Source organism: Streptomyces sp. NBC_00829 (assembly GCF_045161795.1).
Classification (GTDB): Bacteria; Actinomycetota; Actinomycetes; order Streptomycetales; family Streptomycetaceae; genus Streptomyces.
The window spans coordinates 2581316-2810121 of record NZ_CP108867.1; the positions used below are offsets into that span (position 1 = coordinate 2581316).

A 228806-nucleotide genomic window follows, 5' to 3' on the forward strand; every position below is an offset into this window, starting at 1 on the left:
GGCGGCGCGCGCGTACGGCGAAGGGCCCGGCGCACCGTGCGATGGCGTGCCGCCGGGCTCTTTCCCCGCCGCGTCAGGCAGCGACCTCCACCGGCACATCCGCCGACGAGAGCGCGATCTCCAGCACCTGGAGGACGTCCGTCACCGGGTGCACCTCCAGCTTGTCGAGGATCTCGGCCGGGACGTCGTCCAGGTCCGCCTCGTTACGCTTGGGGATCACGACCGTCGTGATGCCCGCCCGGTGCGCGGCCAGTAGTTTCTGCTTCAGACCGCCGATGGGCAGCACCCGCCCGGTCAGGGACACCTCACCCGTCATCGCCACATCGGTACGAACCTGGCGTCCGGAGAGCAGCGACGCGAGCGCCGTCGTCATCGTGATGCCCGCACTCGGGCCGTCCTTGGGGACCGCGCCCGCCGGGAAGTGGACGTGCACGCCCCGGTCCTTGAGATCGGCCACCGGCAGCTCCAGTTCCGCGCCGTGCGAGCGCAGGAAGCTCAGCGCGATCTGGGCGGACTCCTTCATCACGTCGCCGAGCTGTCCGGTGAGGGTCAGCCCCGCGGCGCCCGTCTCCGGGTCGGCGAGCGACGCCTCTACGAACAGGACGTCTCCGCCCGCGCCGGTGACCGCGAGGCCGGTGGCCACACCGGGCACGGCCGTACGGCGCTCGGCCGGGTCCTGCGCGGACTCGGGCACGTGGTGCGGCCGTCCGATCAGGGCGCGCAGCTGCTCGGCACCGATGGTGAACGGCAGCTCCTGGTCGCCCAGTTCGTGCTGGGCGGCGACCTTGCGCAGCAGCCGGGCCACCGAGCGCTCCAGGTTCCGCACGCCCGCCTCGCGGGTGTACTCGCCCGCGAGCCTGCGCAGCGCCGAGTCCTCCAGGACGACCTCGCCGGGTTCGAGACCCGCACGCTCCAGCTGACGCGGAAGGAGGTGGTCCCGGGCGATGACGACCTTCTCGTCCTCGGTGTAGCCGTCCAGCCTGACCAGTTCCATCCGGTCGAGCAGGGCCTCGGGAATCGCTTCCAGGACGTTCGCCGTGGCCAGGAACACCACGTCGGACAGGTCCAGTTCGACTTCCAGGTAGTGGTCGCGGAACGTGTGGTTCTGCGCCGGGTCCAGGACCTCCAGCAGGGCAGCCGCGGGGTCGCCGCGGAAGTCGGAGCCGACCTTGTCGATCTCGTCGAGCAGGACGACCGGGTTCATCGAACCGGCCTCCTTGACGGCCCGGACGATCCGGCCGGGTAGCGCGCCGACATAGGTGCGCCGGTGGCCCCGGATCTCCGCCTCGTCCCGGACGCCGCCGAGGGCGACCCGGACGAACGTGCGGCCCATGGCGTGCGCGACGGACTCGCCGAGCGAGGTCTTGCCCACGCCGGGCGGGCCGACGAGCGCGAGAACCGCGCCCCCGCGCCGCCCGCCGACCACGCCCAGCCCCCGGTCGGCGCGGCGCTTGCGTACCGCCAGGTATTCGGTGATCCGTTCCTTCACGTCCTGCAGGCCCGCGTGCTCGGCGTCAAGGATCACCTTGGCGCCCTGGATGTCGTACGCGTCCTGCGTGCGCTCGTTCCACGGCAGTTCGAGGACGGTGTCGAGCCAGGTGCGGATCCAGGAGCCCTCGGGACTCTGGTCACTGGAGCGTTCGAGCTTCTCGACCTCCTTGAGCGCGGCCTCGCGCACCTTCTCGGGGAGGTCGGCGGCTTCCACGCGGGCGCGGTAGTCGTCGGACTCGTCCGCGGGGTCGGCCGCCCCGCCGTTGAGTTCGCGCAGTTCCTTGCGTACGGCTTCGAGCTGGCGGCGCAGCAGGAATTCGCGCTGCTGTTTGTCGACGCCCTCCTGGACGTCCTTGGCGATGGACTCGGCGACGTCCTGCTCGGCGAGGTGCTCGCGCAGTTGCTCGGTGGCGAGCTTGAGGCGGGCCACCGGGTCGGCGGTCTCCAGCAGGTCGATCTTCTGTGCGGTGGACAGGAAGGGGGAGTAGCCGGAGTTGTCGGCGAGCTGGGAGACGTCGTCGATCTGCTGGACGCGGTCCACGACCTGCCAGGCACCGCGCTTTTTCAGCCAGTCGGTGGCGAGTGCCTTGTACTCGGTGACGAGCTCGGTGACCGAGCCGGGCAGGGGGTCGGGCACGATCTCCTCGATACGGGTGCCCTCGATCCAGACCGCGGCGCCCGGGCCCGTGGTCCCCGCGCCGATCCTCACCCTGCCCCGGCCGCGGATGAGCGCGCCGGGGTCGCCGTCGGAGAGCCGGCCGACCTGCTCGACGGTTCCGAGCACACCGGTCGCGGCGTACGTCCCGTCGACGCGCGGAACAAGCAGCACCGTCGGCTTGCTGGTGCCACTGGACCGCGCGGCGGCCTGTGCGGCCTCCACCGCGGCCCGTACGTCGGTGTCGGACAGGTCGAGCGGCACCACCATTCCGGGCAGCACGACCTCGTCATCGAGCGGCAGCACGGGCAAGGTGAGCGGTGCGGACATCGAAGCCATGATCTCCCCTTTGGCAGTCAAGTTGAGCTGTATGGACTCAATGCACTGGGGGGCGGAGTTGTTCCCCGCGATCCGTTCGCTCTGAGCGATCACCACCCCCGCCCGGCGCGCCCGGCGCTCTACGGCTCGCCGGGCCGGCAGCCGCAAGGGCCGCTCGCCGGAATCATCCGCGGAAAGGCGGCCCGATCGCCCATACTGCGAGCGATGAGCCCATGCCCGGAAGCGGGAGGTGCGCGACGGATGAGGCGAGACCGGTTCGGGGCGGCGGGGGTGCTGCTGGCGGCGCTCCTGGCGGCGGGATGCACGCCCGGCACGAGCGGCGAGGAGGACGACGGTTCACGGGCCCCGCGGCCCACCATCGCGTCACCGTCCCCCTCCGCCCCGCCCTCGACCTCCCAGGCCCCCGGGGGAACTGCCTCCCCCACGGCCTCCGCCCCGACCCCGGCGACCCCCGCGCGGACCCTGGTCGAGATGACCGTCACCGGAGGCATCGCGGGCGTACGGAACCGGCTGGTCGTCCGCGACGACGGCACGTACACCACATCGTCGAAGGCCGGACCCGGTGGCGCGGGGCGGATGACGCCCGCGGAGCTGACGAAGCTGCGCGGCGCCCTGGAGAAGGCGGATTTCGCGCGTCTGCCGAGCGAGAGCCACGGGAGTCCGGTCGCGGACGGCTTCACCTACCGGATCACCTACGCCGGCCACACCGTCACCACGGACGACACCGCACGGGTGCCCGCCCTGCGCGAGGTGTTCGCGGCACTGCCCGAGCGGTGACGGCGTCGAGCAGCGACGGGCGCGGGGCCGGGTGGGACGGGGCTGGGGCGGGGCCGGGTGGGACGGGGTGCCGGGGCGGTGATGCCGCCGGACCCGTTCGATGAGCCGGGTCCTGTTGGCGCCCGGGCCGTATCCGCCCGTTCAGCCCTTCGGACAGGCGCCGGCGGCGGAACTCATCGGCGGTGGAGCACGAATCCGCCTCGCCGGGCACCCCAGCGGCGGACCAGCGGCCAGCAGGCGATTCCGGCCAGCAGGGCGAGCGGATGGCCCCAGTTGGTGAGCGGGTCCGTCATGTCCAGCAGGTCCTGGACCAGCAACAGCGAGACGAAGCCGAGCAGCGTCCCGCGCGGGACCGGGCCGAGCAGCCCGGCCAGCGCGCCGATGCTCGCCATCAGGCCGAAGCTGATCCCGTAGTCGAGGCGGTGCAGGGAGCTGACCGGCAGATCCCCGGTGACCACCCAGACCGCGACGGGAATCTCGGTCGCCAGGGTCGCCGCGACATGCCCGGCCAGAAACACCCCGGCCGTGCGCCAGCCGCCGATACGGCGCTCCAGCGCGGTGAGGGTGAAGAAGAAGGCGACGGCGTACGGCGATGCCAGGCCGCCCGCGATCCACATCGCGCTGGCGCCGAGAACGAGTAGCGGGGTATCGGCCAAATGGGCGACATCGGTACTGGATCCGCGGAGAAGGGTGGAGACCGTGGCGGGGTCGCCGTACTCCGCGAAGAGCGAGGTGACCACCAGCACGAGGACGTAGCCGAAGGTGAACGGTGTGCCGGTCGGCGTGGGAAGCAGCTGGAGCGCGTGGCGCCAGGCCGGCCGCCGCAGTTGGGGCAGGGGTCTCGCGGCAGGCAGGGGCGTCGCCGCGGCCCGGGGAGCGAGCACGGGCGTCGCCGCCCGCGTCGGAACGGTCCGCTGGGCAGGAATGCCGCCCAACAGCTCCCGGCCCGTGGCCGGATCCCGCGTCGTCAGCTGGTCCACGCGTGAGGCCCCTCTCGTTCCAAGCCCCCGAACAATCACCACCCAACGCGATCACCATGACCCCCGTCTATGACGTGCGCCACACAGAGCAACCTTCACAGGTTCGCGTGCGTCGTGGGCACGTCAGCCCCAGGGGCACCGCCCGCCCCAGGAGCAGACCCATCCGCCTCCGGACCGGCTCAATCCATTTGTCCCGCTCGCCCGACCCCGACACGATGGCCACCGACACGCTTCCGACCCGTGGCCCGGAGGTCATCGCCATGCCGCCTCACGCCGACGCCCCCGTCACCCTCGACCGCCGCGAGGGGCCCCACGGAGAGGTCGTCCTGCGACGGCGCGGCGAGCACCACGAGATCATCGCGAACGGGTGCTTCCTGATGGACACCTCCAACGGCCGCTCCGAGCGGCTGCTCGTCGACGCCGCGTACGACGCGCTCGGCGCGCACGAGGACGGACCCGCCCTCCTCATCGGCGGACTCGGTGTCGGCTTCTCCCTCGCCCACGCCGCCGCGAACCCCCACTGGAGCCGTATCGCGGTCGTCGAGCGCGAGCAGGCGATCATCGGCTGGCACCTCGCGGGCCCCCTCGCACGCATCTCCGAAGACGCGCTCGCCGACCCCCGCAGCGTGATCCTTCACACGGACCTCGTCGCCCATCTCCGCACGACCACGGACCGCTACGACGCCCTTTGTCTGGACATCGACAACGGCCCCGACTGGACCGTCACGCAGGACAACGAGAACCTCTACTCGCCGGACGGACTCGCCCTCTGCCAGGGCCGGTTGAGGCCCGGCGGAGTGCTCGCCGTCTGGTCTGCCCAGCCTTCCCCGGCATTTGAGGACGCATTGCGGATTGCCGGATTCAGCGGGGTAAGAACCGAAGAGATCCAGGTTGCCCGAGGAGTGCCCGACGTGGTCCACCTCGCCGTTCGCCCTGCGTAGCCCCGATGCCGTCAAAGCCCTTACGCTGCTGACCTACATACGGGATCTACATCGGCATACAGCTCGCGAGAACGCGTACAGGGGCGGGACCATGGAGCAGACACACACCACGCACAACGGCGTTGCGGCCACGCCCGGCGCCCAGCGCCGGGTGCTGGTCGTCGAGGACGACTCGACGATCGTCGATGCCATCGCCGCCCGGCTGAGAGCGGAGGGCTTCCTGGTCCAGACGGCCGGAGACGGCCCGGCCGCTGTCGACGCGGCCGAGGCCTGGCAGCCCGATCTGATGGTCCTCGATGTGATGCTGCCGGGCTTCGACGGCCTGGAGGTCTGCCGCCGCGTCCAGGCGACCCGCCCGGTCCCGGTACTGATGCTCACGGCGCGTGACGACGAGACGGACATGCTGGTCGGCCTCGGTGTCGGCGCCGACGACTACATGACCAAGCCGTTCTCGATGCGCGAGCTCGCGGCCCGGGTGCACGTGCTGCTGCGCCGTGTGGAGCGTGCGGCGCTCGCCGCGGTCACTCCGCGCAGCGGGATCCTGCGCCTGGGCGAGCTGGAGGTCGACCACGCCCAGCGCCGGGTGCGGGTGCGCGGCGACGACGTGCATCTGACGCCGACCGAGTTCGACCTGCTGGTCTGCCTGGCGAACACCCCCCGCGCCGTCCTCTCCCGCGAGCAGCTGCTCGCGGAGGTGTGGGACTGGGCGGACGCCTCGGGCACCCGTACCGTCGACAGCCACATCAAGGCCCTGCGCCGGAAGATCGGCGCCGAGCGCATCCGTACGGTCCACGGCGTCGGCTACGCCCTGGAGACGCCGGCTCTATGAGTCAGCGGCCCTGGTTCCGGCTTCCCGGCCGAGCCGCCCGCCGGGACCGGCAGGCGGGCCGCGGCGACACGATGAGCCCGCAGGCAGCCCGTGGCGGTCTGCGGAGCCTGCTGCGCTCGATCTCGATCTCGATCTCGATCAAGACGAAGCTGGGCTCGCTCGTCGTCGTCTCGGTCTTCATCACCACCGGCCTGCTCCTGGTCGCCGTGCGCACCCAGACCGAGCTCCGCTTCATCACCGTCTTCTCGGTGATCGCCACCCTGCTCATCACGCAGTTCGTGGCGCACGGCCTGACCGCGCCGCTCGACGAGATGAACACCGTCGCCAAGGGCATATCGCACGGCGACTACACCCGCCGGGTGCGCGGTGCCGACCGCCGTGACGAGCTCGGCGACCTGGCCTCCACCATCAACCGCATGGCGGACGACCTGGAGGCGGTGGACCAGAACCGCAAGGAGCTGGTGGCCAACGTCTCGCACGAGCTGCGCACCCCGATCGCCGCCCTGCGCGCCGTGCTGGAGAACGTCGTGGACGGCGTCTCCGCCGCCGACCCGGAGACGATGCGCACGGCGCTGAAGCAGACGGAGCGACTGGGGCGCCTGGTCGAGACGCTGCTCGACCTGTCCCGGCTCGACAACGGCGTCGTACCGCTGCGGTCGCGCCGCTTCGAGGTGTGGCCGTACCTCTCCGGGGTGCTGAAGGAGGCGAATCTGGCCGCGGCCCAGCGCGGGCTGACCTCCGGGTCCGGTCATCACACCCGGACCGACGTCCATCTGCACCTGGATGTGTCGCCGCCCGAGCTGACCGCCCACGCGGACGCGGAGCGGCTGCACCAGGTGGTCGCCAATCTCATCGACAACGCGGTCAAGCACTCGCCGCCGCACGGGCGCGTGACCGTGCGGGCGCGGCGCGGCCCGCAGCCGGAGTCCCTCGACCTGGAGGTGGTCGACGAGGGCCCGGGCATCCCGGAGCAGGAGCGCCACAAGGTCTTCGAGCGCTTCAACCGGGGCAATGTCACCTCCCCGCACGGCAAGGGCAGCGACGGCGGTACGGGCCTCGGCCTGGCGATCGCGCGCTGGGCCGTCGATCTGCACGGTGGCCGCATCGGAGTGGCCGAATCGTCCCGCGGCTGCCGCATCCTCGTGACCCTTCCGGGGACCCCCGCGGCGCGCGGTTGACGTAGGGTTCGAACCGGAAGCGCGCGTTCTGTGTGTACCCGGGTGAGGCGCGGCCGGATTGTGGCCAGGAAGCCGTCGAGGGTGCGAGCGAGGGAGCCGCAGCCGCGGTGACGCGTACCCGCGGTAAAGCGGAACCACGCTTGTTTCCCGCCATTCCCTGCTCCGAAACTCGCCTTCCAGTGTGACTTGCGCGACGATGGCCCGCCCCGCCTGCACCTCCCGGCCAGGGAGGCGTAGCCTTTATTTCCGCTGTCCATCACCTTGTGAAGCGGAAGAGGGCGGTTGCCGCCGTGTCGTCTCAGTCCCCCAGTAACTCGAGCATCTCGACCGACCAAGGCGGGCAGGGTAAGAACCCTGCCGCCGCGTTCGGGCCCAATGAGTGGCTCGTCGACGAGATCTACCAGCAGTACCTCCAGGACCCCAATTCGGTCGACCGTGCCTGGTGGGACTTCTTCGCCGACTACAAGCCGGGCGCTGCCGCGACCGGCACGGCGGACAAGCCCGAGGGTGCCGCAGCCGCGGGGGCTGCGGTAGCCACGCCCGCCGCGCCGCAGGCGGCTCCGGCCGCCCAGCCGGCCGCCGCGCCACAGGCCGCCCCCGCCGCACCGCCGGCCGCTGCCCCGTCGAAGCCGGCTCCGGCCGCCCAGCCCGCGGCCGCCGCACAGCCGGCCGCGGTCAAGGCCGCGCCCGCGAAGGCGCAGCCCGCCACCGAGGCCGCCGGCGGTCCCGAGTTCGTCACGCTGCGCGGCCCGGCCGCCGCGGTCGTGAAGAACATGAACGCCTCGCTGGAGCTGCCCACGGCCACGTCCGTGCGCGCGGTCCCGGTGAAGCTGCTCTTCGACAACCGCATCGTGATCAACAACCACCTCAAGCGCGCCCGGGGCGGGAAGGTCTCCTTCACCCACCTCATCGGGTACGCGATGGTGCAGGCGATCAAGGCGATGCCGTCGATGAACTGGTCCTTCGCGGAGAAGGACGGCAAGCCGACGCTGGTGAAGCCGGAGCACGTCAACTTCGGTCTGGCCATCGACCTCGTGAAGCCGAACGGCGACCGCCAGCTGGTCGTCGCGGGCATCAAGAAGGCCGAGACCCTGAACTTCTTCGAGTTCTGGCAGGCCTACGAGGACATCGTCCGCCGCGCCCGCAACAACAAGCTGACGATGGACGACTTCACCGGCGTCACCGTCTCGCTGACCAACCCCGGCGGCCTCGGCACCGTGCACTCCGTGCCGCGTCTGATGCCCGGACAGTCGGTCATCATGGGCGTCGGCTCCATGGACTACCCCGCCGAGTTCCAGGGCACCTCCCAGGACACCCTGAACAAGCTGGGCATCTCCAAGGTGATGACCCTCACCAGCACGTACGACCACCGGGTCATCCAGGGCGCAGCCTCCGGCGAGTTCCTGCGGATCGTCGCCAACCTCCTCCTCGGCGAGGACGGTTTCTACGACGACATCTTCGAGGCGCTGCGCATCCCCTACGAGCCGGTGCGCTGGCTCAAGGACATCGACGCCTCGCACGACGACGACGTCACCAAGGCGGCGCGCGTCTTCGAGCTGATCCACTCCTACCGGGTCCGCGGCCATGTCATGGCCGACACCGACCCGCTGGAGTACCGCCAGCGCAAGCACCCCGACCTGGACATCACCGAGCACGGGCTCACCCTCTGGGACCTGGAGCGCGAGTTCGCGGTCGGCGGCTTCGCGGGCAAGTCCCTGATGAAGCTGCGCGACGTGCTCGGCGTGCTGCGTGAGTCGTACTGCCGCACCACCGGCGTCGAGTTCATGCACATCCAGGACCCGAAGCAGCGCAAGTGGCTCCAGGACCGCATCGAGCGCCCGCGCGCCAAGCCGGAGCGCGAGGAGCAGCTGCGGATCCTGCGCAGGCTGAACGCCGCGGAGGCCTTCGAGACCTTCCTGCAGACCAAGTACGTCGGTCAGAAGCGGTTCTCGCTGGAGGGCGGCGAGTCCGTCATTCCGCTGCTCGACGCGGTCATCGACTCGGCCGCCGAGTCCCGCCTCGACGAGGTCGTCATCGGCATGGCCCACCGCGGCCGGCTCAACGTCCTCGCGAACATCGTGGGCAAGTCGTACGCGCAGATCTTCCGGGAGTTCGAGGGCAACCTCGACCCGAAGTCGATGCACGGCTCCGGCGACGTGAAGTACCACCTGGGCGCCGAGGGCACCTTCACCGGACTGGACGGCGAGCAGATCAAGGTCTCGCTGGTCGCCAACCCCTCGCACCTGGAGGCGGTCGACCCGGTCCTGGAAGGTGTCGCCCGCGCCAAGCAGGACATCATCAACAAGGGCGGCACGGACTTCACCGTCCTGCCGGTCGCCCTGCACGGTGACGCGGCCTTCGCCGGCCAGGGCGTCGTGGCCGAGACGCTCAACATGTCGCAGCTGCGCGGCTACCGCACCGGCGGCACGGTCCACATCGTCATCAACAACCAGGTCGGTTTCACCGCCGCCCCGGAGTCCTCGCGTTCGTCGATGTACGCGACCGACGTGGCCCGCATGATCGAGGCGCCGATCTTCCATGTGAACGGCGACGACCCGGAGGCCGTGGTCCGTGTGGCGCGGCTCGCCTTCGAGTTCCGCCAGGCGTTCAACAAGGACGTCGTGATCGACCTCATCTGCTACCGCCGCCGCGGTCACAACGAGGGCGACAACCCGCAGTTCACCAACCCGCAGATGTACAACCTGATCGACAAGAAGCGCTCGGTGCGCAAGCTCTACACCGAGTCGCTCATCGGTCGCGGCGACATCACGCTGGAAGAGGCGGAGCAGGCGCTCCAGGACTTCCAGGGTCAGCTGGAGAAGGTCTTCGCGGAGGTCCGCGAGGCCACCTCGCAGCCCGCACCGACCCACGTCCCCGACGCCCAGGCCGAGTTCCCGGTCTCCGTCACGACCGCGGTCTCGCAGGAGGTCGTCAAGCGGATCGCCGAGTCCCAGGTCAACATCCCGGACAACGTCACGGTCCACCCGCGTCTGCTGCCGCAGCTGCAGCGCCGCGCGGCCTCCGTGGAGGACGGGACGATCGACTGGGGCATGGGCGAGACGCTCGCCATCGGCTCGCTGCTGATGGAGGGCACCCCGGTCCGGCTCTCCGGCCAGGACACCCGCCGCGGCACCTTCGGCCAGCGCCATGCGGTGCTGGTGGACCAGGAGACGGGCGAGGACTACACCCCGCTGCTCTACCTCTCCGAGGACCAGGCCCGCTACAACGTCTACGACTCGCTGCTCAGCGAGTACGCGGCGATGGGCTTCGAGTACGGCTACTCCCTGGCCCGGTCCGAGGCGCTGGTCATGTGGGAGGCGCAGTTCGGTGACTTCGTCAACGGCGCGCAGACCGTCGTCGACGAGTTCATCTCCTCGGCGGAGCAGAAGTGGGGCCAGACCTCCGGCGTCACGCTGCTGCTGCCGCACGGCTACGAGGGCCAGGGCCCGGACCACTCGTCCGCGCGTCCCGAGCGCTTCCTCCAGATGTGCGCGCAGAACAACATGACGGTCGCGATGCCGACCCTGCCGTCGAACTACTTCCACCTGCTGCGCTGGCAGGTCCACAACCCGCACCACAAGCCGCTGATCGTCTTCACGCCGAAGTCGATGCTGCGTCTGAAGGCCGCGGCGTCGAAGGCGGAGGAGTTCATCAACGGCGGCTTCCGCCCGGTGATCGGGGACGCCACGGCCGACCCGAACGCCGTCCGCAAGGTCGTCTTCTGCACGGGCAAGGTCTACTACGACCTGGAGGCCGAGCGTCTCAAGCGAGGCTCGACGGACACCGCGATCATCCGGCTGGAGCGTCTGTACCCGCTGCCGGGCAAGGAGCTCCAGGAGGAGATCGCGAAGTACCCGAACGCCGAGAAGTACCTCTGGGCCCAGGAGGAGCCGGCGAACCAGGGTGCGTGGCCGTTCATCGCGCTGAACCTGATCGACCACCTCGACCTGGCCGTCGGCGCGGACATCCCGCACGGCGAGCGTCTGCGCCGCATCTCGCGGCCGCACGGCTCGTCCCCGGCGGTCGGCTCGGCCAAGCGTCACCAGGCGGAGCAGCAGCAGCTGGTCAACGAGGTCTTCGAGGCCTGACCGACTCGTACGCACGTACGGCATGAGGGGCCCGGTTCCGAGTTCGCACTCGGGGCCGGGCCCTGGCCTTTACCGGAGCTCGCCGCCCAGACCCCGGTAGGAGTCCTCCAGCCGGGTGATCTCCTGGCGTATGCGGTCCGCCGCCGGTGAGCGACCGGTGGCGGCGGACAGCAGCGAGAGCACCGCCCGGTGCTCCTCCAGGGCGCGTTCGGGGCCGACCGTGCGCTCCAGACGGGAGGCCCTGAGCAGCTGGGCCGAGACCGCCCGTTCCAGGACCTCACCGGCGCCGGGCTGGGCCGCGGCCCTGCGGTAGTGGGCGGCGGCGTCCAGAAGCCGGGGGCGGGAGGCCGTGCGCTGCGCCAGCAGGGCGGCGGCCAGGGCGCGGTACCACCAGGCGTACGCGGCCAGTTCGGGATCGGCCGTCGCACGGGCCGTCGCGCCCAGCGCCCAGTCCGCCTCGTGCAGGTCGGCGACCGTCTCGTCGGCGCGGAATCGCTCGATGTAGGCGTGGCCCAGCAGGGCCCGGCGGCGCGGCAGTTCCGGGTCGGCCGCCCGTGTCTCGTCGATGGCGCCGCGCAGGGCGCGCACGGCAGCGTGGATATCGGTGTCCGCGACCTTGTCCACACCGCGTTCGGTGAGCTGCCTGCCGAGCGAGGTGAGGGCGGCGGCACGGGCCAGGTCGTTCCACGGCAGCAGCGGCACCGCCTCGGTCCAGGCGGCGATCGCCGAGTCGCGCAGCGCCCAGACGCCGGTGGAGACATAGCGCTGTTCCAGGACGCGAGCCATCCGCAGCAGGATGTCGGCCTGTGTCTGCTCGTCCTTGCCGACGTGTCGGCGCGCCTGGTCCAGGGCCTGGAGGATGCGCAGCCGGTCGTCGTCGTCCGGGTACTCGTGGGCGAAGGCGATGGCGTCCGCGTAGTCCAGCCAGGCGCGGCAGAGCTGGGTCCCGGGGACGGCCTCCCAGTCGAGTCCGTCGATGCCCGCGTGCAGGTCCTCGTCGGCCCGGTCGGCGTAGGCGCGGGAGGCGATGAGGTCCTGCGCGTCGGCGGCGCGGGCGACGGGTCCCTCGCCGCGGTGATGGCGGGCCAGTTCGAGCAGCAGTCCGCCCTCGACGAGCAGCCCGGGCGCGATCTGGGCGGACTCGGGGCCCTCCTCCCTCAGCAGCAGCCGGACGACGCGCAGGGCCGTGCGCATCGTCCGGGTGAACCAGTCCTCGGGCCGGACCGGGCCGCGCAGCGCGTACGGAGCGCCGGTCACCGCGAGCCGCCGCAGCACCCGCACCCTGGCCGCCGCCGCCGCTTCCCGCAGTCCTGGTTCGTCGTCGAACCGGGGTGTGCTGTCGGTCAGTTCGGCGAGGCTGGCGTCCGCGGTCGACAGCAGGACCGCCGCGACCAGATGTGGATCGCCCGGTCCGGCGGACGCCTGAAGGCGTACCCACTCCGGCATCAGAGCGGGGCTCAGCCGGCCCGACTCCACCTCGTCCGCCATGGCCTCCAGCACCTGCGCCAGCGTCAGCTGAGCCCGTGGCCCGCCGCTGATCGCGTTCTGCGCGGCGTCCAGTGCCTCGCGCAGGTCCTCGGGCAGGGGCCGCACCAGCCAGCGCCGCAGGAGGGCGTCGGCGAGCTCGCCGTAGAGCACGGCCCGCTCGGCCGTTCTCCGTTCGGCCTGGGCGGCGGAGCCGAGAAGCCTGATCGCCTCGTCCAGGTCCCGTACGGTGCCGTACTCGCCGAAGTGCGCAAGGCAGGCGCGGGCCCGCGAGGCGAGCCCCGCCGCGCCCTCCTTCGGCAGACCGCCGGGGGGCACCGTGGGTCCGGGCACCCCGAGCCGACGCAGGACCTGCGCCGAAACCTGCGCGAAGGCCGACTGGCTGCGGCTGCCGGGACCGCCGGACGCCGCCGGGTGCGGGTCGACCGAGCCGGCGAGAAAGGCCGCGGCCAGGGCGGGGAAGTTACGGACCGAGCGGCCGTAGCGTGTGGCGACGTACTCGGAGCAGTGCTTGAGCACCAGCGCCGCGCTGCTCGCCCCGAGCTGGCCGATCAGCTCCTCGCGGACTCCGTCCAGGAAGACGTACGCAGGGCCTCCCTCGATCTCCGCCAGGGGGTCGTCGTCCCTCCGCAGCAGGCCGCTGAGCAGCACCTCCGCGAGTACGTCGGGGCCGCCACGGACCATCATGGCGCGCTGGACGAGTTGCATCACGGGGAGCACGAGCGGGACCGCCGAGAGGTAGACGGCGAGCTGTGCGGCGGCGGGAGAGGCGGTTCTGCGAAAGGCCCGCACCCGTTCGGACGCCTGGATGTCAGCTTCCGCACGGGAGCGGGACGTGGCGGGTTCGTGGCGTGCCCGGACCAGCCCGGCGGCGGCGTTCAGCGACTGGCCGGTCGCGCCCGCCACCAGCCGCGTCCAGGCGTCGAAGGAGGAGCGGCGCAGCGCGAGCACGGGCACGGGAAGACCCCGTCCGGGATCTCCGGTGCCCTGGTGAGGCGTGAATTCCAGCCGTCCCGCGGGCCCTTCGCGGCGGCGCAGCAGCCCGGGCCGCGCCGGAAGGTGCGTACGCGGCCACATCCGCTGCGGCAGCGGCTGCACGACGGCGACCGGGGCGGTCGCCGCCCAGGTGTGCAGCAGCCGCTGCATACGGCCGCTGCGCCACATCGGACCCGCGCAGTCGCTGAGGACCACGGTCAGCTGCCGTCCGGTGGGGTCACCGAGCTGGGCCGGGGTCGGTGCGTCCTCGTGGAGGCGGTGGACGGCCACCTCACGGAACGCGCCCGCGCGCTCGCAGACCTGCCGCAGTTCGTCAAGTGCCGTGTCCCACACCACGTTCGAGGAGGAGTCGTCCATGACGAGCGCGAGGCGCGCCTCGCGTCGGCGGATGGTGCGCAGCACCGGCACCACCAGGCCGGTGTCGGCGGCGCGGTCGGCCGTCGCCACCTCGTCGATAGCGCGACGGACCAGGCGTATCGGCGGCCGGAAGCGCTGAAGGGGCCGCAGGGCGCGCTGGAGACCCAGCGCGTCGGGCAGCGCGGTGGCCGCGGGCACCGGGACCCGGCTCATCCCTGCGGCCGGTATGCCGTCCGCAGGGCCCTCCGGCTGCGCCGGTGCGTACAGGTCGACGCGGGGGCGGGGCGGTGAACCCGCGCGGTGCGGGACGGATGAGGGCGCGGGCACCTCCGGCGCCTCCACCGCCGGAGGTCCGGGCGCTGTCCCGGCCTGCCCGGCAGGGGCCGCGCCCTGCTGCCGGTGTGCCGCGGCCGGCACATGGCGGGCCAGCCACAGCGCGTCCGCCAGTTGCTCGGCGGTCGGCCTCAGCTCCGCCTCGCGCAGCCGCGCGACCAGGGCGGTCAGCGCGCTGAGCTGTCCAGAGGGCGGACCGGCCGCGTTCATCGTGTCACCGCTGCCGGGTGTCGAGCGGACGGATCAGGAGCTCGGCCAGTTCCTCGCGCCTGCCCGCGTCCTCGCGGACGGCCTGCTGGGTGAGGTAGATGGCGTTCAGGAGCTGGTCGGTGGGCCGCAGTTCGCCGTCGCCGTCCTCGCGGGTGAACCGTCCGATCAGGTCGAGGTTCCGCTCGTCCGCCCCGGCCCCGAAGTGGGCCTGGACCATGGCGGCGAGCCGTTCGTCGCGCGGCGGGTCCAGGTGGAGATGGATGCAGCGCCGCAGCAGCGGGGCGGGGAAGTCCCGCTCGCCGTTGCTGGTCATCACCACGAAGGGGAAGGCGTGACAGCGCACCCGGCCGTCGCGCACCGGCACCCGTCGGCCGTCGTCGCTGAGGACCCGCACCTCGCCCTGGCGCGGCCGGTCGGCCATCCGCTCCAGTTCGGGAAGGGCGAACTCCCCCTCCTCGACCACATTGAGCAGATCGTTCGGCAGGTCGATGTCGCTCTTGTCGAGCTCGTCGATGAGCAGCACCCGGGGCCGCTCGGCCGGCAGCAGGGCGGTGCCCAGCGGCCCGAGCCTGATGTAACGGCCGATGTCGTCGGACCCGCGCCCGGTTCCTCGCTCGGCGAGCTGGGCGTCTTGGAGGCGGCCGATGGCGTCGTAGGTGTAGAGCCCGTCCTTCAGCTCGGTACGGCTGACGATGGGCCACTGCAGAACCCGGCCGAGCCCCAGTTCGTACGCCACGGAGTGCGCCAGCGTGGACTTGCCGGAGCCCGGTTCGCCCGTGACCAGGAGCGGCCGTCGCAAGTACAGGGCCGCGTTGATCAGTTCGAGCGCTTCGGCGTCCTGGGCGGGCGGCGCCTCCACGCGCGCGCCGAGCCGCCGGGTCGACGAACTGTCGATCGGCGGGGCCGGGTCTGGCAGCGGCACTCCGGAGAAGGCACGCCAGGGGGGCGGGGGTGGGAGTCGGTGGATACGGTCGGGATCAGGTGCCCCGACGCCTCGGTAGATCAGCCAGTCGTCCATCGCTCGCTCCTCGTCGGCGGCGGCCGGTGGGACCCGTGGCGGATGACGTGGGGTATGTACCCACCGCCCCGGCGTCCCAGTGCTGGGGAGTGTCCGCAAAGTGTCGGCGTCCGCCCCCGAGGGCCCGTTTCGCGTCGCGGACCGGGCAAGACCCTGTGGCGCGGACCGGGCGAGACCCCGTGGACACGGCCTGGGGGGCCGCCCCTCATGGGGAGTCCACCGGTCCTGTGTCGTCGGCGGGCAGAGGGCGGCTCGGATCGTCGTAGAGCATGGCCACCCCCTCCGCCCAGTGTCTGCTGTTCCTCGATCCGCTGATGTCGTCCCTGATACGGCGCAGCCGGTCGGGAAGCTCAGCCGCGCCCTCGGTACCGGACAGCAGCAGGGCCGCGCCGTTGTGGATGTCGTCGCAGAATTCCGTACACCCGTGGTCGGGATGGCCGTCGGTGTGCCACAGGGCGATGCCGTGTCCGGCCTGGAGTGCCATGCCGATGGCTCTTCGCCCGACCCCGCTGCCTGCGGGGCGGCACAGGACGGGCACCGCGGCGGGCGGCAACTCCTCGAAGTGGCGGGGCCGTGGGACCTGCCGCTGCGGCGGGGTGCGGAACGCCGTGAGCGCCCCGGCGGCGAGTACGCCCTCCCAGCGGCGCTGCCAGACGGCGTCCGGTTTTCCTCGTCTCGCCAGGTCGCGCAGGACCACCATCCGCCGTACGCCGACATACGCCGGATGGTGCAGCCTCGCCATCTCGGTGAGCTGCCAGCGATGGACCGCGGTGTCGAAGTGATCAGCGGGCAGGGCGACTTCGAGCGGGGCCGGGCCATCGGGCGAGTCCACGGACGCGAAGACCTCGTCGAGCGGGCCCCGCAGCTTCTGCACGAGTTGCTCGGGCGGGACGCCGTCGCCGGTCTGCTCCTCGTGCAGCGGCTCGTTCACGTCCTGGCCGTCGTCGACGCGGATCCGCCAGTAGAAACGGACGGGACGGGCGTCGCAGACCGGCTCCAGCTCGACGATCACGACGGCCGAGCCGTCGCCGGGACACGGATAGCGGACGACGGTCCGGTCCTGCCCCTCGGGTGTCCGCGGGTGGACGAGTCCGGGCGGCAGCGTCGCCTGGGTCACCACCGTGTGCACGATGCGGGGCACCTCCTGGAGCCGCCGGGCCACCCAGTCGGCGAGCGCCACCGGGTCGCCGCCGCGGCTGCGCTCGTACTCCACCACCAGCTGGAGGTAGTGCAGCGCGGCGATGGCGGCGACGGGCTGCCCTGCCTCGTACAGCAGCCCGTGTCCGTCGCGCCAGATCCGCGGCAGAAGCTGGCCGGGCGGTGCGGCGACACCCCCGCGGGCCTTCTTGGCGAGCTCGACGACGGGTCGGATGGCGGCGGGCGGGCGCACGGCGGAGAGCAGGTTGAGCGCCTCGCGCCGGTCGCGGGGGCTCCACTGGTCGCCGCCGCTGTGCAGCCCGGCGCCCGGAAGCTGGTGCTGGCGCTCGATCCAGTTGTGCCCGGACACTTTCGGGGACTGGCCGTGCCAGCGGTCGTGGGCGGCCATCAGGGTCTGATACGCCGAGCCGAACCGGCGCAGGGCCGTGGCCGCGATGGCCATGCCGCCGTCGCGTCCGCTGCGGCGGGACTTGAGGATGCCGACGACGGCGCCGGTGTGGGCGTCGAGCACCGGCGATCCCGAACCGCCCCGGGGGAACTCCGCCTCGGGGCGGAAGCGCATCCCATGGTCGTCGTCGAAGCCGTTGATCCGCGCAGCCGCCTTCCAGCGCACGGCCCGCCCCGGGCAGCCGTCCGCCGCGGTCCCCGGCCGGTAGCCCTGAACGATCCCGCGCCCGCCCGGGTAGTCGGTGCGGTCGGTGAGCCAGACGCACTCGTGCTCGACGCCGGCCTCCAGCAGGCGTACGAGGGCGAGATCCTGCTCGACGGGCACCCGCTGCTCGGCCCGCGGCTCGCCGTCGAGCAGCCAGCACTCCAGCCGGGCCTCCAGTGGCTCGCCGTCGTTCACCTCGCTTCCGCACAGGTGGAAGATCCGTCCCTGGTCGCCCCTGAGATGGGGCGCGAGGACGTGCGCGCAGGTCAGGAGCCGACCTGGGGCGACGAAGAAGCCGCTGCCCCACATGGCCGCCTCACCCTGGCGGGGCGCGAAGTGGACGGTGGCGGCGCGCGAGAGGGCGTCGATGACGGAGTCGGAGTCGGTCATAGAGGGTCGGCGGGGGCGGCCGGGTCAGAGGGCGGCGTCTGGGCCGGAGGGACAGGAGGAGGCGGGTCGGTGGGAGGCGGCGCCTGGGCCGGAGGGGCAGAGGGCGGCGGCGGGACATGGGTCGGGAGGCCGGCGATGGTCTGGGCCCGGCCATGCGCCTGGGCCGGGAGGGGTACGGGAGGCGGGTCCGCGGCGGGCCGCCGTGCCTCCGGCTGATCCTTGAGATGCCAGGTGAGCGTGACCTGTACGGACGCCTTCGCCTCCCCCGCGGCCAGCACGGCGAGGGCCACGCCCGACTTGGCGGTCAGCTCGACACCGAAGCTGACGCTCGCCTCGTCCGGCCCGGCAGCCGCCGCCGCGTCCAGGACGGAGGCACCGACCTCGGTGATCAGCCTCCGGAGCTGCTGGACCTTGGCGGTGGCGTTCTCGACGAAGCCGACGTCCTCGTCGTCCTCGCCGTACCCCCCGCCCGCGCCGGAGAGCCGGGCGAGCACCACGGCTCCCCCGGGCAGTTCGATCTGCTGGACGCGTCCGTTCACGGTTCCCCCCGTCTCCCACATGGCCAACTGGTCCCATTGTCACCGTAGTTGTGCCCTGTTCGAATGGCGACGACGTTACTGGCCCGTGCGGTTGCAGGGGAGTGCCCGGAGTCGCCGTAATCTGGTGAGGTAGTCCCCGTCCCGACCAGGAGCATGTCTTGTACTTCACCGATCGCGGCATCGAGGAGCTGGAGAAGCGGCGCGGCGAGGAGGAGATCACCTTCGAGTGGCTCGCCGAGCAGCTGCGCACGTTCGTCGACCTGAACCCGGACTTCGAGGTCCCGGTGGAGCGGCTGGCGACGTGGCTGGCGCGGCTGGACGACGAGGACGAGGACGAATAGCCCTTTGGGGGGCGGCCCTCGGCCGGGGGCGGATGCGCCGCGTCGCCGACCGACGACAACGCAGGCACGGCACCAGGGCACGCGCGCCCTGCAAGATCCAAACGAAAGATCCTAGCCGGCCCGCCCCCGCACCCGGTCGTACAGCAGCCCCAGCACCCCGTGCGTGATCAGCAGCGCCCCCGCCGCACTCCACCCCCCGCGCCTGTGCCACGCGCCCCACACCACCAGCGGCACCCCCGCCGCCAGCTGGGCCGCACCGAACGTGCGGGCTCTCGGTCCGCGGAGCCAGGGGCCGAGCGGGCCCTCCTCGACCAGGTCCAGCTCGGCCTGTACGGCATCGCGCCAGCCCTGCCACTCCACCGGCTCCGCGCCGAGGGCACGAGCGGCCGACCGCAGCCGGTCGGCCGGTTCGCCCGGCGCGAGGCCCTCGGGCAGGTGGAGCCCGGCCCGCTCCAGGACCGCGATCAGGGCGAGCAGCCGGGCCCGCGCGTCCGCATCGGGATCGGGTCGCGTGAGCGGCTCCAGCGACTGGAGGTCGAGTACGGGATCGAGCCCGAGGCGTTGCCCGAACGTCCGCATCGCCTCGTCCTCGCCGACCGGCGTACCGTCCGCGAGCCAGACATAGCCCACGGGCCTGCGGAAGCCCGCCGCCAGCGTGAACCCGGCACGGTCGCCGTCCCACCACAGCGCGAGCACCGGCCGGCTCACCCCGAGCGCGATGGCGCAGGCCCAGCCGGAGAGCACCCGGTCGACCGGTTCACCACCGTCCAGCCAGGGCTTTCCCTCGGGGACGAGCGCGCTCCACTGCTGACCGGCCGAGATGAGGAGCTGCTGCTCGTGCAGCAGATGGGCGGGGGACCGTACGGCTGCCGGCTCGGCCCGGCAGAGCAGGAGCGCCCCCGGGGAGGTCGCCTTCATGGGCCATACGCTAGCCAATTTGACCCGATATGGCCGTTCGCACGCCTATCGCCGCGCTTGACATCCCATATTCGCGATATATCGTATCGAGCAAGAGACGCGATATGTTGCGTCACGACCCACAGGGAGGTCGCCATCATGTCCGAGTGGTCCGTCTCAGAGCCGAAGAAGCTCACCTTCGACGACCCCGTGACGGCACTCAACGTGCGCATCGTCAACGGAACGGTCAACGTCGTCGGCACGGACGAAGGTTCCGCCCGCCTGGAGATCTCAGAGATCGAGGGCCCGCCGCTGATCGTCACCCAGCAGGGCTCCACGCTCACCGTCGCCTACGAGGACCTGCCCTGGAAGGGTTTCCTCAAGTGGCTCGACCGCAAGGGCTGGCACCGCAGCGCGGTCGTCTCCCTCACCGTTCCGGCGGGTTCCGCCGTAGAGGTCGGCGCGGTGGGCGCGGGCGCCTTCGTCTCCGGCATCCGGGGGACGACGGACGTGCGCGGCGTCAGCGGCGACACCACCCTCGTCGGGCTCTCCGGTGCGGTCCGCGCCGAGACGGTCTCCGGAAACCTGGAGGCGCAGTCCGTCACCGGCGATCTGCGCTACCAGTCCGTCTCCGGCGACCTGACCGTGATCGAGGGCGCCGGCTCCTCCGTACAGGCCGAGTCCGTCAGCGGCGACATGGTCATCGACCTGGAGCCGGGCGACCGGCCCACCAACCTCCGGCTGACCACCATCTCCGGAGAGGTCGCGATCCGGCTGCCGCACCCGGCGGACGCGAAGGTCGAGGCGAACACCGCGAGCGGTGCCGTCTCCAACGCCTTCGAGGATCTGCGCGTGAGCGGCCAGTGGGGCGCGAAGAAGATCACGGGCACGCTGGGCGCGGGGACGGGCAAGCTCAGGGCGACGACCGTGTCCGGCTCGATCGCACTGCTGCGAAGGCCGCCGTCGGAGGACGAACCGCACGACGCAGCCCCGACAGGAAAGGTGCTCTGACATGCCGCCCGTCTTCGCTCACGGCCGACTGCGGCTGTATCTGCTCAAGCTCCTGGACGAGGCTCCGCGCCACGGGTACGAGGTGATCCGTCTGCTTGAGGAGCGCTTCCAGGGGCTGTACGCACCTTCGGCGGGCACGGTGTACCCGCGGCTGGCCAAGCTGGAGGCCGAGGGGCTGGTCACGCACGCCACGGAAGGCGGGCGCAAGGTCTACTCGATCACCGACGCGGGCCGCGAGGAACTGGCGGGCCGGGGCGGCGAACTCGCCGATCTCGAACTGGAGATCCGCGAGTCCGTCTCCGAGCTGGCCGCGGAGATCCGTGACGATGTGCGCGGCGCGGCGGGCAAGCTGCGCAGCGAGATGCGCGCGGCGGCGTCCGAGACGCGCAGGACGCCCGGCACGGAGAAGGACTGGGGCGACTCGGAGTCGTGGCGGGCGGCGAAGGAGGAGCTGCGCCGCGCCAAGCAGGAGTGGAAGGAGCAGGCGCGCCGCGCGAAGGACGAGTCGCGCCGGGCCCGCGAGGACGCGCAGCAGGCGCGGCGCCAGGCGAAGGAGGCGCAGGACGCGGCCCGCCGGGAGATGCAGCGCATCGCCAAGCAGGTTCAGGACCAGGTGCAGGACCACTTTGTGCGGGGCGACTGGCCGACGGGGGTTCGGGAGGGCCTGTCGGAGCTGAGCATGCAGCTGGGCGGGCTGGCGAAGGGGACGGCCTGGCCGCCGTACACGAAGCAGGACGCGCCTCAGGAGCCGTCGCCCGGGCAATCGGCCGAGCCGTCGGGTGAGCCGTCGGGTGAGCCGTCGGGTGAGCCGTCGGGTGAGCCGTCGGGTGAGCCGTCGGGTGAGCCGTCGGGTGAGCCGTCGGGTGCGGCACCGGAGTGGGTCAAGGACACGACCACGTCGACGAACCCGGCCCGGGACCTGGACCGCCTGCTGGACCGCTTCCGCGACGACATCCGCGACGCGGCGAGGGACAACGGAGTGACCCCGGCCCAACTGGCCGACGCCCGCCGCCACTTGTCGACGGCGGCAGCGCACATCGGCGCGGTGCTGCGGGGCCCGAAGGGCTAGGGTCCCTCTCCTGGATCAGGCCGGATCGGCGAGCGGGGCCGGTGCCGTGGATCGCACGCGGAGGCATGGCGGAGCCGTGCCTCCCGGCCTCCCCGACGCGACCAGGCGAAGCCGCCGGGACACGGGGTGGGGGGGCGTCAGCCCCCCACCCCGCGGGCGTCAGCCCCCCGCCCGCACCCCACCGTCACCCGGCCACCGCACCTCCACGCCCGAACATCGCCCTCTCCACCGCCCCATATGTCACCCCGTACTCCCCCATCACATCCGCCACCACCCCCGCCTTCCCCATCAGCGCCAGCAGCACATGCTCACCCCCGATGCGCCTGTCCCCTCGGCCCGTTGCGATGCGAAGCGACCGCACCAGCGTGTCCTTCGCCGAGACCGCAAAGGGGCGACGCTGCCCGGCCCACCAGCGCTTCGGACCCCGGCTCACCGCCAACGCCCCTTCGCCGTGGACCGATTCGACCTTCGAGACGATCTGGAGCACATCGATCCCGAGCTCGGCCAACGCGTCCGAGTCCGCCTTGGTGAGCCCGCCGCGGCGTCTTACGTCCGCGAGCGACGCCTCCACCGACTCCCGTCGGTCCGTGATCCCCAGGGACGCGAAAGCGAAGGCGGCGCGCGTCCCCTCCTGGTCGAGCAGCGCGAGGAGCAGATGCTCCTCGGTGACGGCGTCCGCACCCGCCCGCTGCGCGTGTTCCGAGGAGCCCGTCACGACATCCCGGGCGTCCTTGGTGAAGCGCTCGAACATCACTGCCTCCCGTACTTCTTGTGCACGGCCTGCCGGCTGACGCCCAGCTCGGCCGCGATCTCCTGCCACGACCAGCCCTGATTGCGGGCACTGCGCACCTGTACGGCTTCGAGCTGCTCCAGGAGCCGCCGCAGAGCAGCGACGGCCCGCAGCCCGACCCGGGGGTCGCGATCGCCCGCCCGCTCGGCGAGATCGGTTGCTTCGGTCATACATGTCAACCTACATTGACAGTTGTCCACAGTCAACCCCGGTTGACATCAACCCGTCGTACCGTGGTCACGTGATCGATTTCCGTGAGTCCGCACCCGTGACCGGCAGCCTCGACGTCCAGTGGCACGCCGGCTGGCCCTCCCCGAAGCACGACCCCGCTCCGGAGATACAGGTGCATGCCTACTCCGAACACACGGTGATCCTGCGGCAGAACAAGTCCGTGCACTTCGAAGCCCCGTTCCTCTTCCTCCTGTTCGGGAATGAACGAGCGCTGCTCCTGGACACGGGCGCGACGGCCGACCCCGCGCACTTCCCCCTGCGCGCCACCGTCGACACGCTGATCGAGCGGTGGCTGACCCGCCATCCGCGCCCGCACTACGGCCTGCTGGTCGCCCACACCCATGGCCACGGCGACCACATCGCGGGCGACGCCCAGTTCGCCGACCGCCCGCGCACCGAGGTCGTCGGGCCGTCGCCGGCCGAGGTGCGGGACGCCTTCGGGTTCGAGGACTGGCCGCGGGGGCGCGCCGAGCTGGACCTCGGCGGGCGGGTGCTGGATCTGCTCCCCGGCCCCGGGCACCAGGAGGCGGCGGTCGTCTTCCACGACCGGCACACCGGCCTGCTGCTCACCGGCGACTCCCTCTACCCCGGCCGGTTGTACGTCCAGGACGAGGCGGTATTCGCCGCCACCGTCGACCGGCTGCTCGCCTTCTGTGCGACGACCCCGACAACCCACGTCCTCGGTTGCCACATCGAGATGACGACGAGGGCGAACAAGGACTACCCCCGCGGCACCACGTATCAGCCGGACGAGCCCCCGCTCCAGCTGACGACCGCGCATCTCGGGCGGCTGCGCGATGCCCTGGCCGAGCGCAGCAGCCACTGCGACGACTTCATCGTGGTGTACGGGGAGTGACGGTGACGGTGATTCGTGCCCCGGGCAGGGCCAGGATCCGCACCGTCACCGCCCGCCCGGCGGGCACCAGCGGGGTGCCGGTCCGGGCGGGGCCGTCCAGGGCGATACGCCAGCCGGACGCGCTCGGCGGCAGGGAGACCTCGGTCGCGGCGCGGCCGGTCGCGCCGTCCCGCCCTGCCGCCCGGTAGACCAAGCGGTACGTCCCGGCACCCGGGTCGTACGCGTCGGCCGCCACCTGCCCCGCCACGGCCGCCGCGTACGGCGAGGCGGTCTGCTCCTTGTTGGCGCGGAAGCGGCCCCGCTCGTCGACGGCGCAGTAGCCACCGCCGTAGCACCACACATAGCCGGTCCAGCCAGAGCTGTAGCGGTTCAGGGAAGCCAGCGCCTCGCGGTAGAAGCGGGGCATGTTCGGAAGGGAGCTGTTCAGAGGTCCCCACTCCCCCACCACGACCGGGATCCGCTGCGCCTTCGGGTAGAGCGTCACCGCCGCCTCGTACGCCTCGATCCAGCCCGCCGCAGGGTCGTAGTCCGCGCCCGCCTCCATCGAGGCGTTGTAGAAGTGCGGGGCGTAGACGACCTTGGGGTCCTCGATCGTGCCGAGGCCGGTCGGAACGCCCTCGCCGACGATGGGGGTCGGTTCGACGAAGACCCAGTTGTCGTCGTCCACCGAGCGGATCGCGTCCGCAAGGCGGTTGTGCATCGGCGTGATCTGCTCGCGCTCGATGCGGCGCGCGGCCACGGGCAGTTCCTCACCCTCCCGCATCTCACCCATGGGCTCGTTGATCAGGTCGTACCCCAGCACGGCCGGATGGTCCTCGAAGCGTTGGGCCAGCACCCGCCACATCCGTGCCTGCGCCCGCCGCAGGTCCTCGTCCCCGTAGAGGTGGGTGAAGGCGCGCTGCACGGCCGGTTCGAAGTACTCGGCGAACCAGTCGTCGGGGTGCGCGGTGAAGGGCAGCCCATCCGTCCGGGTCGCCCACGCGGGGATGCCGCGATGCCCGAACGCCGGGCCGAAGACATCCTGGTGGGCATCGATCAGCACCTGGATGCCGTACTGGTGGGCCCAGTCCAGGATCCGCTCGATCCTGCGCAGATACGCCCCGCTGTACCGGCCGGGCCGGGGCTCCAGGTCGTCCCAGAAGACCAGCAGCCGGGCGGTGTTGAAGCCCTGGGCGCGCAGGTCGCGGAAGTGCCTCTCGGTGATCGCGGAGAGGGCCTGATCGCCGCGGTTCGTCTTGTCCTCGACGTTCCATCCGCGCAGGGTGATCGTCCGGCCCCGGTCGTCGGTCAGCCGGGGGATGCCGGGAGGTCCCGACGTGGCCGGTGAGGCCGAGGGGGTGGCGGAGGGTCGGGGGGTGGCGGAGGGTCGGGTGGTGGCGGAGGCCGAGGGGGTGGCGGAGGCCGGAGCACCCGCCACCAGGAGGAGGCAGCAGCCGATCAGTATCCGTAACCGTCGGCGCGTTCGCATGGGACGGATCCCATCAGCGCACCTGACGGTCCATCAAGAGGCCGTCAGCACGATCTTTCCGAAAAGGTCTCCGCCGGCCATCCGCTCGAAGCCCTCCCTCGCCCGGTCCAGCGGCAGCACCTCGTCGATCACGGGCCGCACACCCGTCGCCGCACAGAAGGAGAGCAGATCCTCCAGTTCGTCCCTGGTGCCCATCGTCGAGCCGACGACCTTCAGCTCCAGGAAGAAGATCCGGGTCAGTTCCGCGTGCGAGGGGCGGTCGCCGCTGGTGGCGCCGGAGATCACCAGCGTGCCGCCCGGCCGCAGCGACTTGACCGAGTGGGACCAGGTCGCCGCGCCGACCGTCTCGATCACGGCGTCCACGCGCCGGGGCAGCCGCGCGCCCGGTGCGTACGCCTCCTCCGCGCCCAGCTCGACGGCCCGCTTGCGCTTGGCCTCGTCGCGGCTGGTGGCGTACACCCGCAGCCCGGCAGCCCTGCCGAGGACGATCGCAGCGGTGGCGACGCCACCGCCCGCACCCTGCACGAGGACGGAGTCGCCGGGCCGCACCCCGGCATTGGTGAAGAGCATCCGGTACGCGGTGAGCCAGGCCGTCGGCAGACAGGCGGCCTGCTCGAAGCTGAGCTCCTTGGGCTTGGGCAGCACGTTCCAGGTAGGGACGCTGACCTGCTCGGCGAAGGTGCCCTGGTAGCGCTCGGTGAGGATGGAGCGCGGCTCGTTCGCGGCGACACCATGGCCGGTCTGTCCGATGACGGAGTGCAGGACCACCTCGTTGCCGTCCGCGTCGATGCCCGCGGCGTCGCAGCCGAGGATCATCGGGAGCTTGTCCTCGGTGAGCCCCACTCCGCGCAGCGACCAGAGGTCGTGGTGATTGAGGGAAGCGGCCTTGACGGTGACGGTGGTCCAGCCGGGACGGACCTCGGGGGCCGGGCGTTCCCCCAGCTCCAGGCCGCTGAGCGGGGCGTCACGGTCGATGCGGGCGGCATAGGCGGCGAACATGACCATGACCATAGGCCGGAGGCGGGAGACGACGGAACCACACACGGGTGTGACACGCGCCGCGTCCGGTGGACCGCCCTGTCCCGCGGGCCGCTGTGTCCCGCGGGCCGCTGGGCCCCGCTCCCGGGCACTTCGGGCAGTCTCCCGATGAGAGGGATGAGCCGGCCGGGTGAGCGGTCCACCCGACCGGCCCAATTGCCGGAACGAAAATCCCGGCGGGTTCGGGGTGACCGGGAGGCTGCCAGGAGCCGGCCGCGCACCGAACCCGAAACCGGGCGGGCGGTGCCGCACCCCCAAGGGGTGCGGCACCGCCCGCCCGATCTGCTCGGCCGTCGCGGCCCCGGGCCGCGACGCGCGCCCCGCGTCAGCGCCGCGCGACACCCTCCGCGCGCGCCGCGGCCGCGACGGCCGCGGTGACCGCCGGGGCCACCCGCTCGTCGAACGGCGAGGGGATCACATAGTCGGCCGCGAGGGCGTCGCCCACGACGTCGGCCAGCGCGTTGGCCGCCGCGATCTTCATGCCCTCGGTGATCCGGGAGGCCCGGACCTGGAGCGCGCCCGCGAAGATCCCGGGGAAGGCCAGCACGTTGTTGATCTGGTTCGGGTAGTCGCTGCGGCCTGTCGCCACCACGGCCGCGTACTTGTGCGCGACATCGGGGTGGACCTCGGGGTTCGGGTTGGCCATCGCGAAGACGAAGGCGCCCGGCGCCATCGAGGCGACCGCGGCCTCGGCGACCGTACCGCCGGAGACGCCGATGAAGACGTCGGCACCGGCCAGGGCGGTCTCCAGGGAGCCCGAGATGCCCGCTTTGTTCGTGATCTCCGCCAGCTCACGCTTCACGGACGTCAGGTCGTCGCGGTCGCTGCTGACGATGCCCTTGCGGTCGGCCACCGCCACATCGCCGATACCGGCCTCCAGCAGGAACTTCGCGATGGCCACCCCGGCCGCGCCCGCGCCCGAGATGACCGCGCGCAGGTCGCCCAGCGCCCGTCCGGTCAGCTTCGCGGCGTTGCGCAGCGCGGCGAGGGTCACCACGGCCGTGCCGTGCTGGTCGTCGTGGAAGACGGGAATGTCGACCCGCTCCTGGAGCCTGCGCTCGATCTCGAAGCAGCGCGGCGCCGAGATGTCCTCGAGGTTCACGCCGCCGAAGGAGGGCGCGAGCCGGACCACGGTCTCGATGATCTCGTCCGTGTCGGTCGTGGCGAGCGCGATCGGCACCGCGTCGACCCCGCCGAACTGCTTGAAGAGGATGGCTTTCCCCTCCATGACCGGAAGGGATGCTTCCGGCCCAATGTCGCCCAGTCCGAGCACCGCCGTGCCGTCCGTCACGACTGCGACGACCTGCGACTTCCAGGTGTAGTCGTGGACGAGCTCCGGGTGCTCGGCGATCGCGGTGCACACCTTGGCGACGCCGGGCGTGTACGCAAGGGACAGGTCGTCCTTGTCACGCACCGGCACCGTGGCCTGGATGGCCATCTTGCCGCCGCGATGCAGCGCGAAGGCCGGATCGAAAGGCTCCTCAGGAGCTCCTTCCGCGCCGTCTTCGCTGTCGCTGCGAGGATTGACGATCTCCGCTGCCATTTGATTGACCCCTTAAGTCTTCATCAGTTGAGGGTGGCCACTCCTGGTTGAGGAGGGGTGGGCGGGCACCGCGTTCGTGCCCCGCTCGGCGGGTTGGCCCGCTTCGCGGGGGAGGTACGTACGCGCGGGCGCGCCGCACACGCGCCCTGAGCCCCGGATGAGGGGTGTAAGCGTCCTTCTTACCCGACAGACCGTCCCGGCGACGAGTCGATATCTGCCAGCTGACATGACTCATGGCCGAATGTCAGGGACACGCTAGGTTCGCGCCCGGAAACCGGTGCGCAACGCCCAGCGGACCGCAGATCTTCCGGCCGGAAGAAGGCATTCCCGTTAAAGGTCCGGCCTTGATGTACCGGCCTCGTGGGGTTCGGGGGTGTCCCGTTACCCGATTTTGACACGCCCGCCCCCCTGTTCGGGCTAGTCCGAATGGCAAGATGCCGAAAACACTCAAGGTCGCGACACTCGAAGATGAGTACACGAACCGAAATCTGCAGAAACCTCACCCGCCGGAGGACCTCGACCATGACCGCACGCACCACTCGCCGTACGACCGCCGCCCACTCCCGGATCGCCGCGGTCAGCGCAATCGCGGTCGCCGGCGCACTGCTGCTCACTGCCTGCGGTGACCAGACGAGCTCGGGCTCCGGCACCAAGGAGTCCGGGGGTGCCTCGTCCAGCGCCGCGCTCTTCTCCAAGCTGCCGAAGAAGTACCAGGACGCAAAGGTGATCAAGGTCGGCACCGACGCCGCCTACGCTCCGATGGAGTACGAGGAGGGCGGCAAGATCGTCGGTATCGACCCCGACATCGCCACAGCCCTCGGCAAGGAGCTGGGCGTCACGTTCCAGTTCACCAGCGGCACCTTCGACGGCCTGATCTCGTCGCTGAACACCGGCCGCCAGGACGTCGTCATGTCCGCCATGAGCGACACCAAGGCCCGCCAGGAGGGCCTGGACGACAAGGGCAAGAAGGTCGGCGAGGGCGTCGACTTCGTCGACTACTTCACCTCCGGCGTCTCGCTCCTGGTCAAGAAGGGCAACCCGGACAAGATCCAGTCGCTCGACGACCTGTGCGGCAAGAAGGTCGCCGTCCAGCGCGGCACGATCTACGAGACCACCTTCAAGACCCAGGCCGCCAAGTGCACCAAGGACGGCAAGGGCACGCTCACCATCGAGGCGTTCGACACCGACGCCGAGGCCCAGACCCGTGTGAAGTCCGGCGGCGCCGTCGCGGACCTCAACGACTACCCGGTCGCCGCGCACATCGCGAAGACCGCGGGCGGCGGCAACGACTTCGAGGTCGCGGGCAACCAGACCGACGCCGGCCCGTTCGGCATCGCCGTCGACAAGAACAACGCCCAGCTGCGCGACGCGCTCAAGGAAGCCCTGACTGCGATCATCAAGAGCGGCGAGTACACCAAGGTCCTGGAGAAGTGGGACGTCAAGAACTCCGCCGTCACCGAGGCGACCATCAACGGCGGCAAGTGAGTCCGGGCGTTCCGCCTCAAGCGTTTCACTGAAGGGCAGTCACTGTGACTGACAAGTTCGACAAGACGCCCGCCGACGAGCCCCCCTCGGACTCGGCGGTCGTCAAGGTGGCCGCGCACCCCGAGCAGATCAAGGCCATCCCGGTACGTCACTGGGGTCGCTGGGTCAGCGGTGTCGTGGTCGTGGCCCTGCTCGCCCTGCTCGTCTACTCGTTCTCGCAGGGCGACGTCAACTGGGGCACCGTCGGGGACTTCATCTTCGACGACCGGATCATCACCGGCATGGGCCGCACGCTGCTGATCAGCGTGCTGTCGATGACCATCGGTCTGGTCCTGGGCATCGTCTTCGCGGTCATGAGGCTCTCGAAGAACCCGGTGACGGGTGCGGTGTCCTGGCTGTACATCTGGTTCTTCCGCGGTACCCCGGTCTTCGTGCAGCTGCTGCTGTGGTTCAACCTCGCGCTGATCTTCCCCGTCCTGAACCTCGGGTTCTACAAGGACGAGATGGTCGACGTCATGACGCCGTTCATGGTCGCCCTGCTGGGCCTCGGCCTGAACGAGGGCGCGTACATGGCCGAGATCGTCCGCGCCGGCATCCAGTCGGTCGACGAGGGCCAGACGGAGGCGTCCCACGCGCTGGGCATGTCCAGCAGCAAGACCATGCGGCGGATCGTTCTTCCGCAGGCGATGCGCGTGATCGTGCCGCCGACCGGCAACGAGTTCATCAACCTGCTCAAGACCTCCTCGCTGGTCTCCGCGGTGCAGTACACCGAGCTGCTGCGGGCGGCGCAGAACATCGGCTCCACGTCCTTCGCGGTCATGGAGATGCTGCTGGTGGCTTCGGTCTGGTACCTGGCTCTGACCAGCGTGTTCAGCGTCGGCCAGTACTATGTGGAGAGGTATTACGCGCGTGGTTCGCTGCGCCAGCTGCCGCTCACGCCGTGGCAGAAGGTCCGGAAGAACCTGTCGTTCCTCACGAGCCCCAGGGGGGTGTGACATGACCGCCATGGTGAAGGCCGAGGGCGTACACAAGTCGTACGGTCTGGCCCACGTCCTCAAGGGCATCGACCTGGAGGTCGCTCCGCAGGAGGTGTTCTGCCTGGTCGGCCCGTCCGGCTCCGGCAAGTCCACGTTCCTGCGGTGCATCAACCACCTGGAGCAGATCAACGCCGGCCGGCTCTCAGTCGACGGTCAGCTGGTGGGATACCGGCAGAAGGGCGAAAAGCTCTACGAGCTGAAGGACAGTGAGGTCGCGGCTCAGCGCCGGGACATCGGCATGGTCTTCCAGCGCTTCAACCTGTTCCCGCACATGACCGCGCTGGGGAACGTCATGGAAGCGCCGATACAGGTCCAGGGCGTGTCCAAGGCGGTGGCCAAGGAGCGGGCCGAGCGGCTGCTCGACCGCGTGGGCCTCGGCGACAAGGGCAAGCACTACCCCACCCAGCTCTCCGGCGGCCAGCAGCAGCGCGTGGCGATCGCCCGCGCGCTGGCGATGGAGCCGAAGCTGATGCTCTTCGACGAGCCGACGTCCGCGCTCGACCCCGAGCTGGTGGGTGAGGTCCTCGACGTCATGCGCGGCCTGGCCGAGGACGGCATGACGATGATCGTCGTCACGCACGAGATGGGCTTCGCCCGCGAGGTCGGCGACGCTCTGGTGTTCATGGACGACGGTGTGGTGGTCGAGTCCGGCCACCCGCGTGAGGTCCTGTCGAATCCGCAGCACGACCGTACGAAGTCCTTCCTCTCGAAGGTCCTCTAAGCGGTACGAGCCGGTCAGCGGTAGCCGGGAGGGCGGTACGGACACGGTCCGTACCGCCCTCCCGCGCATCCCTCTCGGGAGACTCGCTAGGGAAGCAGTTCCGGCTGCAGCAGCAGATCGCGGAACTGCCCGCGGGTCAGCGGGGCGGTCTTCATCACAGGACCCAGTGCACCCGCGCCCTCGAAGCCCGTGCTGTCCCGGGCGAACAGCGCCAAGCCATCGGCGAGCGTCAGCTGCCCGGTGAACTCCTCGCCCCAGCGCGGCCGACCGCCCTCCCCGTCGGCGAGCGGTGTTTGCCAGGTCGTGAGCACCCGGCCGTCGGGGAGCTCCTCGCGTACGCAGTCGAGCCGCCGGTACCCCCTCCCGTCGACGCAGGGGTCGCCGGGCCTGCCGCTGCCACCGGTCTCGGCCTCGACGGAGACCCGGCTTCTGACGCTGATGGCGAGATAGCCGACACCCCTGTCCCGGCGTACCGCGTACACGCCGTCGAGCGGGCCGAGGGTCCTCTCCGGACGGCCCGGTGCGAGACCCACCTTGAGGATCGCCGACCGGTCCACCTGCTCGACGAACCCCACGTCGTCGGGCAGGAGCTCGGTGAGCCGGCGGGCCGGGGCGCTGCTCCCGCCACTCTCCGCGGGGGCGGCGACCGAGGACGCGCCCCCGTCTCCCGCCACGATCCCCGGGACGGCCACGGCTCCGGCCGCGACGACGACCGTGAGCGCCGCGGTACCGAGCGCCGCCCTGCGCCGCCACCGCACCCTCGCTGCCTGTGCGTACACGGCCTCCGCGCTGACGGCGGGCGGCCCGGCGTCCTCCACGGCCCGCTCCAGCAGCTCCCTCACGTCGTTCATACGAACTCCTCCCGCACCTCGGCGCGCAGCGCCGCGAGGCCTCGAGCCGCGTGGCTCTTCACTGTGTTCTCCCGCAAGCCGAGAAGTTCGGCGGTGGCCGAGACGCTCAGGTCCTCCCAGTAGCGCAGCACCAGCACGGCGCGCTGCTTCGGAGCGAGCCGGGCGAGCGCCGCTCTGACGACGAGTCCGGTGTCCGCGTCCGCCGGCGGCGTCGGACGGTCGGGCAGGTCGCCGTAGGCGTGCTCATGCCGCCAGAAGCGGCGGCGGGAGGCGATGAAGGTGTTGACCAGGGTCTTGCGCGCGTACGCCTCGACGTTGTCGAGCCGTCGCAGCCGCCGCCGGCCCAGGACGACCTTGACGAGGGTCGTCTGGACCAGGTCCTCGGCCTCGTCGCGGTCGCCGCACAGCAGAAAGGCGCTGCGGAACAGCGCGGTGCGTCTGCCTTCCACGAAGGCGTGCAGCACGGCGTCGGCATCCTCCGTGCCGGCGCCGTTGGCCTTCCGCGTCATCCCCGCCCCTCTCCGGGTCCGCGGATGCGGACCGTCTCACTGTTCCAGTGCGGTGGCGGGCCGCGGAGGTTGCAGTCCGGGGCGGGAACGCATGAAAAAAGCGGTACGGAGATTGTTCTCCGTACCGCCCAGGGGTCCCCCTGCGGGGGCTACTTCACCGCGAGGAGCAGGGTGTCGGAGGGCGAGGCCCACACCGACCGGGCCTCACCGAATCCGGCGGTGCGCAGCGTCTCGGCGTGCCAGCGCACGGACGGCATTTCACCATCGGCGTGCTCGCCGTAGATCTCGTAACGGCGGGCCGTCGGCTCGGCCAGTACCGGGTCCTTGGCGGCCAGGGCCCACCAATCGGACCAGTCGAGCGCGCCGGCGGCCTTGGCGCGGTCCATCTGCGCGTGCCGGTGGGCGCGCTCGGCGGCATTGATGCGCGGGGTGTCAAGGTCGATCATGTGGTCGGCGTTCATGAAGACACCGTCGTCGCGCACGAGCCCGGCGATCTGCCCGTACAGGGCGGCGAGTGGTCCGCTGCGCAGCCAGTGGAGGGCGGTTGCGGTGAGGACCACGTCGTATGAGTCGTGGGGGAGCTGTGCCACCCAGTCGGGGTCCCCCAGGTCGGCGGTGAGGAAGGTGACGCGGTCGTCGCCCTCGAAGGAGCCCCGGGCGATGGTCAACAGAGCGGGATCCAGGTCGACCCCCGTGCTGGTGGCCTTCGGGAACCGGCGGAGGAGCCGGTCCGTGATACTTCCCGTACCGCACGCGAGATCCAGTACCCGCGGTTCGGGGCCAACCAGGGCCTCGACCATGTCCAGCATCACCCGGAACCGCTCCTCGCGGTCGGGCATGTACCACTCCTGCTGACGGTCCCAGCTCTCCTGCCAGGCTCGCCAGTCGGCTCCCAGTACCGTCCCTGCTTCCGTCTCCGCCACCTGAAACCCCCGTCCGTAATACCCTCGAAGCACCATCAGCCGTTACACCGACAATAGACCGCCGCCGTAAGGACTACAAGTGGAACTGGCCCATTACTCGGACCACGCCGTGCGCCTGGTCAACACCGAGGAGCCGGCCCGCAGCAAGGACTCCCTCGTCTCCGTCGAGGCCGTCCGGGAACTCTTCGGCGCATCCGCCCAGGCCGCGCGTCGCGCCACGGACGCGGACGTCACGCGCTTCCGGTCCGTACGGACCCGGCTGCGCGCGATCTTCACCGCCGCCGACGAGGGCGACGAGACCCAGGCGGTCGACCTGCTCAATTCACTGCTTCTGGAGTTCCCGGTCAGCCCGCAGATCTCGGGCCACGACCACCGCGACGAGGACGGCCGCCCCAAGTGGCACATGCACCTCGCCGACCACCCCTCCAACGCGACGTCGGGATACGCGGCGATCGCCGCGATGGGTCTCGCCTTCCATCTGACCGAGTACGGCGTCGACAGGCTCGGCCTGTGCCAGGCACCGCCGTGCCGCAACGCCTATCTCGACACATCGACAAACCGTTCCCGCCGCTACTGCTCGGACCGCTGCGCGACCCGCGCCAATGTGGCCGCCTACCGCGCCCGCAAGCGCCTGGAGACGGACCGGTCGGACAGCACGGGCCTCACCGCCGAGAACGCCCAGGAGGCGATCCCGCGGACCGATCGCTGATCCCGCGCCCGCGGCCGGTACCGGCCGCGCACCCGCCCGAGAAGCAGCTCATGGGGGACGGTGCCGAACAGCCGGCTGTCCCCCTCGGCCCCCGGGTTGTCGCCGAGCACCCACCAGCCGTCCTCACGCCGCTCGACGAGCCGCTTGACGATCAGCAGATCCTGCTGGAGCGGATGACGCAGCACGGCGACATCGCCGGGCCGCACCTCCGTGCCGTAGTGCACCAGCAGTTGGTCCCCGTGCTTGAGCGTCGGGTACATGGAAGGACCTGTCACCTCGGCGACTCCGAACGGCGCTTTCGGTTCCCGCCCCTGCTCAGTCATCCGCCACCTCCGAGTCCCATCGGTACGTTCGGCCACCGGTCCCATACTGACCCTGGACTTTTGTCCTAAGCCCTAGGGGGCACCCGCAAAAACACGTCTCTCACGGAGTAATGTCCCACCTGAGAAGACGATCACGAGGAAGGACAGCTCAATGCTTTCCCGCCTGTTTGCCCCCAAGGTGAAGGTCAGCGCACACTGCGACCTGCCTTGCGGTGTCTACGACCCGGCCCAGGCCCGTATCGAGGCCGAGTCGGTCAAGGCAGTCCAGGAGAAGTTCCAGGCCAACGAGGACCCGCACTTCCGGGCCCGCGCCACGGTCATCAAGGAGCAGCGTGCCGAGCTCGCCAAGCACCATGTCTCGGTGCTGTGGAGCGACTACTTCAAGCCGCCGCACTTCGAGAAATACCCGGAGCTGCACCAGCTCGTCAACGACACGCTGAAGGCCCTGTCGGCCGCCAAGGCGTCCACGGACCCGGCGACGGGCCAGAAGGCGCTGGACTACATCGCCCAGATCGAGAAGATCTTCTGGGAGACGAAGAAGGCCTGACCTTCCGGGTCGCGTTCTTCGCGCAGGTAGGCAAACAGCAGCACCCGGCATCCGCGCGGAGCCGGGTGCTGTCTGTGTGCGGGGGGCTTTCCGGAGGTGCCGGGTGCGGTCGTTGTGCGCGCCGGCCGGCCCGGGGCGCGTGGCGACGGTGGATCACTGCGTGCCCGGCCCGGCGGCGACCGCCCGTCGGCTGTGCAGCACCACCATGGACGTCACGGCCGCCGCGAGCAGCGCCAGCGCGAGCAGGGCGGGGAGCAGGACGACCAGGGCGCCCGCGGCCATGCAGGCGAGGCCTCCGATGATCAGGACGAGGGACCTGCGGCCGCCGGAGCGGAGCAGGATGGCCGCCGATGCCAGCAGGAACAGGCCGACGCCACCGCTGAGCGCCCAGGCCACCAGCCCGTGCAGCGGCTCCGACAGGTCGTAGTGCCTGCTGTCGGCGACCTGGTGGAGGACCTTCTTCATGCCGAGCGCGGTGAGCACGATCCCGCCGACGAGCGGCAGGTGCAGGAAGGTGTACGCGTCGCGTGCGAACCGGGTGCGTTCATCGCCCTCCAGGGCCGTCAGCCGGTGCTCGGCACCCTCGCTGATCTGCCGGAAGTACAGACGCCACAGGCCGGCGACGACGAGCAGCCCCGCGGCCGTCCCGGCCAGTACGGGCGTGGAGATGGGCAGCGCCGACACCCCTACGCCGATGGCGACGATCGACTCGCCCAGCGCGATGATCACGATCAGGCCGTGCCGTTCGGCGAAGTGGCCGGGGGAGTTGACCCGCCAGCCGGACGAGCCGGTGAGGTAGATCCCGCCGTAGTCGATCACGACCGCGCCGAACCAGATGAGCACCTGTGTGACACCCGTGAAGGCGCTGCCGACCAGGAGCAGCACGAACGGCGGGCCCACGGAGAGCAGTGCCGTCCGGCGCAGCGTGGCATGGAGCGCCTCGTCGCCGGGGCTGGAGATCCAGTACGAGACGAGGTGCAGGATCCTGACCGCGCCGTAGCACAGGACGAACACCAGGGGTGCGTAGAGACCGCCGGGGAGGTCGTGGTAGACCTCGGGCACGGTCAGGGAGACGACCATCACCACGGCCATCACGGCGACCAGGACGGCGAACATCGCCCCGGAGTCGGCCCGCACGACATTGCCCAGCCACGCGAAACAGCACCAGCACCACCACAGCAGAGCGAGCACGACCGCCCCGCCGAGCAGCCGCAGCGCCGACGGGTCGGCGGCCATCAGGGCGGTGACCTGGGTGATCGCATAGACGAACACCAGGTCGAAGAACAGCTCGGCAGGCGTGACCCGGTGACCGCCCTCCGTGGCGATCATCCGGGAACGCTCTCTCCCGCTCGGCACAGCGTCTCCCCCTCCGGAACCAGCACTCGGCCGGCTGATTCCGCGCGGAAGGATACCCACGATCCCTGGCCGGAAAGGGCCTGTTCAGCTTGTGGCGCCGTCACCTGAGCCCGCTCGCTACGCGCACGGTGTCGTGTTTCCGCTTGCACCTGACATCGGCCGCCGCCGTGGCCTTCTCCTGGTCCGTACGCGTCGTGTTACCGCCTTCGCCCCGGCTCCACGCCTTGTCCGTGAGCGCCTTGTCCGGGCCGGGAGTACCGGCCGAAGCCCTGGTCGGCAAGGCGCCGGGACCACGGCCCGGCGGCCTCGGCCCCGCCGTCAGGCGAGCCCGCCGAAGAAGGCGCGGACGTCCCCGGTGAACAGCTCCGGCTGCTCCAGCGGAAGGAAGTTGCCTCCGCGCTCCAGCTCCGACCAGTAGGTGATGTTGTGCTCGCGCTCCGCGAAACGGCGGACGGCGATGTCCGTGGTCAGGGCGACGGCGACGCCGGTCGGGACGGTGCCGCGCTCCTTGGGGGCCCAGGCCGACGGGTCGTGCGCGGCCTCGTAGTAGAGGTTCGCGGAGGAGCCCGCGGTGGCGGTGAACCAGTACAGGCTCACATTGGTGAGCAGATGGTCGCGGCCCACCGCGTCCTCCGGAAGTTCGGACTCCGCGTCCGTCCACTCCTTGAACTTCTCGGTGATCCAGGCGAGTTGTCCGACCGGTGAGTCGTGGAGGGCGTGCGCCAGGGTGTGCGGGCGGGTCGACTGGATGGCGTTGAAGCCCATCATGTCGTCACGGAAGTGCTGGAGCCGGGCCAGGCGCCCCTGTTCGGCCTCGGTCAGGCCCTCGAAGTCCGCCGGGTCGTCGGAGGGGAAGACGATGAAGCCGTTGACATGGATGCCGATGACACGGTCCGGGGTCCGCCGGCCCATCTCGGTGGCGATCCAGGCGCCGCCGCCGGTGCCCTGGAGGCCGTAGCGCTCGTATCCGAGGCGGGACATCAGCTCGGTGTACGCGGCGGCGATCCGGCCGTTGTTCCAGCCGGCGCTGCTGAGGGGGCCGGAGAAGCCGACGCCGGGCGTGCTCGCGACGACGACGTGGAAGTCGCGCGCGAGCGGGGTCATGACCTCGATGTACTCGATGACGGAGGCGGGCCAGTCGTGCATCAGGAGCAGGGGGATCGCGTCCGGGTTGTCGGAGCGCAGGTGCAGGAAGTGGATGTTCTGGCCGTCGATCTCGGTCATGAACTGCGGGAACTCGTTCAGGGCGGCCTCGGCCCTGCGCCAGTCGTAGCCGTCGGCCCAGTACGCCGCCAGGCCCTTGAGGTAGTCGGCGGGCACTCCGCGGCTCCAGCCCGTGCCGGGGACCTCGGCGCCCCAGCGGGTGCGGCGGAGCCGGTCACGGAGGTCGTCGAGGTCGGCCTGCGGGACCTCGATGCGGAAGGGACGGATCTCTGCGTGGGTGCCGCTGTTGGTGTCCATGAGGAAGACAGTAGGGTCCTATTAGGCACGATCAGTTCCTGAATCACGGGCAGGCTCGACTTCATGCTGGAAACCTCCGCACGGCTGCTGCGCCTCCTGTCCCTTCTCCAGACCGCCCGCGAGTGGCCGGGCGCCGAGCTCGCCGAACGGCTCGGCGTGAGCGGTCGCACCGTACGCAACGACATCGACCGGCTGCGGGAGCTCGGCTATCCCGTCGACGCCACCCGCGGCCCCGCGGGCGGCTACCGGCTGGTGGCGGGCACCGCGATGCCGCCGCTGCTGCTCGACGACGAGGAGGCGGTCGCGGTGACGATCGCGCTGCGTACGGTCGCGCAGGGCGCCCTGTCCGGCACGGAGGAGACCTCACTGCGGGCGCTGGCCAAGCTGGAGCAGGTGCTGCCAGCGCGGCTGCGCCGCCGGGTGCGGACTCTGCAGACGTACACCGTGCCGGTGCCGCCGGACCGGCCGCAGCCCGCCCTGGACGCCGATGTGCTCACCACGCTGACCGCCGCCTGCCGGGACCGCGAGGTGCTGCGTTTCGACTACCGTGACCACCGGGGCGCCGCGACCCGCCGCACGGCGGAACCGCACCGGGTCGTGAACTGGGGCCGCCGCTGGTATCTGGTGGCGTGGGACGTCGCGCGCGACGACTGGCGGACCTTCAGGGTCGACCGGATCGAGCCGCGCACGCCGACCGGTCCGCGCTTCACCCCTCGCACGCTGCCCAACGACGGTGACGTGGCCGCGTATGTGGCCCGCAACGTCTCCGCCGCGGCCTGGCGGCATCGCGCGCGCGTCAGGGTGCACGCCCCCGCGGAGGCCGTCGCCGAGCGCATCAACCCGGCGGTGGGGGTGGTGGAGGCGGTCGACGAGTCGACCTGCGTGCTGGACACCGGCGCCGACTCGCTGGAGACGCTCGGCGTCCACCTGGGAATGCTGGGCTACGACTTCGATGTCACCGGTCCCCCCGAACTCCTCGGCCATCTGCGGGAACTGGCCGCGCGCTACGGCCGTTCGACTCCGTGAACGGAGCGCGGCGGCGCACCCGCCCCGGGGCGCGGGGGCGCGTCGGCCACTCCCGCGCTGCCCGGTCCCCGTCGAGCCCGGTCAGGCGGCGGGCGCGTACAGCAGCGGGCTCTTGTGCCGCATCAGCCACTGCCGGTAGGCCGCCGCGCGCAGGGCGGCCTCCCGGTAGGCGGCCTCCAGGTCCGTGTAGACCGCCTCGAACAGCTCCTCGGCGGCCCCGGGTCTGCAGAACAGCAGCAGCCGCACCGCGAGCGGATCACCGCGGAGCGGTCTGATCGCAATGTCCTCGCGCGGTCCGGAGGTCGGCTGGCAGGGAGCCACCGCTTCCCCGATCGCGATCAGTGACGCGGCGGTGAGGTAGTCCCCGTGCAGGACCGGCGGATTGAGACCGGCCGCACCGAGCACCCGGCGCAGTCCGTCCCACTCGCCGTCCACCGTCGGGTCGACCATCCAGCGGTCCTCGGCCAGATCGGCGAGTTCCACGACGGGCGCGGCGGCGGCCGGATGGTCGCGGGCCATGGAGATGAACTGAGGCTCGCGCTCGACCAGTACACGTACCGGCAGGGAGCCCGGCACCCGTAGCGGAAAGCCCTCCACCTCGTGCACGAAGGCGACGTCGAGCTGGCCCGTCGCGACCAGCCTGAGCAACGCGTTGGCGGAGACGTCCATATGCAGCGAGATGTCGGTGCCGGACAGCCGCTGGCGCAGCCTGCGCAGCCAGCCCGCGAGCGCGCGGCTGGCGGTGGAGCCGACCCGCAGCCGGGGGCCGCCCGCGCGGGCGGCAGCGGCCTTGGCCTCGATGACGAGGGCGGCCATTTCGGCCACCAGGGGGCGGGCGCGGCTCAGCACGGAGCGGCCGAAGGGAGTGGGCCGGCAGCCCGTGCGTTCACGCGAGAACAGCTCCGCCCCCAGGGAGTTCTCGATCCGTCGCAGCTGAGTCGTCAGGGAGGGCTGACTGACGCCCAGTTGGCGGGCCGCCTTGTGCAGGCTGCCGGTGTCCGCTATGGCGCACAGCGCACGCAGGTGCCTCACCTCGAGCTCCATGCCCCGAGGGTAGAGCCGCACCAACTGTCACACCAGAAACCCTGGTTGGGGCAGGCTGAATTGACCGGTACATGACGATGCGGTGGTGTTATCGGCCATTGGCATCATCCGCCCGAGGGGCGGTCTCCTCGAAACTCTGCCCTACCGAACCCCGTCCATCGGAGTTCAACGGACGAATAGGAAACCCCCCATGCGTCACCACAGAACGTTACTCTCGGCCGCACTCGGCCTCGGACTCGCCGCCGCGCTGAGCGCCGTACCCGCGACCGCCGCCACCAACACGGGCTCGACCGCCGACTCCCCTCAGGCCGTCGCCGCCCAGCCGTACTCCGCCTACGAAGGCTCCGCCGAGGACGCCAGGGCGACCAAGGCCTTCTTCGACGCCGTCGTGAAGTCGGTCGCCGAGAAGCGCGCCGCGAACCCCGCTGTGCGGGTCGTGACCGTTCGCTACAGCACCGGCAACGCGCCGAGCTTCCGCGGGCAGATATCCCAGAGCACCCAGATCTGGAACAGCTCGGTCAGCAATGTGAAGCTCCAGGAAAGCAGCAGCAGCCCCGACTTCCGGTACTACGAGGGCAATGACTCCCGCGGCTCGTACGCGAGCACCGACGGCCACGGCCGCGGCTACATCTTCCTCGACTACCGGCAGAACCAGCAGTACAACTCCACCCGCGTCACCGCGCACGAGACCGGCCACGTGCTGGGCCTCCCGGACCACTACACGGGTCCGTGCAGCGAGCTGATGTCGGGCGGCGGCCCGGGGACTTCCTGCCAGAACGCGTACCCGAACTCGGCCGAGCGTTCCCGCGTGAACGCCCTGTGGGCCAACGGTCTGGCGGCGGCGATCGCCCGTATCTCCTGACCGTACGAGCAGCCGGGCGCCCCGCCGCACACGTGGTGGGGCGCCCCTGCGCATCTGCGCGCCCAGGGGCTTTCGATCTGCGCGCCCAGGGCCTCTCGTTGGATCTTGCCGGGCTCGCGTGCCGCTCGACGGCGAACAGCCCTCCGCCTGGCACCGCGCACCGATCCGGCCCGATCCAAACGGAAGACCCTACTGTGTGGTCATGACGAGTCCGAGTGAGCGTCCCGAGACGCTGTACGAGGCCGTGGGCGGCGCGGACGCCCTGAGCCAGCTGAGCAACACCTTCTACGAAGCAGTTCTTGCCGATCCTCTGCTCGCCCCTGTCTTTGCCGACTTCACCCCCACCCATATCGAGCATGTGGCCGTCTGGCTCGCCGAGATCTTCGACGGCCCTGCCCGTTTCTCCGGGGAGCTGGGCGGCCATCAGGCTCTGCTCCGCGCCCACCTCGGCCTGTCCATCACCGAGGAACAGCGGGTGCGCTGGATGGAGCTGATGACCGCGGCGGTGGAGGAGGAACTCCCCGACGACGAGTTGCTGCGCCGCCGGGTACTGGAGTACTTCGATTGGGGCACGAAGATCGCCCGGAGTGTCTCGGCGGACCCGCCGGGCACGGACCTCGGCGACCCGGGCCCGACCCCGCGCTGGGGCTGGGACGGGCTGCGCCGGTGACCGGGCGCCAACGGCCGCGATGATCACACGAAAGAGCGGGAGGAAGATCGGGGGACGAGCGAGCGAGAGGGTGAACCCAGGGCGCCTAGGGCTGCGACCTGGCGACGGGACAGCGGGACAGCGGGACAGTAAACGTCGCGCGGCGGGCGGCGGACGGCGAGGCGGTCGCGCGCGGCGGATCAGGCGCCGACCGCCGACCTCAGCCCGAATTCCGCGCCGGGCGGCAACTGTTTGAGAATGCGGCTGAGCGCATTGGCGAAGTCGCCCCCGGCGACCCCGGATTCATAGGCCGTCCCGCCGTAGTGCAGGGTCAGATTGAGATCGGCGCGGTCAGGCAGCCCGCCCTCCCGGGGCTCGCCGAGCGTGAGCAGACAGCTCAGTGTCGCCGGGTGTATCCCGCCGTCGGTGCGGACGGGCAGCGGCATGTCCCATTCGAGCACGCAGGAGGACAGCATCCCGTCCGCACCCACCGGCTCCAGGGCGGCGAACGTCGCCCCTTCGTACTCAACACCCCTGATACGTGTGCGCAGTTGGTGACCGCTCGCGGCGATCGTGACCGCTTCAGCGCCTGTGCGGTCGCGGTACCAGCCCGCCCATACTTCCGTCGACTCCGATGACATGGCGCGGACTGTAGCGGTACGGCACTCTCCGCCGAACAGCCGGGATGCCTCAGGCGGCACCGACCGCTGTGCCGGACCCACTGCCCGACGCTTCTCCGGACCCACCGCCGGGTCCATCGCCCGGGTGCTCGGGCTGCACTCCGGTCGGGGCCCCGGCCGCCGCTCCCCGGTGCTCGGCGCCGGTCTCCCGCACGCCTTCGGCGCACTCGGGACATGAGGGGTTGTGACAGGGGCCGGGCCCCCAGGTGGGGACGAACGCCCCAAGCGTCTTGCGTCGTTTCACGACCGTGCCGACAGGCTGGCCGCACGCCGGGCAGTGGTGCTCGGCCTGCGGGCTGCGGACGGTCTCGCGTCCTTCGCTGCCCATACCTCCAGGATATGGCGGTACGGGCAGTCCCGACAGCCCTATGGACGGTCGCCCCGGGTCTCGGGGCGGCCCTCAGCGGGTGCGGCGGGTGACGAACTCCGCCAGGGCGAGCAGATCACCCGCCGCCGCGAGGTCGGGGACGGCGCGGGCCAGCTCGTGGACGGCCCGGGCCATCCGGTCGGCTGCCTGGAGCTGCGCCCAGTCGCGACCGCCCGCCCGGTCGACGGCCTCGGCCGCCCGGCGCACCGCCACGGCGTTCATGGGGCCGCGGTACAGCTCGGCAAGCTCCGCACCGGCCGCACTGCCCGAGGTCAGCGCCGCGACCACCGGCAGCGACTTCTTGTGGGCCGCCAGATCGGCGCCGACCGGTTTGCCCGTACGGTCGGGGTCCCCCCAGATGCCGATGAGATCGTCGATGAGCTGGAACGCGAGCCCCGCCTCCCGCCCGAACGCGTCCATGGCCGCGGCCTCCTCCTCGCCCGCGCCCGCGTACAGCGCGCCGAGCGCACAGGCGCAGCCCAGCAGCGCGCCCGTCTTGGCGGTCGCCATGGCGAGGCACTCGTCGAGGGAGACCTCATGCGGCGCGCGCTCCTCCAGGGCGCAGTCCGCCTGCTGTCCCGCGCAGAGCTCGATCACACAGGCCGCCAGGCGCGCGGACGCGGCGGCCGAGGCGGGATGCCCGTCCTCGGCGAGCAGCCGCAGCGCGAGGGCGAGCATGGCGTCTCCCGCGATGATCGCGTCCGGGATGCCGAAGACCGTCCAGGCCGTGGGCCGGTGCCTGCGGGTGGGGTCCTCGTCGATCACGTCGTCGTGCAGAAGCGTGAAGTTGTGCGCCAGCTCCACCGCCGCGGCGGCCCGCACCGCGTGCTGCGGGTCGCCGCCGAGCGCCCGGGCCGCCGCCAGGACGAGCGCGGGCCGGATGGCCTTGCCCGCCGATCCCGCGGCCGGGGTTCCGTCGGCGTGCTCCCAGCCGAAGTGGTACATCGCCACACGGCGTATCGAGCCGGGCAACGACTCGACCGTTGCGCGCAGCTGGGGATCGACGGCAACACGGCTGCGTTCGAGGAGGTCGACGGCCTCGCGGGCCTCGACGGCTTCCGACGTGGTCAACCGGGGAGTCCTTTCCTGGCGTTGGAGAAGACGCTCGGCGGCGGGTGGCCGAGCGGTGCGGCGGGGGTGCGGCGCGGCGCCGCACCCCCCCCGGCCGGGTGGTCACCGCCAGCGGCTCACCTCGACGTTCTCCAGGACGCCGAGGGCGTCCGGCACCAGGATCGCCGCCGAGTAGTAGGCCGTGACCAGGTAGGAGATGATCGCCTGCTCGTCGATGCCCATGAAGCGCACGGAGAGGCTGGGCTCGATCTCGTCCGGGATACCGCTCTGCTGGAGGCCGATGACGCCCTGGTCCGCCTCGCCCGTACGCATACAGATGATCGAGGTGGTCCTGGCCTCGCTCACCGGGATCTTGTTGCACGGGAAGATCGGCACACCCCGCCAGGCGGGCACATGGTGACCGGCGACCTCCACGCTGTCGGGGACCAGACCTCGCCGGTTGCACTCACGGCCGAAGGCGGCGATGGCGCGCGGGTGGGCGAGGAAAAGCTTGGATCCCCGCCGCCGCGAGAGCAGTTCGTCCATGTCGTCGGGGCTGGGCGCACCGTCGTGCGGCTGGAGCCGCTGGCCGTAGTCGCAGTTGTTCAGCAGCCCGAACTCGGGGTTGTTGACGAGCTCGTGCTCCTGGCGCTCGCGCAGCGCCTCGACGGTGAGCCGCAACTGCTGCTCGGTCTGGTTCATCGGCTGGTTGTAGAGGTCGGCGACGCGGCTGTGGACCTTCAGCACGGTCTGGGCGACGCTCAGTTCGTACTCACGCGGGGCGGCGTCGTAGTCGACGTACGTGTGCGGGACGACGGCTTCGCCGATATGGCCCGCCGAGAGGTCGATCTCCGCCTCTCCGTACTTGTTGGTCCGCTGCTGCGGGAGCGAGGCGAGCCCTGCCAGATGCCCACGGAGCGAGTCGGCGCGCTCCGCGAGGTTCATCACATCGGCCCGAGTGAGCACGAGCACCGTGCAGGCGGTGGCGGCACGCGCGCTGTACTCCCACGTCGCGTCCCCTTCCAGCAGCGCCTGATCGCCGAAGTACGCCCCGTCGGCGAGGACTCCGAGCACCGCCTCGTCACCGTACGGACCGGCTCCGATCTGCTCCACCCGGCCGTGGGCCAGCAGATAGATCCGGTCCGACGGGGAGCCCGAGGCGGCGAGCACTTCGCCGGCCGCGAACTCCCGCTGCTCACAGCGGTTCGCCAGTTCGGCGAGCACCGCCTCGTCGCCGAAGTCCCTCAGGGCCGGCAACTCGGCCAGTTCGGCGGGGATGACCGTCACCCGGCCGCCGGTCTGGACGAAGGTGATCCGTCCGTCGCCCACGGAGTAGCTCAGGCGGCGGTTCACCCGGTAGGTGCCGCCCTGGACCTGCACCCACGGCAGCATGCGCAGCAGCCACCGGGAGGTGATCTCCTGCATCTGCGGGGCGGATTTCGTGGTTGTCGCAAGGTTCCGTGCGGCGGCAGTACCGAGACTCTGCTGCGGCGGCGTCTGCTGCTCGCGGACCTCGTCGCCAACAGAACCAACCGAACCAACCGACATGGGTACTCCCTCTGGATCACTGGTCTGACCTGCGTCGGCCAGCCTTTCAGCACAGAGAGTCCTCGCACCATTACACAAATGGATGGGACTAGATCGACGTCGGCGGGGCACATTGCGCCGAACGCCCCCACACCCAACCTCGTAACTTGCATTGAGGATTCAGATTTAAGTAGCGTGTCCGTCATGCGGCTGACGAGATTCACCGACCTGGCCCTGCGCGTCCTGATGCGCCTGGCCGTCGCCGACGAGGGCGGCGACCCGCCCACGACGCGCGAGGTGGCCGAGACCATGCAGGTCCCGTACACCCACACCGCGAAGGTCGTGGCACGGCTCCAGCACCTCGGCCTGATCGAGGCACGTCGGGGCCGCGGCGGCGGGCTCAGCCTCACCGGCGCGGGCCGCGCGGCCTCGGTCGGCACGCTGGTCCGCGAGCTGGAAGGGCCGGGCGACGTCGTCGAGTGCGAGGGCACCACCCCATGCCCGCTGCGCTCGGCCTGCCGACTGCGGGGCGCCCTGCGCCGGGCACAGGAGGCGTTCTACACCTCGCTCGACCCCCTCACGGTGGCCGGTCTCGTCGAGTCCCCGACCGGCCCGCTGCTGATCGGCATCAGCGGGGCCAGGAGCGACTGACCCCGAGGACACCACGCGCCGCACCCCCTCACACCACCCCCTTGCACACTTCCTGACACCCCACGCCCAAAAATACGACTCTTAAATTCCAATTAAATCCAACAAGCCCGAGGAGCCATTGATGCTTTCCGAGACCGCGACCGTGACCGTACGTGCCACTCTCCCCGCCGTCGGCGCGGCCGTCGGCGAGATAGCCGAGCGCTTCTACCAGCGGCTGTTCGACGCTCATCCTTCCTTGCTGCGCGATCTGTTCAACCGCGGCAACCAGGCGACCGGCACCCAGCGCCAGGCCCTCGCGGGCTCGATAGCCGCGTTCGCCACGCACCTCGTGAACCACCCGGACGAACGGCCCGACGCGATGCTGAACCGCATCGCGCACAAGCACGCCTCGCTGGGCATCACGCCCGAGCAGTACCGGACCGTGCGCACACATCTCTTCGCGGCGATCGCCGAGGTGCTCGGCGACGCCGTCACAGCCGAAGTCGAGGCGGCCTGGGACGAGGTCTACTGGCTGATGGCCAACGCCCTGATCGCGACCGAAGCACGCCTGTACGCCGAGCGGGGCGTCCTCGCGGGCGACGTCTGGCGCTCGTGGGAGGTCGTGGGGCGCGTGGAGGAGACGGCGGACGTCGCCACCTTCCAGCTCCGTCCGGCCGACGGCGGCAAGGCACCGGACTTCAGGCCCGGACAGTACGTCTCCGTACAGGTCGAACTGCCCGACGGGGCACGGCAGATACGCCAGTACAGCCTCTCCCGAGCGCCCGGCGCACAGCTGCCCTCGATCACCGTCAAGCGCGTCCACGGCGGGGACACACCCGACGGCGAGGTCTCCGGCCACCTCCACGCGCGCGTACGGGAGGGTGATCTGCTGAGCGTCTCCCTCCCCTACGGGGATCTCGTCCTCGCCGACGGCGACGCCCCCGTCCTCCTCGCATCCGCCGGGATCGGAGTCACCCCGATGCTCTCGATGCTGGAGCACCTGGCCGCCACCGGACACCGAGCCCCTGTCACCGTCGTGCACGCCGACCGCTCCCCCGAGGACCACGCCCTGCGCACCGACCACGAGCACCTCACCGGCAAACTCGCCTCCGCCACGGCCCACTTCTGGTACGAGCACCCGGAGCCCGGCCACAGGGCCGACCGCACCGGCCTGATGGACCTGTCCTCGGTGGAGATCCCGCCCGGCACGCGCGCGTACCTGTGCGGACCGCTCCCCTTCATGCGCGCGGTCCGCACCCAACTGCTGGCCCAGGGCGTCGCCCCCGCCGACATCCACTACGAGGTGTTCGGGCCCGACCTGTGGCTCGCGGCCGGCTGACCGGATCGGCTCGCACGCCGTACGAACCGATGGCCCTTCTGCGGAAGTTGGGGTAAAAGCGCGGTACAGCGCATTCCGCGCACTCCCCCACAGATACCGAGGAGACGGTCATGTCCTCACCCATGTCCGCGAGCAGCTTTCTCGACGCCCTGCGCGACGAGGGTCTCACCGTCGTTCAAGTCGACGAGTGGCGCACGCACAACCGCAATCACAAGGGCCCTTGGGGGCCGGTCCATGGCGTGATGATCCACCACACCGTCACCAGGGGCACCCCGGGCACTGTCCGTATCTGCCGGGACGGCTACGAGGCGCTGCCGGGACCGCTGTGCCACGGCGTGATCGCCAAGGACGGCACGGTCCATCTCGTCGGCTACGGCAGGACCAACCATGCGGGTCTCGGCGACGACGACGTCCTGCGCGCCGTCGTCGCCGAGAAGAGGCTGCCTCCGGACAACGAGGCGAACACCGACGGAAACCGGCACTTCTACGGCTTCGAGTGCGAGAACCTCGGCGACGGCAAGGACCCGTGGCCGGCGGTCCAGCTGGAGGCGATCGAACGGGCAGCCGCGGCGATCTGCCGATACCACGGCTGGAGCGAGCGCTCCGTGATCGGCCACCGTGAATGGCAGCCCGGGAAGACCGACCCGCGCGGATTCACCATGGACTCCCTGCGCGAACGCATCCACGAGCGCCTGAAGTGACAATGAGCGCATGACCCGGAAAGCGCTCGACCTCACCACGACCCTGCGGCCGCGACTGCCCTCGCCGCTCCAGCCGGTCGAGGACGAGCGCTTCTCCCGGCACGGGGTGCGCCTGCTGCTCAAGCGCGACGACCTGATCCACCCTGACCTGCCGGGCAACAAATGGCGCAAGCTCCTGCCGAGCCTGAAGGCCGCCGCGGGCCGCCCCCTGCTGACCTTCGGCGGCGCCTACTCCAACCATCTGCGCGCGACGGCCGCCGCGGGCCGTCTGCTCGGCTTCGAGACGATCGGTATCGTGCGCGGCGACGAGCTGGCATCACGCCCGCTGAACCCGTCCCTGTCCCGGTGTGCCGCGGACGGCATGCGGCTGCACTTCGTGGACCGTGCGACCTACCGCCGCAAGGCGGACCCCGACGTACTGGCCGGATTGCTCCGCCCCTTCGGCGACTGCTTCGTCGTCCCCGAGGGCGGCACCAACGCCCTCGCCGCCGAAAGCTGCACCGCTCTCGGCGCTGAGCTCCAAGACCGCGCGGAGGTCGTCGCCGTCGCCTGCGGCACCGGCGGAACCCTCGCGGGACTCGCCGCCGGACTGGCCCCCGGGCAGCGCGCCATCGGCTTCCCGGTCCTCAAGGGCGGCTTCCTCGGCGAGGCGATAACCGGCCTCCAGCGCGAAGCGTTCGGCGGGCCCGCCGGGGACTGGTCGCTGGACGACCGCTTCCACTGCGGCGGATACGCCCGCATGACCCCGGAGCTCACCGCGTTCGCCGACGACTTCCGGGACCGCCACGGCCTGACAGTGGAGCGTGTCTATGTGGCCAAAATGCTCTACGGCCTGACCGTACTCGCCGCTGAGGGTGTCTTCCCGCCCGGCACCGCCGTGGCCGCCGTCATCACGGGCCAGGACTCCTTCGGAGTCGGACAGACCCCCGGGGAGTATCAGGAGTCCTCGCGGTAGGCCGCGGCCTCCTCGAGATCCAGCCGGCGCAGCAGCGAACGCATCATCTCGTCGTCGATCCGCCGCTCGTCCCGCAGCTGGACGAAGACCTCGCGCTCGGCCTCGATCATCTCCCGCGACAGCCGCCGGTAGGTGTCGTCGACGGACTCCCCGGTCACCTCGTTCACGGAGCCGAGCCGCTCCCAGACCGAGTTCCGCCGTCGCTCCATCACCGTCCGCAGCCGGTCCGCGAGCGGCTCCGGCAGCGCGTTGCGCTCGTCCGCCAGCAGTTCGTCCAGCCGTCGCTCCGCCGCCGACGACGCCTCGCTCTGCGCCTGTGCCTCGGCGAGCGTCTCGGCGTACGTGTCGCGGCCCGGCAGCTTCAGAGCCCGGATCAGCGGCGGGAGGGTGAGCCCCTGGATCACCAGCGTCCCGATCACCGTCGTGAAGGTCAGGAAAAGGACCAGGTTCCTGGCCGGGAACGGCTCGCCCTCCGCCGTCATCGGGATCGAGAAAGCGATCGCGAGCGAGACGACCCCGCGCATCCCGGCCCAGCCCACGACAACCGGCCCGGTCCAGTTGGTGTCCGGTTCACGGACCCTGATCCGTGCCGACAGCACACGCGGCAGGAAGGTCGCCGGGAAGACCCAGACGAACCGCACCACCACGACCGTGACAAAGACCCCGACCGCGTACCAGAGCGCCTGACCGACGCTGTACCCGCCGAGGTCCTCCAGTACGTACGGCAGCTGCAGCCCGATCAGCAGGAAGACGGACGACTCCAGGATGAACGCGGCCATCTTCCAGACCGCCGCCTCCTGGAGCCGGGTCGCGAAGTCGACCTGCCAGGCGCGGTGGCCGAGATAGAGCGCGACGACGACCACGGCGAGCACCCCGGACGCCCCGACCTGCTCGGCCGCCGCGTAGGCGACGAACGGGATGAGCAGCGAGAGGGTGTTCTGCAGGAGCGCTTCCTTCAGGTGCGTGCGCAGCCAGTGGATCGGCACCATCAGCACCAGCCCGACGCCGACCCCGCCGAGAGCCGCCAGCGCGAACTCCTCGATGCCCCCGGCCCAGCTCGCGCCCTCGCCGACGGCCGCGGCGAGGGCCACCTTGTACGCCGTGATCGCGGTCGCGTCGTTCACGAGGGACTCGCCCTGGAGGATCGTCGTGATCCGGTTCGGCAGCCCCAGCCGACGGGCGATCGCGGTCGCGGCGACGGCGTCGGGCGGCGCCACGACCGCGCCCAGCACCAGGGCGGCGGTCAGCGGCAGATCCGGCACCAGGAGATAGGCGAGGTAGCCGACGACGAGCGTCGCGAAGAGGACGTAGCCGACGGAGAGCAGAGCGACGGGCCGCGCGTTCGCCCGCAGATCGAGATACGAGCTGTCGAGTGCGGCGGTGTGCAGCAGCGGCGGCAGGATCAGCGGAAGCACGATGTGCGGTTCGAGCGTGTAGTCGGGCACGCCCGGCACATATGCGCCGATCAGCCCCGCGGTCACCAGCAGCAGCGGCGCCGGAACAGGGGTCCAGCGAGCCGCCCCCGCGATCGCGGCACTCACCGCGATGAGCGCCACCAGTGGCAATGCGTCCATCTCGCCCACCTCAGGTCCGTACGTACGTCCGTCACCCTCGTCGTAATCTGGCAATCATGAGCGAGTGTCCGCACGTGGCCGAACTCCCCCGCCCCGAGCCCGCCCCGCAGAGCGAGACCTGCCTGGAGTGTCTGGAGGTCGGCAGCCACCCCGTGCAGCTGCGGCTGTGCCTGATGTGCGGGCACGTCGGCTGCTGCGACTCCTCGCCGAGCCGGCACGCGAGCGCCCATTTCAAGGAGTCGGGGCATCCGATCATGAGGAGCATGGAGCCGGGTATGCCCTGGCGCTGGTGCTTCGAGGACGGTTCGATCGTGTGACGCGTGGGTACGTCAACCCTCCGCCGGTTCCTCGCAATTAGGTCCCGCAGACCTCTAGCCACTGTGTGTGGTCATATGCTTACCATGAGTGACAACGACTGCGTGGGGGTCCCGGCGACAGGGCACCATGGATCGCGATAGCGTCGCCGGGCCAGTACCGGCTACGCAGGAATGCGTAGCGACGGCTGCGGGATCACCCCTCCCGTAGCCCCGAATGAGCTTGTGCCACCTTGGAGGTGAGGGTGTCCCAGATCGCAGGCGAGCCCGGGACTCAGGACTTCGTGGAAGTCCGGCTGCCCGCTGCGGGTGCCTACCTGTCAGTGCTGCGTACGGCCACGGCCGGTCTCGCAGCGCGCTTGGACTTCACCCTCGACGAGATCGAGGATCTTCGGATCGCGGTCGACGAGGCGTGCGCGATCCTGCTCCAGCAGGCCGTTCCCGGTTCCGTCCTCAGCTGCGTGTTCCGGCTCATCGACGACTCGCTGGAGGTCACGGTCTCGGCGCCGACGACCGACGGCCGGGCGCCGGAGCGTGACACCTTCGCCTGGACGGTGCTCTCCGCGCTGGCCGGCAAGGTCGACTCCTCGGTCGCCGACGACCGCACGGTCGCCATCAGCCTGTACAAACAGCGCGGCGCGGGACCCGGGCCGGCGTGAACGGGGACGGTCCGGTGCGGAACGAGCCACCCGCGGTGACGGGCTTCCCGGAGCAGCAGGCGCGGCCGCACCCGGTGGACGGACTTGACGGCCAACCGGCCGCGGCTGAGCAGGCGCAGGTTGGGGGTACCTCCCAGGCCAAGCTCTGGGGGAGGGCGGACCGTATGAGTGAGCACGTGAACGAGCAGCAGCATCACGATCCACATGACCGCAGCGGGGCGCGGGCGATGTTCATCGAGCTGCGCAAGCTCCCCGACGGTTCACCCGAGCGGGCAGAACTGCGCAACCAGCTGGTGCGCATGCATCTGCCCCTGGTCGAGCATCTGGCGCGGCGTTTCCGCAACCGCGGCGAGCCGCTGGACGATCTGACACAGGTGGCGACGATCGGTCTGATCAAGTCGGTGGACCGGTTCGACCCGGAGCGTGGCGTCGAGTTCTCGACCTATGCGACACCGACGGTGGTCGGGGAGATCAAGCGCCACTTCCGTGACAAGGGCTGGGCGGTGCGCGTGCCGCGCCGCCTGCAGGAGCTGCGGCTCGCGCTGACGACGGCGACGGCGGAGCTGTCCCAGCAGCACGGCCGCTCCCCCACCGTGCACGAGCTGGCCGAACGCCTCGGCATCTCGGAGGAGGAGGTCCTGGAGGGCCTGGAGTCCGCGAACGCGTACTCCACGCTGTCCCTGGACGTCCCCGACACCGATGACGAGTCCCCGGCGGTGGCGGACACGCTGGGCGCGGAGGACGAGGCGCTGGAGGGCGTCGAGTACCGCGAGTCGCTGAAACCGCTGCTGGAGGACCTCCCGCCGCGGGAGAAGCGGATTCTGCTGCTGCGCTTCTTCGGCAACATGACCCAGTCGCAGATCGCGCAGGAGGTGGGCATCTCCCAGATGCACGTCTCCCGTCTGCTGGCCCGCACCCTGGCCCAGCTCCGCGAGAAGCTTCTGGTCGAGGAGTAGGACGAAGCAGCAGGGCCGAGCCGCGTCCCCGGTGCGCCGGGGACGCGCGCGTACGCCGCGCGGGCAGCGTCCCCCGGCTCAGGAGGCGTCACGCGTCGCGCCGCGGATGCCCAGGGCCTCGGCCGTCGCCGGGTTGACCAGCAGCACCAGGCCCGACACCGCGACCGCTGCCACCACGATGCCCAGCGGGATCAGCGCGCCCGACGAGCGCAGCAGCGTCCAGGCCGGTATCAGCGCCATCAGATGCATGATGATCGCCGGGCCCCGGCTCCAGCTGCGGCGCCGCAGCAGACCCAGCGCGGCGGCCAGCGGGATCGCGGCGAGTGCGATGAGCGTCACTCCGCCCATCTCGGCCTGCGACGGACTGTCCGGCCGGCCGAGCAGTCCCATCACGAGCATGAAGACGCCGCCCGCGGCCAGCGCCAGCCCTTCCAGGCCGGACACGGCAGCCGCGGCGGTCAGACGCGTGGGGCGGGGGATCTCGTCAATGCTCACCCCAGCAGGGTAGCCCGCGGGCAAACCCCTGAGCTGGGCCTTGTAACACCCAGTGGGTACGCTGCTGCGCATGCGCGCACTTCTTGTGGTCAATCCAGCAGCAACCACCACCAGTGCCCGCACCCGTGACGTACTGATCCACGCCCTGGCCAGCGAGATGAAGCTGGAAGCAGTCACGACGGAGTACCGGGGACACGCCCGGGATCTCGGCCGCAAGGCGGGCGAGTCCGACGACATCGAGCTGGTCGTGGCCCTCGGCGGCGACGGCACGGTGAACGAGGTCGTCAACGGTCTGCTGTGCCACGGCCCCGATCCCGACGGTCTCCCCCGTCTCGCGGTCGTGCCCGGCGGCTCGACGAATGTCTTCGCCCGTGCCCTCGGTCTGCCGAACGACGCCGTGGAGGCGACCGGCGCGATCCTGGACGCGCTGCGCGACGAGACCGAACGCACGGTCGGCCTCGGCCTCGCGGCCGGCACCCCGGGCACGGAGGACGAGGGGGCCCCGGCCCGCTGGTTCACCTTCTGCGCGGGGCTCGGCTTCGACGCGAGCGTGATCGGCCGGGTCGAACAGCAGCGCGAGCGGGGCAAGCGATCCACGCACGCCCTCTATATGCGCCAGGTGGTACGGCAGTTTCTGGACGAACCTCATCGACGGCGCGGGCCGATCACGCTGGAGCGCCCCGGTGACGCCCCGGTCACCGATCTTGTCCTGTCAATAATCTGCAACACCTCGCCCTGGACCTATCTGGGCAACCGGCCGGTGTACGCGTCGCCCGAGGCCTCCTTCGACAAGGCCCTCGACGTCGTCGGACTGTCCAAGCTGTCGACCTCCGCGGTGGCCCGCTACGCCACTCAGCTGCTCACTTCCACCCCGGAGCGCGGCCCGCGCGGCAAGCATGCCGTCACTCTCCACGACCTGACGGACTTCACCTTGAATTCCAAGGTTCCGCTCCCGTTCCAGATGGACGGAGACCACTTGGGACTGCGTACGAGCGTGACGTTCACAGGCGTACGCCGTGCACTGCGTGTGATTGTGTGAGTGGAAGGGCCGGAAGTCCTTTATCTCGAACGTACGGACTGGGCTCCACCCCATAGAAGTACGGCTGTGACCTAGTCGACACCGAGGAATCAAAAAAAAGTTTCCAGAAGGGGTTGTATCCGCCGCCGAGGTTTGCGAATCTCTACATGGCGATCGGGACGGCCCGCAACATCGGCCCCACAGACCGCCAGAACCCCTCCCAAAACCTCAGGACCACGCCAGCCCCGCTGGCAGTCGGCCCTGCAGTTGCGGGGGGATTCGTGAAAGCGTTCACATTCACAAGCAACCTGCATGTAATACCAAGGAGAGGTAGCAGCCATGGACTGGCGTCACAACGCCGTTTGCCGCGAGGAAGACCCCGAGCTCTTCTTCCCTATCGGCAACACTGGTCCTGCGCTGCTGCAGATCGAGGAAGCCAAGGCCGTCTGCCGTCGCTGCCCCGTCATGGAGCAGTGCCTGCAGTGGGCGCTCGAGTCCGGCCAGGACTCCGGCGTCTGGGGTGGCCTCAGCGAGGACGAGCGCCGCGCGATGAAGCGCCGTGCCGCTCGCAACCGGGCGCGTAACGCCAGCGCCTGACGCCCTACGAGCCTGATGCTCTGGCGGCGCGTACAGCGAGTACGCACTCACCGTCCCCGAGCCGCAGCGCGCAGTACCCCCGATGCGCATCGCAACGTGAGCTTCGAGCCCCGGACCCTGTGAAACGGTCCGGGGCTCATCGCTGTGCCCGCCCGCCCCCGGCGGCAGCTCGCCCCGACGGTGACTCAGCGTCGCCGTGACTACGTGTCGCCGGACCGCTTGTCGCCCTGGACCGGGACGTCGAGGACGACCCGTGTACCGCGCCCGGGTTCCGGCACCCGCACCATGTCGAAGGTGCCGACCAACTCCCCCTCCACCAGGGTCCGTACGATCTGCAGGCCCAGATTCCCGGCCCGCTGCGCGTCGAAGCCCTCGGGCAGTCCGCGGCCGTCGTCCTGCACGGTGATCAGCAGCCGGCCGTCCGTGCGCGGGTCGCCGCGTACCGCTGAGACCTCCACCGAGCCCTGCTCACCCTGCGCGAAGGCGTGCTCCAGGGCGTTCTGGAGCACCTCTGTCAGGACCATGGACAGCGGCGTGGCCACTTCCGCGTCGAGGATGCCGAAGCGGCCCGTACGGCGGCACTCGACCTTGCCGGGAGAGATCTCGGCGACCATCGCGATGACCCGGTCCGCGATCTCGTCGAACTCGACCCGCTCGTCCAGGTTCTGGGACAGCGTCTCGTGGACGATGGCGATCGAACCGACGCGGCGCACCGCTTCGTTGAGCGCCTCGCGCCCGCGTACGGAATCCATCCGGCGGGCCTGGAGCCGCAGCAGGGCCGCCACCGTCTGGAGGTTGTTCTTCACCCGGTGGTGGATCTCCCGGATGGTTGCGTCCTTGGTGATCAACTCGCGCTCTCGGCGGCGGAGTTCGGTGACGTCGCGCAGGAGTACGAGAGAGCCGATCCGGGTGCCCTTGGGCTTGAGCGGGATGGCGCGCAGCTGGATGACGCCGCCGTTGCCCTCGACCTCCGTCTCGCGCGGGGCGTAGCCGCTGGCGAGTTTGACCAGGGCCTCGTCGACCGGGCCGCGGGAGGGGGCGAGATCGGCGGTGATCTGGCCGAGGTGGCATCCGACCAGGTCGGACGCGAGGCCGAGGCGGTGATAGGCGGACAGCCCGTTCGGGCTCGCGTACTGGACGACACCGTCGGCGTCGAGCCGGATCAGACCGTCGCCGACGCGCGGGGAGGCGTCCATGTCGACCTGCTGGCCGGGGAAGGGGAAGGAGCCGGCGGCGATCATCTGGGCGAGGTCCGAGGCGGACTGGAGGTAGGTCAGTTCCAGGCGGCTCGGTGTACGGACGGTGAGCAGATTCGTATTGCGGGCGATGACACCGAGGACGCGGCCCTCCCGGCGGACGGGGATGGATTCGACCCGCACCGGCACCTCCTCGCGCCACTCCGGGTCGCCTTCGCGCACGATCCGTCCCTCGTCGAGCGCGGCGTCGAGCAACGGGCGGCGTCCTCGGGGAACGAGATGGCCGACCATGTCGTCCTGATAGGAGGTGGGTCCGGTGTTGGGGCGCATCTGGGCGACGGAGACATAACGTGTGCCGTCGCGGGTGGGGACCCACAGGACGAGGTCGGCGAAGGAGAGATCGGAGAGCAGCTGCCACTCCGAAACCAGCAGATGGAGCCACTCGAGGTCGGATTCGCTCAGGGCTGTGTGCTGGCGGACGAGGTCGTTCATGGAGGGCACATCTGCGAGCGTACCCGCGGGTGAACCGGACGAGCCGCCCGCCCGTGGTGGAGGATGGGCGGCCGGGGACTAAGCTCTCCCTATGGATGGACAGCGGAGAATGGTCTAGTCCACAATGCATGTCATCAAGCCTCCGCCCTCCCCGCACAGGAGGGTGGACCGAGGTCGCCGACGCTCTCTGCCCTGACTGCGTCGAGGCCTCTCACACGGCCGAGCCGGGACCGCACACCCGTCGGCCGGAGCAACTCCGGGCTGCGGTGCCGGACGGGCTGAGGGTCCCGTCAGGCGCCGCGGCCCGCGGGTGTTTCCGGGGCCCGCACACCCAGTCCCGGGGCCCGCACACCCAGTCCCGGGGCCCGCACACCCAGGGGCCGTTCGACGAGCGGTGGCGGACCCCTGAGCGGGGCCCGCCAAGGGCTCACTTCCCGAGAGGCTGGTTGAAGCGCAACAGGTTGCCGGCGGGGTCGCGGAACGCGCAGTCGCGGACGCCGTAGAACTGGTCCATCGGCTCCTGCAGCACCTCGCCGCCCGCGGCGCTGATGCGCTCGAAGGTGGCGTCGCAGTCGTCCGTCACGAAGATGACGCCACGGAGCAGGCCCTTGGCCATCAGCTCCGCCATGGCCTGCTTGTCGGCCGGTGAGGCGTTCGGGTCGGCGACGGGCGGTTCCAGGACGATGCTCACGTCCGGCTGCGAGGGCGCCCCGACGGTCACCCAGCGCATCCCCTCGAACCCGACGTCGTTGCGTATCTCAAAGCCGAGCACATCACGGTAGAAGGCGATCGCCTTGTCGTGGTCGTCGACGGCGATGAAGCATTGGGAAAGCCTGATGTCCATGCCGTTCACGCTACGGCCGAGCAGCGGGGCTCGCTTCTCCGTTCCTGACCGGCCTCGTGTGGATCTTGGCCATGCACGCCGGGATGGCGGCGCCATGGTCATGACTCCGGGCCCGGTAGGTGCTCGGGCTCTCGCCGACCAGCTGGGTGAAGCGCGAGCTGAACGACCCCAGCGACGTACAGCCGACCGCGAAGCAGACCTCGGTCACCGTGAGATCGCCGCGCCGCAGCAGCGCTTTGGCCCGCTCGATGCGGCGGGTCATCAGATAGCTGTACGGCGTCTCGCCGAAAGCCGCACGGAAGCTGCGGGAGAAATGGCCCGCCGACATCAGTGCGTCACGCGCCAGTGCCGGGACGTCGAGCGGCTCGGCGTAGTCGCGGTCCATCCGATCGCGGGCCCGCCGCAGCCGGACGAGGTCGTCGAGGTTCTGCCGTTTCACCTGATCAGTTTCCCACACCCCCCGCGGCCGGTGACGGGGCTCGCTTCACCAGGTCCGCCGGTGTGCCGCCCAGCGCCTGGCGGCGCCACGCGACGCGCGCGACGGCGCGGATCTTGTCGTGCGTCGCGGAACAGGTGCCCGAACCGATCAGGAATCGAGAAGCGCGGACCGCGGAGCCGCAGCTAGCGTGAATGCCATGCACACCGGCCGGGCGGGCTTCCGGCCTTCCCGGGCTTCCCGTTCGTCGTCAAGACCGACATTCCCCGTCTGACCCACACCTTCAGGAGTGACCATGACCGGCTCGTCCACCCAGGGAATCAAGACCGTGCTGCATCCCGTTTCCGACCTGGCGAAGGCCAAGGAGGTGTACGCCGCGCTGCTCGGCGTACCGCCGCAGACCGACGAGCCCTACTACGTCGGCTTCGAGTCCGCCGGCCAGCACATCGGGCTGGTGCCTGGCGGTGGGCCGCAGGCCATGACCTCACCGGTGGCCTACTGGCACGTGCCGGACATCGAGGCGAAGCTGGCCGAGGTGACCGCCGCGGGCGCCGTCGTGAAGGAACCCGCGCACGATGTCGGTGGTGGCCGCCTGGTGGCCACCGTCACCGACCCCGACGGCAACGTCCTCGGGCTGCTTCAGGACCGATGAGTGCCCCCCGCACGCTCCCGCGCTCGGCGTCGTCGCGCCACCGGGCATCGGCCCACCCACCGCAGGCCACGCCGTACCGCGGGTCCCGCACCTCCCCGCGCATTCCGGCCTGGGGCGCGCTGAACGGCTCCACCGCGAGCTGACGTGCGGACGGCCGCGGGCTGGTCCGACGCCTCGGCGAGCATGGGCCGCGTGGCCGGGGCCCATAGGCTCCACGGGCAGAAGCCAGGGAGTGACGGACGTACCGCTCGAAGCCGGGCGCATCGAGGCCGGGCGACGCGGGCAGAGACCGCGAAGGCGACCCCGCCGCACAGATGGAGATACGAAGAGCATGGCCAAGAGGACGAACACGCCGCCGGCTGCGCCGCGCGCTGCCGACAGCCACGAGATGATCCGCGTGCACGGCGCACGCGTGAACAATCTCAAGGACATCAGCATCGAGATCCCGAAGCGCCGGCTGACCGTGTTCACCGGGGTCTCCGGCTCGGGCAAGAGCTCGCTGGTGTTCGACACGATCGCCGCGGAGTCGCAGCGTCAGATCAACGAGACCTACAGCGCCTTCGTGCAGGGCTTCATGCCGACCCTGGCCCGGCCCGAGGTCGATGTGCTCGACGGGCTGACGACCGCGATCATCGTCGACCAGCAGCGGATGGGTGGCGACGCCCGCTCCACCGTCGGCACCGCCACCGACGCCAACGCCATGCTGCGCATCCTCTTCAGCCGGCTCGCCAAGCCGCATATCGGCCCACCCAGCGCCTACGCCTTCAACGTCCCCTCGGTCCGGGCAAGCGGTGCCATCACCGTGGAGCGCGGTGCCAAGAAGGCGGTGAAGGCGACCTTCAGCCGTACCGGCGGCATGTGCACGCGCTGCGAAGGCCGGGGCACGGTCTCCGACATCGACCTCACCCAGCTCTACGACGACTCCAAGTCGATCGCCGAGGGCGCGTTCACCATCCCCGGCTGGAAGTCGGACAGCTTCTGGACCGTCCGGGTCTACGCCGAGTCGGGCCTCCTCGACCCGGACAAGCCGATCCGCACGTACACCAAGAAGGAGATGCACGACTTCCTCTACCGAGAGCCGACCAAGGTGAAGGTCGAGGGCGTGAACCTCACCTACGAGGGGCTGATCCCCAAGATCCAGAAGTCGTTCCTGTCCAAGGACAAGGAGTCGCTGCAGCCGCACATCCGGGCTTTCGTGGAGCGGGCGGTCACCTTCACCACCTGCCCCGAGTGCGACGGCACCCGGCTCAGCGAGGGGGCCCGGTCATCGAAGATCAAGCGGGTCAGCATCGCCGACGCCTGCGCGATGCAGATCAGCGACCTGGCCGCATGGGTCCGCGGCCTCGACGAGCCGTCGGTGGCACCGCTGCTGACGGCGCTGGGCGGGACCCTCGACTCGTTCGTGGAGATCGGGCTCGGCTACCTCGCGCTCGACCGGCCCTCGGGCACGCTGTCGGGCGGCGAGGCCCAGCGCGTCAAGATGATCCGCCACCTCGGCTCCTCCCTCACCGACATCACCTACGTCTTCGACGAGCCCACCATCGGTCTCCATCCCCATGACATCCAGCGGATGAACGACCTGCTGCTGCGGCTGCGGGACAAGGGCAACACCGTGCTGGTGGTGGAGCACAAGCCGGAGATGATCGCGATCGCCGACCATGTCGTCGACCTCGGGCCCGGCGCCGGTACGGCCGGCGGCGAGGTGGTCTTCGAGGGAACCCTTGAGGGGCTGCGGGCCGGCGGCACCCTCACCGGCCGCCATCTCGACGACCGGGCCGTCGTCAAGGAGGCGGTGCGGACGCCCACCGGCACGCTGGAGATCCGCGGCGCGACAACGAACAACCTGAAGGGCGTCGACGTCGACATCCCGCTCGGGGTGCTTGCCGTCGTCACCGGCGTCGCCGGCTCCGGCAAGAGCTCGCTCGTGCACGGGTCGATCCCCGCCGGGGAGGGTTTGGTCTCGATCGACCAGGGCGCGATCCGCGGCTCCAGGCGGAGCAACCCCGCTACGTACACCGGACTGCTCGACCCGATCCGCAAGGCGTTCGCGAAGGTCAACGGCGTGAAGCCGGCGCTGTTCAGCGCCAACTCCGAGGGCGCCTGCCCCACCTGCAACGGCGCCGGCGTCATCTACACCGACCTGGCGATGATGGCTGGCGTGGCGACCCCCTGCGAGGAGTGCGAGGGAAAGCGGTTCCAGGCTTCGGTGCTGGAGTACCGCCTCGGCGGCCGGGACATCAGCGAGGTGCTCGCGATGCCGGTGACCGAGGCCGAGGAGTTCTTCGGCGCCGGCGACGCGCACACGCCGGCCGCGCACCGCATCCTCGGCCGGCTCGCCGACGTCGGGCTCGGCTACCTCAGCCTCGGCCAGCCGCTCACCACGCTGTCCGGCGGCGAGCGGCAACGCCTCAAGCTGGCCACCCAGATGGCGGCCAAGGGCGGCGTCTACGTCCTCGACGAGCCGACCACCGGCCTCCACCTCGCCGACGTCGAGCAGTTGCTCGGCCTGCTCGACCGGCTCGTCGACTCCGGCAAGTCGGTCGTCGTCGTCGAGCACCACCAGGCGGTCATGGCGCACGCCGACTGGATCATCGACCTCGGCCCCGGTGCCGGCCACGACGGCGGCAAGATCGTCTTCGAGGGCACACCCGCGGACCTCGTCGCCGCCCGCTCCACCCTCACCGGCGAGCACCTCGCGGACTACGTCGGCAGCTGACCGGGGGCCTCGCGGACACCGTGGGACGAGGTCTCCCATCTGTGGACGAGCGTGTCAGCTTGTCTCCGTGACCTTCGCCAGGGCCCGCGGTTCGTCCGGGTCCTGGCCACGGGCGATCGTCACCTCGTACGCCAGCAGTTGCAGCGGCAGGATCTCCAGGATCGGCTGGAGCTCCTCCGGGACGGCGTCCGTGGGCAGGACGAAGCCGGCCGAGGCGGCCTCGACCTGAGGGGCTGGGCCCACCACGACGAGGTCCGCGCCACGGCCGCGGAGGCGGTCCAGAACCGGCTGGAGCGCCTGACCGCCCTTGCCGTCCGTGACCACGGCGATGACGGGGGAGATGTTGTCCACCATCGCCAGCGGGCCGTGCAGCAGGTCGGCCCCGGAGTACGACAGGGCCGGGATGTAACTCGTCTCCATGAGCTTCAGGGCGGCCTCTTTCGCGGTGGGGTAGCCATAGCCCCGCGACGTGATCACCATGCGCTCGGCGAAGCGGTAGCGGGAGGCGAGCTGCCGCACCTCGTCCTGGCGGCCCAGGATCTGCGACGCGAGGCCGGGAAGTGCCTTGGCGGCGGAGCCGTCACCGCCCCGCAGACCCTCCACGAAGAGGTAGAGGGCCAGCAGGGACGCCGTGTACGTCTTCGTCGCCGGAAGGGCCTTCTCCTCGCCCGCGAGGATGTCGATGTGGAACTCGGAGACCGCCGCCAGCGGGGAGTCAGGGTTGTTGGTGACCGCCAGCGTGACCGCGCCGGCCTCCCGGGCCGCCTTCGTCGAGGCCACCAGGTCCGGCGAGCCGCCCGACTGACTGACCGTGACGACCAGGACGTCGGTGAGGTCGGGCCGCGCGCCGTACGCGGTGGTGGTGGACATGGAGGTCAGCCCGCACGGCAGCCCCAGCCGGATCTCCAGCAGGTACTTCGCGTACAGCGCGGCGTTGTCGGACGTGCCGCGCGCCGTCAGCAGGACGAACCGCGGGCGCCGCGCCGCGATCGCGGCCGCGGTCTCTCGGATCCTCGGCGCGCCTTCCTCCAGGATGCGCCGCAGCACCGTGGGCTGCTCCGCCATCTCACCGGCCATGATCCGGCCCGGCTGCTCGGACATGCGGGGTGCCTCCATGTGACGTACCTCGTGCACGGTCCGCGTGGGTCAGGCCCCGGCGCCCTTGCCGGCGATGACCTCCGCGGCGGCCCGTCCGCAGACGCGGGCGGCGCCATGGGTCGCGATGTGCAGGGCTCCCCTCGGCGCCGCCCGGTCGACGCCCATCTCGACCACGACCGTGTCGGGACGGGCCGCGATCAGGGCGTCGAGAGCGTCCGCCATCCAGGGGTGACGGTGAACGTCGCGCACTACGGCGACGATCCTACGGTCCCCTGCAAGGCCCACCACATGTGCCACCAAGGAGGAGGTTTCGGATGTGGCGCCATAGGTGTCCGTCGTGGTTCCCGGCAGCAGCGCGGCCAGCTCCGCGGCCACTCCCCACGGGGTCTCGTCACCCACGGCGATGTTCGCGACCGGACTGAACGCGGCGACGTACGGGGCGCCCGCCGGCGGCGCGTACGGCAGCTTCCCCGCCGTGACCCGCACGGCCCGGCGTGCGGCGACCAGGCCGATGTCGGTGCCGGGCGCGGTCCCCTCCTGTACGGCCGCGCCCGGCTCCGCTGCGGCCCCCCTGGCCCGCCGCGTCCAGTCGGCGAGGGCGCGCATCCGCGCCGCCGCGTCGGCCAGCCGCTCCTCGGGCAGTTCGCCGTCCCGTACCGCCGTGACCAGCGCGTCACGCAGTCGCAGTACGGTCTCCTCGTCGGCCAGGCCGCCACCGACACAGATCGCGTCGGCACCCGCGGCGATCGCGAGGACGGAGCCGCGCTCGATGCCGTACACCGCCGAGATGGCCTGCATCTCCATGCCGTCGGTGACGATCAGGCCCTCATAGCCCAGCTCTTCGCGCAGCAGACCGGTGAGGATCTGCGGGCTCAGGGTCGCGGGGCGGTTCGGGTCGAGCGCGGGAAGCAGGATATGCGCGCTCATCACCGCTTTGGAACCCGCCGCGATGGCGGCGCGGAAAGGTACCAGCTCACGGGCTTGCAGTGTGTCGAGATCCACGTCGATCCGGGGCAGCGCGTGGTGCGAGTCCACGTTCGTGTCGCCGTGTCCGGGGAAGTGCTTGGTGCAGGCGGCGACGCCGGCGGCCTGGAGGCCCTCGATGTACGCGACGGTGTGACGGGCGGTGAGCGCGGTGTCGGCTCCGAACGACCGCACCCCGATGACGGGGTTGTCCGGATTGGAGTTGACGTCGGCGGAGGGTGCCCAGTTGAGATCGACCCCGCACTCGGCGAGCCGGCGGCCCAGTTCACGGGCGACGGCCCGGGTGAGGTCCGTGTCGTCGACCCGGCCCAGCGCGTAGTTGCCGGGGAAGGACGAGCCGTCGCGTACCTCCAGGCGGGTGACGTCACCGCCCTCCTCGTCGATCGCCACCAGGACGTCGTCCCGCTCGGCCCGCAACTGTGCCGTCAGCGCCGCCAGTTGCTCCGGCGTGACGATATTGCGGCCGAAGAGTCCGACGGCCGAGAGTCCTTCCCCGATCCGGCGCAGCAGCCAGTCCGGAGCGGTGGTGCCGACGAAACCCGGCTGAAGGACGGCGAGGGCGTCGCGGGTGAGGGTGTCCGTGCTGCGTACGAGCGTCGTCATGTAGCGGCCTTATCCCTTCACTGCGCCGGCCGTGAGACCTGCGGCCATCTTGCGCTGGACGAGGAGGAAGAGGATCACGATGGGGACGGCCATCATCGTGGCGCCGGCCATCATCGGGGCGTACTCGGTGCCGTTCTTGGTGGTGAAGTTGCCCAGCCACACGGTGGCGGTCTGGTTCTGCTGGCTCATCAGCATCAGCGCGTACAGGTACTCGTTCCACGCCTGGATGAAGCCGTAGACCGACGTGGCGACCATGCCCGGGGCGAGCAGCGGGAACACCACGCGGACGAAGGCGCCGGTGCGGGTGCAGCCGTCGACCATCGCCGCCTCCTCCAGCTCCCTCGGAATGTTGACGATGAAGCCACGGAGCGTCCACACCGTGAACGGGAGGATGAAGGTGAGATACGTGATGATCAAACCGGTGAGCTTGTCGTACTGACCGAGGTCGTTCAGCAGCAGGAAGACCGGGATGATCATGGCGACCAGCGGGATCATCTGGACCGCGAGGATGCCGACGATCACGATCTTGCGGCCCCGGAAGGCGAACCGGGAGATGGCGAGGGCCGCCAGCATGCCGACGGCGATGCCGATGACGACCACGACCAGCGACACCGTGAGGCTGCGCCCGACCGGACCCCAGAAATCCGCGATGTCCAGGGCTCGCCGGAAGTTCTCCAGCGTGAACACGTTCGGGAAGAAGTGCGGGTCGGGGTCGATGGCGTCCTTGGCGGGCTTGAACGCCGTGTTCAGCATCCAGTAGACGGGGAAGCCGGCCGAGACGAAGACCAGGAGCCCGAGCAGATTCCAGCCGAGCCTGCTTGTGCGGGGGGCACGGACCCTGGCCGCGCCGGTCGAGGTCACGCCGCTTCGAACGTTCACTGCGCTCACTCGACTTCTCCGATCTTGAGCATCTGGCGCATATAGACCGCGACGACTCCGAGCAGCAGGACGACGGTGACGAGAGCGATCGCCGAGCCTGTGCCGTAGTCGTTGACGACGAACGCCTTGTCGTACGAGTACGTGGTCAGGAGCTGGAACTCCGCCTCGGGATGGCCGTTGCGCATCACGAACACCTGCGGAAAGACGCCCATGTCCCAGATCACCGAGAGCGTCGTCAGCATGACGATGATGGGCTTCAGGATCGGCAGGGTGACGTAGCGGAACACACCCCAGGCTCCGGCGCCGTCGAGGCGGGCGGCCTCCTCCAGCTCCTTGGGCACCTGGGTGAGACCGGCACTGAGCGTGATCACGACGAAGGGCACGGCGCCCCAGACGACCAGCAGGATGATGACGGCGAGCCCCTGGGGGCCGCTGGCGAACCAGTTGTGGCCCACCATGTCGACGCCGGGAAGCCTGGACAGCAGCCAGTTGAGGACGCCGTAGTCCGCGTCGAAGAGCCATTTGAAGATCGCGGTGGCCACGATGATGGGCATGCCCCAGCTGGCCACCAGCGCGATGTTGATCAGGGTCCTGACCCAGCCGGAGACCTTCTGGAGCAGCAGCGCGACCAGCATGCCGATGACCATCGTCAGAACGACGGCGCTGACCGCGAAGACCACGGTCCGCACGACGACGGACCAGAACTCTCCGTCCCCGAGGATCTTGGAGAAGTTGTCGAAGCCGACCGACTCCGGGTCCTTGAAGCCCCACAGCTGCGGCTGCCCGAACTTCTGGAAGGAGAGGGTGACCAGCCGTACCAGCGGATAGCCGAGGACCAGCAACAGAATGAGCAGGCAGGGCGCGAGCAGCAGCCAGGGCACGCCTCCCCCGGCGCCCTTCGGCTTTCCGCCCGGCTTCGGCGCAGGCGCTGCGCCGGTCCCCGGCGGGGGTGATGGCCGCGTCGGCGGCACCTTCGCGGTGGTTGTCTCTGCGGCACTCATCCCGTGCTCCTCAGCAGTCCCTCTCCTGGACGGGGCTCAGGGGGTGTCCTGTGGATCTTGCCGGGCCCGCATGCCCGGTGCGCTCATCCGCCGCGTCGCCGTCGGCCGTCGACGCTCCGCGTCGACTCCGTCCTTCGGCCCGCAGTCGCACACACCGGGCCACGCGCCCCGTCCGGCCGGACCCACAGGACACCCCCCAGGGCCCCGTCGCGGTGACGTCGGGGCCCTGCCAGAAGGTCACTTGGTGTTGATGACCTTGTCGATCGCGGCGTCAGCCGTCTTCGCGGCCTCCTCGACCGACTTCTTGCCGGTGCCGATCTGCTGAAGCATCGTCTTGAGGGTCTGGGCCTTCTCGACCTGACCCCAGCCCGGCGCCATCGGCACGAACCAGTTGGACTCGGCGGCGGTGGCCGGGACCACCGTCTTCGGGTCGTTCTTCAGCGTCGCCAGGTCGGTCTTGTTGTTGGGCAGGTTGCCCTTGGCGAGCAGACCCTTCTGGCCCTGGGCTCCGGTGAAGGCGTTGATCCACTCGGCCGCGACGTCCTGCGCCTTGGACTTGACCGGGACGGCGAGGTCGGAGCCGCCGAGGAAGACGGGCAGGGCCTTGCCGTTCGGGCCGGGCATCACGAAGTTCTCGAGCTTGTCGGCGAGCTTGCCGACCTTGTCGTTCTTCGGGTCGGCGGCAGTGCCACCCTCCCAGGCCGCGCTGAAGATGGTCGCGGACTTGCCCTGGCCGAAGACGACCGGACGGTCGGCCTCGTCCTTGGTCTTGTCACCGTGCATGTACTTGTCGATGATCGACTTGTACTCGTTGAGGCCCTTGAGGGACTCGGGCGAGGAGAGGTTGGCCTTCCACTGGTCGCCGTCCTTCTTGGCGATGGAGCCGCCCGCGTCGTAGACGAAGGACATCGCGGCGTACCAGTCCGGCGAAGGCTGGTACCAGGCGCTGAACTTGTCGCCCTTCTTCTGCTGGATCTTGTCCAGGGCGGCGGTCAGCTCGGCGTACGTCTTCGGGGCGGCCTTCACGCCGACCTCGGCGGCGAGGTCCTTGCGCCAGGTGCCGACACGGCCACCGGCGTAGTACGGGACGCCATAGGTCTTGCCGTCGTACTGCGTGGACTCCTTGAGGCCGTCCAGCCATGCGTCCGACTGGTCGAACTTCTTCGGGTCGACCTCGGCGAAGGCGCCCTTCACCATGTAGCCGAGCATCTCGGTGTTGCCCATTTCGACAACGTCCGGAGCCTTGTCCGTGGCAAGCACGGCGTCAAGCTTGGTGTTCTTGTCCGGCCAGCCGTAGTACTCGTGCTTGATCTTGATGCCGGGGTGCTTCTTGACGACCGCGTCGTCGGCCGCCTTCACCAGCTCGGGCCAGTTGTTCTGGGCGTCGACGGTGAGCCAGACGGTCAGCTCCTTGGCGTCGCTCCCGGCGGCCTTGTCCCCGCCCTTGTCCGAATCACCACAGGCCGCAAGGCCGACCATCATGCCCGCGACGCCGATCGCCGCAATGAGCTTGCGCTTCACGCCACCCTCCTCAGGGATGCCTGCAACCCCTGCTCACCGCAAAGAGATACGACGAGTGCTACTCGTGGGGCTGGGACCTGGCCTCTAATGGTTTAGACCAGTACCGGGAGCTTGGCCTAGACCTTTAGGGGTGTCAAGGGTGTATAAGAAGGGCAGTCGCGTCCGTTATCGGACCGACACCTGAGGGAGGTCGCCGACCCGTGACCGGCCCGTGCCACCATGTGAGCGCGACAGACGGAGGAGCCGGTGACGGCAGCAGCGCAGGAGTCGGGAAGGCGGGGCATGACCACGGACGGAGGCGGCACCGAAGCCGAGAGCGGGTCCGTGACCCGCACCGCACGGGTGCCCAAGTACTACCGGCTCAAGCGGCATTTGCTCGATATGACGGAAACGCTCCCGCCCGGCACGCCGGTGCCACCGGAGCGGACGCTTGCGGCCGAATTCGACACCTCGCGCACGACCGTGCGCCAGGCGCTTCAGGAACTGGTCGTCGAGGGCCGCCTGGAGCGCATCCAGGGCAAGGGCACCTTTGTGGCCAAACCCAAGGTTTCGCAGGCCCTTCAGCTCACCTCGTACACCGAGGACATGCGGGCCCAGGGCCTGGAGCCCACCTCGCAGTTGCTCGACATCGGGTACGTCACGGCCGACGACACGCTGGCCGGACTGCTCGACATCTCGACGGGCGGACGGGTGCTGCGGATCGAGCGGCTGCGGCTGGCGAGCGGCGAGCCGATGGCGATCGAGACCACACACCTTTCGGCCAAACGCTTCCCCGCTCTGCGGCGGTCGCTGGTCAAGTACACCTCGCTCTACACCGCGCTGGCGGAGGTGTACGACGTCCATCTGGCCGAGGCCGAGGAGACCATCGAGACCTCCCTGGCCACCCCGCGCGAGGCGGGACTGCTCGGCACGGATGTCGGCCTGCCGATGCTGATGCTCTCGCGGCACTCGCTCGACGCGCAGGGCGAGCCGGTGGAGTGGGTGCGCTCCGTCTACCGAGGAGACCGGTACAAGTTCGTGGCGAGGCTCCAGCGCCCCGCCCCCTGACCGCACCGCACATCGCGACACTCATGGCGCCGCAACGACCGTTGCGGCGCCATGCCGTGTTTCCGGCCACCGTGCCCAGAGGTGCCGAGCAGTCGTTGCCGTACCGATATGCGGACGGGGGTGACTCGCTTCGAAGCCCTCGCCTAGATTTCCTGCGCACTACAGGTATCAGGTGGTCAGCGAGGGGACGGAGACACCGAATGTCCGCAGTGCCCGAGGCGCCCGACGCGCCCGAGGCGCCACAAGCGCCCGAACCGAAACAACCGGTCATCACGCCGGTACGGGTGATCATCGCCCTCTGCCTCTTCGCGCCGTTCGTCGCGATGCTCTGGGTCAGCTCCTACGCGAAGACCGAACCGGCCTTCGCCGGGATCCCGTTCTTCTACTGGTACCAGATGCTCTGGGTGCTGATCTCCACGGCGCTCACCATGATCGCCTACACGCTGTGGCAGCGCGATCAGCGCGCCCGCAAGGGGGGTACGTCGAAGTGAAGGACGGCGTGAACGGCGTCGCACTCGCCGTCTTCATCTGCTTCTTCGTGGCCGTCACGGTCATGGGCTTCCTGGCCGCGCGCTGGCGCAGGGCCGAGAGCGACAGTCTCGACGAATGGGGGCTCGGCGGCCGGTCGTTCGGCACCTGGGTCACCTGGTTCCTGCTCGGCGGCGACCTGTACACGGCCTACACCTTCGTGGCCGTCCCGGCGGCGATCTACGCGGCGGGAGCGGCGGGCTTCTTCGCCGTCCCGTACACGATCCTCGTCTACCCGCTGATCTTCACCTTCCTGCCCCGGCTCTGGTCCGTCTCGCACAAGCACGGATACGTCACCACCTCGGACTTCGTCCGGGGGCGCTGGGGCTCGAAGGGCCTTTCGCTGGCGGTCGCCGTCACCGGCATCCTGGCGACGATGCCGTACATCGCGCTGCAACTGGTCGGCATCCAGGCCGTGCTGGACGTGATGGGCGTCGGCGGCGGCGAGACCACGAACTGGTTCGTCAAGGACCTGCCGCTGCTGATCGCCTTCGGCGTGCTGGCGGCGTACACGTACTCCTCCGGACTGCGGGCGCCCGCGCTCATCGCGTTCGTGAAGGACACGCTGATCTACATCGTCATCGCCGTCGCGATCATCTACATCCCGATCAAGCTGGGCGGCTTCGACGAGGTCTTCACGAAGGCGGGCGACGCGTTCGCACAGATCAACCCGGTGACCGAGAAGCCACGGGGTGCCCTGGCGCCGGGCGAGGCGGGACAGTGGGGTTACGCGACGCTCGCCCTGGGCTCCGCGCTCGCGCTCTTCATGTATCCGCACTCGATCACGGCGACGCTCTCCTCGCGCAGCCGGGAGGTGATCCGCCGCAACACGACCATTCTTCCGCTGTACTCGCTGATGCTCGGGCTGCTGGCGCTGCTCGGCTTCATGGCGATCGCGGCGGGCGTGAAGGTGAAGAACGGCCAGCTGGCGATCCCGCAGCTGTTCGAGAACATGTTCCCCGACTGGTTCGCGGGTGTGGCGTTCGCGGCGATCGGCATCGGCGCGCTGGTGCCGGCGGCGATCATGTCGATCGCGGCGGCGAATCTGTTCACGAGGAACATCTACAAGGACTTCATCAAGCCCGACGCCACGCCCGCACAGGAGACCAAGGTCTCCAAGCTGGTGTCCCTGCTGGTGAAGGTCGGCGCGCTGGTCTTCGTGCTCACGATGGACAAGACCGTGGCCATCAACTTCCAGCTCCTCGGCGGCATCTGGATCCTCCAGACCTTCCCGGCGCTGGTGGGCGGCCTGTTCACCCGCTGGTTCCACCGCTGGGCGCTGCTGACGGGCTGGGCGGTCGGCATGATCTACGGCACCACGGCGGCGTACGGAGTGGCGAGCCCTACGCAGAAGCACTTCGGCGGGTCGTCCGCGGAGATCCCGGGCCTGGGTGAGATCGGCTACATCGGTCTGACGGCGTTCGTCCTGAACGTGGTGGTGACGGTGGTCCTCACCTTCGCGCTGCGGGCGGCGAAGGCGCCGGAGGGTGTGGATGAGACGGTGCCGTCCGACTACACGGCGGACGCGGGTGATCCGGGCGTGAAGGTGACGCTGCCGTCGGCGACGGCTCCGGCTGAGGCGGAGGCGGAGGCGGAAGCCAGCCGCTGAGGCGCAGTTGGTGACGTGGGCCGTCGCGCCTCCCTCCGGGGGCGCGGCGGCCTCGCTCTTCCCGCGGGGTCCGGGCGGCACCGGAGGTGGGACCGGGAGGGATTGAGGACGCGCCCGCAAGGCGTCAGGGGTCAAGGGTGCGGCCCCGAGAGCAGCCCCCCGGTGCTGTCGGACGAGGCCGAGCAGTCCAGCCCGTCCGGCCATGGGGGACACCGCCCGAGGGCCCCCACATCGGCCCCGGCAGCGCCGTCCCGAGCGCGGTGCACGGCATGCCGAAACCGCCGAAACGCCCGCGAGTTGTCGCCCACCGCAACGACCGCGACACAACATGTGGGGGGTGCCGCATCGACCCGCCCCCACATGTATGCTCGTGCTCGCTGTCGCCGCAGGGGAATCCGGTGAGAATCCGGAACTGTCCCGCAACGGTGTGATGTGGTGCGCTTTGTCGCACCCCGCCAGTCCGAGGACCTGCCGACGGCGCATCCGGCTCGACCGAACCGGGTGCCCAGACGTCCGGGCCTCGCGGTTGGGCCGGTGGACGCCGTGCCGTGTGCTGCCCAACTCCGGGTGCCCACACGCCGTACGGCCTCCTCTCCCCCCGCCGGCCCAGAGCCGAGCGAGGGAGAGCACCACGTGACCATCGCGCCAGCCGATCCGGCTTCAGGCATTTCCGAGCAGGTGGCCGACGGCCCCGGGACCGCGCTTCTGCGGACCCTGACCGAACTCACCGCGGATCTGCCCGACACCGACCCGGGCCGTGTCGCCGCCGCCGCGCTGCGCGGCCGGAATGCCGGATCGGACGCGGCGGAGCTCCGGAGCCTCGCCACCGACGCTGCCGCGGGGCTGATCTCCGAGGACCCGGCCTACTCCCGGCTCGCCGCCCGGCTGCTGACCCGTCACATCGCCGACGAGGCCGCCGGACAGGGTGCCGTCGCCTTCTCCGCGTCGGTCGCCGTCGGTCACCGCGAGGGTCTGATCGCCGACCGCACCGCCGAGTTCGTGGTGCTGCACTCCGCGCGACTGGACGCCCTCGTCGACCAGGCCGCGGACGACCGGTTCGGCTACTTCGGTCTGCGCACCCTCTACAGCCGTTACCTCCTGCGGCACCCGATCACCCGTCAGGTGATCGAGACCCCGCAGCACTTCATGCTGCGCGTCGCCTGCGGCCTCGCCGAGGACGACTCGGTCCGCGCCCTGGACGAGGTCTCCGCGCTGTACGGCCTGATGAGCCGGCTGGACTACCTCCCTTCCTCCCCCACGCTCTTCAACTCCGGCACCCGCCACCCGCAGATGTCGTCCTGCTATCTGCTGGACTCGCCGCTGGACGAGCTCGACTCGATCTACGACCGGTACCACCAGGTCGCACGGCTGTCGAAGCACGCGGGCGGCATCGGCCTGTCGTACTCCCGTATCCGTTCGCGTGGTTCGCTGATCCGCGGCACCAACGGGCACTCCAACGGCATCGTCCCGTTCCTCAAGACCCTCGACGCCTCGGTCGCCGCGGTGAACCAGGGCGGCCGGCGCAAGGGCGCCGCGGCCGTCTACCTGGAGACCTGGCACTCCGACATCGAGGAGTTCCTGGAGCTGCGCGACAACACCGGTGAGGACGCGCGGCGTACGCACAACCTCAACCTCGCGCACTGGATCCCCGACGAGTTCATGCGCCGCGTGGAGGCCGACGCCGACTGGTCGCTGTTCTCGCCGGCGGATGTGCCGGGCCTGGTGGACCTGTGGGGCGACGAGTTCGACGCCGCGTACCGCACGGCGGAGGCCGAGGGGCTCGCGCGCAAGACCATCCCGGCGCGGGACCTGTACGGCCGGATGATGCGCACGCTCGCCCAGACCGGCAACGGCTGGATGACGTTCAAGGACGCCTCCAACCGCACCGCCAACCAGACCGCGGAGCCGGGCAGGGTCGTCCACTCCTCGAACCTGTGCACCGAGATCCTCGAGGTGACCGACGACGGCGAGACGGCCGTCTGCAACCTCGGCTCGGTCAACCTGGGCTCGTTCGTCGTGGGCGACGGCATCGACTGGGAGCGGCTCGACGAGACCGTCCGTACGGCGGTGACCTTCCTGGACCGGGTCGTCGACATCAACTTCTACCCGACCGAGCAGGCCGGCCGCTCCAACGCCAGGTGGCGTCCCGTGGGCCTCGGCGCGATGGGACTCCAGGACGTCTTCTTCAAGCTCCGCCTGCCCTTCGACTCGCCGGAGGCGAAGGCGCTCTCGACGAGGATCGCCGAGCGGATCATGCTCGCCGCGTACGAGGCTTCCTGCGACCTTGCCGAGCGTCACGGCCCGCTGCCCGCCTGGTCCGAGACCCGCACCGCCCGTGGCGTGCTGCACCCGGACCACTACGGCGTCGAGCTCAGCTGGCCGGAGCGCTGGGACGCGTTGCGCACCCGCGTGGCGAGCGGTGGCATGCGCAACTCGCTGCTGCTGGCGATCGCGCCGACCGCGACCATCGCCTCGATCGCCGGTGTGTACGAGTGCATCGAGCCGCAGGTCTCCAACCTCTTCAAGCGCGAGACGCTCAGCGGTGAGTTCCTCCAGGTCAACGCCTACCTGGTGCAGGAGCTCAAGGAACTCGGCGTCTGGGACCCGCAGACCCGCGAGGCGCTGCGCGAGTCGAGCGGCTCGGTCCAGGGCTTTAGCTGGATCCCGGCGGACGTCCGCGCGCTCTACCGCACGGCGTGGGAGATCCCGCAGCGCGGCCTGATCGACATGGCCGCCGCCCGCACCCCGTTCCTGGACCAGTCGCAGTCGCTGAACCTGTTCCTGGAGACGCCGACCATCGGCAAGCTCAGCTCGATGTACGCGTACGCCTGGAAGCAGGGGCTCAAGACGACGTACTACCTGCGCTCGCGCCCGGCGACCCGGATCGCCCGCGCGGCCGGGGGCGGCACCTCGGCCGCCACCGCCACCGTCCCCGCACAGCAGGCGTCCGCGCCCGACGCCGACGCGATCGCCTGCTCCCTGGAAAACCCCGAGTCCTGCGAGGCCTGCCAGTAATGACCGCCGAGAACAAGAACCTCCTGGACCCGGGCTTCGAGCTGACGCTGCGTCCGATGCGCTACCCGGACTTCTACGAGCGCTACCGCGACGCGATCAAGAACACCTGGACCGTGGAGGAGGTCGATCTCCACTCCGACGTGGCCGACCTCGCCAAGCTGTCCCCGGGTGAGCAGCACATGATCGGGCGGCTGGTCGCGTTCTTCGCGACGGGCGACTCGATCGTCTCCAACAACCTGGTGCTCACGCTCTACAAGCACATCAACTCCCCCGAGGCGCGGCTGTATCTGAGCCGACAGCTGTTCGAGGAGGCCGTGCACGTCCAGTTCTATCTGACGCTGCTGGACACCTACCTCCCCGACCCTGACGACCGGGCGGCAGCGTTCGACGCGGTCGAGGAGATCCCCTCCATCCGCGAGAAGGCACAGTTCTGCTTCAAGTGGATGGACTCGGTCGAGAAGATCGAGCGGCTGGAGACGAAGTCCGACCGGCGCCGCTTCCTGCTGAATCTGATCTGCTTCGCGGCCTGCATCGAGGGGCTGTTCTTCTACGGGGCGTTCGCGTATGTCTACTGGTTCCGCTCCCGCGGTCTGCTGCACGGCCTGGCCACCGGCACCAACTGGGTGTTCCGGGACGAGACCATGCACATGAACTTCGCCTTCGAGGTCGTGGACACGGTCCGCAAGGAGGAGCCGGAGCTGTTCGACGACGCGCTCCAGCAGCAGGTCACGGACATGCTGAAGGAGGCCGTCGAGGCGGAGCTGCAGTTCGGGCGTGACCTGTGCGGCGAAGGCCTGCCGGGCATGAACACGGAGTCGATGCGCGAGTACCTTCAGTGCGTCGCCGACCAGCGGCTGACCCGGCTGGGCTTCGCCCCGGTGTACGGCTCGGACAATCCGTTCTCCTTCATGGAGTTGCAGGGCGTCCAGGAGCTGACGAACTTCTTCGAGCGCCGTCCGTCCGCCTATCAGGTGGCGGTCGAGGGCTCGGTCGGTTTCGACGACGACTTCTAGGCAGCGGACCCTGGGTTCTCTCCCGAACGGGGGGACGGGAGAGAACAGGCCGGCGACCGGACCGGGGCGGCGGCCGGGGCGCGACGCGTACGGCTCGACCCGGCCGGGCGCGCCTCCACACGGCGCGGCTGCGCCCGCCGCGGCTGCGCCTGCCGCTGCTCACGGTCGACGGGCAGCTGGACGGCCGCCGCTGCACCACGCGCTGGCGGCACGCCCAGGCGCTGGTCCGCCGCCCTCCATGGCCCGGTGCGGACCGTGGCGAGACGACGGGAGCGGACTCAGGCGTTCGGGACGGTCTCGTAGCGCGGCGTGCCCTCTTCCATCTGCCGCAGCGCGTCCTTGCGGTCCCGCTTGGAGAGGCGGTCGATGTACAGATAGCCGTAGAGGTGATCCGTCTCGTGCTGGAGGCAGCGGGCGAAGTACCCGGTACCGCGCACCTTGACCGGATTGCCCTCGGCGTCCTGTCCTCGCACCACGGCATAGTCGGGGCGGGCCAGCGAGGCGTACGCGGTCGGCACGGAGAGGCAGCCCTCGTTGGCGTCGTCGAGGATGCGCAGCTCCGGCGGGAGCTCCTCGAGGACCGGGTTGCAGACGACACCCGTGTGCCGCGCGCCGTCGTCGTCCGGGCAGTCGTAGACGAAGACCTTGAGGTCCACGCCGATCTGGTTGGCGGCCAGGCCCACGCCCTCCGCCGCCTTCTGGCTGGCGAACATGTCGTCGATCAGCGCCGCGAGCTTGTCGTCGAACTCGGTGACGTCCTTGCACTCCTTGTGGAGCACCGGGTTCCCGACGACCGTGATCGGGCGCGCCGTGCCGCGCTCGCGGTACGCCAGCTCGCGCTCCTCGCAGTTCTCCGTGTCGACGACGAAGCCGTCGTTCACCTGCTCGTCAGTCTGCTGCTGCGCCATGTCCGCTTCTGCGCCTTCCTGGAAACCCGAATCCGATTCCGTACAGCCTACGGCCAGCGCTCAGCAGACTTCCTCGAGATCCCGCCACTCACGGGTGTCCGGACTGTCGGCGACCCAGCCGTCCAGCAGGCCGCGCACCAGCCCCGCGGGGGCCGCGATGCCGCACTCGCGCTCCGGCGACCACAGGTCGCCCGCCGTGCGATGGCCGAGCGGCCCGGGGTGGCCGGGCTCGCTGTGGTCGTGCGGGTCGAGGTGCTCACCCTCGCCCTCGGCGCTGGGCATCCGGCTCTCCGAACAGGCCCGGCACAGCAGCCTGACCGACGAGGACCAGTCTTCGGCGGCGAATCCGGCGTCCGAGGCGAGCCTCTCCAGGGCGTCACGGTCGGCCTCGGCCGCGGCCTCCAGCAGAACCACCCAGGTGGGTACGGGCGAGGGCGCCCAGAGCTCGATCTCGTCGAAGACGGGGTAGGACGGTCCGGCGGTGGTGGTCCGCTCGCCGTGGGGCACGCCGTCGTGCAGGACGACCTCGCCCCAGCGCCGCCCGGAGGACGGCAGCGGGATGGAGAGCACTTCTATCCGGGCCGGGTCCAGCCTGCGGCCCCAGACCACCTCGGCCTCGCCCTCGGGCGAGAGCCGCACGGCGGCGCTGCCGAGATCCATGCCCACCGGCTCGCCGTTCGCGGCGGCCGCGCCGGGCACCTTGAGGCCGTACGCCTGCCAGGAGCGGCGGGCCAGCGGCCAGTCCTGCAGGGCGGTGGCGGCGATCCCGACGTTCCACCAGTCCGGGGCGCCGGTCTCCTTGTCCAGGAGCGCCACGGCCCGCAGCCCGGCCGCGCGGGCCTGCTCCCAGTCGTGCCGGAACTTGTGCAGCAGCGCCAGGTTGAACCAGGACTCGGAGAGCCAGGGCTCAAGGTCCGCAGCCCGTGTCAGCAGCGCCCCCGCGTCCTCGTACCGGCCGTCGCCGATCAGCGTGAACGCGCGGTCGGTGGCCTGCCGCCACGAGGCGGAGGGCCGATGCCGTACCTTCCCGAAGATCCTCACGATTCCCGCCTGCCGGTCGTTCGGGTCAATGCCCCCGGACACCCTCTTCTTCGCATCCAACCATGCCGAGTCGGAGGCTCGCTCATTACCCATGGGTTACCCAGGCGGCACCGGGGCCAGACCGCCTCGGGCGAGGACTCTGGCCAGGGTTTCGACGACCTCGGGCTGGTAGTCGCGGCCCGTGCCGAGGCGCAGCTGTTCGAGCGCACCGAGCGTCCTGCCCGCTGTTCCTCCGCTTCCCCCGGTCAGATCGTCGTATGCGTTGACGGCACGGACGATCCGGGCGGGCAGCGGCTGTTCGCGATACGGATCGGCCTGGAGCTCGACGACGACGGCGACCGCGGCGGGGACACCGGTCTGGCGGACCACGGCGCCCCCGAGCAGGGCTATCCGCCGCTGCTCGGCGACGGGAAGCAGCGCGGTGGCCCCGTCCGGGACCGGGTCCACCAGGGACAGCTGCCCGATGTCGTGCATCAGGGCCGCGTACTCCAGAACGGCCAGCTCGGTCCCGGAGAGACCGAGCTCACGCCCGACGGCGGCACTGAGCGCGGCAACCCGGCGGGCATGACCCGGTTGGGTGTATCCGGCGATCTCGGTGGACCGGGCGAGTGAGGCGATGATCTGCCGGTAGGTGGTCCGCACGGCGGTGTACCGGCGAAAGGACAGCTGGGTGAGCAGCAGCGGCACACAGAACAAGGGCAGCGCCCACAGGCCCGCCACGGCCACGGACAGGGCCATCACCGCCCCGGTGGCGCAGACGGCGGACCCGATGCCGGGCAGGGCCCTGATCTCGTCGCGCAGCAGCGGTGTGTACGGGTAGCGGGTGCGGGCGTGGAGCATCGCCGCGGCGAGGACGGCGTCGCACAGGGCGATGAGGAGCAGCAGGACGAGCAGGAACAGGGCGTAGGACGCGCCGTGACCGACCCAGCGGGCCAACGCGCCGGAGTTGAAGAGCGGCTGGAAGCAGACGGCGGCGAAGCCGACGGTCAGCACCCTGCGTGCCACATGGTCGAGCGGGGGCCCGCTTCCGCGGGCGACATGCGGCACGGCCCCGACGAGCACGGCCGCGACGACGACGGCGACGACCTGCGGCACACCGTGGGTGGTGTTCTGTCCGGCGCACTCCCCGAGCAGCGCGTAGGCGAGGGCTCCGGCGGCCCCCAGCGGCGCCGGCTCCCGTTCCCCGGGCGGGGCACCCCAGCGGGCCAGTTCCCCGACGGCGATGAACACCCCGAAGGCCAGGGCGTTCGCGGGCTCCCTCACGCCGTACCAGAGGGTCCAGGCGAGGGCCCCTCCGGTCAGCGCGGCTGCGGCCCCGTACACACCGGCCACGAGGAACCCGCAGGCGGGTCTCATGCGGGTCCGTCCGGACCGGGACCGCGCACGGCCGTACGCACCGGTTCCGGCCCGGTCGCACGACCGGGCGGCGGAACGTTTCCACGGGCCCCGGCCTCGTCGGACGTCACCGCCGTCTCCCACCCGTGCCTCTCCAGCGCCCGTGTCAGCGCACGCACCATCTGCGGGTCGAACTGTGTCCCCGCGCACCGCTTCAGCTCTGCCAGCGCGGCCGCCACCGGCCGTGCCCGCCGGTACGACCGCGTCGACGTCATCGCGTCGAAGGCGTCCGCCACCGCCACGACCCGGGCGAACTCGGGGATCTGCCGCCCCACAAGACCGTAGGGATAGCCGCTCCCGTCGAGGCGCTCGTGGTGGTGCAGGATCGCGGCCCGCGCCTCGCCCAGGAACCCGATGCCGCGCACCATCTCGTGTCCGTACTCCGGGTGCAGTTCGATCACCCGCCGTTCCTGCGGGGTGAGCGGACCGTCCTTGCGCAGTACCCGCGTGGGCACGCCCAGCTTTCCCACGTCGTGCAGGATTCCGGCGAACCGCAGTACTTCCAGCCGCTCCGTGTCCATCCGCAGCTCGCGCGCGATCAGCACGGACGCGTGACCCACCCGCTCGCTGTGCCCGCGGGTGTATTTGTCCTTGATGTCGACGGCCTGCACCAGGGCCCGGATCGTCGCCTGGTGCGCGGCCCGTTCGCGGTGGTACTGGGCGAAGATCCAGCAGGAGATGTACATCGGCAGCAGCACGAACAGCGCGGACAGCGGCCCGTACGGACTGCGCCACAGCACCGCCATCATCAGTCCGGCGAGCCCGTGCACACAGTGCGGCGCCAGTGAGCGCAGCAGCAGCCCGTGCCAGGCGGTCCGCACCGGCGCCTTGCCCCGCAGCCCTCCGGGCGTGGGAGGCGCCCCCACGGCGGCGGCGAGGATGCCCCCTTCGAGGACCGTCACCACCAGGCAGAAGGCGAGCGCCCCGGCCGCGGCGGGCAGCAGGACGTACGGGAAGTCCGGCGCCCGCAGTGCCCGATCGCCTCCGAGCGCCAGATACGCCTGTGCCGCACCCCAGGTCGCCAGCGCGAGCTGGGCCGCACGCCAGATGCGCCGTATGCCCGCGGGGCGCTGCTCCACCCGCCCCACCAGCGCGCCGGGCACGGCGACGAGCACGGCGGCGGCCGGCGGCAGCAGAAAGGCCGCGGCGAGCAGGACCGGGAAGAAGGACCCGGCGGCCACCGGGACGGATCCGCCGTGGTGACGGCGGCGGGCGGGCAACTCGCAGACGGCGTAGAGACCGGCGAGCATGAGCAGGGTGCTCCACGGGACCGCCGCGCCGCGCCACAGGGGGAACGCGCAGGCCCCGGCACACAGCAGAGCACCCAGGATGTACGCGCGTGCCGCCGCCGGAATGGCCTTCACCGCCCCGCCTCCCCACCCCTGTCCGCAAATCGAGCGCCAGGCTAGCGAGTTGGACCGTGCGCGGCGGCAGGATGACCTGCTGTTCGCACCTACGGGTGACATACGAACAGGGTGCGCCGCGACCGCCGCGACACACCCCGTACACACGCGCGAGAGCTACTACTCCGGGACGACATCCTGTTCGGGCACTGCCTGGCCGGACCGGATCAGGTCGATGCGGCCCATGACCTTGGCCCGCAGGTCGCTGGGCACGTCGTCATGCCCGCAGCACCGCTTGACCAGCTTCTTCACAGCCTGCTCCAGCCCGTACTTCTCCAGGCAGGGCGAGCATTCCTCGAAATGCACCTCGAACTTCGTGCAGTCACTGTCGGGCATCTCCCGGTCGAGAAACTCATAGAGATGGTCGAGGACCTCTGAGCAGTCCGTCTCGTGCGGCTCTCCGCAGCTCATGAGCCCGAGCCTTTCGCGTCGTTCGACTCCCCCGCACCGGCCGGAACGAGCCCGCGCTCGCGGGCGTAGTCCTCAAGCATGCCGCGCAGTTGGCGACGGCCCCGGTGCAGGCGGGACATCACCGTCCCGATGGGTGTTCCCATGATGTCCGCGATCTCCTTGTACGCAAAGCCTTCTACGTCGGCGAGATAGACCGCGATCCGGAACTCCTCGGGAATGGCCTGCAGCGCTGCCTTGACGTCCGAGTCGGGCAGGTGGTCGAGGGCCTGTGACTCGGCGGAGCGCAGCCCGGTCGACATGTGCGACTCGGCGCGCGCCAACTGCCAGTCCTCGATCTCCTCGGCGGCACTGCGCTGGGGCTCACGCTGCTTCTTGCGGTACGAGTTGATAAAGGTGTTCGTCAGGATCCGGTACAGCCACGCCTTGAGGTTCGTACCCTCGCGGAACTGATGGAAGGATCCGTACGCCTTGGCATACGTCTCCTGCACCAGATCCTCCGCGTCGGCGGGATTGCGCGTCATACGCAGCGCCGCCGAGTACATCTGGTCGAGATAGCCGAGGGCGTCCCGCTCGAAGCGGGCATTGCGCTCGGCGGTCGTCTCCTCGGACTGCTCCGCCTGGCCGTCGTCGGTCCCTGCGTCGGTCCCAGTGACCGGACCCACCTCCTCCAACGATGTGACGGGACCGGATGCGGACCCGCTCGAATCGGAGAATAGTCGACCTTCGGCTGACAGCGGCTTCCGGTCCGCTCCGCCCGACGCCCCAGCAGGGGCCGTCCTGGCCGCGGAAAGCACCGTCCACTCCAGGTCAGCGGCGTGCGAGCGGCTCGGGCAGATGATCGAACCCATGCGGCGGACTCCCTACTCCATGCTCTGTTGACTGACGTCCCGACATCCGCTGCAACAGTGCGTGTGCGCCCGTCATTCCCGCAGTCCGCGCGCCCAGGTCCGGACCGCGTCCGTGATCACGGCGAGGCTCTCGCTCTCGGTGGTCCCGGCGCGCCTGGGCACCGCGAACCCGTGATCCGCGTACGGGACTTCCACGAGCTCGTACCCTCCTTCGGGGAACTCGGCTGGCCTGCCGAAGGGGTCGTTGCCGCCCTGGACGACAAGCGTGGGCACCCCTGCTCCGAGGAGCTCGTCGGCCCTGGACTTCTCGGGCCTGCCGGGCGGGTGCAGCGGGAAGCTCAGCGCGAGCACCCCGAGGGCACCGAGCTCGTCCGCGGTCCGGCAGGCGACACGGGCCCCGGCGCTGCGGCCTCCGGCGACGACGGGCAGCCCGGCCTTCTCCAGCCGGGGCCAGACGCCGCGCCACCCCACGTCGAGGGTCTTGGGCGCGGGGGCGAGCTTCTTGCCGGCGACCCGCCAGGGCTGCTCGACGAGCGCGACGGTGACCCCGTACGGGGGCAGGGCACCGGCGATCGCCCGCAGGTCCCGGGCCTCGATGCCGCCTCCGGCACCGTGCCCGAGGGCGAGCACGATCCGCGCGGCCTCGGCGGCGTGCCAGGTGATGCGTGCCTCACCGGCGTCTGTCTCCACGATCTCCATGCGACTCACGTCACCATCCTGCGCCCGTGGGCCCCGAGGACCACTCCCCGGCGGCGGGACGCGCCGGATCCCGCACTCGGAGCCCTGGTCCCGCGCTCGGGTCCTGATCCGGCACTCGGAATCGGGATCCGGCACCCGCAACCGGCAGCGCGTGCTCAGAACAGCGTGCCGACCTCCGGCTCGGCCAGCTCCTCCAGCAACTCGGGCCCGTTGTTGCGGACGTTGCTCACCGCCGTCGCCACCGCGTACGCCCGCATCAGGCCCTCCGGCGGGGGCTGGAGCATCCCCTTCAACTCCTCCATGTCCGTCCTCGCAGGGTCCAGCCACGCGTCCCAGCGGTCGGGCGTCAGCATCAGCGGCATCCGCGGGTGGATGTCCGACAGTGAGCGCGGGCCCTCGTCCGGCGCCACCCCGAGCGGCCCCTTCTCCGCCTCCGTCGTGATCACCGAGCACGTCACCCACCACGCCTGCGGGTGGTCGTCCGCCAGCGTCCGGTCCCGCCAGAACTCGTACAGCCCCGCCATCGCGAAGACCGAGCCGTCCGCCGGGGTCACGAAGTACGGCTGCTTCCGGGGCCGCTTCTTCCTGCCCTCGACCTCCAGCTCGCGCTCGCCCGACCCGGTCACCCACTCGTAATAACCGTCCGCCGGCAGGATGCAGCGCCGCGACAGGAACGGCTTACGGAAGGACGGCTTCTCGTGCACCGTCTCCGCGCGCGCGTTGATCATCCGCGCGCCGCCCTCCGGTGTCTTCGCCCACGAGGGCACGAGTCCCCACTTCAACGCCCGCAGCTGGCGAACCGGACGCCGGTCCTCGGCGTCTTTGAGGGGGCGTTCGAGAATCGCGTAGACCTCCTTCGTGGGGGCCACGTTCCAGTCGGGCGCCAATGTCTCCTGGGGCTCCCACTTCTCGACCTCGAAGAGGCCCGCGAGATCCTCGGGCCTACGACTCGCTGCATACCGTCCGCACATTGACAGTCTCCCCTCTGAGCTGCACAAACGTAAGGTCAGGCAGCCACATCCAGCACCACATCAGCACGGTGCTGGGTAATCGCAACATCCATCACCCTGACTGCCCGGCCCGTGCTGTCCGGGGTCAGATGCCCGTAGGTGTCTGCGGTCTCGCTGATGTTCTTGTGACCGAGCCACCTGGACACGTCCAAGAGTGGCAGGCCGCTGCTGAGCGCGGTTGAGGCGAACCAGTGCCTGAGATCGTGTGGTGACCACTCGTAGGCGATCAGCTTGACGACCTTCCGGAAGTGACTGGCGTAGTCGGACGTGGCCACGATGGACCCCGTAGCAGTCTTGAACAGCATCCCGTCGGCACCCGTGCCGTACTTCGCCACGTGGTCCGCCGTTGCCTCGCTGAGGCGGGTCGGGAGTGGCACGTCCCGCCAATCGCCCTCTTGTCGGTGCTTGAGGGGACCGATCAGAAGACCCCGACCACCCTTTCCCCTGGTGACCTGTCTACGGACCCGTACGCGATCCTCCAGGAAGTCCCCCACCCTCAGCCCGAGCACTTCCCCGGTCCGGAGCCCAAGACCGGCCATGAGCCACACGGACAGCGCCCACTCGGGGCGGAACTCGTCTGCGATGTCTTGTACCTGCTGACCGGTCGGCAGAGCGATTTCGTCCACCGCTTTGCCCGGGAGCTTCGGGAGCTTGGCACCGAGGAACGGGCTACGGCCGATGTCGCCGTTATGTACGGCCGCCTTGCACACAGCCCTGAGAGGGGTCATGTAGGCGTCGACGGAGTTTGCGGACAGTCCGGCCTCAGTCATGCCCCGCCCGAGCTTTTCGATGTCTTCCGGCCGAAGGGTCGAGAGCAGCCGATGACCGAGCGCGGGAAATATGTGGAGCCGGAACGCCCGGTCGTAGGTTCCCTCGGTGTTGGGCGCCATGTGCTGGCGCCCCATCCACTTCTCGGCATAGCCCTTGAGGGGGACGGTGCCGCGCTTCGGGTCCAGGTACACCCCCTCACGCTTGTCGTTCTCCATCTTCACACCATGGTTCTCAGCCTCCTTCTTACTCGGGAACGACTTCTCACGCTGCCTACCGGCACGACCTCCAGGCTCGCGGTAGCGGACCGTCCAAGGATGCTTACAGCGGGTTCCCTCACATGAGTATTCCTTGTTCGCCGAGTCGGCCTTGCACTTCTGAAAGACGGTTGCCACAGGGTTACCGCCCCTTCCTGTCGATGACGCACGGACCTGTCCGGCGTCGCGCCGCTTGTCCGGCACAGCCCCAGTCTGCACACGATCCACCCTAAACTGTCAACACAGGGTGGCTCACCCTGTGTGGTACGTTCGAAAGCGTGGAAGCAAATGAGAGCGGGTTCGAGATCCTTCAGCGGCAGGGGGCTTGGGTGGTCCGCATGTGGTGGCCGACCGGCCCAATCACCGGAGGGCCGCAGCGGATGACTGTTGAGGCAGCGGAAGACACTGCCACGCGTGACGTGGCGCGGGGGATCTCCACGACCGTTCTGCGAAGGCTCGACCTGGCGGCGGCCATGAAGCTGGCGGAGGAGGCGCCCGAACTGCAACAGGGCATGGAGGAGGTGACGGCGAAGGTGGAGGAAGCGGGATCGTCGGCGGGCCTGCTGCTGGCCAACGAAGGTGTGTCTGAGACGTACTTGGCCATGCTGGCAGCCACCTACAAGACCATGGCCGACTTGGGCGCTCCGGCCCCTGTTCCGTGGCTGGCGCGGCTCATCGGTCGCCGTCCCGAGACCGTGAAGGATCATCTCAAGCGCGCGCGAAGAGAGGGGTACCTGACCACCCTTGCGGGCAAGGCTGGCGGTGAACTGACCGAGAAAGCAACGGAGACACTTGCGACCTTCGTCAAAACTGGTGACGGTCAGGACTGACATTCACTATTACTGAAGCAGCGCACGATGAGCCCCCAGGGAACTGGGGGCCTTTCTTTTAGTGGGGGGCCTATGCATACAAAACTGATGACGGTGGACGACGTGGCCGAATACCTGAACAAGCCTCAGTCATGGGTGTACGGAAATTGGCAGCGCGAGAAGATCCCGTTCCGGAAGGTGGGTCAGGCGCTCCGGTGCCGACCAAGTGACCTCGACAAGTGGCTTGACGAGCAGGGGGCCGAGTGAATGAGCCGAAGCCTCGCCGGTTGCTCACTGCCACCTACGACGTGAAAGAGGAATGGAGCCGTGCACTCTTTGGCGCTTTCGGGCCGGGTGGGCTGATCGCCACCGAGGCTGACGATTTCCGGCGGGACCATTTGCTTTGGGCCCTGGTTCAACTCCGGTGCGTGAACGGCCGGACAGGGGCGATGTTCACTGGGGACACGGAGATAGCGCAACGGCTCGGCTACAACACCAAGGATCACCCTGGGAAGCGATGCCGGGACGTGCTGACGTTGCTGGGGTTCTTCACTCAGCACGGGAAGAAGGGCAGGGCGGCCAATCTGCGCCTCTCTGCCCCAACTGACATCCTGGCGGATTACCCGACCTTGGCGGAGTCGGCCTATGGCGACATAGTCACCGTTACGGACACCAATCCTCCAAGGACCAAGGGAGTACAGGAAGTTCTCCCCCGAGCCCTCAAGTCACCCTCTTGGGGTGATCCTTTGCCGCCTTGGCAGCAAGGTGATCCCTTCGGAGGTTCCCATTTCCCCGGTGGAACGGGGACTTAGTTAGTAGCTGGTAGTACGTAGCTCATAGAGCGTAGGTAGTAGTGAGAAGGAGGCCCCTCCGTCGGGGCCTCCTCTCATTTGTGGCAACAGGTCCAGGACCTTTGGGGGTCCTGAACCCGCCAAGGCGAGTGGAGTTGGGCAACTTGTTGCCCACGACACCAGGGATTTTTGTTCCGCACCGGGCCGCGTGATCTGTGACTCATTTGCTGCGGTCGGTGTCCTGAATCACCGAAGAGGACACGTACATACATAGTGAGAGACCTTCAAAGGCTCCTCTCAACTTCTGACCCTGGCCTCCTCCTTACCTCTGGGCGGCCGGGGCTTTCTCTTATGGTCACAGATTCGCATTCGGGCAACGGCCCGCAAGGAGAAGCATGTTCAATCGTCATCACTTCACCGCACGTCGCATTGCTCTCGGCCTGTCTGTTGAGGACCTGGCCGATGAGCTTCACGTATCTCCCTCAACCGTCTATCGCTGGGAATCCGGGGCGACCTGCCCGAGTCTGCGCATGCTGGTTCCCGCCACCCGCATTCTTTGCGTTCCGCTCCTTGCCCTCGTTGAGGACGACGGTTCCGAGGACCGCCGTATTGCCGAGGCGCTGGATTCCGTTCTTCGGCTCGACATGCACAAGGAGATTGCAGCGTGAGCGAAAACAGCAACACGCAGGAAGCGCAGACCGAAACAGCATCTGACCCGGCTGAGGCGATCAGGGCAGACATTCACCGCGAGTACGCCGGGAAGCTGGCACAGGCAGAAATGAAGGCTCAGGCAGCCAAGGCCGGTATCGCTCTGCCAGAAGGATTCGCCGATTACCTGGACACTTCCAAACTGCTCGGGGAGGACGGACAGCCGTCCTCCGAGGCGGTAGCCAAGTTGCTGGAACCGTTCCAGCCTGCCGAAGCGGAGTTTCCTCAGTTGGCAGGAAGCGGGTACAACCGCAGCGGATCAGCTTTTCCCGGCCCCGTCCGCCCTGTTTCTCTAGACGCCCGACTTCGGAAGTAAGAAGGAGATACCCATATGGCTTTTTCGTATCAGCACGCAGGAACTGACACTTTCGTACCCGAGATTTTTGATGCTGAGCTGATCGTTCAGTTTGACCCTCTACTCGTCTGGGCTTCTCGCCTGGTGAGTAACCGAAAGTACGAGGGGGAGATCAGGAAGAAGGGCGATGTTGTTCACATCAACTCGCTTTTGCGGCCCTCGGTCGGTGACTACAAGCTCCCGGACGGCATGACTGCCCAACGGCCGGAGACCGTTGACCAGAAGTTGCCGATCACCCAAGCGAAGTATCTGCAAGTGTTGGTAGAGGACGCGGAGAAGGTCCAGCTCACCGGTGGCCTTGACTCCCCGATTAATCAGCAGATGATCCGGTCCCTTGCGCGTGAGGCTGACACCTTCATGGGCGGCATCATCGCTCAGGGGGCGACGGCCCTCCCGGTCATCAAGCCGACCACAGGGAGCATCCCTCAGAGCCTCTACAGCGCCATCCTGGACATGATGCTATCCCTCGACGACAACGACATTCCCACAGGCCGGTACGTCGTCGTCTCGTCGCGCGTGAAGCGTTACCTCGTCGAGCATCCATCCATTGCCAATGCTGCGGCCTACGGTGAGGGCGGTGTGACCGCCAATGGCGTTGTGGCTCGCCTTGCCGGGTTCACGGTCGCCTCCACCACGGCCATGCCGACGGGGGTAGACATCGTGGCAGGGCACAGTGAATTCGCCACCTATGCATCCCAGTTCACGGGCTTCCGTGAGGGCCAGTCGGAAAAATTCAGAGCCGACTACATCGACACCCTGCACCTGTATGGCGGGAAGATCGTGCGATTCCCGGGGATGGACACCAAGAAGACCGACAACACATTTGACGAGACCAAGCCCACGAAGGGAATCGTTAAGGCTGCGGTCGAGTGGCCTGCATGATGCACCCGAGAGCGGGGCCTCTGCCGAAATGGTGGAGGCCCCGCTCTTTTTGTTTGTGAGCACGGACCCGAGACGGTCTGCGTCACTCAGCGTCCACAACGGGCCGGGGCCGGCCCAAGTAGACAGTAATGGAAACCAACGGACCCGAACCATTTGGAGGTCAGTGATGCCCAAGTTTCGGAACCCCGATTCACCGCACAGCCGATACAAGGGTTTGGTCGAACTCCCCTGGGAGCACGCGCTACCGGTGCCAGACATGCCACCGGGGCGCGAATGGTCGGAGACTGAGGGCGAGCAGTGGCGGCAGTGGTGGAGCAGTCCTCAAGCTGCCATGTGGGATGAGTCGTTCGTGCCGAGTGTGGCCGTGATGCTGACCTACTACGGCAAGATCCTGGACGGCTCGGCCACACGGGACCACCTGACCGAGTACCGGCAGCTTGCCGGAGCCCTCGGACTAACGGCAGAGGGCATGAAGCGGCTGGGCTGGACCTTCCAGGGTGATGCGCAGTGAGCGCCCGTCGAGCGGCCAAGGCCGGTGCCGCAAGGGCTCATAGTGGAGTGCACCGCCCCGGCTTCGAATGCCCCTGGGCTGTACCTCAGTGCTCCGCCTGCGTGCGCGAGTCCGCAATCCACATTGCGTGGCAGCTGACGGCCAAGAACCGACCTTGGGGCGACAGTTTGCGGCACATTTCCGAGCACTGCCATTCCTGCAAGAAAGGGTGATCGCATCACGCATCTTGTGGCGGCTCACGGCCCCGGGGATTTGATTGGCAAACGCGATGGAAGGAAGGCGCCCCCGGCGGTCCCAATTTCTTTTCTATTTCCCATTACCCCCGCTATTGCATTCACCTCTATTATCGTTTAGTTATGCGTACGTTACCGTTCCGTGATAGGGGACGGGCAGGATGTGATCAGTTCGCATCACACGATGCGGCGGCTGTAAGAGCAACGCTCCGGCCACTCACTGAGACTTCCGACTGCCCGACCGAATCAAAGGATTCCCAGCGATGCGTAAGACGGTTCTCGTCCCCGTTCAGCACACCTTTTGCGATGCTCACATAGCGCGTGATGGCAGCGAGGTAGAAGCCGTAGAGACGCTGACCCTGGGACGGCACACCTGGGATCTCTGCCTTGAACACAACGTCACCTTCGGTCGATACCTGGTGGACACACTTGGTGTGGGGCTGACGGATGCTGACGAGTCCGTTGATGAGTCGTTGCCTGTCGTTGCCCAGCCGGAGCCGGAGCCTGTAGCCGTGAGCGTGGAAGCGGCGGAGCCTGAGCCTGTCCCGTCCGTGATGCTGGCTGGTGAGGTACCGGGGTACGACTGGGACACGGCCCGTGAGGCTGTGCGGAACCTTGGCTTTGAAGTGGTGGGCCGCGCGGATGAGTCCACGGTGCTGCTGATCCTGGGTGAGGGCGGGGAGCGCAACGGCACCAAGCTGACGGACGCTGCCGAGCGTGGCATCCCGTGCATGGACGTCCGGGAGCCTGGCCGCTTCAAGGCTGCTGTGTGTGCTGGTGAGTTGGTCGGTGGTGACCCGCTGCCTGAGCCTGTCAAGGTCGGTCCCAAGGTCATGTCCGAGCGTGAGCGGAACCGTGCTGTACGGGCCTGGGCACGGGAGAACGGCCACGCCGTGCCGACCAAGGGACGTATCCCCATGAGCGTCCGTCACGCGTACGACCTGGCACATCGGGACGGAGCCGAGGGAAAAGCGGCAGCGGCCTGAGTGCCGAACCCCCCGTGCCGGGCGCTGAGTGTGCTCGGCATCCCCAGCCAGTGGCCACCCAACTGACCCTTCTTGAGATAGAGGCAGCATGAGCACCCCCGTTCTGTACGGTCCGATCGGCCGAGCCGTTCGCAAGATCGCGCCGTACGTCGAGACTGACGCACTGGGGATCTACGTGGCCGCACTGTCGATGTGGTCGGCCGCGATCGGCGGCACGGTCAAGGTGTCCTCTCGCGGCAACCCTCGTCCGGTGCTGCTGTGGTCTGCCCTGGTGGCCGGAACAGGGAGGGGGAAGGGAACCGCGCTCCGGGCAGCGCTTCACGTGCTGGACAAGTCCCTGGGTCGCTTCCTGGCGACACATACCACGTCCGGGATCACCTCCGGTGCGAGTCTCGTGCACCACCTGTGGGAACAGCAGGAAGCCACCGCAGAGACAGAGCAGGGGCGAGACGTCCGGGCCGTGGTGGTCGAAGAGGAATGGTCGGAAGTGCTCCGCAGAGTCAAGCGTGACGCTTCCTTCACCACCAAGCTGCGGGCAGCGTGGGACGGCGCCACTCTCCGCAACACCACCAAGGAAGCGGCGGAGGAAGTCCGCGACCCTGCCATGGTGTTGCACGCACACGTCACATTCTCTGACTGGGCCCGGTACGTGGGTGAGTCGGAAGCCGCCGGAGGCTCCTACAATCGCATCCTTCCGTTCCTGCTCGGCTCTGTTCCGATGCTCGATGATGACCGCGTGAGCCTGCCCGATGTGGACGGGTGGGAACTGTCCGACGCCTACGCATGGGCCACCGTCCGGCCCCGTGTGATCACACTTGGGGAAGACGCCCGGCAACTGTGGCGGATCGTCCGGCGGTACGCCCGCATCCTGGGCGAGACCCTGCCCGAGGGACAGGCCGTGTTCATCGAACGCACCGCAGAGCAGACACTCAGGGTCGCGGCCTGTCTGGCCGCCTCCGAGTGCTCCGAGCACATCACGGAAGAGACGTTGTCGGCCGCTTTTACGCTCGTACGCCGCTCCGTCCAGGACGCCGTACGGATCACCAAGGGGGCAGACGCTCCGAAGGTCAAGCGTCAGCCGCTCAGCCTCGCCGACAAGGTACGCGCCCGCATCGAGATGCACGGGGGTCGGGCCACGTCGTCTCAGGTGCTCTCGTACGTGGGAGCAACCGCCAGTGAGGTCAAGGAACTGTCCGGAATCGTCGTCACAGTGGAACGGTCAGGAAAGACCGGCCGACCAGCAACCGTTTTCACACTTCGCGAGGACAGTTCCCAGCGCGAAGAGTCAGGGCCGGCGAAGCGGACAGTAATGGAAAACAACGGAACCAAGGTTGTCAGTCTCGACGCCTACCGCCCGCCCCTCAAGGCCCCGGAGCCCGAGCCGGTGAAGCAGCCGGAACCGGTCACCGATCCCAACCCCTTCCGCGCGCTGCTCTGACCTCTCGAACAAACCAAGAACGCCCCTGCCGAAACAGGGGCGTTCCTTTGTTGGTCAGCGGTTCAAGTCCCGGTACTCCTCCAGCAGACGCAGAGCCGGGGCGAAGCTGCCCCGGCCTACACCGGGGCAGCGTCGTTCAGTTGACAGCGCCCACGCTTCCCAGCACGACATGCAGCGCAACACCCCGGAGTGCTCCGGATCTCTCTCCACGCTGCCACCACACTGGGGGCACTGCTGCATGACGACTCCCTACGCCGTTACGTCGAACTCCCCCAGCTTCGCACCGGGGAGGAACTCCGCCCACTCCACGGCGGTGAACTCGACCGTTTGGCCGGTCACGGAGCTGCGGAGCACGACTTTACCGGGAACATTGGTCGCGACCTCGACACACAGCTTGTTGTTGTTGTCGTACTTGCACGCGCTGGACGTGCGGAACTCGAACTCGGGCACTGCGTCCATGGAGCTGTTCCTTTCCCTCTGAGTGCGGGGAAACGGTCCCCGCGCCGTATTAAGTGCGCCCCCAACTGCTTGCCGACAAAGGACAGTTGGGGGCGCTGGCCCGTACCGGACGGGGGCGGCCGGTACGGGGGCATTCGTTGCGGCCCTTACGCGGATTCGGCCGCCATCGCGTTTCCTGCTGGTCTTGCTGGGGCGCCTGGCGCCTACCGCTCGCGCGTCACGCGCGCATGGTCGGTCACGACACGGCGGAACAGGTCATGTGCCGTGATGCCGGTATGGCCTAGGCACCAGTCCTGTGCCGCTTCCTGCTCGTCCTGGGCGCCGGAATCCTCGCCGCAGTCGGGCGTAGTACAGAACGCCTCGTACGTGACTCCGCCTTCCGGCATGTGCCGGATCGTGTGCTTCACGAAACGCATTGATGAGCGGGTCACGATTCCTCCTGGGCCTGTCGCCTTGCCTTGCACGACGGGCATTCGCAGGGCGGGAATCCGAATCCCTTATCGGACGGATTGGCGGGAGGGCACAGGTGCGTCACCTTGTCCTGTACTTCCGTCCGGGCGCCTGTCTGCAAATTGACCCGATAGACAGCGATCGTCATGGTGGTCACGTGATCACGCGCCCTTTCCGGTGGGCGCATGGCGCCATTCCTCGCCCAGATGACACAACAGGTAGGGCCGGACCAGGGTCATGGGGCGTTCCCAGGGCGCGGGCGGGAACCACTGCGCGCGAGGCTCCGGCAGCAGCGGAACGTGCCTCGCCTCGCGGTGTCTGCGGGCTACGGCCAGCCGCGCGCCGCAGACGTCAGGGGTGAGCGCGGTAGGGAGCGCTACAGCGGGGGCGGGTCGGCAGTGCCTGCCGGGTGCACGTCGTCCCCCAAGGACGCGTCTCACCCATTCGAGGGTAGTGCGGATAAGGTCTGTCACGTCGTCGCTCCTTCGAAGCGTCGGCCAGCCCCCGGATCGTTCGCCGCGATCGCGGGGGTCCTGCGTCTGGCCGGGCGTTTTACCCCGCTCCCTATCGGGCCGGGAACCTATAGGCCGAGTAGGACGTAGGCCGCTACGACACAGAGCGCCGTGCCCCAGGTGATGAGGAGAAAGATCCCGCCCCAGAACGCCCCGTCGTGGGTAACCTTCCAGCCCTGTAATCGTTGGCTCATCTCTTGCCTCTGAGCATTGCGAGGCCGCTCACATTGCGGTTGTGTCTGGTCAGGGCTCTGAGCTGCATCAGCTCCCTGTCGTTCGCCTTGCGGACGGCTACGGTGCGGGTCTCCCAGCTCAGCCCGGAGGGCCGTTTCAGGGTCAGCCTGGTTCCCTTCTGCTCCTGGACCACGCCGACCATCTGAGAGCCGCTGTCGAACACAGCAGTACCGGGCTCCCACTCTGTCGCCTGTCTCATCGCTTCCGCCCTCGCTCGTCGCTATGGGTCCGTTGAGCGTCGGGCATTCAGCAGGGGTCGCCTAGTGTGATTCGTAGTGGCAAGTCGCCTCAGCTAGCTGGATCTTGGCTGCCCTAGTGGCATCCGTAGGTGCAAGATGGGCCCATGGGCATCGGGGAACTGATCCGGGAGTTACGTTCGGCGCGCGACTGGTCGCAGGGACGCTTAGCGTCGGAAATCAACAATCAGTTCGGAACGACCCTCAGCCGGGAGTACGTGAGCGGTTGGGAGTGTTCCAAGCACGAGCCGGGAGGGTTCTACCTCCGGGCTCTGTCGGCAGTCCTGGATGTACCCCTAGCTGTCCTGGAGAACGAGTTGGAACGGCGTACCTTTCTCACCGACGTTGCGGGGGCCGCCATAGCCCCTGTGGTGGCCTCAGACCTGTTGTCCATGGGGTTTGCTGCCCGGCTTCGTGGCGGCCCATCTGTGGACGAATGGGATGGCAAGCTGGCCACCTACGGCACCGACTACATGTCCCTGGGCGCGGCAGACATTCAGCGCCGTGTCTCGGGTGAGTTGGTCGTGGTGCAGCAACAGTTGGACGAACCTGGGCTCTGGTCTGTGGCTTCACGCCTCATGACCTTGTACGCCAAGACGTTTCCCGGCTCTGACGGGTCCAAGGCGGTGCACTGGTACCGGATGGCCACCAAGGCGGCCGACCAGTCGGGGGATGAGTCGGCGCGGGTGTGGGTTCGTGGTCGGGCAGCTATCGCCTTGGGATACGAGGGTGCTTCATTGCCAGTGGCTGACGTGATCGCTGATCAAGCAATGGCCATCTCGGAACGGCCGTCCCTGGGGCTCCTGAATGCCGTCTACGGCAAGGCGCACGCTGCGGCCATCCGAGGTGATCACGCGACGGCCTTTGAGTTGGACGCACGCGCGAGGCGCATCTTCGACAAAGCGGGGTCATACGAACAAACCTCTGACTATGCCGTTCCGTACTGGCGACTGAATGTGTTCCGGTCCCTGCTGCTGGCCCGCCTTGGGGATGAGAAGGGGGCTGTGGAGGCCCAGGAACAAGCGAGCCGGGAGCTACCGCCGACGCTTCCCCGGTTCGCCACTCACTTGGAGTTGCACCGAGGTCTGATGCTGGCCCGGTCCGGCGACCGCGCCGGGGGCGCGGCGTACGCACAAAGGGCCATGGACGCCTTGCCTCCCGAGAAGCACTCTCTGACTCTGCGGATGCTCATGGATGAGGTCAGGTCGTAGCCCTAGTCAGCCGCCTTGGTCACGTGACCAACGCATGACCAACAGCGGTCCGAAACAGGCAGAAACAGCAGGTGAGCATGACCAACCCTCGGAGCCTCCAAGGGGCCTTAGGGGGTATGTTTACGCAGGTCAGCTAACTAATGAGCTGGAACCTACCCGAGGGCTCCGCGCGTCCTTCCCAGCACGAGACCAGCGCAGTGCCCTCATACGGCCCGGAACAGGCAGAACCGGACTCAGCACCAAACCAGCACGCGTACGCGAAGAGCCCCGGATCACTCCGGGGCTCACGCTGTTGACCTGCTGGTTTGGACTCACAGGGATGTCATGGTAGGTCGGCGTTCTCAATACCGTCCGCACATAAGTGCCACACTGCCACTTCCGCCCGCCACCCGAGGAGCCGCCCGAGAAATGGTCAGCACCGACACCGCCATCACCCTCGCCGACGCCTCTTTGGGCGATCTCTGGGACCGGGTCTTCGGGACCCAGCCCGCACCGCAGCAGTGGCTGGTCATCGCCACCGGTCTGCTCGCACTCGCCGCCGTCGCGCCACACTCGCTCTGGCGGATCTCGCGCAACGCCGTCACCATCGCCCACGAAGGCGGCCACGGGCTCGTGGCCCTGCTCACAGGACGCCGGCTCGACGGCATCAGACTCCACTCGGACACCAGCGGCCTCACCGTCAGCCGGGGCAGGCCCACCGGTCTCGGCATGATCCTCACCGCCGCGGCGGGCTACACCGCGCCTTCCCTGCTCGGCCTCGGCGGCGCCTGGCTGCTCGCCGCGCACCACATCACGCTGCTGCTGTGGCTTGCCACCGCCCTGCTCATAGCCATGCTGGTGATGATCCGGAACGCGTACGGAGCGCTCACCGTGATCCTCACCGGCGCCGCGTTCCTGCTGGTGTCGTGGCTGACAGAACCCGGCGTACAGGCCGGCTTCGCCTATGCCGCGGTCTGGTTCCTGCTGCTCGGCGGCGTACGCCCGGTCTTCGAGCTCCAGTCCAAGCGCCGCCACGGCGGGGCCCCGGACTCGGACGCCGATCAGCTCTCCCGGCTGACGCATGCCCCGCCCGCGATGTGGCTGTTCCTTTTCCACGCCGTGGCACTGTGTTCACTGATCGGCGGCGGGCGCTGGCTGCTGGGCCTCTGATTCCGGCCGGGTTCCGCGAACCTGACGGCCGAGCCCTCTATCACTCCCCTGTTACGACCCGATTTCGCCACATTTGATCAAGATCCGGGCCTTCGCGGAACCACTAAAGTGAGGGCCATGACCGAAAGCTCCGTGCACCCTGCCCTCTGGCCCGCCCCTTTCGCGACCGGAGCCGTCGAAGCGACGGTGACCGTGCCCGGTTCGAAGTCGGTCACCAACCGCGCACTTGTGCTGGCCTCGCTCGCCGCCGAACCCGGATGGCTGCGCCGCCCGCTGCGCTCGCGTGACAGCCATCTGATGGCGGAGGCCCTGCGCGCCCTCGGCGTCGGCATCGAGGAGGGCGTGGGCCCCGACGGCGCCGGCGAGGCCTGGCGCGTGATCCCCGCCGGTCTGCACGGACCGGCCACCGTCGATGTCGGCAATGCCGGCACCGTCATGCGCTTCCTGCCACCCGTCGCCGCCCTCGCCGACGGCCCGGTCCGCTTCGACGGCGACCCCCGTTCCTACGAGCGCCCGCTCAACGGGGTGATCGACGCCCTGCGCGTCCTCGGCGCCCGGATCGACGACGACGGCCGCGGCTCGCTCCCCATGACCGTGCACGGCGGCGGCGCGCTGGACGGCGGCCCGGTGCAGATCGACGCCTCCTCGTCCTCCCAGTTCGTCAGCGCCCTGCTGCTGTCCGCGCCGCGCTTCAACCAGGGCGTCGAGGTCCGGCACATCGGCGGCACCCTCCCCTCCATGCCGCACATCCGGATGACCGTCGACATGCTCCGCGCCGTCGGCGCCCAGGTCGACGAGCCCGAGACCGGCGGCGAGCCCAATGTCTGGCGGGTCTCCCCCTCGGCCCTGCTCGGCCGCGATCTGACCGTCGAGCCGGATCTGTCCAACGCACAGCCCTTCCTCGCCGCCGCGCTCATCACCGGCGGCCGGGTCACCATCCCGGACTGGCCCGAGCGCACCACCCAGCCCGGTGACGCGCTGCGCGAGATCTTCACCGAGATGGGCGGTTCCTGCGAACTGACCGAGGCGGGTCTGACCTTCACCGGCACCGGAGCGATCCACGGCATCGACGTCGACCTCGGCGAGGTCGGCGAGCTGACCCCGGGCATCGCCGCGGTCGCCGCGCTCGCCGACTCGCCCTCCACACTGCGCGGCGTCGCACATCTGCGCCTCCATGAGACGGACCGCCTCGCGGCCCTGACCAAGGAGATCAACGAGCTCGGCGGCGATGTCACCGAGACCGAGGACGGCTTGCGCATCCGCCCGCGCCGGCTGCACGGCGGCATCTTCCATACGTACGACGACCACCGGATGGCCACGGCAGGCTCGGTCATCGGCCTCGCCGTCGAGGGCGTACAGATCGAGAACGTGGCGACCACGGCGAAGACCCTGCCCGACTTCCCGCAGATGTGGGCCGGAATGCTCGGGGCCTGACGAAATGCGCCGCTACGGCAAGAACCCCGACGAGGACGACATCCGCGTCCGGCCCAACCGCAAGGGCAACCGCCCGAGGACCAACATCCGCCCCAAGCACGAGGACGCGGTCGAGGGCATGGTCCTCACCGTCGACCGGGGCCGGCTCACCTGCCTTGTCGACGACCGCGTCGTGATGGCGATGAAGGCCCGCGAACTGGGACGCAAGGCAGCCGTGGTGGGCGACCGCGTCGGGATCGTCGGCGATCTCTCCGGCGAGAAGGACACCCTGGCGCGCATCGTGCGCATCGAGGAGCGCAGGTCGGTCCTGAGGCGCACGGCCGACGACGACGATCCGTTCGAGCGCGTGGTGGTCGCCAACGCCGACCAGCTGGCGATCGTGACGGCGCTCGCCGACCCCGAACCGCGCCCGCGGCTGATCGACCGCTGCCTCGTCGCCGCGTACGACGGCGGGCTCACCCCGCTCCTCGTCCTGACCAAGTCGGATCTGGCCTCACCGGACGAGCTGCTGGAGATGTACGGCGCGCTCGGCGTACCCCATGTGGTCACCACCCGCGACGAGTTCGTCGACGGCGTCGCCGCCGAGCGGGTGCACGAGCATCTCTCGGGCCGTACCACCGCCTTCGTCGGCCACTCCGGCGTCGGCAAGACGACCCTGGTCAACGCCCTGGTCCCGAAGGAGCGGCGACGGACCACCGGCCTGGTCAACGCGGTCACCGGGCGCGGCCGGCACACCACCACTTCGGCGCTCGCCCTCCCGCTGAACGACAAGGAGGGCGGCTGGGTGATCGACACCCCGGGCGTGCGCTCCTTCGGTCTGCACCATGTCGATCCGTCCCGGGTGATCCTCGCCTTCCCCGACCTCGTGCCGGGGACGGAGGGCTGTCCGCGGGCCTGCGGCCACGACGAGCCGGACTGCGCGCTGGACGAGTGGGTCGACCAGGGGCACGCGGATCCGGCGCGGCTCTACTCGCTGCGCAGGCTGCTGGCCACCAGGGAACGACGCGAGGGCGACTGACCTGCACACGTTTGGGGTCACCCGCCGTTGGTAAGTGCATAATCGCACCAAGTGCGACGAAGCAGTCACCGACTGATGCGGGAGGCACAGACCATGGCGTGGCTGCTGGTGGTGGTCGCCGGAATGCTTGAGACGGGCTTCGCGGTCTGCCTCAAGCTCTCGCACGGTTTCACCCGGCTCTGGCCGACGATCGCGTTCGCCGCCTTCGCCCTGGGCAGCTTCGGTCTGCTGACGCTGGCCCTGCGGAAGCTCGATGTCGGTCCGGCCTATGCCGTGTGGACGGGCATCGGCGCCGCCGGCACCGCGATCTACGGAATGGTCTTCCTGGACGACCTGGTCTCCACGCTCAAGATCGTCTCCATCTCGCTGGTGATCATCGGCGTCATCGGCCTCCAGCTGTCGGGCTCGTCGCACTGACGGCGCCGCCCACGGCCGCACGCACCAGCGCCGGGGTGCCCCCGCCGACGGGCGCGACGACACAGGAGAGCGCGAGCCGCACCGCCAGTTCGCAGCGGTACGCCAGCTCTGCCGCCTCCTCCCTCGTACGGCCGCCCGGCCGCCCAGGGTCGAGCGCCGCCGCAGATCGGTCCCGTACGGCGGCGACCAGGTCGACCGGGGACGGCAGCCCCGCGTCCGCGCGCCGCTGAGCCGGCACCCCGGACAGGACCGCGCCGCGGCGGGCGGGCCTCGGGGCAGGCAGCCGCTCGCTCCAGCAGCCGGTGAGCAGGGCCCGCAGCAGCGGTTTCGCGCGCGCCTCGCCGACGGTCCACTCGGCGACCGCCACAAGCCGTTCGGCTGCCCCGGTCCGCTCGGCGAGCAGCCGCTCCACTCCGTGCAGATAGGTGTCGGCCTCGCGCCGCACCAACGCGCGGGCCAGGCCGTCCTTACTGCCGAACTCGTTGTAGAGGGTCTGCCGCGAGACGCCGGCGGCGGACGCGACATCGACCATCCGGACCGCGGACCAGGGCAGCTCACCGAGCGCCACGAGAGCGGCGTTCAGCAGGGACTCTCGCGCTGTAGGCATCGTCGCCTCCCGGGCCGTGCGGCTCTCAGGCCGTGCGCCTCCGAGGCCGTGCGGCACTGGGCTCAGAGTTGACGCGCTGCCATCGAGTGTCAATAGCCGTGCAGGGCAGGGCCCCAGGACGGGCCACTTCCGCCCCGATAGAGTGACGACCATGCCCGATTACCACGACGATCTGCGCCTGGCCCATGTCCTCGCGGACGCCGCCGACGCCGCCACCATGGACCGGTTCAAGGCTCTGGACCTGAAGGTCGAGACCAAGCCGGACATGACTCCGGTCACCGAGGCGGACAAGGCGGCGGAGGAGCTGATCCGCGGACAGCTCCAGCGGGCACGGCCCCGGGACGCGATCCTCGGCGAGGAGTACGGCATCGAGGGCACGGGCCCTCGCCGCTGGGTGATCGACCCGATCGACGGCACCAAGAACTACGTGCGGGGTGTGCCGGTCTGGGCGACGCTGATCTCGCTGATGGTGCAGGGCGAGGGCGGCTACCAGCCCGTCGTCGGCGTGGTGTCCGCCCCGGCACTGAGCCGTCGCTGGTGGGCCGCGCAGGGCGGGGGCGCGTACACCGGGCGCTCCCTGAGCTCGGCGACCCGGCTGCGGGTCTCCAAGGTCGGCCGGATCCGGGACTCCTCGTTCGCGTACTCCTCGCTCAGCGGCTGGGAGGAGCAGGGCCGGCTCGACGGATTCCTCGATCTGACCCGGGCCTGCTGGCGCACCCGCGGTTATGGCGACTTCTGGCCCTACATGATGGTCGCCGAGGGCTCGGTGGACATCTGCGCCGAGCCGGAGCTCTCCCTGTGGGACATGGCGGCGACGGCGATCGTCGTCCAGGAGGCGGGCGGATCCTTCACGGGCCTGGACGGCCGTCCCGGCCCGCACAGCGGCAACGCCGCCGCGTCGAACGGCCTGCTCCACGAGGAGCTGCTGGGCTATCTGAACCAGCGGTACTGACGGCGGCCGGTTCCGAGGACGGTCGGCCTCGGCGGCGGTCGGTTCCGACGGCGCCGCGCACCGAGACAGGCGCGCACCGAGACAGCTGCGGACCGGCGGTAACGCGGTGCGGTGGTGCTGCGGTCCGGCAAGGCCGCGGCCCGGGAATCATCGCCCCGCACCACTGACGGGCATATACACCGATTTCCCCGCCGGGCGCGCGCTCCCCCATCGGCCACGCGCGCCCCCTTGCTGCCGCCCCGAAGGACTGCGACTCTGAGAGTCCCCCCACTTGTGAACTTGTGAATCGGTTCCCGAACACCGATCCACCAAGGAGGTGGCTCCATTCATGCTCGTCCGTGACGCCATGAGCACGGTGGTCCTCACCATCGGCCCCGCACACACCCTTCGCCAGGCGGCCTGCCTGATGGCCGCGCGCCGTATCGGCGCAGCCGTCGTCCTCGACACCGACGCCGGCGGACTCGGCATTCTGACCGAGCGCGACATCCTGAACTCCGTGGGAGCGGGGCAGGACCCCGATCGTGAGACCGCAGGCACCCACACCACCACCGACGTCGTCTTCGCCGCGCCCTCCTGGACCCTGGAGGAGGCTGCGGAGGCCATGACACGCGGCGGCTTCCGGCATCTGATCGTGCTCGACGGCGACGGACCGGTCGGCATCGTCTCCGTACGCGACATCATCCGCTGCTGGGCCCCGGCGAGGAGGCACCCCGCGACCCTGGCGGGCTGACGGATGAGGGCCGGCCCCCTGGACAGGGGACGCCGTTGGCTGATTCCCCCTGGACAGGGATCCGGCCCTCAGCACCACGACGGGCCTGCGTCAGCTACGCAGGGCCTGGACCGCGGCCTCCAGCCGCTTGCCGAAGTCGCCGTCGGCCTGACGGAAGTTGTCGACCGCACGCTGGGCGATGTCGTCCCGCGAAACCTTCGAGATGAACCCGGCGAGGTTCTCGATCAAACGGCCCTTCTCCTCCTCCGACATCAGGCGGTAGAGATTGCCCGCCTGCACGAAGTCGTTGTCCTCGGCATGCGAAGGGGCCTCGTGGTTGCCGGTGCCGCCGGCGACGGCGGTCGGCACCCACAGCGGCCGGTCCATCTGGAACGGCCCGCCGAAGCTGTTCGGCTCGTAGTTCTTGGCTCCCTTGTGGCGGCCGTCGTACAGGTGGCCGTCACGGCTGTTCGTACGCGCCTCGGTGGCGTGCGGGCGGTTCACCGGGAGGTGGTCGGCGTTGATGCCGACGCGGTAGCGGTGGGCGTCGCCGTACGCGAAGAGGCGGCCCTGGAGCATCTTGTCCGGGGACGGGCCGATACCCGGCACGAAGTGCGCGGGGCTGAAGATCGACTGCTCGACCTCGGCGAAGATGTTCTCCGGGTTCCGGTTGAGCTCCAGCCTGCCGATCTCGATCGGCGGGTAGTCCTCGTGCGGCCAGACCTTGGTCAGGTCGAACGGGTTGAAGCGGTAGTTGCCGGCCTCCGCCGCGGGCATGATCTGCACCTGCACGGTCCAGGACGGGAAGTCACCGCGCTCGATCGACTCGCGCAGGTCGCGCTGATGGCTGTCCGGGTCCACGCCGGAGAGGCGGACGGCCTCCTCCGTGGTGAGGTTCCTGATGCCCTGGTCGGTCTTGAAGTGGTACTTGACCCAGAAGACCTCGCCGGCCTCGTTGTTCCACTGGAACGTGTGCGAGCCGTAGCCGTTCATGTGGCGCAGCGTGGCCGGGATGCCGCGGTCGCCGAAGAGCCAGGTCACCTGGTGGGTCGCCTCGGGGCTCAGGCCCCAGAAGTCCCACACGTTGTCGGCTTCCTGCGAGCCGGTGTACGGGTCGCGCTTCTGCGTGTGGATGAAGTCGGGGAACTTGATGGCGTCCTTGATGAAGAACACCGGGGTGTTGTTGCCGACGAGGTCGTAGTTGCCCTCTTCGGTGTAGAACTTCAGCGCGAAGCCACGGGGGTCGCGCACCGCGTCCGCCGAGCCGAGGTTGCCCGCGACCGTGGAGAAGCGCAGGAACGTCTCGGTCTGCTTGCCGACCTCGGACAGGAACTTCGCACGCGTCCACCGGGAGACGTCGCGGGTGAGCGTGAAGGTGCCGTACGCACCGGCGCCGCGCGCGTGCACGATGCGCTCCGGGATGCGCTCGCGGTTGAAGTGCGCGAGCTTCTCGAGCAGCACCTGGTCCTGCACCAGGACCGGTCCACCGACGCCCGCGGTCTCGCTGTTCTGGTTGTCGGCGACCGGAGCGCCGGCCTCCGTGGTGAGCGGTCCCTGCGTCACGTGCGCCTCCTGCGTCATTGCCTGCAAAGTCCTGTCCCTCGGCGGTTGCCGGTCTCGATCCTACAATGGACTTTGTCTAAGTCAAGCAAGCATCTAAAGTCACACCTGTTCGGGATCTGGGCCTTGCCACTGTTAAGCTGGTCTTATGAGCGACCTGTTGGAACGACTTCGCGGACGCGGCTGGCGTATGACTGCGCAGCGGCGTGTCGTGGCTGAGGTCCTCGACGGCGACCATGTCCACCTGACGGCCGACGAGGTGCATGCGCGCGCCGTGAAGCGGCTGCCCGAGATCTCCCGGGCGACGGTGTACAACACGCTGGGCGAGCTGGTGAGCCTCGGCGAGGTCCTCGAGGTCTCGACGGACCGCCGCGCCAAGCGGTACGACCCGAACGCGCACCGGCCCCATCAGCACCTGGTCTGCGCCCGGTGCGGAGCGATCCGCGATGTGCACCCCTCACGCAATCCGCTGGCGGACCTCCCGGACTCGGAGCGCTTCGGCTTCACGGTCTCCGACGTCGAGGTCACCTACCGGGGCACGTGCCCGAACTGCGCCTCGGCCTGACGGCTTCACCGACGAAGTGCCCGGCACTTGAGATCGCCGGGCCCTTCCCGCATTCCGGTTCCGGTTGACGCGGGTTACGGCAGCAGTCGGGGCGGGCATACGACCAAGGCCCGGATCCTGATGGATCCGGGCCTTGGTCGATCAGTAGCGGGGACAGGATTTGAACCTGCGACCTCTGGGTTATGAGCCCAGCGAGCTACCGAGCTGCTCCACCCCGCGTCGGTGAATGCAACATTACGTCACCCCGCCGACCAGCGCAAATCGATAACCGTCACTACGCGGTGAGCTCCTGGTGGAGCGCTTCGCGCAGCCGCGCAGCCCGCTCCGCCACCTCCGCGGGACCCAGCTCGACGGCGCGCGCGCACCACCGCTGCCCCTCGGTGAGCTCGCCCCTGCGGGCCGCGAGCAGCGCGAGGCGCAGAGCGGCCCGGCCGTGCCCCGCGCGGGCCGCCCTGGTCCACCACAGGGCCGCCTCGCGCTCATTGCCCTCGCGCGCCAGAAGCAGGCCGAGGTTGAACGCACCGTTGCGGCTGCCCGCCTCGGCGGCCTCCCGGTACCAGCGGGCCGCGTCCGTCATGTCACCGCGGGCGGCGGCGAGCATTCCGACTCGTACCTGGGCACGGCGGTGCCCCTGCTCGGCGGCGCGCTCGTACCACTCCTCGCACTCGCTCTTCTCCGCCATGGGCTCCCCGAGTGCGGGAGGTCCGGGCGGCGGCTGACGGGCGTCGAGCACGGTGGCGAGCCGGAACGCCGCTTCGGCGCTCCCCCCGCCGGCCGCGCAGCGCAGATGACGCTCGGCGGCCTGCTCGTCGCCGTCCCGGAGCAGGGCGATGCCGACCTGGAGCGCCGCCTCGGTGTGGCCGGCGGCGGCAGCCCGCTCGTACCAGCTCAGGGCGGTGCGGTCGTCGTCCCGGCCGACGTGGAGGATGCCCAGGTTGAAGGCGGCGTCCACGCTTCCGGCCTCGGCGGCCTTGGAGAACCAGGGCTCGGCGCCGACCGCGTCTCCGGCCTGCAGGAGCAGGACGGCGAGCGCGTTGGCGGCCTCGCGGTGGCCGGCGTACGCGGCGCGGCGGTACCACTGCTCGGCCTGCGGCGTACGGTCCTGGGCGGCGCAGAGCAGCCCGAGGTTGTACGCCCCGTTCACATCGCCCGCGTCCATGGCCGCGCGGTACCAGCGCTCGGCGGTCTGCTGCTCGCCCCGCGCCGCGTGCAGCGCGCCGAGGGCGTTGGCGGCATTGCCGTCGCCGTCCTGCGCGGCACGCAGCCACCAGACGGCGGCACTCTCCTCGTCGCCCGCGTCCCTCAGGAGGAACCCGAGCGCGCACGCGGCACGGGCCTCGCCGTCCTTGGCGGATGTGAGGTACCAGCGCCCGGCCTCCTTGAGCTCACCGCGCCTCTCCAGGATCGCGCCGAGGTGCAGCGCGGCGCGCCGGTGCCCGCGGGCGGCGGCCTGGCGGTACCACTGCGCGGCCTCGTCTAGCACGGAGCGCTCGGCCGCCTCGGCGTCCTCCTTCTCGGCCTCGACGGCAGCACGGCCAGCACCTGCACCCGCGCGCGTACCCGCATCGACATCCGCGTCCGGGGCCATGGCAGCGTCGGCTCCCGCACCGGCTCCCGCACCGGCTCCCGCACCGCAGGCGTGGCCTTCGGCCGCCGCGGATCGGCTGCCCAGCACCAGAGACACGTCCCCGCCGTGCGCCTTCTCCAGCACCCGGCGCTCCAGCGCGCGGGCCAGCCGGTACGCCGCCTCACGGTGCCCCTGCTCCGCCGCCGCGCGCAGCCAGCGCTCCGCCCCGACGTCACTGCGGTGCTCCAGCAGATCGGCGAGGGCGTACGCGCCCAGCGCGTGCCCCTGCTCGGCGGACTGGCGCAGCCAGTACTCCGCGGCGGGCTCATCGCCGCGCTCGCGGAAGTGCCGTCCCAGTGCATGCGCCGCGGCAGCGGAACCGGCGACGGCGGCGATGCGCCACCATCCGGCCGCCTCGTCGGGGTAACCGCGCTGATGGAGCAGAACACCGAGGTTGTTGGCGGCGGCGCGGTCGCCGTCGGCGGTCGCCGCACGCAGATAGGGCTCGGCGCCGTCGAGGTCACCGCGGCGCAGCAGCAGCGCGCCGAGCACGCTCATCGACGCGGTGTCGCCGCTGTCGGCCGCACGCCGGTGGCGCGCCTCGGCCCCGGCGGTCTCCACCGAGTCGGCGCCCTCAGCAGCACCCGTCCTGTCAACGTTGTCAACCGCGTCGGCAGAATTGGTCACGTCTGCCCCGTTTCGAGCATGACGCTGCACAAACCGCCCTGTCTCCAACAGAGTTGTCCTGTCCCCCATAAATTCCATCGTCGCACCACCCGCAACCCGCGTACACCTGGTATACCGCAGCCAGCAAGGTCACTTCAGCGTTTTGTCGACATGCCCACAGAGAGACAAGTCAAACACGCTCGACCCCAACTCGCGCCACACGCCACACAGTTCTCACCACGAGCACATACGCACGAAGAGGGCCCGAATCCTCAAAGGATCCGGGCCCTCTTCTTTCAGTAGCGGGGACAGGATTTGAACCTGCGACCTCTGGGTTATGAGCCCAGCGAGCTACCGAGCTGCTCCACCCCGCGTCGTTGTTCTGCAACCGTATCACGACGCGGGACGGAGCTTGGCCGACCACCTTCCGGCCCCTCAGCCGCCCTTCGGCGGCGAGGAGGACGGACTCGGCGCGGACTGCGCCTCGGAGAGCCTGCGCAGGGCGTCGTCGAGCGCCTCCTGGGCCTTGCCGTACGCCTCCCAGTCCTTCGGGTCCTTGGACAGCGCGGCCTCGGCGTCCTGGTGCGCCTTCAGAGCGTCCGCGATGGCCGCCTTCGTCGCCGCGTCACCGGTCGCCGGAGGCTTGGTGGTGCCCGGTGGCGGTGTCGTCGTCGGCGGTGGCTGCTCGGTGCCGTCCTGCGCGAAGACCGCGTCGAGGGCCTCGGTGAGGCTGTCCTTGAAGACCGGCTTGCCTCCGCCGTAGGCGACGGCAACCTTCTTCAGCAGCGGGTAGTTCGCGCTGCCGCCTCGTGCGTACACCGGCTCGATATAGAGGAATCCGCCGTCGAGCGGCACGGTGAGCAGGTTGCCGTACTCGATGTCCGAGTCGGTGCCTCTGAGGTCCCGTACGAACGTGGCGACCTCCGGCACACCGTTGAGCTCACTCTGCACCTGTTGCGGACCTTGGACGGTCTCGGTGACTCTCAACAGCCTTATCGAGCCGTACTTGTCGCTGTTCGCATCGGCGTCGACCGCCATGAACGCCCCCAGGTTGGGGCGTCCGGCCGGCGTGAACGTGGTCGTCAGCGAGAACTTCTGCGCCTGGTCCCCGGGCATCTTCAGGCTCAGGTAGTACGGCGGGACGGCGCTGGTGTCCTTGTTCGTCGGGTCGTCCGGCACCTGCCAGGCGTCGGAGCCGCTGTAGAACTGCTCCGGCTGGGTGACGTGGTACCGGGTGAGCAGCTCGCGCTGCACCTTGAACATGTCCTGCGGGTACCGGAGATGGGCCTTGAGTGCCGGGGAAATGTCACTCTTGGGCTTCACCGTGTCCGGGAAGGCCTTCATCCAGGTCTTCAGCACCGGGTCCTCGGTGTCCCACTGATACAGGTTCACCGTGCCGTCGTACGCGTCGACGGTGGCCTTCACCGAGTTGCGGATGTAGTTGACCTGGTTCTGCTGGGCGACGACCGCGCGCTGGTTGGTGGTGAGCGAGTCGGCCGTGGTGTCCCCCAGCGTCGTGCGCGAGGCGTAGGGGTAGCCGTTGGTCGTGGTGTACGCGTCGACGATCCACTGGATGCGGTGGCCGACGACCGCCGGATAGGCGTCGCCGTCGATGGTGAGCCAGGGGGCGACCGCCTCGACGCGCTCCTTGGGCGTGCGGTTGTACAGAATCCGGGAGCCTTCGCCGACGGCTCCCGAGTAGAGGAGCTGCGGCTCGCTGAAGGCGACGGCGTACGCGGCGCGGTTGAGCGGGTTGGAGAGGTTCACACCGCTCTTGCCCGCGTAGCTCGTGTACTTGGTGGGCCCGACGCTGGCCTCGTAGTCGAGCTCCTTCTGCGGGCCGCCGACGATGGAGTACTGCTCCGTCTTCTCGCCGTAGTAGATCCGCTGCTCGTACTTCTCCAGCTGTCCGGCCGTCGGCATCCCGGACTCGGTGAAGTCGGGCGAACCGACAGTGCCCTTGTCCGGGTCCGTGATCGTGTTCGTGCCCTTGGCCGCGATCGCGCCATAGCCGTGGGTGTACGTGAAGTGATCGTTGATCCAGTTCCGCTTCTGGATGCCCTTGATGTTGAGCTCGCGCAGCCCGATGACCGTGTCCTGCGGCTTTCCGGCGGGGCCGGTGTACCGGTCGACGTCCAGGGTCGCGGGGAACTGGTAGTACTTACGCTCCTGCTGGAGCTGCTGGAAGGCGGGCGAGACGACGTTGGAGTCGACCAGGCGGTAGCTGGCCGCCGAGGGGGCGGCAGCGCGCTGCTGTGCCTTCCGCTTGGTGTCGCCCTTGCCCGAATAGTCCTCCGGGGTGGCCTTGTCGATGCCGTACGCATGCCGCGTGGCCTCGATGTTCTTCTTGATGTACGGGCTTTCCTTGGCCTGCTCGTTCGGCTGGACCTGGAACTTCTGCACGATCGCCGGGTAGAGCCCGCCGATGAGGATCGCGGACAGGACCATCAGCCCGAACCCGATCACCGGCAGCTGCCAGGTGCGGCGCCAGAGCGTCGCGAAGAACAGCACGGCGCAGATGACCGCGATGCAGAAGAGGATCGTCTTCGCCGGGAGGTAGGCGTTGGCGTCGACGTACCGAAGGCCCGTCCAGTTGCCGGTGGCCTTGAAGTCGCTGGACTTCACCGCCAGGCCGTACCGGTCGAGCCAGTACGCCACGGCCTTGAGCGAGACGAAGACACCCAGCAGCACCGAGAGATGCCCGGTTGCCGCGCCCGTCGCCCGCGCGCCGGGGCTGGTGATGCGCAGCCCGCCGTACAGATAGTGCGTGAGGGCGGCGGCGATCAGGCAGAGCACGGCGGCAGCGAAGCCGAAGCCGAGCAGGAAGCGGTACCAGGGCAGGTCGAACGCGTAGAACGACACATCCATGTGGAACTGCGGGTCCTTTTGACCGAAGGGCACGCCGTTGACCCACATCAGCCAGGTGCGCCACTGGCCGGTCGCGGAGGCTCCGGCGATCAGCCCGACAAGGGCGGTGATCGAGAGGAGCACCCACTTCTTGTACGGCGCGATGCCCATGCGGTACCGGTCGAGGCTCTGCTGCTCCAGCGACATCGCGCTCAGCGGCGGACGCAGCCGGTGCGCCAGCCAGATGTTGAAGCCGACCGCGGCGGCCATCAGCAGCCCGAAGACGGCGAACAGCCCGACCTTGGTCCACAGTGTGGTGGTGAAGACGGAGGAGTAGTGAACCGATCGGTACCAGAGCCAGTCGGTCCAGAACCCGGCGAACATGACAAACGCCATGGCCAGTACGGCCAGGACGCCCAGTGTCATGAGCAGGGTGCGGACACGCCGGGACGGGCGGCCCACTCTGATCCGTGGCCCGGTCGGGCCTCCGCCGCGGTCCGGCATCTGGAAAGCCAACGTGCGCACCTCGAAGTTCGCGGTCGTGTGAAGCGGGCCCCGCGATCGTAGAGCCCACTACTGCAACTTACTGACGCTTTACCTAGTTCCCGCCGCGGGGTCGGAAGGAGGCAGGATATTGAGCATGTCCAACGCTTCCTCTTCCGGATCCCCCATGGCCGCGAGCCCGCTCACCCGCGCGGTGCTCGAAATCGACGAGTACTCATCCGGCCTCGGCTGGGACCAGCCGGCGCGGCTCTTCGCGCTGGTCGACACCGCGCGGCTGCGCTCCCAGGAGCCGGGCCTCGCGGCCCAGCTGGGCCTCGACGGCGACGATGCGGCCGCGCCGCTGACCCCCGTCGAGCAGGACGAGATCCCGGCGGGCACCCCGCTGGACGAGTTCCTGGCCACCATCGCCTGGCCCGACGCGGTGGCGGGCTGCGCCCTGACGGTGGAGCGCCAGATGCTCCCTCCGTCGGCCGAGGCCTCGGTCCCCGCCGGCCTCAGTGACAAGGCCCTCACCAAGTGGGTCTCGTCCCATCCGGACCGCCAAGAGGTCCGGATGACGGTCGCGGTGCTGCGCGACGGCACCCGCGATTCGGCCCTGCGTCTGCGCGAGAAGGACTCCCCGACGGAGGTTCTGACGGGATCGTCGCTGGTCCCGGGCCTGGCGGAGGCGCTTTCGGCAACCTTCGAGTCCTGACCCGCCAACCACCCGCCACCGCCTCACCGGGCCGCATGCCCCGGTGAGGCGGGACGACGGTCACGGTCCGGGACCACCGCATCAAAGAGCCGGGCGCGAACCGCGAGATCGAACCGCCGAGCGGCCCGTCAGCCGGCGGAGCAGCCGACCAGGCCCTTCGTGTCCCCCGACCTGATCCTCTCCAGCGACTTGGCCGCATCCGCGATCGTGTTCACCTTCACCAGCGTGAGCCCCGCCGGGATGTCAGACGCTGCCGCCGCGCAGTTGTCGCGCGGCGTCAGGAAGTAGCGCGCGCCGGCGTTGCGCGCGCCCACCAGCTTCATCTCGATCCCGCCGATCGGACCGACCTTGCCCTGGTCGTCGATCGTGCCGGTGCCGGCCACGAACTTCCCGCCCGTGAGATCGGCGGGCGTCAGTTTGTCGACGATCCCGAGGGCGAACATCAGCCCCGCACTGGGCCCTCCGACATCCGCCAGGTTGATGTCGATGCTGAACGGGAACGTGTGGTCGGTCCCGGCCTGGATGCCGACGATCGCACGGCCGTCCTTGGCCGCCTTCACCGTGGTGAGGGTGAGCTTCTCCGTGCCCGCAGGCTCCTTGCCCGCCTTCTCCGCCGCAGCCGCCGCCTTCGCGGGCACGATCGTGAAGACCACGTTCTCGCCGGGCGTGTGCTTCACCACGAGCTTGCCGACGTCCCCCGGCTCCTTCACCGCCGTACCGTCCACCGCGCGGATCACGTCGCCGGCGTGCAGCCGGTTCTCGGAGGGCGTGCCCTTGATGACCGCCGAGACCACGACCCTCGACTTCACCGGGATGTTCAGCTGTCGCAGCGCGGCGACCTTGGCGCTTTCCTGCGACTGGGTGAACTCCTCGGCGTTCTCCTGCGTCGACTGCTCTTCCGTCTTGCCGTCCGGGTAGAGCGTGTCGTGCGGCACCACCACGTTGTCGTGGGCCAGCCAGCCGTACACTGCCTCGACGAGATTCATGTTGTAGTCCGCGCCGGTGACCCTGACGGTCGTCATATTGAGATGACCGCTCGTCTCATACGTCGTGCGTCCGGAGATCTGAAGGACCGGCTCGCCGCCGGCCGCGCCGAGAGTGTTGACCGTCGGACCGGGCGACATTTGCGAGTAGGGCACGGTGATGAAGACGCCTGCGCAGAGCAGCGCGATAAAAATCAGCGTCGAGGCGAGCATCGTCGCAGTGCGGCGTGGCATGGAACGACAGTACGGGACAGGTCTGTCAAAGCACCGCCGGGGCAGGTCCGTCAGTGGAGTTCGGCGTCCGCGCAGCCGGTGGCGATGGCGCGCCCGGGGCAACTCGGCAGCGCCGCTGGGTCGGCGACGTCAGTCCTGGGTCACGACCGCCTCGGTACTGGAGCCTGCTTTCTCCATCGCGTCGCGGAACCGCGCATAGCCGGCCAGCTCGGCCACGTCCCCGGACGTCCGGTTCCGTGAAGCCCAGCTTCCCCATATCGCAGCACCGACGGCAGCGAAAAGCGGAATCAGCAACCAGGCGAGTGCTGCCATCGCGACCTCCCTACCCCATGAATCAACACAACTGAGTGATCAGCAGATTAGTGTCTGCCAGATCAACGCTCATGGCAGGGGGGCGGTTACGCAAATCGGGGGCGCTCGGGTGGCGGGCGCGTTTCGCCAGGGCCGCCTCAGCAGGCGCCGACCCACTCCTCCGTGCCGTCGGAGAACTTCTGGTGCTTCCAGATCGGAACCTCGTGCTTGAGGTCGTCGATCAGCTTGCGGCAGGCCTCGAACGCCTCTCCCCGGTGAGGGCACGACACGGCGACGACGACGGCGAGATCGCCGACCGCCAGATCCCCCACACGGTGGACCGCGGCCAGCGCCCGCACAGGAAACTCGGCCGTGACCTTCTCGGCGATCCGGCGCATCTCTGCCTCGGCCGTGGGGTGACAGGAGTACCCCAGCGTGTCGACGTCGGAGCCGCCGTCGTGATTGCGCACGGTGCCGACGAAGAGGGCGGTGCCGCCGGACGCGTCGTCGCCGACGGCCGCAAAGACCTCGTCGACGGAGAGCGGAGTGTCTCGGATCGCGAGCAGCCGGATGGGGTCCTTCGCCGCCTGCTCGCCGGGGTGGTCGTACCTGCTTGCCATACCGACCATCGTGCCGCACACCACTGACATCGCGGAACAGCCCGATCACCCGGCCGTGGCCGGACCGCCTTGGAGCCTCCTACAGGCGCCGCCTGGCCTTGCGGGCACGGCGTACCAGCGCGGCCGTACCGAGCAGCGCCACCGTGGCACCCGCCGCGCCCGCGGCGGTCGCGTCCTTGCGGCCGAGACGGCGGCCCGCGACGGTGTGGCGGCCCTCCACCTCCTCCAGGAGAGCGGCGAGCACCTCCTCGTTCGTCCACTGGGGCCGCCAGCCCGCGTCGTGCAGGCGGCTCACGCTCACCACCCACGGGTGCATCGTGTACGCCAGGTCCCCTGCCGGGGACGGTGTCAGGCCGATCCGGTGGAGCCGCGCGGCAGCGCCCAGGGCGACGGCGGAGGGCAGCTCCATACGTCTGATGCCGCTGAGCTCCTCGACCTCCTCCTGCTCCAGCCAGCCGTCGCAGCCGACCGCCAGCTCGCCCTCGACCTTCTCCAGCGCGGCGTACTCCAGAGCGCTCACCAGGTCCTCGACATGGCAGAACTGCCAGGCGGGACGGGATCCCGCGACAACGAGCAGCCGAGGTGACTCGAAGTAGCGGGTCAGGGCGGTGTCAGTACCGCCCACCAGGACGGCGGGCCTGACCACCGTGACGTTCAGCCCGGGGTGGGCGCGCGGCCCCCGACGGCCCAGCCGTTCGATCTCCAGCAGGTCGCCGACGCCCGTGGCCTCGGCGGTGGCGCGCAGCTCGGCGTCCTCGGAGAGGGGGATGTGGTTGTCCGGCAGCGCCCCGTAGACCATCGCCGAGGTGCACAGGACCACCCGGTGGACGCCGACCGCCGCGGCTGCGGTCAGCACGGTCTGTGTACCGCGCACGTTGTAGGCGCTGCGGGCGGCCGCGTCGGTCTCCAGGTCGAGGTCGAGCGCCAGGTGAACCACCACGTCCGCGCCGCGCAGCTTCTCGGCGATGGCCGGGTCGCGCACGTCGAGGATGTGCCACTGCGCCTCCGAAACCTCGCCCCGGCGCTCGTCGATCGCGATGACCTGCTTGATCTCGTCGGACGCGGCCAGCCGCCGTGTGAGCAGGTCGCCGACGCCCGTGGCGGCACCGGTGACCGCGACGACGGGACCACGGCCGGCGGCCTCGCGGCCCGAGCCCGAGGGCTGGGTTGAGCGGTTTCGCGCTGCGCGAACCTGCGGATCTGGGGAACTCACCAGGCGTCTCCAGCGGTTGTCTTCAGTACGTGGGCGAATCACGCGTGCGTACCAGGTGGCGTCCATCCTGCCGCAGGCCAAGACCCGGCGGAGCACCGAGCCCATATGCGGCCCGGATGTCTACGCTGGGTGGTGTTGTCGCAGCCGCCGCCGGCAGGAAGTCGGCGGCCCTACGAGCCGAGGAAACCCGTGAGTGACACCCCATTCGGATTCGGCCTTCCGCCGGAGGAGCCGGACGACGGCGACGAAGGCAAGAAGAAGGATCCCGCCGGAGGGGGACAGGGCTCCGGCGGGCCGTCCCCGGCGAATCCTTTCGGTTTCGGCTCCGGCGACGGCGCGGACAATCCGTTCGCCGCGATGTTCGGTTCCCTGAACCCGAACGACCTGGGAGCGGCCTTCCAGCAGCTCGGTCAGATGCTGAGCTACGAGGGCGGTCCCGTGAACTGGGACATGGCCAAGCAGATCGCGCGCCAGACCGTCTCCCAGGGCACGCCCGACGGCACCAAGGACGTGAGCGTGGGCCCGGCCGATCGGACCGCGGTCGAGGAGGCCGTTCGCCTGGCCGACCTGTGGCTGGACGGAGCGACCTCGCTCCCCTCCGGGGCGAACACCGCCGTGGCGTGGAGCCGCGCGGAGTGGGTCGAGGCGACCCTGCCCGCGTGGCAGCAGCTTGTCGATCCGGTCGCCGAGCGTGTCGGCCTGGCCATGGGCGATGTGCTGCCCGAGGAGATGCAGGCCATGGCGGGCCCGCTGATCGGCATGATGCGTTCCATGGGCGGGGCGATGTTCGGCCAGCAGATCGGGCAGGCCGTGGGTGTGCTGGCGGGCGAGGTGGTCGGTTCGACCGACATCGGCCTGCCGCTCGGTCCGGCCGGCAAGGCCGCGCTGCTGCCGCTGAACATCGACACGTTCGGCAAGGATCTGGGCGTGTCCAAGGAGGAGGTCCGGCTGTATCTCGCGCTGCGCGAGGCCGCCCACCAGCGGCTCTTCGCCCATGTGCCGTGGCTGCGTTCGCATCTGTTCGGCGCGGTCGAGGCGTACGCCCGCGGGATCAGGGTCGACACGACCAAGCTGGAGGACGTGGTCGGCCAGTTCGACCCCACACACCCCGAGCAGTTGCAGGAGGCTCTCCAGCAGGGCATGTTCCAGCCGGAGGACACGCCCGAGCAGAAGGCGTCCCTGGCCCGTCTGGAGACCGCGCTGGCACTGGTCGAGGGCTGGGTGGACGCGGTGGTGCACGAGGCCGCGTCGAGCCGGCTGACCTCGGCCGACGCCCTGCGCGAGACACTGCGCAGGCGGCGGGCGTCCGGCGGCCCGGCCGAGCAGACCTTCGCCACGCTCATCGGGCTCCAGCTGCGGCCTCGGCGTCTGCGGGACGCCTCGCGGCTGTGGGCCTCGCTGACCGACGCGCGGGGCGTGGACGGGCGTGACGCCTTGTGGCAGCACCCGGACATGCTGCCGACAGCCTCCGACCTGGACGATCCGGACGGCTTCGTCCACCATGAACAGCTCGATTTCTCCGAGCTGGACAAGATGCTGGGCGAGGCTGCCGGTGGCAGCAGGCCGAGCCTCGACAAGGATGCCGACAAGGACCGGGGCCAGGGCGGCGGCAAGGACCCCGGGAAGGACTCCGGCGCGGACGACGAGGGCGACGAGGGCGACGAGAACAGGTGAGCCTGCACGACGACGCCGTTCTCGTGCTGAAGGGCTACGAGGACCAGGGGCAGCTGCGTCAGCTCTATCTGGACCACCTGGCGGCGCATCCCGACGGTATGTGGAAGGCATGCGGGGCGGGGCATGTCACGGCGAGCGCCCTGGTCGTCGACCCCGAGCGGGGCCGTGTCCTGCTGACGCTGCACAAGAAGCTCGGTAGGTGGCTCCAGATGGGAGGTCACTGCGAGCCGGGCGATCCGACCCTGGCCTCCGCGGCGCTGCGCGAGGCGGAGGAGGAGTCCGGGATCAGCGGGCTGACGCTTGTTCCGGGCGGGCCCGTGCGGCTCGACCGGCATCCGATTCCGGCCCCCTGCCACTGGCACCTCGATGTGCAGTACGCGGCACTGGCTCCGGCCGGTTCCGTCGCGGAGATCAGCGACGAGTCGCTCGATCTGCGCTGGTTCCCTTACGACGAGGTGGCCGGTGTGGCGGACGAGTCGGTCGTACGCCTGCTTCAGCGCACCCGCGCGGGGCTCTGACCATCACGCACATGGGTAAGGGGCGGCCTCCCTGGAGGCCGCCCCTTACCCATGTGCGTTGTTCCGCGTCAGCTCCAGGCGTTGTTCTGGTTCTGGGCGTGCGAGCCCTGCTGGCCCATGCCGTACTGCGCGCGCATTCCCTGCCCGATCTCCGCGGTCTGCGGCGGCATGACCTCGCTGGGCTGCACCAGCGCGAAGCCCTGGCCGAGGAAGCTGAGCTCCCAGCCTTCTCCGGTGTTTCCGCGTCGCCGCCGGATGCCGGACGAGTGCGTCTGTGCCTGCATCTGCACGCGCAGCGACGAGGACCAGGCGACGATTGCATCGGCGTCGGCGTTGACGTACTTGTCGGGTGTGACCTGCATCATCAGCGGCTGGCCCGAGGTCATCAGCGCGACCTTGCCCCGGCCGGAGATATTGAGCTGGTACTTCCCGGAGCCGGAGATTCCGTACTGGCTGTCCACCGCGATGACCTCGGTGTGCAGTCCGGAGTCGAGCGCCAGGACGTAGGCGCTGTCGACCGTCATGCCGTCCTGGTCGACGTCCACCACGTGGATGTACTGCGCCAGGTTGGCGAAGTAGACGGTGCCCTGCCCGGAGCAGCGCATGAGGTCCAGCCCCTCGCCGGTGCTGGCGCGGGCGCGACGCTGATTGTGCGACTGGTACTCACCGTCGAAGTCGACAAGGCCCTGGTAAGCGACCATGGCGCCCTTGCGGGCGAGGATGTCGTCGTGGCCGGAGAGCGAGACCCGCAGGAGCTGCGGGTTCTGCACGACATAGCGGTCCTGGGACTGCTGCTCCGTGAGATTGAAAAGCGGACTCTGCATGGTGTGTTCCCGATCCCCCTCAGTTCCGGATCCGCAGGCGGTCCGTACTGTCCTCGCTCGGCTGTACGACGACGATGCCCTGACCCGAGAAGGCCATCTGGTACGCCTCTCCGCTGCCCCGCCCGATCAGCGAGGACGCCTTGAAGCTGCGCTTGCCCTTCACCTTCAGGTTCGGGGACCAGGCGACCAGGGCGTCCGGGTCGACATACGTCTCGTCCTCGCCACGGCCGCAGTCGACGACGATCGGTGTGCCGCGCGAGGTGAGGGCCACCCAACCGGTGCCCCTGACCTCGACGTTCCACAGGCCTTGGCCGGCGAACTTGGCCAGCCCCTTGACCCGCTCGACGCCCCACTGGAGGTGCGCGTCGAAGGCCAGCAGATTGGTGCCGTTGACGCAGAGCGAGTCGTTGTTGAGGTTGATGACGACGACGTCCGCGCCGTAGTCGGCGAGGTAGAGCAGTCCGTCACCGGAGCACTTCATAAGGGGCGCGCCCTCGCCGGTCACCCACTGGGAGGCGATCTGGCGGACGGCGGGCGGGTTCGGCTCGTACTGCACGAAGCCTTCGTAGGCGACCATCGAACCGGTGCGTGCAAAGAGGTCCTGGCCGGTGGCCATGGCGACCTTGAGCATGGAGCGGCCGTGGTTCTCCATCCGGGCCGCGATCGGGGTCGGGGCGAAGCCCGCGAGTTGCTGGTTCATTTCTTCGGGCTCCCTCAGACCTCGTACGGCTGGACGACGATGAAGTTGCCGGGAGCACCCCGGAACTGGAGGTTGACGGTCTCTCCGCTGTGTCCGGGATAGGCGTTGCGCCGCAGCCGGACCTGGCTGGAAAGGATCACCTGGGACGCGGCCGACCAGGCGACGACCGCATTGCAGTCGGCGAAGGTCGTCGGTGTGACCGGCAGGACGACGGGGACGCCATGGGTCTTCACGACGACCGTGCCGGTGCCGTGGAACATCATGGTGAACAGCGCGCCGCCGGGGATGCCGTGGCCCTCTATCCTGCGGACCTCGTGCTGCAGCGACTCGTCGAACGCGAGGACATTCTCCGCCGAGACGCAGATGCCGTCGCCCTGGAGCTCGATCGAGTGCAGATGCGCGCCGTTCTCCGCGAGGAAGACCTGACCGCGGCCGGTGCAGCGCATCAGCTGCATCTCCTGGCCCGTCGCATTGCCCACGATGCGACCGGCGAAACCGGCGCCCTTGTAGCTGAAGTCGACCTTGCCCTGGTACATGACCATGCTGCCCTGACGGGCCAGCACAGGCATGCCGCCCATGGTCAGGTCGACCCGCATGAGCTGCTGGTTCTGCGGAGTCCAGCGCTGGCCGGTGGCGGTCTCGCGATAGGGCTGGAGCGCGGCCTGGAGACCGGCGCCCGCCTGCGGGACTCCCTGGGGAACGCCCTGCGGGGGCACGCCGGGGGGCTGCTGTCCGTACGGGGACGGCGCCTGCTGGCCGTACGGCGCAGGAGCGCCCGGCTGGACCTGACCCGGGACCTGACCCGGCATCTGCCCGGGCGGCTGGCCCGGAACCTGGCCGTACTGGGGCGGCTGGGGCGGCTGCACGTACGGAGAGGGCGGCGGCGGCACCGTGCCGGCGGGCGGGGTCAGCGGAGCCGCGATGGTGGGCGCGGCATGCATCTGCGCGTTCGGCTGCGGAACCGGGCCCGGAGCCTGGGGAGGCGCGCCGAACGACGGTGCAGGCTGAGGGGCCTGGGGTGCCTGAGGTGCGGGCTGATGCCCCTGGGGCGCTGCCGGCGCGCCGAACGACGGCGGCGCGGAGGCTTGCGCGGGCGGTGCGAACGACGGCGCGGCGCCCTGCGGCTGCTGCGCGGCAGGCTGCTCCTCGGCGACCTCGCCGCCGAAGTTCTTCAGCAGCGCGTCGAGTCCGCCGTCGAAGCCCTGGCCGATGGCGGCGAAACGCCAGACATCCTTCAGATAGAAGTCGCCCAGCATCACCGCGCGCTCGGTGGTGAACTCCGAGCCGGTGAAGGGATACCGCACGACCTCCTCACCGCCCGCGACGACACGGATGTACCCGGGGCCGATCTGCGACATCTGCCCCGCGCCGTCGACCGTCGCGGTGAAGGAGAGCTTGTGGATGTTCGCCGGAATGCGGTCCAGGGTGACCCGGAACGACTCCGTGTCCCCCGACTGCGCGCCCAGGAGCTGGATGGACTCCTCGGGTGATTTCGGCTGATTGAAGAAGATGAAGTACCGGTCGTCCGAGAGCTGCTCGTTGGCGTCGAGTCCGAAGCAGCTGATGTCGAAAGTCAGACCAGGAGCGGCGATCTGCACACCTACGTACAGATCCGTTCCCGGCGTGAGATCACTGATCTTGGCCTTGTGGCCGCGTTGGAATTCCCTGGCCATGCGTAACGACCGTCCCCCATCCCGAAATACGAATGCGTCGCGTCAGGCTAACGGCTGTGTGCGAGATTCGGCCAAGCCGGTACACATTCGGTACAGGACCGCCGCCGGTCACTCTCCGCGCGCGGCGGGCAGGTGCGGAAGTCTGTCGGCGGCGACGACACCCTCGAGGTAACCCCGAGCACGCTCGGTGCGCGGATACGCCTCCAGGAGCCGCCAGAACCGCGGCCCGTGTCCCGGAACGAGCAGGTGTGCCAGTTCGTGGACCAGGACATAGTCGACGACGTATTCAGGCATTCCCTGCAGCCGGTGCGACAGGCGGATGCTGCCCTCCGCCGGGGTGCAGGAGCCCCAGCGGGTGTTCTGATTCGTCACCCATCTCACGGATGTCGGCCTTGCCCGTCCGCCGAAATACTGGGCGGACAAGCGCTCGGCACGCTCAGTCAGTTCCGCGTCACCGAGGATGCGCTTGCTCTCCTGGGCGGCGAGTTTGTCGAGCATCACGGTGACCCAGCGCCGCTCCTCCGCCTCGGACATCCGGGCGGGGATCAGGACGATCGTCCGGTCGCCCTCGCGGTAGGCCGAGACCGTTCTGCTGCGCCGGGCGCTCCTGCGGACCTCGACCGCGCTGGTCCCCGAACCGCGGGGCGGGCGGTTTTTCGCGCTGCGCTGCTGACTTCCGGCGCTGTGCGGTGGGGTCTCCCCGGCGAAGCGCGGGGACGGGTCGACGGACACGCCCCGACGTTACCCGCTGTCAGTGCGGGAAGTCCCGCCTCCGGAAGGGTTCGAGCATGATCCACTCCATGGCTGCACCATTTGAACGACTAATACCCCACACCTGTGGACAACTTTTCACAGCGCCTGACGAGATCGTGCATTCTGACGTCAGATCAGCGAAGAGATCCCGCATCACTTCGACGGGGGAAGTGGAATATGCATCCGATGATGAAGCCTGCCCTGAAGCGGGCATGGCGTGAACGACAGACCGTGCAGTTCGGGGTGACTCCCGCTCATGCGGTCACGGTCGGCCCGGTGGACACGGCGACGGGCGCATTTCTCGAACTGCTCGACGGGACTCGGGGGCTGCCGCTGCTGCGCCAGGAAGCGCGGGCGATAGGGCTTCCGGACGGACAAGTGGATGCGCTGGTGAAGCGTTTGGCGGCGGCCGGACTGCTCGACGATCCGACGGCCGGCGGACCCGCCGCCGATGCGTTGCGCAAGCGGGCGAGCGCGCTCGACCGGCTGCGACCGGATCTGGCGTCACTGTCCGTCGTCGACCCGGAACCGGGCGGGGGGATACGGCGACTGGCGGCGCGGCGCGCCGTGCGCGTCCAGATCCGAGGCGCGGGCCGGGTGGGAGCGACGGTCGCCGCGGTGCTGTCGGCCTCGGGGGTCGGCCGGATCGACGTGCTGGACGGCGGACGTGTGGAGCCGTGGGACGTGGCTCCGGGCGGACTGTCTGGGGAGGCGGTCGGTGAGCGGCGCGAGACTGCGGTCCGGCAGCTGTTGCGACGCGCCGCTCCCGATCGTCCGCCGCGCTCGACCGGTGCGGCGGGCTCGCGGGGAGGAGAGGAACCGGGACTTTCCCTGGTGGTCGTAACCCCGCGGGACGGGCTCGCCGCCTATGCTCCCGACCCGGCGGCGGCACAGGACTGGATCACCACCGGGACACCCCATCTGTACGCGGGAATTGTCGAGGGCACAGGTGTGGTGGGCCCCTTGGTGCTGCCGGGCGGCACAGCGTGCGCGGGCTGTCTCGAGCTCGGCCGTGCGGAGCGGGACCCGGGTCGGTCGCGGCTGCTCGCCCAGTGGCGATCGGGGCGACACCGCGCGGCCGTACAGGCCTGTGATATCGCTCTCGCCACTACCGTGGCGGGGATGACTGCGGCTCACGTGCTGTCGTTCCTCGACGGCGAACTGCCTGCGAGTACGGGCGCGAGGTGGGAGGCTTCCCTTCCACTGCTGGATTGGCGCTCGGAGACGATCACGCCCCACCTCGACTGTGCCTGCAGCGCGGCTGGGAAGAGTGAGAGGGAGCACACCTCGGAGTTCGGGTCGCAGCACGCGACAATGGCTCGGTAACCGCCGTCGATGAGCACCGCCGTCAGGGCACACACGGCACGGCTGTCTGGGATTTGGAGGGGCGCATGTCTGATCTTCCCCGGAAGGCGGTCACCCGGACCGCCAAGTTGGCCGCGCTGCCGTTGGGCTTCGCCGGCCGTGCCACTTGGGGTCTGGGAAAGCGGATCGGCGGGAAGTCCGCGGAGATCGTGGCCCGGGAGCTGCAACAGCGCACTGCGGAGCAGCTGTTCAAGGTTCTGGGCGAGCTCAAGGGTGGCGCCATGAAGTTCGGACAGGCCATGTCCGTCTTCGAGTCGGCCCTGCCCGAGGAGATCGCCGGTCCCTATCGCGCTGCGCTCACCAAGCTCCAGGACGCGGCGCCGCCGATGCCGACGCGCACCGTTCACGCGGTTCTCGCCGAGCGGCTGGGCGATCGGTGGCGGGAACTGTTCCTGAACTTCGAGGACAAGCCGTCGGCCGCCGCGTCCATCGGCCAGGTGCACCGCGCGGTGTGGCACGACGGGCGCGAGGTCGCGGTGAAGGTGCAGTACCCGGGGGCGGGGGAGGCTCTGCTGTCCGACCTGACACAACTGAGCCGCTTCGCCCGGCTGCTCGGACCGCTGATCCCCGGCATGGACATCAAGCCCCTCATCGCGGAACTGCGCGACCGTGTGTCGGAGGAGCTCGACTACGAACTGGAGGCCCAGGCGCAACGGGAGCACGCGGCGGTGTTCGCGGACGACCCGGACGTGCTGGTGCCGGATGTGGTGCATCAGCGCGATCAGGTCCTCGTGACCGAGTGGATAGACGGGATCCCTCTGGCCGAGATCATCACCGGCGGCACGGACGAGCAGCGGGACGGGGCGGGGCAGTTGCTGGCCCGCTTCCTCTTCTCCGGCCCGGCCCGCACGGGACTGCTCCACGCCGATCCGCATCCCGGGAACTTCCGGCTGGTCCCGGGAGAGGACGGGGAGGGCTGGCGGCTCGGCGTGCTGGACTTCGGCACGGTGGACCGGCTGCCCGGCGGGCTCCCGGGGACCATCGGCGAATGTCTGCGGATGACGCTGGAGGGTGAGGCCGATGCGGTCTATGAGCTGCTGTGCGAGGCGGGCTTCGTCAAGGAGTCGATAGACCTCGACCCGGACGCGGTGCTGGATTATCTGCAGCCGATCATCGAGCCCGCCGAGGCCGAGGAGTTCACCTTCACCAGGAGCTGGATGCGCAACCAGGCGGCCCGGATCGCGGACATCCGCTCCCCCGCGCATCAGCTGGGCAAACAGCTGAATCTTCCGCCCTCGTACCTGCTGATACACCGGGTGACGCTGAGCACGATCGGGGTTCTGTGTCAGCTGAACGCCACCGTGCGGCTGCGGGACGAACTCGAGTCATGGCTTCCCGGTTTCGTGGCGCATGACGAGGAGGACAGCGAGGCGGTCGAGACGTCGGCCTGACCCCGGTCACCACCAGGACGAGTCGAGCCTGCCCTCGATCGCCCTGAGGTTGGCTCGGGCGCAGTCGTCGCAGAAGTAGCGACGGGTGCCGTTCTCCACGGAGCAGGTCCAGGTGGGCGGCGGTCCCTCGGCGGCCGTGCCGCAGTGGGAACACACGATGCTCTCGGCACCCGGCTGCTGTGCCGGGCGAGGAGTCTTCTGCTCGTCCACCTCGTGACGATAACTCTCTGGGCGACCGGCCGCAGGACAACGCACCGCGGGAGCCGGTCCTTACGGACCGGCTCCCGCGGGGTCGGACGATGTGCCCGTCAGTGCGACGGTGCGGTCAGTGCATGACGGCCATGGCCAGCGCGCGGCGAGCGCGCAGGGACACGCGCTCGGCACGGCGCTGCATCCGCCGAGCGGCGACCAGGCGCGCGGCCTGGCGTTCCGCTTCGGCTTCACGCAGGCGCTCGTGCATATGCGCACGAGCCAGGGCTTCTGGAATGAGTTGCATCTCGCGGGTCCTGTTCTGACGCGAGGCGGTCGCGCCGATGGTGGTGACAGCTGGGGTGGCGGAGCCGGACGGCTCGCTCGTGGAAGAGGTCATCGGGGCCTGCTTCTGGGGATCGTGCGTGACGGGTCGGTCGATGGTTCCGAGGGCGTTCATGCCGCAACCGGGTTCTTGCGCGGGCGACCACGCGGACGCTTGCGGGCGACGACCACGCCCTGGATGAAGAGCTCGCCACCCCAGACGCCCCACGGCTCACGCCGCTCCTTGGCGCCCGCGAGGCAGGCCTCCATCAGCGGGCAGGTGCGGCAGAGGGACTTGGCGTACTCGACATCGGCCGGCGACTCGGCGAAGAAGACTTCCGGGTCGTACGAACGGCAGGGGACGGGTACGCCGAGGTTCTCGATGGCGTCGTCGAGCGCGGTGAGCGCAGTGAGCGGAGTCAAGGTGGAGTCCTCCGTGAGGGCGGGCGGGGAGATCGTCTCGGAAGGCGGTACGGACGGGGCGTGCGCTTCGAGTTGCACGGTGGTGTCTTTCCTCGTCTGGTCGGTCCGGCCTGTTGGCCGGTTGTCGGCTTGGTACCGGGTGCTGCTTGTCCCGAGGCCCCTTCGCTCTGCCGTCCCCGTTCGGGGAAAACAGAAGGGCCGCGGATCCCGGGTGGGGTTCCGCGGCCCTGAAGGCGCCGGCCTGATCTGGATCAGGCTGGATCACTCCAGGGTTCGAGCCCACGGAAGGCCCACATCGTGTGGTGCTGCGTCGTCTGCTTCTTGGTTTCGGCACCGGTTGCCGCAAAGGCATAGGCCCGAGCCTTTGCCGCTGCTACTCCTGCTTCCAGTGCCTTGGTCGGTCGCTCATTGCGCTCCAGGACGGGGAGACCGCCCAGGCCGGAGACCGGAAGCACGGCAGGGCTGCCGGACAGACCGGTCCCGTCGAACGCCGCGGAGAAGCCGAGCGAGCAGGCGGAGACGACCGAGCGATCGGTCATTTTGTCGGTGCAGATGAAGCTGGCCTTGATGCTGATCACTGGAATCGCCTCCTCTCGGCGTCTAGGGGACCGGCCGGGGCCGATCACGCGTATTCGGATAAGTACAGCACGAGCACAGGGCTTCAGAGAAGTCGCTGTTCCCGTGGTTAAGAACCTATGGGGCTTGCTGGGGCGGGCGCAAACTATTTTTTCGACGAGTTTGTATCAGTCCTCCTCGTCGACTCCCCCAACGTCCTGACCAGCACAGATGGCCAGGACGTCGGCCCCGAAGCGCTCCAGCTTGCGGCCTCCGACTCCGGAGATCCGGGCGAGCTCGCCCTCACCGTCCGGCACCGCCTCGGCGATCGCCATCAGCGTCTTGTCGGTGAAGACGCAGTAGGCGGGCTGGCCCAGCTCCTTCGCCTGGTCCGAGCGCCACTCGCGCAGCCGCTCGTACAGGGCCTCGTCCATGTCCGAGGGGCAGTCCTCGCAGCGCATCAGCTTCATCTCACCCGCGTCGGTGAGCGTCTTGCCGCAGACCCGGCACAGCACGGGTCCGCGCCGCTTGCGCCGTGAGCCGCTGCCACGCTCGATGCCGCCTTCGCCTCCCGCGCCGCGTGCTCCTGGTGCGACGGAGCCCGGGCGCATCCCGTTCAGGAAGCGGGTGGGACGGCGGGAGGCGCGGCCGCCGGGAGAGCGGGACACCGCCCAGGACAGGGAGAGATGCAGCCGGGCGCGGGTGACGCCGACATAGAGCAGCCGGCGCTCCTCCTCGACCTGTTCGTCGGTCTTGGCGTAGGTGATCGGCATCATGCCCTCGGTCAGGCCGACCAGGAACACCGCGTCCCACTCCAGTCCCTTGGCCGAGTGCAGCGAGGCGAGGGTGACGCCCTGGACGGTGGGGGCATGCTGCGCGGCGGCGCGCTCGTCCAGCTCGGCCACCAGATCGCCCAGGGTCGCCTCCGGCTTCACCCGGACGTAGTCCTCGGCGAGGCGGACCAGCGCGGCCAAGGACTCCCAGCGGTCGCGCACCGCACCCGATCCGGCGGGCGGCTCGGTGGTCCAGCCCTTGGTGGACAGCACGGCCCTGACCTGGGAGGGCAGGTCCCCGGCGTCATCGAGCAGGGAGTCGTTGCCGCCGGCGCGGGCGGCGCCGCGCAGGGCGATGCCCGCCTCCCGGACCTCCTGGCGTTCGAAGAACCGCTCGGCGCCGCGCAGCTGGTACGGGACTCCGGCGTCGGCGAGCGCCTGTTCGTAGACCTCCGACTGGGCGTTGACGCGGTACAGCACGGCGATCTCGCCGGCCGGCACCCCCGCGGCGATCAGATCGCGGATACGGCGGGCCGTGCTCTCCGCCTCGGCCGGTTCGTCGGCGTACTCCGTGTAGGCGGGCTCGGGGCCGGGATCGCGCTGCGAGATCAGTTCGAGGCGGTGCTCGGCCGCGCGGCCGTGGGCCTGGCTGAGCAGACCGTTGGCGAGATGGACGACCTGCGGGGTGGAGCGATAGTCACGGACCAGCTTGACGACGGTCGCGCCGGGGTGGCGGGCGCGGAAGTTCAGCAGATGGTCGGGGGTGGCGCCGGTGAAGGAGTAGATCGTCTGGCTGGCGTCGCCGACCACGCAGAGGTTGTCCCTGTCCCCCATCCACAGATCGAGCAGACGCTGCTGGAGCGGGCTGACGTCCTGGTACTCGTCCACCACGAAATGCTGGTACTGGCGGCGGATCTGGTCGGCGATGTCGTGCCGGTCCTGGAGGATGCCGACCGTGAGCAGCAGGACATCCTCGAAGTCGATCACCGAGCGGTCGCGCTTGAGCTGCTCGTACATGGCGTACACCTGGCTGATTTCCGCCGGGTCGCGCGGGGCGTCGCGATGCGTCTTGGTGACCGCGGCCGGGTAGTCGGCGGGCACGGTCTGGGTGACCTTGGCCCACTCGATCTCGCTGGTCACATCCCGTAGCTCATTGCGGTCGAGCCTGATATGGCAGCGGGCGGACGCCTCGGCGACCAGCTGGATCTTGCGCTCCAGCAGCCGGGGCAGCTCGCCACCGACCGCTTTCGGCCAGAAGTAATGGAGCTGGCGCAGCGCGGCGGAGTGGAAGGTGCGCGCCTGCACACCACCCGCCCCGAGCTGGCGGAGCCGGCCGCGCATCTCTCCCGCGGCGCGGTTGGTGAACGTGACGGCCAGCACACTGGCGGGCTGGAGTATGCCAGCGCGCACGCCGTACGCGATGCGGTGGGTGATCGCGCGTGTCTTGCCCGTGCCGGCGCCTGCCAGCACGCACACCGGGCCATGCAGGGCCGTCGCGACTTCGCGCTGCTCGGGATCGAGCCCGTCGAGCACCGCGTCCGCCGACTCGGGAACCTGTGGGAAAAGAGAGGAGTGCGTTGCTGCTGTCACACCGCCATGCTGCCAGGTCCCCGGCGGCGCCTGCGGCCGTTGTCCACAGGGAGCCCGTGCGGTCGTACTTATACGGGAATGGTGGCCAGCTCACGTACGTTCTAGCCTCGGGCGCGCACTGAGCGCGCCCGAGTGAGACAAGTGAGACAGAGGAGCGCAAGAGCATGCAGGGGACTGTGACGATGTACAGCACCACGTGGTGCGGCTACTGCCGTCGGCTCAAGGGCCAGATGGACCGCGAGGGCATCGCGTACACCGAGGTCAACATCGAGCTGGACCCGGACTCCGCCGCCTTCGTCGAGAAGGCCAACGGCGGCAACCAGACCGTACCGACCGTGCTCTTCGCCGACGGTTCGACCCTGACCAACCCCTCGCTGGCTCAGGTCAAGCAGAAGATCGGCGTCTGAGCCGCCGCAGCTCAGGCCACATCACCGGGCTTCGGCAACGGCTTTCCGTACCAGAGCTCGACCAGGCGGGCCGCAATCGAGATCCCGTAGGGAGGCAGCACCTCCCCGGACTCGAAGGCGGCCCGCAGGTCTTCCCTGGAGAACCAGCGCGCCTCGTGGATCTCCTCGCCGTCCACAGTGATCTCCGAGGACGTGGCCCGTGCCACGAAGCCGAGCATCAGGCTCGACGGGAAGGGCCACGGCTGGCTGGCGATGTACTCCACGTCACCGACCGTGACTCCCGCCTCCTCGAAGACCTCGCGGCGCACCGACTGCTCGATCGACTCGCCCGGCTCGACGAAGCCCGCGAGTGTGGAGAAACGCCCTTCCGGCCAGTGCACCTGTCGTCCCAGCAGCGCGCGGTCCTGCTCGTCGGTGACAAGCATGATCACAGCGGGGTCGGTACGGGGGTAGTGCTCGGCGCCGCACGCCGGACAGCGGCGGATGTGGCCCGCCGCCGCGATGACCGTGCGCTCGCCGCAGCGTGAGCAGAAGCGGTGCAGCCGCTGCCAGTTCTCCAGCGCCACCGCGTGGACCAGCAGGCCCGCGTCGCGTGGCGGGAGCAGCAGACCGGCCTCGCGCAGGCCGGCGGGACGCGCCGACTGATCAATCCGGCCCGGCAGGGCGTCCTTCTGGAGCGCGAAGTAGCGCACGCCGTCCTCGTCGGTCCCCAGGAAGTAGCGGTGGGTCTCCGTGACGGGGGCTTCGAACGCCGGGGTCATGACGAGCTCGGTGCGGCCGTCGGGGGTGTCGTCGATCAGTGCCTGTCCGCCGGAGACCACGAAGACCCGCGTCGTCGGGTGGCTCCACGCCGCCGCCAGCCAGGCCTCGTCGAGGCGGTGGTGCGCCTCGCGGTCGATGCCGCTCGGCGCGGTGAGACCGATCGGACGGCCAGCGGTGGCGTAGCTGTTGGTGCTCACGGTACTTCCAACTCCCCCGGGTGGATTGGGTGTCAGTTCAGCGGAGTTCAGCGCGGGTCAGCGGAGGGCTTCGGCGAGGTCGCCCCACAGGTGGGCGGTCGTCTCCACGCCCTTGATCAGCAGGTCCACTTCGACCTTCTCGTTCGGTGCGTGCCAGCTGTCGGAGGGTACGGAGATGCCCAGGAACAGCACGGGGGCGTCCAGGACGTCCTGAAGGTCGGCGGCCGGGCCGGAGCCGCCCTCCCGGGTGAAGCGGATCTTCTGTCCGTCGAAGGCCCGGCTCATCGCCCGTACGACCGACTGCAGCGCGGGGTGGTCCAGGGGGGTCAGGCAGGGGCGCGTCGAGGCGCTGAAGGTGATCTCGTGGCGGATGCCGTCGGGAACGAGGGCCGCCGCCCACTCGGCGACCGTCTTCTCGACGGTGTCCGGGTCCTGACCCGCGACAAGGCGGAAGGTGAGCTTCAGCTGCGCGGACGACGGGATGATCGTCTTGCCGCCGGGGCCCTGATAGCCGCCGCCGATTCCGTTGAGCTCGGCGGTCGGGCGGGCCCAGACGCGCTCCAGCGTGGAGTACCCGGTCTCGCCCAGGGTCCGGTGCGACTTGGCGGTTTTCAGCCAGGACGCCTCGTCGAAGGGCAGCTCGGCGAACAGCTTGCGCTCGGCGTCGGTGAGCGGCGTGATTCCGTCGTAGAAGCCGGGGACGGTCACGCGCTCGTCGGCGTCGTGCAGCGCCGCGACGAGGCGCGCCGCCACCGTGGCCGGATTGGGGACCGCGCCGCCGAAGGAGCCCGAGTGGATGTCCTGGTCCGGGCCGTACAGCGCGATCTCGCAGTCCACCAGGCCACGCATGCCGGTGCAGACGGTGGGGGTCGTCTCGGACCACATGCCGGTGTCCGAGACGATCACCGCGTCGGAGGCGAGACGGCGCGCGTTGGCCTCGACCAGGGCGCGGAAGTGCGGCGAACCCGACTCCTCCTCGCCCTCGATCAGCAGCTTGAGGTTGACCGCGGGCGCGGTCCGTCCGGTGACGGCGAGGTGGGCCCGTACGCCCAGGGTGTGGAAGAAGACCTGCCCCTTGTCGTCGGCCGCGCCCCGGCCGTACAGCCGGCCGTCGGCGATCCGCGGCTCGAAGGGGTCGGTGTCCCAGCCGTCCTCACGGGCGGCGGGCTGGACGTCGTGGTGGCCGTAGACGAGCACGGTGGGGGCGTCCGGGTCGCCGGACGGCCACTCCGCGAACACCGCGGGGGCGCCGGGCGTTGGCCAGATCTCGGTGACCGGAAAGCCGGTCTCCTCCAGCTTGGCCGCGAGCCAGTCGGCGCTGCGCCGTACGTCCGCCGCGTGATCGGGCTGGGCCGAGACGGACGGGATGCGCAGCCAGTCGGCGAGGTCGTCGAGGAAGGCTGCGCGGTGCTGCTCGATGTACAGACGGACGGCGCTGTCCGGGGTGTCGCTCATGCCTTTGAGCCTAACGGGCGTCGACGGCGCCCTCGTCGGCCGTCTCGCCCAGCAGGATGCGTTCGAGCCGGGCACGCCCGGGAAGGGAGGCGGGGCGCACGATCTCGCCGGTGCGTACATAGACGAACGCGGCGTTGACGGCTTCCAGGGGCAGGTCGTGCTGCTCGGCCCAGGCGAGGCGGTAGATCGCGAGCTGGAGAGGGTCGGCGGTGAGCGTCCGGCCGGTCTTCCAGTCGACGATCTCGTAGCTGTCGTACGTGTCGGGGGCGCCGTCCCGGGTGCCGTCTGCGGGTGCGGTGCGGTAGACGGCGTCGATACGGCCCCGGATCACACGGCCGGCGAGGGTGATCTGGAACGGGCACTCCATGCGGTGAGGGGTACGGCGGGCGTACGGGGTCCGCTCGAACGCCTCCTTCAGTTCGGCCAGGTCGCGCTCGTCCGCGATCTCGGGGGTGTCGCCGTCGCCCGCGTCCGCGCCGGGAAGCTCGTCCGGGCCGAGCATCGGGAGCGGCAGCTCCTCGAAACGGGACTCCACCCAGGCATGGAACCGGGTGCCGCGGCGGGCCGCGGGCTGCGGAGGGCGGGGCATGGGCCGGGCCAGTTCCTGGGCGAAGCCGTCGGGGTCGGCGGCGAGGCGCATGAGCTGGGAGGCGGTGAGCGAGGCGGGCAGTCGCACGTCGCGGACGCTCGCGCGAGTACGGCGCAGCTCACGGGTGAGGGCATCGAGATCCCGGTCCCAGGAAGCTATGGTGCGGGCGTCCTCGGGGGTGGTCCTTTCCCGTACGGCGGTCCTTTCCCGTACGGGAAGGGCGTCGCCCGCCTCACGGGGCGGGTTGTGGGGCGGACCGGCCTGGTGCGGCAGATCGACGTGTGGCGGCGCCTCCGTGAGGTCGGTGACGTCCGGGGAGTCGGTCACGTCCGTGAGGTCGGTGACATCCGTGGGGTCGTGCGGTGGAGGCGGGGGCGGAGCCTCCTCGTCGTCCCAGGGGCCCCAATCCGGTGCTTCCGGCCCGAACGCAGACTCCTCCGGCTCGTACCCGGGCTCCTCCAGCTCGAAGGGCGGCTCCTCCGGCTCGTACCCGGGCCACTGGGGCTCGTCCCTGGATCCGTGCCGCTGGTCCGGATGCCCTTCCTGAGCGCCCGACAACCCGTCCAGGTAGGACAGCACCGTCTCGGCCGCCCGTCGTCGGCGCATCAGCGAGGTCTCGTCCAGCGGGAGAGGCCAGGCATGGTCCTTCGCCGACTCCCGCAGGGCCGGATTCTCCGCGTCCTCCTCCGGTTCCTCCGCCCAGGCCTCGATCTCGCCGAAGCCCTGCGCGCAGTGGTCGTAAAGCGCTTGCAGGAAGGCCGACGGACCGCGCCGCTTCTTCTGGGTCGGGCCCCACCAGTGGGCCGACCCCAGGAGCAGGGAGCGGGGGCGGGTGAACGCGACGTAGCCGAGGCGCAGTTCCTCCGTGTGCTGGTGGTCCTTCATGGACTCCTTGAACGACTTGAGGCCCCTCGCGTCCCAGGACGGAACCTCGGGAAGCGTGTCGGCGTCGCCCCTCAGCGCGTGCGGCAGAACCTTGGACTGGGAGGTCCATGCCTCGCGCGCCTGGTCGCTCGGGAAGTGCTTGGCGACCAGGCCTGGGACCGCGACCACGTCCCACTCCAGGCCCTTGGACTTGTGGGCGGTCAGGACCTTGACGGTGTTCTCGCCACCGGGCAGGGCGTTGTCCAGGCCCTTTTCGTACTGCGCGGCCGTACGCAGGAAGCCGAGGAAGGCCAGCAGCGTGGCCTGTCCGTCCAGCGCCGCGAAACCGGCCGCCGTGTCCAGGAAGTTGGACAGGGTCTCGCGGCGGCGGGCGGCCAGGGCGTGCGGCGACGCGGACAGTTCGACCTCAAGGCCGGTGGTGGCGAGGACGCGGTGCAGGACGTCCATCAGCGGGTCGGCCAGGGATCGGCGCAGATCGCGCAGTTCGGCTGCCAGACGCGCGAAGCGGACCCTGGCCTCCGCGGAGAAGGGCAGGTCGTCGTCGTCCCCGCCCGCCGACTCAAGGAAGGTGTCCAGCGCGTCGGCGAGCGAGATGACCTCGGCCGGGTCGGTGCCCTCGACGGCCGCCGCCAGCCGTTCGTCCCGGTCCGTGGCGTCGGCGGGGCCGCGGTGGACCAGGAGCCGTGCCCGGCGGCCCAGCAGCGCCAGGTCCCGCGGGCCGATCCGCCAGCGCGGCCCGGTGAGCAGCCGCACGAGCGAGGCGTTGGCGCCCGGGTCCTGGAGAACCTCGCAGACCGCCACCAGGTCGGCGACCTCGGGAAGGTGGAGCAGCCCGGACAGGCCGACGACCTCGACGGGGACGTCCCGGGCGACCAGAGCGCCCTGGATCTCGGGGAAGTCACCTGCCGTACGGCACAGGACCGCGATCTCGCCGGGCTCCTTGCCCGTACGCACGAGATGGGCGATGGAGTCGGCGAGCCACTCGATCTCCTCCGTGTGAGTGGGGAGGAGAGCGATGCGCACCGATCCGTCGCGCTCGGCGCCGGGAGCGGGCCGCAGCGCCTCCACGCCCGCGTGCATTGTGCGCAGCGGTTCGGCGAGCCCGTTGGCCAGCTGCAGCAGCCGTCCTCCGCTGCGGCGGTTCTCGCTGAGCGAGAACCGGGTGGCGGGGCGGCCGTCGGCGTACGCGAAGTGGACCGGGAAGTCGTCGAGGTTGGCGACGGACGCCCCGCGCCAGCCGTAGATCGCCTGGCAGGGGTCGCCCACCGCGGTCACGGCATGGCCGGTGCCCCGGCCGAACAGACCGGACAACAGCAGCCGTTGGGCCACCGATGTGTCCTGGTACTCGTCGAGCAGGACGACCCGGAACTCGTCGCGCAGGATCGTCCCCACCTCGGGCCGGGTGAGCGCCAGCCGGGCGGAGAGGGCGATCTGGTCGCCGAAGTCGAGAAGGTCGCGGCTGCGCTTGGCCTCGCGGTACCGGACGGTCAGATCGAGCAGCTCGCGCCGGGCCTCGGCCGCCTCGGGGACCTTGCGCAGCTCGGCGTTGCTCAGCCGTGCGCCCATGAGGGTGCGCAGCAGCTCCGTGTCGTACGCGGCGAGCTGCTCAGGTCGTACCAGGTGCTCCGCGAGTTCGGCGTCGAGCGCCAGGAGATCGCTGACCAGGGACGGAAAGGATCTGGTCAGCGAGGGATACGGGCCGGGCGCCTCGCGCAGCACACGGGCGGCGAGCTGATAGCGGGTGGCGTCGGCGAGCAGCCGGGCGGTCGGCTCAAGACCTATCCGCAGGCCGTGGTCGGTGAGCAGTTGCCCGGCGAAGGCGTGGTACGTGGAGATGCGCGGCTCGCCCGGGGGATCGTCCGGGTCGATGACGTCGGGATCGGTCACTCCGGCCCGGACGAGCGCGGTGCGCACACGCTCGGCGAGCTCGCCGGCCGCCTTGTTGGTGAACGTGAGACCGAGAACCTGCTCGGGCGCGACCTGGCCGGTGCCCACGAGCCACACCACGCGCGCGGCCATGACCGTCGTCTTCCCCGACCCGGCCCCGGCCACGATGACCTGCGGGGCCGGCGGCGCGGTGATGCAGGCCGTCTGCTCCGGGGTGAAGGGGATCCCGAGGAGCTCCTTGAGCTGCTCGGGATCCGTGATGCGTGCGGTCACCTCAGAGAGGCTAATGGGGACCACTGACAGCCACTGTCCCCGTCCGCCCCGGCGGCGTCGGGCGCGGAGTCGAGCCCGCCGCGACGGCGGCGCCGAGACGGCCGGGGCGACGATCCGATGCACGGCCTTCGTGACCCGCGTCACAGCGCCGCATCACTCCACTGTCTGGCGGCCTTCCGGCTGGGCGCTGCAGGACGCGCGGAAGGAACAGTGGGTGCAGTGCTGTCCGGTGGTCGGGGTGAAGCGCTCGTCGAGGACGCGGCCGGCGGCGGTCGCGAGCAGATCGCCGACCCACTCCCCCGTGAGCGGCTCCTGCGCCTGGACCTTGGGCAGGTCGTCTCCGCCCTCCTTCTTGGCGGCGGCCTGGCGCAGCTGGACGAGTTCGGCGCCGCCGGGCTCGGGGCGGCGGCCGTCGAAGGCGTCGTCGAGCGCGCCCTCCCGCACGGCGAGCTGGTAGACCGCCAGCTGCGGGTGGCGGGCCACCTCGTCACGGGTCGGCGTCTGCTTGCCGGTCTTGAAGTCGACGACGTACGCACGCCCTTCCGCGTCCTGCTCGACGCGGTCCATGGACCCGCGGATGCGGACCTCGTACTCCCCCGCCTCCAGGGTCACGTCGAAGCCGTGTTCGGTCGCCGCGGGGGCCCGGCCGCCGCGGTCCATGACGTGCCAGCGCAGGAAGCGTTCCAGCGCCACGCGCGCGTGCTGCTTCTCCTGCTGCGACTTCCACGGGGCGTCGAAGACGAGGGCGTTCCAGACCGAGTCGAGGCGCTCCATGAGGACGGCCAGGTCGGCGGGAGTATGTCCGGAGGCGACCTCGTCCGCCAGTACGTGCACGACATTGCCGAAGCCCTGCGCGGCGGTGGCGGGCGCGTCCGCCTTCACCTCCCGGCCCAGGAACCACTGGAGGGCGCAGGTATTGGCGAGCTGGTCCAGCGCGCTGCCGGAGAGGGTGACGGGCTGGTTCCGGTCCCGTAGCGGGAGCTTGCTGTGGGTGGGCTCGAACAGGCCCCACCAGCGGTAGGGGTGAGCGGCGGGTACGAGGGGCTGACCGTCCTCGTCGGTCAGCGCGGCCAGCCGGGCAAGACGGTGAGCCGCCGCGTCGCGCAGCGCGGGAGTCGCCTGCGGGTCCACGGTGGTGGCCCGCAGCTCGGCGACGAGCGCGGCGACCGCGAGCGGGCGGCGGGGGCGGCCGGTGATGTCCTTGGGCTCCGCGCCGAGTTCGGTGAGGAAGCGCGACGGCTGGTCTCCGTCGTCGGCGGGGGCCCTGACGGCGGTGACGACGAGCCGGTCGCGGGCGCGGGTGGCGGCCACGTAGAAGAGCCGGCGCTCCTCGGCGAGGAGCGCGCCGGGGGTGAGAGGTTCGGCGAGGCCGTCGCGTCCGATGCGGTCGGCTTCCAGGAGGGAGCCCCGGCGGCGGAGGTCCGGCCAGAGGCCCTCCTGTACCCCGGCGACGACCACGAGGCTCCATTCGAGGCCCTTGGAGCGGTGAGCGGTCATCAGGCGTACGGCGTCGGGCCGCACGGAGCGCTTGGCCAGGGTGTCGGCGGCGATGTCCTGCGCCTCGATCTCCTCGATGAAGTTGAGCGCGCCCCGGCCGCCGGTGCGCTCCTCGGCGCGTGCCGCGGTGTCGAACAGGGCGCAGACGGCGTCGAGGTCACGGTCGGCGTTGCGGCCGGCGGCGCCGCCGCGGAGGGCGGCGCGTTCGAGGCGCTGCGGCCAGGGGGTGCCTTCCCAGAGCTCCCACAGGGCTTCCTCGGCGGTGCCTCCGCCGTCGAGGAGCTCGCGTGCCTTGCGCAGGAGCGCGCCGAGCCGCTGGGCACCGCGGGCGTACGCGGGGTCGTGCGCGACCAGCCGTTCGGGTTCGGCGAGGGCGCGGGCGAGGAGCTCGTCGGAAGGCGGGGGCACGCGGTTGCCGCCGGCCCGTTCCTCGTCCCGAAGGGCGCGTCCGAGGCGGCGCAGATCAGCCGTGTCCATGCCTCCGAGAGGGGAGACGAGAAGGGTGAGTGCGGTCTCTGTGCCGAGCCAGGGGGCGGCTTCGGTGGTGCCTTTGTGCTCGCCGCCGGGCCCGGCCTCCTCGGCCGCCCGAAGCGCGGACTCCGGGTCGGCCCCTGAAGCCTCCCGCATGGACTCCGGGTCGGCCCCTGAAGCCTCCCGCACGGACTCGGGATCGGCCCCGACCGCCGGCGTATCGGTCTCTTCCGGCCGCCGCTCCGCTGTCGCCGCCTCCGCCACAGCGCGCAGAGCCGTCAGCAGGGGAGCCACCGCCGGCTCGTGGCGCAGCGGGACGTCGTCGCCGTCTATCTCCAGCGGAACGCCCGCCGACGTCAGGGCGCGGCGGACCGAGGGGATGGTGCGGTCCCCCGCGCGGACCAGGACGGCCATCTCACGCCAGGGGACACCCTCTTCCAGATGGGCGCGGCGCAGGATGTCCGCGATGTTGTCCAGTTCCGTGGAGGCCGTCGGATAGGTGTACGTCTCGACCCGGCCGCCTTCCCGGACCGCGGCCAGCTCCCGGTGGGCCCGGACCTTCTCCGAGGGAAGGCGGGGCAGCGGCATCCTGCGGGTCAGCAGACGGGTCGCCGTCAGCAGATCCGCGCCGCTGCGGCGGGACGTGGCCAGGACCGCCACGCCCGCCGGGCTGCCGTCCACGTGCCGGAAGACGTCGGGGAAGTCGAGGATGCCGTTCACGTCCGCGCCGCGGAAGGCGTAGATCGACTGGTCGGGGTCTCCGAAGGCCACCAGCGTCCGGCCCTGGCCGGCGAGCGCCTGGAGCAGCCTGGTCTGGGCCGGGTCGGTGTCCTGGTACTCGTCCACGAACACCGCCTCGTAGGGGAATCCGGACGGCATGCGTTCCGCCAGCAGCACCGCACGGTGCACCAGTTCCGGGTAGTCGAGCACCCCCTGCATGTCCAGGACATCCAGATACTCGGCGAGGAACGAGGCGGCCGCCCCCCAGTCGGGGCGGCCCGTCCGGGCCGCGAAACGGGCCAGGGAGTCGGGTCCGAGGCCCAGCTCACGGCTCCGCGCGAGCACCGCCCGTACCTCGTCGGCGAAGCCGCGCGTGGTCAGGCACGCCCGCAGCTCGTCCGGCCACCGGTTGCGTGCGAGACCCTCGGTCTCCAGATCGAGCTGGCCCGCCAGCAGCTCGCGCACGGTGACGTCCTGCTCAGGACCGGAGAGCAGCCTCAGCGGCTCGGAGAAGAGATCGGCTTCCTGGTTCGCCCGGACCAGCGCGTAGCAGAAGGAGTGGAAGGTCGTGGCCTGCGGGCCCCGCGCACCGCCGAGCCTCAGCGCCATCCGGTCACGCAGCTCCACGGCGGCTTTGCGGCTGAAGGTCAGCACGAGGATCCGCTCCGGATCCCCGCCCTGTGCCACGCGTGCGGCCACCGCCTCCACCAGCGTGGTGGTCTTTCCCGTGCCCGGACCGGCCAGCACCAGCAGCGGACCGTGAGCATGGTCAACCACGGCACGCTGGGTTGCGTCCAGGAGAGGGGGAGCCACTGGTCCCGGCGGGGTACGCACCAGTCGGTAGGCGCCGGGAGTCCTTCCCCTACCCCCTTGAGGGCGTGGGGGGACACCCTGCCGTACCTGTTGCCGGTACGGCGTACGCCCTGTGGTGGAGGAGGAGCTCACGTGGATCGCCGGTCCTGGTGGGTGTGCTGGTGCTGATGGAGCGGTTCGTGCCGCGTGCCGACGACGCTACGCCAGCGCCCGGCGGGGCCGCAGTGAGTCCGTCGCGTACCGTGCGCGCTGAAAAGAGGTCGCGTACCGTGCGCGCTGACAAGAGACGGTGTACGTCGGCTGCTCCCTGTACATCGGACACTCCGCGTGCTCCTGGTGCTCCGTACGGTCGTCCGAGCAGCCGAACCGTCACGGATGGGCGGAAGCTGTCATATGTGAGCGCTGTCGTCGGCACCCTCGCCGCCGTCCCACCGCGCGCGTCGCATATCGAGGCGCGGCAGACGGCCGTCGGCGCTGCGCGGGGCGTCACGCAGCGGTGTCTCCTCCGCGCGGTACTGCGCCAGGGCGCTCAGCTCGTGGCCGGGCAGCAGCGTCCCGTCCGCACGGACGACGCGCCACCAGGGCACCGCGCCGCCGTACAGCGCCATGACCCGGCCGACCTGCCGCGGGCCGCCCTCGTCCAGCCACTCGGCGACGTCGCCGTAGGTCATCACCCGGCCCGGCGGGATCAGCTCGGCGACCTCGAGCACCCGCTCCGCGTACTCCGGCAGCTCTTCCATCCGACCCATCCTGCCCCACACCACCGACAACGCCCCGGGCGGCCGAGAGCGTGCACCCCATCGACCGCAAGGGGCAAAGGGGCGTATCTTACGCACCTCGCTCCCCGGCGATGCACCCTGATGCCTCCCTCTGTCGTCCGGTCGTGCCACCATCATGCGGGCGGTGACTGGTGATACGAGATCAAGAAGAGACCGAGACGGCGAAGGAGCAGGGCGTGCAGCCTCCGAAGGCGGCAAGCACCCCTGAGGCCGAGCCGTACCCGGACGCGCCCGCTTCCATGACGTCGGCGGCACGGGAGGTGCCCGCCGCTCAGACGGGCGCGAGCGACCCGGCGGAGGCCGGGAAAGCGACGGACCCGGCCCAGCCAAGGAAAGCAGGGGAGCCCACCGCAGAGGGAACGACCGCAGAGGGAACGACGGCGGACGGCCCGACCGCAGACGGCGCGGCGGACGGCCCGGCCGAGAGTGGGGCCGAGCCGGGGGGGACGCAGGACAAGACCGCCGGGCCGAAGGACAAGACCGCCGGGCCGAAGGACGAGACCCCCGGGGCCGGGTCGGGCAGGAAGGCGGAGAAAGCCGCCGCCAAGGCCACCGCGGCAGCCGAGGCCGCCGGTGTGGCCGGCGTCGACCGCGTCTCGGGCGACGAGCCGCTGCTCGCTGCCCGCGTCCACCGCCCCTCCGATCTGCTGCGCCTGCTGATCGGCATCCTCGCGATCGCCGTGGTGCTCGCCGTCGCCGCCTTCGCCCACGGCACCACCTCCGGCCTCGAACAGGACATCAACAAGGGCACCGGCCAGGCCCCCGATCTGTTCGTCAAGATCGCCGGTCTGGCGTCCAGCATCGCCGTGCTCCTCGTCCCTGTCGCCTTCGCCATCGAACGGCTCGTCAAACGCGACGGTCTGCGCATCGCGGACGGTGTCCTCGCCGCCGTGCTCGCGCACGGCGCCACCCTGGCCACCGACCTGTGGGTCGCGAGGGCCGCCCCCGACACGCTCCAGGACGCCCTGACCCAGGCCCAGAGCGGCGGCGGCCTGACCGACCCCGTGCACGGCTATCTCGCACCCGTCATCGCCTATATGACGGCCGTCGGGATGTCCCGCAGACCCCGATGGCGCGTGGTCCTGTGGGTGGTTCTGCTGCTCGACGCCTTCGCGATGCTGGTCGCCGGGTACACCACCCCGTTCTCGATCATCCTGACCGTGCTGCTCGGCTGGACCGTCGCGTACGGAACGCTCTACGCCGTCGGTTCACCCAACGTCCGACCCACCGGCCAGACCCTGCTGGCAGGTCTTCGCCATGTCGGCTTCCGCCCGGTCACCGCCATGCGCGCCGAGGACATTCCCGACTCCGCCGACCAGGGCGACCGCGGCCGGCGCTATCTGGTCACGCTGGAGGAGGGCTCGCCCCTCGACGTCACCGTCGTCGACCGGGAACAGCAGGCACAGGGCTTCTTCTACCGGGTGTGGCGGCGGCTGACGCTGCGCTCGATCACCACCAGGCGGTCCATCCAGTCGCTGCGCCAGGCGCTGGAACAGGAGGCGCTGCTCGCGTACGCGGCGATCGCGGCCGGAGCCAACGCGCCCAAGCTCATCGCGACCTCGGAACTCGGCCCGGACGCCGTGATGCTGGTGTACGAGCACCTGGGCGGCCGTTCGCTGGACGCGATGGACGACGACGAGGTCACCGACGACGTGGTGCGCGGTGCGTGGCGACAGGTGAAGGCGCTCCAGTCGAGGCGTATCGCGCACCGGCGGCTCACCGGCGACGCAATTTTGGTGGATCGTTCCGGCAAGGTGATCCTGACCGATCTGCGCGGCGGCGAAATCGCCGCGGGCGACCTGGTGCTGCGTATGGACATCGCGCAGCTGCTGACCACCGTCGGCCTGCGCGCGGGCGCCGAACGGGCGGTGGCCACGGCGGTCGAGGTGCTCGGCCCCGACAAGATCGCCGACTGTCTGCCGCTGCTCCAGCCGATCGCGCTCAGCCGCTCGACGCGGGCGACGCTGCGCAGGCTGGCCCGCGAGCGGTCGCAGCGTGAGCGGGAGGCCGTGCTGGAGGCGTCGGCCGCCGCCAAGCGGGCCCGTACGGAAGAGGCGCACACCGACCCCAGGGTGGTGCGCAAGACAGAGCGCGCGGAGAAGCAGGCCGACAAGAAGGCCATGGACGTGGCCATGGACGAGGCGCGCGAGGAGGATCTGCTCTCCCAGATCCGCCGGCAGATGCTGCTGATCAGGCCGCAGGCACCGGCCGAGCCGGTCCGCCTGGAGCGGATCAGGCCGCGGACGCTCGTCAGCTTCATCGCCGGCGCGGTCGCCGCGTACTTCCTGCTCTCACAGCTCGCCGGCATCGACTTCGGAACGGTCTTCGGCCAGGCCCACTGGGGCTGGGTGGCGGCCGCGGTCGCCTTCTCGGCACTCAGCTACTTCGCGGCGGCGATGAGTCTGCTGGGCTTCGTGCCCGAGCGGGTGCCGTTCCTGCGGACCGTCCTCGCGCAGGTCGCCGGGTCCTTCGTCAAGATCGTCGCCCCGGCGGCCGTGGGCGGTGTCGCCCTGAACACCCGCTTCCTCCAGCGCTCGGGCGTCCGTCCCGGACTCGCGGTGGCGAGTGTCGGGGCGTCCCAGCTGTTCGGGCTGGGCGCGCACGTCCTGCTGCTGCTCTCGTTCGGCTATCTGACCGGTACGGAGCGGACAGCGTCGTTCACCCCCTCCAGGACCGTGATCGCCGGTCTGCTGACGGTCGCCGTGCTGGTGCTCGTGGTGACGGCGATCCCCTTCCTGCGGAAGTTCGTCTCGACGCGGCTGCGGTCGCTCTTCGCCGGTGTCGTGCCGCGCATGCTCGACGTACTCCAGCGGCCCGTCAAGCTGCTCACCGGCATCGGCGGGATGCTGCTGCTGACCGGTGTGTTCGTGATGTGTCTGGACGCCTCCATCCGGGCCTTCGACAACGGCAACCAGCCGCTCAGCTACGCCAGCATCGCCGTGGTGTTCCTGGCGGGCAACGCGCTGGGCTCCGCGGCTCCCACGCCCGGCGGTGTGGGCGCCGTCGAAGGCGCGCTCACCTTCGGTCTGATCGTGGCCGGGGTTCCGAAGGAGGTCGCGGCGCCGGCAGTGCTGCTGTACCGCATGATGACGCTGTGGCTGCCGGTGCTGCCCGGGTGGTTCGCCTTCAACCACCTCACGCGCAGGGGTTCGCTCTAAAGCCTGCCTGCCGTAACGGGTCCTGCGACGCCCTGAGGGACCCGGCCCGTTGCGCGCCACTCGCATGGACCGTCGTCGCAGGCGCCGCCCGCGCCCGCGGCGCACCATGGCCGCATGCCGACCTCTCGCTCCGCCGTGCCCGCCGCCGCCCTCGCCGCCTCCGTCGCCGTGCTGCTGGCCGCCGCGGGCTGCTCCGACAGCGGCGACAAGGGCAAGGAGTCGGGACAGTCGAGGGCCGCCGAGCTCGCCGACCAGACGCTGGACTGGCAGCCGTGTCCCGCGCCCTCGGAGGCGGAGGGCGGCGGCACCCCGCCCTCGCCCCTTCCCGGCGGCACCACCTGGGAGTGCTCCTTCATGGACGCCCCGCTCGACTGGGCGAAAGCGGGCGGCGAGACCATCGAGCTGGCCCTCATACGCGCCAGAGCCACCGACCCGGGCCGACGGATCGGCTCCCTGATCTTCAACTTCGGCGGACCGGGAGGATCCGGGGTCGCCAATCTGCCCGCCGCCGCGGCCGACTACGCCCCCCTGCGCACGCGGTACGACCTGGTGAGCTTCGACCCCCGCGGAGTCGGCCGCAGCGCGGCCGTCGAGTGCCTGGCCGACGAGCAGCTCGACGCGTACTACCAGGAGGACGCGACACCCGACGATGCCGCCGAGGAGAAGACCTTGACGAACGGGCTGAAGTCCTTCGCCGACGCCTGCGGCAAGCACTCGGGGGAAGAGCTGCCGTACGTCGGCACCACCAACGCCGCCCGCGACATGGACCTGATGCGCCAGGTCCTCGGCGACGACAAACTCCACTACTTCGGCATCTCGTACGGCACCGAACTCGGTGGCGTCTACGCCCACTTGTTTCCGACCAAGGTCGGACGGGCGGTCTTCGACGCCGTCGTCGACCCGACCAAGACCTCCGAACAGGGCTCCCTGGGACAGGCGAAGGGCTTCCAGCTCGCGCTCGACAACTTCACCGCGGACTGTGTGAAGCGCGGCGACGACTGTCTGCTGCCCGGCTCCACACCGCGGGAGATCCAGGACTGGATCACCGCGTTCCTCGACAAGCTCGACAAGGAGCCGATCCCGGGTGTCGGCGACCGGAAGCTGACCCAGAGCCAGGCCACCAACGGGATCGCGCAGTCGCTGTACTCCAAGGAGTACTGGCAGTATCTGGAGCAGGGACTCGACGAGGCCGACGGCGGCAACGGCGCTCTGCTGCTCGCCCTCTCCGACGCGATGAACGGCCGCAGCGAGACCGGCCACTACAGCAACATCCAGGCCGCGAACGCGGCCATCAACTGCGTCGACTTCAAGGACCGCTGGTCGCTGGAGCAGACCAAGGCGAAGCTGCCCGAATTCCGTCAGGCGTCCCCCGTCTTCGGCGACTACCTCGGCTGGGGGCTGCTGGGCTGCACCAAGTGGCCGGTGCCCGGCGCATGGTCCACACCCGACGTGTCCGCGCCGGGCGCGCCGCCCATCCTGGTCATCGGCAACACCGGTGACCCGGCGACCCCTTACGAAGGCGCGAAGGCGATGGCCGACGCCCTCGGCAAGGGGGTCGGCATCGAACTCACCTACCGGGGCGAGGGGCACGGCGCGTACAACAGCGGCAGCAAGTGCGTGCAGCAGGCCGTGAACGGCTACCTCCTCGACGGCAAGGTCCCCGCCGCCGGAACGGTCTGCCGGTAAGACTGTCAGTGGCCCCGCATAGGATGTCGAACCAATCTTCGAGTCCAGTGGGGGGCATGTATGACGATGCGGGTACGGGCGGGGGCCCTGGCGGTGAGCGCGCTGCTGCTGGCCGGTGCGGCCACCGGCTGCGAGGGCACCGAGGCCGGGGCGGGCGGAAACGGCGCCGGTCCGTCGGCATCCACGTCCGGGCCGGATCATGACGCCCCGGGCCTGCCCGCCGCGCTCACCGGTCAGCGGCTCGACTGGAAGAGCTGCAAGGCCCCGGTCAAGGCGGAGGGCAGCTACGCCAAGGCGCCGGGCGCACAGTGGCAGTGCACCGTACTCAAGGCGCCGCTCGACTACGGCAAACCGGCGGGCGGGACGATCGGAATCGCGCTGATCCGCTCGAAGGCCGAGGACCCCTCCCGGCGCATCGGCTCGCTGCTGTTCAACTTCGGCGGGCCCGGCGGCTCGGGGGTGGCCGCACTGCCGGGGTCGGCCGGGCAGTTCACGACCCTCCGCAGCCGTTACGACCTGGTCAGCTTCGATCCGCGCGGGGTCGCCGAGAGCTCCGGGGTGACCTGCCGGGGCGACAAGGAAGCCGAGGCCGGACACCGGCTGGACTTCACGCCCGACACACCCGAGGAGGAGAAGGCGTATCTGGCGGACTCGGCCGCCTTCGGAGCGGGCTGCGCCAAGAAGTCCGGACGGCTGCTGCCGCGTGTCGGCACGGCCGACGCCGCCCGCGACATGGACCTGATGCGCCAGGTCCTCGGCGACGACAAGCTCCACTACCTCGGCTTCTCGTACGGCACCGAACTGGGCGGCGTCTACGCCCACTTGTTTCCCTCGCGCGTGGGGCGCATCGTCCTGGACGCCGTCGTCGATCCCACCGCCGAGTACACCGCACACTCCCGCGGCCAGGCCCTGGGCTTCCAGCGCGCCCTGGAGAACTACTTCAAGAGCCGGGGCGTCGGGGCAAAGGACGGCACGCGGCGCGTGGTGAAGCTCCTGGACGCGCTGGACCGCAGACCGCTGCCCACCACCGAGGGCCGCACGCTCACCCAGAGTCTGGCGCTCACCGGGATCGTCTTCCCGCTGTACTCCAAGGACGGCTGGCCGTACCTGACCGAGGCACTGGACGCGGCGGAGAAGGGCGACGGCACCCCCCTGCTGCGGATGGCCGACGCGTACAACACCCGTGACGCGAAGGGGCACTACAGCACCCGGCACCACTCTCAGCGGGCGATATCGTGCGCGGACACCAAGGGCCGGGCGACAGCCGCCGAGGTCAAGTCCCGCCATCTGGCCGACTTCACCAAGGTGTCGCCGGTCTTCGGCCCGTATCTGGCCTGGGACCTGGCCGGCTGGTGCGCCGACTGGCCGGTGCCGGGCAAGTCGGTGACACCCGATGTCTCGGCCGGGGGCGCGGCTCCGATCCTGGTCGTCGGCACCACGGGCGACCCGGCGACGCCGTACGAGGGCGCGAAGAAGATGGCGGACGAACTCGGCGCGGGTGTCGGGGTGCTGCTCACCAACAAGGGCGAGGGCCATGGCGCGTACGGGAACGCGGACTGTGTGACCCGGACGGTGGACGCGTATCTGCTTCAGGGCAAGGTCCCGGCCGACGGGAAGACCTGCTCGTAGCGGCGCGAGGGCCCGGGACCGGCGTTTCGGTCCCGGGCCCTCACACACCGCTCTCAGTAGATCGGCTTGTCCGGCTCGATCTGGTTGATCCAGCCGATCACGCCGCCGCCGACGTGCACCGCGTCCGCGAAGCCCGCGGACTTGAGCACCGCGAGGACTTCCGCACTGCGGACACCTGTCTTGCAGTGCAGGACAATGCGCTTGTCCTGAGGCATGCTCTGGAGCGCCGTGCCCATCAGGAACTCGTTCTTCGGGATCAGCTTCGCGCCGGGGATCGAGACGATCTCGTACTCGTTGATCTCACGGACATCGATGATCTCGATGCTCTCGCCCTCGTCGATCCACTCCTTGAGCTGCTTGGGAGTGATCGTCGAACCGGCCGCCGCCTCCTGGGCCTCCTCGGACACGACGCCGCAGAAGGCCTCGTAGTCGATGAGCTCGGTGACGGTGGGGTTCTCGCCGCAGACGGCGCAGTCAGGGTCCTTGCGGACCTTGACCTGGCGGTACTGCATCTCCAGGGCGTCGTAGATCATCAGTCGGCCGACGAGCGGCTCACCGATGCCGGCCAGCAGCTTGATGGCCTCGTTGACCTGGATGGAACCGATGGACGCGCAGAGCACGCCGAGGACGCCGCCCTCGGCGCAGCTCGGGACCATGCCCGGCGGCGGGGGCTCCGGGTACAGGCAGCGGTAGCAGGGACCGTGCTCGGACCAGAAGACGGATGCCTGGCCGTCGAAGCGGTAAATCGAGCCCCAGACGTACGGCTTGTTCAACAGCACACAGGCGTCGTTGACCAGGTAGCGGGTCGCGAAGTTGTCCGTGCCGTCGACGATCAGGTCGTACTGGCTGAAGATGTCCATCACGTTCTCGGCTTCGAGCCGCTCTTCGTGGAGGATCACATTCACATACGGGTTGATGCCGAGCACGGAGTCCTTGGCGGACTCCGCCTTGGAGCGGCCGATGTCCGCCTGGCTGTGAATGATCTGGCGCTGCAGGTTGGACTCGTCGACCTCGTCGAACTCCACGATGCCGAGCGTGCCGACACCGGCCGCCGCGAGGTACATCAGGGCCGGCGAACCCAGGCCGCCGGCGCCCACACAGAGCACCTTGGCGTTCTTCAGCCGCTTCTGCCCGTCCATCCCGACATCGGGGATGATCAGGTGGCGGGAGTACCTGCGGACCTCGTCGACGGTGAGCTCAGCAGCTGGCTCGACCAGGGGTGGCAGCGACACGGGGACTCCGTTGGTCGGTATGTCAGTACAGTTCGTTCTCCCCGTAACACTGCCATGGCCCTCCTCATTCCGAGACACCCGGTCCGATCTGCGAGACGATTTCGTCCCAGTAACCGGGCAGTGACGTAAATGCACTGTTATGTCCGCTCTGATCACCGCGGTCGGTGAAGAAGATCGTCCCGGCGCCCTGCCAGCGTGCGATACGGGTGGCCTCCCGCAGATGCGTGCGCGGAATGCCGTGGACGAAGTGGACGAAGCGCTCCGGCGGGTAGTCGGCCGTCCACTCCGCCACCTGCGACCACCGGTAGTCCGCCCACGGCCCGCAGAAGGTGACCAGCTGGTCGGCGGCCTCCGCATAGCCCGGGTACGGATGTGCTCCGTGCCCCAGGACCAGATGGCCGCCGTCGAGCACCGCCTCCAGCGTCGCCGTCGTACGCCGCACTCCCTGGAGGTCGGCGCGATCCGTCGGACAGCGGTCCAGCAGGAAGCCTTCGACGCGGTACCACTCCAGATAGTGGTGCGCGTCCGCGACGAGATCGCCGAAGGGGCGCGAGCCGTGCGCCATGTCCAGATGGCCGAGGACGCGCACGCCCGCGTTGCGCAGCTTGCCCGCGGCCTCCAGACAGTGCGGATCGGGGCGGTCCCCCGGGCCGTCGTCGACATTGAGGACGACCCAGTGCAGCGGTGTGCCGGGACGGGTCAGCTCGGCCCATTCGACGGGGGCGAGCAGCGGATGCGCATAGCCGGGGACGCCGAAGCCGAGTCTCTCCGCGCCGGTCGCGGAGAGCTGCGTGCCCGTCGTGGTCAGATGCGGCATGCCGCCTCCATCCAGATGTCGGCGAGGGACTCTTCGAGGTTGATCCGCGGGCGCCAGCCGAGGCGGTCGCGGGCGGTGCGGACATCCGCCTGCTGCCAGCTGCCGCAGCCGTCGGGGTAGGGCGTGGGCGCCTGGGGCAGCTGCTCCATGACCGACTCGGAACGCGGGGAGCCGATGGAGGGGCGGCCGGAGGGCGGTTCCAGCTCGTGCAGTGCGCCGGCGTAGCCCGCGACCCTGGCGAGGACCGCGGCTGCGTCCCGCAGGCGCACCGCACGCCCGGTTCCGATGTTGACGACGCCCTGCGCGGCGGAGAGCGAGGCCGCGTGCACGGCCCGCGCCACGTCCCGTACATCGACGAAGTCGCGCTGCACACCGAGGCCGCCGAGCTTCAGCTCGCCGTCGCCGGACTGCATGGCGCGGCGCATCGCCTCGGCGAGGCGGCCGAGTGGGGAACCGGCCGGGGTGCCGGGCCCCACGGGCGAGAACACCCTCAGCACGACGGCGTCCAGGCCCGCGCCGAGGACGAGCTCGGTGGCGGCGAGCTTGCTGACGCCGTACGGGCCGCCGGGGCGCGGGACCGCGTCCTCCGCGGTCGAGGACCCCTGTGGGGAGGGACCGTACTCGGAGGCGCAGCCGAGCTGGACGAGCCGGGCACCGCAGCCGCTGCGGCGCAGGGCCTCGCAGACGGTGGCGACGGCAACGGTGTTGTGCCGGGTCAGTTCGCGGGCGCCGCCTCGAGTGGCGCCGGCGCAGTTGATGACGACGCCGGGGTGAACGGCGCCCAGGAAGCGGGTGAGGGCCCCCGGGCTGCCTCCGGCGAGATCGAAGCGTACGTCGGCGTCGTCGCCGCGTCCGAGGGCGGTGAGGTGCACGGCCGGGTCGGCGAGCAGCCGGTCGGCGACGAAGCGGCCGAGGAATCCATTGGCACCGAGCAGGAGCACCCTCATCGCGCGGCCCCTGGGTGCCGACGGGCCTCGGTGGGTTGTTGGGGGGTCATGTCGCTTTCTCCTTAGGGGTGTTGCTGTCGATGCCGGCACGGGCGCCGGGGTGCTCTCGCGGTGTCGGCTCCGGGGGAGCGGGGGTCAGACGGTGTGCGCCGAGGCCCGGGACAGGGCAGCGGTGGCGTGGGCGAGCAGGCCGAGAGCGGCGGCCCCGCAGGCGACGGCAGGTACAGCGCCGGCGCCCCAGGCGCCGACGGCCGCCTCGACGGGCCGCGCCAGGAAGCCGCAGCCGGGCAGGCGCCCGGCCAGCAGCAGGACGGGGGCGAGGATTTCGGCGGCGCAGGCGGTTCCGAGGCCGACCGCCGCCGAGTGGGAAAAGCCGTGGACGATCAGCAGCCGCGCGAGGAACAGCAGGGTGCCGAGGGCGGCGGCGGGAACGAGCCCCTCGTGCGGCAGGGCGAGGCCGACGAGGACGAGGAGCGCGGCGAGGGCGCAGACGTACAGCGCGACGGCTCCGAACAGCAGGGGGCGTGCGCCGGAGGCGAACTCTTCGAGGCCGCGGCTGCCGTCCAGCCTTCGGCGCGCCCGCACGGAGAAGAACCGGGCGCACCACGCCGCGGGGGCGACGGCGAGGGCGAGCCCGACGAACGGGGCGGGCGTCATCAGCAGGGCGCCGTCCGGGCCGCCGGCGACGAGGCCGTTCAGAAGTCCTTCGCCGAAGGCGACGTGGGCCAGCAGCCAGAGGGTCCACAGGCGCAGGGCAGGGACCGTGCGCCCCTCGGCGCGCAGGGGGCCACGCCGAAGACAGAGGGTGAGTGCCGCGGCCACGGCCGTCGCGCCGGTGGCGGCAGCGGCGATCCGGGCACCGCCCTCGGTCGCCTCCATGCCGACGACGGCAAGGGCGCAGGCGGCGCCGGGCAGCAGCGTGAGGAGTAGGCGCCCGGTGGCTTCGGGGCTCCGCGCGGCGCGCGCCCCGGCGGCGCGTGCCGGATTGTCGGCGGTCTGCGGCGACTCCGCTCCGCGGGGCACGCGCGCGTACAGCTCCTCGGCGAGCGAGAAGACATCCCGGTGGCGGAAGCGGGCGGCTGTCCGGTCGGTGACTCCGTGGGCTTCGAGACCGGCGGCGATCTCCAGGGGGTCGACGGCCCGTTCGCACAGCTCCCGGTGGCGGTGCATCAGCGCCTTGACGGGATCGGCGGGGCCACGCCGGGGGCCGGGGGGCGGCCGGGGGGCCGCGGCCGGTTTGCGGGTCCTTGCGGACTCGTCCGCAAGGACGGCGGCGACCAGGGCGTCGGAGCGGGTGTCCCGGCCGCCGTGGCCGGGAGGCGGGTGGGGCCCGCCGGGATGCGAGGCGTCCTCGGAGGACACGCTGCGGGCGCCGGTGGCGCCACCTGCACCACCGACACCGCCCGCGCCACCTGCTGCGGTACCTGCACTGCCTGCTGCGGTATCTGCGCCACCGGCATCCTCGTCGGGCAGAGTGCGGGCACTGTCCGCCCGCGCGCCGAGCGTGCCGCTGTCGGCGGCGCTCTCTGCGGAAGCACTGCCGCCGCTCCTGCCGCCGCTCCTGCTGCCGCTCCTGCTGCCGCCCTCGCTCACGTCGGGCCGAATGCGGGGATCAGAGGCGGTCACGTCGGCGGCGCCGAGACTTCCGGGTCTCTCCGGATCCCCGGCGCCCCAGGTGTCCGAGGCCCCTTCCGCGCCCACCGCGCTCTCGGTGATACGGGATGTCCTCATGCGCCTGCCTCCTTCGGCATGACGGCCGTGCCGACGATGCCGCGCACCTGGCGCGGCACGGCGGCCCAGCGCGGGGTGCGGCCGTTCGACGGGGCGCCGCCGGTCCAGTGGCCCGGCACGTGGGCCTCGGCGGGGTGCCCGAAGGGCAGCGGCTCGCCGTCCTCGTCGACGGCCTCGCGGCGCACCGGGGAGTGCGAGATCAGCTCCAGGTAAATGCCGCGAAATGCCGTCAGGTTCTGCTCGATCGTGAAGAGTTCGAGTGCGCGGGCGCGCGCGGCGGCTCCCAGCCGCTGCCTCCGCTCCGGGTCGCGCAGCAGCGCGAGACAGGCGTCGGCGAGCGCCCGCGGATTGCGCGGGGGCACGACCAGGCCGGTACCGCCGATGACTTCGACGACCGCCCCGACGTCCGTCGACACCGTCGCGCGGGCGCAGAACATCGCCTCGACCAGGCTGATCGGAAAGCCTTCGACGACACTGGACAGGACGACCACACTGCCGCCGGCGTACGCGTCGGCCAGTTCGGGCGCCTCGGGTCCGCCGATCTCCTCGAACGAGACGGGGTTGTCGCCGACGGCGTGCGCGTCGGCGGCCTCGTCGGGGAACAGATGGGCGGCCAGCGCCCTGCAGTGCGCCAGATAGGTCGCCGCCTCGGCGCCCTGCGCGGGTGCCGTGAAGAGCCTCAGCCGCGCTTGCGGCTCCTCCTTGCGGACCTCGGCGAAGGCGTGGAGCAGGGCAATCAGGTCCTTGGCGGGCTCGATGCGGCCCACCCAGACGAGAGTATGCGCCTCACCGGCGTCGTCGCCCTCCCCCACGGCGGCGAAGCGGTCCGCCTCCATGCCCGGATAGACGGTCCGCAGTTTGGCCCGGTCGGCGCCGCACTTCTCCTGCCAGCGCCGGGCGTGGGTGTTGCCGGGGGTGATGACGGAGGCCCGGTCGTACACCTCGGCGGCGAGCTCGCCCTGGAAGGCGGCGAGCAGGGCCCGTACAGGCGAGGTCAACTCGCTGTCGCTGACCGCCAGATAGTGCGCGCGTAGTTGGACTCCGTACTCGGTGACCAGCAGCGGAACCCCGAAGAAGCGTTTGGCCAGAAGGCCTGGCAGGGCCGCGGATCCGCCGGAGGCCGCATGGCAGAGATCGACGGCGCCGAGCCCGTCCTCGCCGTACCAGTCGAGGGAGAGGGGGCGCAGGCCGCGCTCCAGCTGATCGACGAAGGTGAGGTAGTCGGGAACGGTGGCGGCATGCAGCCCCCGGCGCGCGCCGGGGGCGCGGCAGGCGGATTCGAGTACGCGCACGGCCAGTTCAGAGCGGAGCGCGGCATAGAGGCCGCCGCGCTCGCGGGCGAGTTCGGCAAGGCCGTAGAGACCTTCCGCGAAGCCGTCGGTCTGTCCGCAGACGGCCCCGGCGAGCTCCTTGAAGTGGCCGACGAAGCGCCGCCGGTCGCGTCTGCCGTAGGTGTGCCCGTCATCCTCGGGGGCCCACAGGGGTGCGGTGCGCACGCGCTGCACCTGCGCCGGGAGCCGGATCCAGCCGTGGTCCTCCTGCTGGGCGCTGCGGCTGAGCGCGTAGATGTCGAACTCGTGCTGCGCCAGCCCGCGCACAAGCCGGTCGCACCACAGCCTGGACTCACCCGTCACATACGGATAACCACCGTCCGTAAGCAGTCCGATCCGCACCAGCGCACCCCCGATCTCCCTTGTGGGCGGCCGCCGTTGGTTCGGCGACTCGCAGCGGGACGACCGTAAGCCTGTGCGCCGGTGGCGCGACGGACGGTTGTCCGTCGCGCCACCGGAAGGGGTGAATGCACGTAACTTTCGTATGCCGGTCGCGTTGCGTCGCGCTACGGCAGCATTCCACTACCGAGTGTCACGCTCCGGCCAGCCCATGAGAGGGAGGGCTCAACCGCTCGGATACACCCACGGGTTGGGCCTGCACGCGATCCCGTTGATATCCAGGGACTTGGTCTGCTGCTGCATCACCGGCGCGAGCGCTCCGGGCGTGCGGCAGTTCACGTGATCATGCCCGAGCCGGTGCCCGACCTCGTGATTGATGAGCATCTGACGGTAGGTCAGCATCGCCTTGGGGCCGTAGGTCTTCGAGCCCTGGCCCCAGCGGTAGGCGTTGATCATGACGCGCTCGGTCTTCGCCGAGTCGCAACTGACGTTGTCCTCCGACGTGTCCAGGTCGGATTTGGCGCACCAGAAGTCCGTGGTCCCGGGGCTGGCGAGCGTGATGATGAACTCGGGCTCGCCGGAGGAGATCCTCTCGAAGGTCATCTCCCCGCCGTGCGCCCAGCTGCGGTCGTCGTTGAGGGTCTGCTGGACCGCCTTGGCGAACAGGGCGCCGTCCAGTCGGAGGCCCCGCTCGATATCGACCCGGTAGCGGATCTTGCGCCCCTTTCCGGGCGCCTTGTCGAAGCCGGGAACGACGTCGAACTTCCCGCTCGCCTTCAGCTTCACGTCGACCGGGAACTGTGTGGCCATCAGCCGCGCGAACGAGGCCGGAGCCACGGGAGTGACCTGCCCGCCGTTCGGCGGGACCTTCCGGCCCCCGGAGCGGGACACCGGGCTCTCGGCCCCGCCCCGGTCGTCGCCCGTGGCCTGGGCACTGGGCGAGCCGGAGCTGTCGGTGACGACCTGGCCCGCCACGACGACCGCGAGGACCGTGGTCACCGCCGCGGCGGCGATCCCGGTGAAGGTGCGCCCCTTGCCCGCCTTGGCCGGCTGTTCCTCCGAAGCCTCGTACGCATCGTCCGGCGCGGCCCGGCCCACGTCCTCGGGGCGGCTCTCGCGGGGCACGAACGCCCGGCCGGGCCCGTCGTCCCAGGAGGTGACGGAGGCGTACGGATCGTCCTGGCCGCGCGGCCCGCCCTGCGCGGGCCGGTCGAACGCCTCGACGAACTCCCGTCGTGGTCCGGGTACCCGCGCCCCCGTGGGCATCGGCCGCGGCGGGGCCACCGAGGTCGTACGCTGCGCGCCCCGACCGCCGCGCCAGGTGTCGTACTGCTGCGGAGCGCCCCAGCCGCCGCCCGGCTCGTGCTGCTCGGGGTGTCCGCCCCTGGCCTGTGGCGCGCCGTGTCCGAAGGGAGTGTGCTCGGCTCCCGGCACGGCCGGTTGCCCGCGCCGCCCGCCGCCCGCCTCGGGCCCCAGGGCCTCCCACTGACCAGTGGACGCTGTGCCGGACCTGGTGTCCGGATCGGGGCCCTTGGGTGCGGGGCCTTTGCGGCTATGTCGTCCCACGCCCCGGATCAGCTCCCACCGCAGTCGTCGAGCAACTCCCGGAAGGCCAGGGCGACCGTCTCCGGGTACTCCATCATGGCGACGTGCCCGGCATCCGGGAGCGTCAGCAGCCGGGAGTCCCGGAAGGCCGCCGCCGCCTTGCGCGCCATACGGTACGACACAAGCTGGTCCCTGCCGCCGTAAACGAGAAGTGTCGGCGCGAGCACCCGCTCGGCCTGCCGCCACAGCCCGTGCTGACCGCCAAGTGTGTACGCGTCGACGATGCCGCGGGCCGAGCGGGTCATCGCGTCCCAGAAGTACGGGAGGCCGATCCGCCGCTCCATCTCCTCCACGGCGTTGCGCAGCGCCTCGTCACCGACCCGCGAAGGATCTCCGTAGCAGAGCGCCAGCACCCCATGGGTGCGCTGCTCCGCCGTCCAGTCCTTGCTGAGCCTGCGGAACAGCGAGGTGACACCGGGCACCGCGATGAGAGCGGTGGGCACGGCCGAGCGCTGGACGCGCAGTTCGGGCAGGGCGGGCGAGACGAGGGTGAGCGTGCGCACCAGATCGGGTCTGACTGCGGCGACCCGGGTGGAGACGGCGCCGCCCAGGGAGTTCCCCAGCAGATGCACGGGACCGTGACCGGCGGCGTCCAGATAACGGATCACCGCCCGGGCGTGCGCGGTGAGGGAGTAGTCGCCGTCGTCCGGCGGCGGCGAGTCGCCGAAGCCGGGCAGGTCGAGCGCCTCACCGTCCACGACGTCTTCGAGCAGCGGCATCAGCGCCGACCAGTTCAGCGAGGAGCCGCCGAGGCCGTGGACGTACAGCGCGCGCGGGAGACCCGCACGCGCCGGGGGCCTGGATCTGACGGTCAGTGTCAGTCCCGGCAGCGTGACGGAGCGCAGCTCCTCCCCCTCGGCGACCCGGACGGCCGCCGCCTTGGGGGCTGCGGCGGCGGTCGCGGCGCGAACTCCCGGCAGCTCGGTCGAAGACATGCGGCAATGTTACGAGACGATCACACCGACGTTCGTGTGTTCGGCATCACACATCGCATAGCGCCGCGATTCAGTACCTCCTAGGCTCGTAGGAAAGGCGCTCTCCATGGAAAGCGGTGCAGCATGCCTGTCGATCCCACCGATCCGGAAATATTCGAAGAAGACGACCAGGACGCCGCACGCGACGAAGAGGTCCCCGAGGCCGACGCGGCCGAGCAGCACACCGAGATCAGGCCGGAGCACGACGACCCGCTGACCGGCATCGACAGGGACTCCGCGAACGAGGCCGACGCCATGGAACAGGCCCGAATTGTCACCCTCGATGAGGACGACTACCGATGACCTGCCCTCTTTGACCACGAATAGGGAGCTATCCCTACTGTCCGGTCCGTGAAATTCTGCGCTCGCAGCACGCACAGCCGGGTTACCCAAAAGTACGATGGCGGCGCGGCGCGGCGCACAGCGCGCACGGAACGATTTTGGGAGGCGGCGTGACAGCCATCGAGCAGACAGAGGCAGCGCGCCCACGGGGCACGCGTCTGCCACGCCGAGCCCGCAGGAACCAGCTCCTGGGCGCTGCCCAGGAAGTATTCGTGGCCCAGGGCTACCACTCGGCCGCCATGGATGACATCGCCGAACGGGCCGGCGTCAGCAAGCCCGTTCTGTACCAGCACTTCCCGGGCAAGCTGGAGCTCTATCTCGCCCTGCTCGACCAGCACTGCGAGTCCCTGCTGCTGGGGGTCCGCACGGCGCTCGCGTCGACGACCGACAACAAACTGCGCGTCGCCGCCACCATGGACGCCTACTTCGCGTACGTCGAGGACGAGGGCGGCGCCTTCCGGCTGGTCTTCGAGTCGGACCTGACGAACGAGCCCGCGGTGCGCGAGCGCGTGGACCGGGTCTCGCTCCAGTGCGCCGAGGCGATCTCCGATGTGATCGCCGAGGACACGGGCCTTTCCAAGGATGAGTCCATGCTGCTGGCCGTGGGCCTCGGCGGGGTCTCCCAGGTGGTGGCCAGGTACTGGCTCTCCAGCGGTTCCGGCATCCCGCGCGACACCGCGGTGCAACTGCTGACGTCGCTGGCGTGGCGGGGCATCGCCGGCTTCCCGCTGCACGGCACCGACCAGCACTGAGTGCGGGCCGCCGGTGTTCGCTCCTGGCGTTCACCGGTGGCGCCTGCCGGGTCCTGTCGCCGGGCTAGGGTGTGCTGGGTACGGCGCGGCTGACCGCGCAACGCACTGACCGTTCGGAGGGACATAGCCGTGGAGGTCAAGATCGGCGTGCAGCACGCGCCCCGGGAGATCGTTCTGGAGAGCGGGCAGTCCGCCGAGGAGGTCGAGCGCGCGGTGGCCGACGCGCTGGCCGGCAAGGCGCAGCTGCTCAGCCTCACGGACGACAAGGGCCGCAGGGTCCTGGTACCGGCCGACCGGATCGCGTACGTCGAGATCGGCGAGCCGGCTGCACGGCGCGTGGGCTTCGGCGCTCTGTAGGGGGCGGGCGACGTCACCCGGAGCGGTGGCGGACGTCACTGAAGCAGTAGGGAAGAGGGCCCGGCGGATTTCTCCGCCGGGCCCTCTTCGGGCTGCTCAGCGAGGGTTGCACTCCATAGACGCCGGGTAGTACGGGCTACGACCGAATTGCCCGCACCGGACTCCGTGAGGTGATCAGCAGTGCTGCTGGAAGCGCTCGGATCAGTCCTGCTCGGCCTCGCCCTCGCATGGGCGGCTGTCCGTCGTCTGTCCGACCGTCTCCCGGCCCGGCGCGTGGTGTTCACCGCAGGCCCGCTCGGCGCCCTGTTCGGCGCCTATGTGACCCACTCCGCACTCGGTCCCGGTCATGCCCTGGTGACGCTGGTGGGTGGTGCGGCGATGGGATCCGTGGTGCTCTCGCTGCTGATCCGGCCGTCAACGCGGCGTCTGAGCCGCGCGCTCCCTTTCTGAGCCGGCATGAAGCGGCTTCCGCGAAAGCGCGGAAGCCGCCACAGGAGGGTCGGTCCGAGCCGGACCGGGGCGGGGGCCGGGATGACTAGAGAGCGTCGCGGACCGGGCGGGACCGTGCGGACCCCTAGGCGGCGAGGCCCAGGGCCGCCATCCGTTTGGTGTGCGCCTCGGTGATCCGGGAGAACATCCGGCCGACCTCCGCGAGGTCGAAACCGTCCGCCACTCCCCCGACCAGCATCGTGGAGAGCGCGTCACGGTCCGCCACCACACGCTGTGCCTGGGAGAGCGCCTCGCCCATCAGCCGCCGCGCCCACAGCGCGAGCCGTCCGCCGACGCGCGGCTCGGCCTCGATCGCGGCGCGCACCTTCTCGACGGCGAAGTTGCCGTGGCCCGTGTCGTCGAGCACGCCGAGCACCAGTGCCCGGGTGTCGGTGTCCAGTCGGGCCGCGACCTCGCGGTAGAAGTCGCTGGCGATCGAGTCGCCGACGTACGCCTTGACCAGGCCCTCCAGCCAGTCGGACGGCGCGGTCTGGCGGTGGAAGTCGTCCAGGGCCTTCGAGAAGGGCTCCATCGCCGCGGTCGGCTCGGCGTCGATGGCCGTGAGCCGGTCACGCAGCCGCTCGAAGTGGTGGAACTCCGCGGACGCCATCTTGGCCAGCTCCGCCTTGTCGCCGAGCGTCGGCGCCAGCTTGGCGTCCTCGGCGAGCCGCTCGAAGGCCGCCAGCTCGCCGTAGGCGAGCGCACCCAGCAGATCCACGACGGCTGCGCGGTACTGGGGGTCGGCGGACGCCGTGGCCCAGTCCTGGGCGGCGATTCCGGTGTGTGCAGTGGCGTTGTCAGGCGTCTCCATGAAGCGCACAATAGCCCGCTCTCCCCAGGGCGGAAGGGCCTGGTCAGCCACGCCTGTGGCGCGGTTCCTACGAATTCACCCAACACACATGCGCGATTCCGGGGTACAGTGGTATTGCGCCTGTCGAGCGTTTTGATTACTCGGCGGGCGATCGCAGTGTATGACTGGAGGATTTGTTCTCCAGAGTCCCCTTGAGGATGCCCGGTCGGTGGCACGATCGGCTCCGAACCGACCGCCCTCCGCGCGGACCGTGCGCATGAATCGCGTGCGACCGCAGATGAGGGGCCCCCTCAGCGGCACGACGCTCGAGCGAAGGCAGTGGTCCCGCGCCATCCGGCCAACCCACGGCCGGCCCGGTACCCAGGTGCGGTACGACCCCCATCGTTCGCCTTGTGCCGCGTCTCACAGAAGAGGCAGCACCCTGACTACGACTTTCCGGGATCTTGGGATCCTTCCCGAGACCGCCGAGGCCCTTGAGGCCGTCGGCATTGTGTCCCCCTTTCCCATCCAGGAGATGACGCTCCCCGTCGCGCTCTCCGGGACCGACGTGATCGGCCAGGCCAAGACAGGCACCGGCAAGACACTCGGTTTCGGCCTGCCGCTGCTGGAGCGTGTCACCGTCCCCGCCGACGTCGAGGCCGGCCGGGCGAAGCCCGAGCAGCTGACCGACGCCCCGCAGGCTCTCGTGGTGGTCCCCACCCGGGAGCTGTGCACCCAGGTCACCAACGACCTGCTGACCGCCGGCAAGGTGCGTAACGTCCGCGTGCTCGCCATCTACGGCGGCCGTGCGTACGAACCGCAGGTCGAGGCGCTCAGGAAGGGCGTCGACGTGATCGTCGGCACCCCCGGCCGTCTGCTCGACCTGGCGGGCCAGAAGAAACTGGACCTCTCGCACGTGCGCGGTCTCGTCCTCGACGAGGCCGACGAGATGCTCGACCTGGGCTTCCTGCCCGACGTCGAGAAGATCATCCAGCTGCTGCCGCCGAAGCGCCAGACGATGCTGTTCTCTGCGACCATGCCGGGCGCGGTCATCGGCCTCGCCCGCCGGTACATGTCGCAGCCCACGCACATCCGCGCCACCGCGCCGGACGACGAGGGCGCGACCGTCGCGAACATCACGCAGCGTGTCTACCGAGCGCACTCCATGGACAAGCCCGAGATGGTCTCGCGCATCCTGCAGGCCGACGGCCGCGGGCTCGCGATGATCTTCTGCCGTACGAAGCGGACGGCGGCGGACATCGCCGAGCAGCTCGCCAAGCGCGGCTTCGCCTCCGGCGCGGTCCACGGCGACCTGGGCCAGGGCGCCCGCGAGCAGGCCCTGCGGGCCTTCCGCAACGGCAAGGTGGACGTGCTCGTCTGCACCGACGTCGCGGCGCGAGGCATCGACGTCGAGGGCGTGACGCATGTCATCAACTACCAGTCGCCCGAGGACGAGAAGACCTACCTCCACCGCGTCGGCCGCACCGGCCGCGCGGGCGCGTCCGGCACGGCCGTGACGCTGGTCGACTGGGACGACATCCCGCGCTGGCAGCTGATCAACAAGGCGCTGGACCTCGGTTTCAGCGACCCGGTCGAGACGTACTCCACGTCGCCGCACCTGTTCGAGGAGCTCGGCATTCCGGCGGGCACGAAGGGTGTTCTGCCGCGCGCCGAGCGCACCCGTGCCGGTCTGGCCGCCGAAGAGGTCGAGGACCTGGGCGAGACGGGCGGGCGCGGCCGAAGGTCGTCGTCGGCCCCGGTTGAGGAGCGCGCGCCGCGTGCTCCCCGCACCCCGCGCCAGCGCCGCCGTACACGCGGCGGCTCTGCCCTGGACTCCGCCGAGCCGGTGGCGACGCCGGCCGCGCAGGAGCCCTTGGACGGGGACGCCTCCGCAGAGCCCCGGACCCCGCGGCGCCGCCGCCGGACCCGGGTCTCAGCAGCCACGGCCGTCCTGGACACGGTCGAGGCGGTGCAGACGGTCGAGCCCGAGGCGGAGCCGAAGCCCCGCCGCCGGACGCGTGCGTCGAAGCCGGTGGAGATCGAGGTCGGCACCGACATCGCCACCGAGGCCGAGCCCGCGGTGAAGCCCCGACGCCGTACCCGCGCCGCCAAGCCCGTCGAGATCGACGTGGAGGCCGAGGTGGTGACGGAGACCAAGCCCCGCCGCCGTACCCGCGCCGCCAAGCCGGTCGAGATCGAGGTCGGCACCGACATCGCCACCGACGTCGAGCCCGAGGTGAAGCCCCGCCGCCGCACCCGGGCCGCCAAGCCCGTGGATGCTGTCGAGGCCGTCGCCACGGCCGAGGCAGCGGAGGCGCCGGCAAAGCCCCGACGCAGGACGCGCACGCCGAAGGCGGCGCAGCCGGAGAGCTGACGCCGACGACGCAACGCCGATGGCCCGGCCCCCGTTGAGGATGCCGGGCCATCGGCGTTCCGCCGTCCGGGCCGATGCACTCCGCCCCGGGCCGAGCACGCCCGTCCGGCGACACAGGCCCGGGGCGGAGTCCCCGTTCGAACAGGAGCCGGTTAGCCTCGTCGCATGAGCCGGCCGCCCACCTTCACCCCGCCTCCCTGCGCGCTGCGCCGCGACCTCGTCACCGCGCGCGGCACCTTCGCCGTGCTCGACGCGCAGCCCGGCACTGCGACCGCCGAGCCCACCCCCCAGGGCACCGCCCTCCTCCTTCCCGGGTTCACCGGGAGCAAGGAGGACTTCATCGCGCTGCTCGAACCCCTCGCCGAGGCCGGCCACCGCGTCATCGCCGTCGACGGGCGCGGCCAGTACGAGAGCGTCGGCCCCGACGCCCAACAGGGCTACGACCAGGCCGAGTTGGCTCTCGATGTACTGGCCCAGGCCGAGGCGGTCCAGGCCGAGGCGACCGGGAGCGGGGCGGCCCCGGGCGGCCCGGTGCACCTGGTCGGCCACTCGCTCGGCGGCCAGATCGCCCGCGCCGCCGTCCTCCTGCGCCCCGACGCCTTCCGCACACTGACCCTCATCTCCTCCGGGCCCGCGCAGATCTCCCCCGCCCAGCGGCAGAAGGTCAAGCTGCTCAGCGACGCCCTGGCGCTCATGAGCATGGACGAGGTCTGGCAGGCGATGACGGCGCTGGACCCGCCAGAGGACACTGACACGGGAAACGGCAACGCCGAGGACCTGCGCCGCCGTTGGCTGCGCCACAACCCCGCCCAGCTGCTCGCCACGGGCCGGGCACTGACCGTCGAACCCGACCGGGTCGACGAACTCGCCGCCGTGGCAACACTTCCCAAGCACGTCCTGTCGGGCGAGCGGGACGACACCTGGCCCGTGCCGCTGCTGGACGCGATGGCGCAGCGCCTGCGTGCCCACAGGACCGTCATCACCGGGGCCGAGCACTCGCCGAACACCGACCGCCCCTTGGAGACCGCTGCCGCGCTGGTGACGTTCTGGAATCAGTACTGAGCCTGAAGGTGCTGCCAGAAGCCGTCGCGCAGCGCCCGTCTCAGTACCGCGTGCCCCCGCAGTGACCGCTGCAGTACCCGCTCCGCCTCGATCAGCAGGTCCTGGTCCACCGGGCCGGGCAGATAGGGATGCCCCGGCAGCAACTCCGCCATCGCGTCCCGTCCCCGCTCCGCCAGCCAGGTCGCCGCGATCTGCGCCCCCACGAAGCGCACCTCGTCGCGCGAGGGCGGAGGCGCGCCCTCGTTCTCGTATGTCGTCACGGGACGGCGTGTGATGTACGGCCGGCAGAAGTCCAGGTCGAATGTCCGCTGGCTGTCGACCTCCCACAGCAGCGGTTCGGCCTGATTCCGTCCGTCCGCGGCCTCGATTCCCCACAGATGGACGCGTGCGCCGTACCCCTGGGCCGCCTCGACCGCCGAGACCAGGTCCTCGTCGCCGCCCACGAGCGCCGCGTCACTGATCGCGCGGTGCCGGGCGAGCGACTCCAGATCCGTGCGGATGAGCGAGTCGACGCCCTTCTGCTGGTTGTTCGCGTTGAGATTGCCGAGCCGCACCTTGACGTCGGGCAGTTCGGCGATCGCCTGCTGTTCGGGGGTGTGGATGCGGCGCCGCGCGCCGTCGTACCAGTACACCCGCAGCAGCCTGCTGTCCGCGAAGATCGTGCGCGCCTTGTCGATGAAGGCCTCGATCAGCCCCTCGGCGTCCAGATCGAAGGAGCGCCGGTCCTCGGTGCCCGCCACAAGCAACCCGGCCGCAGCATAGACGTAACCCGCGTCCACGAAGATGGCATGCGTGGACGGGGTTTTGGCGACTTCGGCGAGCATGCGATGAAGCAGCTCGTTGGTCCGCTCCAGGCGGGCGCCGATCTCGCTGCTGTCCGCGTCGTTCATACGGTGCTCGTTCATACGCAGCTCATTCTCCGTGGCCGAGCGACTACCCGCCAGTAGTTAGGCATCCGAAAAATTTCCTTAGCGTAGGGAATGTTTGCAGGCTGCATAGCGTTGAACCCCTATAGAACACCGGCGGGAAACCGTCGCCATCAGTTCTCCTGCAGGAGGATCAGACGAAGGGAGAAGCCCTTGCGCTTCGAGATCATGCGACTGGACGACATCGACGGCACCGCCGTCGACTCGACCGTCGTAGACGCCGCCTCCGTCAACCGGATCGTGCAGCAGGCCGCATCGACCGGCCAGCGCATCTATATCCGACCGGCCGAATCCACGGCCTCGTAACGCTTCACGACGTTGTGATGTGAGCATCGCGCCCCCGTACGGACGATCCGTACGGGGGCGCTCCGCCGTCCGGCGGCGGCCCACCGGCACTCAGGAGCTCTGGATCACCTGGGTGACGCCGTTGATGATCTGCTGCACGGCGATGGCGGAAAGCATCATGCCCGCGAGCCGGGTCACCAGGACCACGCCACCGTCCTTGATCAGCCGGATGATCAGCAGCGAGTAGCGCATGGTCAGCCAGAGCACCACATGCATCGCGACGATCGCCGCCCACACGGAGACCTGCTGGGCGACCCCGTCCGCGTGCTGCACCGCGAGGATCACCGAGACGATCGCACCGGGACCCGCGAGCAGCGGCATGCCGAGCGGCACCAGCGCGACATTGACGTCCTTCGTCTGCTGGGGCTCGTCGGTCTTGCCGGTCAGCAGATCGAGCGCGATGAGCAGCAGCAGCAGACCGCCCGCGATCATCAGCGCGGGCACGGAGACATGCAGATAGTCCAGAATCTGCTGGCCGAGAATGCCGAAGACGGTGATCACGCCGAAGGCGACGGCCACCGCCTGCCAGGCCATCCGGCGCTGCACCTTGGCGGGCCGGCCGGAGGTCAGGGCGAGGAAGATCGGGGTGATCCCGGGGGGATCCATGATCACAAAAAGGGTCAGAAAGAGTGAGCCGAAAACGGCAGCGTCAAACACAGTGAGGGCCTAGCGGGAAGAGGGGTCGAACAGAGAAGGGCGGGGGTTAAGCGGGGCGTCCGCCCGTGCCCGGCACCGGGAACGCGCCGGTGGCCCGGCGGGTGATCTCGCCGAAGATCTCCGGGTCGGTGGTGTACTCGCCGAGCCTGCAGGTCTTGCGGCTGCCGTGGTAGTCGCTGGAGCCGGTGCCCAGGAGCCCGAGGTCGGCAGCGATGCCGCGCAGTCGGGCCCGAGTCGCCTCGTCGTGGTCGACGTGGTCTATCTCGATGCCGTCGAGGCCCGCCGCGGCGAGTTCGGCCATCGCGCTCTCGGGCACGGTCCGGCCGCGCTTCACGGCCAGCGGGTGGGCGAAGACGGTGACTCCGCCCGCGGCCTTGACCAGCCTGATCGCCGTGAAGGGGTCGAGCTCGTGCTTGGTGATGTGCGCGCGCCCCCCGTCGGCGATCCACTCCGGAGTGAAGGCGTCGGAAACGGTGGGCACGACGCCGAGTTCGACGAGCGCGGACGCGATGTGCGGACGGCCGACCGAGCCGTCTCCGGCGATCCGGGCGACCTGCGACCACTCGACGGGGACGCCCAGCTCCTGGAGCTTGGCCACCATCGCCTGGGCGCGCGGCACCCGGTCGTCCCGCACGAGCTCACGCTCGCGCAGCAGGTCCGGCTCCCGCGGGTCGAAGAGGTACGCCAGCAGATGCAGGCTCACTCCGTCGATACGGCAGGAGAGTTCGGCGCCGGTGACGAGAGTCAGGCCCTCGGGCAGCGCGGCGATCGCGGCGGCGTGGCCGCGGGTGGTGTCGTGGTCGGTGAGCGCGACGACGTCCAGTCCGGCCGCGGCGGCATGGCGCACAAGCTCGGCGGGGGTGTCCGTGCCGTCGGACGCCGTGGAGTGGGTGTGCAGATCGATGCGCACGACGCGTGACTCCTGGGGCGGCAGACGGACAGGGGGACGGTCAAGTGTATCGGGGATTCGAACAGCCCCGGTTCACGTCAGTGGGTGCGGGACCATCCGCGGGTGCGGGACAAGGTCCCGGCCCCGTTCACGGAGCAGCGGCGGCGTTCACGAGAGCAGCCGCGGCGAGAGCGCCCCGCACGGCAACAGCTCCACCTCCGCACCCGCGTCCCGCAGATCCGTCAGCACCAGCTCGTCGTACATCAGCAGTCCGGACTGCTCCGGCCAGACGATCGCCCACAGCCACAGTCCCCGCGCCTCGCCCGCGAACACCGCGCGGTCGTCGGGCGAGTCGGCGATATGCCACAGCGGGGTGGGGCGGCCGGCGGCGAGCACCTTGGCCTGGGGAGGCTTGTCGACGCAGATGTGCGGGCCGGGGTCGGGGCCGTCCATACCCGCATAGCGGGCGCCGAGCCCGACTCCCAGTTCCTCGGCCACGAGCAGCAGTTCGCCGATACCGCCGAGCGGGCCGGGACCCGAACAGGCCACGGCCGTCGCCCGGCCGCCGCTGCGATCGTCCCCCGCGTAGGCGACACCGGTGAAGAGCCAGCCGACGGGCAGCGGCCAGGGCATCCAGACGGGCACTTGAGCGCGGTGCACGACGACACCGAGGGCCTCGACACTGGGTGGGATCACCGGCTGCAGCGGGTTCACCATGCCGTGCACGTCGCACTGCCAGGAGTCGGCAAAGAGACCGGGCGCCCTGACCCGACCACCGCACTTCGGGCAACTGGGTTCGCCCCTCATAGCGCACCACGGTCCTCCCCGCCCGTCGTCGCGTCAAGGACGATCACCCGTCCGCAGCGAGGCCCGACCGGCCAAATCCAGATGCATGCCACATTCATCAGCGCGCCCCATCCACTGCATGCATATAGCAACTACTTGGTCGAGGTGCAGGACATCCGGCCCGGCCGGAAGCAGCGGAGCCGTTCCGGATCAGGCCCGATCAGCGAGCCCGGCGTGATCCGAACGACGGGCTCCGGCCCGCAGTCACCGGCGGTCAGTCGAGAGTGACGGACCTGCGCAGTGGATCGCGCAGGTCCGTGCCGTGCGTCAGCCACCGCTCCTGGAGTTCCTGCGCGCCGTGCACGCGCTTGAAGGCCGCCTCGTTCGACGTCATCGGCAGCAGTGGCAGAAAGCGGACCGGGTCCATGGGAGCGTCCAGCCCCAGGTCCTCGACGAGTCCGCCGGGCTCGGCGACCAGGACCGAGCTGAACGGCGCGGCCGGCCAGAGCGGATCGCCCACGTCCAGCGAGGCGCCGGGAGCCACGACCACGCCCTCGACCTGCGGGGACGCGGCGAGCACGGCGAGCGGACGCAGCACCTTGTCGGTGTCGGCGAGCCCCGCCCGTACGGACAGGACGAGCTCCGCGCGCGGCCCCTTCACCGGGTCGGCGAGCGCCGCCGTCGGGTCGGTCATGGGGTGCGCGGACATGCCGAGGGTGGCGTAGCGGACGATGTCTGCGTCGCGGTCCAGGAACCGGAGCACCTCGATACGGTCCGTACCGAGGAAGGTCACCGCCGCGCGTGCGTCCGGTTCACCGAGTGACGTACGCAACCTGGCCTCGACGAGCGCAAGAACATCTTCCATGTCGCGAGCATAAAGCGCGTATGGAACGGGCAAAGCAAGGGATTGACCCTCTGTCGGCTGATAGTCTTGGCCGCTGGTCGGGCCGAGCACGCGGATGGGGTTTCTCCCAGGCGGCGCTCCGGGGCAGTTGCCCTCACGTCCCGACGACACGTCATCCCCCACGGGGGACCGGCCGGAGGAGGTGGGGCTGCGGTGGATCGAAGTCGACCGTGCAGTACCAACCGCTCTTCCGCACGGCACCTTTCCTCTGTGATCTGAGGCCTTCCCGCACGGGGCCCACGGCATTTCGCACGACGGAAGAGCACTTCGTATTTGCCTGTCTGTAGCGAACGCCGTCACCGCGATCCCGCGGTGCCGCCCGCTTTGCGGACGTATGCATCACGTCCTCATTCCGGGCTGTGCCACGCCACTCGCCGACGGCCTCTCCGTGAAGGAGCCCGCCATGTCGATGATCCGTGACCTGCGCGCAGCAGTGCGCCCGTCCCTGCGCAAGAGCAGTACCCCGTACAGCACGTACGACACCACCCGCGACCCGTCCGCCTCCAGCGCCGTCGTCGACTGCGCGGTCTACCGCGACGGGAAGCGGATGGAGAGCGAGTCCTGCCAGACACCGCACGAGGCGATGCTGCGCGTGCGGGAGGGCGGCGGCTTCGCATGGATCGGGCTGCACGAGCCGACGGAGGCCGAATTCGCGGGCATCGCGGCGGAGTTCGGGCTGCACCCCCTGGCCGTGGAGGACGCGGTCCACGCCCACCAGCGGCCCAAGCTGGAGCGGTACGACGACACACTGTTCACCGTCTTCAAGACGATCCACTACGTCGAGCACGCCGAGCTCACGGCGACGAGCGAGGTCGTGGAGACCGGCGAGGTGATGTGCTTCACCGGGCGGGACTTCGTCATCACGGTCCGCCACGGCGGCAAGGGCTCGCTCCGGGCGCTGCGGCACGGTCTGCAGAAGGACGCCGAACTGCTCGCCAAAGGGCCCTCGTCGGTGCTGCACGCCATCGCCGACCATGTCGTCGACGGGTACATCGCGGTGGCCGCGGCCGTACAGGACGACATCGACGAGGTCGAGATCGATGTCTTCTCGGCACCGGCGAAGGGCAGCCCGCGGGGCAGCGACGCCGGGCGGATCTACCAGCTCAAGCGTGAGGTACTGGAGTTCAAGCGAGCGGTGTCGCCGCTGCTGCGTCCGATGCAGCTGCTGAGCGAACGGCCGATGCGGCTGATCGACCCGGACATCCAGAAGTACTTCCGCGATGTCGCCGACCACCTCGCCCGTGTCCAGGAAGAGGTCATCGGCTTCGACGAACTGCTGAACTCCATCCTCCAGGCCAATCTGGCGCAGGCGACGGTCGCGCAGAACGAGGACATGCGCAAGATCACCTCCTGGGCGGCGATCATCGCCGTGCCGACGGCGGTCTGCGGGGTGTACGGCATGAACTTCGACCACATGCCGGAACTGCACTGGAAGTACGGCTACGGCATGGTGATGACCGGCATCATCGGCGTCTGCCTCGTCATCCACCGCACGTTGAAGCGCAACGGCTGGCTGTAGAGGGCGGGCCGATAGGCTGCGCTCATGACAGATCTGCGGCTCGACCGGTTGCTCGTCGAGGAGGCCACGAAGAAGTCCGGCCTCATCTGGGTGCGCGGCGCCGGTCCCGCGCGGGCGCTGTGGCACGTATGGCACGAGGGCGCGGCCCATGTCCTCGGCGACGGCCCCGGCGAACAGCCCCTGCCGCAGTTGGCCGACGGCGCGACTGCCGAGGTCACGGTGCGCAGCAAGGACAAGGGCGGGCGTCTGATCGCCTGGACGGCGGCGGTGAGCGAGCTGGAGCCGCACTCCGAGGCGTGGGAGTCGGCCGTCGCCGAGCTGAAGGGCAAGCGCCTGAACGCGCCGGACGCGGAGCAGATGACGGAGCGGTGGGCGCGGGAGTGCCGGGTGCTGCGGCTGGAGCCGGGACGGGCGACGACGGAGCTGCCGGACGCGTCGCTGGCCGAGGCGCCGCTGCCGACGCCGGCGACGACGCGGCAGGCGATTCCGGCGGGGTTGCCGCGGCTGCTCCTGAAGCGCAAGAAGCGCGGCTGACCCCGCACGGGTCTTCGTCCTCGATCGCCCGGCGGGTCCTTCGTCCTCGATCGCCCGACGGGCTTGATGCGCCCGGCCCCCGGAAGCGACCGTCAGTCGCTCGACTTGGGGAGCTGGCCGCCGTAGTCCACCGTCTCGTCCTTCGGTGGCGCCGCCAGCGCGAAGTCCCTGTCCCAGTCCCCCAGTGTCAGCACCCCCGCCCCGCCCGCCCGGGCGAACTGCAGGGGGTACGGCTTGCCCTCCAGCGAGACGTCGAGCGTGCCGCCCGCGCCCTCGCCCGCCTTGACCTTGATCGTACGGACGCCACCCACCTTCTTGTGGTCGCCCTTGCTGAGTTCGCCCTGCATCCCGAGCAGCCCGTCGAGCAGCACATCCATGTCCGTGAAACCGCGGAACTGCTTGTACGCGGGGTCCCCCTTCGGCACCTTCACGTACTTGTCGTTGAGCTTGCCCGCGGCCTCCGTGTCCGTCGGGCTCGGCTTCTCGGTGCCCTTGCCGTCCGCACGGCTCCAGAACCCCGCATCGGCCTTCAGATAGAGCACGTCCCCGATCCGCAGCAGCTCGAAGGTGTTGTCCTTCGACGTGACGGAACCGGAGCCGCCGTCGTGCTTGAGCCGCATGTTCAGCTTGTACGTGCCGCCCTTGCTGACCAGCGTCCCGGAGAGCCGTACCGCCGCCGCACCGTCCGCCGCGGCGCGCGCCTTCGTCTCGATCTCGGCCGCGGTGAGCTTGCCGACGCCGTTCGTCCCCGCGTCCGGATCCTCGCCGCACGCCGTGAGTGCCGCGGTCGGCCCGGCACACAGCACCAGGAGGAGCGCTGCCCGGCGGGCCCGGGAAACGGGAGGGAGGGGAGTCACAGGCGCACTGCCTCTCAGCTGCGTGTCGTGGGTGGCAGACCGCAGCGTACCCGTGCTGAAGGCACCGATCAGAAGAGTCCCGTCCGGACGCCCAGCCAGGGCGTAGCGGAACGGTACGGGCTAGCCTGAAGCCCTCAAACAGCGGCATTCAAGGGCAAAGAGGAGGCGCGGAGCATGGCGGGAGGCGCCCCCCGGATCTTTGTCTCGCACCTCGCCGGTGTGCCTGTCTTCGACCCCCACGGCGACCAGGTCGGACGGGTGCGGGACCTGGTCGCGATGCTCCGCGTCGGCCGCCGTCCGCCGCGGCTGCTGGGCATGGTCGTCGAGGTGCTCAGCCGCCGCCGGATCTTCCTCCCCATGACCCGGGTCACCGGCATGGAGTCGGGCCAGGTCATCACCACGGGCGTGCTGAACATGCGCCGCTTCGAGCAGCGGCCCACCGAGCGGCTGGTCCTCGGTGAGCTGCTCGACCGGCGTGTACGGCTGGTGGAGAGCGGCGAGGAGGTCGCCGTCCTCGATGTCTCGATCTCCCAGCTCCCGGCCCGCCGGGACTGGGAGATCGACAAGGTCTTCGTACGCAAGGGCAAGCCCGGGGCACTGCGCCGCAAGGGCGAGACGCTGACCGTCGAGTGGTCCGCCGTGACGGGGTTCTCGCTGGAGGAGCACGGCCAGGGCGCCGAGAGTCTGCTGGCCACGTTCGAGCAGCTGCGCCCCGCGGATCTCGCCAATGTGCTGCACCATCTCTCGCCCAAGCGCCGTGCCGAGGTCGCCGCCGCCCTCGACGACGACCGGCTCGCGGACGTGCTGGAGGAGCTGCCGGACGACGACCAGGTGGAGATCCTCGGCAAGCTCAAGGAGGAGCGCGCGGCGGACGTCCTGGAGGCCATGGACCCGGACGACGCGGCCGACCTGCTGTCCGAACTGCCCGAAGAGGACAAGGAGCGGCTCCTCGCGCTGATGCGGCCGGACGACGCCGCCGATGTGCGGCGGCTGCTGTCGTACGAGGAGCGGACCGCGGGCGGTCTGATGACCACCGAGCCGATCGTGCTGCGGCCGGACGCGACGGTCGCGGACGCGCTGGCGCGCGTACGCCAGCAGGACCTCTCCCCCGCGCTCGCCGCGCAGGTGTACGTCTGCCGGCCGCCGGACGAGACGCCGACCGGCAAGTACCTGGGCACGGTGCACTTCCAGCGGCTGCTGAGGGACCCGCCGTTCACCCTGGTCAGTTCGATCGTGGACAGTGATCTGCCGCCGCTCGCTCCCGACACCCAGCTGCCCGCCGTCACCAGTTATCTCGCCGCCTACAACATGGTGGCGGCGCCCGTCGTGGACGAGAGCGGATCGCTGCTGGGGGCCGTGACCGTCGACGACGTACTCGACCATCTGCTGCCGGACGACTGGCGGGAGACGGAGTTCGACGAGTCCGCGCATGAGGAGGCCCCCGGCGAGGAGCCCGCCCATGGGTAGCGACCACGGGCAGTCCGAACGCGGCGAGCAGAAGGAGCGGACGCCCGCGGGGGCGAGTGCCGCGCCGCGCCACCGCGCCCGGCTGGACCAGCCGCGGGCGCCCCGCCGCAGTCTGCTCCCGGAGTACGATCCCGAGGCCTTCGGGCGGTTCTCGGAGCGGATCGCCCGCTTCCTGGGGACCGGGCGGTTCATCGTCTGGATGACGGTGATCATCATCATGTGGGTGCTCTGGAACGTCTCCGCGCCCGAGGATCTCCGCTTCGACCAGTACCCGTTCATCTTTCTGACGCTCATGCTCTCGCTCCAGGCGTCGTACGCGGCCCCGCTGATCCTGCTGGCGCAGAACCGCCAGGACGACCGCGACCGGGTCACCCACGAACAGGACCGCAAGCAGAACGAGCGGTCCATCGCGGACACCGAGTACCTCACGCGGGAGATCGCGGCGCTGCGGATGGGCCTCGGCGAGGTGGCGACGCGGGACTGGATCCGCTCCGAGCTCGAGGACCTGGTGAAGGAGCTGGAGGAGCATCGCGCCCTGTTCCCGCGGGTGCGTCGCCATGGGAGTGACGAAGGCGACCGCTGACAGGGCTTTCCGCAGGCGGGAGTCAGCGCCGTACCATCGGGCTTATGGCTACGGAAGACGCGGTGCTTGAGGCACTGGCGACGGTGAACGACCCCGAGATCAACCGACCGATCACCGACCTCGGCATGGTGAAATCGGTCGAGATCGGTGTGGACGGAGCGGTCGCGGTCACGGTGTACCTCACCGTCTCCGGCTGCCCCATGCGCGAGACGATCACCAAGAATGTGACGGACGCGGTCGCGGGTGTCGAGGGCGTCACGCGCGTCGACGTCACGCTGGACGTGATGGGCGACGAGCAGCGGCGCGAGCTGGCGGCCTCGCTGCGCGGCGGGACGGCCGAGCGTGAGGTGCCGTTCGCCAAGCCGGGCTCGCTGACCCGGGTGTACGCGGTGGCCTCGGGCAAGGGCGGCGTCGGCAAGTCCTCCGTGACCGTGAACCTCGCGGCGGCGATGGCCGCCGACGGTCTGAAGGTCGGCGTCGTCGACGCGGACATCTACGGCCACAGCGTGCCGCGGATGCTCGGCGCGGACGGCCGTCCCACCCAGGTCGAGAACATGATCATGCCTCCGTCGGCGAACGGTGTGAAGGTCATCTCGATCGGGATGTTCACCCCGGGCAACGCCCCGGTGGTGTGGCGCGGCCCGATGCTGCACCGCGCGCTCCAGCAGTTCCTGGCGGATGTGTACTGGGGCGACCTCGACGTGCTTCTTCTCGACCTGCCGCCGGGCACCGGCGACATCGCGATCTCGGTGGCGCAGCTGGTGCCGAACGCCGAGATCCTGGTCGTCACCACCCCGCAGCAGGCCGCAGCCGAGGTGGCCGAGCGTGCCGGCTCGATCGCCGTGCAGACCCACCAGAAGATCGTCGGCGTCGTCGAGAACATGTCGGGGCTGCCGTGTCCGCACTGCGACGAGATGGTCGATGTGTTCGGCTCGGGCGGCGGCCAGCGGGTCGCCGAGGGCCTGACGAAGACGACCGGCGCGCATGTACCGGTGCTGGGCTCCATCCCGATCGACGTCCGCCTGCGAGAGGGCGGCGACGAGGGCAAGCCGGTCGTCCTGACGGACCCGGACTCCCCTGCGGGCGCTGCGCTCCGCGCTATCGCGGGCAAGCTGGGGGGCCGGGCGCGCGGCCTGTCGGGCATGAGCCTGGGGATCACCCCGCGCAACAAGTTCTGACGGACTCGGGCCCGCGACGGCCGGAGGGGCCCATGGTGGGCCCCTCCGGCCGTCGCCGCGCCCGGGGTCCGGGGCGGGAGCCCTGGCCGCGCCCGGGGTCCGGGGCCGGAGCCCTGGTGAACGCAGTCGGCGAGGGCCTCTCGTTTGGGTCCTGCCGCGGGCTCGCTGATCCGGCCTGATCCAAACGAAAGACCCTAGGCGTACGCCCCGAGGTCCTGCACCGCCGAGAAGCCGAGCCCGTACGCGCTCATCCCCCGCCCGTACGCCCCGATGTGCACCCCGGCCCCTGTCGAACCCGCCAGGACCCAGCCGAACTCCGACTCGCGGTAGTGGAAGGTCGTCGGTACACCGTCCACCGGAAGCAAGAGAACCGACCACTCGGGTCCGGTCAGATCGTCGGCCAGCTCGAACGCGGTCTCCGTCTGCTGGTCCAGCCAGTTGTCGCGCAGCGAGTGGTCCAGCTGTGGGGGCCAGGTGTGGGCCAGCAGGCCGGACCCGGCCAGCCACGCCGCCGAGGAGACCGTGGTGGCATCAAGGACTCCCGTGCCGTCGCCGCTGTGGCGCACCGGGCTCGCCGCGACGGTGATGACCGCAGCGAAGCGCTCCTTCTCCGGGCCGCCGGCGTCCGACCTTATCGACGGCTCGTCGCCGTGCCCCATCGCACCGTGCTGAACCGTGCCGTCCGCGGCCACGCCGACCTGCATCAGCCAGCGAGGGCCGGTGAAGGCCTCGTCCAGTCCGTACCAGGGGAAGGGCGCGCGCAGGTATCCGTCGACCGCACGCTTGGCCGGCGTCCCCGCCGCTGCCGCCGCGAGCGGGTGCTGCCCAGGGGCAGGGGAATCGCTGACCGTTTCTTGCGCCGCTGGTCGACTTGTCGTCTCCATCTACCCGGCCGCCTCCTCTGTGTCCGAGGCCCGGAGCGGACCCGCCCCCCTCGGGCGTCCTCACGTCCGGACAGATGGAGAATAGCCACCCTGCACCGACTCGCAGGGATTGACGCTACTCAGGTGGCGTCTGCGTCGAAGGGCGGGCGCTCGTCCTGATCGGGCTTTTCGCGCTTCTTGAGCAGGTCGGGGGTGCCGGGCGAGCCGTTGACCGACGCGCCGACCGGCGGGTCCGGCTCCGTGTCGTTCACCGCGTCGGCGACCTCGTTGATCTCTTTCTTGAGGTCGAAGCTGCTGCGGAGTTCCTTGAGCTCCTTGAGGTCCTCGTTCTCGTTCAGCTGCTTGCGGATGAACGCCTTGGGATTGAGGTCCTCGAATTCGAAGTCCTTGAACTCCGGGCCCAGTTCGCTGCGGATGTCCTGCTTCGCGCTCTCGGAGAACTCACGGATCTTCCGGATGAAACGGGAGGCGTCCGAAATGACCTTCGGCAGCTTGTCGGGGCCGAAGATGAGCACGGCAAGCACCACAAGAGCCGCCACCTCCAGTACGCCTATGTCGTTGAACACCCTGCTGCTCCTTGTGTTCCGTTGGCCCGCAGGTCGTATGGGGTCCGGGCGCCCGATCCACGGTACCCGGCGAAACCGTCCGCGCGGTACCTTCCCGGCACCCGTGCACGCGCCTGTGCCGTCGCCGTTCCTCCGCCCGTCATGTGCCGTGCGCGGAGCCGAGTGTGAGCGTCATCGTCCGTTCACGGCCGTCGCGGACGAAGGTCAGCTCCAGCCGGTTGCCGGGGCGGTGCGAACGGATCTTGACAATCAGTTCCTCGCCGTTGTGCACACGCTGTCCGTCGACCCTGGTGATCACGTCGCCGGGCCTGATGCCGGCCTTGGCGGCGGGGCCGCCGCGGGAGACGGCCGAGGCGCCGTCCTTGCGCGTGTCGCCGACACGGGCGCCGTCGCCGGTGTACTTCATGTCGAGAGTGACGCCGATGACCGCGTGGGCGGCCTTGCCTGTGTTGATCAGCTCCTCGGCCACACGCTTGCCCTGGTTGATGGGGATGGCGAAGCCGAGTCCGATGGAACCGGGCTGGCCGCCCTCCGGAGCCGATCCGGTGTCCGCGGCGCGGATGGCGCTGTTGATGCCGATGACCCGGGCCTTGGCATCCACCAGCGGTCCGCCCGAATTGCCGGGGTTTATCGGCGCGTCGGTCTGGAGCGCGTCGACATAGCTGACATCGCTGCCGTCGCCCCTCTCCCCGCCTGCGGTGATGGGGCGCTCCTTGGCGCTGATGATGCCGGAGGTCACGGTGTTCTGAAGGTCGAAGGGTGCGCCGATGGCCACGACCGGGTCGCCCACCTGAACGCTGTCGGAGTTCCCGAGCGGCAGCGGCTTGAGGCCGGAGACACCGGTGACCTTGACGACGGCGAGGTCGTAGCCGCCGTCCTTGCCGACGAGCGTCGCCTTGGCGATCTCGCCACCGCTGAACGTGACGGAGATCTCGCCGGAGGAACCCGCCAGGTCGACGACATGGTTGTTGGTCAGGATGTGACCCGCATGGTCCAGGACGAAGCCGGTGCCGGTGCCCTGTGCGCCGCGTCCGCTGACATGGAGGGTGACGACGCTGGGCAGCGCACTGGCCGCGATGCCCGCGACGCTGTCGGGGGCCCGGTTGCCGTTGTCCTTCGGCGCCTGCGGGAGTTCGATGTCGCTGATGCCGCCGTTGCGCTCGATGTACGCGCCGATGCCTCCGCCGATACCGCCCGCGACCAGGGCCAGTACGACGGCTCCGGTGACCAGGGACCCACGCCGGCGCTTCGCGGGCTCACCGGGGTGGGTCAGGGGCTGCCCGGGGGTGCTCCACGGGTCGTACTGCAGCCACTGAGAGGTCCCCTGCTGGGGCGGGGCGGGGAGATGGGCCGGGACGTGGGCGGGGACCTGGAGCTGAGGATGCGTCTGGGGCGGCAGCTGCGGATGGGTCTGATGGGGATCCGGGTGCGGCTGGGACGGCTGGGCGTATCCATCGCCGCCCCCGCCACCGGCCGGGGGCATGCCGTTCGACACCGGATACGTCGGTGGTACGGGCGTGCCCTGCGCCGGCGTGGTCCCCGGGTGCTGCACGGGAGGCGCGGGCGCCCACGGCCCGGGCTCGCCGTACGGCGGGGTGCTGTACTCATCGGGCGCGTGGAGCGGCTGCGGCCTGGTCTGCGCGGATGCCGGCTCCGCGGTCCCGTCCGGGACGGCCGGCACCACGGGCGCCGGCGCCGGAGCCTGGTTCGCAGCCGGGGCGGAGGCCGCGTCCTGGACTGGGCTCCCGTCCTGGGCCGAGGTCGAGTCCTGGGCCGAGGTCGAGTCCTGGGCCGAGGTCGTCGCCTCCTGGACTGAGGTCGCCTCCTGGACCGGGGTTGCTGCCGGGGCCGCGGTCGCGTCCGGGGCCGGGGGCGCAGCTTGGACCTGGCTCGCGTCTTGGACTGGGGGCGCAGCTTGGACCTGGCTCGCGTCTTGGACTGGGCTCGCGTCCGGGGCCGGGGGCGCAGCTTCGACCTGGCTCGCGTCCGGGGCCGGGGTCGCGTCCTGGGCCCGGGTCGGCGGGAGCTCGGCGGTGACCTCGGCGTCCGGGACGTCCTCGGGCGCGGCCACGGTCACCGGTTCCTGAGGCTGCGCCTCGGGGTGCGTGGCACGTCCCGCGCCGGGCCGGCTCCACCACTTCGCCTTCGGCCCTCTGGGCTTCCCGTCGTTCATGCTCTCCCCCCGCAAACTGCCGGCCACTACGCACCCCCGCGGGGCACGCTCAGAGGATTCAACCAGGTTTGCGAATCCCTGCGCAGGGCCCTCTCAGCGCCGGGGAGGCAGGGGCCGAGCAGGCTGGGCCGGAGATGCGAGATGCGTCGGCACCGGTGTGACGGTGGGGGTCAGGCCGGGGGCGGTGGCGAGCTGGAACGCCGAGCCCGTGGCCCGTGCCGACGGCGGCATGGAGAAGTTGGTGTCGATCAGCACGGGGGCGGCGAAGGCGTGGCTCGGCGGTGCCGCCGGGGCCAGCAGACTGGGCGCCCCGGCGACAGCGGACCAGTTGTCCGATCTCGCGCCGCCCACGCTGCGGCGGCGCTCGACCTCCGCGCTCCTGATGCCGTTCACCAGGCCCGATCCGCTGTTCGCTCCCCCGGGAGGGGTCGCGGACCTGAGCGGTGTGACGTTGTTCCCCGCACCCTCGCCTCTGGGGCCCGGCTGGAGCGAGGTGTCCAACGGCAGTGCGCCGCCGAGGGCGATCGCCGCGAACGACACGGCGCTGGCCGCCGCGAAGGCGAACCTCCGGCCGCGCCAGGGCGAGCGCTCCGCATCGGCACGCCCCACGTCATGGATGCGGAAACCGCCGGAGCTGCCGGGGAGTGCGGTCGCGTGGGTCCCCGCCGGAACGTATCCGAAGGTCTCCGTGCCGGAGTCGCGCCGCTGCCCCGTGGAGGGGCTCAGTGGTCCAAAGACGGAATCGGTGATCCTTCCCCCGCCGAAGGGCCCGTCCGGGCCGTCATCGTCACCCACGGGCCCCGCGGGCAGCCCCTGGAGCCGCGCGAGCAGCCCTTCGGAGGGCGGCGGCGGCGCGGCGTGCGCGAAGACGTTCTTCAGGCGGCGCTGGGCATCGGCCTCGGCCTTGCACTTGGGACAGGTGGCCAGGTGCGCAAGCACCCGGTCCCGGGCGTCATGTTTCAGCTCACCGTCGACAAGCGCAGCGAGCCGGTCCCCCAGGTGCTGCTCCGCAGGGGTCGGACTGGAGCCGCTCACGCCGGTCCGCCCTCCCCTGCCAGGCCGACCGCACCCGCCAGCGTGCGCTGCTCCGCACGGGCCTCCGGAGAACGGTGCTGCAGGGCCTTGCGCAGATGTGACCGGCCGCGGTGGATACGGCTGCGGACGGTGCCGAGCTTGACGCCGAGCGTCGCGGCGATCTCCTCGTACGACAGGCCCTCGATGTCACAGAGCACCACGGCGGCGCGGAACTCCGGCGCGAGGGTGTCCAGTGCCTGCTGCACGTCGGCGTCGAAATGGGTGTCGTTGAAGACCTGCTGCGGCGAGGGCTCACGGCTGGGCAGACGCTCGGCCGCGTCGTCGCCGAGGGCGTCGAAACGGATGCGCTGCTTGCGGCGCACCATGTCCAGGAACAGGTTCGTGGTGATCCGGTGCAGCCAGCCCTCGAAAGTGCCGGGGGTGTACGTCGACAACGAGCGGAAGACGCGGACGAAGACCTCCTGGGTGAGGTCCTCCGCGTCGTGCTGGTTGCCCGTCAGCCGGTAAGCGAGGCGGTAGACCCGGCCGCTGTGTGTGCTGACGATCTCCTCCCACGTGGGAGGGGTCCACGCCTGCGATTCCGCATCCGATGCGAAGGTCGCCGTAGCTGCGGAGTCGTGGGTGCGGGACTGGTCAGCAATGTAGGTCACGGATTTCGGCTCACCCGTCGACCTGAGAAAGCGCCTCAGCACTCCTCTCCGATCCGCAGGTGCAGCCGCACCTCCCCTGTCGGCTCTGGTGGTGTCCAGCGGAGCCCCTACCATAGCCACCTCGCCCGTTAGCTCCGGATAAGAATCTTTACGCGAATTTGGGTGCTGCTTCCGGTCCTGAATCATGCGCTTCCCCCCGCCTTTCACAACGCCTGGTCCCATCTGCGGGTTCCCGGGCGCAGCGGATACAGTCAGCGTCGCGCCAACTACGGGGACAGGAGAGGGTCATCACCGCAAACCGGCAGACGAGCTGGGCGTTCGCCGACGCCTTTGTCGCCGAGGACGACGCACTGCGCTGGGCCCGGGACCGGGCCCGGGAGTCAGGGCTCCCCTCGGTGTCGCCAGGCACCGGCGCCGCGCTGCGACTGCTCGCTGCCAGCACTGACGCGAAAGCAGTGGCCGAAATCGGTACCGGGACGGGTGTCTCCGGGATCTATCTGCTGCACGGCATGCGGCCCGACGGCGTACTGACCACGGTGGACCCGGAGCCGGACCGCCAGCAGTTCGCCAAGGAGGCCTTCCGCGCGGCCGGCTTCGCCGCGAACCGCGCGCGTTTCATCCCCGGGCGGGCGCTCGACGTACTCCCCCGGCTGGCGGACGGCGGATACGACCTCGTCTTCTGCGACGGCGACCGCATGGAGTCGCTGGACTACCTCGCTGAATCGTTGCGCCTGCTGCGACCAGGTGGTCTCGTCTGCTTCGAGGGCGTTTTCTCCGACGGCCGCACGGTCGACTCCGCGGCCCAGCCTCCGGAGGTGCTGCGCGTACGCGAGCTGCTGCGCGCGGTCCGCGAGAGCCAGGAGCTGCTGCCCTCGCTCCTGCCGGTGGGCGACGGACTCCTCTGCGCGGTCCGCCGCGGCTGAGCCCGCCCTCTCGGCAACCGCGGTCCGCCGCGGCTGAGCCCGCCCTCTCGGCAACCGCGGTCCTGCCGGGCTCGCGGCCTCTGTCCCTTCGGACGCACGGCCACCGGAGACAGCACTGCCCCGGCACACCCGTGCCGGGGCAGTGAGAAGTGTGGGCGCTTCCGCGTCAGCCGACGACCTTCTTCAGGGCGTCGCCGAGGGCATCGGCTTCGTCCGGAGTCAGCTCGACGACAAGCCGACCGCCGCCTTCGAGGGGAACGCGCATGACGATGCCCCGCCCCTCCTTGGTCACCTCGAGCGGGCCGTCGCCCGTCCGCGGCTTCATGGCCGCCATGCTCGTTCCCCTTCCTGAAACCAGCTCATCGCAGCCGACAACCCAGGTGTCACCGGCATCGAACACATTGCTTCCAGGTCATTATCCCGCATGGCGGGACCCGATGACCAACATCGGTCGGCATCGCTTGCGCAACGCGCTCTCTCAAAACCACTCAATTCGGCGATCCGCCTGCGATACTTCGCCACCCCGCACGAAAAGCGGCCCGGAGATTGTTTGACGCAGGTCACATGTTCGGCCCCGACGATCTCCGCCATGCTGGGGCTGAACACGGGCCGTAGACGCCTGAACACCACCGCTTGAGCCGCAAAGGGGACCCTGCCATGGCCGACTCCGTGCTGTACGACGTGAGCGACGGACTCGCGACGATCACGATCAACCGGCCCGAGGCCATGAACGCGATGAACACCGAGGCCAAGGTCGCCCTCCGGGACGCGGCACGGGCGGCCTCCGCCGACCCCGCCGTACGGGCGGTACTGCTCACCGCGTCCGGGCGCGCCTTCTGTGTGGGCCAGGACCTCAAGGAGCACATCGGCTTCCTCGCCGAGGACCGCGAGACCGGCAGCCGGAACACGATGAACACCGTGCGGGACCACTACAACCCCATCGTGCGGGCCCTCACCGAGATGCCGAAGCCGGTCGTCGCCGGGGTCAACGGCGTCGCCGCGGGTGCGGGGCTCGGTTTCGCCCTCGCCGCGGACTACCGGGTCGTCGCCGACACCGCCACGTTCACGACGTCCTTCGCGGGCGTCGCGCTGACGGCGGACTCGGGGGTGTCCTGGACACTGCCCCGGCTCATCGGCCAGAGCCGCGCCGCCGACCTGCTGCTCTTCCCGCGTTCGATCTCCGCCCAGGAGGCGTACGAGCTGGGCATCGCGAACAAGGTGGTTCCCGCCGACGAGCTGGCCGCCGAGGCCGCCGCGGTGGCCCGCGCGCTCGCCGGGGGACCGACCGTGGCGTACGCGGCGATCAAGGAGTCCCTCGCCTTCGGCGCGGGTCACACCCTTGACGAGGCCCTCGGCAAGGAGGACGAGCTCCAGTCACGGGCCGGTGCCTCGGAGGACCACTCCATCGCTGTCCAGGCGTTCATCGCCAAGGAGAAGCCGAAGTACCTGGGCCGCTGAGGGGATCCGGGCCCGCCGGGGAATCCGGCCGCTGCCGGAATCCGGGCCGCCCGGTCCGGCCGCTCAGCGGGCCCCGGCCCCGCGGGCGACGCAGTCGCTCAGATGGTCGTCGACGATGCCGCAGGCCTGCATCAGGGCATACGCCGTGGTCGGCCCGATGAAGCGCAGACCGCGCTTCTTGAGGGCCTTCGCCAGTGCCGTGGACTCGTCGGTGACCGCGGGCACGTCGGCGATGGTGCGCGGAGCCGGCCGCTTGCCGCTCTTCGGGGCGTACGACCAGATCAGCGTGTCCAGCTCACCGGCCTCCCAGTCGGCGAGCACCCGGGCGTTGGCCAGTGTCGCCTCGACCTTGGCGCGGTTGCGGATGATGCCGGGGTCGGCGAGGAGACGCTCCTTGTCGGCGTCGGTGTACCCGGCCACCGCGGTGATCTTGAAGTCGTCGAAGGCGGTGCGGAAACTCCCTCGGCGGCGCAGGATGGTGATCCAGGACAGGCCCGACTGGAACGCCTCCAGGCAGAGCCGTTCGAAGAGGGCGTCGTCGCCGTGGACCGGGCGGCCCCACTCCTCGTCGTGGTACGTGATGTAGTCGTCCGTGGACAGCCCCCAGGGGCAGCGGAGCTTTCCGTCGGGCCCGGGTACGGCACCGCCGGTCACTGCCGGGGCTCCTCGCCGGGCTTGGTGAACAGATCGGGTCTGCGCACGGCGGAGGCCTGGGCACCGGCCAGCGCGGACTCCAGCTCGGCGATGCGCGCGTCCCGCTCGGCGAGCTCGGCGCCGAGGCGTCCCAGCACATCGTCCACATCGGCCATGCGGTAGCCGCGGGGAGCGACCGGCAGCCGCAGCGCGTCGACGTCGGCACGGCCGAGGGGGCGGGTGGCGGGCAGCGGGTCGACGAGCTGCTCGGGCGCGACCTCGGGCAGGGCCGCGCTGTCGCCGCCGCCGACCACGGCGAACGTGACCGCGGCGACGACCACGACCATTGCGATCAGCAAGAACAAGAACACGAGCGACCTCTCCCCGATCGGAAAACTGTCCGGTGCTGATCGTGCCACGCCGGTCCGGCAGTTAGGGTCGCAGGCGAACGACCTGAGGAGGAAACAGCTGATGCTGCGGCTGGGACAGCGCGAATTCGACGCGCACGAGCCGGTGATCATGGCGATCGTGAACCGCACGCCTGACTCCTTCTACGACCAGGGCGCGACGTTCCGCGACGAGCCCGCCCTCGCCCGGGTCGAGCAGGCGGTGGCGGAGGGCGCCGCCATCATCGACATCGGCGGGGTGAAGGCCGGACCCGGCGAGGACGTGAGCGCCGACGAGGAGGCGCGGCGGACGGTCGGCTTCGTGGCCGAGGTGCGCAAGCGGTTCCCGGACGTGGTGATCAGTGTCGACACCTGGCGGCACGAGGTGGGCGAGGCGGTCTGCGAAGCGGGCGCCGATCTGCTCAACGACGCGTGGGGCGGGGTCGACCCGAAGCTTGCGGAGGTCGCCGCACGGTACGGCGCGGGCCTGGTGTGCACCCACGCGGGCGGCGCGGAGCCAAGGACGCGACCGCACCGGATCGCCTACGACGACGTGGTCGCCGACATTCTGCGGGTGACGCTCTCGCTGGCCGAGCGGGCGTTGGAACTGGGCGTTCGCCGGGACGGGATCATGATCGACCCGGGGCATGACTTCGGGAAGAACACCCGGCACAGCCTGGAGGCGACCCGGCGGCTCGGTGAGATGGTCGACACGGGCTGGCCGGTTCTGGTGTCGCTCTCCAACAAGGACTTCGTCGGCGAGACGCTGGACAAGCCGGTGAAGGAACGTGTGATCGGGACGCTGGCGACGACGGCGGTCTCGGCCTGGCTGGGGGCGCGGGTGTACCGCGTGCACGAGGTGGCCGAGACGCGCCAGGTGCTCGACATGGTGGCCACGATTGCGGGCCACCGGGCGCCCTCGGTGGCGCGGCGCGGCCTCGCCTGACCCGCACACGCCCCGGTCCCCGGCCCCCGCTCCTCGACCGCCGGAGGGGCTGATCCTGCTCCCGTCCGACGGTCGAGGCGTGCCCGCAGGGCTTGCCGGGCACGCGAGCCCGGCAAGATCCAGGCGAACGACCCCAGGCCCGGAGGAAGGGCCCTAGCGGCCCGTCTCCTTGGTGACCATCGCCACCGCCTCTTCCACGTCGTCCGTGACGTGGAAGAGCAGCAGATCGTGCTCGGACGCCTTCCCCTGCGCCACCACGGTGTTTCGCAGCCAGTCCACCAGGCCGCTCCAGTACTCCGTACCGAACAGCACGATCGGGAAGCGCGTCACCTTGCCCGTCTGGACCAGGGTCAGCGCCTCGAACAGCTCGTCCAGGGTGCCGAGGCCGCCCGGCAGGACCACGAAGCCCTGCGCGTACTTCACGAACATCGTCTTGCGGACGAAGAAGTAGCGGAAGTTCACGCCGATGTCGACGTGTTGGTTGAGCCCCTGCTCGAAGGGGAGCTCGATGCCCAGGCCGACCGAGATGCCCTCGGCTTCCCGGGCTCCCTTGTTCGCCGCCTCCATCGCGCCCGGGCCGCCGCCCGTGATCACCGCGAAGCCGGCGTCGACCAGGGCCTTGCCGATGCGGACGCCCGTCTCGTACTCGGGGCTTCCCGGGGCCGTACGGGCGGAGCCGAAGACGCTGATCGCGCTGGGCAGTTCCGCGAGCGCGCCGAAGCCCTCGACGAACTCGGACTGGATGCGCATGACCCGCCAGGGGTCCGTGTGCACCCACTCGGAGTCGCCCTCGGTGTCCAGCAGCCGCTGGTCGGTGGTGCCGGGCTGCACCTGATCCCTGCGGCGCAGTACCGGACCCAGTCGCTGCTCCTCCAGCGCCCGCAATCCCTCGGATCCCTGGGGGTTGCCCATGACCTGCTCCCTCCGCCGAACAACGTTGCTTTGGGTCAGGGTAGGTCTGGAAACGTTACGACATGTGAAATATCGGCTGTCATGCAGTGAGCCAGTCGCGGAGCCGGACCTCGCAGTGCGAGATCTTCTCCACGGCGACGTGCTCGTCCCGCTTGTGCGCGAAGAGCGCGTCGCCGGGTCCGTAATTGACGGCGGGCACGCCGAGCGCGCTGAAGCGTGAGACATCCGTCCAGCCGAACTTGGGCTGCGCGGTGCCGCCGACCGCCTCCATGAACGCGGCGGCGGCGGGGTGCGAGAGGCCGGGCAGCGCACCGCCGGAATGATCGTCCACCACGAACTCGACGACCCCGCAGCCGGCGAAGGTCTCGTGGACGTGCGCCAGGGCCTCCTGCTCGGTGCGGTCGGGGGCATAGCGGTAGTTGACCGTCACGGTGCACTCGTCGGGAATGACGTTGCTGGCGACGCCCGCCTCGATTCGTACGGCGTTGAGCCCCTCCCGGTACTCCAGGCCGTCGATCACGGGTCGCCGCGGCTCGTACGCGGCGAGGCGGTCCAGGATCGGCGCCGCCGCGTGAATGGCGTTGGACCCCATCCAGCTCCGCGCGGAGTGTGCCCGCTCCCCACTCGTACGGAGCAGGACACGCAGCGTGCCCTGGCAGCCGCCCTCGACCTGGGCGTCGGAGGGCTCCAGGAGGACCGCGAAGTCGCCGTCCAGCCAGTCGGGATGGGCCTCGGCCACGTGTCCGAGACCGTTGAGGTGGGCGGCGACCTCTTCGTTGTCGTAGAAGATGAAGGTGAGGTCGCGGTTGGGCTCGGGCACGGTCGCGGCGACGCGCAGCTGCAGGGCGACGCCCGATTTCATGTCACTTGTACCGCATCCCCACAGCACGCCGTTCTCGTCCAGCCGGGAGGGGACGTTGTCGGCGATCGGGACCGTGTCGATGTGCCCGGCGAGGATGACACGCTCGGCGCGTCCGAGGTAGGTGCGCGCCACGACGTTGTTCCCGTGCCGGTCGACGGTGAGGTGCGGAAGGGCGCGCAGTGCCTCCTCGATCGCGTCGGCCAGGGGCTTCTCCGTGCCGCTGACGGATGGGAAGTCGACGAGTGCGGCGGTCAGCGCCGGGGCATCAAGGGTGAGGTCAAGCACGGTGTCGGGCATGCCTCCGACCCTAACGCGGGCTCCAGTACGGTGGGCAGCGTGTCCGAGACCGCCTCCCCCCTCAGGCGTGGCCGCCTTCTGCGTATCGCGGCCGCGTTCGCCGTTCTGCTGGCACTGATCGGTTATGTCGTCGTGCAGTACGTCACCGGCGGCGGCGCTCCGCGCTGCACCGTCCGCACCGCTCCGGGAGGGGGCGGCGGCCCCACGTACGAGCTCAGCGCCGAGCAGGCCGCCAACGCCGCGACGATCTCCGCGGTCGGCACCGCCCACGGCATGCCGGAGCGCGCTGTCACCATCGCGCTTGCGACCGCCCTGCAGGAGTCCGGTCTGCGCAACATCGAACACGGCGACCGGGACTCGCTCGGCCTCTTCCAGCAGCGCCCCTCGAAGGGATGGGGGACGACCACGCAGATCCGCGATCCCGTGTACTCCTCCGGGAAGTTCTACGAGCATCTCGCCGAGGTGCCCGGATACTCACGACTGCCGCTGACGATGGCGGCACAGAGGGTGCAGCGCAGCGGGTTCCCGCAGGCGTACGCGAAGCACGAGCCGGAAGCGACGCTGCTCTCCGCGGCTCTCACGGGCCGGGCGGGCGGGGCACTGACCTGCGAGTCGCGCACGAGCGAAGCGGCGGGCAATCCGGCGAAGTTCCGCCGGGAACTGGTGCGCGCGTTCGGCCCCGATGTGCTGCCGAAGGCGGGCACTGCACTGCGCGCGGGCACTTCACTGCGCGCGGGCGCTCCCGCCGCGCGGGAGATGTCCGTGCCCGTGCCCTCGACGGTCGGCACGGACGGCGGCGGAGCGGCGCAGCGGGGCTGGGAACTGGCGCACTGGGCGGTGGCCCGCGCGGACGGTCTGCGGATCGAAGAGGTCTCGTACGAGGGCCGGGTGTGGCGCGCGGCGGAGCCCGAGAAGGGCTGGCGCGCGTCGGGCGCGGCAAAGACCCGTTCAGCCGGGCTTTCCGGCGCCGGTGACGTACGAATTCGCCTCGCACGATAATTCGGCCCGTCCCCCGAACGAGCCACTCTTCTCACCGGAGACCGAGTACTTCCCGGGCCGTTCGGGCCCGCCGGATCCTCCAGTCTGAAATTCCTTGCGGGACACGGGAAGTGACGGTTCACCAGCACTCCGCACAATGGAATGTTTGCCCGTCTTTATCCGAGACCGATAATGCGATGCATTGCCAATTCTTTACCTTGGCGCACCGCAACTAATCCCGCCCTCCCACCGGTTGTCACTGCGTCCGAACCAACGTCCTCTCCTCCCAAGGAGCATCATGTCCCTCCCCCTGACCCGTCGGATCGCCCGTGCCGCGCTGCTCATCGCGGCGGGAGCAGCCCCCGTGGTCGGTGCGGCCGGCTCGGCAGGTGCCGCGGAACTCCCCTCGGCCCCGCTGGACAGCGTGACCGCTCTCGACGCCGGCAGCGTCAGCGGCGCTCTCGACGGGGCTACCCAGAAGACGTCCGACCTGGCGGGCAACACCGGCGGCGAAGCCGTGAAGCAGACCGTCCCGGCGGCGGGCAAGACCGTCGGCAAGGCGGGCAGGACCGCCACCCAGAAGGCCGCCGGTGACGCCAAGGGCGGTGCGGGCGACGTCCTCGGCCAGACGACCGGCACCGCGACGGACTCTCTGGGCGGCGACACCCTGCCGACCGGCTCGCTCACCGACACCCTCCCGGTGAAGTCCCCCCTCTAGTCCGCAGCGGACCGGTCGGCCGAGAGACGGAGAAGGGGCTCCGGGAGTCATCACTCCCGGAGCCCCTCCGTATGTCCTCGGCCGCTCAGCCCAGCCGCTTGACCGCGGCGTCGACCCGCTCGTCGGTCGCCGTGAACGCGACCCGTACGAACTGCTCACCGGCCGTTCCGTAGAAGTCGCCGGGAGCCACCAGAATGCCCAGCCCGGCCAGGTGGGCCACCGTGTCCCAGCACGGCTCGTCGCGCGTCGCCCACAGATAGAGGCTGGCCTCGCTGTGCTCGATCCGGAAGCCGTGGCCCTCCAGCGCGGTGCGCAGCGCCGTACGGCGCGCCGCGTACCGCGCCCGCTGCTCCGTGACGTGCACATCGTCGCCGAGCGCGGCGACCGTGGCCGCCTGCACCGGCGCGGGGGTCATCATGCCGCCGTGCTTGCGGATCTGGAGCAGCTCGCCGAGCACGCTCTCGTCACCGGCGACGAAGGCGGCGCGGTAGCCGGCCAGGTTGGAGCGCTTGGAGAGGGAGTGGACAGCGACGACGCCCTCGTACGTACCACCGCAGACGTCCGGGTGCAGGACCGAGACCGGCTCAGCCTCCCAGCCCAGCTCCAGGTAGCACTCGTCGCTGAAGACCAGCACGCCGTGCTCGCGCGCCCAGGCGACGATACGGATCAGCTCGTCCTTGGGCAGCACCCGTCCCGTCGGGTTGGAGGGCGAATTGAGCCAGAGCAGCTTCAGACCGCTCGGGTCGAGCTCCGTCGGGTCGTCGTAGACCACGGCCTCCGCGCGGGCCAGGCGCGCGCCGACCTCGTACGTCGGGTAGGCGAGGCGCGGATAGGCGACCTTGTCCCCCGGACCGAGGCCCAGTTGCGTCGGCAGCCAGGCCACCAGCTCCTTGGAGCCGACGACGGGCAGGACGTTGGTGTGCGCGACGTCGACGGCGCCGAGACGGCGCTCGACCCAGCCGGTCAGCGCGTTCCGCAGCTCGGCCGTGCCCCACACCGTCGGATAGCCGGGCGAGTCCGCGGCCTCGACGAGAGCCTTCCGGATCAGCTCGGGGACGGGGTCGACAGGCGTGCCGACGGAGAGGTCCACGATGCCGTCCGGGTGGGCGGCGGCCGTCGCCTTGTACGGCTCCAGCTTGTCCCAGGGAAAGACGGGAAGGCGCGAAGAGACTGCGGACACAGGCTTCTCTTTCTCGTACTCGTACGGGGTCGTACGTGCGGCGTCAAACACCTCGGTCCCGTACGGACGACGAAACCGTACGGGACCGGGAACATCGAAGGCCGCTGCTACTGGTTCTGCGGCGGCAGGGCGGCGATGAAGGGGTGGTCGCGCTCGATCAGGCCGAGCTTGGAGGCACCACCGGGCGAACCGAGGTCGTCGAAGAACTCGACGTTCGCCTTGTAGTAGTCCTTCCACTCCTCCGGGGTGTCGTCCTCGTAGAAGATCGCCTCGACCGGGCAGACCGGCTCACAAGCACCACAGTCGACGCATTCGTCCGGGTGGATGTACAAGGACCGGGAGCCCTCGTAGATGCAGTCGACGGGGCACTCCTCGATGCACGCCTTGTCCTTGACGTCGACACAAGGCTGCGCGATGACGTAGGTCACGCTGTCGTTCCTCCTCGGTAGGGCTGGCATTGCGCGGGAGCGCGGCGTCGTCGATGCCCGCCCCTAGTATCTCCGTTCCTGGGCACGATCCGAACAGGAGGGGCTCGCAGAGCTGTGGAATTCACCGGCGGCGGACGGCTCGCGATCCGTATTACACCCGATGACGTGGGCAAACGTGTATCAGTTCGACGCCTGACGGGCTCAGGCGGTGCAGCTGACAGGTTCACTGACACGGTCGGTGTTCTCACATCCTGGGACGAGGGTGTGCTGCTGATCACACGACGGACCGGTGAGAGTGTCCGGATTCTGGAAACGTCCCTGGTCGCGGGCAAGGTCGTGCCCGCGGCCCCGGCCCGGCGGCGGGGCCCCGCGGCCGGCTTCGAGGAGCTCGCCCGGGTCATGGCGCGCGCCTGGCAGCCGGTGGAGAGCGAGCCGCTGGGTCAGTGGGAGCTGAGGGCGTCGTCCGGGTTCACCCGGCGGGCCAACTCCGTGCTCCCTCTCGGTGACCCCGGGCTGCCGCTCGACGCGGCCCTGGCGCAGGTGCGTGCCTGGTACGGGCGACGGGGCCTGCCCGCGTACATCCAGGCCGCGACCGGGGCGGCGGGCACGCAGGAGCGGCTCTGCGCGGAGCTGGAGGCGCGCGGATGGCACCGCGAGGTCTCGGCCGAGGTACGGATCGGGGGCCTGGCACCGATCGGCGACCTGGAGGCGGAGGTGGAGCGGGTACGGCTCGCGCGCTCCGTCGACGACGCCTGGCTCCGGCGCTACCAGCGGTCACGTGTGCCCGGAGCCCATGTGCTCAGAGTCCTGGGCAGCGGCCCCTCGGTGTGGTTCGCCACCGTGGGCGGCGAGGGCGATGCGCCCGCCGCGATCGGGCGGTGTGTGGTCGACGGACGCTGGGCGGGCTTCATGGCGGTGGAGGTGGACCCGTCCCAGCGGCGCCGAGGTCTGGCCAGGACGGTGATGACCGCCCTGGCACGGCGCGCGCTCGACGAGGGCGCCTCGGCGGCGTGGCTCCAGGTGGAGACGGACAACGACCCGGCGCGTGCGCTGTACGAGGGGATGGGCTTCGGGACTCATCACCGCTATCACCACTTCCGGCCCGCTTAGACGGGGTACGAATCGCGTATGCACGACGAATCCCCCGACATGCCGGTCGACGGGCCCGCCGACCGGCGGCGGCAGTTCGCCGAGGAGGCCCGCTCCGAGCGGCCCGACCTCGCGGTCCTGTGCCTGCTGGTGGGCGCGGAGGCGGACCCGGCCGTGGACGAGGCGGCGCTCGACGCGGCCCAGATCGAGCTGGACCGCCTGGCCGGCCTGCTCCCCTTCGGCCTGCGGAGCCCCCGGGCCTGGGCGACGGCGCTGGCCGGACTTCTCGGCGGGCAATGCGGCTTCGGCGGCACCCCCGGTGACTACCAGCGCCTGGAGTCCTCCCTCCTCCACGCGGTGCTGCGGCGCCGCCGCGGCCTGCCCATCTTGCTGTCGGTGATCTGGATCGAGGTCGCGCGCCGGGCGGGAGCGCCGGTGTACGGAGTCGCGCTCCCCGGCCATTTCGTGGTCGGCTTCGGCGATCCGGCCGCCGTCGACGAGCAGGTCCTCGTCGACCCCTTCGCGGGCGGCCGGCTGCTCACGGGCCCGGACGCGGAACTGCTGGTCGCGGGCGCGACGGGCGCGCCGCTCGACCCGTCGATGCTGGCCCCTGCCGACCCGCTCGACGTGGTGCTGCGGATCCTCAACAACATCCGCGCCTGGGCCGCGGCCCGCCCGGAGCGATCGGACGTCGGGCTGTGGGCGGTCGAGCTGTCGCTGCTGCTGCCCTCGCACCCCGCACGCCTGCGCTACGAGCGTGCCCAGCTGCTCGTACAGCGCGGCGAGTTCCTGAGCGGGGCCGCGGAGCTGGACGCGTACGCGGAGGTCGTGGCGGCGGTGGACCCGGCCGCGGCGGACGCGATCAAAGGGAGGGCCCGGGCCGCGCGGGCGATGCTGAACTGACTGCTCCCCACCCGTCTGCCCGTTCCTGGCGCCGACCGGCGAGATGTCGGCGCTGGGGGTCGGCCGAGGCGTAGCGCTCAGAAGGCGGCGTCGGCCGTGACGACACCGATGAAGGACGCCCAGGCGGCGCCGCCGAAGAGGATGGCGGGGCCGTGAGGGTTCTTGCTGTCACGGACGGGGAGATGGGTGGGGTGGGTGTCGTTCACCTCAAGGCAACTGCCCTCGCTCGCACCGCTGTAGCTGGACTTGCGCCACAGCGGCAGCGCCGAGGCGTCCGGGATGACGTGCTCACTGCGCCTCACGCTCGTACTCCTCTGCAACAGACCTGATCAGAGCCAGCGAATCGCGGTGCGACAAGGCGTCGCCCAGAGCAAGATAGTAGTCAGCCATGCCCTGTTGCACCACTGAGGGAAGGTCCCAGACCTTGCCCGTATTCCAGCCCTCCACATAGACGACCGGCGGCAGGTCCTCGAACCACATCAGCGAAACCATGCTCTCCATCAGCGCATGGGCACCTGCGCCGAACGGCAGCACATGCACCCGGATACGACGCTGCTCTCCCAACTTCACAATATGGCGCAACTGTTCGGCCATGGCTCTGGATCCGCCCACTCGGCGACGGAGTACGGCTTCGTCCAGCAGTGTCCACACCACGGGCGACTTGGGATCATCAAGGATGTGTGCCCGTCGCAGGCGCGTGACGAGCGCCCTGTCACACTCCTCGTCCGTCTTGGGCGGGAATCCCGTCTGAAACACCGCTCGGGCGTAGTCCTCCGTCTGCAGGATGCCCGGCACGAGGGCAGCCGCGTACTCCCGGATCACCAGAGCCTGCTGCTCCATCTCCTTCGCAGCCTCGAAGTGCTCCGCCACTTTGCGACCGTCGAGTGTCGGCAGAAAACGCTCGAAGATCCCGCCCGTTTCGAGGATCTGATCCAACCTGCGCGCATCATCCGGCGACGGCCTCCGCCGCCCCGCCTCGATGTGCGCGATGTGCGTGCGGGACATGATCGCCCGCTGACTCAGTTCCTCCTGGGTGAGTCCGGCCGCCTCGCGCCGGCTCCGCAGCTCCTCGCCGTACCGCTCGCGGGACTGCGGGTTGTCCTCGATCGCCATGGGCAAGTCTCCTGCGTGCCAGTCGCGTTGTCACGTGCAAACCCCTACCGAGCGTAACCGGAATCACTCCACGCTGTGAGTGGATCAGCACACAGAGCGAGAGGCCGCACGATGCCCACCCTCCACGCCACCGGCGCGTTCGTCGCCCACACCGGCACCGATGTCTATGGACCCGGCAAGGTCATTGGCGTCGAGGGCGCATGGAGACGCGTCAGATTCATCTACTTCGTCGCCACCATCGACGCGCACGACCTGCGCGCCGCGTCTCCCGACGAGGCGGCGGAGATGACGCGGTGGCTTCAGCAGAAGCAGGAGCGCTACGGAGGCCGGTGGTGATCACCTTCCGTGTCTCGCGCGACGCAGGCCGCACCTGGTCACCGGCCGTCACCTACCGGCCCCGGCAACGGGACGTCCCGGTGAATTCGCCCCTGCGATACCCACCGTGCGCCTGCCCTCGCTGCGCCGCCGGAAAATGACCGGAAGCCGCGCCGCACAGAGGACGACTGCCTTTCGGCGGCGGACGTGCGCCGCCTACAGCCAGCCCTTCTCCCGCGCTGTCCGCACCGCCTCCGCCCTGTTGCGGACCGTCAGCTTCTGGATAGCCGTCGAGAGGTAGTTCCGCACCGTCCCCTGGGACAGGTGCAGCTGCGCCGCCACCTCGGTGTTCGTCGCACCGTCCGCCGCCGCCCGCAGGACGTCCCGCTCGCGGTCCGTCAGCGGGTTCGTGCGACGTTGGTCACCGCCTCCCGCAGTGACCAGGCGAGTGCGGCCTCCTGCCTCTCGGGCACCTCGGGCGCCTCCGTGGTGACGTCCGCCGCGATTCCCGCCGCCGCGAGCGCCGTGCGCGCCCCGGCCAGTTCGCCCGGCAGCGTGGGACGCCGGTAGCCGGTGACCGCCTCCCGTACGTCCACCAGGGCCTGCCTGCTGACCTTCTCGATGTCGGCGACCTGCTGGGCCGCCCGCTCCGGCTGGTCGGGCAGCATCCGGCCGGCCAGCTCGCTCTTCAGGGTGATCAGGGAGAGGGAGTGGCCGAGCAGGTCGTGCAGATCACGCGCCAGCCGCAGACGCTCCTCGTTCGCGGCGAGCTGCGCGACCGTGGCCCGCGCCTCGCGCAGCTCGATGGTCGTACGGATCATCTGGCGCACGCCCGTCATCGCGAAGCCGCCGAGCAGCGCCGGGATGACGAGAGCCGGGAGGATATGCCCGGGATTGTCGGTCTTCAGACCGACCAGGACCATCGCGGCCGTGATGGCCGGGATGGCCAGCCGGGCCTGGCGCGGGGGCAGTACGGCACCGGCGGAGACCGACACGTACACGAAGAGCACCAGCCACTCGGACCCCAGGGTCAGGGCGAGCAGCACCGAGAGCCCGAAGAGGAGCACGAGCGTCCCGTGTACGACGACCCTGGCCAGTGGCTTGGAGGTGTGCCGGAAGACCAGGACCAGGTAGATGGCGACGAACGACACGAGGCCGAGCCACCCGAGCACGGTGGCCCACCCGCCGTGTTCGCCCTTGAGGAGATCGCTGACCGGTGCACCCATGAAGGCCAGCCAGATGCCGATCCAGAGCAGTTTGATCATGGCCTGGCGGCGGCTGGTCGGCGGGCGCCCGATGCCGGCGAAGTTTTCCTCGTTCACGCCTTCAGTGTGTCCTTCCGGTACAGCCAGGCCGCACCTCCGGCGAAGAGCAGGAAGTACGCCCCGAGGATGGCGACATCCTTCAGATGCGGGGAGTTGCCGAGCTCGATGGCCTGCCCCAGTGCCGCGTACGCGTGCGTGGGAAGCCACTGCGCGATGTTCTGCAGCCACTGCGGGTAGACCGTGGTGGGCATCCACAGGCCGCCGAGGATCGACAGCCCGAAGTAAAGGATCATGGTGACGGGCCGGACCGCGTCCCCGCTGGCGACATAGCCGATGGCCACACCCAGCGCGGCGAAGACCAGGCTGCCCGCCCAGATGGACCCGGTGAGCGCCAGCCACTGCCAGGTCTCCAGGCGGACGCCCTTGGCCGAGGCGGCGACCGCGAACACGATCACGATCGAGGGCAGGGTGACGACGGCGGCTCCGGCGATCTTCGCCAGGACGTAGCCGCGGCCGGGCAGCGGGGTGAGCCGCAACTGGCGGACCCAGCCCTTCTCGCGCTCCTTCGCGATCCTTTCGCTGTTGCCCATCAGGACCGCGGTCAGCGCGCCGAAGGACGCCATCGCGACCATGTAGAAGGCGGGCATCGTGAGATGGGTGTGCGGGACCTTTTTGGTGGAGTCCTGGGTGCCCGCGATCATCAGGAAGAGCGCCGAGGGATAGATCACCGAGAAGAACATGAACTTCTTGTTCCGCAGGGCGCGGGTGATCTCCAGCTTGATCAGGGTGTTCATCGGGTCTTGGCCTCCTCGGCCTCCGTGATGGCGACGAAGGCCTGCTCCAGGCCCAGGCCGGCGACTTCGAGATTGCGGGGGTAGAGCCCGAGCCCGTACAGCGCGTGGACGGTCGCGTCGGCGTCGTGCGACTGGATGCGGACCGTGCGGCCGGAGACGGAGAAGCCGGACAGGAAAGGCAGCGCGCGCAGGGCCTCCTCGTCGAAGGCGCCCTCCAGGTCGAAGGAGACGCGCCGGGCGCCCGCCTTCGCCTTGATCTCCGCGGCGGTGCCGTCGGCGAGCAGCCGCCCCCGGTGCAGGACGAGCACCCGGTCGGCGATCGCGTCGGCCTCTTCCAGGTAGTGCGTGGCGAACAGGACGGTACGGCCCTGCTCCGTCTGCTCGCGCATGGTGGCCCAGAACGACTGCCGGGCGCCGACGTCCATGCCGGTCGTCGGTTCGTCGAGGACGATCAGATCGTTCGCACCGGCTGTCGCGAGCGCGAACCGTACGCGCTGCTCCTGGCCGCCGGAGAGCTTGTTGACCATGCGATCGGCGATGTGCGTGATGCCGGCCTGGGAGAGCACCTGGTCGACGGGGTGGGCACGCGGGTGCAGCGCGCAGGCCAGCCGCACCAGTTCGCGGACCTTGACCTCCTCCATCAGGCCGCCGCTCTGCAGCATCGCGCCGACGCGGCCGTCGGTGACGGCCTGCCGCGGAGTCGTACCGAAAAGCCGTACGGAGCCGCTGTCGGCGGGGCGCAGTCCCAGGAGGAGGTCCAGCGTGGAGGACTTGCCCGCGCCGTTGGGGCCGAGGAGCGCGACCGTCTCACCGGGGTGGAGCGTCAGGGACAGATCGGCCACGGCACGGACCGTGCCGTAGCTCTTGCTCACCTTCTCGAAGCTCACCACCGGGGTCGTCACGGGGGGGAACCGCTGTCGTCGTCATGGCTCAACTGTGGCCGCAGGCGGGGCTCTGCCGTCAGTGCCCGGACTCCTGACCAGGGGATGACAGATGTCATGCCGGGGCCATGACACTGGGACGGATGTCCTGCCGGAGCCCTGCCGGAGCCGTGACACCGGGCGGCTGTCACGCCCGAGCGACAGAGCGGTGAGGGCCCCGCCCTGGACCGGGCGGGAGCCCTCACCGAGTGCTCCGACGGCTCGCCGAGTCAGCTCGGGTTGAGCCGAGTCAGCTCGGGTTGAGCTCGATCGTGCCGGTGCGCTCCTGGGGAGTCGCACCGCGCAGCGCCGGGCCCATGGCCTGGGCCACGTCGTCCGCGGAGACCTGGTGCTTCTTGCCGTCGCCCTTGGTGATCATGACGCCGTCGAAGACACCTTCCAGAAGCTCGTCGATCGCCTTCTTGTTGTAGACCTCGACGAGTTTGCCGTCGATCGCCTTCATGGAGAGGATCTTCGGGAGCGACCGGGCGGGGCCGAACTTGATCTGCTTGGCGCCCGCCTTGATCGTGACGAGGCCGGACATCGCGGGCTCGGCGAACTCCTTCATCGCCCGGTCGAGCTCGGCCTGGCTGATGCTGGGCCCGCGCGTGGCAAGGGGCAGTTCCACGATGTTCGGGCGGCCCGTCTCGACCTGGGCGCGGTAGGCGTCCTTGACCGAGAGCATGGAGCGGGCGACGTCCAGCGCCTGGCCCGACTTCCCGGGCACGGCGACGGCCTTGCCCGGCTCGAACGTGATCGTGCCCTCGGTGGCCGAGCCGGAGACGCCCGCGAGGTCGGTGAGCGCGACGCTCAGCTTCTCCTCGTCGACGAGGATCACCGGCTCGGCGACGCGCTCGCCGCCGAAGAGGGAGCTGATCACCGAGACGGGGTTGTAGTCGCTGCCCGCCGCGTTGCGGACGGTGGCCTGGCTGTCCAGCGAGAGCCCGGCCTTGTCCGGGGCGAGCTGCTCCTTCTTGCCGCCGACCGTGAGCTGGAGGGGAGTGAAGGCGCGCTCGCCGATGGCGGTGTCGAGCTTGCTGACCGCGTCCTCCTTGGTGCCGCCGCCGATGTCGACGCCGAGGACGGTGGTGCTCTTCGGCACTTCGGAGTGGTTCATCAGCAGACCCGCGCCGTACGCGACGCCGAGCAGGCCGACCACACCGGCACCGACGAGTACCAGCTTGGAGCGGCCCTTCTTGGCGGGCGCGGGGCGAGGAGCCGGGGCGGGGCGGGGCTCGGCGGGCGCGGGCGTCGGCACCACCGGGCCGACGGAACCGGCGCCGGGGCCCGCGGGGAACTCCGGTGCGGAGAACTCCCCCCCGCCCTGGGGACCGAGGCCGCCGATGTGCGGGGGCGCGAGCGGGTTCTGCCCGGTGCCGGAGCCGACCGCCGGGCCGCCGATGGGCGGGAAGGGCGAGCGGCGCTCGGCGGGGACCACGGGGATCCCGCTGGTCAGGGTGTCGCCGGAGACATGTCCCGCGGTCGGGTCGGAGACCGGTCCCGGGGGCTGCTGCGGAGTCAGGACGGCAGTGTCGTCGGACATCCGTGGCCCGCCGGATCCGGGGCCCTGCATGCCGGGGTCCTGTCCGGGACCGGGAGCGCCCGGACCGGGGCCCTGAGGCACGCCCTGGCCGCCCGTGCGCGGGCGGACCGGCATGCTGCCCTTGACCGGACCCGCGGTCGGTCCGACAGGGCCGCCCGGCGGCTGTGCGCCCGGCGCGCCGATCCCGGGAGCACCGGCGCCGGGAGCGAATCCGTTCGTACCGGGGCCACCGGGCGCACCGGAGGGCGCGCCGCCCCCGGTCGCCGCAAGGTCGCTGAGCGAGCCGGAGGTGCGCGGTGCACCGGGTCCGCCCTGCCCCGGATTGCCGGAGAAGTACGGGAGGCCGGCTCCGGGAGCGCCGCCGTTCGTGGACGGACCGGCCGACGGGCCCGCGGGGCCCGGAACCTGCCGCTGCCCCTGCCCTGAGGAGCCCGGACGTGAAGGTCCCGGAACCGAGGTCTCGGGACCCGAGGAGCCCGGACCGGCGGCCGGAGAGGGTGCCTGCGCGCCCGGGACAGACATCCCCGCGCCGTTCGTGCCGGACGACTTGCGCGGCGCGAACCAGTCGCTGGTCGGGGTCTTCTCCTCGGCCTGCGGCTCGGCCGCCGGGGCGTTCTGGGCCGCGTCGGGCCGCGGAGTGCTGCCCGTGCGCTCACCGTCCCGGACCGCGCCGGACTTGGCCGCGGAGGCCGCCGCCGCGTCGAGATCGCTCATCGGCGTCCGCATGACGACCGGCGGGATCGGCCGCGAGCCCGGGATGTTGATCCGGATGCGGGTGGTCAGCGTGGTCTCGGTCCTGGGCTCGTCCGAGTGCGGCTCGTCGGCCGCCGCGGGCTCCTCCGGAGCGTCCTGCGTGGGATGCAGCGACGGATACTGGCGGGATCCGTACGGCGGTGTTCCCGAGGGGTACGCGGCTCCACCGCGCCCCTGGGGGCCGGCGGACGAACTGTCAGTTTCACGACTCAAAGCAGGTTCTCCCGGTTGGCTCCGCCGCCCGCTTCTTACTGGACAACTACTGCTGCGGGCGGCTCGGCGGCGCGCACCACCATACTGGCCGCCGCCGACAGACACCCTGGGACTGTGGAAAGCGACATTCCGCCGACCGTACGGGCATGGCCAGTTCAGCGCCCTCCCACCCCTTGGGGCGACCACCATAAGGGCCCGCCGCACGGCGGGTGCGCCGGGGGTCCCACCCGAGGTGAGGGCTGTGCGGCACATGGACCCCGGACCGGCACACAGCCGTGGAAGAGGTACTTCGTCTCGCCGTCACTGTCCAAGTCGGCGGGGGGCGCCTCCTGGTTGCACGGCCCGCGACATGGTGGCGCACATCACAGCGACCGCCATGCCGACGAGCATGAAGATGAGCGGTCCGATTCCGGCGGAGAACACGCCGTCACCCTCCGGGCGTCCGATGCTCAGCACCACGATCGCCGCCAGCCAGCCGACGGCGGGAGCGAGGACGCCCAGCTGGGTTCCGGTCGCGCGCAGAGAGCCGTAGAACAGCCCGGCCGTGGCGAGCAGCGAGAGCACCAACCCGCCGGGGAACCAGGCCCCTTGGACCAGTGAGCCCGCGAGGCCGACCAGCCAGCCGAACACGGCGAGGCCGAAGTAGGCGGCGATCCGGCCGGGCTTCGGCGCACGGGTCAACCAGGCCCCGGGGATGTCGTGTCCGCTCATTCGGCTGCTCCTTCTGTTCCCGCTGTTCCCGGAGGGTCGGCATGGTCCGCACGGTCGGTGGGATGCTCGGACGCCTCCGCCCCCTCAAGGCCCTTGAGACCCGCGAAGAGGTCGTGTTCACGCTCCCCGGGCGGCGCTCCCGGCTCGCCCCGCACCAACTGGTAGTACTCCGTCGCGAAGACAGGCTGTCCCAGATCGTTGGAGAGTGCGAAGAAGGGGCCGTCCACGGCGATTTGTGTGGCATGCGCGCGCATCGCCGCCGTTTTCCGAGATGCGTACACCGTGCCGTCGATCTCCGTGGTGATCTCGGAGTCGTCCACCACACCCGGAATGTCGTTGATCTCCGCGATGCCGGGGAAGTCCGCTCCGCCTGCCGCCCTGAGCCGGGCGAAGCCCTCCTCGGCCACCGAGCGCGGCACCCGGTTCCAGTAGATCTTGGCGATGGCGTGGGCCTCGCCGAGGTCGCGCCGGAAGGCGCGTTCGCCGGCCAGCTCCGCGGCGCGCATCGCGACCCGGTGGGCCTGGATGTGGTCGGGATGTCCGTATCCGCCGTTGGGGTCGTACGTCACGAGGACCTGAGGACGCACCGAACGGATGATCTCCACGAGGTACGGAGCGGCGTCGTCGACGTCGGTGTTCCAGAACGCGCCCGCGCGGCGGTTCTGGGGGACGCCCATCATCCCGGAGTCCCGGAACCGGCCGGGCCCGCCGAGGAAGCGGTGGTCGGCGACGCCCAGCTCCTTCATCGCGGCGGCCAGTTCGCCGACGCGATGGGGTCCGAGCCGGTCGTCCCGGTCGGGCGCGAGGTGGGCGAGGTCCGGCGGAATGACCTCGCCCTCCTCCCCGAGGGTGCAGGTCACCAGGGTGACCTGCGCGCCGGTGGCCGCGTACAGGGCCATCGTCGCGCCGTTGTTGATCGACTCGTCGTCCGGGTGCGCGTGCACCAGGAGCAGACGACGGGCGGAAAGATCCTTCATAGGGACAGCCTACGAGGCCGCACCCGCCGCTCCAGGGTCACCGTCCAGAACGTGATCCCGCCAGAACTGATCCCGCTAGAACTTGATCCCGCCGATCATCCCGGCCACGTTCGTGGTCAGCTCGTTGATGGTCGGGGCGATCGAGGAGCTTGCGAGATAGAACCCGAGCAACACGCAGACCGCCGCATGCCCACCCTTCAGCCCGGACTTCCGGACCAGCAGGAAGACGACGATCGCCAGCAGCACCACCGCCGAAATCGAGAGTGCCACGGCGGTTCACCTCCACAGTTATTTGGACGGGAACGGGCAGGTTGCATGTGCCAGGGGGTTCATACCCACCTTGCGCTATGGATCATAACTATCCGTACCTACGCATCGATCGGTGCACAGCAGCACACGGGGGCGCACGGACGCTAGGTTCGGTTCCATGACCACGAGGCCTCAGCTCTCCTTCCCGCGTCAGTACGCCAGGACCCAGCGCTTCACACTCGGCGCACCGCGCGCCTTCACGGTGTCGCCGGACGGCTCCCGGGTGGTGTTCCTCCGGTCGGCGTCCGGAACCGACCGGGCGGGGCGGCTCTGGGTGCTGGACCTCGACGGGGACGCGGGCAGACCGCAGGAGCGGCTCGCCGCCGATCCGGACGCGCTGCTGGGCGGAGCACACGAGAAGCTCTCCCCGCAGGAGCGGGCCCGCCGCGAACGCAGCCGCGAGGGCTCCTCGGGCATCGTCGGCTACGCGGTGGACGAGGCAGTCGAGTTGGCGGCGTTCACCCTCTCCGGCCGGCTGTACACGGCCGAGCTGCGGGCCGGCACCGCACGCGAACTGCCCGTCCCGGGACCGGTGATCGACCCCCGGCCCTCCCCGGACGGCCGCCATATCGCGTATGTGGCGCAGGGCGCGCTGCGGCTGACACGGGCGGAGGGCGAGGGCGACCGGGCGCTGGCCGAGCCCGAGGACGAGCACACCACCTACGGCCTGGCGGAGTTCATCGCGGCCGAGGAGATGGACCGCTCGCGGGGCTTCTGGTGGGCGCCGGAGTCGGACCGGCTGCTGGTCGCCCGGGTGGACGAGCGGGAGGTGGGGCGCTGGTGGATCTCCGACCCGGCTCATCCGGACCGGGAGCCACAGCAGGTCGCCTACCCTGCGGCGGGCACGCACAACGCCGAGGTGCGGCTGTTCCTCTGCACGCTGGACGGGGAGCGTACGGAGGTGACCTGGAACCGGTCGCTCCACCCCTACCTGGCCAGGGTGCACTGGTCGGCCGCGGGCGCTCCGCTGCTCCTGGTGCAGGCCCGTGACCAGCGCACCCAGCTGTACTTGGCGGTCGACCCGGAAACGGGCGCGACGCGGACCGTCCATGTCGACGAGGACGCGGTCTGGCTGGATCTGTTCACCGGGGTGCCGGCCTGGGCGCCGGACGGACGGCTGGTGCGGATCGCGGACGAGGGCGGGGCCCGGGTGCTGACGGTCGGCGACCGGGCGCTGACCGGAGCGCAGCTGCATCCGCGGGCGGTGCTGGACATCGGCGAGAGCGATGTGCTGATTTCGGCGGCTGCGGGCGAGGAGGCCACGGATCCGGAGATCGGCGAGATCCATCTGTACCGGGTCAATGAGCTGGGGATCGAGCGCGTCTCGGACGGGCCGGGCGTGCACTCGGCCGTGCGTTCGGGCGGGGTGATGGTCCTGGCCTCGTCGGACACGGGGTCGAGCGGGACGACCGTGCAGGTGCTGCGCGAGGGCAAGCCGCTCGCCACGGTGACCTCGTACGCCGAACAGCCGGTGCTGAGCGCGCGCGTACGGCTGGTGGAGGCCGGCCGCCGGCGGATTCCCTGCGGCGTGCTGCTGCCTTCGGGGTACCAGGAGGCGGACGGCCCGCTGCCCGTGCTCCTCGATCCCTACGGGGGGCCGCACGGCCAGCGCGTGTACGCCGCGCACCATCCTTACCTCACCTCGCAGTGGTTCGCCGACCAGGGCTTCGCGGTGATCGTCGCGGACGGCCGGGGCGCGCCGGGACGCTCGCCCGCCTGGGAGAAGGCGATCAAGGACAACTTCCCGCTGACCCTGGACGACCAGATCGAGGCGCTCCAGGCACTGGCCGGGGCGTTCCCGCTGGACCTCGGGCGAGTGGCGATCCGCGGCTGGTCGTACGGCGGTTACCTGGCGGCACTCGCGGTACTGCGCCGTCCCGATGTGTTCCACGCGGCGGTGGCGGGGGCGCCGGTGACCGATTTCCGGCTGTACGACACCCACTACACCGAGCGCTATCTCGGTGATCCGGCGGAGCAGCCGGAGGTGTACGCGGCCAACTCCCTCGTCACGGAGGACGGGTTGACGGCGCCGGAGAACCCGGCGAGACCACTGATGATCATCCATGGCCTGGCGGACGACAATGTGGTGATGGCACACACCTTGCGGCTGTCGTCGGCGCTGCTGGCGGCGGGGCGCCCCCATGAGGTGCTGCCGTTGAGCGGGGTGACGCACATGACGCCGCAGGAGCAGATCGCTGAGAATCTGCTCTTGCTCCAGGTGGACTTCCTGAAGCGGTCGCTGCCTCGGCCAGGGCCGTCGAACTGAGCCCCACCGGCGCTTGAGGCCGTCCGGCGAGTGCGGTGCCGCGCCGCCGTGCCGCGAGTGCCGCCGTGCCGCGAGTGTGGCCGTGCCGCGAGTGCCGCCGTCCGGCGAGTGCGGCCGCGCCCGCAGGGCTTGTCCGCGATGTGTCCCGCCGCAGGAGCGGGGCGAGCGAGGCTCCCCCGCCGTCACCAGCCCGGCGGGGGCGAGGACGGGGGCGGGGGCGGGTACGACGGCTGCTGCCACCCCACCAGCCCCTCCTCCCTCTCTCCCCGGCGTGCCAGCGCAAGCAGCAGCACGGCACCCGCCGCCGTCTCGAACAGCCAGGACAGCACAAGGAGTTGATCGCTGGTCGGCAGTTCCCCGAGCCGGGCGACGAGGTCGTTCCGTACGGCGAAGTCCACGCCGCGCCCGCCCGTGCCGAGCAGGAGCAGCGCGGCGACCAGACCCAGTGGCCGGGCGAAGACCGCGTGGAAGATCGCGCCGAACGCGGACACCAGGGCGAGAACCGCGGTCACCGCGGCCAGCCAGCCCGGCGGTGTCCCGAGCAGCGGCAGCAGGACGTCCCAGCTGCCGGTGTATCGGTCGAGGTAGTCCGTGCCCCGGGACCGCGTGGCCGCGTTGACCTCCCACGCCGTCAGCACTGCGGCCCCCGCGCCCAGCAGCAGAAAAGCGAGTGCGGACACGCCCTGGGCCGGCCGGGTCGGCGTACGCTCCCAGTCGCCGGGGGCGGACGGCGCGCGCCGCCCCGCCGCGGCCGTGATGAGCAGCCCGACGCCGAGCCCCAGCGACGCGAAGGCGCAGTACAGCGCCCGCATGCGCAGTTCGTCGGTGGCCCTCAGCCCCATCCAGGAGGAGCTGAGCACCCACAGACCGGGCAACCGCACCGCGAGAGTGACCACGCCGGCGGCCACGAGCGCGGAGGCCGCGACCGGCGAACGGAGCGCGGCACCGGCCACGGTGACGTACACCGCGAGCAGGAGCAGGTCCTCCAGGGTGGTCGCCAGCGGGGCCGAAGCCGTGCCGCCGCCTCCGGCCCCGGTCCAGAACCGCCAGAGGCCCAGCGGATCGTCCACGATGGTGAGGTCCCGGGTGATCCACGCGCCGACGACGAGAGCAAGGGCGGCGCACAGCACCGCGCCGGCGATCCGGGCTCCTCGGGTCAGCGTCACCCTGCGATGGTCCATCGCCGCGCTGGGCAGAACAAGGGGCCGAGGCGCTCGGGCGACCGGCCGGAGCCACATGGCGAGCCCCGGGCCGGTCTACGGCACCCGCACGGCCGTACGCTGATCAGCCTGACGCGTCCGTATCTCGGAGCCGCGACGGACAAGTTGCCTGCGTGTAAACGAAATTGATATGCATTTATCCAGCTTTGTCCCCCACCTCTGTGCTCATGCCGGCCCGCCGCCCAGTTCTTCCTCGGTGGGCACCACATGCTTCTCCTCGGCGAAGTGGCACGCCGACGGATGCCGCGCAGGTCCCTCCCCCGCGCGGAAGACCGCCGGTACCTCCAGCAGCGGCACCTCCAGCTCGCAGCGCTTCTGCGCCTTCCAGCAACGGGTGCGGAAACGGCAGCCCGAGGGGATGTTCGCCGGTGAGGGGACATCGCCGTACAGGATGATCCGCTCGCGGTGCGCACGGGCCTCCGGGTCGGGGACCGGGACCGCCGAGAGCAGGGCCTGGGTGTAGGGATGCGTGGGGTGGTCGTAGATCTCCGCGTCCCTGCCGATCTCCACGATCCGGCCGAGATACATCACGCCCACCCGGTCCGAGATGTGCCGCACGATCGACAGGTCGTGAGCGATGAAGACATAGCTCAGGCTGAACTCGCTCTGGAGTCTGTCCAGCAGATTGATGACCTGTGCCTGCACGGAGACGTCCAGCGCGGACACCGGCTCGTCGCAGATGATGATCTCCGGGTTGAGCGCCAGCCCGCGCGCGATGCCGATGCGCTGGCGCTGACCACCGCTGAACTGGTGCGGATAGCGGTTGATGTACTCGGGGTTGAGGCCCACCACGTCCAGCAGGTCCTGCACCTTCCTGCGCCGTGAGCCCTTGGGCGCCACCTCGGGATGGATCTCGAACGGCTCACCGATGATGTCCCCGACCGTCATCCGCGGATTGAGCGAGGTGTACGGGTCCTGGAACACCATCTGGATGTTCCGGCGCACCGCCTTCAGCGCCCGCCCGGACAGCCTGGTGATGTCCTCGCCCTGGTAGCGGATCGTCCCCGCCGTCGGCTGCTCCAGTTGGACCAGCATCTTGGCGAGCGTGGACTTGCCGCAGCCCGACTCCCCCACGATGCCGAGCGTCTCGCCCGCCGCCAGATCGAGGTCGACGCCGTCCACCGCCCTGACCGCGCCGACCTTCTTCTTGAAGAGGACGCCCTGGGTGAGCGGATAGTGCTTGACCAGGTCCCGGACCTCCAGGATCGCCTCAGCCATGGAGTGCCTCCTGCCAGAAGTGGCAGGCGCTCCTGCGTCCCTCGGACACCTCGTACAGCGGCGGCTCATCGGTTCTGCACACGTCCCGGGCGAGCGGACAGCGCGGGTTGAAGGCACAGCCGGGCGGGATGTTCATCAGGTTGGGAGGCAGCCCCTTGATCGCGTACAGGTCGCGGCCCTTCTGGTCCAGGCGCGGGATCGACTCCAGAAGGCCCTTGGTGTACGGATGCGCGGGGGCCTTGTAGATGTCGTGGACCGGGGCCCTCTCCACGATCCGCCCCGCGTACATCACCGCGATCTTGTCGGCGACGTCCGCGACCACTCCGAGGTCGTGGGTGATCAGGATGAGCCCCATGCTCAGTTCGGTCTGGAGCGTGGCCAGCAGGTCCATCACCTGCGCCTGGACGGTGACGTCCAGCGCGGTCGTCGGCTCGTCCGCGATGATCAGCGAGGGCTCCAGGGCGAGCGCCATGGCGATCATGATGCGCTGCCGCATACCACCGCTGAACTGGTGCGGATACTGCCTCACCCGCTCCTTCGCCGCCGGGATTCCCACCCGCTCCATCAGCTCGACCGCCCTGGCGCGCGCATCCTTCTTCGACATCCCTCGATGGACGACGAACATCTCGCCGAGCTGCTCCCCCACGCTCAGCACCGGGTTCAGGGACGAGAGCGCGTCCTGGAAGATCATCGCCATGCCCACCCCGCGGACCCTCCGCCGCTCCTCCTCCTTGAGCTGCAGCAGATCCCGCCCCTGGAAGACGACCTCGCCGCCGGTGATCTTTCCTGGAGGCATGTCCAGGATGCCCATGATCGCCTGGGCGGTGACGGACTTGCCGGAGCCGGACTCCCCCAGCACGGCGAGCGTCTCGCCCTCGTCCACCGTGTAGTCGACGCCGTTGACGGCTTTGGCCACGCCGTCCCGGGTGTGGAACTCCACGTGCAGATCGCGCACTTCGAGCAACATGGCGGGCTCCTCAGCGCAGCTTGGGATCGAGGGCGTCGCGCACCGCGTCGCCGAGCATGATGAACGCGAGCACGGTGACCGCCAGCGCGCCGGCCGGCCAGAGCATCATGTGCGGGGCGTTGCGGATGTACGGGGCGGCGGAGGAGATGTCGATGCCCCAGGACACGGTCGGCGGCTTGAGGCCGACACCGAGGAACGAGAGCGTCGCCTCCAGGGAGATGTAGGTGCCAAGCGCGATGGTCGCCACGACGATCACGGGAGCGATCGCGTTGGGGGCGATGTGGCGCAGCAGCATCCGGGAGTTGGACGCGCCGAGTGCCCGTGCCGCCTGGACGTAGTCGTTCTGCTTGGCGGTGATGACCGAGCCGCGCGCGATACGGGAGAGCTGGGGCCAGCCGAGCAGGATCATGAAACCGATGACCGGCCAGACGGTGGAGCTGGTGACGACGGACAGAAAGACCAGACCGCCCAGGACCACCGGGATACCGAAGAAGATGTCGGTGAGGCGGGACAGGACCCCGTCCCACGCGCCGCCGTAGAAGCCCGCGAAACCGCCGAAGGCGGAACCGAGCAGCGCGACACCGAGCGCGGCGCAGACGCCGACGGTGACCGAGGCGCGGGCGCCGTAGACCGTGCGCGTGTAGACGTCGCAGCCCTGCCCGTTGAAGCCGAAGGGGTGGCCGGGCTGGGACCCCTGCTGGGACTTGGCGAGATCGCACTGGAGCGGATTCTGCGACGCGATCAGCGAGGGCCAGATGGAGATGATCACCAGGAAGATGATGATCAGACTTGAGATGATGAAGATCGGGTTGCGCCGCAGATCGCGCCAGGCGTCGGACCACAGGCTGCGGGGCTTCTGGGTGGACCCTGTGCCCAGCGGGCCGCCGGGCGTCTTCTCCAGCGTCGCGCCCTCGCTGGTCGCGAGGTCCATGGTGCCGCCCGCGCCGGTGGGGGCGATGGCCTCGTCCGGATCGAATCGCTCAGGCATACCGGATCCTCGGGTCGAGAACGGCGTACAGGAGGTCGACCAGGAGATTCGCCAGCAGGAAGACGATGACGAGCACGGTCACGAAGCCGACGACGGTCTGGGTGTTCTGGCGCAGAATGCCCTGGTAGAGCTGGTAGCCGACGCCGTGGATGTTGAAGATGCGCTCGGTGACGATCGCGCCGCCCATCAGCGCGCCGATGTCGGTGCCGATGAAGGTGACCACCGGGATCAGTGAGTTGCGCAGCAGATGACGGCTGACAACCCGTCGGCGCGGCAGCCCCTTTGCCTTGGCGGTGCGGACGTAGTCGGAGCGCACGTTCTCGGCAATCGAGGTGCGGGTGAGGCGGGTGACGTAGGCAAGCGAGACGGAGGCCAGTACCAGGCCCGGGATGATCAGCTCGTTGAGGGGCGCTTCCGGCGAGACGGCGGGTTTGATGACGCCCCACTCGACGCCGAGCAGCAGTTGGAGCACCAGGCCGGTGACGAAGGTCGGGACCGAGATCACCACGAGGGTGAGCAGCAGCACGCCGGTGTCGACGGGCCGGCCGCGCTTGAGGCCGGTGAGTACGCCGAGGGTGATGCCGATGATGATCTCGAAGACGATCGCGACGAGGGTGAGACGGATGGTGACCGGGAAGGACTCGGCCATCAGCTCGGTGACCTCCTGCCCGTTGAAGGCAGTGCCGAAGTCGCCGGTGAAGACATGGCCCATGTACGTCAGGTATTGCTGCCACAGCGGCTTGTCGAGCCCGTACTCCTTGCGCAGCTGGGCGGCTGTGGCCGGGTCGCACTGCCTGTCCCCGCACAGGCCCGCGATGGGGTCGCCCATCACGTTCACCATGAGGAAGATCAGCAGCGTGGCGCCGAAGAAGACCGGGATCATCTGCAGCAGACGCCGGATCACATAACGTCCCATGGAGGGCTCCGGGGGTCGTGGGAAGCGGGACGGCCCGGCGCGTAGAGCACGCCGGGCCGGTCTCTTCCGCCCGTCAGTTGACCTTGATCTCGTTGTAGACGGGGACGCTGAAGGGATTCAGCGCGACATTGGAGATCCCCTCCGAGTAGCCGGCGCTGCCGTTCTGGTACCAGAGGGGGATGGCGGCCATCTGGTCGCGTACGACCTCTTCGGCCTGCTTGAAGAGGTCGACGGCCTTGGCGGTGTCGGGCTCGGCGTTGGCCTGGTTCACCAGTTTGTCGAAGTCCGCGTTGCTCCACAGGCCGTCGTTGGACGAGGCGTTGGTGTAGTAGAGCGGCTGCAGGAAGTTCTGGATGAGCGGGTAGTCCATCTGCCAGCCGGCCCGGAAGGGGCCGGGCATCTTGTGCTGCCCGATCTGGTTGCGGAAGTCGGCGAAGGTGCCGACCGGGTTGCCGACGCACGCCTTGTCGTTGTCCAGCGCGTTGTTGATGCTGTTGCAGACGGCGTCGACCCAGTCCTTGTGCGAGCCGGTGTCCGCGTTGTACGAGATCTTCACCTGGCCGCCGGGGATGCCGCCGCCCTCCGTGATCAGCTTCTTCGCCTCGGCCGCGTTGTACTCACAGGCGTCGCCGCAGAGCGAGGGGTCGAAGCCGCCGTCCGCGCCGAGCACGGGCGAGGTCCAGTCCTTGGCCGGGGTGCGCGTGTTCAGGAAGATCGTGTCGGTGATCTGCTGGCGGTTGATCGCCCGGGAGAGTCCGGTACGGACCTTCGCGCCGTCCGGGGTGTTCCACGCCTTGTCGTAGAACGGGAAGGCGAGGGTCTGGATGATTCCCGCCGGGGTGTTGATGTACCGGTCGCCGAGGTCCGCCTTCACGTTCTTGAGCTGCGAGGCGGGCACGTCGTCGACAAGGTCGAGGTTGCCGGCGACCAGATCGGTGTAGGCGGTGTTGTTGTCGGTGTAGACATTCAGGTCGATGCCGCCGTTCTGCGCCTTGTCGGGACCCGTGTAGCCGTCCCACCGGCGCATCGACAGCTTCGAGCCCTTGGCGTACGAGTCGACGGTGTAGGGGCCGTTGCCGACGGGCTTGGCGAGCCAGGCGGCGTGGTCGTCGAAGAAGGCTGTGGGCAGCGGGGAGTAGGCGGAGTACCCGAGGGTGTCGGGGAAGGTCGAGAACTTCTGGTTGAGCTTGATGGTGAAGGTCGTGTCGCTCACGACCTTCAGCCCGGAGAGGGTCTGGGCGGTGGGCTGGCCCGTTTCGGGGTGGACCTGTGCGTAGCCGTCGATGTAGCCGAAGAAGTAGGCGTTCTTCTGGTTGTTCTTGAGGTTGGCGCCGTAGTTCCAGGCGTCCACGAAGGACTTGGCGGTGACCTTCTCACCGTTGCTGAAGTTCCAGCCGCTCTTGAGGGTGACCGTGAAGTTCGTCGAGTCCGTGGTCTCGATCTTCTCGGCGATCATGTCTTCGGCCGCGCCGGTCTTCGCGTTGTACCGCTTGAGACCGCGGAAGAGCATGTCGAGGACCTTGCCGCCCTGCACCTCGTTGGTGTTCGCGGGCTCCAACGGGTTCTGCGGGTCGCCCCACGAGGAGGTCACGATCCCGTCGGCGCCACTGCCACCGGCGCCGCTGTGGCTGCCGCCCCCGCAGGCCGTCGCCGCCAGGGCGAGGGCCACCGCGCATGCGGCACATCTGGCCTGCATGGCTCCACGCATGGAGTGCCTCCCGAGTCCTGAGTCTCACTTAGGACCGAATACCACCCCATATCAGAACAGACCGCACGTCAGCTTCGGCCGTCCGGACGAGCCGGCCGCTCGGCCCGGTGGGAGCACCCGCTCCGGGGGCGGGAAACGACGTGGGCGCCCGGACCACAAAGGTCCGGGCGCCCACGTTCACAGACAGAGCACTACACCGCGTGGACGACGTCCTTCTCCTCGGCGAAGTGGCAGGCGGACTCGTGTGCCGCCGGGGTGTCCTCGCCCTTGAAGCGCTCGGGGACCGCGAGCAGCGGAATCTCCGTGGAGCACTTCTCCTCGGCCTTCCAGCAGCGGGTGCGGAAGCGGCAGCCGGACGGCGGGTTCGCCGGCGACGGGACGTCGCCCACGAGAATGATCCGCTCCCGGCCCTCGCGGGCCTCGGGGTCCGGAACCGGCACCGCGGACAGCAGCGCCTGGGTGTAGGGGTGGGTCGGGTGGTCGTAGATCTGCGTGTCCGTACCGATCTCGGCCATCTTGCCGAGGTACATGACACCGACGCGGTCCGAGATGTGCCGGACGATCGACAGGTCGTGGGCGATGAAGATGTAGGACAGGTTGAACTCGTCCTGCAGCTTCTCCATCAGGTTGATGACCTGCGCCTGGACGGAGACGTCCAGCGCCGAGACCGGCTCGTCGCAGATGATGATCTCCGGGTTGAGCGCAAGACCCCGGGCGATGCCGATGCGCTGGCGCTGACCGCCGGAGAACTGGTGCGGGTACCGGTTGATGTACTCCGGGTTGAGGCCCACGACGTCCAGGAGTTCCTGGACCTTGCGGCGCCGGTCTCCCTTGGGAGCCACCTCGGGGTGGATCTCGAAGGGCTCACCGATGATGTCGCCGACCGTCATACGCGGGTTCAGCGAGGTGTACGGGTCCTGGAACACCATCTGGATGTTGCGGCGCACGGCCTTCAGCGCACGGCCGGAGAGCCGGGTGATGTCCTGGCCCTTGTAGAAGACCTCGCCGGCGGTCGCCCGCTCCAGCGTCATCAGCAGCTTGGCGACCGTGGACTTGCCACAGCCGGACTCGCCGACGATGCCGAGCGTCTCGCCCTGGTAGAGGTCGAAGGAGACCCCGTCCACGGCCTTGACCGCACCGACCTGCCTCTTGAACACAATGCCCTGGGTCAGCGGGAAGTGCTTCACCAGGTTGCGGACCTGGAGGATCGGCTCGCCCCGCTCGACGGGCACCTCGATCGCGGCCACGGCCTCCGCCTCGGTGGCGGCATCGACCGTCTCGACGTCGGTGACGTTCGGGGTGGCGTCCATGGGCTCGTCGGACTTCTTGAGCTCAGCCATGGATCGTCTCCTTCCAGAAGTGGCACGCGCTGCCGCGGCCGACCAGTTCCCTGCCGTCCTGCTCGGTCACCGGATGCAGTGCCGGGACGTCCGTACGGCAGAGGTCCTGCGCCTTGACACAGCGCGGGTTGAACGCACAACCGGAAGGCACACGCAGGAGGTTGGGCGGCAGACCCTTGATGGCGAAGAGCTCCTGGCCCTTCTGGTCCAGACGCGGAATCGAGTCGAGGAGACCGCGGGTGTACGGGTGCGCCGGGCGCTTGTACAGCTCGTGCACCGGGGCGGTCTCGACGATCCGTCCCGCGTACATGACCGCGATCTTGTCCGCGACGTCGGCGACGACGCCGAGGTCGTGGGTGATCAGGATCAGGCCCATGTTGTACTCACGCTGAAGCTCCGCGAGCAGGTCCATGACCTGGGCCTGGACGGTCACGTCCAGCGCGGTCGTGGGCTCGTCCGCGATGATGAGATCCGGCTCCAGGGCCAGCGCCATGGCGATCATGATGCGCTGACGCATACCGCCGGAGAACTGGTGGGCGTAGTCGTTGACCCGGGCCCTGGCGGCGGGGATCTTGACCCGGTCCATCAGCTCGATGGCCTTGGCCTTGGCATCCTTCTTGGACAGACCCTGGTGGACGCGGAACATCTCGCCGAGCTGGTAGCCGACGGTGAGGACCGGGTTCAGCGAGGAGAGCGCGTCCTGGAAGATCATGGCGATCTTGCGGCCACGGATCTGCCGGCGCTCCTCCGGGGACATCTTGAGCATGTCCTCGCCGCGGAAGAGGATCTCTCCCTGCGGGATCCTGCCGGGCGGCATGTCGAGGATGCCCATGATCGCCTGCGCGGTCACGGACTTGCCGGAGCCGGACTCGCCGAGCACGGCGAGCGTCTCACCGGCGCTGACGCTGTAGTTGACGCCGTTGACGGCCTTGGCCACACCGTCTCGGGTGTGGAACTCCACATGCAGATCGCGGACTTCGAGCAGCGAACCCTCGTAGTCGCTCCCGTCGCGCGGGGCGGGGACAGACGCGGTTTTGTCGATGATGGTCATGTCGTACGCCCTCCTCAGCGCAGCTTCGGGTCGAGGGCGTTGCGTACTGCTTCGCCGAGCATGATGAACGCCAGAACGGTGATGCTGAGCATGATCGACGGCCACAGCAGGATGTGCTGCGCCACACGGATCTGGGCGGCACCGCCGGAGATGTCGATACCCCAGGAGATGGTCGGCGAGGAGAGTCCCAGACCCAGGTACGACAGCGTCGCCTCGGCCGAGATGTAACCGCCGAGGGCGATGGTCGCGACGACGATCACCGGGGCCATGGCGTTCGGAAGGATGTGCCGGAACAGGATCCGGGTGGTGCCGGCGCCGAGAGCCTTGGCGGCGTGCACGTAGTCGGCCTGCTTGACCGTGATCACCGAACCGCGCATGACGCGGGCGATCTGGGTCCAGCCGAGGAACGCGAGGGCGAAGACGACCACCCAGACGGTCCGTTCGGTGAAGGACTGCAGCACCACCATCGCGCCGAGCAGGAAGGGGATGCCGAAGAAGATGTCGGTGATGCGCGACAGGATCGCGTCCGTGATACCGCCGAAGTAGCCGGCGAGCATGCCGAAGATGCCGCCGACCACCGTCACGATGAGCGTGACGGCGATGCCCACGATGATCGAGGCGCGGGTGCCGTAGATCAGACGCGCGTAGACACTGCGGCCCTGGACGTCGTAGCCGAACCACTCGGGCGATCCGACCTTGCTGAGCTCCGGCTTGCCGAGGTAGTGCTTCACCAGGTCGCCGGTGGTCGGCGACGCGCTGGTGAACAGGCCCGGCCACGCCGTGATGAGCAGCAGGAAGAAGATCAGGACCGACGACACCACGAAGTACGGGTTGCGGCGCAGGTCCCGCCAGGCGTCGCCCCAGAGGCTGCGGGGCTTGTCGGCCTTCTGCGGCGCCGCGGTGGAGGCCGACGGCGGCGCGACGGCGTCCTCGGTCGCGTCGGCTGCGGTCTTGATCGCGTCAGGCATAACGGATCCTCGGGTCCAGGACCGCGTACAGCAGGTCGACGAGCAGGCTGGCGAGCAGATAGACGAGCACCAGGATGGTGACCAGGCCGACCAGGGTGGTGCCTTCACGCCGGATGATCGACTGGTAGATGGTGCCGCCGACACCCTGAACGTTGAACAGACCCTCGGTGACGACCGCTCCGCCCATCAGGGCGCCGATGTCGGTGCCGAGGAAGGTCACGACGGGGATCATGGAGTTGCGCATCAGATGGACACCGATGACACGGCGGCGGGGCAGGCCCTTGGCGACCGCGGTGCGCATGTAGTCGGCGCGCAGGTTCTCCGCCATCGTGGTCCGGGTGAGCCGGGCGACATAGGCGAGCGAGAGACCACCGAGCACGATCGCCGGGGCGAGCAACTGCGACCAGTCCTCGGGGTCGTTGACGTTCGGCTCGATCCAGCCGAGCTGGAAGGCGAAGACCGTCTTGATGATGAAGCCGAGGACGAACACCGGGATCGAGATGATCAGCAGCGTGACGATCAGGATCAGGTTGTCCGCCAGTCGGCCGGCACGCAGACCCGCGATGATGCCGAGGCCGAGGCCGAGGACGAGCTCGATGAGGAACGCCAGGGCGGTGAGCCTGATCGTGACGGGGAACGCATCACCCAGGACATCGGTGACCGGACGCCCGCTGGCGATCTGGTTGCCGAAGTCGAAGTGAAGGACGATGTCCGTCATGTAGTTCCAGTACTGCTGCATGATCGGGAGATCCAGCCCCAGGTCATGTCTGATCTTGGCGATGGTCGCGGGGTCAGCACCCTTGTCCCCGAACAACCCTGCCACGGGGTCACCGGGCAGGGTGTACACCATGAGGAAGATCAGCAGGGTCGTCCCGAGGAAGACCGGGACCATCTGGAGCAGTCGTCGTGCGACATAGCGCCCCATCGTGCCTCCATAAAGATGTGGCAGCCGCAGCCGACGGGCCCTTCCGTGGCACCCCTGCCCTGGAGTTCAGGGTAGCGAGTACCACGGAAGGACCGGACAGCCGCTGCGTCAGGGCCGGAGGTGGAGCTGACAGACCGTCAACTCCACGCCGGCGAGCGGACTACGCTGAGATGGTTACTTCTTGACCTGGACGTTTTCCAGGATCGGGTCGCCGTCCTGCGCGTACGCAACGCCGGTGACCTTCTCCGAGTAGCCCGCGTTGACCTTGTAGTACCAGAGCGGGATGGAGGGCATGTAGTTGACAAGCTCCTTCTCGATCTCCTGGTAGGCCTTCACGGACTCGTCCAGCGTCGCAGCGCTGTCCGCCTTGGTGATCTTCGCGTCCAGGCCCGCGTCGGTGAAGTCGCCCTGGTTGCCGGCCGCGGCCGTCTTAAAGAGATCACGGAGGAAGTTGGAGTTGACCGGGTAGTCGAGCACCCAGCCGGAGCGGTACAGGGACTTGACCTGCTTGGTCTTCCGGGCCTGGAGGTCGGCCTGGAAGTCCGGCTTGGCGTCACCGACACACTTGACGCCGGTGGCCTGGGTGATGCTGTTGCAGACAGCCTCGACCCACTCCTTGTGACCACCGTCGGAGTTGAACTGGATGGAGATGGCGTTACCGGGAACGCCGCCACCCTCCTTGATCATCGCCTTGGCCTTGGCCGGGTCGAACTTGGTGACGTCGCCCGCGGCGTTCTCCTGGAAGCCCAGGACGCCCTTCGCGACCCAGCCGGTCGCCGGCTCACGCGTACCCTGCAGCACCGTCTTGGTGATGGTGGCACGGTCGATGGCCATCGACAGACCCTGGATGACCTTCGGGTCGACCTTCTTCGGCTTCTTCCACTGGTCCGCGTAGAAGGCGACGGCGATCGACTGGATGGCGGAGTACGCCTGGTCCACGGCACGGTCACCGAGGTCGGTGCGGTAGACCGGGAGGTCCTTGGGCGCGATCTGACGCAGCACGTCGACGTTGCCGGACTTGAGGTCCTCGTAGGCGGTCTCGAGGGTGGTGTAGTTCTTGAAGATCACACCACCGTTCTTCGCCTTGTTCTCGCCCTTGTAGCCGTCGTACCGGACGATCTTGATCTGCTTCTTGTGGTCCCAGCTCTCGAACTTGTAGGGACCGTTGCCGATCGGCTTCTGGCCGGCGGCCTTCGGGTCCTTGTAGAAGGCCTCGGGGAGCGGCGAGAAGACCTCGTAGCCGAGCTTGTACGCGAAGTACGGGATCGGGGCGGTGAGTTCGATCGTGAAGGTGGAGTCGTCCACGACCTTCAGACCGGTCATGGCGGCGGCCGTGGCCTTCGCGCCTTCCTTCTCCGGGTGGAGGGCCTCGTAGCCCTTGATGTCGGAGAACCAGGAGGCGTTGCCCTGGTTGTTCGCGATGTTCGCGGCCCAGTTCCACGCCTTGACGTAGGACTCGGCGGTGACCGGCGTCCCGTCGTGGAACGTCCAGCCCTTCTTGAGCTTGACGGTCCAGACCTTGCTGTCCTTGCTGTCGACCGCCTCGGCGTTCACCATGGTGAGCTTGCCGTCGGGCGTGTAGTCGACCAGCTGCGAGAACAGACCGCTCATCACGATCGAGCCGTTCGACTCCATCGTGTCGGCCGGGTGCAGAGCCTTCTCGGGCTCACCCACCTCGACCGAGAAAATGCCGTTCGGGTCAACCTCACCCTTGGCGTCGCTGCCCTTGCCGCTCCCGCCACCACAGGCAGTCGCTGCCAGAGCGACGACAATCGCACCTGCTACCCACTTGGCGCTGTTGGCACCGCGCATGGGTTCCTCCTCATGAGTCCACTTGTCACTACAAGAAGGGCAAAGAAAGGCACGCCGACACCCCTGACGACGCTCATTCAAATGCCCCGAGTGTGCTCGTGAGTCGGCGCTCCCCACAGCGCTTGACCCATTGACCCGAGCTCAATGGAGCCAACTATTGAGTACGCCCGAGCCGTAAACCACACTTCAAGGGTCTCGTTTTGACAACATCGCCAGGCCCCCTGAGCCCGATATCCGGACAAAGCGAGCACAGACAGACACACGCGAAACGGACCGTTAACACATGTTCCGGAGTTCGACGCCCGATATCCGGACACTTGCCCCATCAAAATGAATTGACGAACGGCCCGGCCCCCCTCGGTTCCGAGAGGGGCCGGGCCGTTGCGTCGAGCACGCAACTGACGGGACGTCAGCCGGTTTGTTGTCAGTTGCGCTTGGCGCGCGAGGCGGTACGGCCGCGCTCCTTCTGGTCCAGGACGACCTTGCGGATACGGACCGTCTCCGGGGTCACCTCGATGCACTCGTCGTCGCGGCAGAACTCCAGCGACTGCTCCAGCGAGAGCTTGCGCGGCGGCACCACGTTCTCGGTGGTGTCCGCGGACGCGGCGCGCATGTTGGTGAGCTTCTTCTCCTTGGTGATGTTCACGTCCATGTCGTCGGCGCGCGAGTTCTCACCAATGATCATGCCCTCGTAGACTTCGGTGCCTGCCTCGGTGAAGATGACACCGCGCTCCTGGAGGTTGATCATCGCGAACGGCGTCACCGTGCCCGCGCGGTCCGCGACCAGCGAGCCGTTGTTACGGGTGCGCAGCTCGCCGAACCACGGCTCGTGGCCCTCGAAGATGGAGTGGGCGATGCCGGTGCCGCGGGTCTGCGTCAGGAACTCCGTACGGAAACCGATGAGCCCGCGGGACGGGACGATCCACTCCATGCGGATCCAGCCCGAGCCGTGGTTGGTCATGGTCTCCATACGGCCCTTGCGGGTCGCCATCAGCTGGGTGATGGCGCCGAGGTGCTCCTCGGGCGAGTCGATCGTCATGCGCTCGATCGGCTCGTGCAGCTTGCCGTTGATCTCCTTGGTGACCACCTCGGGCTTGCCGACGGTCAGCTCGAAGCCCTCCCGGCGCATGGTCTCGACGAGAATCGCGAGCGCGAGCTCACCGCGGCCCTGGACCTCCCAGGCGTCGGGACGCTCGGTGGGCAGGACGCGCAGCGAGACGTTACCGATGAGCTCGCGGTCCAGACGGTCCTTCACCAGACGGGCGGTGACCTTGTGGCCCTTGCCGCCCTTGCCGACGAGCGGCGAGGTGTTCGTACCGATGGTCATCGAGATCGCCGGCTCGTCGACCGTGATCAGCGGAAGCGCGATCGGGTTCTCCGGGTCGGCCAGCGTCTCGCCGATCATGATCTCGGGAATGCCGGCGACCGCGCAGATGTCGCCCGGACCCGCCTTCTCGGCCGGCTTGCGGGTGAGCGCCTCGGTCATCATCAGCTCGGTGATGCGGACGTTGGACATGGTGCCGTCGCGCTTGATCCAGGCGACGGTCTGTCCCTTCTTCAGCTCGCCCTGCTCGACGCGGAGCAGCGCGATACGGCCGAGGAAGTTGTCGGCATCGAGGTTGGTGACGTGGGCCTGGAGCGGTGCGGACTCGCCGTACTCGGGAGCCGGCACGTGCTCCAGGATCGTGGTGAAGAACGGCTCCAGGCTGTCGCTGTCGGCCGGGACGGTGCCGTCCTCCGGCTTGGTCAGCGAGGCGATGCCGTCACGGGCGCAGGCGTAGACGATCGGGAACTCGATCTGGTCCTCGGTCGCGTCCAGGTCGAGGAACAGGTCGTACGTCTCGTCGACGACCTCGGCGATGCGGGAGTCCGGGCGGTCCGTCTTGTTGATGCAGAGGATGACCGGCATCTTCGCGGACAGCGCCTTGCGCAGCACGAAGCGGGTCTGCGGAAGCGGGCCCTCGGAGGCGTCGACGAGCAGGACGACCGCGTCCACCATCGACAGACCGCGCTCCACCTCGCCACCGAAGTCGGCGTGGCCGGGGGTGTCGATGATGTTGATGGTGATCGGGGCCCCGCCGTCCTTGGGGTGGTACTTCACGGCGGTGTTCTTCGCCAGGATCGTGATGCCCTTCTCACGCTCCAGGTCGTTCGAGTCCATCATGCGGTCGTCGAGGTGCTCGGCGGCGTGCGCGGCGAAAGCACCGGCCTGCTTCAGCATGGCGTCGACCAGGGTGGTCTTGCCATGGTCGACGTGGGCGACGATGGCAACGTTACGGATGTCGTGGCGCGTGGGCATGCTGGCTGGCGCTTCTCTCGATCGTGGGATCAGGCGTTTGACCGTCATGGCCTCGTCCGCCCGCCGGGCGGACGCGCCACGGCTAGTCCCATGGTACGGGGCCGCCGCGTCGTGGGCTTCCCGGCCCGATCGGGAGGAGCATCTTGTAACACTGGGGGTGCAGTGGAGTGTGAGCAGGAACCCCGGGTCAAGGGTGAGATGATCATGCCCGCCGGGGGCGCCGGCGGGCAAGTGATTTAAGCCACTTTTAAGCGTGTGACCTGATACTTCTCAGGAGGAATCGGGTCCTGTCACCTCTTGAAGCCGATGTCCTGGTAGCGGGGGGACGCGAAACCGAATGCACCGGCGTTCAGCAGCGCCGGCTTCGCCGCCACCAGCTCGGGACGCTGGTACAGCGGGATGGATCCGGCAGCGGCCCAGATCCGGGCGTCGGCCCGGCGCACCAGATCGCGCGCGGCGTCCTCGTCCAGCTCGGAGGCCGCCTGGTCGAAGAGCTGGTCGATGTAGTCCGAACCGACCCGGGTGTAGTTCTGCTCCACCAGCAGGGAGCCGTCGGTGGCCGGCTCGGGCTTGGCGAAGATCGGGCGGGCGTCGGTCGCCGGGTAGGCGGTGGCGGGCCAGGAGTAGAGCGCCATGTCGTAGTCGCCCGAGGCGATGTGGTCCTTGAAGTAGCTGTCGTCGGAGACTTTGGTGATCTCGGCGTGCACCCCGATGCGGTCGAGCATGCGCGCGATCCTGTCGCCGACGGTGCGCAGCGCCTCGGAGCCGGGGCCCGAGGGGAGCACGAAGCGCAGGTTCAGCGGCTTGCCGTCCTTGCCGAGCTGACCGCCGGCCCGGGCTGGGGCGACGGTGCCGCGGGGGGCGTACGCCCCGGCGACGGGCGCTTTTCTGTCATGGGCGCCGGTCCTTGAGCCGGGGGCGGTGTCGTCGTCCAGCGACTCGGCCTGGCGCTGGAGGGCCAGGCCCTGGAGCGCGGCGGCCGGGGCGGGGGCGAGGATGCGCGTACCGCCGGCGTCGCGGCCATGGCCGACGCCCCCGGGCTTGTCGTCGTCACCGACGATGTACAGCCCCTCGTCGGACGCGACGTCCTCTTCCTTGTTCTCCTTCTCTTCGGCCGCCTTGGCCGCCTTGGCCGCCTTGGCCGCCTTGGCCGATGCCTTGGCGGTCGCCTCGGCCGTTTCCTTGACCGCTTCCTTGGGAGCGGTCTTGGGCGCGGGCTTCGTGGCCGTGGTGGTGGCGCCCGCCTTGGGTGAGGTCGTGGCTGCTCCCGCCTCCCCGCCCGCCTTGGCCGGGCTCGTCGGCTTCGTACGCGCTCCGGCGGGCGTCCATCCCGCGTCGGCGAGCAGAGCCTGCGCCTCCTGCATGTTCTGGCCGCCAAGCGCACTGCTGTTGTCGGTGTAGGCGCGCTGCCCCGCCAGCGCCAGATGACTGCCGAGCGGGTTCGCGGGCAGGCCCAGCGGGGTCAGCACCGCTTCGGCCAGCTCCTTGCGGTCGAGCGCACGGGCCACCGCGCGGCGCACCCGGTCGTCGGCGAGCGGGCCGGACTCACCGTTCAGCGCGAGCTGCGTGTACGCGGGCTCCAGCGACTTGCGGACCACATAGCCGCGCAGGGCCTTCTGCTCGGTGGCGTACGCGCTGATCGCCGCGGCGGTCCGCTTGCGGGCCAGCCGTGCGGCCTCGGCCTTCCCCTTGTCGGAGCCGTTCGCCAGCGCCCAGGCCTTGAGGGCGCCGGACGGTGTGACGGCGGCACCGGGGCCGTGGGTGAGAGGCTGACCCGCCGCTCCCTTGTCCTTGAGCGCGAGAGCGATACGGTCCGCGGTGGCCCGGTCGACCTCGGCGATGTCCAGGGTGCCGGCCGCGAGGGCGGCGGCGCGCCGGTCACGCGGCACGGCGGTCAGCACCAGCCGTTCCAGCTTCGCCTGCTCGCCCCACCAGCGGGGATTGCGGACGAGCGTGGTCGTGCCCGCCTTGGCGTCGACGGACTTCAGCTGGAAGGGACCCGCCGTCGCCTTGAGCATGGTGCGTGCCCCGTCGTTGAAGGAGGCCGGGGTTCCGGTCACGTCCTTCGGATAGAGCGGGGTGAAGAGGGACTGCCAGTCGGCGTACGGCTTCTTGAACGTGATCTTGACTTCGAGGTTGTTGGCACCCCGCTCGATCTTCTCGATCCGCTCGTAGCCGGCGTTGCGCGCGGTCCAGTACGCCGAGTCCTTGCCGCTCAGCGCCCGCCACTGGGAGACGAAGTCGGCCGCGCCGATCTCACGGCCGTCGCTCCACACCGCCTTCTGGTTGAGCTTGTAGAGGACGACCTGCTTGGGCTCGCGCTTGACGATTTCGGCCGATTCGACGAAGTCGGGGTTGCGCCGCGGCCGCCCCCGCTCGTCGAGGGTGAAGAGGGAGGGGAGCACGGCCCCGGCGATCCGGGCCGTGGCGGCGTCTGCGTCGGCCTGATAGGCGTTGAGCGTGGTGGGCATCGCGTCGATCGCCCAGCGGAGCGTGCCGCCGTCGGCGACCAGGTTCCGCCCGGTGAGCGCGATGTCCTGGGCCGCGGCCCTGGCCTCGCTCTCGGAGTCGCTCGAGCTGCAGCCCGACAGGACGGGCAGGGCGAGCACTCCGCTGGTGAGAAGCGCGACGGAGCGGAGTGTCCGGGAGCATGTCCTCCCGCGTGGCGCATCGACCTGGGACATGTCTTGTACCTCATCGTCCTGTTTTGCGGAATTTAGAGATGATCACACCGATTCCCGTCCACTGAAGTGGAACGGGCGCGCCAGCCGACGGCGACACGGCGCCAGCCACCCCAAGGTCACCCGTGCGGTCCAACGAGGAACGGGGTATATCCCTGCATAAAGGGTGAAAATGGGGGGAGTGAGAAACAAGCCACAAGGGGCGCGCTCACAGCGCATGCGCCGATCAATCCCTGCACGTCCCTTCACAAGCGGGGACGTGACGCGCAACACTCGCAGGCGCATGAGCGATGCCACCGCACCCTGCGGAAGTGAGGGCAAGTCATGTCCCAGCAGGAAGATCTGACAGCGCTTCATCAGCGCCTCGACGAGCTCGTCCAGCGTGTGGGCGACCTGGAACGCACCGTCGATCAGCTGCGTGGCGCCGCCGGCCCGGCCACGCCCGCCGAACCGGAGAAACCGAGCCGCCCCGAGCTGGTCACGATCCCCGACGTCCCGTACAACAACGCGCTGTGGACGGACTCGGACGACGAGGGCCTGGGCGTCCGAGACCGGCACGCCCCCTAGGAGACCTCGTTGGCCACAGGTACGGAACCACCACAAGTCAATACGGGCGTGCACAGCGCGACGCGCGCCGCCATCGGCCCCCGCCATCTGCGGAGCGACCGCTGGTGGCTGGCGCCCGCGCTGACCGCCGGCGGACTGCTCGCCTTCATCGTCTACTCGACCTGGCGAGCCTTCGCGAACGCCGACTACTACGCGGCACCGTATGTCTCGCCGTTCTACTCCCCCTGCCTGGCGGAGAACTGCGAGACAATGCGGGGCGGCCCCAACTGGGAGATCTTCGGCAGCTGGTGGGGTCTGTCCCCGGCGCTGCTGATCCTGATCTTCCCGCTGGGCTTCCGGCTCACCTGCTACTACTACCGCAAGGCCTACTACCGGGGCTTCTGGGCCTCACCACCGGCCTGCGCGGTCGCCGAGCCGCACAGGAAGTACACCGGCGAGACACGCTTCCCGCTGATCCTGCAGAACATCCACCGGTACTTCTTCTACGCGGCGCTGCCGGTCGCCGGGATCCTCACGTACGACACCGTGCTCGCGTTCCGCGACGAGCACTACCAGTGGGGCCACATGGGCCTCGGCACGATCGTCTTCATGGTCAACATCGTGCTGATCTGGGCGTACACCCTCTCCTGCCACTCCTGCCGGCACATCATCGGCGGGCGGCTGAAGCACTTCTCCAAACACCCGGTGCGCTACCGCCTGTGGGGCTGGGTCGGCCGGCTGAACGAGCGGCACATGCTCCTCGCGTGGGCGTCTCTGATCAGCGTCGCGCTCGCCGACTTCTACGTCTATCTCGTCGCGTCCGGTGCCTTCGACGATCCGAGGTTGTTCTGACATGACCCAACTCGAACGGCAGCAGTGGGACGTCGTGGTGGTGGGAGCGGGCGGCGCCGGGCTGCGGGCCGCCATCGAGGCGCGCGAGAAGGGCGCCCGTACGGCGGTGATCTGCAAGTCCCTCTTCGGCAAGGCCCACACGGTGATGGCCGAGGGCGGCATCGCGGCCTCCATGGGCAATGTGAACTCCGGTGACAACTGGCAGGTGCACTTCCGCGACACCATGCGCGGCGGAAAGTTCCTCAACCAGTGGCGGATGGCCGAACTGCACGCACGGGAGGCCCCCGACCGGGTCTGGGAGCTGGAGACCTGGGGAGCCCTCTTCGACCGCACGGCCGACGGGAAGATCTCCCAGCGCAATTTCGGCGGCCACGAGTACCCGCGGCTCGCTCACGTCGGCGACCGGACCGGCCTGGAGCTGATCCGCACGCTCCAGCAGAAGATCGTCGCGCTGCAGCAGGAGGACTTCAAGGAGACCGGCGACTACGAGTCGCGGCTGAAGGTCTTCCAGGAGTGCACGGTCACCCGGGTCCTCAAGGACGGCGAACGGGTCTCCGGCACCTTCTGCTACGAGCGCGAGTCGGGCCGTTTCTTTGTGCTGGAAGCCCCCGCGGTGGTCCTGGCGACCGGCGGCATCGGCAAGTCCTTCAAGGTGACGTCGAACTCCTGGGAGTACACCGGCGACGGGCACGCGCTGGCACTGCTGGCCGGGTCACCGCTGGTCAACATGGAGTTCGTGCAGTTCCATCCGACGGGCATGGTCTGGCCTCCGTCGGTCAAGGGAATCCTTGTCACGGAGTCGGTGCGCGGCGACGGAGGGGTGCTGCGCAACTCCGAGGGCAAGCGGTTCATGTTCGACTACGTCCCCGACGTCTTCAAGGAGAAGTACGCGCAGTCGGAGGAGGAGGGCGACCGCTGGTACGAGGATCCGGACCACAACCGGCGTCCGCCCGAGCTGCTGCCCCGTGACGAGGTGGCCCGCGCCATCAACTCCGAGGTGAAGGCGGGCCGCGGCTCCCCGCACGGCGGTGTGTTCCTGGATGTCTCCACGCGCATGCCTGCGGAGGTCATCCGCAGGCGGCTGCCGTCGATGTACCACCAGTTCAAGGAACTGGCGGACGTCGACATCACGGCGGAGGCGATGGAGGTGGGCCCGACCTGCCACTACGTGATGGGTGGTATCGCGGTCGAGTCGGACACCGCGTCCGCGCTGAAGGTCCCCGGGCTGTTCGCGGCCGGCGAGGTGGCGGGCGGGATGCACGGCTCCAACCGCCTCGGCGGCAACTCCCTCTCCGACCTGCTGGTCTTCGGCCGGCGGGCGGGGCTGCACGCGGCGGAGTACGCGGAAGGCCTCGGCGCGAGGCCGGCGGTGGCGGAAGCCCAGATCGACGCGGCAGCCGCGGAAGCCCTGCGCCCGTTCAGCGCCGAGGGGCCACAGCCCGGCGAGGAGAACGGCCGGCCGCCGGACAATCCCTACACGCTCCACCAGGAGCTCCAGCAGACGATGAACGACCTGGTCGGCATCATCCGACGCGAGGCCGAGATGGAACAGGCGCTGGAGAAGCTGTCCGATCTGCGCGTACGGGCACGGCGCGCCGGGGTCGAGGGCCACCGGCAGTTCAACCCCGGCTGGCACCTTTCGCTGGATCTGCGGAACATGCTGCTGGTCAGCGAATGCATCGCACGGGCGGCACTGGAGCGCACCGAGAGCCGCGGCGGGCACACCCGCGAGGACTGCCCGGCCATGGAGCGCGAGTGGCGGCGGGTCAATCTGCTCTGCGCGCTCGTCGATCCCACGGGCGGACTGGCTGCCACCGATCCGGTACAGGGCCAGATCGCGCTCGAACGGAGGACGACCGAGCCCATCCGTCCCGACCTGCTCGCTCTCTTCGAGAAGGAGGAGCTGGTCAAGTACCTCGCCGAAGAGGAGCTCTACGAGTGAGTTCGTACCAAGCCAACTTCAAGGTGTGGCGCGGTGATCAGGACGGCGGAGATCTTGAGGACTTCGCCGTCGAGGTGAACGACGGCGAGGTCGTCCTCGACATCATCCACCGCCTCCAGGCCACCCAGGCCTCCGATCTCGCGGTCCGCTGGAACTGCAAGGCGGGCAAGTGCGGTTCGTGCAGTGCGGAGATCAACGGCCGGCCACGGCTGATGTGCATGACCCGGATGTCGGTCTTCTCCCGCGAGGAGACGATCACCGTGACCCCGCTGCGGGCGTTCCCGGTCGTGCGGGACCTGGTGACGGACGTGTCCTTCAACTACACGAAAGCACGAGAAGTGCCCGCGTTCGTACCGCCGCCGGGGGTGCCGGCGGGTGAGTACCGCATGCGGCAGATGGATGTGGACCGCTCGCAGGAGTTCCGCAAGTGCATCGAGTGCTTTCTCTGTCAGGACACGTGCCATGTGGTGCGCGACCACGAGGAGAACAAGTCCGCCTTCGCCGGTCCGCGTTTTCTGATGCGGGTGGCCGAGCTGGACATGCACCCGTTGGACTCAGCCTTCGGGGCGGGCCTGGACCGCAAGAAGACCGCCCAGGAGGAACACGGACTCGGCTACTGCAACATCACCAAGTGCTGCACCGAGGTGTGTCCCGAGGGCATCAAGATCACCGACAATGCGCTGATCCCGCTGAAGGAACGGGCGGTGGACCGGAAGTACGACCCGCTGGTCTGGCTGGGCAACAAGATCAGGCGACGGGACGCGGGCGACTAGCGCGACCGGCAACTGGGGCGGCAGGGGCCACCGGGTAACTGGGGCGGCGGGCGACCGGCGCGACCTGGTGGCCCGGTGGCTGGGGCGACCGGCTCACTGGCGCGGCAGGGCGAGCGGCGTCTCTCTTACGGATCAGGCCCTGACTGCCGTCCGGTCGGCGGGGCCGCGCCCGGCTCGGTGGCCCACGCTCCCCCAGCCGTTGCGGTACGCCGTCCAGTCCCCTTCCTCCGCCGCGAAGTCGACATAGAGCGCCACGCCGAAGCGCTGCCGGTCGCGGTCCGTGCGCCCGAGCCCCAGCCGGGCTCCGCGGATCGCGGCCGCGGCCGTCTCCGCGTGCTCCCAGTGGCCCATCTTGTCCTCATGGAAGAAGGGCAGGCCCATCAGCAGATCGGTGCCCTTCGGGGTGACCTCCAGGGCGAGCGCCGTCTGCTCGGCGACATAGCCGCCGTACAGGCTCTCCAGCGGCATGGAGGTGTCGTACGACATCACGGCTATCTGGTCGACGCGGCGGGCGACCTGGCCGAAGAACTCCTGCGACCACCACTTGGGGTGCCCCGTGAGGCCGCCCGCCGCGGAGTGCAGCGCCGGGAGCGGGTCTATCTGGTGGGAGGCCACGGAGAGCGGGACCTTGTGGGCGCGGGTGAGCTCACGCAGGTCGTCCAGCAGGGAGAGGTAGTCACGGTCTCCGGAGTGCAGCGGCTCCAGGTCGTAGTGCACGCCGTCGAAACCGGTGTCCAGGACCTGGGAGGTGGAGCGCACGACGGCGGCACGGGTGCCCGTGTCCTGCAGCTTCAGCCCGTCCGGGCCCTCGGTCGCCAGTTTGTCACCGAGCCATGCCTGCACCCGTATCCCGGGAAGCTTGCGGTGCACGGCATCGATCAGCCAACGCGCCCGCGGAGAGCGGTCGGCGGGCAGTGTCCCGTCGTGTTCCAGAGGTCCGGCATGGACATACAGATCCCGGATTCCCGTCCCCGCTATCCGCGCGGCGAAGGCGTCGAGGTCGGCGTCCTTCTTACGGCCGTCCACCCAGGCGTGGCCGAGCCAGACGGCATCCTTGCCGCGTGTGGTCGTGCCGTCCCGGAGCTCACCCGCGTAGTTGACGCGCAGGGCGATCGCGCCGGCGAGCGCGGGCACGAGAAGCCCAACGGCCAGGGCGAGCGCGACCCGTTTGGGCCACTTCAGCCACGGGCTCTTGAGCCGCACGCGTGCGCGGCTCAAGAGGTGGCGCGGTCGTACGGTCACTGGATCCCCCGTGAACAGTGCGTAGTGGTCTCCAACCCTAGACGCGGCCACTGACAGTCACGGTTACGTCCTGTGCGCAGAGGTGGGTCACATCGCTCCGGCCACCACCCCACACGGGTCACGTCGCGCGGGCCCGGTCGGCCCGATCCCCGAAGACGGGCCTCCGGCCGAGCGCCGGGGCCGGCTTCCGGCAGCCGGGCGGCGGCACGCGGGCAGGCGGGCAGGCGGGCAGGCGGGCACCGACGCCCGGCAGCTCGGCGGTGGCACGCGGCAGTTCGGCGCAAAAGACCCGAAAGCCCGGCTGCCGACCGCCTGTCCGCCCTGGTGCGCCGGACGGCGGGGTGCGCCTCGCCCCGTCAGAACATGCTGAGAAGCTGCTCGACCGTGGGCTCCGCCGTCGAGTCGCCGTCGGGGAGGGGGAGTTCGAACCAGACCGTCTTGCCGCGCGGGGTCCGGCGCGAGCCCCAGGCCGCGCTCAGCAGCCCCACCAGCTGGAGTCCGCGGCCACCCTCGTCGGTGTCACGCGCGCGGCGCCGTCTCGGCTGGACCAGGCCCGCGTCCCACACCTCGCAGACCAGGGTCCGGTCGCGCAGCAGCCGTAGGCGTATCTCACCCTCGCCGTACCGGAGCGCGTTGGTGACCAGCTCACTCACCAGCAACTCGACCGTGTCCACGAGCGCTTCGAGGTCCCAGGTGATCAGCTGGGCGCGGGCGAGTTCGCGTGCCCGGCCCACCGAGCGGGGCTCGCGGGGCAGCCGCCAGTCCCCGACGGCGTCGACAGGCAGCCCCTGGACGCGGGCCATCAGCAGGGCGATGTCGTCCTCGCCGTGCCGGGTGTCGAGCGTGTTCAGCACATGGTCACAGACGTCTTCCAGCGGGCGCACCGGATCGGTCAGCGCCCGGCGGAAGGCGCGCAGCCCCTCGTCGAGCGGGTGATGGCGGGATTCGACCAGCCCGTCGGTGTAGAGCGCGAGGAGGGCGCCCTCCGGCAGTTCGACCTCGACCTCCTCGAAGGGTTCGCCGCCCACGCCGAGCGGCATCCCCGGAGGCACGTCCAGCAGCAGGGCCTCCTCGCCCGGTTCGACGAGGACGGGCGGCAGATGACCGGCGTTGGCGAAGGTGCAGCGCCGGGTGACCGGGTCGTAGACGGCGTAGACACAGGTCGCCAGATAGACCTCGGAGAGGTCGGCGTCGCGGGACTTGTGGGCCACACGCGAGGCCTGCTGAGTCCCGCTGGGGCTCCCGAGGCCGCGGGCGATCTCGTCGAGCGCGGAGAGCACCTCGGCCGGCTCCAGGTCGAGCAGCGCCAAGGTTCTGACGGCGGTGCGCAGTTCGCCCATGGCGACCGCTGCGCGCAGACCGCGCCCCATCACGTCGCCCACCACGAGGGCGGTGCGGTGGCCGGGCAGTTCGATGACGTCGAACCAGTCGCCGCCCACCTCGGTGGCGGTGTTGCCCGGGAGATAGCGGCAGGCGATGTCCAGTCCGGCGGCCTCCGGGTCGCCGGGCGGGAGCAGGCTCCGCTGGAGGATCAGCGCGCGTTCGTGCTCTCTGCGGTAGAGCCGGGCGTTGTCCATGCAGACGGCGGCGCGGGCGGCGAGCTCGGTGGCGAGGGCCTGGTCCCGCTCCCCGAAGGGCTCGCTCCCCTTCGCCCGGGAGAACTGCACCAGGCCGACGACGGTGTCGTGGGCGACCATCGGCACCGCGAGCGTGGACTGGACGAGACTGCCCTCCTCGCCCGGGATCGCCTGGACCCTGGCGGTGCGAAGGGCGCTCGCGCAGGGCGAGTTGAAGGGATAGTGGTGGACCTCCCCGACCGCGGTGGCGGTGCTTGCCTCGTTCGTGGAGCCCGGGGCGGCCAGCAGCGGCGTGCCGGAGACGGCGCTGGCGAAGGCCACCCGGCGCAGCTCGGCGCTCCCGCCGCCGTAGCCCTCGGCGTGAGGGGATCCCCATCTGCCGGGTGGGGCCTCGTCGCCGGTGAGGAGTGCCTGGTAGAGGTCGACGGACGCGAGGTCGCAGAAGCCTGGGACGGCGACATCGAGAAGCTCGCGTGCGGTGGTCTCCAGGTCGAGCGAGTTCCCGATGCGGGCGCTCGCCTCGTTGAGGAGTGCGAGATTGCGGCGGGCGCTCGCGGCCTCGCGGGCGGCGATGTGGCGGCGGGTCACATCGGTGCCGACTCCGGCCACTCCGATGGGCCGCCCCGTACCGCTGTGCACCCGGTAGAGGTTGATCGACCAGTGCCTGCGGTCCGTGCTGCCGGGTGCCGCTCCGACGATCTGGAGGTCGATGGCGGACTCACCGGTCTCCAGGACTCGGCGCAGGGAGGCGTTCATCCGGTCCGCCTCGGGGCGGGAGAGGTAGTCGTGGACCGTACGACCGCGGTGGTCGTCGGCCACGCCCCCGAACACCGTCGCGAAGCGCTCGTTGGTCCGCTGCACCTTCAGATCCGTCCCGAACAGGAGGAAGCCAAAAGGAGATTGACCGAAAATAGCCTGCGAAGCGGCAAGATCGGTCTCGATCTGACGCAGTGCCCGGACATCGACGACGATACAGAGCGCCGCCCTCTCGCCGCTCTCCGTCTCACTCGGCATCACATAGACCTCGGCGATGCCGTGCGTACCGCCCTCGCCCGGCATACGGAAGGGGACCAGGCCCGTCCATTCCTTGCCGTCGAGTATCTCGGCAACCTGCCGGTGACCACGGGGACGGAGCTCGCAGGGCATGAAGACCTCGACCGGGTCCCTGCCCCTGACCTCGTCCGCAGTGACGCCGAAGAGATCTACGGCGCGCCTGCTCCACTGGTCGACCCGCCCGTCGGGGCCGATCGAGAAGGACGCCACCTTGATGTAGTCATAGATCGAGCCAGGCGGGCTGCTCTGCCACACGACATCGCTCACCGTCTCAGGTATTTCGCTCACGCGACCGTCCCCTCCAGCTCACCGCACCGGACCGGCCATGACCGCAGTATTCAGCACTACGGGCCCGACCGACACGGCGTTCACGATCACAGCAAGGTCTCGTTCATTTTCGGCCTGCTCATGGCCGGTTCGGAACGAGTAGGACGTGATCGTCTTCCCCCACACTCCTAACCAGTGAGAGCGAGCTCGAACCACACGGTCTTGCCCGTTCTGCCACGCCGGGTGCCCCACCGGCGAGCAGAACAGGCCACCAGTTGGAGTCCACGCCCGCCCTCGTCGTCGGGCTCCGCCGGCCGCTCGGTGGGCGGATCAGGAAGCGGGTCCGAGACCTCGACCAAGAGACTGGGGCCGCTCTCACCGGGCACGGACCGACACAGCCGGACCCCGATCGGGCCCGATGCATACCGCAGGGAATTGGTCACCAGCTCACTGACCAGCAGCACGGTCACATCACCGATGACCCGGTCCAGCCCCCAGCGCCTGAGGGTGTCGCGCACGGCATGCCGGGCGGCGCGCACGGCATCCGGTTCCGCAGGGAAGGTCCACTCGACGCATTCACCTTCGGTGTCGATCACGCCGCTCACTTCCCCAGATCCGCAAAGACCCAGCAGACCCACGTCCTATTTCGGGGGGTTAATCAGCACATACCCCATATTCGGGCCGGGTATCGCGACCGGCGCAGCAATCAGCGCACCGTGGCACGAACGGCGTACGGCTCAGGCGCGCGCGCCGCCCCGCCCGCCCTCGAGCAACAGCCGGGCAGCCTCCGCCACCGCGGGGCGGTCCTGGTCGAGCCAGTCCACGCTGTCGGCCTCGTGCGGCGCGAGCCAGCGCAGCTCGTCGTGGTCCTCCAGCGGGCGGGGCTCTCCCGAGACCAGCCGGGCCGTCCACACCTGAAGGACGTAGCCGGGCTTGAGCGGCCATTCACCGGGGATCCGCTCCAGCGGCTCGGTCTCGACGCCCAACTCCTCGCGCAGTTCGCGCACCAGCGCCTGCTCGGGGCTCTCACCCGGCTCCAGCTTGCCCCCGGGCAGCTCCCAGCGGCCTGCGAGTTCTTCTGGGGCGCTGCGGCGCGCCGCGAGCAGCCGTCCCCGGTCGTACACCGCTCCGGCAACCACCACGACGCGAACCGGCGGTCCGGGGGGTGCTCCGCGGAAAGGCACAGTATTCATGCGCCGGAGCATAAGGTGCGCCCCGCCGCGGCCTCGCTAAGGGCTGTCCCGCCAATCCCCACCGGGCGCACGGCGTCAGCTGCGGTGCGCTGACCGCCGAGGACTACGGGACAGTCCTCAGGGCGTCGTCTGCCCGATCCGCTCCACCGAGTACAGCTGCTTGTGCCCCCGGCCGTCGAGGGTGTCCGCGATCTGCTGGGCCTCGTCCTCGGTGGCGTACCGTCCGACGCGATAGCGATTGCCGTTGTCGTCCTGCCGGATGACCAGCCAGGGCAGTACAGCGCCGGTGTCGTTCATCGCGCCCCTCCCTCGGCCGGCCCGGATGTCTGTAACGATCGCCAGGAAACCGCAGTACGCATATGCCCGAGCCTACGCCTGACCTTTACTCAGCGGATACGGGTTTTTACAAAGAGATATGAAAGAGGGGCGTACCCGTCTGGATACGCCCCCCTCTGGCTGATTCCGGGCCGCTTCACACTCCCCGGGCAGGCAGGGTCGGCACCGGCATCAGCACCGGGCCGGCCGTCGCCGGGTCCTTGCGGCAGATGTCCCCGCACTCCGAGTCGAGCGAGCAGCACAGTGAGCAGATCGGTCCCGACTGCACCGGGCAGTCCGCGATGTCGGGCAGTTCGTACGCCGTCTCGCACACGGCGCAGGTGTGCGTGGCGGTGATCTCTCCGGTCACGGCGTCGGCCGCTGCCCCTTCCGCAGAGACCGGGCCGTCGCCCTGGACGTGGCCCCATACCGGGTTCGGCCGCGCCAGGTAGTACTTCCCCTTCGTCGCCCAGGCGATCAACGGACAGAGGATCAGGGCGAGTCCGGCGGCGATGAAGGTCGAGAACGCCTCGGCGTAGCGGCCGAAGAGCCCGAAGAAGGCGAGAATGGAGACGGTCGACGCGATCGCCATCGCCCCGAAGCCGGCCGGGTTCACGGCGTAGAGGTAAGCCCGCTTGAACTCGATGTAGCGGGGGCTGAGTCCGATTCGCTTGTTGATGACGAGGTCGGCGGCGACGGCCGCGATCCAGGCGATGCCCACGTTCGAATAGAAGCCCAGCAGCTTGTTGAGGGCCGCGAACATGTTCATCTCCATCAGCGTCAGCGCGATGGCGAGGTTGAGGAAGATGTACCAGACCCGGCCCGGGTGCTTGTGGGTGATACGGGAGAAGAAGTTCGACCAGGACAGCGAGCCGCTGTAGGCGTTGGTCACATTGATCTTGACCTGCGAGACGATCACGAACAGCGCGGCGGCGGGCAGCGCCACCGAGCCGAGCCAGGGCTTCAGCGCCTCGATCTGCGGGGCGATCGGCTCCAGGGCGTGTGTCTTGCCGACCGCCTCCAGCGCGACGAAGGCGAGGAACGCACCACCGAGCTGCTTGGCGGCCCCGATGATGACCCAGCCGGGCCCCGCGGCGAGCACGGCGATATTCCAACGGCGCTTGTTCGCCACCGTCCTGGCCGGCATGAAGCGCAGATAGTCGGCCTGTTCGCCGATCTGGGCGATGAGAGAGAGCGCGACGCCGGTGCCGAGGCCGAAGCCGATCCAGGAGAAGCCCGAGCCCGCCCCTTCCGTACCGCCGAACGAGCCGAACGCACCCCAGGCGTCAGGGGATTCGAAGGCCAGCACGACGAAGGGCAGCACCATGCCCACGATCCACACCGGCTGGGTCCACGCCTGCACCTTCGCCAGCGCGCCCATCCCCCGGAAGACGATCGGGATGACGATCAGCGTGGTGAGCAAGTAGCCGATCTGAACCGGCAGTCCGATCGCCTGGTGCATGGCCTGAGCCATGATCGAGCCTTCGAGCGCGAAGAAGATGAAGGTGAAGGAGGCGTAGATCAGAGAGGTGAGCGTCGAGCCGAAGTAGCCGAAGCCGGCACCGCGGGTCACGAGGTCCATGTCCAGGCCGTAGGTCGCGCAGGCCCGGGCAATGGGGATTCCGGTGAGAAAGATGATCACCGCGGCGGTGAGGATCGAGGCGAATCCGCTGGTGAAACCGTAGGTGAAGACGATCGACGCGCCGATCGCGAAGTCCGCGAGATAGGCGATGCCGCCGAGCGCCGTACCCGCAACCATCGCGGGCGACCAGCGCCGGAAGGAGTGCGGCGCATAGCGCAGCGAATAGTCCTCGCGGCTCTCGTCGGCTGCGAGTTTGGCGTAGCGCCGCTTCGGCAGGTCCTGTTCGGATGCCTGGGTGGCGGTGGGGGTGGGGGTGGCGGTGTCCGTCATCGGCGACTTCCCGTTCGTCGGTCCCGTATGCAGTGGGCTGGACTGCACGAACCGGAAGGTAGAAGTCGGACATGACAGGGCGTCGCAGCGGGCGATTGCCCCCGCGTTACGGCAGGCGGGCGGGGGTTAACTCGTCATCACGGGCCCCGGACACGCCGTCCGGGTACCGGTCGGTAGGCGCTACTTCACCGGCAGGTGGTATGCGATCCGGTAGCGGTCCGCCGGGACCACGACGTCCGCCGTCTCGACCGCCCGCCCCGATGCGTAGTACGTCCGCTCCACGACCATCACCACATGCCCGGGGACTCCGCCGAGTGCCAGGAGCTCCTCCGCGAGCCCCGGCCGCGCGCCGACCTCCTCGGCCACGTTGTCCACGACGACGTCGATGCCCGCCATCCGCTCCACGACCCCGCAGCCGCCCAGCGGACCCTCCTCGGGCAGCATCACCGGTGTGCGTCCGGTGACTTCGAGCGGTTCCCACGATGTCGAGAGCATCATCGCCTCGCCCCCGTCACGGAACACATAGCGCGTACGCATCACGCGGTCGCCGATCTGGATGCCGAGGCGGACCGCGATCTCCGCGCTCGCCCCCTCCTGCTCACTGCTCGACTCCCAAGTGCCCCGGGTGTCTTCTTCGGCCTGTTCCTGGCGAAAGGGGTTGGCCCCGGACGGCGGGCGGTAGCCGGAGCGGGAGACGCGGCGCGGGACGGGGCGCTCGCGCACATAGGTGCCGGATCCGGAACGGCCCTCGACCAGGCCCTCCGCCATCAGGACCTTGCGCGCCTCCAGGGCGACGGTGTCCGAGACGCCGTACTCCTCTCGGATGCGGGCCTGCGACGGCAGCCGGGTGTGCGGAGGCAGCGAGCCATTGACGATCTTCTGACGGAGATCGCTCGCAACGCGCAGATAGGCGGGCTGCTCACCGAATGTCACTGGCCACTCCCAACAGGTTGACAGACAGCAACAGACTGGCAACCGTGGGTTGTTGACCGCAAGTATGGGCCAAGGTTTCACTCGAAGTGATGATTTGACCTTGCGAAGGGGTTTGCGGCGAGCATGGCCGCCATTCCGCGCCCGCACCCCTGACCTTAGTAGTCCAGACCAGTACGTTCCTGGCCATGCGTCGAACCCGCCGAAGATCCCTTGTCGGGACGGCCGTTGCCGCCTGTTCGCTCTCGCTCCTCGCCGCCCTCGCGCCCAGCGCCGCCGCTGGCCAGGCCCCGGACGGGAACCCGGCCCAGGACCACCACGGCACGACTTCGTAGCGAGTGCGGTGTCCGGGCCGTCGGCGGCTCAGGCGCCGGATTCCCCCGCGGCCGAGGTCGCACCCGTTCGCAGCGAACCCGTCATCTTTCCCTGGGTGGTGGCAAAGGCGCAGGTCACCGATCGGTCACCGAGACGCCAGCTGCGCTTGCTCGGCATGTAGTAGTACGTCTCCGCATGATCCGGGATGGCCGAGGCGTCCGGTACGTACGCGGTGTTGATCTCGACGCAGCGCTTCTCGGCCACCGGCTCCACCGCCGCCTCGCCGGGCCAGGCACCGCTCCGGTCCAGCTTGAAGACGCCCGTGATCTCACCCTCGTGCGGCTCGGTGCAGTCGACCACCGTGACGGTCGTGGTCTCCTGCTCCAGTTCCGCGCCCGGCGAGTTGAAGCAGTCGCCCTTGCGCAGATCGAGGGTGCTGCGGGAGTGCGATGCCTTGTCCACACCCTTGCGGAATCCGTCCCAGGCGCTGTGGAACCCGCCGGTCACCAGGGCGATCAGCACCAGCGCGGTGCTGACACCGGAGAGGATGCTGCCGGCGATCGCCATGCCCTTGCCGCGCTGGCCGTTGCGCCGGATCTGGGCGAGGGCCACGAGGCCGAAGATCAGCCCCAGCGGGGGTATGCAGCAGACGATCCCGAGCACAAGGGATGTGATGGCGAGCCCGTTGACGGGCGGCCGCGCGGGCGCGGGTGTGTACGGGGGCGGGTACATGGCCACGAGTACGGGCTCCTCATCCAGATGATGCCCGTTGGTCGAACAGGCGCCCGGGATCATACGCGCAAGGGGATGTCCGCGAGGTGCCACCGTCCACCCGAAGGGCGGGGCGTCGCGGACGGGCAAGACCTCGGGGACACGACCAGGGGGCGGCCGCCGCCGCGACCGCCCCCTCGTTCTCCGCCTGGTGCCTGGTCGTGTCCGCGGAGTCCAGCCTGGTCCGCGACGCGCTTGGCGCGGACTCAGATACTCCGCGGACACTCCCTAGAACTGCAGCGCCCAGGAGTCGATCTTGCCGATGTCGCCGGCCGCGTTGTCACTCACCCGCAGCTTCCAGGTGCCGTTCGCGGCCTCCGACGACGCGTTCACCGTGTACGCGGTGTTCACGTTGTCGGTGCTGCCGCCCGACCCGTACGCCTTCAGGTTGTAGACCGAACCGTCGGGCGCGACCAGGTCGATGCGCAGGTCGCCGATGTAGGTGTGCTTGACGTCCACCGGCACGCTCAGGTTCGACGGCGCGTTGCCGGCGACCCCGCTGACCGTGATCGGGGACTCCACGGTCGCGTTGTCCGCGACCGTGTGGTCGGCGGTGTTCTCGAACTTCACGCCGCTCGGAGGCTGCGTCGAGCCGGTGCCCACGTACAGCAGACGGTTCGGCGAGCCGGTGCCCGGGTTGCTCACCGCGCCGCTGATCGCGGCCGAGGTCAGCGCCGCGGAGACCTGCGCCGGGGTCGCGGTCGTGTTGGCCGCGAGGTAGAGCGCCACCGCGCCGGTGACGTGGGGGGTGGCCATCGACGTGCCGGAGATCGTTTTCTTCGCCGAGTCGCTGGTGTTCCACGCCGAGGTGATGGACGAGCCCGGGGCGAAGATGTCCAGCGCGCTTCCGTAGTTGGAGAAGCTGGAGCGGGCGTCGGTGCTGGTCGAGGAGCCGACCGTGATGGCCTCGGGCACCCGCGCGGGCGAGTGGTTCGAGGCGTTGGCGCCATCGTTGCCCGCCGCCACCGCGTAGGTGACGCCCGAGGCGATCGAGTTCTGCACCGCCGTGTCGAGCGCGGTGTCGATGCCGCCGCCCAGGCTCATGTTGGCGACCGCCGGCTTGACGGCGTGCTGCGTCACCCAGTCGATGCCGGCGACAACCTGCTCGGTCGTGCCCGAGCCGGAGTTGTCCAGCACGCGGACGCCGACGATCTTGGCCTTCTTGGCGACACCGTAGGCGTTGCCGGCGACGCTGGCGGCGACGTGCGTGCCGTGGCCGTTGCCGTCCTGGGCCGTGTTGTCGTTGTCGATGGCGTCGTAGCCGTACGACGCCCGGCCGCCGAAGTCGCTGTGGGTGATGCGTACACCGGTGTCGATGATGTACGCGGTGACCCCTTGGCCCGCAGTGTCCGGATATGTGTAGCTCTGGTTCAGCAGGCGGGCCTGCTGATCGATCCGGTCCAGGCCCCAGGACGGCGGGTTCGGCTGGGTGCCGGTCGCCTTGAAGATGCGGTTCTGCACGACGGACGCGACGGCCGGGTTCGCGGCGAACTTCTTCGCCTGTGCCTCGGAGAGCTGGACGGAGTAGCCGTTCAGCGCCGCGTTGTACGTCTTCCTGATCTTCGCCCCGTACTTGGCGGCGAGTGCCTTGCCCGCCTTCGAACCGGCATCGGGCGCCGACTCGTCGAGGGTCACGATGTAGCTGCCCTTGATGACTCCAGGTGCGCCCGCGTTCTGGATGACGCCGACGCGAGCCGTCCCGGCCGCGGTGGCCGTGAAAGCCGAGGCCGCGCCGATGGAGAGCGCGGCGGCGGCTATGGCGCCGCCCGTGGCGAGTCTTCGACGCGAATTACGCATCACTGACATGCGAGGGGTCCTCCTCATTGGTGGTGCGCTGGCGTGGGGGTGCGGCAGGACCATGACAATGCACGTCGGTTGAATCCGCTTCTTGCCGTCTCGTCCGCCAGCGAAAGATTGGCCGATCCTTGGAAATCACACAAGTGCATTGGGGGCGGCGTCACACATGCGCCACACAACTGCCATGCTGAGCACCCATGACCTCGTACTTCTGCCCCGACTGCGGCACCCGCCGCCCCGTCGATTCGGCCCCCTGGTGCTGTCCGGACTGCCGCGGCCCCTGGGACCTGGAATTCAACGCATCGCGCATCGCCGTCGAATCCCTGCCGGGCAGGGTCAATTCACTGTGGCGGTACGAAGAAGCGCTGCCGCTCGCCACGCCGGCCGTCTCCTTCGGCGAGGGACGGACCCCGCTCGTACCGCTCACCGGCACGGTCTCCGCGAAGCTCGACTTCCTGATGCCGACGCTCTCGTTCAAGGACCGCGGCGCGGTGATGCTGGCAGAACTCGCCCGCCGTCTCCAACCCCGGCGGGTGGTCGCCGACAGCAGCGGCAACGCGGGCACGGCCGTCGCCGCGTACTGCGCACGGGCCGGGCTCGACTGCACGGTCTACGTCCCCGAGGCCACCTCCGTCAAGAAGGTGGAGCAGATCCGGGCGCACGGCGCCCGCCTCGTACTCGTCCCCGGCGACCGCGAGGCCACGGCCCGGGCGGCCCGCGCGGCAGCCGACGAGCCTGGCACCTTCTATGCGAGCCACGTCTACAACCCGTACTTCCTGCACGGCACCAAGACTTATGTGTACGAGCTGTGGGAGGACCTCGGCGGTGCCCTCCCGGACGCGATCGTGGTCCCCGTGGGCAACGGCACGCTGCTCCTCGGAGCGGCCCTCGCCATCGGCGAACTCCTTGCGCAGGGTCTGATCACCGAACGCCCCGCCCTGGTCGCGGTCCAGGCCGAGGCGGTCTCCCCGCTGGCCGCCGCCTTCCACGCCGGCGCCGAGGATCTGCTCGACGGCCCGCCTGCGCCCGGCCCGACG

The 228806-nt window shown here is 69.9% G+C and carries 210 protein-coding genes, 2 tRNA genes, 2 pseudogenes and 1 riboswitch (1 of these 215 cut by a window edge); of the genes and pseudogenes, 85 read left to right on the forward strand and 129 right to left on the reverse strand.

Going from position 1 to position 228806, the window contains the following annotated elements; translation table 11 throughout:
* Positions 1–73: 73 nt before the first annotated feature.
* Positions 74–2485 carry an endopeptidase La gene (gene lon, locus OG293_RS10665; RefSeq protein WP_405998542.1) on the reverse strand — a complete coding sequence of 804 codons (2412 nt, stop codon included), beginning with the start codon at positions 2483–2485 and terminating at the stop codon, positions 74–76.
* 240 nt (positions 2486–2725) lie between these two features.
* Here lon and OG293_RS10670 point away from each other — a divergent pair, with 240 nt between their 5' ends.
* Positions 2726–3262: a hypothetical protein gene (locus OG293_RS10670; protein ID WP_405998543.1), complete on the forward strand. Its 537-nt coding sequence runs from the start codon at positions 2726–2728 to the stop codon at positions 3260–3262.
* 173 nt (positions 3263–3435) lie between these two features.
* On the opposite strand, the gene OG293_RS10675 is transcribed toward OG293_RS10670, so the two are convergent.
* Positions 3436–4242 carry a rhomboid-like protein gene (locus OG293_RS10675; protein ID WP_405998544.1) on the reverse strand — a complete coding sequence of 269 codons (807 nt, stop codon included), beginning with the start codon at positions 4240–4242 and terminating at the stop codon, positions 3436–3438.
* Between the two features lie 260 nt (positions 4243–4502).
* Here OG293_RS10675 and OG293_RS10680 point away from each other — a divergent pair, with 260 nt between their 5' ends.
* From OG293_RS10680 to OG293_RS10695, 4 genes are all read left to right on the forward strand, one after another.
* Entirely contained in the window at positions 4503–5183 is a 681-nt protein-coding gene (locus OG293_RS10680) for a spermidine synthase (protein WP_406003557.1), read from the forward strand.
* Between the two features lie 91 nt (positions 5184–5274).
* Positions 5275–6012, forward strand: a complete 738-nt coding sequence (locus OG293_RS10685) for a response regulator transcription factor (RefSeq protein ID WP_405998545.1) — start codon at positions 5275–5277, stop codon at positions 6010–6012.
* Between the two features lie 71 nt (positions 6013–6083).
* Positions 6084–7190 carry an ATP-binding protein gene (locus OG293_RS10690; protein ID WP_406003558.1) on the forward strand — a complete coding sequence of 369 codons (1107 nt, stop codon included), beginning with the start codon at positions 6084–6086 and terminating at the stop codon, positions 7188–7190.
* Positions 7191–7480: 290 nt separating this feature from the next.
* Complete coding sequence (locus tag OG293_RS10695; protein WP_405998546.1) at positions 7481–11278, forward strand: multifunctional oxoglutarate decarboxylase/oxoglutarate dehydrogenase thiamine pyrophosphate-binding subunit/dihydrolipoyllysine-residue succinyltransferase subunit; 3798 nt, start codon at positions 7481–7483, stop codon at positions 11276–11278.
* Positions 11279–11347: 69 nt separating this feature from the next.
* On the opposite strand, the gene OG293_RS10700 is transcribed toward OG293_RS10695, so the two are convergent.
* The 4 genes from OG293_RS10700 to OG293_RS10715 all read right to left on the reverse strand — a co-directional run bounded on the left by OG293_RS10700 (position 11348) and on the right by OG293_RS10715 (position 18416).
* Positions 11348–14659, reverse strand: coding sequence for an SAV_2336 N-terminal domain-related protein (locus tag OG293_RS10700; RefSeq protein WP_405998547.1), 3312 nt, complete (start codon positions 14657–14659; stop codon positions 11348–11350).
* A 4-nt stretch (positions 14660–14663) separates the two neighbouring features.
* The gene (locus tag OG293_RS10705) at positions 14664–15677 is read right to left on the reverse strand and encodes an AAA family ATPase (RefSeq protein ID WP_405998548.1); all 1014 of its coding nucleotides are present in this window, start codon (positions 15675–15677) and stop codon (positions 14664–14666) included.
* Between the two features lie 205 nt (positions 15678–15882).
* Entirely contained in the window at positions 15883–17877 is a 1995-nt protein-coding gene (locus OG293_RS10710) for a trypsin-like peptidase domain-containing protein (RefSeq protein WP_405998549.1), read from the reverse strand.
* On the reverse strand, positions 17874–18416 hold the full coding sequence (locus OG293_RS10715) for a CU044_2847 family protein (protein ID WP_405998550.1): 543 nt from the start codon (positions 18414–18416) through the stop codon (positions 17874–17876). Before OG293_RS10715 ends, OG293_RS10710 begins: the two co-directional genes overlap by 4 nt.
* A 158-nt stretch (positions 18417–18574) precedes the next feature.
* Between OG293_RS10715 and OG293_RS10720 the strand changes: the two genes are divergently transcribed.
* A complete protein-coding gene (locus OG293_RS10720) occupies positions 18575–18757 on the forward strand; it encodes a DUF6104 family protein (RefSeq protein WP_014176503.1) in 183 nt (60 codons plus the stop codon).
* A 111-nt stretch (positions 18758–18868) separates the two neighbouring features.
* Here OG293_RS10720 and OG293_RS10725 read toward each other — a convergent pair whose 3' ends face one another.
* Positions 18869–19675, reverse strand: coding sequence for a hypothetical protein (locus OG293_RS10725; protein WP_405998551.1), 807 nt, complete (start codon positions 19673–19675; stop codon positions 18869–18871).
* A 138-nt stretch (positions 19676–19813) separates the two neighbouring features.
* Between OG293_RS10725 and OG293_RS10730 the strand changes: the two genes are divergently transcribed.
* Together OG293_RS10730 and OG293_RS10735 are read left to right on the forward strand one after the other, a co-directional pair.
* Entirely contained in the window at positions 19814–20665 is an 852-nt protein-coding gene (locus OG293_RS10730) for a DUF4097 family beta strand repeat-containing protein (protein WP_405998552.1), read from the forward strand.
* Position 20666: 1 nt separating this feature from the next.
* Positions 20667–21734, forward strand: a complete 1068-nt coding sequence (locus OG293_RS10735; RefSeq protein WP_405998553.1) for a helix-turn-helix transcriptional regulator — start codon at positions 20667–20669, stop codon at positions 21732–21734.
* A 184-nt stretch (positions 21735–21918) separates the two neighbouring features.
* On the opposite strand, the gene OG293_RS10740 is transcribed toward OG293_RS10735, so the two are convergent.
* Complete coding sequence (locus OG293_RS10740) at positions 21919–22485, reverse strand: Clp protease N-terminal domain-containing protein (protein WP_405998554.1); 567 nt, start codon at positions 22483–22485, stop codon at positions 21919–21921.
* On the reverse strand, positions 22485–22694 hold the full coding sequence (locus tag OG293_RS10745) for a helix-turn-helix domain-containing protein (RefSeq protein ID WP_018571396.1): 210 nt from the start codon (positions 22692–22694) through the stop codon (positions 22485–22487). Before OG293_RS10745 ends, OG293_RS10740 begins: the two co-directional genes overlap by 1 nt.
* 71 nt (positions 22695–22765) lie before the next feature.
* Here OG293_RS10745 and OG293_RS10750 point away from each other — a divergent pair, with 71 nt between their 5' ends.
* Positions 22766–23611, forward strand: coding sequence for an MBL fold metallo-hydrolase (locus OG293_RS10750; protein WP_405998555.1), 846 nt, complete (start codon positions 22766–22768; stop codon positions 23609–23611).
* Here the strand turns inward: OG293_RS10750 and OG293_RS10755 are convergent.
* From OG293_RS10755 to OG293_RS10765, 3 genes are all read right to left on the reverse strand, one after another.
* On the reverse strand, positions 23589–25079 hold the full coding sequence (locus tag OG293_RS10755; RefSeq protein WP_405998556.1) for a glycoside hydrolase family 5 protein: 1491 nt from the start codon (positions 25077–25079) through the stop codon (positions 23589–23591). The genes OG293_RS10750 and OG293_RS10755 overlap by 23 nt on opposite strands.
* A 33-nt stretch (positions 25080–25112) precedes the next feature.
* Positions 25113–26078, reverse strand: a complete 966-nt coding sequence (locus tag OG293_RS10760) for a zinc-binding dehydrogenase (protein ID WP_405998557.1) — start codon at positions 26076–26078, stop codon at positions 25113–25115.
* 364 nt (positions 26079–26442) lie between these two features.
* Positions 26443–27660 (reverse strand): NADP-dependent malic enzyme, encoded by a 1218-nt coding sequence (locus OG293_RS10765; protein WP_405998558.1) that lies wholly within the window; start codon positions 27658–27660, stop codon positions 26443–26445.
* A 522-nt stretch (positions 27661–28182) separates the two neighbouring features.
* Between OG293_RS10765 and OG293_RS10770 the strand changes: the two genes are divergently transcribed.
* The 3 genes from OG293_RS10770 to OG293_RS10780 are packed head-to-tail and all read left to right on the forward strand — an operon-like array spanning position 28183 to position 30903.
* On the forward strand, positions 28183–29145 hold the full coding sequence (locus tag OG293_RS10770; RefSeq protein WP_405998559.1) for an ABC transporter substrate-binding protein: 963 nt from the start codon (positions 28183–28185) through the stop codon (positions 29143–29145).
* 44 nt (positions 29146–29189) lie between these two features.
* The gene (locus OG293_RS10775) at positions 29190–30140 is read left to right on the forward strand and encodes an amino acid ABC transporter permease (RefSeq protein WP_405998560.1); all 951 of its coding nucleotides are present in this window, start codon (positions 29190–29192) and stop codon (positions 30138–30140) included.
* Between the two features lies 1 nt (position 30141).
* Positions 30142–30903: an amino acid ABC transporter ATP-binding protein gene (locus tag OG293_RS10780; RefSeq protein WP_405998561.1), complete on the forward strand. Its 762-nt coding sequence runs from the start codon at positions 30142–30144 to the stop codon at positions 30901–30903.
* Between the two features lie 86 nt (positions 30904–30989).
* Here OG293_RS10780 and OG293_RS10785 read toward each other — a convergent pair whose 3' ends face one another.
* The 3 genes from OG293_RS10785 to OG293_RS10795 form a co-directional block, all read right to left on the reverse strand.
* A complete protein-coding gene (locus tag OG293_RS10785; RefSeq protein ID WP_405998562.1) occupies positions 30990–31754 on the reverse strand; it encodes a hypothetical protein in 765 nt (254 codons plus the stop codon).
* Positions 31751–32263, reverse strand: coding sequence for a SigE family RNA polymerase sigma factor (locus OG293_RS10790; protein WP_405998563.1), 513 nt, complete (start codon positions 32261–32263; stop codon positions 31751–31753). The genes OG293_RS10785 and OG293_RS10790 overlap by 4 nt, the downstream gene beginning before the upstream one ends.
* Before the next feature lie 149 nt (positions 32264–32412).
* Positions 32413–33222: a class I SAM-dependent methyltransferase gene (locus OG293_RS10795; RefSeq protein WP_405998564.1), complete on the reverse strand. Its 810-nt coding sequence runs from the start codon at positions 33220–33222 to the stop codon at positions 32413–32415.
* 43 nt (positions 33223–33265) lie between these two features.
* Here OG293_RS10795 and OG293_RS10800 point away from each other — a divergent pair, with 43 nt between their 5' ends.
* On the forward strand, positions 33266–33895 hold the full coding sequence (locus OG293_RS10800) for a CGNR zinc finger domain-containing protein (RefSeq protein ID WP_405998565.1): 630 nt from the start codon (positions 33266–33268) through the stop codon (positions 33893–33895).
* Here OG293_RS10800 and sodX read toward each other — a convergent pair.
* Complete coding sequence (gene sodX, locus OG293_RS10805; protein WP_405998566.1) at positions 33799–34218, reverse strand: nickel-type superoxide dismutase maturation protease; 420 nt, start codon at positions 34216–34218, stop codon at positions 33799–33801. The two genes, OG293_RS10800 and sodX, sit on opposite strands and share 97 nt — an antisense overlap.
* A gap of 151 nt (positions 34219–34369) precedes the next feature.
* On the opposite strand from sodX, the gene sodN reads away from it, so the two are divergent.
* On the forward strand, positions 34370–34765 hold the full coding sequence (sodN, locus tag OG293_RS10810; RefSeq protein ID WP_405998567.1) for a superoxide dismutase, Ni: 396 nt from the start codon (positions 34370–34372) through the stop codon (positions 34763–34765).
* A 153-nt stretch (positions 34766–34918) separates the two neighbouring features.
* Here sodN and OG293_RS10815 read toward each other — a convergent pair whose 3' ends face one another.
* Positions 34919–36094, reverse strand: a complete 1176-nt coding sequence (locus OG293_RS10815; protein WP_405998568.1) for a low temperature requirement protein A — start codon at positions 36092–36094, stop codon at positions 34919–34921.
* Between the two features lie 345 nt (positions 36095–36439).
* Positions 36440–37582 (reverse strand): epoxide hydrolase family protein, encoded by a 1143-nt coding sequence (locus OG293_RS10820; RefSeq protein ID WP_405998569.1) that lies wholly within the window; start codon positions 37580–37582, stop codon positions 36440–36442.
* Between the two features lie 63 nt (positions 37583–37645).
* Between OG293_RS10820 and OG293_RS10825 the strand changes: the two genes are divergently transcribed.
* Positions 37646–38608, forward strand: a complete 963-nt coding sequence (locus OG293_RS10825) for a helix-turn-helix transcriptional regulator (protein ID WP_405998570.1) — start codon at positions 37646–37648, stop codon at positions 38606–38608.
* A gap of 81 nt (positions 38609–38689) precedes the next feature.
* On the opposite strand, the gene OG293_RS10830 is transcribed toward OG293_RS10825, so the two are convergent.
* Positions 38690–39652 (reverse strand): LysR family transcriptional regulator, encoded by a 963-nt coding sequence (locus OG293_RS10830; protein ID WP_405998571.1) that lies wholly within the window; start codon positions 39650–39652, stop codon positions 38690–38692.
* A gap of 190 nt (positions 39653–39842) precedes the next feature.
* On the opposite strand from OG293_RS10830, the gene snpA reads away from it, so the two are divergent.
* Together snpA and OG293_RS10840 are read left to right on the forward strand one after the other, a co-directional pair.
* The gene (gene snpA, locus OG293_RS10835) at positions 39843–40514 is read left to right on the forward strand and encodes a snapalysin (RefSeq protein WP_405998572.1); all 672 of its coding nucleotides are present in this window, start codon (positions 39843–39845) and stop codon (positions 40512–40514) included.
* Positions 40515–40716: 202 nt separating this feature from the next.
* Positions 40717–41184, forward strand: coding sequence for a group II truncated hemoglobin (locus tag OG293_RS10840; protein ID WP_405998573.1), 468 nt, complete (start codon positions 40717–40719; stop codon positions 41182–41184).
* Between the two features lie 179 nt (positions 41185–41363).
* Here OG293_RS10840 and OG293_RS10845 read toward each other — a convergent pair whose 3' ends face one another.
* The 4 genes from OG293_RS10845 to OG293_RS10860 form a co-directional block, all read right to left on the reverse strand.
* On the reverse strand, positions 41364–41804 hold the full coding sequence (locus OG293_RS10845; RefSeq protein ID WP_405998574.1) for a DUF6304 family protein: 441 nt from the start codon (positions 41802–41804) through the stop codon (positions 41364–41366).
* A 49-nt stretch (positions 41805–41853) separates the two neighbouring features.
* Positions 41854–42171 (reverse strand): hypothetical protein, encoded by a 318-nt coding sequence (locus OG293_RS10850; protein ID WP_405998575.1) that lies wholly within the window; start codon positions 42169–42171, stop codon positions 41854–41856.
* Positions 42172–42243: 72 nt separating this feature from the next.
* On the reverse strand, positions 42244–43281 hold the full coding sequence (locus OG293_RS10855; RefSeq protein WP_405998576.1) for a family 2 encapsulin nanocompartment cargo protein polyprenyl transferase: 1038 nt from the start codon (positions 43279–43281) through the stop codon (positions 42244–42246).
* A gap of 102 nt (positions 43282–43383) precedes the next feature.
* Entirely contained in the window at positions 43384–44808 is a 1425-nt protein-coding gene (locus tag OG293_RS10860) for a family 2B encapsulin nanocompartment shell protein (protein ID WP_405998577.1), read from the reverse strand.
* Between the two features lie 183 nt (positions 44809–44991).
* Here OG293_RS10860 and OG293_RS10865 point away from each other — a divergent pair, with 183 nt between their 5' ends.
* The 4 genes from OG293_RS10865 to OG293_RS10880 all read left to right on the forward strand — a co-directional run bounded on the left by OG293_RS10865 (position 44992) and on the right by OG293_RS10880 (position 48412).
* Complete coding sequence (locus OG293_RS10865) at positions 44992–45438, forward strand: RrF2 family transcriptional regulator (protein WP_405998578.1); 447 nt, start codon at positions 44992–44994, stop codon at positions 45436–45438.
* Positions 45439–45559: 121 nt separating this feature from the next.
* Positions 45560–46756: a globin domain-containing protein gene (locus tag OG293_RS10870; RefSeq protein WP_405998579.1), complete on the forward strand. Its 1197-nt coding sequence runs from the start codon at positions 45560–45562 to the stop codon at positions 46754–46756.
* 110 nt (positions 46757–46866) lie between these two features.
* On the forward strand, positions 46867–47457 hold the full coding sequence (locus tag OG293_RS10875; RefSeq protein WP_405998580.1) for an N-acetylmuramoyl-L-alanine amidase: 591 nt from the start codon (positions 46867–46869) through the stop codon (positions 47455–47457).
* Positions 47458–47467: 10 nt separating this feature from the next.
* On the forward strand, positions 47468–48412 hold the full coding sequence (locus OG293_RS10880; protein WP_405998581.1) for a 1-aminocyclopropane-1-carboxylate deaminase/D-cysteine desulfhydrase: 945 nt from the start codon (positions 47468–47470) through the stop codon (positions 48410–48412).
* Here OG293_RS10880 and OG293_RS10885 read toward each other — a convergent pair.
* Positions 48394–49986 carry a Na+/H+ antiporter gene (locus OG293_RS10885; protein WP_405998582.1) on the reverse strand — a complete coding sequence of 531 codons (1593 nt, stop codon included), beginning with the start codon at positions 49984–49986 and terminating at the stop codon, positions 48394–48396. The two genes, OG293_RS10880 and OG293_RS10885, sit on opposite strands and share 19 nt — an antisense overlap.
* Positions 49987–50042: 56 nt before the next feature.
* Between OG293_RS10885 and OG293_RS10890 the strand changes: the two genes are divergently transcribed.
* The 3 genes from OG293_RS10890 (at position 50043) to OG293_RS10900 (ending at position 51915) form a co-directional block, all read left to right on the forward strand.
* Entirely contained in the window at positions 50043–50303 is a 261-nt protein-coding gene (locus OG293_RS10890) for a UBP-type zinc finger domain-containing protein (protein ID WP_405998583.1), read from the forward strand.
* Between the two features lie 242 nt (positions 50304–50545).
* Positions 50546–50959 (forward strand): anti-sigma regulatory factor, encoded by a 414-nt coding sequence (locus OG293_RS10895; protein ID WP_405998584.1) that lies wholly within the window; start codon positions 50546–50548, stop codon positions 50957–50959.
* Positions 50848–51915, forward strand: a complete 1068-nt coding sequence (locus OG293_RS10900; protein ID WP_406003559.1) for an RNA polymerase sigma factor SigF — start codon at positions 50848–50850, stop codon at positions 51913–51915. Before OG293_RS10895 ends, OG293_RS10900 begins: the two co-directional genes overlap by 112 nt.
* 78 nt (positions 51916–51993) lie before the next feature.
* On the opposite strand, the gene OG293_RS10905 is transcribed toward OG293_RS10900, so the two are convergent.
* Complete coding sequence (locus tag OG293_RS10905) at positions 51994–52410, reverse strand: hypothetical protein (RefSeq protein WP_405998585.1); 417 nt, start codon at positions 52408–52410, stop codon at positions 51994–51996.
* Between the two features lie 70 nt (positions 52411–52480).
* Here OG293_RS10905 and OG293_RS10910 point away from each other — a divergent pair, with 70 nt between their 5' ends.
* A complete protein-coding gene (locus OG293_RS10910) occupies positions 52481–53449 on the forward strand; it encodes a diacylglycerol/lipid kinase family protein (RefSeq protein ID WP_405998586.1) in 969 nt (322 codons plus the stop codon).
* Between the two features lie 318 nt (positions 53450–53767).
* Positions 53768–54025, forward strand: coding sequence for a WhiB family transcriptional regulator (locus OG293_RS10915; RefSeq protein ID WP_003953983.1), 258 nt, complete (start codon positions 53768–53770; stop codon positions 54023–54025).
* A 200-nt stretch (positions 54026–54225) separates the two neighbouring features.
* Here the strand turns inward: OG293_RS10915 and OG293_RS10920 are convergent, their stop codons facing one another.
* The 3 genes from OG293_RS10920 to OG293_RS10930 form a co-directional block, all read right to left on the reverse strand.
* The gene (locus OG293_RS10920) at positions 54226–55713 is read right to left on the reverse strand and encodes a histidine kinase N-terminal domain-containing protein (protein ID WP_405998587.1); all 1488 of its coding nucleotides are present in this window, start codon (positions 55711–55713) and stop codon (positions 54226–54228) included.
* Positions 55714–56140: 427 nt separating this feature from the next.
* Positions 56141–56557, reverse strand: coding sequence for a VOC family protein (locus tag OG293_RS10925; RefSeq protein ID WP_405998588.1), 417 nt, complete (start codon positions 56555–56557; stop codon positions 56141–56143).
* A 10-nt stretch (positions 56558–56567) separates the two neighbouring features.
* A complete protein-coding gene (locus tag OG293_RS10930) occupies positions 56568–56942 on the reverse strand; it encodes a helix-turn-helix transcriptional regulator (RefSeq protein WP_406003560.1) in 375 nt (124 codons plus the stop codon).
* Between the two features lie 346 nt (positions 56943–57288).
* Here OG293_RS10930 and OG293_RS10935 point away from each other — a divergent pair, with 346 nt between their 5' ends.
* Together OG293_RS10935 and OG293_RS10940 are read left to right on the forward strand one after the other, a co-directional pair.
* Positions 57289–57645 carry a VOC family protein gene (locus OG293_RS10935; RefSeq protein WP_405998589.1) on the forward strand — a complete coding sequence of 119 codons (357 nt, stop codon included), beginning with the start codon at positions 57289–57291 and terminating at the stop codon, positions 57643–57645.
* Between the two features lie 331 nt (positions 57646–57976).
* Entirely contained in the window at positions 57977–60361 is a 2385-nt protein-coding gene (locus tag OG293_RS10940) for an ATP-binding cassette domain-containing protein (protein WP_405998590.1), read from the forward strand.
* 54 nt (positions 60362–60415) lie between these two features.
* Here OG293_RS10940 and OG293_RS10945 read toward each other — a convergent pair whose 3' ends face one another.
* From OG293_RS10945 to OG293_RS10965, 5 genes are all read right to left on the reverse strand, one after another.
* On the reverse strand, positions 60416–61462 hold the full coding sequence (locus OG293_RS10945; protein ID WP_405998591.1) for an SIS domain-containing protein: 1047 nt from the start codon (positions 61460–61462) through the stop codon (positions 60416–60418).
* Positions 61463–61507: 45 nt separating this feature from the next.
* Entirely contained in the window at positions 61508–63046 is a 1539-nt protein-coding gene (locus OG293_RS10950) for a glycoside hydrolase family 3 protein (RefSeq protein ID WP_405998592.1), read from the reverse strand.
* 9 nt (positions 63047–63055) lie between these two features.
* Positions 63056–63925 (reverse strand): carbohydrate ABC transporter permease, encoded by an 870-nt coding sequence (locus tag OG293_RS10955; RefSeq protein ID WP_405998593.1) that lies wholly within the window; start codon positions 63923–63925, stop codon positions 63056–63058.
* Positions 63926–63930: 5 nt separating this feature from the next.
* Positions 63931–64926, reverse strand: a complete 996-nt coding sequence (locus OG293_RS10960; RefSeq protein WP_405998594.1) for a carbohydrate ABC transporter permease — start codon at positions 64924–64926, stop codon at positions 63931–63933.
* A 237-nt stretch (positions 64927–65163) separates the two neighbouring features.
* Positions 65164–66447, reverse strand: a complete 1284-nt coding sequence (locus tag OG293_RS10965) for an extracellular solute-binding protein (RefSeq protein ID WP_405998595.1) — start codon at positions 66445–66447, stop codon at positions 65164–65166.
* Between the two features lie 282 nt (positions 66448–66729).
* Here OG293_RS10965 and OG293_RS10970 point away from each other — a divergent pair, with 282 nt between their 5' ends.
* The 5 genes from OG293_RS10970 (at position 66730) to OG293_RS10990 (ending at position 73659) form a co-directional block, all read left to right on the forward strand.
* Positions 66730–67494 carry a GntR family transcriptional regulator gene (locus OG293_RS10970; RefSeq protein ID WP_405998596.1) on the forward strand — a complete coding sequence of 255 codons (765 nt, stop codon included), beginning with the start codon at positions 66730–66732 and terminating at the stop codon, positions 67492–67494.
* A 200-nt stretch (positions 67495–67694) separates the two neighbouring features.
* The gene (locus tag OG293_RS10975; protein ID WP_405998597.1) at positions 67695–67985 is read left to right on the forward strand and encodes a DUF3311 domain-containing protein; all 291 of its coding nucleotides are present in this window, start codon (positions 67695–67697) and stop codon (positions 67983–67985) included.
* Complete coding sequence (gene mctP, locus OG293_RS10980) at positions 67982–69631, forward strand: monocarboxylate uptake permease MctP (protein ID WP_405998598.1); 1650 nt, start codon at positions 67982–67984, stop codon at positions 69629–69631. Before OG293_RS10975 ends, mctP begins: the two co-directional genes overlap by 4 nt.
* Before the next feature lie 347 nt (positions 69632–69978).
* Positions 69979–70122: riboswitch (cobalamin riboswitch) on the forward strand.
* Positions 70123–70264: 142 nt separating this feature from the next.
* Positions 70265–72646, forward strand: a complete 2382-nt coding sequence (locus OG293_RS10985; RefSeq protein WP_405998599.1) for a ribonucleoside-diphosphate reductase subunit alpha — start codon at positions 70265–70267, stop codon at positions 72644–72646.
* Positions 72646–73659: a ribonucleotide-diphosphate reductase subunit beta gene (locus OG293_RS10990; protein WP_405998600.1), complete on the forward strand. Its 1014-nt coding sequence runs from the start codon at positions 72646–72648 to the stop codon at positions 73657–73659. Before OG293_RS10985 ends, OG293_RS10990 begins: the two co-directional genes overlap by 1 nt.
* A 278-nt stretch (positions 73660–73937) precedes the next feature.
* On the opposite strand, the gene def is transcribed toward OG293_RS10990, so the two are convergent.
* From def to OG293_RS11035, 9 genes are all read right to left on the reverse strand, one after another.
* Positions 73938–74567: a peptide deformylase gene (gene def / locus OG293_RS10995; RefSeq protein ID WP_405998601.1), complete on the reverse strand. Its 630-nt coding sequence runs from the start codon at positions 74565–74567 to the stop codon at positions 73938–73940.
* 60 nt (positions 74568–74627) lie between these two features.
* On the reverse strand, positions 74628–75608 hold the full coding sequence (locus tag OG293_RS11000) for a tetratricopeptide repeat protein (protein ID WP_405998602.1): 981 nt from the start codon (positions 75606–75608) through the stop codon (positions 74628–74630).
* Positions 75609–75704: 96 nt separating this feature from the next.
* The gene (locus tag OG293_RS11005; protein ID WP_405998603.1) at positions 75705–76964 is read right to left on the reverse strand and encodes an HD-GYP domain-containing protein; all 1260 of its coding nucleotides are present in this window, start codon (positions 76962–76964) and stop codon (positions 75705–75707) included.
* Positions 76961–78367 (reverse strand): HD-GYP domain-containing protein, encoded by a 1407-nt coding sequence (locus OG293_RS11010; protein ID WP_405998604.1) that lies wholly within the window; start codon positions 78365–78367, stop codon positions 76961–76963. Before OG293_RS11010 ends, OG293_RS11005 begins: the two co-directional genes overlap by 4 nt.
* A 159-nt stretch (positions 78368–78526) precedes the next feature.
* Positions 78527–78817 carry a mycothiol system anti-sigma-R factor gene (rsrA, locus tag OG293_RS11015; RefSeq protein ID WP_405998605.1) on the reverse strand — a complete coding sequence of 97 codons (291 nt, stop codon included), beginning with the start codon at positions 78815–78817 and terminating at the stop codon, positions 78527–78529.
* Complete coding sequence (locus OG293_RS11020; RefSeq protein ID WP_405998606.1) at positions 78814–79479, reverse strand: sigma-70 family RNA polymerase sigma factor; 666 nt, start codon at positions 79477–79479, stop codon at positions 78814–78816. Before OG293_RS11020 ends, rsrA begins: the two co-directional genes overlap by 4 nt.
* Positions 79480–79737: 258 nt before the next feature.
* The gene (locus tag OG293_RS11025; RefSeq protein ID WP_406003561.1) at positions 79738–80364 is read right to left on the reverse strand and encodes an alpha/beta family hydrolase; all 627 of its coding nucleotides are present in this window, start codon (positions 80362–80364) and stop codon (positions 79738–79740) included.
* A gap of 155 nt (positions 80365–80519) precedes the next feature.
* Positions 80520–81335, reverse strand: a complete 816-nt coding sequence (locus OG293_RS11030; protein ID WP_405998607.1) for an SOS response-associated peptidase — start codon at positions 81333–81335, stop codon at positions 80520–80522.
* 35 nt (positions 81336–81370) lie between these two features.
* Positions 81371–82360 carry a tyrosine-type recombinase/integrase gene (locus OG293_RS11035; protein ID WP_405998608.1) on the reverse strand — a complete coding sequence of 330 codons (990 nt, stop codon included), beginning with the start codon at positions 82358–82360 and terminating at the stop codon, positions 81371–81373.
* A 317-nt stretch (positions 82361–82677) separates the two neighbouring features.
* On the opposite strand from OG293_RS11035, the gene OG293_RS11040 reads away from it, so the two are divergent.
* From OG293_RS11040 to OG293_RS11065, 6 genes are all read left to right on the forward strand, one after another.
* On the forward strand, positions 82678–83229 hold the full coding sequence (locus OG293_RS11040) for a hypothetical protein (RefSeq protein WP_405998609.1): 552 nt from the start codon (positions 82678–82680) through the stop codon (positions 83227–83229).
* An 87-nt stretch (positions 83230–83316) separates the two neighbouring features.
* Positions 83317–83475, forward strand: coding sequence for a helix-turn-helix domain-containing protein (locus OG293_RS11045; RefSeq protein WP_405998610.1), 159 nt, complete (start codon positions 83317–83319; stop codon positions 83473–83475).
* 919 nt (positions 83476–84394) lie between these two features.
* Positions 84395–84667 (forward strand): helix-turn-helix domain-containing protein, encoded by a 273-nt coding sequence (locus OG293_RS11050; protein WP_405998611.1) that lies wholly within the window; start codon positions 84395–84397, stop codon positions 84665–84667.
* Positions 84664–85023, forward strand: a complete 360-nt coding sequence (locus OG293_RS11055) for a hypothetical protein (RefSeq protein WP_405998612.1) — start codon at positions 84664–84666, stop codon at positions 85021–85023. The genes OG293_RS11050 and OG293_RS11055 overlap by 4 nt, the downstream gene beginning before the upstream one ends.
* Before the next feature lie 15 nt (positions 85024–85038).
* Complete coding sequence (locus OG293_RS11060) at positions 85039–85944, forward strand: hypothetical protein (protein ID WP_405998613.1); 906 nt, start codon at positions 85039–85041, stop codon at positions 85942–85944.
* A 349-nt stretch (positions 85945–86293) separates the two neighbouring features.
* Positions 86294–86455, forward strand: a complete 162-nt coding sequence (locus OG293_RS11065) for a hypothetical protein (RefSeq protein WP_405998614.1) — start codon at positions 86294–86296, stop codon at positions 86453–86455.
* A 400-nt stretch (positions 86456–86855) separates the two neighbouring features.
* Here the strand turns inward: OG293_RS11065 and OG293_RS11070 are convergent, their stop codons facing one another.
* Positions 86856–87083 (reverse strand): hypothetical protein, encoded by a 228-nt coding sequence (locus tag OG293_RS11070; protein WP_405998615.1) that lies wholly within the window; start codon positions 87081–87083, stop codon positions 86856–86858.
* 117 nt (positions 87084–87200) lie between these two features.
* Between OG293_RS11070 and OG293_RS11075 the strand changes: the two genes are divergently transcribed.
* Together OG293_RS11075 and OG293_RS11080 are read left to right on the forward strand one after the other, a co-directional pair.
* Positions 87201–87674 carry a histone-like nucleoid-structuring protein Lsr2 gene (locus OG293_RS11075; protein ID WP_405998616.1) on the forward strand — a complete coding sequence of 158 codons (474 nt, stop codon included), beginning with the start codon at positions 87201–87203 and terminating at the stop codon, positions 87672–87674.
* A gap of 88 nt (positions 87675–87762) precedes the next feature.
* Positions 87763–89112: a DUF3987 domain-containing protein gene (locus OG293_RS11080; RefSeq protein ID WP_405998617.1), complete on the forward strand. Its 1350-nt coding sequence runs from the start codon at positions 87763–87765 to the stop codon at positions 89110–89112.
* Positions 89113–89361: 249 nt separating this feature from the next.
* Here OG293_RS11080 and OG293_RS11085 read toward each other — a convergent pair whose 3' ends face one another.
* The 4 genes from OG293_RS11085 to OG293_RS11100 form a co-directional block, all read right to left on the reverse strand.
* Complete coding sequence (locus OG293_RS11085) at positions 89362–89571, reverse strand: DUF397 domain-containing protein (protein ID WP_405998618.1); 210 nt, start codon at positions 89569–89571, stop codon at positions 89362–89364.
* Between the two features lie 203 nt (positions 89572–89774).
* Positions 89775–90002 (reverse strand): hypothetical protein, encoded by a 228-nt coding sequence (locus tag OG293_RS11090; protein WP_405998619.1) that lies wholly within the window; start codon positions 90000–90002, stop codon positions 89775–89777.
* A 180-nt stretch (positions 90003–90182) separates the two neighbouring features.
* Complete coding sequence (locus OG293_RS11095) at positions 90183–90494, reverse strand: hypothetical protein (RefSeq protein WP_405998620.1); 312 nt, start codon at positions 90492–90494, stop codon at positions 90183–90185.
* Between the two features lie 229 nt (positions 90495–90723).
* Positions 90724–90966: a hypothetical protein gene (locus OG293_RS11100; RefSeq protein ID WP_405998621.1), complete on the reverse strand. Its 243-nt coding sequence runs from the start codon at positions 90964–90966 to the stop codon at positions 90724–90726.
* Positions 90967–91110: 144 nt separating this feature from the next.
* Between OG293_RS11100 and OG293_RS11105 the strand changes: the two genes are divergently transcribed.
* The 5 genes from OG293_RS11105 to OG293_RS11125 all read left to right on the forward strand — a co-directional run bounded on the left by OG293_RS11105 (position 91111) and on the right by OG293_RS11125 (position 96232).
* On the forward strand, positions 91111–92214 hold the full coding sequence (locus OG293_RS11105; RefSeq protein ID WP_405998622.1) for a multiprotein-bridging factor 1 family protein: 1104 nt from the start codon (positions 91111–91113) through the stop codon (positions 92212–92214).
* A 408-nt stretch (positions 92215–92622) separates the two neighbouring features.
* Complete coding sequence (locus OG293_RS11110; protein ID WP_405998623.1) at positions 92623–93363, forward strand: M50 family metallopeptidase; 741 nt, start codon at positions 92623–92625, stop codon at positions 93361–93363.
* A 117-nt stretch (positions 93364–93480) separates the two neighbouring features.
* Entirely contained in the window at positions 93481–94797 is a 1317-nt protein-coding gene (gene aroA, locus OG293_RS11115) for a 3-phosphoshikimate 1-carboxyvinyltransferase (RefSeq protein WP_405998624.1), read from the forward strand.
* A gap of 4 nt (positions 94798–94801) precedes the next feature.
* A complete protein-coding gene (gene rsgA, locus OG293_RS11120) occupies positions 94802–95815 on the forward strand; it encodes a ribosome small subunit-dependent GTPase A (protein ID WP_405998625.1) in 1014 nt (337 codons plus the stop codon).
* Between the two features lie 93 nt (positions 95816–95908).
* Positions 95909–96232: a DMT family transporter gene (locus OG293_RS11125; RefSeq protein WP_406003562.1), complete on the forward strand. Its 324-nt coding sequence runs from the start codon at positions 95909–95911 to the stop codon at positions 96230–96232.
* Here the strand turns inward: OG293_RS11125 and OG293_RS11130 are convergent.
* Entirely contained in the window at positions 96198–96839 is a 642-nt protein-coding gene (locus tag OG293_RS11130; protein ID WP_405998626.1) for a TetR/AcrR family transcriptional regulator, read from the reverse strand. The genes OG293_RS11125 and OG293_RS11130 overlap by 35 nt on opposite strands.
* Before the next feature lie 151 nt (positions 96840–96990).
* On the opposite strand from OG293_RS11130, the gene hisN reads away from it, so the two are divergent.
* Positions 96991–97791, forward strand: a complete 801-nt coding sequence (hisN, locus tag OG293_RS11135; RefSeq protein WP_405998627.1) for a histidinol-phosphatase — start codon at positions 96991–96993, stop codon at positions 97789–97791.
* A gap of 328 nt (positions 97792–98119) precedes the next feature.
* Positions 98120–98521, forward strand: coding sequence for a cyclic nucleotide-binding/CBS domain-containing protein (locus OG293_RS11140; protein WP_405998628.1), 402 nt, complete (start codon positions 98120–98122; stop codon positions 98519–98521).
* Between the two features lie 90 nt (positions 98522–98611).
* On the opposite strand, the gene OG293_RS11145 is transcribed toward OG293_RS11140, so the two are convergent.
* Positions 98612–100081, reverse strand: a complete 1470-nt coding sequence (locus tag OG293_RS11145) for a catalase (RefSeq protein WP_405998629.1) — start codon at positions 100079–100081, stop codon at positions 98612–98614.
* Positions 100082–100208: 127 nt separating this feature from the next.
* Here OG293_RS11145 and OG293_RS11150 point away from each other — a divergent pair, with 127 nt between their 5' ends.
* Positions 100209–100625: a Fur family transcriptional regulator gene (locus tag OG293_RS11150; protein ID WP_405998630.1), complete on the forward strand. Its 417-nt coding sequence runs from the start codon at positions 100209–100211 to the stop codon at positions 100623–100625.
* A 145-nt stretch (positions 100626–100770) separates the two neighbouring features.
* Here OG293_RS11150 and OG293_RS11155 read toward each other — a convergent pair.
* The 4 genes from OG293_RS11155 to OG293_RS11170 all read right to left on the reverse strand — a co-directional run bounded on the left by OG293_RS11155 (position 100771) and on the right by OG293_RS11170 (position 106209).
* Positions 100771–100844: transfer RNA gene (locus OG293_RS11155), tRNA-Met, on the reverse strand.
* Between the two features lie 55 nt (positions 100845–100899).
* Entirely contained in the window at positions 100900–102957 is a 2058-nt protein-coding gene (locus OG293_RS11160) for a sel1 repeat family protein (protein WP_405998631.1), read from the reverse strand.
* A 201-nt stretch (positions 102958–103158) separates the two neighbouring features.
* Positions 103159–103232, reverse strand: a tRNA-Met gene (locus OG293_RS11165).
* Positions 103233–103293: 61 nt separating this feature from the next.
* Positions 103294–106209, reverse strand: a complete 2916-nt coding sequence (locus tag OG293_RS11170) for a UPF0182 family protein (protein WP_406003563.1) — start codon at positions 106207–106209, stop codon at positions 103294–103296.
* Positions 106210–106345: 136 nt separating this feature from the next.
* Here OG293_RS11170 and OG293_RS11175 point away from each other — a divergent pair, with 136 nt between their 5' ends.
* A complete protein-coding gene (locus OG293_RS11175) occupies positions 106346–106903 on the forward strand; it encodes a PPA1309 family protein (RefSeq protein ID WP_405998632.1) in 558 nt (185 codons plus the stop codon).
* 128 nt (positions 106904–107031) lie between these two features.
* On the opposite strand, the gene OG293_RS11180 is transcribed toward OG293_RS11175, so the two are convergent.
* From OG293_RS11180 to OG293_RS11195, 4 genes are all read right to left on the reverse strand, one after another.
* Positions 107032–108120 (reverse strand): PDZ domain-containing protein, encoded by a 1089-nt coding sequence (locus tag OG293_RS11180; RefSeq protein ID WP_405998633.1) that lies wholly within the window; start codon positions 108118–108120, stop codon positions 107032–107034.
* Positions 108121–108249: 129 nt separating this feature from the next.
* Complete coding sequence (locus OG293_RS11185; RefSeq protein WP_405998634.1) at positions 108250–108432, reverse strand: hypothetical protein; 183 nt, start codon at positions 108430–108432, stop codon at positions 108250–108252.
* A 137-nt stretch (positions 108433–108569) separates the two neighbouring features.
* Entirely contained in the window at positions 108570–109031 is a 462-nt protein-coding gene (locus OG293_RS11190) for a molybdenum cofactor biosynthesis protein MoaE (RefSeq protein ID WP_405998635.1), read from the reverse strand.
* Between the two features lie 79 nt (positions 109032–109110).
* Positions 109111–110244, reverse strand: coding sequence for an SDR family oxidoreductase (locus OG293_RS11195; protein ID WP_405998636.1), 1134 nt, complete (start codon positions 110242–110244; stop codon positions 109111–109113).
* A 189-nt stretch (positions 110245–110433) separates the two neighbouring features.
* Here OG293_RS11195 and OG293_RS11200 point away from each other — a divergent pair, with 189 nt between their 5' ends.
* Together OG293_RS11200 and OG293_RS11205 are read left to right on the forward strand one after the other, a co-directional pair.
* Positions 110434–111918, forward strand: a complete 1485-nt coding sequence (locus OG293_RS11200) for a zinc-dependent metalloprotease (RefSeq protein WP_405998637.1) — start codon at positions 110434–110436, stop codon at positions 111916–111918.
* A complete protein-coding gene (locus tag OG293_RS11205; RefSeq protein WP_405998638.1) occupies positions 111915–112436 on the forward strand; it encodes an NUDIX hydrolase in 522 nt (173 codons plus the stop codon). Before OG293_RS11200 ends, OG293_RS11205 begins: the two co-directional genes overlap by 4 nt.
* A 68-nt stretch (positions 112437–112504) precedes the next feature.
* Here the strand turns inward: OG293_RS11205 and OG293_RS11210 are convergent, their stop codons facing one another.
* The 4 genes from OG293_RS11210 to OG293_RS11225 form a co-directional block, all read right to left on the reverse strand.
* Complete coding sequence (locus tag OG293_RS11210) at positions 112505–113260, reverse strand: AIM24 family protein (protein ID WP_405998639.1); 756 nt, start codon at positions 113258–113260, stop codon at positions 112505–112507.
* Between the two features lie 19 nt (positions 113261–113279).
* On the reverse strand, positions 113280–113960 hold the full coding sequence (locus OG293_RS11215) for an AIM24 family protein (protein ID WP_405998640.1): 681 nt from the start codon (positions 113958–113960) through the stop codon (positions 113280–113282).
* A gap of 14 nt (positions 113961–113974) precedes the next feature.
* Positions 113975–115633 (reverse strand): TerD family protein, encoded by a 1659-nt coding sequence (locus tag OG293_RS11220; RefSeq protein WP_405998641.1) that lies wholly within the window; start codon positions 115631–115633, stop codon positions 113975–113977.
* A 108-nt stretch (positions 115634–115741) separates the two neighbouring features.
* A complete protein-coding gene (locus tag OG293_RS11225) occupies positions 115742–116365 on the reverse strand; it encodes a M48 family metallopeptidase (protein WP_405998642.1) in 624 nt (207 codons plus the stop codon).
* A gap of 198 nt (positions 116366–116563) precedes the next feature.
* Here OG293_RS11225 and OG293_RS11230 point away from each other — a divergent pair, with 198 nt between their 5' ends.
* Both OG293_RS11230 and OG293_RS11235 read left to right on the forward strand, forming a co-directional pair.
* Positions 116564–117712, forward strand: coding sequence for a ThiF family adenylyltransferase (locus tag OG293_RS11230; protein WP_405998643.1), 1149 nt, complete (start codon positions 116564–116566; stop codon positions 117710–117712).
* 65 nt (positions 117713–117777) lie between these two features.
* Entirely contained in the window at positions 117778–119142 is a 1365-nt protein-coding gene (locus tag OG293_RS11235) for an ABC1 kinase family protein (RefSeq protein ID WP_405998644.1), read from the forward strand.
* A 6-nt stretch (positions 119143–119148) separates the two neighbouring features.
* On the opposite strand, the gene OG293_RS11240 is transcribed toward OG293_RS11235, so the two are convergent.
* From OG293_RS11240 to OG293_RS11260, 5 genes are all read right to left on the reverse strand, one after another.
* Positions 119149–119352 carry a hypothetical protein gene (locus OG293_RS11240; RefSeq protein WP_405998645.1) on the reverse strand — a complete coding sequence of 68 codons (204 nt, stop codon included), beginning with the start codon at positions 119350–119352 and terminating at the stop codon, positions 119149–119151.
* A gap of 115 nt (positions 119353–119467) precedes the next feature.
* Positions 119468–119791: a hypothetical protein gene (locus OG293_RS11245; protein WP_405998646.1), complete on the reverse strand. Its 324-nt coding sequence runs from the start codon at positions 119789–119791 to the stop codon at positions 119468–119470.
* Complete coding sequence (locus OG293_RS11250; protein ID WP_405998647.1) at positions 119788–120156, reverse strand: WhiB family transcriptional regulator; 369 nt, start codon at positions 120154–120156, stop codon at positions 119788–119790. The genes OG293_RS11245 and OG293_RS11250 overlap by 4 nt, the downstream gene beginning before the upstream one ends.
* Before the next feature lie 173 nt (positions 120157–120329).
* Positions 120330–120656 (reverse strand): hypothetical protein, encoded by a 327-nt coding sequence (locus tag OG293_RS11255; protein WP_405998648.1) that lies wholly within the window; start codon positions 120654–120656, stop codon positions 120330–120332.
* Between the two features lie 165 nt (positions 120657–120821).
* Positions 120822–122996, reverse strand: coding sequence for an ATP-dependent DNA helicase UvrD2 (locus tag OG293_RS11260; protein WP_405998649.1), 2175 nt, complete (start codon positions 122994–122996; stop codon positions 120822–120824).
* 164 nt (positions 122997–123160) lie between these two features.
* On the opposite strand from OG293_RS11260, the gene OG293_RS11265 reads away from it, so the two are divergent.
* On the forward strand, positions 123161–123403 hold the full coding sequence (locus tag OG293_RS11265) for a mycoredoxin (RefSeq protein ID WP_405998650.1): 243 nt from the start codon (positions 123161–123163) through the stop codon (positions 123401–123403).
* Between the two features lie 11 nt (positions 123404–123414).
* Here OG293_RS11265 and nudC read toward each other — a convergent pair whose 3' ends face one another.
* The 5 genes from nudC to OG293_RS11290 form a co-directional block, all read right to left on the reverse strand.
* Positions 123415–124362: an NAD(+) diphosphatase gene (nudC, locus tag OG293_RS11270; protein ID WP_405998651.1), complete on the reverse strand. Its 948-nt coding sequence runs from the start codon at positions 124360–124362 to the stop codon at positions 123415–123417.
* 57 nt (positions 124363–124419) lie between these two features.
* Positions 124420–125817 (reverse strand): dipeptidase, encoded by a 1398-nt coding sequence (locus OG293_RS11275; protein WP_405998652.1) that lies wholly within the window; start codon positions 125815–125817, stop codon positions 124420–124422.
* 10 nt (positions 125818–125827) lie between these two features.
* Entirely contained in the window at positions 125828–129451 is a 3624-nt protein-coding gene (locus tag OG293_RS11280; RefSeq protein WP_405998653.1) for a UvrD-helicase domain-containing protein, read from the reverse strand.
* A gap of 153 nt (positions 129452–129604) precedes the next feature.
* Positions 129605–133084 (reverse strand): ATP-dependent helicase, encoded by a 3480-nt coding sequence (locus OG293_RS11285; RefSeq protein ID WP_405998654.1) that lies wholly within the window; start codon positions 133082–133084, stop codon positions 129605–129607.
* A gap of 257 nt (positions 133085–133341) precedes the next feature.
* The gene (locus OG293_RS11290) at positions 133342–133701 is read right to left on the reverse strand and encodes an MGMT family protein (protein WP_405998655.1); all 360 of its coding nucleotides are present in this window, start codon (positions 133699–133701) and stop codon (positions 133342–133344) included.
* A gap of 206 nt (positions 133702–133907) precedes the next feature.
* On the opposite strand from OG293_RS11290, the gene OG293_RS11295 reads away from it, so the two are divergent.
* From OG293_RS11295 to OG293_RS11305, 3 genes are all read left to right on the forward strand, one after another.
* Positions 133908–136889, forward strand: coding sequence for a lysylphosphatidylglycerol synthase domain-containing protein (locus OG293_RS11295; protein ID WP_405998656.1), 2982 nt, complete (start codon positions 133908–133910; stop codon positions 136887–136889).
* A 114-nt stretch (positions 136890–137003) separates the two neighbouring features.
* Complete coding sequence (locus tag OG293_RS11300) at positions 137004–138575, forward strand: alpha/beta hydrolase (RefSeq protein ID WP_405998657.1); 1572 nt, start codon at positions 137004–137006, stop codon at positions 138573–138575.
* Positions 138576–138635: 60 nt separating this feature from the next.
* Entirely contained in the window at positions 138636–140204 is a 1569-nt protein-coding gene (locus OG293_RS11305) for an alpha/beta hydrolase (RefSeq protein WP_405998658.1), read from the forward strand.
* 53 nt (positions 140205–140257) lie between these two features.
* Here OG293_RS11305 and moeZ read toward each other — a convergent pair whose 3' ends face one another.
* The 7 genes from moeZ to OG293_RS11340 form a co-directional block, all read right to left on the reverse strand.
* Complete coding sequence (gene moeZ, locus OG293_RS11310; RefSeq protein ID WP_405998659.1) at positions 140258–141436, reverse strand: adenylyltransferase/sulfurtransferase MoeZ; 1179 nt, start codon at positions 141434–141436, stop codon at positions 140258–140260.
* A 64-nt stretch (positions 141437–141500) separates the two neighbouring features.
* On the reverse strand, positions 141501–142253 hold the full coding sequence (locus tag OG293_RS11315; RefSeq protein WP_405998660.1) for a spherulation-specific family 4 protein: 753 nt from the start codon (positions 142251–142253) through the stop codon (positions 141501–141503).
* On the reverse strand, positions 142241–143200 hold the full coding sequence (locus OG293_RS11320; RefSeq protein WP_405998661.1) for an NAD-dependent epimerase/dehydratase family protein: 960 nt from the start codon (positions 143198–143200) through the stop codon (positions 142241–142243). Before OG293_RS11320 ends, OG293_RS11315 begins: the two co-directional genes overlap by 13 nt.
* 135 nt (positions 143201–143335) lie before the next feature.
* Positions 143336–144931 carry a hypothetical protein gene (locus OG293_RS11325; protein ID WP_405998662.1) on the reverse strand — a complete coding sequence of 532 codons (1596 nt, stop codon included), beginning with the start codon at positions 144929–144931 and terminating at the stop codon, positions 143336–143338.
* Positions 144928–146604 (reverse strand): DUF3492 domain-containing protein, encoded by a 1677-nt coding sequence (locus OG293_RS11330; RefSeq protein WP_405998663.1) that lies wholly within the window; start codon positions 146602–146604, stop codon positions 144928–144930. Before OG293_RS11330 ends, OG293_RS11325 begins: the two co-directional genes overlap by 4 nt.
* Positions 146605–146826: 222 nt before the next feature.
* Complete coding sequence (locus OG293_RS11335) at positions 146827–148167, reverse strand: DUF3152 domain-containing protein (protein WP_405998664.1); 1341 nt, start codon at positions 148165–148167, stop codon at positions 146827–146829.
* Between the two features lie 8 nt (positions 148168–148175).
* Positions 148176–149141 carry an alpha/beta fold hydrolase gene (locus OG293_RS11340; RefSeq protein WP_405998665.1) on the reverse strand — a complete coding sequence of 322 codons (966 nt, stop codon included), beginning with the start codon at positions 149139–149141 and terminating at the stop codon, positions 148176–148178.
* 123 nt (positions 149142–149264) lie between these two features.
* On the opposite strand from OG293_RS11340, the gene OG293_RS11345 reads away from it, so the two are divergent.
* The 4 genes from OG293_RS11345 (at position 149265) to OG293_RS11360 (ending at position 151081) form a co-directional block, all read left to right on the forward strand.
* Complete coding sequence (locus OG293_RS11345) at positions 149265–149483, forward strand: hypothetical protein (RefSeq protein ID WP_405998666.1); 219 nt, start codon at positions 149265–149267, stop codon at positions 149481–149483.
* A gap of 149 nt (positions 149484–149632) precedes the next feature.
* Complete coding sequence (locus OG293_RS11350; protein ID WP_405998667.1) at positions 149633–150274, forward strand: TetR/AcrR family transcriptional regulator; 642 nt, start codon at positions 149633–149635, stop codon at positions 150272–150274.
* Positions 150275–150403: 129 nt separating this feature from the next.
* On the forward strand, positions 150404–150631 hold the full coding sequence (locus OG293_RS11355; protein WP_405998668.1) for a DUF3107 domain-containing protein: 228 nt from the start codon (positions 150404–150406) through the stop codon (positions 150629–150631).
* A 180-nt stretch (positions 150632–150811) separates the two neighbouring features.
* Entirely contained in the window at positions 150812–151081 is a 270-nt protein-coding gene (locus tag OG293_RS11360; RefSeq protein WP_405998669.1) for a hypothetical protein, read from the forward strand.
* Between the two features lie 124 nt (positions 151082–151205).
* Here the strand turns inward: OG293_RS11360 and OG293_RS11365 are convergent, their stop codons facing one another.
* Complete coding sequence (locus tag OG293_RS11365; RefSeq protein WP_405998670.1) at positions 151206–151931, reverse strand: ferritin-like fold-containing protein; 726 nt, start codon at positions 151929–151931, stop codon at positions 151206–151208.
* Positions 151932–152445: 514 nt separating this feature from the next.
* Between OG293_RS11365 and OG293_RS11370 the strand changes: the two genes are divergently transcribed.
* Positions 152446–154284 (forward strand): DEAD/DEAH box helicase, encoded by a 1839-nt coding sequence (locus tag OG293_RS11370; RefSeq protein WP_405998671.1) that lies wholly within the window; start codon positions 152446–152448, stop codon positions 154282–154284.
* Positions 154285–154449: 165 nt separating this feature from the next.
* Complete coding sequence (locus OG293_RS11375) at positions 154450–155346, forward strand: alpha/beta fold hydrolase (RefSeq protein ID WP_405998672.1); 897 nt, start codon at positions 154450–154452, stop codon at positions 155344–155346.
* Here OG293_RS11375 and OG293_RS11380 read toward each other — a convergent pair.
* Positions 155337–156251, reverse strand: coding sequence for an NYN domain-containing protein (locus OG293_RS11380; RefSeq protein ID WP_405998673.1), 915 nt, complete (start codon positions 156249–156251; stop codon positions 155337–155339). The genes OG293_RS11375 and OG293_RS11380 overlap by 10 nt on opposite strands.
* Before the next feature lie 174 nt (positions 156252–156425).
* Here OG293_RS11380 and OG293_RS11385 point away from each other — a divergent pair, with 174 nt between their 5' ends.
* Positions 156426–156578: a hypothetical protein gene (locus OG293_RS11385; RefSeq protein ID WP_405998674.1), complete on the forward strand. Its 153-nt coding sequence runs from the start codon at positions 156426–156428 to the stop codon at positions 156576–156578.
* 90 nt (positions 156579–156668) lie between these two features.
* Here the strand turns inward: OG293_RS11385 and OG293_RS11390 are convergent, their stop codons facing one another.
* The 4 genes from OG293_RS11390 to OG293_RS11405 all read right to left on the reverse strand — a co-directional run bounded on the left by OG293_RS11390 (position 156669) and on the right by OG293_RS11405 (position 159814).
* Positions 156669–157274, reverse strand: a complete 606-nt coding sequence (locus OG293_RS11390) for a MarC family protein (RefSeq protein WP_405998675.1) — start codon at positions 157272–157274, stop codon at positions 156669–156671.
* A gap of 46 nt (positions 157275–157320) precedes the next feature.
* Positions 157321–158184: a PHP domain-containing protein gene (locus OG293_RS11395; protein WP_405998676.1), complete on the reverse strand. Its 864-nt coding sequence runs from the start codon at positions 158182–158184 to the stop codon at positions 157321–157323.
* A 147-nt stretch (positions 158185–158331) separates the two neighbouring features.
* Positions 158332–158970, reverse strand: a complete 639-nt coding sequence (locus OG293_RS11400) for a DUF6758 family protein (RefSeq protein ID WP_405998677.1) — start codon at positions 158968–158970, stop codon at positions 158332–158334.
* A gap of 253 nt (positions 158971–159223) precedes the next feature.
* Positions 159224–159814: a suppressor of fused domain protein gene (locus OG293_RS11405; protein ID WP_405998678.1), complete on the reverse strand. Its 591-nt coding sequence runs from the start codon at positions 159812–159814 to the stop codon at positions 159224–159226.
* Between the two features lie 442 nt (positions 159815–160256).
* Here OG293_RS11405 and OG293_RS11410 point away from each other — a divergent pair, with 442 nt between their 5' ends.
* Together OG293_RS11410 and OG293_RS11415 are read left to right on the forward strand one after the other, a co-directional pair.
* On the forward strand, positions 160257–161372 hold the full coding sequence (locus OG293_RS11410; protein ID WP_405998679.1) for a magnesium and cobalt transport protein CorA: 1116 nt from the start codon (positions 160257–160259) through the stop codon (positions 161370–161372).
* A 24-nt stretch (positions 161373–161396) separates the two neighbouring features.
* The gene (locus OG293_RS11415; RefSeq protein WP_405998680.1) at positions 161397–161906 is read left to right on the forward strand and encodes a hypothetical protein; all 510 of its coding nucleotides are present in this window, start codon (positions 161397–161399) and stop codon (positions 161904–161906) included.
* 92 nt (positions 161907–161998) lie between these two features.
* On the opposite strand, the gene OG293_RS11420 is transcribed toward OG293_RS11415, so the two are convergent.
* Positions 161999–162763 (reverse strand): hypothetical protein, encoded by a 765-nt coding sequence (locus OG293_RS11420; protein ID WP_405998681.1) that lies wholly within the window; start codon positions 162761–162763, stop codon positions 161999–162001.
* A 174-nt stretch (positions 162764–162937) separates the two neighbouring features.
* On the opposite strand from OG293_RS11420, the gene OG293_RS11425 reads away from it, so the two are divergent.
* Genes OG293_RS11425 through OG293_RS11435 form a run of 3 tightly spaced genes read left to right on the forward strand, consistent with a single transcriptional unit; the run spans position 162938 to position 165991 of the window.
* Positions 162938–164230 (forward strand): magnesium transporter MgtE N-terminal domain-containing protein, encoded by a 1293-nt coding sequence (locus OG293_RS11425; RefSeq protein WP_405998682.1) that lies wholly within the window; start codon positions 162938–162940, stop codon positions 164228–164230.
* Entirely contained in the window at positions 164223–164813 is a 591-nt protein-coding gene (locus OG293_RS11430) for a DUF1003 domain-containing protein (RefSeq protein ID WP_405998683.1), read from the forward strand. Before OG293_RS11425 ends, OG293_RS11430 begins: the two co-directional genes overlap by 8 nt.
* A 44-nt stretch (positions 164814–164857) precedes the next feature.
* Complete coding sequence (locus OG293_RS11435; RefSeq protein ID WP_405998684.1) at positions 164858–165991, forward strand: Mrp/NBP35 family ATP-binding protein; 1134 nt, start codon at positions 164858–164860, stop codon at positions 165989–165991.
* Positions 165992–166185: 194 nt separating this feature from the next.
* Here OG293_RS11435 and OG293_RS11440 read toward each other — a convergent pair whose 3' ends face one another.
* The 5 genes from OG293_RS11440 to sigE form a co-directional block, all read right to left on the reverse strand.
* Positions 166186–166875: a hypothetical protein gene (locus tag OG293_RS11440; protein WP_405998685.1), complete on the reverse strand. Its 690-nt coding sequence runs from the start codon at positions 166873–166875 to the stop codon at positions 166186–166188.
* A 119-nt stretch (positions 166876–166994) separates the two neighbouring features.
* On the reverse strand, positions 166995–167441 hold the full coding sequence (locus OG293_RS11445; protein ID WP_405998686.1) for a sec-independent translocase: 447 nt from the start codon (positions 167439–167441) through the stop codon (positions 166995–166997).
* A 139-nt stretch (positions 167442–167580) separates the two neighbouring features.
* A complete protein-coding gene (locus tag OG293_RS11450) occupies positions 167581–169614 on the reverse strand; it encodes a trypsin-like peptidase domain-containing protein (protein ID WP_405998687.1) in 2034 nt (677 codons plus the stop codon).
* A 93-nt stretch (positions 169615–169707) separates the two neighbouring features.
* Entirely contained in the window at positions 169708–170649 is a 942-nt protein-coding gene (locus tag OG293_RS11455) for a zf-HC2 domain-containing protein (RefSeq protein ID WP_405998688.1), read from the reverse strand.
* The gene (sigE, locus tag OG293_RS11460; RefSeq protein WP_405998689.1) at positions 170646–171413 is read right to left on the reverse strand and encodes an RNA polymerase sigma factor SigE; all 768 of its coding nucleotides are present in this window, start codon (positions 171411–171413) and stop codon (positions 170646–170648) included. Before sigE ends, OG293_RS11455 begins: the two co-directional genes overlap by 4 nt.
* 131 nt (positions 171414–171544) lie before the next feature.
* On the opposite strand from sigE, the gene OG293_RS11465 reads away from it, so the two are divergent.
* On the forward strand, positions 171545–172222 hold the full coding sequence (locus OG293_RS11465) for an O-methyltransferase (RefSeq protein WP_406003564.1): 678 nt from the start codon (positions 171545–171547) through the stop codon (positions 172220–172222).
* Between the two features lie 166 nt (positions 172223–172388).
* Here OG293_RS11465 and OG293_RS11470 read toward each other — a convergent pair whose 3' ends face one another.
* A complete protein-coding gene (locus OG293_RS11470; protein WP_003966491.1) occupies positions 172389–172556 on the reverse strand; it encodes a DUF3117 domain-containing protein in 168 nt (55 codons plus the stop codon).
* A 323-nt stretch (positions 172557–172879) separates the two neighbouring features.
* On the opposite strand from OG293_RS11470, the gene OG293_RS11475 reads away from it, so the two are divergent.
* Entirely contained in the window at positions 172880–173680 is an 801-nt protein-coding gene (locus OG293_RS11475) for an enoyl-CoA hydratase/isomerase family protein (RefSeq protein WP_405998690.1), read from the forward strand.
* A 63-nt stretch (positions 173681–173743) separates the two neighbouring features.
* Here the strand turns inward: OG293_RS11475 and OG293_RS11480 are convergent, their stop codons facing one another.
* On the reverse strand, positions 173744–174334 hold the full coding sequence (locus OG293_RS11480) for a DNA-3-methyladenine glycosylase I (protein WP_405998691.1): 591 nt from the start codon (positions 174332–174334) through the stop codon (positions 173744–173746).
* On the reverse strand, positions 174331–174684 hold the full coding sequence (locus OG293_RS11485) for a DivIVA domain-containing protein (RefSeq protein WP_405998692.1): 354 nt from the start codon (positions 174682–174684) through the stop codon (positions 174331–174333). Before OG293_RS11485 ends, OG293_RS11480 begins: the two co-directional genes overlap by 4 nt.
* Before the next feature lie 100 nt (positions 174685–174784).
* Here OG293_RS11485 and folP point away from each other — a divergent pair, with 100 nt between their 5' ends.
* On the forward strand, positions 174785–175645 hold the full coding sequence (gene folP / locus OG293_RS11490) for a dihydropteroate synthase (RefSeq protein ID WP_405998693.1): 861 nt from the start codon (positions 174785–174787) through the stop codon (positions 175643–175645).
* A gap of 153 nt (positions 175646–175798) precedes the next feature.
* On the opposite strand, the gene OG293_RS11495 is transcribed toward folP, so the two are convergent.
* Both OG293_RS11495 and dapE read right to left on the reverse strand, forming a co-directional pair.
* Positions 175799–176557, reverse strand: a complete 759-nt coding sequence (locus tag OG293_RS11495; RefSeq protein WP_405998694.1) for a TIGR00730 family Rossman fold protein — start codon at positions 176555–176557, stop codon at positions 175799–175801.
* A gap of 79 nt (positions 176558–176636) precedes the next feature.
* Entirely contained in the window at positions 176637–177716 is a 1080-nt protein-coding gene (gene dapE / locus OG293_RS11500) for a succinyl-diaminopimelate desuccinylase (RefSeq protein ID WP_405998695.1), read from the reverse strand.
* A gap of 39 nt (positions 177717–177755) precedes the next feature.
* Between dapE and OG293_RS11505 the strand changes: the two genes are divergently transcribed.
* Entirely contained in the window at positions 177756–178715 is a 960-nt protein-coding gene (locus tag OG293_RS11505) for a hypothetical protein (RefSeq protein WP_405998696.1), read from the forward strand.
* A 277-nt stretch (positions 178716–178992) separates the two neighbouring features.
* Positions 178993–179412, forward strand: coding sequence for an ATP-binding protein (locus OG293_RS11510; protein WP_405998697.1), 420 nt, complete (start codon positions 178993–178995; stop codon positions 179410–179412).
* 85 nt (positions 179413–179497) lie between these two features.
* On the opposite strand, the gene OG293_RS11515 is transcribed toward OG293_RS11510, so the two are convergent.
* Positions 179498–180592, reverse strand: a complete 1095-nt coding sequence (locus tag OG293_RS11515; RefSeq protein WP_405998698.1) for a bifunctional succinyldiaminopimelate transaminase/glutamate-prephenate aminotransferase — start codon at positions 180590–180592, stop codon at positions 179498–179500.
* A 107-nt stretch (positions 180593–180699) separates the two neighbouring features.
* Positions 180700–181020 (reverse strand): ferredoxin, encoded by a 321-nt coding sequence (fdxA, locus tag OG293_RS11520; RefSeq protein WP_266487120.1) that lies wholly within the window; start codon positions 181018–181020, stop codon positions 180700–180702.
* A 114-nt stretch (positions 181021–181134) separates the two neighbouring features.
* Here fdxA and OG293_RS11525 point away from each other — a divergent pair, with 114 nt between their 5' ends.
* Both OG293_RS11525 and OG293_RS11530 read left to right on the forward strand, forming a co-directional pair.
* Positions 181135–182130, forward strand: coding sequence for a GNAT family N-acetyltransferase (locus tag OG293_RS11525; protein ID WP_405998699.1), 996 nt, complete (start codon positions 181135–181137; stop codon positions 182128–182130).
* 18 nt (positions 182131–182148) lie between these two features.
* Positions 182149–183012: a transglutaminase-like domain-containing protein gene (locus tag OG293_RS11530; protein ID WP_405998700.1), complete on the forward strand. Its 864-nt coding sequence runs from the start codon at positions 182149–182151 to the stop codon at positions 183010–183012.
* Positions 183013–183089: 77 nt separating this feature from the next.
* Here OG293_RS11530 and OG293_RS11535 read toward each other — a convergent pair whose 3' ends face one another.
* Both OG293_RS11535 and OG293_RS11540 read right to left on the reverse strand, forming a co-directional pair.
* Positions 183090–183314 carry a DUF397 domain-containing protein gene (locus tag OG293_RS11535; RefSeq protein ID WP_405998701.1) on the reverse strand — a complete coding sequence of 75 codons (225 nt, stop codon included), beginning with the start codon at positions 183312–183314 and terminating at the stop codon, positions 183090–183092.
* Positions 183301–184125, reverse strand: a complete 825-nt coding sequence (locus tag OG293_RS11540; RefSeq protein ID WP_405998702.1) for a Scr1 family TA system antitoxin-like transcriptional regulator — start codon at positions 184123–184125, stop codon at positions 183301–183303. The genes OG293_RS11535 and OG293_RS11540 overlap by 14 nt, the downstream gene beginning before the upstream one ends.
* Positions 184126–184236: 111 nt before the next feature.
* Between OG293_RS11540 and OG293_RS11545 the strand changes: the two genes are divergently transcribed.
* Complete coding sequence (locus OG293_RS11545; RefSeq protein WP_405998703.1) at positions 184237–184461, forward strand: hypothetical protein; 225 nt, start codon at positions 184237–184239, stop codon at positions 184459–184461.
* A gap of 195 nt (positions 184462–184656) precedes the next feature.
* Here OG293_RS11545 and OG293_RS11550 read toward each other — a convergent pair.
* The 8 genes and pseudogenes from OG293_RS11550 to OG293_RS11585 form a co-directional block, all read right to left on the reverse strand.
* Positions 184657–184848 (reverse strand): annotated as a pseudogene (locus OG293_RS11550) (response regulator transcription factor); the annotation flags it as partial.
* A pseudogene (locus OG293_RS11555) lies at positions 184848–185705 on the reverse strand (sensor histidine kinase); the annotation flags it as partial. The pseudogenes OG293_RS11555 and OG293_RS11550, both read right to left, overlap by 1 nt.
* A gap of 53 nt (positions 185706–185758) precedes the next feature.
* Entirely contained in the window at positions 185759–186499 is a 741-nt protein-coding gene (locus OG293_RS11560) for an ABC transporter permease (RefSeq protein ID WP_405998704.1), read from the reverse strand.
* Positions 186496–187389, reverse strand: coding sequence for an ABC transporter ATP-binding protein (locus OG293_RS11565; protein WP_406003565.1), 894 nt, complete (start codon positions 187387–187389; stop codon positions 186496–186498). The genes OG293_RS11560 and OG293_RS11565 overlap by 4 nt, the downstream gene beginning before the upstream one ends.
* Before the next feature lie 280 nt (positions 187390–187669).
* Positions 187670–189928 carry a hypothetical protein gene (locus tag OG293_RS11570; protein WP_405998705.1) on the reverse strand — a complete coding sequence of 753 codons (2259 nt, stop codon included), beginning with the start codon at positions 189926–189928 and terminating at the stop codon, positions 187670–187672.
* Positions 189929–190228: 300 nt separating this feature from the next.
* Positions 190229–190639 (reverse strand): DUF6113 family protein, encoded by a 411-nt coding sequence (locus OG293_RS11575; protein WP_405998706.1) that lies wholly within the window; start codon positions 190637–190639, stop codon positions 190229–190231.
* Positions 190636–191616: an N-acetyl-1-D-myo-inositol-2-amino-2-deoxy-alpha-D-glucopyranoside deacetylase gene (mshB, locus tag OG293_RS11580; RefSeq protein ID WP_405998707.1), complete on the reverse strand. Its 981-nt coding sequence runs from the start codon at positions 191614–191616 to the stop codon at positions 190636–190638. Before mshB ends, OG293_RS11575 begins: the two co-directional genes overlap by 4 nt.
* Positions 191617–191691: 75 nt before the next feature.
* Positions 191692–191886, reverse strand: a complete 195-nt coding sequence (locus tag OG293_RS11585) for a hypothetical protein (protein WP_142213873.1) — start codon at positions 191884–191886, stop codon at positions 191692–191694.
* 157 nt (positions 191887–192043) lie between these two features.
* On the opposite strand from OG293_RS11585, the gene OG293_RS11590 reads away from it, so the two are divergent.
* Positions 192044–194191: a prolyl oligopeptidase family serine peptidase gene (locus OG293_RS11590; RefSeq protein ID WP_405998708.1), complete on the forward strand. Its 2148-nt coding sequence runs from the start codon at positions 192044–192046 to the stop codon at positions 194189–194191.
* 182 nt (positions 194192–194373) lie between these two features.
* Here the strand turns inward: OG293_RS11590 and OG293_RS11595 are convergent, their stop codons facing one another.
* The 13 genes from OG293_RS11595 to OG293_RS11655 all read right to left on the reverse strand — a co-directional run bounded on the left by OG293_RS11595 (position 194374) and on the right by OG293_RS11655 (position 212287).
* Positions 194374–195357 (reverse strand): hypothetical protein, encoded by a 984-nt coding sequence (locus tag OG293_RS11595; RefSeq protein WP_405998709.1) that lies wholly within the window; start codon positions 195355–195357, stop codon positions 194374–194376.
* A gap of 219 nt (positions 195358–195576) precedes the next feature.
* The gene (locus OG293_RS11600) at positions 195577–196698 is read right to left on the reverse strand and encodes an ABC transporter ATP-binding protein (protein WP_405998710.1); all 1122 of its coding nucleotides are present in this window, start codon (positions 196696–196698) and stop codon (positions 195577–195579) included.
* Positions 196622–197596, reverse strand: a complete 975-nt coding sequence (locus tag OG293_RS11605) for an ABC transporter ATP-binding protein (protein WP_405998711.1) — start codon at positions 197594–197596, stop codon at positions 196622–196624. Before OG293_RS11605 ends, OG293_RS11600 begins: the two co-directional genes overlap by 77 nt.
* 10 nt (positions 197597–197606) lie before the next feature.
* A complete protein-coding gene (locus tag OG293_RS11610; RefSeq protein WP_405998712.1) occupies positions 197607–198584 on the reverse strand; it encodes an ABC transporter permease in 978 nt (325 codons plus the stop codon).
* On the reverse strand, positions 198577–199500 hold the full coding sequence (locus tag OG293_RS11615; RefSeq protein WP_405998713.1) for an ABC transporter permease: 924 nt from the start codon (positions 199498–199500) through the stop codon (positions 198577–198579). Before OG293_RS11615 ends, OG293_RS11610 begins: the two co-directional genes overlap by 8 nt.
* Before the next feature lie 73 nt (positions 199501–199573).
* Complete coding sequence (locus OG293_RS11620; RefSeq protein ID WP_405998714.1) at positions 199574–201208, reverse strand: ABC transporter substrate-binding protein; 1635 nt, start codon at positions 201206–201208, stop codon at positions 199574–199576.
* Positions 201209–201399: 191 nt separating this feature from the next.
* Positions 201400–202548, reverse strand: coding sequence for an ABC transporter ATP-binding protein (locus tag OG293_RS11625; RefSeq protein WP_405998715.1), 1149 nt, complete (start codon positions 202546–202548; stop codon positions 201400–201402).
* Positions 202541–203599, reverse strand: coding sequence for an ABC transporter ATP-binding protein (locus OG293_RS11630; protein WP_405998716.1), 1059 nt, complete (start codon positions 203597–203599; stop codon positions 202541–202543). Before OG293_RS11630 ends, OG293_RS11625 begins: the two co-directional genes overlap by 8 nt.
* 14 nt (positions 203600–203613) lie before the next feature.
* Positions 203614–204567 carry an ABC transporter permease gene (locus tag OG293_RS11635; RefSeq protein WP_405998717.1) on the reverse strand — a complete coding sequence of 318 codons (954 nt, stop codon included), beginning with the start codon at positions 204565–204567 and terminating at the stop codon, positions 203614–203616.
* Positions 204560–205492, reverse strand: a complete 933-nt coding sequence (locus OG293_RS11640; RefSeq protein ID WP_405998718.1) for an ABC transporter permease — start codon at positions 205490–205492, stop codon at positions 204560–204562. The genes OG293_RS11635 and OG293_RS11640 overlap by 8 nt, the downstream gene beginning before the upstream one ends.
* A 174-nt stretch (positions 205493–205666) precedes the next feature.
* Positions 205667–207304 (reverse strand): ABC transporter substrate-binding protein, encoded by a 1638-nt coding sequence (locus OG293_RS11645; RefSeq protein WP_405998719.1) that lies wholly within the window; start codon positions 207302–207304, stop codon positions 205667–205669.
* A 424-nt stretch (positions 207305–207728) separates the two neighbouring features.
* Entirely contained in the window at positions 207729–209603 is a 1875-nt protein-coding gene (gene typA, locus OG293_RS11650; protein ID WP_405998720.1) for a translational GTPase TypA, read from the reverse strand.
* A 290-nt stretch (positions 209604–209893) separates the two neighbouring features.
* A complete protein-coding gene (locus OG293_RS11655) occupies positions 209894–212287 on the reverse strand; it encodes an ABC transporter family substrate-binding protein (protein WP_405998721.1) in 2394 nt (797 codons plus the stop codon).
* A 321-nt stretch (positions 212288–212608) separates the two neighbouring features.
* On the opposite strand from OG293_RS11655, the gene OG293_RS11660 reads away from it, so the two are divergent.
* From OG293_RS11660 to OG293_RS11675, 4 genes are read left to right on the forward strand one after another with little or no spacing between them, the layout of a single operon-like run.
* The gene (locus tag OG293_RS11660; RefSeq protein WP_405998722.1) at positions 212609–212851 is read left to right on the forward strand and encodes a hypothetical protein; all 243 of its coding nucleotides are present in this window, start codon (positions 212609–212611) and stop codon (positions 212849–212851) included.
* Between the two features lie 9 nt (positions 212852–212860).
* Positions 212861–213682, forward strand: a complete 822-nt coding sequence (locus OG293_RS11665; protein ID WP_405998723.1) for a hypothetical protein — start codon at positions 212861–212863, stop codon at positions 213680–213682.
* A 1-nt stretch (position 213683) separates the two neighbouring features.
* The gene (locus tag OG293_RS11670) at positions 213684–215624 is read left to right on the forward strand and encodes a fumarate reductase/succinate dehydrogenase flavoprotein subunit (RefSeq protein WP_405998724.1); all 1941 of its coding nucleotides are present in this window, start codon (positions 213684–213686) and stop codon (positions 215622–215624) included.
* Entirely contained in the window at positions 215621–216397 is a 777-nt protein-coding gene (locus OG293_RS11675; RefSeq protein ID WP_405998725.1) for a succinate dehydrogenase/fumarate reductase iron-sulfur subunit, read from the forward strand. The genes OG293_RS11670 and OG293_RS11675 overlap by 4 nt, the downstream gene beginning before the upstream one ends.
* Positions 216398–216529: 132 nt before the next feature.
* Here OG293_RS11675 and OG293_RS11680 read toward each other — a convergent pair whose 3' ends face one another.
* The 7 genes from OG293_RS11680 to OG293_RS11710 form a co-directional block, all read right to left on the reverse strand.
* A complete protein-coding gene (locus tag OG293_RS11680) occupies positions 216530–217615 on the reverse strand; it encodes a hypothetical protein (RefSeq protein ID WP_405998726.1) in 1086 nt (361 codons plus the stop codon).
* Positions 217616–217995: 380 nt separating this feature from the next.
* Complete coding sequence (locus OG293_RS11685) at positions 217996–220557, reverse strand: SpoIIE family protein phosphatase (protein WP_405998727.1); 2562 nt, start codon at positions 220555–220557, stop codon at positions 217996–217998.
* Positions 220558–220724: 167 nt separating this feature from the next.
* Positions 220725–221141 (reverse strand): ATP-binding protein, encoded by a 417-nt coding sequence (locus tag OG293_RS11690; RefSeq protein ID WP_405998728.1) that lies wholly within the window; start codon positions 221139–221141, stop codon positions 220725–220727.
* 132 nt (positions 221142–221273) lie between these two features.
* A complete protein-coding gene (locus tag OG293_RS11695; RefSeq protein ID WP_405998729.1) occupies positions 221274–221729 on the reverse strand; it encodes a (deoxy)nucleoside triphosphate pyrophosphohydrolase in 456 nt (151 codons plus the stop codon).
* A 117-nt stretch (positions 221730–221846) separates the two neighbouring features.
* A complete protein-coding gene (locus tag OG293_RS11700) occupies positions 221847–222026 on the reverse strand; it encodes an SPOR domain-containing protein (protein WP_405998730.1) in 180 nt (59 codons plus the stop codon).
* 175 nt (positions 222027–222201) lie between these two features.
* On the reverse strand, positions 222202–223956 hold the full coding sequence (locus OG293_RS11705) for a purine-cytosine permease family protein (RefSeq protein ID WP_405998731.1): 1755 nt from the start codon (positions 223954–223956) through the stop codon (positions 222202–222204).
* Positions 223957–224136: 180 nt separating this feature from the next.
* Positions 224137–224889 carry a GntR family transcriptional regulator gene (locus tag OG293_RS11710; protein WP_405998732.1) on the reverse strand — a complete coding sequence of 251 codons (753 nt, stop codon included), beginning with the start codon at positions 224887–224889 and terminating at the stop codon, positions 224137–224139.
* 185 nt (positions 224890–225074) lie between these two features.
* Between OG293_RS11710 and OG293_RS11715 the strand changes: the two genes are divergently transcribed.
* Entirely contained in the window at positions 225075–225221 is a 147-nt protein-coding gene (locus OG293_RS11715; protein WP_405998733.1) for a hypothetical protein, read from the forward strand.
* A 28-nt stretch (positions 225222–225249) separates the two neighbouring features.
* Here OG293_RS11715 and OG293_RS11720 read toward each other — a convergent pair whose 3' ends face one another.
* Both OG293_RS11720 and OG293_RS11725 read right to left on the reverse strand, forming a co-directional pair.
* Positions 225250–225933, reverse strand: coding sequence for a DUF4190 domain-containing protein (locus OG293_RS11720; protein ID WP_406003566.1), 684 nt, complete (start codon positions 225931–225933; stop codon positions 225250–225252).
* A 267-nt stretch (positions 225934–226200) separates the two neighbouring features.
* A complete protein-coding gene (locus tag OG293_RS11725; RefSeq protein WP_405998734.1) occupies positions 226201–227778 on the reverse strand; it encodes a S8 family peptidase in 1578 nt (525 codons plus the stop codon).
* Between the two features lie 188 nt (positions 227779–227966).
* Between OG293_RS11725 and OG293_RS11730 the strand changes: the two genes are divergently transcribed.
* Positions 227967–228806 carry the 5' portion of a pyridoxal-phosphate dependent enzyme gene (locus OG293_RS11730; protein ID WP_405998735.1) on the forward strand. It continues 258 nt past the right edge of the window, so the window shows 840 of its 1098 coding nt (coding positions 1–840); the start codon lies at positions 227967–227969; its stop codon lies off the right edge, out of view.

Bases quoted from the DNA above. Each gene is read 5' to 3' on its own strand.
- OG293_RS11380 (WP_405998673.1), bottom strand. From the start codon at position 156,251: ATGAACGAGCACCGTATGAACGACGCGGACAGCAGCGAGATCGGCGCC.
- OG293_RS10790 (WP_405998563.1), bottom strand. From the start codon at position 32,263: ATGACGCGGAAGGCCAACGGCGCCGGCACGGAGGATGCCGACGCCGTG.
- OG293_RS11150 (WP_405998630.1), top strand. From the start codon at position 100,209: ATGAGCGACCTGTTGGAACGACTTCGCGGACGCGGCTGGCGTATGACT.
- hisN (WP_405998627.1), top strand. From the start codon at position 96,991: ATGCCCGATTACCACGACGATCTGCGCCTGGCCCATGTCCTCGCGGAC.
- OG293_RS11605 (WP_405998711.1), bottom strand. From the start codon at position 197,596: ATGTTGCTCGAAGTGCGCGATCTGCACGTGGAGTTCCACACCCGGGAC.
- OG293_RS11400 (WP_405998677.1), bottom strand. From the start codon at position 158,970: ATGAGGGGCGAACCCAGTTGCCCGAAGTGCGGTGGTCGGGTCAGGGCG.
- OG293_RS11100 (WP_405998621.1), bottom strand. From the start codon at position 90,966: ATGAGACAGGCGACAGAGTGGGAGCCCGGTACTGCTGTGTTCGACAGC.
- OG293_RS11160 (WP_405998631.1), bottom strand. From the start codon at position 102,957: ATGGAATTTATGGGGGACAGGACAACTCTGTTGGAGACAGGGCGGTTT.
- OG293_RS11630 (WP_405998716.1), bottom strand. From the start codon at position 203,599: ATGACCATCATCGACAAAACCGCGTCTGTCCCCGCCCCGCGCGACGGG.
- OG293_RS11715 (WP_405998733.1), top strand. From the start codon at position 225,075: ATGCGTCGAACCCGCCGAAGATCCCTTGTCGGGACGGCCGTTGCCGCC.
- OG293_RS10685 (WP_405998545.1), top strand. From the start codon at position 5,275: ATGGAGCAGACACACACCACGCACAACGGCGTTGCGGCCACGCCCGGC.
- OG293_RS11345 (WP_405998666.1), top strand. From the start codon at position 149,265: ATGCCTGTCGATCCCACCGATCCGGAAATATTCGAAGAAGACGACCAG.
- OG293_RS10765 (WP_405998558.1), bottom strand. From the start codon at position 27,660: ATGGCAGCGGAGATCGTCAATCCTCGCAGCGACAGCGAAGACGGCGCG.
- OG293_RS11110 (WP_405998623.1), top strand. From the start codon at position 92,623: ATGGTCAGCACCGACACCGCCATCACCCTCGCCGACGCCTCTTTGGGC.
- OG293_RS11640 (WP_405998718.1), bottom strand. From the start codon at position 205,492: ATGGGGCGCTATGTCGCACGACGACTGCTCCAGATGGTCCCGGTCTTC.
- OG293_RS11170 (WP_406003563.1), bottom strand. From the start codon at position 106,209: ATGCCGGACCGCGGCGGAGGCCCGACCGGGCCACGGATCAGAGTGGGC.
- OG293_RS10915 (WP_003953983.1), top strand. From the start codon at position 53,768: ATGGACTGGCGTCACAACGCCGTTTGCCGCGAGGAAGACCCCGAGCTC.
- OG293_RS10920 (WP_405998587.1), bottom strand. From the start codon at position 55,713: ATGAACGACCTCGTCCGCCAGCACACAGCCCTGAGCGAATCCGACCTC.
- OG293_RS10925 (WP_405998588.1), bottom strand. From the start codon at position 56,557: ATGGACATCAGGCTTTCCCAATGCTTCATCGCCGTCGACGACCACGAC.
- OG293_RS10975 (WP_405998597.1), top strand. From the start codon at position 67,695: ATGTCCGCAGTGCCCGAGGCGCCCGACGCGCCCGAGGCGCCACAAGCG.
- OG293_RS11180 (WP_405998633.1), bottom strand. From the start codon at position 108,120: ATGCCACGCCGCACTGCGACGATGCTCGCCTCGACGCTGATTTTTATC.
- OG293_RS10680 (WP_406003557.1), top strand. From the start codon at position 4,503: ATGCCGCCTCACGCCGACGCCCCCGTCACCCTCGACCGCCGCGAGGGG.
- OG293_RS11645 (WP_405998719.1), bottom strand. From the start codon at position 207,304: ATGCGCGGTGCCAACAGCGCCAAGTGGGTAGCAGGTGCGATTGTCGTC.
- OG293_RS11660 (WP_405998722.1), top strand. From the start codon at position 212,609: ATGTCCCAGCAGGAAGATCTGACAGCGCTTCATCAGCGCCTCGACGAG.
- OG293_RS11510 (WP_405998697.1), top strand. From the start codon at position 178,993: ATGTCCCTCCCCCTGACCCGTCGGATCGCCCGTGCCGCGCTGCTCATC.
- OG293_RS11130 (WP_405998626.1), bottom strand. From the start codon at position 96,839: ATGCCTACAGCGCGAGAGTCCCTGCTGAACGCCGCTCTCGTGGCGCTC.
- OG293_RS10760 (WP_405998557.1), bottom strand. From the start codon at position 26,078: ATGTTCGCCGCCTATGCCGCCCGCATCGACCGTGACGCCCCGCTCAGC.
- OG293_RS11430 (WP_405998683.1), top strand. From the start codon at position 164,223: ATGGGTAGCGACCACGGGCAGTCCGAACGCGGCGAGCAGAAGGAGCGG.
- OG293_RS11085 (WP_405998618.1), bottom strand. From the start codon at position 89,571: ATGGACGCAGTGCCCGAGTTCGAGTTCCGCACGTCCAGCGCGTGCAAG.
- OG293_RS11475 (WP_405998690.1), top strand. From the start codon at position 172,880: ATGGCCGACTCCGTGCTGTACGACGTGAGCGACGGACTCGCGACGATC.
- OG293_RS11140 (WP_405998628.1), top strand. From the start codon at position 98,120: ATGCTCGTCCGTGACGCCATGAGCACGGTGGTCCTCACCATCGGCCCC.
- OG293_RS10845 (WP_405998574.1), bottom strand. From the start codon at position 41,804: ATGTCATCGGAGTCGACGGAAGTATGGGCGGGCTGGTACCGCGACCGC.
- OG293_RS11220 (WP_405998641.1), bottom strand. From the start codon at position 115,633: ATGGCCAGGGAATTCCAACGCGGCCACAAGGCCAAGATCAGTGATCTC.
- OG293_RS10820 (WP_405998569.1), bottom strand. From the start codon at position 37,582: ATGGACACCAACAGCGGCACCCACGCAGAGATCCGTCCCTTCCGCATC.
- OG293_RS10725 (WP_405998551.1), bottom strand. From the start codon at position 19,675: ATGAAGGCGACCTCCCCGGGGGCGCTCCTGCTCTGCCGGGCCGAGCCG.
- OG293_RS10690 (WP_406003558.1), top strand. From the start codon at position 6,084: ATGAGCCCGCAGGCAGCCCGTGGCGGTCTGCGGAGCCTGCTGCGCTCG.
- OG293_RS11315 (WP_405998660.1), bottom strand. From the start codon at position 142,253: ATGCCGCATCTGACCACGACGGGCACGCAGCTCTCCGCGACCGGCGCG.
- snpA (WP_405998572.1), top strand. From the start codon at position 39,843: ATGCGTCACCACAGAACGTTACTCTCGGCCGCACTCGGCCTCGGACTC.
- sigE (WP_405998689.1), bottom strand. From the start codon at position 171,413: ATGGTAGGGGCTCCGCTGGACACCACCAGAGCCGACAGGGGAGGTGCG.
- OG293_RS10755 (WP_405998556.1), bottom strand. From the start codon at position 25,079: ATGCGAACGCGCCGACGGTTACGGATACTGATCGGCTGCTGCCTCCTC.
- OG293_RS11700 (WP_405998730.1), bottom strand. From the start codon at position 222,026: ATGAACGACACCGGCGCTGTACTGCCCTGGCTGGTCATCCGGCAGGAC.
- OG293_RS10970 (WP_405998596.1), top strand. From the start codon at position 66,730: ATGACCACGGACGGAGGCGGCACCGAAGCCGAGAGCGGGTCCGTGACC.
- OG293_RS11145 (WP_405998629.1), bottom strand. From the start codon at position 100,081: ATGACGCAGGAGGCGCACGTGACGCAGGGACCGCTCACCACGGAGGCC.
- OG293_RS10850 (WP_405998575.1), bottom strand. From the start codon at position 42,171: ATGGGCAGCGAAGGACGCGAGACCGTCCGCAGCCCGCAGGCCGAGCAC.
- OG293_RS11620 (WP_405998714.1), bottom strand. From the start codon at position 201,208: ATGCGTGGAGCCATGCAGGCCAGATGTGCCGCATGCGCGGTGGCCCTC.
- OG293_RS11185 (WP_405998634.1), bottom strand. From the start codon at position 108,432: ATGGCAGCACTCGCCTGGTTGCTGATTCCGCTTTTCGCTGCCGTCGGT.
- OG293_RS10865 (WP_405998578.1), top strand. From the start codon at position 44,992: ATGCGGCTGACGAGATTCACCGACCTGGCCCTGCGCGTCCTGATGCGC.
- OG293_RS10745 (WP_018571396.1), bottom strand. From the start codon at position 22,694: ATGACCGAAGCAACCGATCTCGCCGAGCGGGCGGGCGATCGCGACCCC.
- OG293_RS11370 (WP_405998671.1), top strand. From the start codon at position 152,446: ATGACGCTCCCCGTCGCGCTCTCCGGGACCGACGTGATCGGCCAGGCC.
- OG293_RS10795 (WP_405998564.1), bottom strand. From the start codon at position 33,222: ATGGTGCTTCGAGGGTATTACGGACGGGGGTTTCAGGTGGCGGAGACG.
- OG293_RS11435 (WP_405998684.1), top strand. From the start codon at position 164,858: ATGGCTACGGAAGACGCGGTGCTTGAGGCACTGGCGACGGTGAACGAC.
- OG293_RS10730 (WP_405998552.1), top strand. From the start codon at position 19,814: ATGTCCGAGTGGTCCGTCTCAGAGCCGAAGAAGCTCACCTTCGACGAC.
- OG293_RS11235 (WP_405998644.1), top strand. From the start codon at position 117,778: ATGTCTGATCTTCCCCGGAAGGCGGTCACCCGGACCGCCAAGTTGGCC.
- OG293_RS11415 (WP_405998680.1), top strand. From the start codon at position 161,397: ATGACAGATCTGCGGCTCGACCGGTTGCTCGTCGAGGAGGCCACGAAG.
- def (WP_405998601.1), bottom strand. From the start codon at position 74,567: ATGGCGCAGCAGCAGACTGACGAGCAGGTGAACGACGGCTTCGTCGTC.
- OG293_RS10700 (WP_405998547.1), bottom strand. From the start codon at position 14,659: ATGAACGCGGCCGGTCCGCCCTCTGGACAGCTCAGCGCGCTGACCGCC.
- OG293_RS11190 (WP_405998635.1), bottom strand. From the start codon at position 109,031: ATGGCAAGCAGGTACGACCACCCCGGCGAGCAGGCGGCGAAGGACCCC.
- OG293_RS11035 (WP_405998608.1), bottom strand. From the start codon at position 82,360: ATGGAGAACGACAAGCGTGAGGGGGTGTACCTGGACCCGAAGCGCGGC.
- OG293_RS11560 (WP_405998704.1), bottom strand. From the start codon at position 186,499: ATGAACACCCTGATCAAGCTGGAGATCACCCGCGCCCTGCGGAACAAG.
- OG293_RS10705 (WP_405998548.1), bottom strand. From the start codon at position 15,677: ATGGACGACTGGCTGATCTACCGAGGCGTCGGGGCACCTGATCCCGAC.
- OG293_RS10815 (WP_405998568.1), bottom strand. From the start codon at position 36,094: ATGATCGCCACGGAGGGCGGTCACCGGGTCACGCCTGCCGAGCTGTTC.
- OG293_RS11440 (WP_405998685.1), bottom strand. From the start codon at position 166,875: ATGGAGACGACAAGTCGACCAGCGGCGCAAGAAACGGTCAGCGATTCC.
- OG293_RS11105 (WP_405998622.1), top strand. From the start codon at position 91,111: ATGGGCATCGGGGAACTGATCCGGGAGTTACGTTCGGCGCGCGACTGG.
- OG293_RS11495 (WP_405998694.1), bottom strand. From the start codon at position 176,557: ATGGGCAACCCCCAGGGATCCGAGGGATTGCGGGCGCTGGAGGAGCAG.
- rsrA (WP_405998605.1), bottom strand. From the start codon at position 78,817: ATGAGCTGCGGAGAGCCGCACGAGACGGACTGCTCAGAGGTCCTCGAC.
- OG293_RS10670 (WP_405998543.1), top strand. From the start codon at position 2,726: ATGAGGCGAGACCGGTTCGGGGCGGCGGGGGTGCTGCTGGCGGCGCTC.
- OG293_RS11060 (WP_405998613.1), top strand. From the start codon at position 85,039: ATGGCTTTTTCGTATCAGCACGCAGGAACTGACACTTTCGTACCCGAG.
- OG293_RS11025 (WP_406003561.1), bottom strand. From the start codon at position 80,364: ATGGAGATCGTGGAGACAGACGCCGGTGAGGCACGCATCACCTGGCAC.
- OG293_RS10830 (WP_405998571.1), bottom strand. From the start codon at position 39,652: ATGGAGCTCGAGGTGAGGCACCTGCGTGCGCTGTGCGCCATAGCGGAC.
- OG293_RS10825 (WP_405998570.1), top strand. From the start codon at position 37,646: ATGCTGGAAACCTCCGCACGGCTGCTGCGCCTCCTGTCCCTTCTCCAG.
- OG293_RS11545 (WP_405998703.1), top strand. From the start codon at position 184,237: ATGCCCACCCTCCACGCCACCGGCGCGTTCGTCGCCCACACCGGCACC.
- OG293_RS10860 (WP_405998577.1), bottom strand. From the start codon at position 44,808: ATGTCGGTTGGTTCGGTTGGTTCTGTTGGCGACGAGGTCCGCGAGCAG.
- lon (WP_405998542.1), bottom strand. From the start codon at position 2,485: ATGGCTTCGATGTCCGCACCGCTCACCTTGCCCGTGCTGCCGCTCGAT.
- mshB (WP_405998707.1), bottom strand. From the start codon at position 191,616: ATGAAGGATCTTTCCGCCCGTCGTCTGCTCCTGGTGCACGCGCACCCG.
- OG293_RS11175 (WP_405998632.1), top strand. From the start codon at position 106,346: ATGTCCAACGCTTCCTCTTCCGGATCCCCCATGGCCGCGAGCCCGCTC.
- OG293_RS11215 (WP_405998640.1), bottom strand. From the start codon at position 113,960: ATGAACCAGCAACTCGCGGGCTTCGCCCCGACCCCGATCGCGGCCCGG.
- OG293_RS10960 (WP_405998594.1), bottom strand. From the start codon at position 64,926: ATGAGTGCCGCAGAGACAACCACCGCGAAGGTGCCGCCGACGCGGCCA.
- OG293_RS11655 (WP_405998721.1), bottom strand. From the start codon at position 212,287: ATGTCCCAGGTCGATGCGCCACGCGGGAGGACATGCTCCCGGACACTC.
- aroA (WP_405998624.1), top strand. From the start codon at position 93,481: ATGACCGAAAGCTCCGTGCACCCTGCCCTCTGGCCCGCCCCTTTCGCG.
- OG293_RS11320 (WP_405998661.1), bottom strand. From the start codon at position 143,200: ATGAGGGTGCTCCTGCTCGGTGCCAATGGATTCCTCGGCCGCTTCGTC.
- OG293_RS11450 (WP_405998687.1), bottom strand. From the start codon at position 169,614: ATGAACGACGGGAAGCCCAGAGGGCCGAAGGCGAAGTGGTGGAGCCGG.
- sodN (WP_405998567.1), top strand. From the start codon at position 34,370: ATGCTTTCCCGCCTGTTTGCCCCCAAGGTGAAGGTCAGCGCACACTGC.
- OG293_RS11050 (WP_405998611.1), top strand. From the start codon at position 84,395: ATGTTCAATCGTCATCACTTCACCGCACGTCGCATTGCTCTCGGCCTG.
- OG293_RS10735 (WP_405998553.1), top strand. From the start codon at position 20,667: ATGCCGCCCGTCTTCGCTCACGGCCGACTGCGGCTGTATCTGCTCAAG.
- OG293_RS10870 (WP_405998579.1), top strand. From the start codon at position 45,560: ATGCTTTCCGAGACCGCGACCGTGACCGTACGTGCCACTCTCCCCGCC.
- OG293_RS10910 (WP_405998586.1), top strand. From the start codon at position 52,481: ATGCGCGCACTTCTTGTGGTCAATCCAGCAGCAACCACCACCAGTGCC.
- OG293_RS11615 (WP_405998713.1), bottom strand. From the start codon at position 199,500: ATGGGACGTTATGTGATCCGGCGTCTGCTGCAGATGATCCCGGTCTTC.
- OG293_RS11600 (WP_405998710.1), bottom strand. From the start codon at position 196,698: ATGAGCCGCCGCTGTACGAGGTGTCCGAGGGACGCAGGAGCGCCTGCC.
- OG293_RS10770 (WP_405998559.1), top strand. From the start codon at position 28,183: ATGACCGCACGCACCACTCGCCGTACGACCGCCGCCCACTCCCGGATC.
- OG293_RS11125 (WP_406003562.1), top strand. From the start codon at position 95,909: ATGGCGTGGCTGCTGGTGGTGGTCGCCGGAATGCTTGAGACGGGCTTC.
- OG293_RS11610 (WP_405998712.1), bottom strand. From the start codon at position 198,584: ATGCCTGAGCGATTCGATCCGGACGAGGCCATCGCCCCCACCGGCGCG.
- OG293_RS10890 (WP_405998583.1), top strand. From the start codon at position 50,043: ATGAGCGAGTGTCCGCACGTGGCCGAACTCCCCCGCCCCGAGCCCGCC.
- OG293_RS11725 (WP_405998734.1), bottom strand. From the start codon at position 227,778: ATGTCAGTGATGCGTAATTCGCGTCGAAGACTCGCCACGGGCGGCGCC.
- OG293_RS11470 (WP_003966491.1), bottom strand. From the start codon at position 172,556: ATGGCGGCCATGAAGCCGCGGACGGGCGACGGCCCGCTCGAGGTGACC.
- OG293_RS11290 (WP_405998655.1), bottom strand. From the start codon at position 133,701: ATGGGTCGGATGGAAGAGCTGCCGGAGTACGCGGAGCGGGTGCTCGAG.
- OG293_RS11590 (WP_405998708.1), top strand. From the start codon at position 192,044: ATGACCACGAGGCCTCAGCTCTCCTTCCCGCGTCAGTACGCCAGGACC.
- OG293_RS10840 (WP_405998573.1), top strand. From the start codon at position 40,717: ATGACGAGTCCGAGTGAGCGTCCCGAGACGCTGTACGAGGCCGTGGGC.
- OG293_RS11720 (WP_406003566.1), bottom strand. From the start codon at position 225,933: ATGTACCCGCCCCCGTACACACCCGCGCCCGCGCGGCCGCCCGTCAAC.
- OG293_RS10935 (WP_405998589.1), top strand. From the start codon at position 57,289: ATGACCGGCTCGTCCACCCAGGGAATCAAGACCGTGCTGCATCCCGTT.
- OG293_RS11705 (WP_405998731.1), bottom strand. From the start codon at position 223,956: ATGACGGACACCGCCACCCCCACCCCCACCGCCACCCAGGCATCCGAA.
- typA (WP_405998720.1), bottom strand. From the start codon at position 209,603: ATGCCCACGCGCCACGACATCCGTAACGTTGCCATCGTCGCCCACGTC.
- OG293_RS10885 (WP_405998582.1), bottom strand. From the start codon at position 49,986: ATGGACGCATTGCCACTGGTGGCGCTCATCGCGGTGAGTGCCGCGATC.
- OG293_RS11625 (WP_405998715.1), bottom strand. From the start codon at position 202,548: ATGGCTGAGCTCAAGAAGTCCGACGAGCCCATGGACGCCACCCCGAAC.
- dapE (WP_405998695.1), bottom strand. From the start codon at position 177,716: ATGCCCGACACCGTGCTTGACCTCACCCTTGATGCCCCGGCGCTGACC.
- OG293_RS10880 (WP_405998581.1), top strand. From the start codon at position 47,468: ATGACCCGGAAAGCGCTCGACCTCACCACGACCCTGCGGCCGCGACTG.
- OG293_RS11530 (WP_405998700.1), top strand. From the start codon at position 182,149: ATGCACGACGAATCCCCCGACATGCCGGTCGACGGGCCCGCCGACCGG.
- rsgA (WP_405998625.1), top strand. From the start codon at position 94,802: ATGCGCCGCTACGGCAAGAACCCCGACGAGGACGACATCCGCGTCCGG.
- OG293_RS11695 (WP_405998729.1), bottom strand. From the start codon at position 221,729: ATGAATACTGTGCCTTTCCGCGGAGCACCCCCCGGACCGCCGGTTCGC.
- OG293_RS11365 (WP_405998670.1), bottom strand. From the start codon at position 151,931: ATGGAGACGCCTGACAACGCCACTGCACACACCGGAATCGCCGCCCAG.
- OG293_RS11635 (WP_405998717.1), bottom strand. From the start codon at position 204,567: ATGCCTGACGCGATCAAGACCGCAGCCGACGCGACCGAGGACGCCGTC.
- OG293_RS10785 (WP_405998562.1), bottom strand. From the start codon at position 31,754: ATGAACGACGTGAGGGAGCTGCTGGAGCGGGCCGTGGAGGACGCCGGG.
- OG293_RS11230 (WP_405998643.1), top strand. From the start codon at position 116,564: ATGCATCCGATGATGAAGCCTGCCCTGAAGCGGGCATGGCGTGAACGA.
- OG293_RS11045 (WP_405998610.1), top strand. From the start codon at position 83,317: ATGACGGTGGACGACGTGGCCGAATACCTGAACAAGCCTCAGTCATGG.
- OG293_RS11670 (WP_405998724.1), top strand. From the start codon at position 213,684: ATGACCCAACTCGAACGGCAGCAGTGGGACGTCGTGGTGGTGGGAGCG.
- OG293_RS11300 (WP_405998657.1), top strand. From the start codon at position 137,004: ATGCCGACCTCTCGCTCCGCCGTGCCCGCCGCCGCCCTCGCCGCCTCC.
- OG293_RS11575 (WP_405998706.1), bottom strand. From the start codon at position 190,639: ATGAGCGGACACGACATCCCCGGGGCCTGGTTGACCCGTGCGCCGAAG.
- OG293_RS11005 (WP_405998603.1), bottom strand. From the start codon at position 76,964: ATGAGACCCGCCTGCGGGTTCCTCGTGGCCGGTGTGTACGGGGCCGCA.
- OG293_RS11425 (WP_405998682.1), top strand. From the start codon at position 162,938: ATGGCGGGAGGCGCCCCCCGGATCTTTGTCTCGCACCTCGCCGGTGTG.
- OG293_RS11375 (WP_405998672.1), top strand. From the start codon at position 154,450: ATGAGCCGGCCGCCCACCTTCACCCCGCCTCCCTGCGCGCTGCGCCGC.
- OG293_RS11030 (WP_405998607.1), bottom strand. From the start codon at position 81,335: ATGTGCGGACGGTATGCAGCGAGTCGTAGGCCCGAGGATCTCGCGGGC.
- folP (WP_405998693.1), top strand. From the start codon at position 174,785: ATGCTGCGGCTGGGACAGCGCGAATTCGACGCGCACGAGCCGGTGATC.
- sodX (WP_405998566.1), bottom strand. From the start codon at position 34,218: ATGACTGAGCAGGGGCGGGAACCGAAAGCGCCGTTCGGAGTCGCCGAG.
- OG293_RS10930 (WP_406003560.1), bottom strand. From the start codon at position 56,942: ATGGACCGCGACTACGCCGAGCCGCTCGACGTCCCGGCACTGGCGCGT.
- OG293_RS10990 (WP_405998600.1), top strand. From the start codon at position 72,646: ATGACCGCCGAGAACAAGAACCTCCTGGACCCGGGCTTCGAGCTGACG.
- OG293_RS11275 (WP_405998652.1), bottom strand. From the start codon at position 125,817: ATGAGCGACACCCCGGACAGCGCCGTCCGTCTGTACATCGAGCAGCAC.
- OG293_RS10940 (WP_405998590.1), top strand. From the start codon at position 57,977: ATGGCCAAGAGGACGAACACGCCGCCGGCTGCGCCGCGCGCTGCCGAC.
- OG293_RS11540 (WP_405998702.1), bottom strand. From the start codon at position 184,125: ATGGCGATCGAGGACAACCCGCAGTCCCGCGAGCGGTACGGCGAGGAG.
- OG293_RS11265 (WP_405998650.1), top strand. From the start codon at position 123,161: ATGCAGGGGACTGTGACGATGTACAGCACCACGTGGTGCGGCTACTGC.
- OG293_RS10950 (WP_405998592.1), bottom strand. From the start codon at position 63,046: ATGACGACGCTCGTACGCAGCACGGACACCCTCACCCGCGACGCCCTC.
- OG293_RS11305 (WP_405998658.1), top strand. From the start codon at position 138,636: ATGACGATGCGGGTACGGGCGGGGGCCCTGGCGGTGAGCGCGCTGCTG.
- OG293_RS11410 (WP_405998679.1), top strand. From the start codon at position 160,257: ATGTCGATGATCCGTGACCTGCGCGCAGCAGTGCGCCCGTCCCTGCGC.
- OG293_RS11340 (WP_405998665.1), bottom strand. From the start codon at position 149,141: ATGTCTTCGACCGAGCTGCCGGGAGTTCGCGCCGCGACCGCCGCCGCA.
- OG293_RS11405 (WP_405998678.1), bottom strand. From the start codon at position 159,814: ATGGAAGATGTTCTTGCGCTCGTCGAGGCCAGGTTGCGTACGTCACTC.
- OG293_RS10710 (WP_405998549.1), bottom strand. From the start codon at position 17,877: ATGACCGACTCCGACTCCGTCATCGACGCCCTCTCGCGCGCCGCCACC.
- OG293_RS11210 (WP_405998639.1), bottom strand. From the start codon at position 113,260: ATGCAGAGTCCGCTTTTCAATCTCACGGAGCAGCAGTCCCAGGACCGC.
- OG293_RS10875 (WP_405998580.1), top strand. From the start codon at position 46,867: ATGTCCTCACCCATGTCCGCGAGCAGCTTTCTCGACGCCCTGCGCGAC.
- OG293_RS10945 (WP_405998591.1), bottom strand. From the start codon at position 61,462: ATGTCCGAGCAGCCGGGCCGGATCATGGCCGGTGAGATGGCGGAGCAG.
- OG293_RS10740 (WP_405998554.1), bottom strand. From the start codon at position 22,485: ATGTTCGAGCGCTTCACCAAGGACGCCCGGGATGTCGTGACGGGCTCC.
- OG293_RS10780 (WP_405998561.1), top strand. From the start codon at position 30,142: ATGACCGCCATGGTGAAGGCCGAGGGCGTACACAAGTCGTACGGTCTG.
- OG293_RS11325 (WP_405998662.1), bottom strand. From the start codon at position 144,931: ATGAGGACATCCCGTATCACCGAGAGCGCGGTGGGCGCGGAAGGGGCC.
- OG293_RS11245 (WP_405998646.1), bottom strand. From the start codon at position 119,791: ATGAACGCCCTCGGAACCATCGACCGACCCGTCACGCACGATCCCCAG.
- OG293_RS11080 (WP_405998617.1), top strand. From the start codon at position 87,763: ATGAGCACCCCCGTTCTGTACGGTCCGATCGGCCGAGCCGTTCGCAAG.